We start from the raw sequence: 230,686 nt of genomic DNA on the forward strand, positions 1-230,686 counted from the left end.
CCAGGTGGTCGGGCTGAATGTTGAGCACCGCGCCCACGTCTACGTGACGCATGGCCATGCCGGCACGCAGCAGACCGCCGCGCGCCGTTTCGAGCACCGCGACTTCCACCGCCGGGTCACGCAACACAATGCGCGCACTGGTGGGGCCGGTCATGTCCCCTTCCACCGTGCGCTGGCCGTCGATGTAGACGCCGTCGGTGGTGGTGAGCCCAACGCGCTTGCCGGCCAGCTTGTGAATGTGCGCCAGCAGGCGCGACGTGGTGGTTTTACCGTTGGTGCCCGTAATGGCCGCAATGGGAATGGTGGTGGCCACCCCCGGCGGGAAAAGCATATCAAGCACGCGCCCCGCCACATCGCGTGGCCGCCCTTCACTGGGGGCCATGTGCATGCGGAAGCCGGGCGCCGCGTTCACTTCGCAAATGGCGCCACCAATATCCTTGTACGACTGCGTGATGTCGGGGGTGAGAAAGTCCACGCCACCCACATCAAGCCCGATGGCCTTGATCGCGCGCACGGCCATTTCGGCGTTGTCGGGGTGCACCACGTCTGTCATGTCGGCGGCCGTACCGCCGGTGGACAGATTGGCGGTGAGACGCAGATACACATCTTCACCCGCTGGCGGCACCGTATCCGGCGTGTATCCCAACTTCTCGAGCAGACCGAGGGCCTGCTCATCGAGCGCCAGCATGGTGAGCACCTTCTCGTGCCCAATGCCACGCCGCGGATCACTGTTCACGATCTCCACCAGCTGCGCAATGGTGTGCACGCCATCGCCCACTACCTTGCCGGGTTCGCGCTTGCTGACCGCGACGAGCTCACCATCCACCACCACCATGCGATGGTCATGGCCGGTGATGAAGCTCTCCACGATTACGCTGCGCGAATGCTCCTGCGCGCGCGCAAAGCCGGCCCGCACATCATCGGCGGTGGCCAGTCCAATGCTCACGCCGCGACCGTGGTTGCCGTTGTACGGCTTGGTCACCACCGGATACCCAATGCGTTCGGCGGCGGCCACCGCACGCTCAGCCGTTTGCACCAATCGCTGACGTGGTACCGGTAACCCCAAGTGCGACAGAATGCGGTTGGTCTCTTCTTTGTCCGACGCCAGCTCCACCGCAATGTGCGACGTGCGCCCGGTAATGGTGGCCTGAATGCGCTGCTGACGCACTCCGTAGCCGAGCTGAATGAGGCTCTGCTCGTTGAGACGCAGCCACGGGATGTCGCGGTCTTCGGCGGCCTTGACCAGGCTGGCCGTGCTGGGTCCCAGGGCCCGTCGCTGCGCGTAGCGAATGAAGCCATCGCGGCGTTCGGCCAGATCGAACGACGGATCAAACGACGCACTGCGCAGCTCTGCCGGGAGGAGCGACTGCAGCAGATCCAGCGCCACATCGGTGGCTTCCAGCCCCACGTCTTCCTGTTCGTATTCGAACACCACGTCGTACACGCCGGCCTGCGTGGTCTCGCGGGTCTTGCCGAACGTGACATGGGCGCCCGCCACATTCTGCAACTCGATGGCGACATGCTCCAGCACATGCCCCAGCCAGGTGCCGTCGTCTTCGGTCATGCGGCGCACGAAGCCCCCCGGCTCACCGTACGAGCAGCCGTGTTCGCGCAGGCCGGGCAGTGCGTCCAGCAGCGCCGACACGAAGTCGTCGCCAAGTTTGACCGTTGGCCACGCTTCCAGCACTCCGAGGTCAAGCACCAGCCGAATGACAGGAAAATGTGCGTAGTGGCTGGGCCCTACGTATACGGAGCGATCAAGAATGCGCATGGCCTAACGCGGCAAAAGGGAGCTACACAGCGCATGCCGCGGCGGGTACCGCGACATGCGTGTGCAGGTTGTACGTCGAGCCGGCGCTCAGCACCGTGATGCGCATACCTACCACTTCAATCGGTTCACCAGGTACCGCGTGCGCCACCGAGCAGTACTCCACATGCGTGGGGTCCACGATCGTCACGGCACCGGTGCCCATGATATCCACCGTATCGTCAGGACCAATGAACGCCGCGGTGTCTTCGTCTACCCCGAGGCCCAGGCAGAACGGATTGTAGGCAAGTGCCGTGAGCAATCGTCCCAGCCGATCACGCTGGCGGAAATGCTGATCGACAATGATGCGGTTGCTCAGCCCCAACCCGGCACACATGTGCACCATGCCCACGCGGGGCGTACTGCCTTCGTCGCCCCAGGCAATCATGTGCTCGCTCATGTACGCGGCACCGGCGCTGGTGCCGGCAATGGGAACGCCGTTGGCGTTCAGCTCACGCAGCAAACGCGCCACGGGAGTGCCCCCTAAAATGCTCGAGAGCTTGAGCTGACTACCGCCGGTGAGAAACACACCGGTCGCGTCGCCGAGCCACTGCAGCCAATCCTGGTCGTCGCAATCCGAGCGACGCTCGAAATTGAACGCCTTGGCAGCACGCACGCCCTGCCGCTGGAAGATGCGCTCGTAGTACGCCCCCATATCCGGCTCACTGGAGGCGGTGGGGATAATCGCAATGCGGGCCTGGTCGCCTCCCGCCAGAGCGATGAACCGCTCGATGATGGCGGGCGACATGAGCTTGCCGCCAATGGGGATGATCCAACCGCGCATGCGATGGGTCCGTGGAGATGGAAAAGGAGCGCTGCTGCTCAAAGCTAACGGCGGCGGGGGCCTCCGGGTAACGTTCAGCATGCTCGTTCTTCTCAAAAACTGCACCGTATTTGCCCCGCACCCCCTTGGCCAGCAGCATCTGCTGATTGCCGGCGAACGGGTGGTGTGGATGGGCCCTGATCTGGCAGCCCTCCCGCCCGCGCTGAACGCGGAGGTGGTGGACCTTGCCGGCACCGTCGTAGTCCCCGGGCTGGTGGATGGCCATGCCCACCTGAGTGGCGGCGGTGGCGAAGCGGGGCCCCAGAGCAAAGTGCCGGCGCCCTTCCTGAGTCGCTACACCAGCGCCGGTGTTACCACCGTGGTGGGGGTGCTGGGCACTGACGATACCACGCGCACCACCGGTGAGCTGGTGACGGCCGCCAACGGTCTGGTCGCCGAGGGGCTGTCAGCGTGGTGTCACACCGGCGGGTACCACGTGCCACCGGTGACACTCACCGGGAGCGTGCGCGGCGACATTGCGTTTGTGGACCGCATTATTGGCGTGGGTGAGGTGGCCATTGCCGATCATCGCAGCAGCCAGCCAACAGTGGCCGAGCTGCTGCGGCTGGCGAGTGAGGCGCATGTGGGAGGCCTCATGAGCGGCAAGGCCGGCGTGCTGCACCTGCATGTGGGCGATGGGCTGCGCGGGCTGGCGCAGATTCGCGAGATGCTCTCGGAGAGCGAGCTGCCGCCGCGGGTGTTCAACCCCACGCATGTGAACCGTCGCAAGGCGCTCTTTGACGAGGCCGTGGCGTTGGCGCGGGCGGGGTGCGTGGTGGACATCACCGCGTTTGACGTGGGCAAGGACGAAGATGCCTGGAGCGCCGCCGATGCGCTGGAGCGCTACTGGGCCGCGGGCGCGCCGTTAGCCAACGTGACCGTGAGCAGTGATGGCGGCGGGTGTCTGCCCACCTTCGACGCCAACGGTCGTGTGGTGGCCATGGATGTCGGCGATGCCGGCACGCTCTGGCGCACCGTGCAGACGCTGCGCGAACGCGGCCACGCATTGGAGCAAGTGCTGCCGCCGTTCACCAGCAACGTGGCGGATTTGCTACGGCTGCCACGCAAGGGGCGCCTTGCCGTGGGGCATGACGCGGACCTGCTGGTACTCGACAAGAGCGGAGCGATTTGCGATGTGATGTGCCGCGGCGCGTGGCATCAGCGCGACGGGAAGACCGTGAAGCGGGGGATGTTTGAGGGGGGTGCGGAGTAGTATCCGCGACACCGTCGTGAAAACCGAGCACTGAAAACTCCAACTGACAACTGAAAACTCGAACTGAGAACTGAGAACTCCCGCCCCTAACGAGTAGTCGGCAACGTGCACAGCCGACGGGATCGCGAAAGAGCCGAGAAGTCCTCAGTTGTCAGTTCGAGTTTTGAGTTGTCAGTCCAAGTTTTCAGTTGTCAGTCAACTACCTCAATGCTTCATCCCCGTATTGCACCCTTCCTCGAGCACCTCGAAGGCGTCGTGCAATCCCTTCATGGCGGCCTTGAGCGCGGCGTCATCGGCCTTGCTGTTCACCAAGGCCTGCACCTTGAGCGTCTCGCCAGTCAGTCCGGCCTGAGCCTTGGCGATCGCGGGCTTCTGGCAGGCTGCTGGCGCCTTGGAGGCGGCGACGGCCTTGGCCGAGGTCACCATGTCGCCAATCATGCCGCGCGTGGGGGCCAGATCGTTCTTGTCCTTGGCCGGGTGCCAGGTGGCCATCATGAGCATGTGATAGGCGTCGAGCTCCTTCCAGCCCTCCGCCTTGGCCTCCTTGCCCCCTTCCATCTGCTTCATGTGCTCGGCGTGCATGGCGGCATGATCCATCTGGCCGGCGGGCTTCTTGGCCGGGGGCTGCTTGTCCTGCGCCTGGGCCGAGGCGGCCAGGGACAGGCTCAGGGCGGTCGCCAGGGCGAGTGTGGTGCGAATTACCATAGGGAGATGAGTTCCAGGTGGTGAGGTTTCCGGGCTCAGCCGGGGAATGCATAGCTGCATCTTACCCAACGTCGGCCGAGGGCGCATCGTAGTCCTTCTGGTACCCCCGCGTCCCCTCCAGTTCCGGGGCGTCCGGCGGCCGGTTCCGGCTGCCCCTGCACACTCTCCACCCGTCCCCCGCATGCCTCTTCTGCCAACGCTGCCGCGCCTGGCGCGCGCGAGCCGATGGTCCGCCGCCCTGCTCGTGGCGGCCACCCTCCCGCTCTCGCTGCAGGCCCAGTCGCGCACCACGCCCAAACAGTTCTTCGGGCACGACATTGGCGCCGACTACGAGCTTCCCAATTACTCGAAGCTCCATCAGTGGTTCATCACGGTCGCCAAGGAAAGCGACCGCGTGTCGCTGGATACCATTGGCCTCACGGAAGAAGGCCGGCCGCAGGTCATGGCTATCGTGACGAGCCCGGAAAACCACAAGAAGCTCGCCCGCTACAAGGAAATCGCCTCCAAGCTGGCCAAGGCCGACGGCATCGACTCGGCCGCCGCGGCCGCGATGGCCAAGGAAGGCAAGGTCATTTTCTGGATTGACGGCGGCCTGCACGCCACCGAGGTACTGGGCGCGCAGCAGCTCATGGAAACACTGTGGCAGCTCTCCAGCCGCACGGACGACGAAACGCTGCGCATTCTGAACGACGTGGTCATTCTCATGGCCCACGCCAATCCGGACGGCATGGAGCTCGTCACCAACTGGTACATGAAGGAAGGCGACAAGCTCAAGCGCACCACGGCCACCATTCCGCGGCTGTACGAGAAGTACGCGGGGCACGACAACAACCGTGACTCGTACATGAACGCGCTGGCCGAAACGCGCAACATGTCGCAGCAGCTGTTCGTGGAGTGGCACCCGCAGATCATGTACAACCACCACCAGACGGGTCCTACGGGCACCGTGATGGCGGCGCCGCCGTACCGGGATCCGGCCAACTTCTGGTTCCACCCGGCCATGATCACGGGGCTCGACCTCGTGGGTGCGGCGCTCAATCACCGCTTTGTGCTGGAGCACAAGCCGGGACTCACCTTCCGCGCCGGCTCCAACTACAGCACGTGGTGGAACGGCGGCCTGCGCACCACCGGCTACTATCACAACCAGATCGGTATCCTCACGGAGACCATTGGTAACCCCACGCCCATGCGCGTGGCGCTGGTCCCCGATCGCCAGGTGCGGTCGGCCGGATTGCCCATGCCCATCGAACCGCAGGTGTGGCACTTCCGGCAGTCCATCGACTACTCGGTGAGCGCCAACTACGCCTTCCTCGACCTCGCGTCACGCTATCGCGAAACGTTCCTGTTCAACCGCTGGGTCATGGGTCAGGATCAGATCAAGGCCGGTGGCAAGGACAACTGGACCATCTCGCCCAAGCGTGTCGCCTCCATGGTGGAAAAGATCACCAAGGACCGTGGCACCGTCGCCGCCGAAGTGCGTGCCGGTGGGCCGCGCGGTGGTGGGCAGGCGCCCAGTGTTGGCAGCTCGGTGGCCAACGATCGCTACATGGCCGAACTCAAGAAGCCGGAGAATCGTGACCCGCGCGCCTATATATTGAGTGCGTCGCAGAACGACTTCCCCACGGCCACCAAGTTTGTGCGCGCGCTGCAGTACTCGGGCATTGATGTGCACAAGGCGTCGGCGGCGTTCAGCGCCAACGGCAAGCAGTTCCCCGCCGGTTCGTGGGTTATCAAGACCGACCAAGCGTTCCGTTCGCACGTGCTCGACATGTTCGAGCCGCAGGATCACCCGAATGACTTCCGCTATCCGGGTGGCCCGCCAATTCCGCCGTACGACAATGCCGGCTGGACGCTCGCCTTCCAGATGGGCATTCAGTTTGAGCGTGTGCTCGATGCCGTCAGTGGTCCGTTCGAGAAGGTCAACGGCATCACCGCCATGCCGGCCGGTACGGTGGCCAAGGGCAAGGCGGGCTACTTCATTCACGCCAGCGTGAACGACGGCGCCACGGTGGCCAACCGCCTGGCCAAGGCCAAGGTGAAGGCCTCGCGCATTCCCACCGAGTTCAAGGACGGCAGCACCACGTGGCCCGCGGGCTCGTGGTTCGTTCCCGCTGGTGGCGCAGCCGACAAGGTGGTGGCGCAGGCTGCGACCGACCTTGGGGTGAACTTCGCCGCCGCCAACGGCAAGCCATCGGGGCTGCAGCCGGTACAGCCTCTGCGTATTGGTCTCATTGACCGCTACGGCGGCAACATGCCCACCGGCTGGACGCGCCTCATTCTCGAGAAGTTCGAGTTTGGCTACACCACGGTGTATCCGCAGGAAATCGACGCCGGCAACCTGAAGGCCAAGTATGACGTGCTCGTCTTCACCGACGGCATGTTCAGCGAAGCGGGCGCCGGTCGTGGCTTTGGCGGCTCCCCCGACACGACGCTCATTCCCGCCGAGTACCGCAAGGAGCTGGGTCGGGTGTCAGCGGAGAAGTCGGTGCCGGCGCTCAAGGCGTTCGTGGAAGCCGGTGGCCGGGTGCTCGCCATCGGGTCCTCCATTGGACTCGGCAAGGCGATGGGGCTCCCCATCGAGAACTACCTGGCCGATGCCAATGGCCGCGCTTATCCGGGCGAGAAGTACTACATCCCCGGCTCGGTGCTGGAAGTGAAGCTCGATACGTCGGCCACCATTGCCGCAGGCATGGCGCCGCGTCCGGCCGTGATGTTCGACAACAGCCCGGTGATGAAGCTGGGTCCCGATGCAGCAGCAAAGGGCGTGAAGCCGCTGGCCACCTTCGATACGGCCACACCGCTGCTCTCGGGGTGGGCGTGGGGCCAGGAGCTGCTCAAGGACGGCGTGGCGATGGCCGAAGCGAACATGGGTAAGGGCACGATGTGGATGTTCGGCCCGGAAATTCTCTTCCGTTCGCAGGCGCACGGCACGTACAAGCTGTTCCTGAACGCGCTGGACGGCGGCTTCAAACGGCCGGTGAAGGCGATGCAGTAACCGCCGACGGGAGCCCCTGCTTCCGGGCGACTTAAAACCCAAGACCCGAGCCCAGAACCCGGAACTGATCAGTTCCGGGTTTTGTGTTTGGGTCATGGGTTGTGGGTTTATTTTTTGACGCATGGCTCTCACACTCCGTTCTGCCGCCTCCGGCGCCGCGAAGCTGGCGGGTATGCTCGTTCCGGTTGGCCTGGGCCTTGGCGCCAGCAAACTGGCCTCCCCCTACATGCCTGGCTTCACGGAGTGGGTGAATACACTGGGGCCCTGGGCCCCGGTCGCGTTCGTGGTGGGGTACATCGTGGCCACGGTGTGCATGATGCCGGCCTTTCTGCTCACCATTGCCGGTGGTGCGGTGTTCGGCATGCTGAAGGGGTCGGTACTGGTGCTCATTGGCTCCACCATTGGGGCGGCCATTGCGTTCACACTGGGGCGCACCGTGCTGCGCTCATGGGTCGCGGCCCAGATTGCCAAGAACCAGACGCTGCAGATCGTGGATCGAGTGGTGGGCCAGGAAGGGCTCAAGCTCATGTTCCTGCTGCGCCTCTCCGGCATCGCGCCGTTCGTGCTCACCAACTACGCCATGGGTGTCACGTCGGTCTCACTCACGCACTTTCTGCTGGCGCTGCTGGGAATGCTGCCCACCATTGCCACCTACACCGCGGTCGGGCAGTCGGGGGCGCAAACGCCCGGTGCCGGCGCCATTCCGTCGTGGATTCTGTGGATGGGCATCAGCGCGGCGGTCATTCTCGCGGTGACCATCACCCGCATTGTGCAGAAGGCATTGCGCGAAGCGCAGATGCGCCACGACATGGAGCGCCTGGCAGAGATGAGATGAACGGCACCACGGATAGGAACCGTTGCCGTTTTCCGGCAGCTTGCCCGATTCCTGTATTCACCGAAACGTCATCTTTTCAATTGGCTGACGTAATGCATTGCCCATGACCGGTTAACGGTCCGGTCCCATGCTATCTCCTCAACCTATTGCGGAGGTAGTTCATGTTCTCCACGTTGATCGAATCACGGGCGAAATCGCCTCGCCGCACCGCCGGCAGCATTGCCTCGGTTACCCTGCATGCCGCGGTCGTGGGCGCGCTGGTCGCCGCCACCGCCAACGCCACGGTGCGCACAGAGAATGACCCGGCCGAAACACGGGTGATCTTTCAGACCACCCCGCCGGCGCCACCACCACCGCCCGCCGCGCCAACGAACGTGCCGCGTGTGTACACCAACAGTGCCCCCGCCCTTGGTGCGCCGTCGCTCAACATTCCCATTGATATCCCCACCGGCATTCCCCCGGTGGATCTGTCGCGCGCGGTCACGAACGCCGACGATTTCTCCAAGGGCATTCGTGGGGTAGGCACCGGCATTCCAGGTGGGAATCAGTCGGCCACCAATGCCGACTACTACTTCGAAGGGCAGGTGGAGAAACCGGTCATGACACTCCCGGGCACGGCGGGCCCCCTCTTCCCGGAAATGCTGCGCTCCGCGGGGGTGATGGGGCAGGTGCTGGCCGAGTTTGTGGTGGATTCCACAGGCCGCGCCGAGATGGGCACGTTCAAGGTGCTCAAGAGTGATCACGAGCTGTTCACCAGTGCCGTGAAGCAGGCATTAATGCGGATGCGCTTTTTGCCGGCCGAGGTGGGCGATCGGAAGGTGGCACAGCTGGTGCAGCAGACGTTCCAGTTTACGCTCAATCGGTAGTAATCCTCCTGGTGCTCTGATAGGCTGGCACTTTTTAGAAGCTCTCACGGAGGGCACGGAGGGACGGAGGGCACTGAGCCGACCCCGCGAAAATCGTGGAGTAGGCTCCGTGCCCTCCGTTCCTCTGTGACCTCTGTGAGAGCTTTTGCTTTTTGCCCCCCGCACGAATCGATGCGCCGCGGCGTATGTTTTCGGCTGGCGATGCATTGGGCATCGCACATCCTTCCGGTGCTGGCCTATGCGTTCGACCACATCACTTTTCATTGGCGCACTTATGCTAAGTGCCTGCCGCAGCTCGTCTACTCCCGTATCCGCAGCGAGCCCCAGTGCCATTCGCGTGGGGCCCGAAAAGGGATCGGTGCTGGTGGTGGGTGGTGGTCAGCAGGGCCCCGAAATCTTCGCCAAGTTCATTGAATTGGCGGGCGGCCCCGACGCACTCATTGTTGAGGTGCCCACTGCCGGCGATGACTCGATTGACGTGAGCACCGTGGGGCGCGGGCTGCGCGCGGCGGGAGCCAAGAACCTGGTGGTGTATCACACCACCAGCAAAGCCGTGGCCGATGCCGACAGCTTCGTGGCCAAGATCGCCAATGCCCGCGGCGTGTGGTTTGGCGGCGGTCGGCATTACCGTCTGGTGAACTCGTACATGGGCACCAAGAGCCAGCGCGCTTTTGAAGCCGTATTGGCGCGTGGCGGCGTGGTGGGTGGCTCTTCGGCGGGTGCCAGCATACTGGCCAGTTATCTCGTGCGCGGGGCGCCGTCGAGCAACAACCGCATCATGAACCACCCGGACTATCTCACCGGCTTTGGCTATCTGCGTAACACGGCGGTGGATCAGCACGTGGTGGCGCGCGAGCGGCTCGCCGACCTGTACGACTCGCTCACCATTCGGCGTCGCGATCTGCTGGCCATTTCAGAAGATGAAGGCACGGCCTGGGTGGTGCGTGGAGATACCGCCGAACTCATTGGGCGCAGCAAGGGTTTCGTGTACAACAGCCGCGAGCTCACCGACCAGGGCAAGCCATTCATGACGCTGTTGCCGGGCGACAAGTTTGATCTGGGGGCACGTCGCGTGCTGTCGCGGGCCGCGTCGGCATCGCGTCTCGATGGCCCTTTTCTCGACGATGTCTTTGGCGTCTACAGCAACGGGGTGCGCGGTGGCGCCGCCGTGCTGGTCGCGCGAGAAGGCAAGGTGCTGCTCAATCGCGCGTATGGCATTCCCATCCAGCCGCGCTTCACGCCTGAAACCTCGGTGCCGCTCTTTGATCTCGGTCGCCTGAGTGGCGTGTTGAACGCCGCCTTTGTGCCCGATAGCACGGGCCGACTGTCGGCGGCATCCATTCGCCGCGTACAGGGCATTGGTGGCATGCAGCGCGCGCGCTACGATAGTGTGCAGCTCACGTGGCGGGCCAACGTGGATGACTTGTATCGCTTTGAGCTGGGGCGGTTTGTGGTGAGGCCCGGGGCGCGCGACACCAACACGCCCCCGGCGCCGTTCAACATTGAGACCGTGAACGGTCAGGTGCGTCACGCCGTGTACGGCACCGACGACGGCATGCGCAACGCGTGGGTGCGATACCCCGCCGAGCGGTTGGTGATCATGGTGCTGACCAACGACAGCACAGCGGATGCCCGGGCCATGGCGCAGCGGGTGGCGGAACGCGTGTTGACGCCGCGGTGAGCATACGTCGAATGCCACGCGTGATCATCGCCCGTTCCACCCTGTTGAGTGCATCGCTCGCGACGTCGCTGTGCTTCGTCAGTCATGCGCTCACCGCACAGTCATCGCCCAATGCGGCCCCCTTTGTGGTGCCGGCATGGGCTTTCCCCACTTCGCCGCCGCCACCGAAAGGCACGCCACCGGTGGTGTACGACAGTGTCACGCTTCATGGCGTACCCAACTCCACGCAGCGGTACACGAGGAAGCAGGTCGCCAACGCCTTCGACATTCCCGACTGGTTTCCGCGGCAGCACCCCGCCATGCCGTCATCGGTGCAGTATGGCGTACGCCCTGACGGACGCGCGTGCGGGTTTTGTCACCTGCCCGACGGACAGGGGCGCCCGGAAAACGGCACGCTGGCCGGGCTGCCGGTGGAGTACACCGTACGGCAGGTGCGGGCCATGCGGGACGGCACCCGTGGGCACGCCAATCCTTCTGGCACCGCCAATCCGATGATCTCGGTGGCCAAGGGTTTTGCCGACGACGAGGTGCGCACGGCGGCACGGTATTACGCGCGCCTGCGCCTCACGCGTCGCAACATCATTCGCGAGGTGGCCGACGTACCCACCACACGCATCGCCGGCCTGCTCTATGCCTTGGATGGCACCGGCACGGAGCCCATCGCCGGTCGACTCATTGAGGCGCCGGAGTCCATTGAACGGCACGAGCTGCGCGATCCATGGGTGCGCTACACCACCTACGTGCCGCTGGGGAGTCTGGCCCGCGGCCGGCGCCTGACGACGCCAGGTCCCGTTGGTGCCCCCACCAACTGTGCCACCTGTCACGGCCCACAGCTGCTCGGCGTTGGAGACGTGCCGCCCATTGCCGGTCGCGCGCCGTCCAACCTGCTGCGGCAGCTCATCAACTTCCGCACGCGCGCGCGCCGCGATTCCACGGCGACGCCCATGTATGCAGTCGTGGATTCGCTGACCATCGACGACATGGTCGCTCTTGCGGCCTATGTCGGTTCCCTGCCCCCTTCGCGCTCGCCGAGGAAGTAGCCATGCATCGTGTTGGTATGGTCCGTGTTGTGCCCGTATTGCTCGGGTGTGCGCTCGCGGTGAGCAGCAACACCCTCGGCGCACAGGCGAAGCCCACCGCGCAGTTTTCCGTCGTAGAAGCCAGCATTCCGCAAATGCAGGCGGCGCTCGCCGCCAAGCGCGTCACGTCGCGTCAGCTGGTGGAGCAGTATCTCGTGCGCATAGCCACCTATGACCAGCGGCTGCACGCAAGCATAACCGTGAACCCGCGCGCGCTGCAGGAAGCGGACGCCCTCGATCGGGAACGGGCGCAAGGCAAAGTGCGGGGGCCGCTGCACGGCATTCCGGTGGCACTCAAGGACAACATTCACACCGCCAACATTCGCACCACCGGCGGCGCGCTGGCCTTTGCCGACTTGCTGCCGCCGTACGACGCCACGCTCACCAAAAATCTGCGCGACGCCGGCGCAATCATCATCGCCAAGGCGCAACTGACTGAGCTGGCCAACTGGGTAGCCTCGGGGATGCCGGGCAACTACAACGCCGTCAATGGTCAGGGGCTCAACCCGTGGGATGCGCGCCCCGATCCGCGCGTAGGGCTCGACGACGGACGCGCCGTGATGGGCACCGGCGGTTCGTCGAGTGGTGCCGGCACCAACGTGTCGTTCTGGGCCGGGAATGTGGGCACCGAAACGTCGGGCTCCATTCTGTCGCCCTCGCACGCCAACATGCTGGTAGGCATCAAGCCCACCGTGGGGCGCATCAGCCGGTACGGCGTGATTCCCATTACCGCCGACCAGGACACCCCCGGCCCCATGACGCGCACGGTGGCCGATGCCGCGATCATGCTGGGCGCCATGGAAGGGGCCGCCCCCGATCCCAATGATGCCGCCACCAAGGTGTGTACGCCGCCGGCCAACCGTGACTACACCCCGTTCCTCAAGGCCGACGCGCTCAAGGGCGCGCGCATTGGCATTCCGCGCGCGTTCTTCTACGACACCATCACCTCGGGCGGCAGCAGCACGCCACGCGGTGGTCTCACCGCCGCGCAACGCACCGTGATGACCGAAGTGATTGCCGTGCTCACGGCGCAGGGCGCCACCATTGTGGATCCGGTGGTGATTCCCAGCATCAGCGCCAAGAACGCCGACGACAACTTGCTCGACTGGAACCCGTGCAGTGGGCTCGAACAGGCCCGCGGACGTGATGCGAATTGCTCGGTGGTGCTCAAGTACGGCATGAAGCGGGACTTCAACATCTGGGTGGCCTCACTTGGGAGCAAAGCGCCACTCACGTCGTTGACCGCGTTACGGCAGTGGAACATTGCCCATCAGCGCGCGGGCGCCATCAAGTATGGCCAGGCGCAGCTGGATATCTCCGACGAGATCGATGTGCGCCTCGATCGCGAGCGCTACGACGCCGACCGTCGCAAGGATCTGCGGCTCACTGCCGACCAGGGCATTGATGCCGTCATGAAGAACGCACAGCTCGATGCGCTGCTCTTTCCCGGCGTGAGCAGTGCAAACATTGCAGCGCGTCCCGGCTACCCGAGCATCACGGTGCCGTACGCGCTATTGCCCGTGACCGCGCCGGCGTCGCAGCCGTTCCCGGCGGGCTTTGATCCCAAGCCGGCGCCATTTGGTATTTCGTTCACGGCCGGGGCGTGCGCTGAGCCCAAGCTCATTGCCCTCGCTTACGCCTTTGAGCAGGCCACGAAGAAGCGGCAGGCTCCGGCCGGGTTCCCGTGAAAGGGTGACCATGAACGACCGCCAGCGACCAGCGGGCAATTAACGGCTGGCCGGCGTGCTCGTCCAACATGATGTCGGTGCTGGCCTCACAGGAGCGGCACCGGGTACCATTGAGAAGAACCTCTTTCAGGAGTACTCCATGCGACATCTCACACGGACGTCGGCCTTGGTTGCCGCCATGGTGTTGACCGCGGCCACGGCCCAGGCGCAGGGGGCTGCCGGAGCCGCCGGTCGAGCGGCCGGACAGGAGCGGCGCGCCGCCGCGCAGGAACGTCGCGCCGACGCGCGCGAAAACCTCGGGCAGAAGCTCAAGGACATGACCCCCGAGGAGCGCAAAGCAGCGCTCGCGCAGGCCAAGGAACGCCGTGAGGAACGGCGCGAAGAGCGCCTTGAAAACGCCACGCCGGAGCAGCGTGCGTGGGCCCAGGCAATGGCCGCCGAGGGCAAGCGCATTCAGGAAGGCGTCAAGGCCGGGACCCTCACACGGGAGACCGCCGCCGCGCAGCTCAAGGCGTGGCGTGAAGCGAATCCGCGTCCCAAGGGGAACGGCGGCTTCTGATCGCTCGGCTTGTAACCTTCTCGCTGGCGCTGCCGGCCTTGATGGCCTGCGCGTGGACCAAGGTTCACGCGCAGGCCGCCGGTGATTCCGTTCGCACCGCTCCACCACGCTCCGCACCAGGTGCGATAGACCGTGGATTGGCCACACGCACTCGGCAAACGCTTACCGTCTCCGGCACCGAACGCCGGTATCGCATAGGCGCGGTTGATGTGCAGGAACGCGCCGCGCCGATGACGTGGCGGCTGGTATCGCCGCGAGTCGCGGCCCGCGTGAGTGGCATACCCGTATCACTCGATGCGGCGGACGCACAGGTGCAAGGCGTAACGCCTATTCGCGCCCGCCTTGATTTCATACTCCGTGCCGGGGACACCCTTAGCGTGTACGGGCGCCGAGGCAGCACGCCGCGCACGCTCAACAGCGTCGAGGCCAGTGCACTGGGGGCTGCCGGCACGTCTGTGCTTGATCTCTCCAGCCTGTCGATGGGCCTTGCTTCGCAGGTCGGAGTGCGCGGCAAGTGGTCGTTGCCTGTTGGCAGCGTGGTACTCGGCGTGAGTGCGGCTGCTGAGCGTGACTTGCCGCCTCCCGCCACCGGTGTGGTGTTCTGGCAGGGAACCACAGTGCGTGGTGGTGCGAGCGTGACAGGGCTTGTGGGCGAGCAGACGCTCACCGTAAGCGCTGATATCAGCAGCAGCCAGGCCGACTCTTTAGGCGGCCGCAACCAGTTTCCGGGCGGCGGCGCATTCACACTGGGCGCGTCCAGCAGCGGTGCGGTCAACGAGGCGGGGACCGTCTGGTTTTCCGGTGACGTGTTTTACGTGCGCCCCTTTGGCAACGACCGCAACGATCAACCCACGCGTCTCATTCCGCAGGGAAGCTTTGGCGGCGTGAGCGGCCTGCTGTTGCTGGAGAGCGGCACGTTGACGTGGACGCCTACCGTGTCGCTGTTGCGCGAGTCGAGTGCGGCGTCGGTGACCACCGTGCAGCAGGGCACCCTGCCCTCGCGCACTTCGCTGCGGGGCAGCGCGTGGAGTGTGGCGGCCGGGCTGAGTGTGGATCTGCCGCTGGGGGCCTCAGTAACCGTCTCCCCCGAAGTGGGGGCGGTGAGCGGTACGGTGAGTTCATCGCTGGCGCAAACCAACGGCCGAATTGTTGGACGACGCGGACGCGTGGTGAACGTGACCAACACCAGTGCGTTTAATGACGCGGTGCGCGGCTGGTGGGGTGGGCTGTCGCTCAGCGTGCGCTACTGACCAGTATCGCTTCCGCGATTAGCGAGTAGGCTGCGGATTGGCTCGACCGGTGAGCAACGCGCCCACGCCACTGGAATAGGCGGGGGCCTTCTCCACCGGTACCCACGGCGTCGTGGGCCACCAGCGTACCGGCGCGCCGACTGTGGCCGGTTCTACCATCTCGCCCGGGCGGGGCGAGGCCACGCGTACCCCGGCGCGCTGCGCGGCCACGAGCACCCGCTCCATGGGTTCGGTCCAGCCGTGCAGCGCGAGGTCAAACATGCCCCAGTGCACCGGGAGCATGACCGCTCCCCGCACAAGTTGATGGGCCAGCACCGCCTGCTCGGGCCCCAGATGCACATCGGCCCAGAGCGCGTCGTAGGCGCCGGCCTCGATCATCGTGAGGTCGAACGGGCCGATTTTCTCGCCAATGGCGGTGAATTGGTCGTGTAGCGCCGTGTCGCCGCTGTAGAACACCCGGTGTGCGGGGCCGGAAATGGCCCATCCAGCCCACAACGTGCGTCCGGCATCCCCAAGGCCACGTCCGGAAAATGACGCGCTGGCGTGGCCGTGACGGTGAGCCCCTGCACCACCGTGTTGCCCCACCAGTCGAGTTCGGTAATCTGGCCCGCGGCGACGCCCCACGACTCCAGGTGCGCCCCAACCCCCAGCGGCACCACCCACCGCACGCCGCGGGCAGCGAGCGCTTTGACGGTGGACACATCGAGGTGGTCGTAGTGATCGTGCGAAATGATCACGGCGTCCACTGCGGGCAACTCGGCCAGCGGCAACAGCGGCGCGTAGAACCGCTGCGGGCCCATGAACGAAAACGGCGACGCCCGTTCACCCCACACCGGGTCGATGAGCACGCGGCGGCCATCGATCTCCAGCAGCAACGTGGAGTGACCCAGCCACGTGACGCGCAACCCTGACGCCGGGGCGGTGGTGTAGTCGGCGGCGCGGCGCACTTGCACCGGCACCGGCGTGGCAGGCGAGCGGTAGTCCGACCCGCCAAAGGCGAACGCCGAAATCGCGCGCAGCAGCGGCCCATCCTGCCGCGCCAGCACATTGCGAAACTGTCCGTCGCGCCATTGCGGGGACTGGGCAATGCGAGCCTGCCGTACTCCACTGGGCACCTCGCCCAGTGCCGGGCGTGCCAGCAGCCAGAGTGAGGTTGCAGCAGTGGCGAGCAGCGCCGCCAGGACGGCGACAGCGATGGCGATGCTCCGGATCAGACGGCGCGATCGTGGACGGTTTACGGCGGCGGCACGACGCATCAGAAGTGATGCGGTCAGTTACGGCGTCGCCACCGACATCGCAAAGGGCGCCGACAGTTTCGATTCACCCCACGACAGCTCAATGGCGCCGTGCGTTGCATCGATCGTGCGCACCGTAAAGGTGAGTTCCTCGGTGTGCCCCGCTGCCGCGGTGAATTGCACCGGCACGCGCCCCACGTCTTTCGCCGCCGAGTACTCCGTGCCCCATTGGCCGGTCTGCCTGTTCACAATGAGCACGGCGCCGGTGCGCGTGTGCTGCACGTATAGCGTGTAGCTGCCGGCAGGAAGCGTCAACGAACCGAGCGTGATCGTGCGCGACGTGAACAGGTGAGTGGCCTCGTTCGCGCCGGCGCGCCAGATGCTGTCGTACGGAACGAGCGACCCGCCCCACACCGTGCGGCCGCGCACTGAGGGACGGCCGTAGTCCACGAGCACCAGCCCGCCACGCGCGAATGCGCCGCGGGCGACATCGCGGCCGGAGAGCCCGCCCGTGGGCTTGAACGTGCGCGCAAGCGCATCAAGGTCCAGGGTCTTCGTCGAACGTTTGGCCACGACCTTGTTGGCCGCCAGTGAGCCGTCCACTACCTGCAGGCGGTCGTTGCTATCGAAACGCATCACCATGGCCGCCGCAGCACCGCGCAGACGGAGCGAGTCGCCGGCCATTGTCGAGAACCCGGTAAACCCGAGGTTTCCGTTGGGACCGAGCGCGGGCAGTGAGTCAGTGGACACACCGGCACGGCGCAATGCCGCGGTCACCTCGCTTGGCCCATGGACAAGCGGAAGGAAGGTGATCATTGCCTGACGCGCCGCATACGCACGACGCACGGTGCTGTCGGCAAAAACCAATTCCCGCACGACGGAGTCAGGGGTGACCGTGAAGCGCGTTTCACGCGCTATGCCGGGTATGGGCGAGCCGTTCGCATCGGTCACCTTAAGCGTGGCGTTTTCCGGTCGTCCGCTCTTGTTCACCGCGAGCGCGTATCGGAACCGCATGACCGAAGTCGGCATGCGGTACACCGTTTCTCCGGTGACCCCGGAAGCGGTCCGGGTGTACTGCTCGACAGCAAGGGTATCCGTGCCGAGCCGGTAGACGAACGACGCGGGCTGCGCAGTGAGCGTCGGCGCAGCGAACAGCGCGAACAACGTCAGCCGCGCCGCCCAGCTCATTTCTTCTCCATCGCATCCCGGACGTCGAGCAGGATCTCGAAGTACAGCTGCTCGCGGCGGTACGAAAAGTCGAGCGCGGCCATCTGCGCCGGATCGCCGGTTTCCTTGGCGCGATCGAACGCTTCGCGGTACATCTCTTCGAGGTTGGTCAGGATCCGTTCACGGCTACGCGACATACGAAGGGCCTCGAGGGCTTTGAAGGTCAGGCGGGGCACGACATCATCCCGGGTCTCGACACTTTCTTCCGTATCGAAGAACTTCGTCAGCCGCTCGAGTACAAGGCGGCGTCCGCGATCGGGAAGGTTCACAGGAGACAGGGAAGGACGACGGTGTGAAGCGCCAGGAGATTTTTGCCCGCGACGGGTACCGCTGTGCCTACTGCGGTCTCGTGCACGAACCCGATGCCCTGAGCGTAGACCACGTGCAACCCCGGATGCGGGGCGGCGATGGGTCTCCCGGCAACCTAGTAACGGCGTGCAGGGGCTGCAACACGATCAAGGGGGGTCGCCCGCTGGCCGCCTTCCTGGCCGAGGAGCCGGAGCGCCGCCGGAACTTCTTTGCCCTGGCGCGGTATGTATGGCCACGGCATTTGAAAGCGGTGGCGGAGGAGCTCGCGCGCCGGGGTGTGATAGACGCCCCAACGGAGCTCGTGGAGGGGATCCGGGGGCTGCGCAGCTCCGAGGCCATCGCTAAATTGCTGCAGCAGCAAGAAGGGCAACAAGACAACTCAGACTCCGAAGGGGAGTAGCCACGCGGGCGGTCCGGAAACGGCCACCGTTCGTGCGGCCGGATCGTCAAGACTGTCGCGGCAACGCGGCACGGTCCGGTCGGGTGATGTTCCATCAGGCGAGACCTTCACACGGTGACCCGCAGCCCGCTCAGCAGGCTGCGGCAAGCGCCGTGCGATGGCTCGTCTTTTTTGTGTCGTACCCCAGCACACTCAGCAGACTACGAGAGATAGAACGCGATGAACAACATCAAGGTGTTTGTGCTCATGGCCGGCCTCACGGGGCTGGTGATGGCCATTGGGCAGTGGCTTGGCGGCGGCACCGGCGCCATCATGGGGCTCCTCATGGCCGCCGGCATGAACCTGTTCATGTACTGGGGCTCTTCCAGCATGGTGCTGCGGTCGTACGGCGCCAAGGTGGTGTCCGCCCAGGACGCCCCCGACCTGTACGCCATGGTGGACCGTCTGCGTCAGCGGGCCGGGCTGCCCATGCCCGTGGTGGCCATTGCGCCGCACGATCAGCCCAACGCGTTTGCCACCGGCCGTAACCCGGAGAACTCGGTGGTGTGCGTGACCGAGGGGCTCATGCGCATGATGAACCGCGAGGAGTTGGAGGGGGTCATTGCCCACGAGCTCGCGCACATCAAGAACCGCGACATGCTGCTGCAAACCATCGCCGCCACGATGGCCGGCGCCATTGGCAACATCGCCCAGTTCGCGATGTTCTTTGGCGGCGGCGATGACGAGGACAGCGTGAACCCGGTGGCAGCCATTGCCATCATGATCATCGGCCCCATCATCGGCATGATGATTCAGTTCGCCATCAGCCGGCAGCGCGAGTTCAAGGCCGATGCGGTGGGCGCGGAAATCAGCGGCCGTCCGTTGGCGCTGGCCAGTGCGCTGGGGCGCCTGGAAATGAGTGCACGCCGCATTCCCATGCAGGTGTCACCCAGCTCAGCGTCGCTGGCCATTGTGAATCCGCTGGCCGCCTTCAGCATGCGGGGCGTGAGCAAGTGGTTCAGCACGCACCCGCCTACTGAAGAGCGTGTGGCCGCGCTGCAGCAGCTGGCGACACAAGGCTAATCGGTTGACGGAAAGTCAGTAGGCGCGGGAGCGCCGAGTCGGTGGAAGACATGTTCTTCCACCACTCGGCCTTCCTTGAGGTGTTCGACCACAATGCGCTCCATCAATTCGACCGTGACGCCGTGATACCACACCCCCTCCGGGTAGACGGCCACAATGGTGCCGCCCGAACAAACGCCGAGGCAGGGCGCTTCACTGCGCTTCACGCGGGTGGGGCCGAAGAGCAGGCCATGGCGCTGCAGCAACGAGGCCAGCTTGGCGTAGACGGCTCGTCCGCCTCGATTTTCCGTGCAAAAGCCCCCCGTGCACACGAGCACGTGTCGGGAGTACGGCTCCATCTCCGGCATACCAGCCACCCTGCAACTCCTTCGCTACTCGGACGTGGGCGGTTTTGGCGGCCGACCGGCCGCATTCTGCGCCGCCCGCTCGCGCATCAGGAGATAGATGCCGCGCATGGCGAACATCGTTCCCATGAGCGACACCGCGATGCCGCGATTCCCCATGTGCTGGAGCCAGCGAGCCGCCGCCGAGCTCATGAGGAACCCGCCCCCGGCGTACACCAGCCCCTTGAGCTGGGTGCTGTTCCATTTGCCTGAACGGGAGTGCAGCCATGCCGAACCCAGAAGCCAGGCCCCGCCCGTTCCTACCACGGCCGATGCAACGGTGTCGCGGTCCAAGTCCATTGTGCGCCCGGAGGAGGAGGCCTGCGAAGACGGGAAATATGGCGTGACCGGTCCCGGCGCGCCCGTCAGGCGGTGCGTTTGATCAGCGCCAGCACCAACTCCACGACAATGAGCCCCACAATCGCGATTTCCAGCGTTTCGCTACGCGCCGCCTGTGCCTCCCCGTTGAGCATGGCGTAGGTGTCGCGAAGGATGGCCAGCTTGCGATCAATACCGGCGCGCCACGCCTTGCCTCGAAAGAGCTCGAGCGCCGCCGAATACACGCGGGCCAAATACACGTCGTCCGTGACTTTGAGGGCGTTCTCCACCCGCTCCACCAGCTCGGTGGAATCGGCGACCTGTCCCTGCAACCGCTGCAGCAGGGCGGCAAACCGGCGACCGGGAAATACGGCGTGGCGGGCGCGCGCCACTTCGATGTCGTCGTACAACTTTGGCAGCTCGGCATCGAGCAGCGCGTCGTAGTAACGCAGTTCCAGCAGCTGCGCGTTGGCAAACTCCAGAATGTATTGCAGGTCGGTGTCGTGTTCCCCCGGCTCCACCACCAGAGCGTTTTCCCAGGTAAGCAACGCCAGGTCGTCGCCGTAGTAGCTGAAACGATGTGGCAGCAATTCCTTACGCGCTTCGGCGCTGAGCGGTCGCGTTTCGTTGAGCAGCAGGGGCACCACATCCAACTCGGCCAACTGCTCGGCATTCAAAGCGGTCCCGTCGTCCGACGTACAGCGCGACACGCGAAACACCGTGTAGTCTTCATGCACGGCGGCAATAGCCGGACGTTCCACCGCGGGGGCAATGCGCTCCGTGAGCAGCCGCAGGTGGTGGCTGGTAATGGCGGAAATGCCGGGGTGGTGTTCGAGACGCTGGCCGAACTCGGTAAAGGCCTCCCACGTGCACGGGCTGGGGGCGCGGATCTTTACGCGCAGCGAAATCACCCCAAAGTCGAAGATGCGGGCCGAGAGTTCGACTTCGTGGGGCTGCTCCTCGATCAGCAGCGATTCGGCGCCGAGCAGCACCGTGACCGGCGGATTGGAGATCTGCAGCGCCTGCCCTTCGCCGCGCACCGGGCGCACCCGTTCCGGACCGCTGGTGGAGAGCAGATCGAGGGCACGGTCGAGACTGATGGCGTAGCCGACGTCGAAAAGTCGATAGGCGATGGCGGAGCCGGTGTGGACCTGTGGCATACCTGAAACTACCGCCCAATTGCATTCGTGGCCGCACGCCTTAGCGTTGAGATATGACACCAGTTGCCATTCTGCCGGGACTCCCGGACCCGACCATCGTAGCCAAGGGCTACGCCCATCCCGAGCGCCTCGTTAGCACCGACTGGGTGGCGGCCAATCTGAACACCCCATCAGTTCGGTTACTTGAGTGCAACGAAGACGTGCTGCTGTACGACGTGGAGCACATTCCCGGCGCGCAGAAACTCGACTGGCACATTGACCTCAACGATCAGGTGGAGCGCGATTACCTCGACCGCGCCGGCTTTGAGGCATTGCTGCGCCGATTGGGCGTCGATGACACGACGACGGTGGTGTTCTACGGGGACAAGAACAACTGGTGGGCCACCTATGCGTTCTGGGTGTTTCAGCTGTTCGGGTTCGACAACGCCGTGGTGCTCGATGGCGGCCGGGCCAAGTGGCTGGCCGAAGCGCGAGTGACCACGGACGTTCGACCGTCGTATGCCCCCTCGGCGTATGTGGCGCGCGAGCGCGATGATTCGCTCATCCGGGCGTATCTGGCGGATACCCGGGCGCACATGGAGGCCGGGCTGCCCATGGTGGATGTGCGGTCGCCGCAGGAGTACACGGGTGAAAAGCTGCACATGCCCGATTATCCGCAGGAAGGCACGTTACGCGGCGGTCATATTCCCGGGGCGCGCAGCATGCCCTGGGCCAAGGCCGCCGAGGCCGACGGGTCGTTCAAGAGCGCCGAGGCGCTGCGAGGGTTATATCAGGGTGAGCTGGGGCTGTCCGCGTCGGATACCGTTGTGACGTACTGCCGGATTGGTGAGCGCTCAAGCCATACGTGGTTTGTCCTCACGTATCTGCTGGGATTCACCAACGTGCGCAACTACGACGGTTCGTGGACGGAGTGGGGGAACGCGGTGCGGGCGCCTATACGCAGGGGAGAGCAGCCATGAGGGCCTCAACATGAGCAACGAATCACTGAAGGACACGTCGTTCACCATGCCGGTGCAGGGCAAGCCCCCGGCCAAGGTGCAGGTGACATGGGACGGTGACCATCGCTTTGATGGTCGCCGCGCGAGCGGTGGGCCGAGTATTCGCATGGACGCGAGTGGCGTAACGGGCCCGTCACCGGTGGACACGTTGCTCAGCGCACTGGCCGGCTGCACCGGCGTCGATGTCGTCGACATCCTGGCCAAGCGTCGCACGCCGATCTCCGCGCTCAGCGTGGATGTCGAAGGCGAGCGCTTTGCCGGCGTGCCGGGGCGCCTGACCAAGGTGCATTTGGCGTATCGCATTGTCGGCGCCGACGTGGAGCGTGTGCACGCCGAGCGGGCGATTGAGCTGGCGGTGACGAAGTACTGCTCGGTGCGCGACAGTCTCGATCCGAACTTGCCGGTGACGTGGAGTTTGGAGTTGAATGGGGCTGCGGTTTAACCGCTACTTGATCAACCAAATCCGCTGATTCGTGGGGTAGAGCCACTCTACTCCACGGTCGGTCACGAGGGCGTCGTCTTCGAGGGGAATACGCACCTTGGCACCGCCCCAGTCGGGGTTGGGGGTCCACGCAAACAGTTCAATCGAAAACGGATTGAACGGCTTGATGTTGAAGGTCATCTGCCGCGGGTTGAACCAGGCGATACTGGGGCCGCTGCCGTGGCCACGATCGCCCACGCTGTGGCAGCCGATGTTCACCTCGACCTTGTCGTCGGTACCGACTTCGTTGAAGGTGCCCTGCATGCGGAATCCACCCTTGGTGATCTCCGCACGGAGCTGCTCCACCATGGCGCCCGCTGTTGGACCGGGCTTGATGGTGCGGTGAATGATCTCGCGTACCTTCAGCGCGTTATCAAACGCGGTCTGAATGCCCTTGGGCGCGGCGGTCTCACCGGGCTTGAGCACGTAGGCCATACGCTTCACATCGGTCCACGTGTTCAGATAGCCCACACCCCAGTCAATTATGAGCAGGTCGCCGCGCTGAATGATGCGGCCATTGCTGGTCGCCTCAATGCCCTTGGGGCCGGTGATATACACACTCGGCATATCGAAGCTCGAGCCCAGCCCGCGCTGCTGCAGCTGGTCCATCATCCACCACGCCACATCTTCCAGCGTGGTCACGCCTGGCGTGATGACTTCGTTGCTGAGCGCACGTTCGGCGATGCGCCGTGAGAGCTCACCGGCCTCGCCGAGTGCCACCACCTGCGAGATGGGGAACCCCGAGCGATAGTCGCTCACCACCTTTTCGCTGCTCACCAGACGTGACGCGAGATCGGGGCCAATCTCTTTCACGAGGCGATCGTATGATGTTTTGGACAACCCGTCGGCGGCGCCCACCTCTTCCGACATGTTGATGGCAATGCGCTTGGGATTGCGCTCGGTGATGAACGCCTTGAGGTTGGCCAGCGCCAACACCCGGTCGTACACCTTGCACCCTTCCAGCATGCCACCACTGGCACCAATCGCAATGCGCTCAATGCGGTCACCACCACGATCGGTGAAGATGTAGTAGCCCACACTCCCCACGTAGCCGCGCCCGAAGTCTTCGTACATCGGGTCGAACTGATTCTCCTTCTGCATCGTGATCCACATATCCACGCCGTTGTCGCGCAGGGCGCCAGGCAGGATCTTGTCGAACTTGTCACGACGAATCTGACAGAGCCGTTCCCACCGGACCTTGGCGGGCTCCGCGGCGGCCTGAGCGTGGACGAGCACTGGGGCGCAGAGCGCGGCAAAGACGAGGGCAAGTGAGGGTCGCATGCTCGGGAAGATGCCTGTGGACCCGCCCGGCGCAAGGACCCTCTAACTGCGGCGAGAGGGGCGGGACGGAGAGGTCTGAGGTCGGACTTTCGAGGTGCGATGGATATCGAGTGTGAGAGGCCAGATAAAAGCGAGCTGAGAAGTCCGAGTGCTGGCGTCTGCTCGTATGTGCCCCTCACGGGCCTTGGGTAACCACGGGGACGGCCGCTGTTCCAGCGGCGTCCGTGGGGGGCACATTCGTGCGGAGGCCACTACTCGCAGCTCTCACTGTCGTCGTTATCTCGACCCTCTCACATTCGATATCCATCGCACCTCGATAGTCCGACCTCGGACCTCCCCGTCCCATTTCTGAGAGCGGTCGTCTCACTTCTGGCGCGAGACTATGGCATCAGTTGGCGATGCTGCCCTGCGCCATGCGGTCGAGCACGGAGCTGACGAGTGCCCGCACTACTTCGGGGCGATTGGGTTGCACGTGTGGGCCCGCCATCCACACCATCGACTTGGGCTGTTCCGCCGCGGCGTACAGCGCGTCAACGGCCGTCCGCGGCAATCGCTCATCGTTGGCGGCATTGATCATCGCAAACGGGCGTGGGGCAATACGGGCCACCCACTTTTCCGGTGTGAGGTAATGCCCGCCCACAATAACGTCGGCGAGCGTACCAGCCAGCGGCGCGAAGACCGCCGGCATGGATTCGCGCGCATTGTGCGCGAGGAGCTCTCTCGTTCGACCGGCACCATGCACACTCCACACATGCGTGATGCGCCTATCCAGCGCCGCGGCGACCGTCATGAACGGAGTGCCCAGGCTTGCCCCAACGCCATGCACTTCGCGCGTATCTACCCACGGTTGCGTCAGCAGCCAATCCAGCGCCAGCTGAATGGCCGGGGGCGTGTCATGGATAGCCTGACGAATATCTGGCGCCCACTTGAAGATCTCGAGGCCCTTCATGCGATGCGGGCCGGTATAGGGGTACGACATGGCCACCACCACACGCCCGCGCGTATCGGGAATGAGCCGCGCTGCATCGCGCCCGGTGGCGTGCCCGCCGAGTATCAGCACCAACGGCGACGCCCCTTCGGCCAGAGGGCGCTTGATGAGCATAGGGACCGTGATGCCGCTGCTCGACGTGACGGTCACCGCCTCAATGAGGTGCCCCTCCTCCACCGACGCGCTGTCGCGCTCCACGCGAGCCACGGTGCCCCGTCGCTGCTGGAACGCACCGGTTGGATCATCAAAGCGCAGAGCCAATCCGAACCCGCCCATGCCAGCCGCGCAGACGAGGGCCAGCCCGGTCGCCCCACGCCCCCACGGTCCCAATTTCCCCGCCATTTGCTCTCCTTGGAACACAGACACCGGCAATACGCACGGACCGACAAGAAGTTCCTTGAAGGTAGATGGAAGAGGGCGTGACGGCGGGGTGCCGAAGTGAGACGAAGGTGTCTGAAGTCGGACTATCGAAATGTGATGGATATCGAGTGTGAGAGTGTCGAGATAACTACGACGATGAGAGGTGCGAGTGCTGGCCTCCGCACGAATGTGCCCCACACGGACGCCGCTGGAACAGCGGCCGTCCCCGTGGTTACCCAAGGCCCGTGGGGGGCACATACGAGCAGACGCCAGCACTCGGACTTCTCAATTCGCTTTAGTCGGGCCTCTCACACTCGATATCCATCGCACCTCGATAGTCCGACCTCGAACCTCGGCCTCTCACATCTGAGGGCGGCCGTCTCAGTCTCGCTGTCCGAGTCGCCGCTCAAGCCAGGCGATTGCGGCGGGCTCTCGAGTTTGCGCCAGCGCCGTTACGGCGGTCCGGCGCAGTTCCCGGTCGGGGAGTGTTTCGGCCAGCTTCTGCAGTGCCGGCACGGCTTCGTCTTTGGGCCGACGGGCAATGGCCATGATGGCAGCGCGCCGCACGTCGCGGTCGCCGGCCTCGTACGCAATGGAGTCGAGCGAGGCGGCAACCCGTTCGCCGACGAGTTCGCCCAGCCAGTGTACCGCGTTGCTGCGCACCTCCTGCGAGCGGGAGTCGTCGCGCGCGATTCTGAGTACCGCAGCGCCGGCATCGATGGAATCGCCCACCGTGGCAGCCTGCAGCGCACTCCGCGCCACCTTGTCCGATCCATGCTCGGCAACCGACAGCAGCCAGCCCCCGGCCTCACGGGCCGACAGGGCGCCAAGGTCGGTCACGCCGGTGTCGGCGCGCCACTTGCCGCCCACATACAACCGGATGGCTTTGGTGTCCCCCTCTTCGCGCTGTACCACTACCCGCACCGGACCGCGATCGCAGGTGGTTTCCACCTCACGGTTGGCCACGGCCCCGCTCCACATGCCGTTGAAGGTGCCGCTGCGCCCATCGCGACTGCGATACCAGTTGGCGCCGTTGCCGCACACGCCTTCACCCGCGGCGTACGTAAAGCGCACGGTGCCGGTGCGCACCGCATTCACGCGCGCCTCAATGCCTTGCGCTTCTAGCCCCTGGGCACCCCACAGGGTGGCGCTCACCACGAGGGTGAGCGCCGAGCGTTGGAGCGTGGGGATCATTTGTTGATGATGTCCTGGAGCAGCGCGATGGCGCGCGGATCCTTGGTGCGGGAGAGGTAGCTCACCGCGCTGCGACGCAGCTCCGCATTCTTCTCGTTCTTCGCGACATCGAGCAGCTTGTCGATGCCGGCGTTGTCGCGCAGGGAGACGAGGGATGAGAGGGCCTGACGGCGCAGCTCCCCTTCGTCCACCTTGTCATAGATCTGCGAGAGCGAGGCCGCGATGATGGCGCCATTGGGCCGACCCGCCGCATCGGCTGAGGCACTGCTGCCGGCCGCTGGTGCCATGACCGTAACGCCGGCACTATTCCGTGTTTGCGCCACGACCCGCGGGGCCCAGTTGCTGAAGCCTCCGCCGGACGCGATGTAGGAGATGGCCGTGCGCCGAATTTCCAGCGTTTCCCGTCCATCAAGTGCAATACTCTGCAGCATCGCGCGTGAGTCATCGGAACGGGTCGCCACCACCGCACGCAGTACCTGCTGCTTGAACGGCACGCTGTTGGCTTTGCCGTACAGATCCTTCAGGAACGGCAGGCGATCAGATCCTGAAGTCGAGCGACTGACATACCACATCAGCGCTTCGCCACGCAATTCGTCCGACGTGCGACTGTCCATCGTGATTTCACGCAGGGTCGCCACCGCCCGCTCCGACCTGGAGCGCGACAGCGCGTACACGGCGCGTTTGCGCAACTCGAGGTCACTCCCGTCCTTAGCCAGATCGATGAGCATATCCACCGCTTCATCGGTGGGCACGTTGGCCAACCAGAACACCGCCTGTTCGCGTACTTCCTTGTCAGGATCGTTCTTGGCCGCCTGCACCAGCAGCGAGGCCGCTTCCGGCTGCTTCTGGCGCGCCACCATCCACACCGCGGTGCGACGCAGCGCCTGGGTGCAGGGCTCGCGACGGGCCAGCACCTTTTTTAGGATGGGCATGGCCTGCTCAGGCGCCATCTGCGAGAGCGCGTTCAACGCTTCAATGCGTTCGTCCTCTTCGGCGCGGGGGCAGCCGTCGTCGGCCGCCCGCTGGGCCCGACCGGCAATGGTGGTGGCCATCTGTTCATCACCGCGACGGGCCAGCATGCCACTGATGCGCGCGCTGAGAGCGGCGGCATCACCACGCGTCGCGGCACGAGGATAATCGCGCTGCTGCAGGCCAAGCGCGTCCTGCGCTAAACGCAGGTTGGTCTCACCACCCTGTCGCTGCAGCGCGAACGCTTCCCAGTAGGGCGCGTCGGACGCGTAGCTGCTTTTCGGATACTTCTGCCGAATTTCCTTGAAGAGTTCAGCGGCTCGGCTGTAGCTGTTGCCGGAGAGCGCCTTGCGCGCATCGCGGTACAACGAGTCGGCGGGATCCTGTGCATCCCACGGCGCCGGGGCTTCCGTGCGATAGCCACTGCGCCATGACGCCGAGCGCCCGTCGCCCGCCAGACTGGCCAGCGCTTGTCCGCGCGCGGCCAGTTCGACCATGTCCGTGGTGTTGAGCGCCGCCAGCTCGCGGGCCAGTTCCGCCGACGCCGCCCTCATGACGTCTCCACTCATGGTCATCGCCACATCGGCCCGCGCCAACTCGCCCGCCTGCATGGCGGCCATGGGGGCCAGAGCGCGAGCCATCTCCACGCCTGCCCGGGCCATTTCGAGACTTGCCCGGGACATGTCGAGCTGGTCGAGCCCAAACGCCATTGGCGCGGTGGCGGGCGCGGGTGCCGCTGGCGCAGGCGGGGCCGCCGGTGCGGGCGCTGGGACAGGCACCGGGCGTGGCGCGCGTGGCGGCTGCGCCGACAACGCAGAGCCAACCAGCCAGGGCAGAACCAGTGCGAGGGTGCGATTCACCTGTTGCATGGACATCAGTCTCCTCCGTAAATGGCGCCGTCGGCAGCAGACGAAGCCGTGACCAACGCGTTCACGCGCGTCAGCAGATTGGTTTCGCGCAAGGTTTCGCGCGGGGCGTTTTGTGTTTCCGGTGCGGTGGAGCGCGCCTGGATGACCTGCAACAACACCAGCTCAAGGTCCTGCAACAGCCGACGCGTGCGTTCATCGCGCAGCTGCGGTTGATCGAGTAACAGGCGGGTCGTGGTAAGCAGCTCTTTGGCCAACGGGCCCAGTGCGGCTTCGCCCCGACCAGCGGGGGAATCGTCGCGCACCGACGTAAGCAGCGTCACGGTGCGTACGAGATGTTCCTGCATCGCGACGCGCGCCGGGTCGGTGTTGAACATCGCCAACGCTTCTCCTGCCCGCGCCGCGCTATCGGCCGCCGCAGTAGCAGAGGGCACCGCCGATGGCACGACATAGCGTCCGATACCAACACCCGCGACCAGCACAGCAGCCGCCGCAGCGATCTGTCGCGTATACCGCGAGAAACCCGGGCGACGCGATGCCGTAACCGCTGCCGGCACGACGATAGCGGTCTCGGCTTCTTCCCGACGCGCCCGTTGAATGCGTGCCCACATCATGTCGCGCGGCACCTCGACGGTCTCGTCAAGTTCGTCGGCGGCGTTGCGGACGAGCGCAAGCATCCACGGATCGAGCGGCGCATGGGGCACGCCGTCGTCCTCGTTGTGTGGGGGCTGATTGGTGGGGCTGGTCATGCGGACTCCTTGCCGAGGCACAACGCGTTGGTTGGCGCAAACGCCGCCAACGCATTGCGCAACTTCTCGCGGGCTCTGAAGAGTTGTGACTTGCTGGTGCCAATGGCGCACCCCAGGGCGTCGCTGATCTCTTCGTGGGTAAATCCTTCCACGTCGTGCATCACGAACACGCGGCGTGTGCCTTCGGGGAGCGCGGCTATCGCGGCCTTGAGACGAGTCTTGAGGTCGGGATCACTGTGCTCGGCACCGTTGGTGGCCACGGTGGTGGCCTCTTCGAGCGGCGCGGCAAACGCTTCACGGCGTTTGTGGGTGCGCAGTCCGTTGAGGGTGACCGACACGGCGATGGCGTGGAGCCAGCTCCCCAGCGCCGCGTCGCCGCGGAACTGGTCGAGCCGATTGAACGCCCGCAGAAAGGTGTCCTGCGTCCATTCCTGGGCGAGCTCCGGGCGTCCGCACATCCGGTGGATGAGGCGATAGATCCGGTCCACGTGACGCTCATAGAACTGCCGTTCCGCCGCAGGATCGCGGGCCCGGAGCCGGGCCAGCAGTTCTGCGTCAGTCGGCGGTGCCTCGAGGGTCACCGCGCCGTCGTCGTGTCGGTGCGCATGCATGTGCGGGCTAAAGACAGCGTGGACCCGCAAAAAGGTTGCATGGGGCCCTCCTCAGATCGCGGAGGGGAGAGGTGAGACGGGAGACCGGCGAGGCGGGACGCAGACGGTGAGAGCGTTGCGAGCCCCGAGGTGCGATGGATATCGAATGTGAGCGGCCAGACAACGACGACAATGAGAAGTGCGAGTGCTGGCGTCTGCTGGTAACTGCGGGGGGCACGGCCGCTTGTCAGCGGCGTGCGGCTCGTGGCTGGGGGCGGGCGGGGGCCCGGACGGGCGAGCATCTGGCAGGGGCGATGCCGGCGCCGTCAGGCGCGCGGCCGCCCCGAAGTGGCTCGACCGTCTGGGCCCCCGCCCGCCCACAACCCCGCTACGCAGCAAGCAACGGAGCGGGTCTACCGCACCGCGTCCGACACCTTTTGGCCTTGCGGGACCACGAGGGGCTGGGCCGGGCCGGCGCCGAGTGCCTTGCCGGGCTCGCTCATGACGCGCGTGAGGAATCGCTGCCCTTCGCCAATGCGCTCTACCTCAATGGCCATGCTTTCGATGGACTGTCCCATCTGCTCCAGTCGGTCGGTGACCTCGCGCGGAATGGGCGCGATGACCGTGGCGCCGCGCTTCCAGATGCGCCGGGCGTAGGCAATGGCGATGGGGGCTAGCACAAAAATTGTGAAGACGATCGGGACGGCAAAGATTTCGTCGGGTGGCCCGGACCGGGGCGGCGGCGGCGGCTCCTCCACGACAGCACCCGGCACCGAGGCCGCCTTCGATACCGCCAGATCAGCCTGATCGATCTGCTTTTCGAGCGACGAAATCCGGGCGTCCGTTTCCTTGAGGCGGGCGGCCAGACCGTCGCGGTCGGGAGCCGTGATGTCCTCCGCTTTCAGCCACCGGGCGATTTCGTTGCGCTGATCCTGCACCCGCTCCAACTGATCTCGCAGCACGTCACGCTGGGCTTCCATGCCCTTGAGGACCGCCGTGGGAGACGCGCCCTCGAGCGCCTTCAGCGCCTCGCCCGAGACGGGGAATTCACTGACCGTCGTGGGGGGAGAGGGCGGCGACGGGGGCGTGGGTTGCATGAGACGGACGGGGCTTTGGGAAAAACAGGCGAGTTACCGGATGGCCGACAGCCATCATTCCTGAACCCGTACGTTCAGCCGCAGCGTCGGTTTCGGCAACCGCCGCCCCACGCAGACTCAAGCCAGCAGCAACCGCGCGTTCTTCCAGTGAGCGCGGACCACACAAAACGCCCCGGCCACGACGGCGAGCACTTCGAGGGCCGGCGAGGGGGCGAGCGGACGGACAACGAGCAGCAGCACCATGCCGCCGGCGAACCAGGCCGCGGGCTGCCACGACCTATGGCGCCGTACGGCGTGCCCCAGACTGACCAGCCCCAGTACCAGTGCCACGGTGAGGAAAGCACCCTCCACCCACCCGGCGGCCAGTCCGGCGGCGCCCATGGCGCTAAGCGCCCCCATGAGCAGCGCCGTGGCCGCACAGTGGATGGCGCACAGCGTACTGGTGGCCATGCCGAGGCGATCGAGCCAGGGCATGGTGAGCGCGGAGCGTTCCGGGGCGACAGGGCTGCACATATCGATATGATAGTTGATTCTCATAAATTATCAAGCATCAGGCCGGCCAGGAACGTGGAAGCCCTTGAACCGTCCCTCTGATTTGACCAGATATAGAGGCTCTCGTTGAAGAGCAACGCCGAGTTCGGCGACTCCCCCCAAGGCTCCGGCCTGTGGGTGGGATCCCATTTATGAACGCGTTCACCGCCGGCAATGGTGGCGCAAGCTGCTGGAGTAACGATGGCTCAGGAAGGCATTCATCCGCCGTACCACCCCGTTGTCTTCAAGGACGCGTCCACTGGTGCCCTGGTGTTGACGCGCTCGACGATGACGAGCGAGCAGAAGATCACGCTCGACGACGGCAACACGTATCCGCTGGTCCTGCTCGAAATTACGAGCGACTCGCACCCGTTCTACACGGGCACGCAGCGCCTTATCGACACGCAGGGTCGCGTCGACAAGTTCAAGAAGCGCTACGGCCGCTAAGGCGGCACCGAAGGAGAGGCCGCCACGGCGGCTACTCATCACTCAAAACCCGAACTCACGACCCGGAACTGATCAGTTCTGGGTTCTGAGTTCGGGTTTTGAGTTTTTGGTATCTCGAGCTACCCCCCCAGCTACTCCCCGGGCGGCTCCGCTCCCGTGAGTACTGCCGTGATGGCCAGTACCGCCGCAGCTACGCACAACTCCACACCGATAATGCGATTGACGGGGACCGAGCCGCGCTGAATACGGCGACGCTGCGAGAACCCGATGGATAGCACCACGGTCACCAGGATTCCCTTCACCAGCAACAGCCTGCCGTAGTCGCTGGCGACAATGTCCGCTGGCGATACGCCCAGCAACAGGCGCGCCCCGCTGCCCATCCCCGTCAGCACACTCACTGGCGCCATGACTCCGGCGGTCCGGCTTACCGTGCGCCACGCCGCGTCGCGCAGCGCAAAACCGGGCACACGCGTGAGCAGCAACGTCCCCAGCAGCCCGCCAATCCAGGCCCCGGTGGCGGCAACATGCATGGCATCAAGCAGTCGCGCGCCAATGGGCCACTGTTCGTCGGCGGCCGCGTGCCCCAACCCACCCATGGCCACCGCCACGCCCAGGGACGCCATGAGCAAGAGCATCGACGACGACCGTCCGGTAGGCAGCACCAGCGCCACCGACGCCAACACGCTGGCCATCGTAAGCTGGGTCCACCCATGTCCCCAGGCGGTTTCGCGCAGCAACATGGGGAGATCGGCACGAGTCATTTCCAACGCGCCCATCTGCAACGTGAGCAACAGCAGCGGCGCACTCACCAGCAACAACGCGGCGAGGCGTGCCGCGAATCGCGGTGCGCCAACATCGTGTACGCTGCGCGCTCCCGCCTTCCACTCCGGGTCGAGGAAGGTGATGGTGCCACGGCCGACCGCGACCAGTGCGCCAACATAGAGCAGCACACGGGCAAGTGCGGGCCACGCCACCCACTCAGCCACTCAGGGCGCCGTCTTGACGGTGAATCCGAAGGTGCCACTCACCACGTGGCCATCCTTCGACATCGTCTTCCACGACACCGCATACCGCCCGGCCGGCAACGCCTGAGCAAACCGTGCCTCAATAGGCGCGTCGGCGGACGCCCCGCGTGTCGGCTTGGCCGTTGGTACGACGACCGCCGACGCGTTGGTCACCGTGACCTTGGTGGCGGGCAGGTCGGCCTTTTCCGTGAGCCACAACCGCACCGCGTCGGGCGACGAGGTGAGCACCGTATCCTTGGCGGGGAACGACTTCTTGAGCTTGAGGTGCGGCAACGACGTTGCCGACGATCCCGCCGACAACGCGACAACGGGAAGAGCAGCCGCCACGACGGCGACAAGGACTGAACGGAAGGGGGACATGTTCCGGGTCGTGTAGGAAACGCAGCGGCAACAGGGTACGTCAAGCGACGAGCAGCCTGTTCCCAATCTAATAGCCGGCGTTTCAGCGGGCCCGACTATCGCCGACTTCAGCTGGCCGATGCCAACCCCGTCACAAGCTCCTGCAACAGGTCTATCGGCATCCCTACGCCAATGAACAGCGCCGTCGGCTGGGCGTCGGCGTGGGGCCAGCTCTTGTCCAGCCGCACGCCGCGGCGCCCCGGCACACGATGCCACACGAACATGGGGCCTGGCTCGTTGGTGAAGCGCACCAGCCCTTTGGCTCGCACGACAGATTCCGGCAACCCGTCAACAAACCGTTCAAAGGCGGCGCGATCGACAAGCGCCGGCAGAGGAAGCGACGCACTCCCGAATGGATGTTCATGCTTCCGGCGAACTTCTCCCTCGCCCAGTGGCGCTGGAGCCGCAAAGCGCAATCCGTGCCGACCTCCGCGCGTGGCATCGTCCTGTGCCTCGTGGGCAAGGTCGCTGAGCAGCGTAGCATAGCCCGCGGCATCCACGCGCGCGGCGCGCGGGTTTGTCTCGCGCAACGACGCCTCCACCTCGGCGCGCCTGGCCTCGCTCAGCTTGTGGGTCCAGTTTAGGAACAGCTGGGTGGCCGTACTCACCTGTGCCCGCTCCAGCGCGTTGTGCCACCACCGCTTCTGCCAGCGGGCCGCATCAACGACGGTCAACTGCAGCGGGAGGGTAAAGTGGGCCAGCCTGCCGTCGGTGGTGAGATGCCCCAGCAACTCGTCGGTTTCGGTGGCGCCATTGGCCTCAATGAGCATCACGCTGCCGGGATCGGGCGGCACATCATACAGCGTTTGCAGGAGCTCGCGCAGTGAACCGCAGCAGATGCATTCGCCGTTGAGCGGCGTGACCAGCGCATCCAGTTCCCCAAGACGGGCGGCGTCAATGCGTGCGTTCTGAAAGTCATTCAGGATGATGCGCACCCGCGTGCCACGCGCAGCCAACTCCGGAATGATGTCCGTGAGGAAACGGGTCTTCCCGGCCCCCAAAAATCCGGCCATGAGCACGAGTGGCATCATGCGAAGGTCATCCTTCAGACAGCTTCAGCTCGGACAAAAATCCGCGGATGCCCAAGCGAATTACCGACGCGGCGTATAGCAGCGCCACCGTCAGCACCGCGACCAGCTGCCACGGTGTGCCGGTGGCATCGGTGGCCAGCGCCGGTTGCGACTGCGGCAACGTTGGGAGCAGCAGATTGACCAGCAGTCCAAGCGCCACTGCCGTGGCAATCATGACCGCACTGAACACCCACGCAAACCGCTTGCCGTGCATGCGCGTGAGAATGCCAATGGTTGCCACGTTGGTGGCCGGCCCCGTGAGCAGCAGCGCCAGCCCTGCGCCAGGGCTCACACCCGCAGCCACCAACACCGCCACCAATGGCGTGGATGCCGACGCGCAGATGTAGAGGGGGAGCCCAATCGCCGCAAACACCAGCACATCAAGTCCCGCCGGCAGGGTGGTAATCCACGAGCCCTCCAAGATCGGAGAGGCAATGGCCGCCACCAGCAGCCCCACGAGAATCCACGGTGCGGTGTGGTCAACCATATCGCCAAATCCCGAACGCAGCGCCTGCTGCCACTTGTCGCTCGCCGAAAGAGGCACCGGCGGCGCGTCGCCGAGCAACGGGAGGGCGCGACGTACCCGTTTGATCATCCCGCCCATGATTAGCGCCACCACCATGGCGGCCACGGCCGCCGCCACCACGCGTACAATGGCGAACTTCGTGCCGAGCAACGGCACCGAAAGCAGAATGGCATCTAGACCCAACTCCGGCGTGGCAATGAGAAACGCCACGGCCGCCGTGGTGGACGCGCCTTGCTGCACCAATTGCTGGTACAGCGGCACAACGCCACAGGAACAGATTGGCAGCGGTAATCCCACGGCCATGCCAGCCAATCCCTGCCGCAATCGCGAGCCACGGCTCATCCACGCCAACGATCCGGCCGGTAGCCATGCATGAACCACGCCCGCGGTGAGGTACGCCAGCAGCACGGCGGGAGCGCTATCCAGACACAGGGACCAGAACGTCTGCCAGGTATCGACCAACGAGATGCCGCCGTCAACGGGCGGGCGACTGAGGTGCAGCACCACCAGTAACGCCACACCGGCCAACGCTCCCACGCCGTTCATCCACCGGTACGTCGCGTCCGACTGGGCCGCACCGTGCGTGTGAGCGTGATGCGCTTCGTGCGCATGATCATGGGCATGATCATGAGCATGATCATGCGCACGCACATGCTCACCACCCTGCACATGCGGGTGTCCCGGTTCGTGCGGCTGCGCCGGATCGTGGTCGTGCGCCGGGTGCGCAATGACGTGCAGCAACGACCCACCCACCAGCGCTTCAAACAACACGGCCGCGCGTTCGGGGAGCAGGGCAAAAATGGCCGGCTCTGCCAGATACCCCACCACTGTCATGGCCGCCATCAAGGCCAACACCAGCCAGGGCACGGCGCGCGCGCGATCGCTCAACACCCACCACACCATGAGGCTCACGGGCAACTGATGCAGGACCACGCCGTACCCCAGCAGCCCTGCGCTCCCCGCCGCCGATTGCGCCAACGCGCTGCCGTCGAGCGCCGAATGAATGGCCACGCCCAACATGGCCAGGACCATCACCACGAAGTGTGTCTGACGTACGCCGTAGTGGAGCAACCGCTCCGCAATCGATGGCAAGGCAAATCCAGCAACCATGACCAGCAGCGCCACCACATCGGAGTGCGCGAGGGCGTGCGGAATAACCTCCAGCAGCACCAGCCCGCCGATGCTCACCAGCACGAAGCCGTCGATGAACGTGAGCAACGCCGGCCGCGCGCGTGACAACCGCGCGAACAATGGCCCCGAGCCAAGTAGGCCGAGGCTCGAGAACAGCAGCACATGGGTCATACGGCCGAACGCAGCAACATCAATGAAAATTGATTATCATTATGTGGAAATTCAAGGGCCCGCGGGCTCGGCGTCCGGACGCACCAGTCTGCTCCCGAGGGCGGCTACCACCGCCCACCCCACACACGCCGCCACGACGGTATCGCTCAGGTAGTGCGCCGAGGCCATAACCCGCGTGAGTCCGCACCCTGCTGCCAGGCCATAGAACACCCAGCGGGCCCGGGGGAACAGCCGCGCCAGGGCAAACGCCCCCGCCCACGCCACCAGCGCATGCGAACTCGGCAGCCCCATCCCGCGGTTGGACCAGGGAGCTTCGGCGAACGACCGGAACGCATACCCGAACGTCTCGGCGTCGGGGCGCAGTCGCCGGAACACCAGCTTCAGAATCTCCGCCGCCAGTCCCCCAAGGGCCGGCGACAGGACGAGGAAGGTCGTCCGGGCCCGTCGCGCCCCGTCATCCCGCTGGTGCAGCCAATACGCCAGTGCGAAGAGCAGCCACGTGGGGAGGAACCCCATGGAGCGCAGCAACCGCCCCCAATCCTTCTCGTACACCGTGGGGAGTCGCAACAGGCGCCAGGCCGTTTCGTCGAGCAGATGGGCAGCCACAATCGCCACCGTGCTGACCAGTAGCCAGCGGGCCCATGGCCGTGCGGTTGCCGGCGGCTCCGAAAAGGTCTCTGATGCCATGCCGGCAAATCAATCAGGAGAGGAAGGGGCACGCCACCCGCGCATCGACCCGCGCCCCCTCCCCAATGCCACCAGCCATGTCCCTATGCCATATTTGGTTCATGGAACGCAACACCCGTCAGCGCGACGCCATTCGTCAGGTTTTCGAAGAACAGCCCCGCCCCCTCGGCCCCACCGAGGTGCTTGAGTATGGGCGCGGACACGTGTCCAAGCTTGGCATCGCCACGGTGTACCGCACGATCAATTCGCTGGTAGACAGCGGCTGGCTGGTGCCGGTGGAATTGCCCGGTGAGCCACCGCGTTACGAGAAATCCGGTTCGGCGCACCACCACCACTTCCGGTGCCGGCAGTGCAGCCGGGTCTTCGAGATCCATGGCTGCCCGGGCGACCTGCGTGATCTTGCGCCCAAGGGCTTCATGCTGGAGTCGCACGAAGTGGTGCTGTACGGGCTGTGCAACACGTGCGCGGCGTAGCGGCTCGCGCCGCGCTCCTTTCCGGTCTCCTGTTCGCCGCCTGCGATTCGCGGCCAACGTTTGAGGGGATGGCAATGGATCCGCCGCGCGACATGCCGAGCGTGACATTCCGGTTGCCCGACAGCACCGCGCTGACGCTCGGACCGGAACCCGGGCGGCCGCTGGTACTCTTTTTTGGGTACACGCACTGTCCGGACGTCTGTCCCACCACGCTCGCCGACTGGAAGCGGGTCAAGGCGAAGCTTGGTGCGCGCGCGGCCGCCGTGCGGTTTGTCTTCGTGAGCGTAGACCCGGAGCGGGACACGCCGGCGGTCGCGCAGCGCTACGCCCGGCAATACGACACCAGCTTCATCGGGCTCTCGGGTGATGCGCCAACCACTGCGCGACTCATGGAAGCGTACGGTGTGGCGTCGGCGAAAGAAGAGGGGACTGCCGCCAGCGGGTATCTGGTCAGTCATTCGTCTCAAGTGTTTCTCGTGAACGACGCTGGACAGCTGGTGGCGTTGTATCCCTTTGGCACGCGGTGGGAGGCCCTCGCCGCAGATCTCTCGCACCTGCTCAAATGATGCCCTTCAAGCCGCGTCATCACTCGCGTCGTCTCGCACACGCCTGCTTCCTGGCGGCGCTGGTCGCTCCCGTCATGAGCGCCTGCGCCACCGCCGAGCCACCGCCGTCGGGGCGCATTGTCACGTCGGCGTGGGCACGTCCCGCCGATTCGGGTGCCACCGGTGGCGCCTATCTCACCATTCTGAACGCGGATTCGGTGGCCGTGGAACTGGTGTCGGCGTCCAGTCCTGTGGCCGTGGCCACCGAAGTGCACGAAACCATGGAGCATGACGGCATGTCGCACATGATGCCGCGCACCACGGTCCCCATTGCCCCGCGCGACTCCATGGTGATGAAGCCTGGTGGCCTGCACCTCATGCTGATGCAGCTCACGCGGGCGCTGGTCGTCAACGATACGATCCCGATGACGCTGCGGTTCTCCCGTGGGGATTCCGTCATGGTCCGGATTCCCGTGGTGTCGCCATAATGACGTTGAAACAGGTGGGCACGTTGTCCGGCCTTCTGCTCACGGTCGCGGCGGTGGTGTGGTACACGTGGCCACGTCCCGACACGCTTATTCGCGTCCAGCGGGGCGGAACCGCGGTAGTGACCAACATGTTTGGGCAGGACACGCCGTTGCCTGACACCATTTTTGTTGGCGGCCGTGGCCCCAAGCGCAAGATTCGCGTGGTCAACGAAGACACCATGCAGCATCGGCTCGCCATGTTCACCATTCCGGCCGGTGAACAGACGGAGTATACGGTGCCGCCAGGCACCTTTGGCGGCATGTGCTCGGCGCACCCCAACAATGGCCAGCTGACGTTCGTGATTCGATGACGTATCCACCGGGGTTGATCCCGCCTTCCACGATGAACGCCGCGCTCGACGAAGAGTTGCGCGGGCTGGAGGCGGCTGGACTGAAGCGATCGCTGCGGCAGGTACAGCAGCGACGCGCCGGCACGGTGTTGCTGAACGGGGAACGGGTCGCCGATTTTGCGTCGAACGACTACCTCGGTCTGGCCAGTGATCCGCGCGTGGCGCGCGCGGCGCATGCGGTCTTGCAGGCCGAAGGCACTGGAGCCGGGGCCGCCCGACTGATCTCGGGGAATCATCCGATTCACGAAGCGCTCGAGCACACGCTGGCCCGACTCAAGGGGTGTGACTACACCTTGCACTTCCCCTCGGGGTACATGGTGAACGTGGGAGCCATTCCCGCGCTCGCCGATCGTGGCGATGTGATCTATTCCGACGAACTCAATCACGCGTCGCTCATTGACGGCTGCCGGTTGTCACGTGCCACTGTGCGGGTGTTTCCGCACAATGATCTGGACGCGCTGGATCGCATGCTGACGGCGGAACGCAGCCAGTTTCGACGCGCCATGATCGTGGTGGAAGGGGTGTTCTCCATGGACGGCGACACCTGTCCTCTCGATCGGCTGGTACCGCTGGCGCGCCGGCATCAGGCGTGGAGCTACGTGGATGATGCCCACGGCACGGGCGTGATGGGCGCCACCGGGGCCGGCAGTCTCGAACACTTTGGTGTATCGGGACAGGTGGATATTGTGGTGGGAACGCTGGGCAAGGCGCTGGGCACCTCGGGCGCGTACGTGGGCGGTTCCAAGGAACTCGTGGAGTTTCTGGTGAGCCGTGCGCGGTCGTTCATTTTTACCACCGGATCACCGCCGGCCCTCGCGGCGGCGACGCTCGAAGCGTTGCGCATTGCGCAGGTGGAAGGGTGGCGGCGTGAGGCGGTACGCGAGCGATCGCGACGGGTGCGCAGCCGATTGATTGCGGGCGGCATCGACGTTACCGGCCCGGAAGATGGGCACATCATTCCGGTCATCATTGGCGATCCCTTGCGCACCATGGCGGTGGTGGCCGACCTGCGTCGTCGCGGGTTTCTGGTGGGAGGCGTTCGTCCCCCCACCGTGCCGGCCGGCACGTCACGCCTGCGCCTCTCCATGTCGGCCGTCCATCCCGTGGAACTGGTGGACGCCCTGGCCGCCACGCTCCTCGACGCGCTCAAACGGGTGTGAACATCCGACGTTGTGCATTTCCGTTCGCCCAATCGGCATGAGCGATTCCATTCTGCAGCACGATGTACGGCACGTGTGGCATCCGTACACGCAACATCATCAGGCGCCGTCGCCCATTCCCATTGCACGCGCCAATGGCAGCTGGCTGTTTGACACGACCGGCCGTCCCATTCTTGATGCGATCTCGTCGTGGTGGGTGACCACGCACGGGCACTGTCATCCCTCCATTGTATCGGCCATTGCGGCACAGGCGGCAACGCTCGATCAGGTGATTTTCGCAGGCTTTACGCACGAGCCGGCCGCCGCGCTCGCGGCCGCGCTGGTGGAGCGTCTGCCCGCCGGGTTGTCACGGATCTTCTACAGCGACGACGGTTCCACCGCCGTGGAAGTGGCGATCAAACTGTCGTTGCAGTCGTTTGCCAATGACGGGAGACCGCGGCGACTGATTGCCGCGCTCGAGAACGCGTATCACGGCGATACGTTTGGTGCGATGGCTGCGGGCGCGCGTGGCGTGTTCACGCATATGTACGAGCCGTTGTTGTTTGATGTGGCCCGCTTGCCCGACCCGTCGGAGGGGGACACGCTCACGGCGCTCGATGCCCTCATCGCCTCACGAGGTCATGAGCTGGCCGCCGTGATCGTGGAACCGCTGGTGCTCGGCGCCAGTGGCATGCGCGTGTGGGATGAAGCCGTGCTGCAAGGCATTCGCACGCGGACCGCGGCGGCTGGTGTGCATCTGATTGCGGACGAAGTCATGACGGGCTTCGGGCGGACCGGTCCAATGTTCGCCTGCGGGCGGGCCGGCGTATCACCGGACCTGCTGTGCATGTCCAAGGGGCTAACCGGTGGCGTGTTGCCGCTGGGCGCGACAGCGGCCACCGAAACGATCTTCGACGCGTTTCGCAGTGACGATCGTCGCAAGACGTTTTTTCACGGACATTCGTATACCGCCAATCCCATTGCCTGTGCGGCGGCGCTGGCGTCGCTGGCCCTGTTCACCGACGAGTGTGACCAGGCGCGGGCCCGCATCACCGAAACGCACCGGCAACAGCTGGCATCGTTGCAGGGCACGGCTGGCGTGCGTGCCGTACGACAGATTGGCACGGTGGCGGCAGTCGAGCTGGATGCACCGGCGGGGTACCTCAGCGACATTGGGCGCGAACTCGCGGCATTCTCGCTGCAGGAAGGTGTGCTGCTGCGTCCGTTGGGGAATGTGGCGTATTGCCTCCCGCCGTATTGCACCTCCAACGCCGAGCTGGATCGCGTGTATGACGTGATCGCGCGCTTTCTCGAGGGCGCCCGGGCCGCGCCCATTGGCAGCGGGGGACCCGTCGATGACTGATCGTCCGCGCACGCTGCGAAGACTGGGGGTCACGGGCACTGACACCGGCATTGGAAAGACGGTGGTAAGCTGCGCACTGGCAGCGCGGGCCCGTCAGATGGGGGTGTCGGTTGCAGCCATGAAACCGGTGGAAAGTGGCATAGAAGCGCGCCCTCTCCCTGGTACGGCCGTCATCTCCGACGCGGAGCGATTACAGGCCGCGTGTGGCGGCGGGGATGCCCTTTCGCTCATTCGTCCCTATGTGCTCGCCGAACCGTTGGCCCCGTGGGTGGCGGCGCAGCGGGCGGGGGTGCACTTCGACCTTGCGTTCCTCGACGCGGCGCGCGCCCAGTTGGAGCACGGGCGTGAGCGGTTGGTGGTGGAGGGGGCTGGCGGGCTGCTCGTCCCACTTACGCGGGACCTGTCGTTTGCCGGGCTGTTCGCACGGTGGCAGTGTGAGCTGGTTCTCGTGGCTGGAAACCGTCTGGGCGTGCTGAATCACGTCTTGCTCACCGTGCAGGCGGCCGAACGGGCCGGGCTGCCCATCGCGGCCATCGTACTCACGTCGCTCACCGAACAGAGCACCAGTGTGGCCGACGCAACCAATTTCGAGACGCTGCAGCAACTCCTGCCCACGCATGGTCTGCACCGGTTTCCGTGGGTCTCCCGGCTTGATGACTACGACGCCCTTGCCGCGGCGGCACAGACGGCGGGTCTCGATTCGCTGCTCACCACTTAACTTTCGGCGTGCTGTTTCTCTGCGATTGGTGCAGTGCTCTGCTGTACCGCACTTTCCTGCCCTTTGTCCCTGTCACTTCCGATGACCACCGTTAATTGGCAGTCCCTGGCCGACAAGTCACTGGCGGGGCTCGTGCTCTCCCGCGACGAAGCGCTGGCCGTGCTCACTGCGCCGGATGACCAGTTGCTCGATCAACTGGCGGCGGCGTATCGCGTGCGCCGTGCGACGTGGGGCAATCGGGTCCGTCTGCATTTTCTGCTGAATGCGCAAAGTGGACTCTGCCCCGAAGACTGCAACTATTGCTCGCAGTCCAAGATTTCGGCGGCAGAGATCGAAAAGTATCCCATGCTGGCACAGGAGAAGATCCTCGAAGCCGCTGACCGGGCGGCGGCGCTGAAGGCCGGCACGCTGTGCATGGTGATTTCGGGTCGCACACCTGGCGATACGGTGTTCGGAAAAGTGCTCGATGCGGTGAAAGCCGTCCGCGCCAAACATGATCTCAAGATCTGCGCCTGCCTGGGACTGCTGAACGAGGAGCAGGTGCTCCGCCTCAAAGAGGCAGGCGTGGAAACGGTGAACCACAATCTCAACACCTCGGCCAACTACACGCCGGAGATTGTCAGCACCCACACGTTTGAAGATCGGGTGAACACGGTGGAGGCGGTGAAGGCGGCCGGCATGAAGACGTGCAGCGGCGGCATTCTGGGGATGGGTGAAAGCGATGACGACGTCATCGATCTCGCGCTCTCGCTGCGTGACCTCGATGTGAAGAGTGTACCGGTGAACTTCCTCATCCCCGTGCCAGGCACCTCGTTCGAAGGGCGCAACGAGCTCGACCCGCGTCGCTGTCTGCGCATTCTGGTGTTGTATCGCCTGTTGCTACCCACGCAGGAGATCCGCATCAGCGGTGGCCGTGAAGTGCACCTGCGCAGTATGCAGGTCATGGGGTTGTATCCCGCCAATTCCATCTTTGTGGGTGACTACCTCACCACGCAGGGGCAAACGGCGCGTGACGATTTGCGCATGATCGAAGACGCCGGCTTCGTGCTGGAGACCCCGGATGGTGAACCGCTCGAGGGCGATCCGTTTGCCGGCGTCCCGGAGAGCTACCCGCGGGCGCCGCTCCCGCTGGTGGAGGTGTAAGCATCCCATGTCCATCGCCGATATCCGCAAGGAATACCAGCGCCACGCGCTCTCGGAGCACGACGTGGACGACGATCCCATTACGCAGTTCTCTGTCTGGTTTGACGAGGCCGTAAAGGCCGACGTGCTGGAGGTCAACGCCATGTGCCTGGCTACTGCCACGCCGGATGCGTATCCGTCGGCGCGTATGGTGCTGCTCAAGGGTGTGGATGCGCGCGGGTTTGTGTTTTACACCGACTATCGCAGCCGCAAAGGACAGGAGCTGGCCGACAATCCGTGCGCGTCGCTCTGTTTCTTCTGGCCGGAACTGGAGCGACAGGTACGCATCAACGGGGCCGTGCAGCGGGTGAGTCGCGCGGAGTCGGACGAGTATTTCCAGTCGCGTCCGCTCCCCAGCCGCATGGGGGCCTGGACATCGTCGCAAAGCAGCGTGCTGGCCTCGCGTGAGGTGCTCGAAGCGCAGCTCGCCGAGAACGAACAGCGCTTTGCAGGTGGCGTGGTGCCCCTGCCCGATCATTGGGGCGGATTCCGGGTGGTGCCGGAAGAGATCGAGTTCTGGCAGGGGCGTCCCAGCCGCCTGCACGATCGCATTCAGTTCCGGAAGGAAGCCGGGCGCTGGGCCAAACGTCGGCTGTCACCGTAAGACGACCGTGCGCGCGCTCGCGTGGAGACTGGCCGCCGGCGCCCTCTATTGCGGGCTGATCGGCGGCGTGCGCGCCGTCCACGCGCAGCCGCGCGTCGCTGGTGCATCGGTGCCGGTGCGCATCCTCGATGCTCGTTGTGCAGACACTGCCGCAGTGCAACGTACGGCTCGGCCGCGCGGCCCCGCGCTGCAGTGGCACCCCGGGATTGTGCCGTGGAGCGAATGGCGCGTGCAGCTTGGGGCGCGACGCCTGCCCATTACGGTGATTGTTGCCGACATCAACCCGCAGCGTGTTCAGCTGGCCCTTGAAATTTCCAGGGTGGGTGACGCGATGGGACCATGGCGTATTGATCAGGCCCCGTCTGATGCCGTGGTGGCGTTCAATGCCGGTCAATTCAATGATGTGGGACCGTGGGGCTGGGTGATGCATCGCGGCCGGGAGTGGCAGGCGCCCGGCGTCGGCACGTTGGCAGCCGGCATCGTTGTTGATAGCGGCAGGCTGGTACACATTGTCCCCCCCGACAGCCTCGCCAGTGTCCGCTTGCGTGGTGGCTGGGTGGAGGCACTGCAGTCGTATCCCCTGCTGCTAAGCGAAGGACGCCTCGCTCACGCCCTGTGTCGCGAAGGGGCCATTGATCGCGGCCACCGGGATATCCGTATGGCCCTGGGCGTGCGACGCGACGGGCACGTGCTGGTGGCACTCTCGCGCTACGCGCCGGCCGAAGCCGTGCGAGGCGTCACCGAGCGCCTCCCGATTGGCCCTACCACGCTCGAAATGGCCGCCATCATGCAACTGCTTGGTGCGCAGCACGCCGTCATGCTGGATGGTGGGATTTCAGCACAGCTGCGGGTGCGAAATGGACTAAGTGATCGCCACTGGCCCGGTCTGCGCGCGGTACCACTGGCGGTGGTCGGAAGAGTACGGCCGCCCTGACGAACTCAGCGTTGCTGCAGCGGCCGCTTGCCGTACTGCGCCGGGAGGGTTGATTGAATGGCAGTCCCCATTCGGTCGCCACTCCCGGAGCCATTATGCCACGTGCATTCATGATGTTACGCGCATTGTCCCTAGCGGGTACGATGGTGCTGTGCACCACGCCCGCGCAGGCGCAGTTTGGTAAGCTGAAAAAGATCGGCGCCGATGCCATTAAGGATGCTGCCAAAGACAAGTTAAGCACGGACAAAAAGCCAGCTTCCACGAGCACGGCAGGCACGGCAGCGCCCACGGCGCGTAAGGAAGCCGCTACGCCGGTTTTTACGGAAGACAAGGTGGCGCTGCTCGTCATCAGCCTGGCCCCGCAAATCAAGGATGCGCAGCTCCGTGATGATGCCGCGCGCGCCAATGCGGCGTGGGTGCCCAAGAAGAAAGCCTCTGACGCATGCATCGAGAACGCGTCAAAGACGATGAATCCCATGATGATCGCCACGAACGCGCAGAAGAATGAGGCGCGGATCAACGCCATCCAGAAACAGATTGAATCGATCAACAAGCGGATGAACGCGGCCACGCAGCTCAAGGATGTTCGTTCGCAGCTTTTTCTGCAGGACTCGTCCGTCACCCTCACCATGCGCATGGCCGTGCTGACGTATGGAATCAGCTGTCAGATGGACTTTACACCCGCGCCCATTCTGGAGTATCAGGCCGTTGAGCGCGAACGCATGATGCGTGAGGCGAGCGGCAACGAGTCCGCCGAGGGCTTCGACCCTGGCAGCGCCGTGACGGGCGTCATGAGCAACTACGAGTACGGGTTGCTGCGTGAACGCATGGCGCTCTGGGCGCTGATGCAGGACAATCCGGCACTCAAGGATGTTGGCAAGGCGGGCACGTTTACACCGGAGGAGACAGCGGCATTGACGGCGCATGCCGCTGACATCAAGAAGATGCTCCCCCTGTTCAAAAGTGACGCGTTGACGTGGAAGACGTGGAGTGACCTGAAGAGCTGGTAAATCACGTTCCCGGACATTGCCGGGAACCTCCGTCGCCGCTCACGAGTTCCGCGTGCATGTCCCAGACATCGCACGCGGTTCTCATTTTTGGCGCCTCCGGTGGTGTTGGCGCTGCCCTGGCCCGTAAGCTGGTGGCCGGCGGCACCCCGGTCTTTCTCACCGCCCGACGCGACGCGCCATTGGCGCAGCTCGGCGGCGAACTTGGCATGCCGTTTCTCACCGGTGATGCCACCGACTGGGCCGACATCGATCGCATCACCGATGCGGCCGTGGCGCACTACGGGGCGCTGGGCGGCATCGCCAATTGTGTGGGATCACTGCTGCTCAAGCCGGCCCACCTCACGAAATTCGAAGAGTTCCAGCACACCATCGCGCAGAATCTGACGAGTGCGTTCGGCGTGGTGCGGGCCGGTGCGCGTGTCATGCCGCAGGGCGGCAGCGTCGTGCTGTGCAGCACGGCGGCAGCGCGCATTGGGCTGGCCAATCACGAGGCCATTGCCGCGGCCAAGGGGGGCGTGCAGGGGTTGGTGTTATCCGCCGCCGCCACGTACGCCGCGCGTGGATTGCGCGTGAATGCCGTCGCGCCGGGTCTCGTGGATACGCCACTTACCGCGCGCATCACCGGCTCGGCGCCGGCGCTGCAGGCCTCGCAGGCCATGCACGCACTGGGTCGGGTTGGACAGCCGGACGATGTCGCGGCCTGTATGGCCTTCCTGCTCGGCCCCGACGCCTCGTGGGTCACCGGCCAGGTGTACGGCGTGGACGGCGGTCTGGGGACGGTGCGCAGCAAGTAACGCTGGTACTTCAACGCCCGAAACCAACAGCACCACGGATAAGAACCGATGGGTCGCGGAGTCAATACGGATCAAGCGCTTCCAATATCAGGGCTTGATCCGTACTCAATCTGTGACCCATCGGTTCTTATCCGTGGTGCTGTTGGTCTATCATCTGGCATCTCGCGGCAGGTACACCGTTGCTCCTCACCTCCACACCTGCTCCCGTCCGTCAATCAGGCATACTGCTACGGCGGTACGGACCTGAAGGATGGAGGTGACGAGGTACGGAGGAGGCACGAGATGAACAGCTCCACGGATAAAAGCTGATGGGTCGCGGATGGACCACAGATACCGCCGTTACTTCAATTCAAAAAAGTGATGAACATTGGAGTTCGACGCTCAAACGCTGGATCCGTGGTCCATCCGTGAACCATCTGTTCGTATCCGTGGAGCTGTTGGTCTTTCATCTGGCATCTCGCGGCAGGCTCACAGCCGCTCCTCACCTCCACACCTCCTCCCCTCCGTCAATCAGGCACGCTGGTTCGGCGGTACGGACCTGACAGATGGGGGTGCCGAGATGCCGTGGTGCAGTTCCCGCCGTTACTTGGTCGCCGCCGGTACGGTGCCCGCAATGAACGGCGTCATGCTAGGCGCCTCGGCACCCGCGGATGATTCTTCCGTGACCGTGAACAGCGTAATGCCAGTCATGCTTGTGGGTGCCTCGATATCGGCCACCATGGCCCGCCCGCTTTCGTCGGGGGTGAAAAGCTTGAGCGGTACCGGCGTGCCATCGCGAATCATCCACAGCATGTACGCGCGATTGCTGGCCACCTGAGCGAGGCCGTAGGCATTCACCACCGCCTTGCCGTCGCGCACGTTCCAGAACAGCTGCATGCCGGGACCCGTAGGGGCCGACGCCTCAAGATTCACCAGCACCACGTTGCCACGGCCCGCCAACAAGGTTGCCAGCAGTTTTTCCTTCTCACTGGTCTTGGCTTCCACCCGCGCCAGCAGCGACGATTTTTCCTTGTCCTGCCCTTCCAGGGTCGCCACCCTGGCGCGCAGGTCGAGGGCCACAAACAGCGTGGCGGCCAGCCCCGCCGTCATGACGGCGGCGGCATACCACCCTGCCCGCCCCGGAGATTTTCCGGCGCGACGTCGATCCATCGGCTCGACCACCGGCATGCTTGGGGGCGTAACGCGCACCGCACGGCTGTTGGGTGTAGCGCGCCGGACCTTGGAGTCGAGCGTGAGCGGCGGCGCCTCCCGGTTGATCCGCGCCCGGATCTCGTCGAGCGCATCGGGGACGTTGGGCAACGGCGCATCGGCGGCAGCCTGAAGCGCGGTGATCTCCTTCTGCAGTTCGGCCGCAAGCGCGGGCGTGCGCAACCCGACTTCGAACGCCGCGAGGTCATCGGCGTTCAACGTCCCGTACACAAACCCCGGGGCAAGGTCGCGCAGTTGCTCGAGAGTCCGTGGCGTTAGGCTCATGGGGCACGCTCCGGCGCGAAAGCGCGGATCAAATAGAACGCCCACGCGCCATGGCCGCCACGATCTCGTGGTCGGTTGACGGAAGCGCAGAAAGAGACGCGTTGGCGTGAGTCACGGACGACCGAAAGAGGCCATGACGGGAGGAATGCGGCTGAACGTATGCCAGGGCCCACCCTCGGGATAGTCCACCCATTTACCCGAACCGGGAACGGGCGGAGTGCCCGTCAGTTCTCCTGAAAGCCCGCCAGCTCCTCGCGCAATTTGACGTAGCTCTCGTAGCGACCGCGGGTGACGGTACCGGCCTCCAGTGCCTCACGGATTGCGCATCCGGGCTCCACCGTGTGAATGCAGTCCTGAAAGCGGCAATTTCCCAGCAGCGGGACGAACTCCGGGAAGCAGTGCGCGATGTCGCCGGGATCAATGCCCCACAGCCCCACTTCGCGCAGCCCCGGGGTATCCGCGAGATATCCTCCACCCGGCAACGGATGCAGCACGGCCCCCACCGTCGTGTGCCGCCCCTTGTTCACACTGTCGCTGATCGCGGCGGTGCGCAGGTTGAGCCCGGGGAAGAGATGATTCATGAGCGACGACTTGCCCACGCCCGATGGGCCGGACAACGCTGAGCAGCGGTCCTGCAGCTCCGCCCGCAATTCGTCCAGTCCTTCGCCGGTGATCACACTGGTGTAATGCACCGGATATCCCGCCGCGACATGCTCGGCAAACAACGCCCGTGCACTCGCGGGCGGCACGAGATCGCACTTGTTCACCACGATACGCGCGGCGAGTCCGTTGGCTTCGGCAATGACCAGAAAACGATCGAGCATGCGTGGATGCGGCTCCGGACGGGCAGCGGCAAAGACGACGAGCACCTGATCGAGATTGGCCACCACCACGCGCTCCCCCCGCGCGCCACTGGGGGCGCGGCGTGCGAGCTTGCTGCGACGCTCCTGAATGGCGGCAATGGTCCACGACCCGGGATCGCGATTATCCCAGGCACAGGTCACGCGATCGCCCACGGCGAGCTTGAGTCCGGCCAGTGCTTCGTGCTTGAGTCGCCCGCGCATGGAGGCGCTCAGGGTTGCCCCGCGATCGGTGCGAATATCCCAGATGCCACCGGTGCCCTGAATGACCACGCCGTCTACCGTGTGCGACTCGGGAGGTGTGGGCCCCAGCTGTACAAACGTGCTCGCGTCCCGCGTCATGTGGGTCGGCCGGCGCGTATGAGGCCGTCGAGGGTGGCCTTCACCGTGCCCAGTTGCATGGCGCCCAATTGATGGCGCACGACGGCCTCACTCGTGCCTTTCACGAGAAACTCCGTCTCGAGGTGTCCCTGCACTTCCGGCTCCCCGAGTCCCCAGCGCACGAAAAAGAGGTAGGCGCCCCATGGGGCAGCGACCACACCGGTCGTGTCGGTGAGAATGTCGGCCGAATAGGAGTGACCATCCACTCCTTCAAAGGCCGCCGGGCGCTTGTGCACGGCCATGTATCCGCCAAGCGTGCGTTCATCACCCGCCTCGTGGTCTGGCGGGTGATGATGCCCATGATGGACCTCGGGCGTGCCGTCAGGCTGCTCAGCCGCCAAGCGACTCCTTCACAATGTTGCCCGCCATGAACGCAATGTTGGCCGGACGTTCGGCGAGACGACGCATGAGATACGGATACCACTGGCTGCCGAACGGCACGTACACACGCATACGGTATCCTTCCTTTACAATCTGCTCCTGCAGATCGCGGCGGACACCGTAGAGCATCTGAAATTCGAAGCGGTCGGGAGCAATGCCCTTTTCCTTGGCGAACCGCTTGGCTTCCGCAATGATGGCTTCGTCGTGCGTGGCAATGCCCGGATAGCGCCCTTCCAGCATGAGCGTATGCATGGCCGCGACGTAGTTCTTGTCCACATCGGCCTTGTCGGGAAACGCCACGGCGGGCGGCTCGAGATACGCGCCTTTGCAGATGCGCACCCGCGCCGACAGCTTGTTGGCGCGTGCCACATCGGCCAGCGTGCGACGCAGCGAGCTTTGCAGCACCACGCCCACGTTGTTCTCGTGCCCCGGGAACAGCTTCTGTTCGAAGGTATCCAGCGTGCGATCGGTGTACGCACTCGATTCCATGTCGAGCCGCACGAAGCTGTCGTACTGCTTGGCCCGTGCAATGACGTCACGCACAATCTCGACGCCCAAATCATCGGAGATGTCCTGACCGAGCGCCGTCAGCTTGACCGACACGTTGGCATCGAGCGTCCGCGCATGGATGCGATCGAGAATCTCGAGATATTGACGCCCGGTTTCGCGGGCTTCCGCTTCGCTGTGCACGCTCTCACCAAGGAGATCGAGCGAGGCCGAAATGCCTTTGGCGTTCAGCTGAGCGACCGCATCAAGGGCGGTATTGACCGTCTCACCGGCCACGAAGCGAGACGCCATCTTCCGGGCAAAGCCGACGTTCTTGACGAAGTCGAAAATGCCCTGCTGGCGGGAGAGATAGAGGAGGGACGAACGAAGCATGGCAGGAAACTAACGGAGGGGAGCGGCCAAACGGACCACCGGTGCCACTTTCCCTTTCTCAAGGACCGAATCGAAGACGTTCCAGGTCAGGAGGCCGTCATCGCTCTCGGGCTCGAGCAGGAGCATGGCCAGCAGGTCTCGGCGGGTTCCGGACGGCACGACCAGACTGCCGGCGGGGAGCTCCCGGGTCGCTTCTCTCCAGCGACCGCCTACTGACACCTCCCGGTGCCCCTGAAAGGGGCGCCCCGAAAAGACGACGGTATCAATAACGAATTCCTGCAGGGCAACGGTCACGGCCGACGTGAGCACCCGAATGGGCACCCCATGCGCTTCGAGGAGTTGGCGGGCTTTGGGCCAGTCGCCGCTGATGGCATACCCGGCCGCCGAGGCGGGCCGATTCAGGCTGGCTTCAAACCGATCCACCACCGGCATGCGCTGGGCGGTAATCACACCGGATCGCTGAATACCCCGCGGGACGCCCGGCTGGGTGAGACGCGTGCTATCGGGAAGCCGGTCGAGGCGCTCCACCAGCACTTCCTGGGTCTCGGGGCGCGTCGTGAAGCGGGCGCGCACCGGAACGGATGTGCTCACCCCGGCGCCGAAGGTGGCGGCCGCCACGCCCGCGCGGACCCGGTCGGTGACGCGGCGGCGATCTTCCGCCACATACGACAGGATTTCCTGCACGAACGCGCGCGTGCTGGCCACACGGCGCTCAAAGGGGTCGTGTGAGTAGGCCTCGCTGAGAATGCTGATGCCACCCCGCAACCCCACGTAATTGGTGCCGTAGCGCTGCTTGTGCTCGTAGGTGGCCCATCCCGACTTGGTGTCGGCGGTAATGCTTTCCCGGCCGTTGCTCCCCGTGAAGTTGCCGTACGGGAAGACCTCGAAGTTGTGCTTCGCCTTCATGCGGCGGCGAATTTCCGGCAACAGCGTATCGGCCGTGAAGGGCGCCAGCGGCGCCGCCGGATGCAGCGACGGCGAGTAGGTGAGCGCATACCCGTGATAGCTGCCGTTCGTGGTGTGCAAATCCATGAACAGATCGGGCTCCCAGGCGTTCAAGGCCGCCAGCGCACCATTGGTCTCCGGCGCCTCGGCCTTCACATAATCGCGATTGAGATCGAGCCCGGCGCCGTTGGGACGCTCGCCGATCATCTCGGGCCCGTTCTGCGCGCCGCGATTGCGGGCCTGCGCCGCCAGCTTGTCGTTACCATCGGTGTTGTACATGGGCACCACCACCACCACGAGCGAATCGAGCACATTGGGGCGCGCCCCGAAGCTCCACTCCCGCAGCAGTGCCAGCACCGCTTCTTTGCCTTCCACTTCGCCGGCGTGAATGTTGGCCTGCAGATACACCACCGGCCGTCCAAGACGGCGCGCCTCGGCAGGCGTGCGCACGAGCGGGCGAGAGGCCACCACGAGGGGCACGGATTTGCCCATGGGCGACGTGGCGAGTTGGCTCACACTGATCGGTGCGCCCAGCACCCGCAACGAATCCACGAACGCCAGCATGTCAGCGTATGTCGTTGTTTCGAGGTAGGTGGTGCGTTCCGCGCGGGTGCGAGGCAGCGCCGCCGCCGTTGGTGCGGGTGTTGGCGTGGGAGCGCAGGCCGCCAGCAGGGCAAGAGCGGCCGTCGCGCGACGCCGTAACGTTTTCTGATGCATTACACCTCCAACGCGGCGAGCACCGCGCGCAACTGGACCAGATGGCGCCGCTGATGCTGCGCGATGAAGATGCCCCACTGATAGCCGTTGAGCGGACCAAGAATGGGGTGCGGAGCACTCACTTCCGCCAGCGCCCGGCCGGACGCCGCCGCATACGCCGCGATGACCCGTTCACGCGCCACCTGCTGTGTCTGCACCGCCGTGTCCAGCGAAAGACCGGCACGCGGCGCCACCATGTCGGGGGCCTCAATGCGTCGTACGCTGGAATCTTCCACGTGAAATCGCGCCAGTGTGGGCAGGATGGGGGCGCTCTCGGTTTCGGTGGTGCCCTCCGCCTGCTTGATCAGCTTGGAGACCAGACGGCCGGTACCATCTTCCACGATGGCCAGATGCTCGACGATGTGCGCCGCCGACCACGTTCCTTCGCGCACCACCGTCTGTGAATGGGTGGCCGGTACACGCGCCAGCAACGCCTGCATGTCCGACTGGGCGTCCCTCAGCTGCGTGAGGACTTCCTCAATGCGCGGGTGTGGCGTGGTGGTCATAAGGGAAAGAAAGAGTTGGAAGTGCTACGGATGAAACCGCCGCCCCGTTGCTGCCATCTCGCGCAACATCGCCGCTGGTTCAAAGCGGCCAGGGAAGCGGGTATTCAGGGCGTCGAGCTGCTGCACCACCGTTGAGGCGCCGAGTGTATCAAGGTGCCGGAAGGGTCCCCCGAGAAACGGAGGGAAGCCAATGCCGAACACCGCGCCGATGTCACCGTCACGCGCATTGCGAATGATGCCGTGCTGCAGGCACCGCACGGCTTCGTTGAGCATGGGGAGTACACACCGTTGCTGGATCTCATCGGCCAGCACCGTATGTCGCGTGCCGCCGGCCGGCGTGAGAGCATACACCGACTCGTCCACCCCCTCGCGCTTGCCCTGCTCGCTGTAGCGATAGAACCCCTTCCGCGCTTTTCGCCCCACCCGGCCACTCTCCACCACCCGCTGCAGTGTGGTGGACGGCAACATGCGATCGCCAAACGCAGCAGCCATGATGGGCCCCGATTTGCCGGCAATATCCAGCCCCACTTCGTCGAGCAGCGTGATGGGCCCCACCGGAAATCCGAACGCCGTCAGTGCGCTATCGACATCCTCAATCCGGGCCCCGTCGTCCAGCAACCGGCCGGCCTCGTTGAGATACGGCGCCAGAATGCGATTCACGTAAAAGCCCGCGCCATCCTGCACCACAATGACGGTCTTCCCCAGCTGCCGCCCATACTGCACCGCGGTGGCGGTGGACTCGGCGCTGGTGAATGGGGTCACGATAACCTCCAGCAGCGGCATCTTGTGCACCGGCGAGAAGAAGTGCATGCCGAGCACCTGCTCGGGGCGCGTCGCTGCCGCGGCAATCTCGCGAATGGGGATGGTGCTGGTGTTGGACGCAAAGATGGCTGTGGGCGCCGCGTCCTCCACTTCACGGAGCACCTGGTGCTTCACCGCCAGATCTTCAAACACCGCCTCGATCACGATGTCCGCGTTGGCGAACCCGCGATAGTCGGTCGTCCCACCAATCAGGGAGAGCGTGTCGTCCAGCTGCAAGCGCGAGATCTGCTTTTTCCGCAGCCGTTCGCGCAGCAGATCGCGCACCGAGCGCCATCCTGCGGCCAGCCGCTCCAGCGACGCGTCTTTGAGGCGCACCTGCGTGCCAGCCTGCACCGCCACACCGGCAATGCCCGCTCCCATGAAGCCTGCACCCAGTACGCCGATCTTCTTCACGGCGCGCGCCGTGGCCGTTACGCCATCGGGGAGCCCGCTATCCTTCTTGAGCGCCGTGGTCGCAAAGAACAGCGAAGCGAGCTGTCGGCACTCCGGTGAAACCGCGAGGGCACCAAAGCGACGTGCCTCTTCCGCCAGCCCTGCCTCCATCCCTTCGGCATAACCCAACTGTATGACGTCGATGGCGGCCAAGGGGGCCGGATAATGACCGCGCGTTTTGGCGAGCACACTTTCGCGCGCTTTTTTGAACACCACCTTGCGCCCGAGTGCGTTGTCTTCGAGCAGCATGGTGGTGGCGCTTTGCGCCCGCGCCTTGGACGGTGGCGTTCGACCGGCCGCCAGATCACGCACGCGACGAACCGCGATGTCGCGCAGGATGGAGGGGTGCACCAACTCATGCACCAGTCCCATCTGCCATGCCTTTCTCGCCCGGATGTTCTTGCCGGTCAGAATCATGTCGAGCGCCGCCTGCAGCCCCACGGTACGCGGCAACCGCTGCGTGCCCCCTGCTCCGGGAATGAGTCCCAGTTGCACTTCCGGCAACGCCAGCATGGTTTTGGCATGCTCAGTGGCCAGGCGATAGCGACAGGCCAGCGCCACTTCGAGTCCACCACCGAGGGCGGCACCATGGATGGCAGCCACCATCGGCTTTGACATGGTCGCCAAGCGGTTCAGCAGCGCATGTCCGCCGCGCGACAAGGCTTCTCCCTGACTGGCCTCGGTAATGCGCGTCAGCTCCTCGATATCGGCACCAGCAATCCAGCTGTCCGGCTTCCCGCTCACCAGCACCGCACCTACGATGGTGGGGTCACGCTCAATGCGGGCAAAGCACTGTTCGAACACCGGGCCAATGCGGGAGTTGAGCGTATTGACCGGCGACTGCGGCTGATCGTACGAAATCAGCGCCACGCCATCCTGCACGCTCAGTACCAGCCCCGTCTCGGCATCTTCGAACAACACGTGCATGGACGAACCGGTCACGGGCGCTCCACGATCATGGCGTGTCCCATGCCACCCGCCGCGCAGACGGTCAGCATACCAAACTGACCACCGCGCCGCTGCAGTTCGTTGCACAGCGTGGTGAGCACCCGTCCACCGGTGGCTCCAAACGGGTGCCCAATGGAAAGCGAACCGCCCATGACATTCAGCGTATCCTGATTGACCTCGCCCACAGGTGTGGAGCGTCCGGCCCGCGCCGCCCAGGTGGACGATGCCAGCCCCTGCACGTTGCTCAACACCTGCGCCGCAAACGCCTCGTGCATCTCCACGAGATCAATGTCTTTGAGCGACAGCCCGGCGCGTTCGAGCGCGATGGGAGCCGCCAGTACCGGCGCCTGCAACAGCTGCTCTCCCGGATCGACGGCAGCGTACGCGTAGGAGCGAATGAACGCCAGCGGTGTGTACCCTAACGCCTTGGCCCGCTCCTCACTCATAAGCAACACGGCACTCGCGCCATCGGTGAGCGGGCTGGCATTGCCGGCGGTGACGCTGCCGTATTGCCGGTCGAACACCGGCTTGAGTGCGGCCAGCTGCTCATACGTGGAGTCGCGGCGGACCCCGTTGTCGGTATCCAGCATGCGGTCGTACGCTGGTGGCATGGGCACCGGCACGATTTCCGCCGTGAGTCGGCCATCCTCGAGCCCGCGGGCCGCCTGCGTATGCGAGCGGACGGCAAAGCGATCCTGTGCCTCGCGCGAAATGCCGTTCAGCTTGGCCATCTTGTCCGCGCTCTGGCCCATGCTTTCACCCGTACTCGGTTCCGTAATGGCCGGCGTAATGGGCACGAAATCCCGGGGACGCACACGGGCCAATGTCGTCACGCGCTGCGACATGCTCTTTGCCTTTGATGCCGCGACGAGAATGTCACTCATGCCGCGCGAATGCAGAATGGGCACCTGCGTGAGACTCTCACTGCCCCCGGCAATGGCTACGTGCGCGTGCCCGAGCGCAATCTGATCGGCCGCGTCAGTAATGGCCTGATTGGCCGACGCACACGCCCGGCTCACCGTGTAGGCCTGCAGGGTTTTGGGGAAGTGCGGCAGGAGCGCGACCTCCCGTGCGAGATTGGGCGCGAGCACGGACTGCACCACGGTGCCGAACACCAGCAAGTCCACGGCACTGCCGTCGAGATTGCTGCGTTGTACCAGCTCGCCTACAGCGAAACGGCCAAGGTCGATGGCCGTGTAGTCCTTGAGCGCCGTACCGGAGCGCGCGAATGGCGTACGGACGCCCGCGACAATGGCGACACGACGCCCGTTACCAAAGGTGGGCATGCCGAAAGCTAGCGACAGACCGGTCCTCCGGCGATGATGCAGTCATGAGCATCAGCCCTGAGACTGCTGACCGCCGCGCGTCACTCACCCGGTTGGCAGACGACCTGTTTGATGTGCTGGTGATTGGGGGCGGCATCACCGGGGCCGGTGTTGCCCGTGAAGCGGCGCTTGCCGGCTATCGGACGGCACTCGTGGAACGTGACGATTTTGCGGCCGGCACCTCCAGCCGCTCCTCCCGCCTGGTGCATGGTGGCGTCCGGTACCTCGAGCATGGGCACCTGGGGCTGGTTTTCGAATCCAGCCATGAGCGCCGACTGCTCCTGCAGTTGGCACCGCACCTTGTGCGCCCGCTCGCGTTCACCTGGCCGGTGTACCGGGGCGCGCGCGTGCCGCGGTGGAAAGTACGCGCGGGGCTGCTGTTGTACGACGCGTTGGCGCTCTTCCGGAATGTGCAGGCGCATGAGGGACTGAACGCCGCCGAGGTGCTGGAGCGCGAACCGGCGCTGACGAGTGAGGGGCTCACCGGCGGGGCTCGCTACTGGGACGCGGCCACCAACGATACACGACTCACACTGGCCACCGCGCTCGGTGCCGCGGCCTCTGGCGCGGTGCTGGCGAATCACTGCGCCGTGGAAGGGGCGGTGCACTCGGCGAATGGCCGTTTGGCCGGCGTGACGGTGCGCGATGTGCTCACTGACACCACCTTTGCCGTGCGCGCCCGGGTGGTGGTGAACGCCACCGGACCGTGGAGCGAGGCCACTGCGGCCCTCACTGGCGAGAGCCAGGGAACGCAAGTTCTTGGCTCGGCCGGGACACACATTGCGGTCCCCCGCCAGCGGATCGGCAATCACGACGCGATCACCATGGTCTCGCCACTGGATGGGCGCGTGATGTTCGTCCTGCCCTCGGGGCCGCACGCCATTGTCGGCACCACGGAACAGCCGGCGCGCCGCGGGCCCGACGAAATCAGGGCTACCGAGACCGACGTCACCTACCTGCTTCAGTCGGTGAACCGGATGTTTCCCCATGCGGCTCTCACCCCCGATGACGTAATCAGTGCGTGGTGTGGCATCCGCCCGCTCGCGATGACTCGCGCGGGTGCGCACTCTGCCAACTCGGCCTCTCGTGAACACGCGGTCCTCCATCGCGCCGATGGCCTGGTGAGCGTCACGGGTGGCAAACTGACCACGTACCGGGCAATGGCCGCCGACGTGCTCGCGCAGGCCCGCCGTGAATTTGCGACCAGTGGCAGCGCCCCCGTTCCCATCCACGCGCCACTCCCCAGTGCGTCCACACCGCTACCCGGTGGCGCGTTTGCCTCGCGTGACGCGCTGATCGCCGAGGCACGGGCCGCCACGCAAGACCACGCGGTGGCTGAACATCTCGTGCATGCCCATGGCACCCAGTGGCAGAAGGTCTGGCGGTCCACGCACCACACCAGCACAGACGCCGGACGTCTCGTGGAGACGCTCCCCTACACGTGGGCCGAAGTGCGGTACACGGTGCAGCACGAACTGGCCTGCACGCTTTCGGATGTGCTGATCCGCCGGACCCACGTGGCGTTCGAAACACGCGACCACGGACGTGGCGCGGCGGAACGCATTGCGCCACTCATGGCGTCGCTACTGGGCTGGAGCGACGAAGAACGCGTCGCCGCGGTAGCGCGCTATCACGCCGACGTCACCCGACTGTTTGCGATTGACGCCTGAGCCGCCGCAACCTCAGCCAGGCGTGAGCAGGACCTTGCCCTGACGCCCACCGGCTGCGGCCAGCGCCACGGCTTCCTGCACGCGTGACAACGGGAAGGTGGCATGCACCCGCGTGGCCAGCTCGCCGCGCGCGATGCGCTGTGCCAGATCACCAAAGAGCGCCTGTTGCTGCGCAGGCGACGCCTCGCGGAACCAGAAGGCCAGCCAGAAGCCGCGCAGGGTGACGTTGCGAAAGACGAAGGACCCTGGTGCCACCTTGCACGCCTCGCCGCTCATGGCCCCGTAGTTCACCACGGTTCCCCCAATGGCGACGGTCTGGGCCAGCCGATCGGTGGCCGTTCCGCCAACCGCATCAAGGGCGAGGCGGATCTTTGCCTTGCCGGTGGCCTCGGCCACACGCGCGGCGAGATCCGGACCGTCCACGAGCACAACATCCCCACCCAAGGCTTCCAACGGCGCCACAGCATCGGCGCGGCGCACAACGCTCACGGTGTGCAGCCCACGGGCTTTGGCGAGCTGAATGACGTACTCACCCACGCCGCTGTTGGCCGCATTCTGCAGGACCCAGTCGCCGGCATTCAGCGCAACGAATTCAGACAGGAGCAGCGACGCCGTGGGCGGATTGACCGTGAGCATGGCCATTTGCAGCGGATCGCCGCCGGCCGGCACGCGCATCAGCGCCGCCGCCTTCACGACGATGTGCGAGGCCCACGTTCCTCCGCCAACCGGGAGGAGCGCCCAGTCACCAATCGCCACGCCGGTGACGCCCTCTCCCAAGGCCGCGACGCGTCCCACCCCTTCGTTTCCTCCCACGGCGGGGAGCGGCGGCAGGGCGCCGTACTGACCGGTGATCGTCAGGACATCGGACGGGTTGATTGGCGCCGCGAGGAGTTCCAGCAACACCTCGCCCGCTCCGGGAGCCGGCGTGGGACGGTCCACACAGGCAATGCGCGTGTGCGGTTCAGCACCACGGGTTTCGTAGAGGGCGAGTTGCATGGTCAGGCGAGATCGTCGGCGGCACGATCATGGATCGTGTGCAGTTCCACGATCGTCAGGCGACGAATGCGGTTGGGCAATTTGAGGATGGCCTGATCACCAACCGCCTTGCCTTGCAAGGCGCGGCCAATGGGAGAACCCATCGTCACATGACCGTCCTGCAATTCACCGGCGTCGCCGAAGACCAACTCGTACGTCTCGCGTTGCGTGGTGGCCTCATCTTCCACGATCACCTTGGAGCCAAGTCCGACATGGGTGGCGGGGATCTGTGTAATATCGATGTTGGCCAGCTTGGTCACGCGCTGCGTGAGCTGTCCGAGGCGTGCCTGCACAAACTGCTGACGCTCCAGCGCGGCTTTGTACTCGCTGTTCTCCTTGAGATCACCGAGTTCAACGGCTTTACGGATTTCCGCGGGCAGCGTGACGTTCAGCTCGAACTGGAGCTTCTCGACTTCGCGTGCCATCTGGGCGATGAGTTCCTGAAACATGCGCGTGCCAGCTGAGGCCGGATAAAAGGCGAGCGCCCGGCCGTTGGGGCCGGGCGCCTGATCCCTGAAATATGCCTGGATAGTCTACGGGTTCAACCCTTGCGGGCATCCCGCGGGGCAGGGGGCGGATTTACGGCGTGACGCCAAGCGTTACCCGGAATGTGCGCGGGGCGCCGGGCATGATGTTGTTGTTGCCGTGCGAGGTCGCATAAATCCGGGAATCCGCGAGGTTCTCCACGTTCAGCTGTGCGGTGAGCCCCCGCGGCAGCGACAGAAACATCGCCGCATCGAGCCGGGTGAAGGCGGGCAATACCACGCTGTTATCAATGGCGGCGTAGCGCTGGCCCTGATGCACAACGCCGAACCCGAGCGCGGTCTGCGGCAGCACACGCACCTTGTTCCAGAGCGATGCACTCGTATTCGGCACCAGTGGCGCCGTGGCGCCCACCCGCGCCGCGCTGGTACGACTCACAATGCGCGCCTGCTGTACCGCCAGTCCGCCCATTACGTCCCAGCGCGCGTGCGGCGTGCCCTGCACCCCGAATTCGGCACCGGTCGTGCGCTGCCGACCCGTCTGCAGCAGTAACGTCGGGTCCACCGGGTCGGGGGCCGTGGTGTTCGAGCGATCGAGGGTGAACCAGGCGGCCGTCACATCGAGACCGGGACGTGCTTCCCACTTCACGCCCACCTCCCGATTGCGGAACCGCTCCGGCTGCAGCGTCTGTGTGGTGGGCGTGAGCGACAGAAACTGGTCGCCACTGCTGGGCAGGTGAGACACACTGTAGCTGCCGTACACCGAGAGCGTACGCGACGGGGTGATCACCACGCCGCCGCGTGGCGACACCAGATTGTCGATGCGTGACAGGGTGCTGTTGGTGCGGCGGTTCCGGACACGCAGGTCGAACCGATCGTGGCGAATGCCGCCCACCAGTTGCACGTGGTCGCCGAGATGCAGCTGCTCCTGCAGGAAGAGCGCCGCCACGTTCGCCACGGCACGGTTGTCCGCGTCGGAGGCACTCGCCCGGAAGGTGACCGGCGTTGTCACCGTTGGCGCCCCGACCGGCACCGCGCGTGCCGTTGCCGTGTTGTCGAAATAGCCCGTGAGCCGCTGATTGTCGGAGCGCTGCTGACTCACTTCGGTGCCGACCAGCAAGGTCGAGCGAAGGGAGCCGCGGGCCGCGCGCCACACCGCATCTGTCTGGTTGAACAGACTGCGACGATCCACGGCGTCGCTGTACGCCCCGAGCGAGAACTGCGTCCCCGCGCTGTTGATGGCGCTGCTGGCAAACACGTTCTGATAGAACTTGTCGTAGGCAAAAGCGCGGGCATGCGAACGCAGTGTAAAGCCGTGTCCATTGTCGAACTCTGCCTGCAGATGCGCGCCATCCACCGTCATGCTGGCGCGGCTGAGCGAGGGATCGCCCACGAAGGTGCGGGTGTCGAGCGCGGACGGTCGCCCGTTGGCGGATGGGAGACCGCGGTCCACGGTGCGACGGTCCACGTAGCGCTCCACCCCCGCGCGCACCATGGTGCGTCCCAGCATTGCCGATGCGGTGGGATTCACCCCCCACTTTTCGAGTCCCATGTTCCGGCGAAACGAATCGCTCGCTTCGTACATGAGGTTCACGCGACCAGCCACTTTACCTACCGCATCGCCCATATCGAGCGAAACGCGACGCTGGTCCCACGACCCGGTTTCCACGCGTGCCATGCGTACCGGCGTCCATTCCGCACGCTTCATGACGCGGTTGATCACGCCGCCGCCGCCCCCGCGCCCGAACACAGTGGCATTGGCCCCCTTCACCGCGTCGATCTGCTGCACGTTGTACGTGTCGCGGTAATACTGCGCATCGTCGCGCACCCCGTCCACGAAGAAGTCGGCGGTACTGCTCTGTCCGCGAATCGTGGGAGCGTCGCGGTGCCCTTCCCCTTGCCCCATGCTGATCCCGGGCACGTACTCCACGGCCTTGGCCATCGACTGGATGTTGAGGTCCAGCAGCAGGGGCGCCGCCAGCACGCTGACCGATTGCGGCACGTCGCGCAGAGGGGTCAGGGTCCGCGTGGCGGAGCGGCTGGCCGGTGCGGTATAGCGCACGGCGCGCTGCGCATTGGCGCGCACCCGCACGACCTCGACGGCCTGCGCAGAATCCGGACGCGGGCGACCGGCACTGGCAGGCTGAGCAGCGGGGGAGCGCACCGTGTCTTGGGGGGCCCCGGCAAGCAGGACGGAAAAAATGAGCGAGGAAACCATGGCGAGATTAGTTGAGAACGACTATCATCTAATGCATATGCAGGGTAAACAATGAATCCCGACTTTGTCAATCGGGATTAGTTCGTATACAAAAAGGGACCGCCACCATGGCGGCCCCTGCGCGGGGCGGGCGAATTGGCCGCCGCCCCGATGCTTCGGCCGCCGTCTATGGCGAACCGCTGGCCGCTCGGCTGGCCTCTTGCGCCTCGTGCGCATCCATTACCGCCTGCGCCGCCTCCCGTGGGTCATCGGTCAGCAGCACCAGATCCAGATCGTTGGGGGAGATCTTCCCTTCGGCAACCATGCGCGACGTGATCCAGCGCACGAGGCCGGCCCAGTAGTGGGTCCCGAAGAGAATGACCGGGAACTGATAGATCTTGCCGGTCTGAATGAGCGTCAGCGCCTCGAACAGTTCATCCAGCGTGCCGAAGCCGCCGGGGAAAATGATGAACGCGTTCGAGTACTTGATGAACATCGTCTTGCGGACAAAGAAGTACCGGAAGTTCACCAGCGTATCGACGTACGGATTGGCGCCCTGCTCAAAGGGCAGCTCAATGTTGCATCCGACCGAATGGCCATTGACATCCTTGGCGCCACGATTGGCCGCCTCCATGATGCCGGGGCCGGCGCCGGTGAGGATCGAGAACCCCTGCTCCGCCAGCAGTCGTGCCGTTTCCCGCGCGGCGCCATACATGGGATCATCCGGCCCAGTGCGCGCGGAGCCGAAGATCGTCACCCCCTTCTGCACATCGGAGAGGGCGTCGAACCCTTCGACGAACTCCGAGGTAATGCGCATGACCCGCCACGGATCGGAGCGGGTAAAGGCCGTCGCCTCATCTTTCGGACTTTGCAGCAACTTTTCGTCTTCCGTGAGCATTGGACGGTCACGGAGTGACTGATCTACCAGACGAGGATCGGCCCGGCGCACGGCACGGGCCCCGCTGGACACCAGCGACTTGGTGTCGGCCGGCTCCCGGCCGGCCGCACGATGTCCGGCCTCGGTCCGCTCCCGATAGGCCTCCACGGATTGCTGTTCCGCCGTGGTACGTGTGACGGGCGAGGCCTTCTTGCCGGTTGCTGTTCGAGGGGCCGAGCGTCGTGATTTCGCCATGGAGAGTGTGGGAGTATGCCAGTCGGAGTGGTGAAGCCACGAGGAAGGCGCGTCTCAACGCGTTGGACACGCCGCACGCGGCGGGGTCTCCGTGAGGCATGATACCACTGGAACGGCCCGGTTGCTCCTGGTCGTAGCCGACGGGGTACGCGCGGATGTGCTGGAAGAGGAGATGGACGCCGGACGTGCGCCGGCCATGGCGGCGCTGCGGGCGAAAGGGAGCTCACAACCGATCTCCTCCTCGTTTCCGTCGGTGACGGGCCCGGCGTATGTCCCCTTTCTCATGGGGCATCATCCCGCGCGGGTGGGACTGCCGGGACTCCGCTGGTACGATCGCACCCGGTCACTGCGGTGGGCCCCGGCGCAGTCGCGCAGCTATGCAGGCTGGGACATCTGGCACGTGGACAGCGATGTCTCGCCGCACATGCCCACCATGCTCGAATATGCGCAACCCTCCATTGCCGCCATGAGCATGATTGGTCGGGGGGCCACGCACGGACGCATTGGTCGCGGGCTGGGGTGGATGGCCCGCGCCGCGCCCTCGCATTTCCGGGGGGATCTGCTGGGATGGCGCACCGTGGAACGGCAGGCCACCGCGGCATTCCTCAAGCAGTTCGGTAAAGTCCGCCCTCGGTTCTCCGTGCTGGCCATTACCAGCCCCGACAAGTTTGCCCACAAGTTCGGTGCGCGGTCAGACGCGGTGCGCACCGCCATTCGCGACGTCGATGACGCCATTGGGCGCGCGCAGGAACTGGCGCGGCGTGGCGGGTGGGGCGAGTCGTTGCACATCTGGGTCACCGGCGACCACGGGCACGCGCCGGTCGCGGACCACGATGATTTGCACGGCTGGCTGGAGAGCGAGGGGCACCGCGTGCTGGCGCACCCGCGGCTGAACGTCAAGAACCCGGACGTAGTGCTGATGGTTGGGGGAAACGCCATGGCGCATCTCTACATGGCGCCGGCGCACCGGAGCCGACAGTGGTGGGGCGAACATGCCGCGCGATGGGATCAGCTTTTGGACCGGCTGATCGAGCGCCCGTCCATCGATCTCATGGCGATCAGCACCTCCGATAGCGTGGTGCAGGTGCGTCATGCCGCGCGAGGCGTAGCCGAAGTACGGCGAACGGAGGGGGTGGCCGGCACCCGCTGGTCCTATGTCCCGCTCGATGGAGACCCGCTGCTGTTGGGCGGTGCCCATCAGCTGCTCGACAGCAACAGCGCCTGGGCGCTGTCGTCGGAGACGGCCTACCCGGATGCCCTGGTCCAGCTGTCCTGGCTGGGGGCCTCCAGCCGCGGCGGCGATGTGGTGTTGTCCGCCTCGGAAGGGTGGGATCTGCGGGCCCGTTTTGAGCCGGTGGCCCATATATCGACCCACGGCGCCCTGCTCAGAGATCAGATGCTGGTGCCGCTCATCGTGGACGTCGCCACCGCCCGTCGCCCGCAGCGCACCACCGATATCGTCCCCTCAGCGCTGCAGCTGCTCGGAGTGCATGCCGATACTCTCTTCGACGGACAGTCGTTTCTGCGGTAGGTGACCGCAGGAATCGCCACGCGCCAGCAGTCATCGCGTGTCGCGGTCCGTGCAGCCGGACCGATGATGGCCGGGATGTCGCCCCCCGCGATCGTGTTGTGGAACACCGCTCTGTCCATGTCCGTCCTCTCTCGCAATAACGTGCGCGTCTCCGGGCGCGGCGAACAATACATGATCTTCGCGCACGGGTTTGGCTGTGATCAGGCCATGTGGCGTTACGTGGCGCCGGCGTTTGAAGACAGTCATCGTGTGGTGCGCTTCGACTACGTGGGTGCCGGACAATCTGATGTCACGGCGTATGATGCCACGCGCTACGGTACCCTACAGGGCTACGCCAGCGACGTGCTCGAAGTCATCGAAGCGCTGGCGGCGCAGCAGGTGGTATTTGTGGGCCATTCCGTGAGCGCGACGGTGGGCATGCTAGCCGCCATCAGACGCCCGTCACGCTTCGACCGGCTGATCCATGTCGGGCCATCCCCCAGTTACCTCAACGATCCCCCACACTACCACGGTGGTTTTGCCAAAGAAGATCTGCTGGGACTCCTGGAGATGATGGAGAAGAACTATTCGGGATGGGCGGGTGCGCTGGCGCCTGTCGTGACGGGCAACCCCGACCATCCGGAGTTTGCGGCGGAACTGGAAGCCAGCTTCTGCGCCTACGATACCGCCATCGCGCGTGCCTTTGCCAAAGCCACGTTCCTTTCCGATCACCGTCGGGATGTCGTCGCCGTCCCGGTGCCATCGCTAATCATTCAGTGCGCACAGGACAACATTGCGCCGGAATCGGTGGGACGATGGCTTGCTGATCACTTGCCCCTGAGCACCTATCACGCGCTTGAGGCCACTGGACACTGCCCGCACCTCACGCATCCGGACGAGACCATTCGCGCCATCCGCAGCTATCTTGACGGGCCGACAGCCTCGCCGACGCCGGCGCCCCTGACATAGCGATGCACGACGAGTCGATGCACCATGACTTTGACGACGCCGCCTGCGGTTTGCTGACCTGCTCTTCCAGTGGCCAGATCCTTCGGATCAACGGCACACTGCGCCATTGGCTTGGCATCCCCGGCGAGTCAACCGTCTCCTCACTGTTCGATGTGCTGACGCCGGCCAGCCTCCTGTTCTTTGAAATGCAGTTGCGACCATTACTGGCGCTGGGACGTACGGTAGACGGTGCGTTCATCAATTTGCGACATCGTGACGGCAGCCAGTTGCCGGTTGTGCTCAATGCCAGCCAGCCTCAGGGCAGTCCGCGCATGGCGATGGCCATGATTGTGGTTCGTGAGCGTGAGCAATACGAGGCGTCGCTCCGTCAGTCGCGGGCCGACGCCGAGGCCGCTCTGGCCGCCATGGCAGCCAGCGCGCATGGTCAGAAAATGCAGGCGGTCGGTCAGATGGCGGCGGGAGTGGCCCATGAGTTCAACAATCTGTTGGCGGTGATCCGGGGGAATATTTCCTTTGCCCAGCAAGGCGTGACGGACGCGTTGTCGAGTGAGCAACGGATCCTTGAGGATCTGGAGAGTGCCATGACCGCGACGGACCGGGCCAGTGCCATAGTCCGTCAGCTTCTGGCCTTTACCGGACGGCAGGTTGTCCGGCGCTCAGTAGTGAATCTCAACAGCGTGGTGGATGATTCCAGACACCTGGTAGTCACGGCGCTTGGCCGAGATGTCACCTGGCAAACTCGGCTGGCACATGACCTTTGGCCGGTATTCGCCCCAAAGGATCAACTGCAGCACATACTCACGAACCTCGTCCTGAACGCCCGCGACGCAATTCGCGCGCGAGGTGAGCCTGGATTGATCACCGTCACCACGTCCAACGTGAACGGCACAAACGATCATGGTGACAGTGTCCGCCTGCTAGTGGAAGACACCGGCCTTGGTATGCCCGACGACGTAAGGGCGCGCGCCTTTGATCCTTTCTTCACAACTAAACCAGTTGGTCAGGGGATGGGGCTTGGTCTGTCGATGGTATACGGAACCATCGACGCCCTGGGCGGGCGTACCACTATTGACAGCTCCGCCGGACAGGGAACGCGCATCACCATCACTCTGCCCCGCGCGACGACCTAATTGCTACTCGCTGCGGTTGCGGCTCCGCTCCGGATCGAAGCCCTCGGGATAGCGCTTCCGCAACTTCTCAATGTTGCGCTGTGCAATGTCTTCGAGCGACAGATCGAGCACGGTGGCAAACGCCCCGATGTACCACAGACAATCGCCCAGCTCCTTCACTAGCGCGTCCTTATCCAGCGGCGTCGCGTGAAAGAGATGCTTCTTGATGACTTCGGCCGTTTCGCCGGCCTCTCCGGTGAGCCCCAGGGCCGCATTGGCCAACTGCTGCTCGTGCGTGCGGTCGCGCCCCAACGTGCGCGCCGCCAGTTCCTGATATTCGTCGAAGTTCATGCCGACGAATGTAACGCGCTACGCCGCCAGGAGAGAGACGGCCTGGGGAATGCCCTCCGCCACTTCCGCTTCCACGTCCTCGATGGCCAGTGGGGTGAGTTGAAGCACGTCCAGCGCCTCCGGCAGGGGGGTGATGACTTCCACAGTGGCGGTGTACCCCACCCCAATGCGCGCAGCCAGCACGTCGGCCACATGAATCAACGCCGGCAGCCGCTGCTCATGCCAGGCCAGCGTGCGGAAATCATGATGGTGCTGACAGGCGAGCACAAAGGGGGTGGGGAAATGCCAGGCATCGCAAAGCGCCCCCCCGAAATCTTCGTGGGTGGCGCCAATCTCGCTCCGCTCCAAGTCGCGGAACGTAGGGCCGTCCGGCTGCCCTGCCCGCTGCACCAAGACCGTGAACTCGGGGAGCCACGCCTGCATGGCCACAATCACCCCAACGTCATGCAGCAACCCGGCCAGCATGGCTTCCTCCGGCGACGCCGCGCCGGTACGGACAGCGAGGGTCCGTGCGGCCGTGCCTACCGCCACACAGTGGTTCCACACGTCGCCCGGATCGAAACCGGGAATGGACCGTCGGCCGCGAAAGAGTCGATGCAGGCTGGCCGCGAGAGCAATATTCCGAATGGAATCGACTCCCAGCAGGCGAATCGCGGCACGCGGGCTCCCGACCTCACGCTGACGGCGGTAGAACGCGGAGTTCACGACCTTCAGCACACGCGCCGCCAGCGCCGGGTCCGTGAGCAAAGCGTCGTGCAGGGTGTCTTCGTTAGCCGAAGGATCATCGGCAATTTGCATGATCCGCATGGCAACACTGGGCAGAGTGGCAATCGACGCCACCCGATCAATGGTGGCGCGCACCACACGATCCGTGGCGGACGTCATGCCGCCTCCATGGAGATGGCGGAGGGGCTGCCCATCCATTCCTCAAACACCCGAGCCTCAAGCGGACGGGCGAGCAGATACCCCTGTCCATACGGGCATCCCAGCGCCTGCAGGAGCACCAGCTGCTCCATATGTTCGATGCCTTCCGCCACGACCTCGAGCCCAAGGTTGTCGGCGAGGGTCATGACGGCATGCAGCAAGGCGGAATAGCCGCGACCGCGACTTACATTTTCCGTCAGTGCGCGATCCACTTTCAGCACATCAAAGGGATATTCCTGCAGACAGGACAGCGACGAGTAGCCGGTCCCGAAGTCGTCCATCGCCAATCGAATGCCTTCACGCTTGAAGGTGGTCAACAGATCCAGGGCCATGGCCCGATGCTGCATGAGTTGCGACTCGGTCACTTCGAGTTGCAGGCACTGCGGAGACATCCCCGTCTCTTCAAGGATGGCCATCGTGCGCGCGGCTACGGTGGGGTCGGCCAACTGGACACGCGAAAGGTTCACGCTGATGTAGTCGGGGGCCAGGGTCGGCATCTCCCGTTGCCACTGCACAAACTGCAGGCAGGCCTGCCGGAGCACTTGATCCGACAACGGGAGAATGAGCCGTGTCTCTTCGGCAATGGGGATGAACGCGCCGGGGGAGATCAGCCCCAAGTCGGGATGTCGCCACCGCACCAGGACTTCCACACTGTGCACCCGGCGATCGTCCAGGGAAATGATGGGCTGGTAGACGAGGAAGAACTGGTCTGTACCAATCCCATCGCGCAAGGCATTCTCCAGCCGCACGCGATTGTGAATCGCCTCGCGCATGAACGGCGTGAAGATCACGTAGCAATTCTTGCCACGCGCCTTGGCTTCGTACATGGCAATATCCGCGTCGCGCAGCATGTTGTCGGAGTCAACATACTCACTGCTGCTGTGGACGATTCCGACACTGGCACTGGTGCGCACCGTATGCGCCTGCAGCGCATACGGCTGTTCGAGCATCGGGAGCAGTCGTTCGGCAATGGCGGTCGCCATGTCCACGGTGGGCACATCGTCCAGGATCACGACAAACTCGTCCCCCCCCAAACGCGCCACGGTTGTCCCACCCGAATCGCGGGTTATGCAGTCCTGCGCGCGCAGGTTGTGACGCAACCGTCGGGCAATCTCGACGAGCAATTGATCGCCTACTTCGTGCCCAAGGCTGTCGTTGATGAGCTTGAAACGATCAAAATCGATGAACATCACGGCAAATCCGTACGCCGGATTTTCGCGCGCACGATCAATGCTGTGTTGCAGACGCAAATGCAGCAACGAGCGATTGGGGAGTCCGGTCAGTGAATCCACATGCGCCGCACGCCCAAGTTCCGCCAGCATCCGCTGACGATCGATGACCGACTGGACGCGCGCGCGCAGTTCGGCACCGAAGAATGGCTTCCGGATATAGTCGGAGGCACCGCCGGCAAAGCAGGCCGTCAGGACATCCCGCCGTTCCGTGCCCGTAACAATGATGACCGGCACATTGGCGAGCAACGGCTCACCTTGCAGGCGTTTGAGGAGCTCTACTCCGGTCGCATCGGGGAGCTCCTGATCCAGCAGGATCAGTTCCGGAGGATGATTCATGGCTTGCGTCACGCCACTTGTACCATCAAAGGCGCTCTCCAACTGCACCCCCAACGGCCGCAGCATGGCACTCACCAGATTGTGAATGTCCTGATCGTCATCAATCAACAAGACACGGGCCGGATTGCGTGTCTCGCCGTCCCAATCCGAGCGGCGGCGCTCCGTGCTGATCTCGGTGCTCATGGCTGTGCTCTTACACTGGACAGCACCGCCCGACGCGCCGCAGCAGCATACACGGAGAGGCGAGCCAGCAGCCGCGGGGTTTCATGCATCTGATTTGACAGGCTGGTCTCCAGCTGCCGCGCCAGCTCACTGATGATCGGATATCCGTAACCGCCGGCGGCCCCCTTGAGCTGATGCGTCAACCGCGCCGCGCCCTCGGCGTCTCCATGTTGCACCAGGGACGCGATCGACTGCACACGGTCGGGAAGCACTTCGGCAAAGCCGGTGGCCAGGGCGGCGAGATCCGGATCGTCTGCCAGTTCGCTGACCAGCAATTCCGGAATGTCTTCGACAAAGGATTCCGGCATGCTGACGGGCTCCGCGATCCCCATGGCCTGAAACAGATCCGGGGGAGTGACCCACCGGGCGCACGTGGCAATCAGCGCCTGACGATCGATCGGCTTGGTGGCGTAGTCATCACAACCCGCGTCCAAACATTTCTGGCGGTCCTCGGCCATTGCATGCGCCGTGAGTGCGATGATCGGGATGGGATTGTCGTTGGCGCGCAACACCGCCGCCAGCGTATACCCATCCACTTCCGGCATCTGCATATCGGAGAGCAGCAGGTCAAAGCGGGCCCCGGCGGCCTCGGCCCATTCAATGGCTTCGAGCGCCTGTCGACCGTTCGCCACCACCGTGACATCAGCCCCCGCCGCTTGCAGCAACACGGTAATCAGACGCTGGTTATCCTCACCATCTTCCGCCAGGAGGATGCGCCGACCGGAGAGCGCCCGAGGGGTGGGCGCCGCCGCCGGCGTGCTGGCAACCGCATACTCCAGATGACTGATCGACCGGGCATTCGCGGCGGTGGTGAGCGGCAGACGCAGTTCAAAACGTGATCCCCGCCCAGGCGCTGTTGTTACCAGCTCCACATTGCCGCCCATCAGCTCGGCGAGGCGGCGACAGATGGTGAGCCCAAGCCCAGTGCCACCATGCTTGCGCGTGACGGAGCTGTCTGCCTGCGTGAACGGCTGGAACAACTGTGACGCCTGCTCTTCGGTCATCCCTGGCCCGGTGTCGTCGACGGCAATGACCAGCATGTCGTTCGTGCGCTGCTGTTCAACGCTCGTTTCCACCAGAATGCGGCCACGTTCGGTGAACTTCGCGGCGTTGCCCACAAGGTTCATGAGGATCTGCCGCAAGCGGGTGGGATCGGTGACGATACGGTCGGGAATGGGCGTGGCAATCCGATTTTCAAGCGAGATCCCCTTGGCCTGCGCACGCGACCGCATGAGGCTCTCCACATCCAGCAGCACCGAGGGCAACGCGGTGTTGACCTGCTCAATCTCCATCTTGCCCGCCTCGATCTTGGAGATATCGAGAATGTCATTGATGACCGTGAGCAGATGTTCGCCGGCGCGGCGAATGGTATCCATGGCCTGCAATTGCTCCGGCGCCGCGCCGCCGACTGCGGCTTCATCACGCAGCAGGTCGGTATAGCCGAGGATGGCGGTGAGCGGCGTCCGGATCTCATGGCTCATGTTGGCAAGGAATTCGCTCTTGCTTCGGCTGGCCGCCTCGGCTTTGGCCTGGGCTTGTCGAAGAGCGTCCTCGCGCTCAATGGCTTCGGTGACGTCCATGACGGTGCCGAACAAGCCGAGGATGTTCTTGTCGGGACCGCGCCGGGCACGTCCTTCGCCGCGCACCCACCGAACCATCGGATTGCGCCCTGAAGTGCGCAGCACCAGTGAATACGCCTCCCCGGTGGTCGCCGCACGCTCCACCGCAGCGGTGAGGCGCGCCGCATCATCCGGGTGATAACCGTCGAGAACAGCGGCCATGTCGGGCTGGCCGCGATCCATATCCAGCCCAAAGAGGCTGTACGTTTCGGAGGACCAAGTCACTTGACCGTGCTGGAAGTCAAACTCCCAGTTGCCCACGCGGGCCACGGCTTGCGCTTCCTGAAGCTGGGCCATGGTTTTGGCCAACGCCTCGCGCTCGCGCTGCAGCGCTTCACTGGCTTGCACCTGCTCCGTGACATCCGACTCCACCGCCACGAATCCGGTGAGCTCGTCGCCAACGCGCAGCGGTTCGATACTGAGATCGAGCCAATAGGGTTTCCCCTGCTTCGTCCGGTTCAGCAAGGTGACGCGCACCGACTCACCGGCATCCATTGCGCGCCGCATGCGCGCAATGGCCTCCGGGTCGGTGTCGGGCGCTTGCAGCACGGAGCCCGGCGATTGCCCCACGACTTCCTGGAGCTCCCAGCCCGTGAGCCGCGTGAATCCTTCATTGGCCCAGGTGATGCGTCGCTTCGCATCGGTCAGCACCACCGCATTACTGGTGCGCTGAGCCACCATGGCCAGACGCTCGAACTCCAGACTCTTGCTGGTCACGGTGACATGCTGGCGGCGGAGGAGTCGGACCACCGGCTCGACGACGAGCAGCGCAATACCAATCAGAACGGCGAAGGCCAGGAACCCCCCGCTCCAGGCGGCGCGTTCCGCCTGTTGAATATCCGCATTCTGCATGCGTTGGGCGGCGCCAACGGCCATGCTCGCGAGGGACTGGAATTCGTCAGCCCGCTGAAAGATTTCGAGGGCGCGACGCGCTTTTTCCGTTTCGGAGTCGGTGTCGGTGTCGGACGCGTGAGCCGTCACCGTGGCCTGCAGTGACCGTTCGGCGACCATCATGCGGGTAATGGCCGAGTCCATCGCAGCAACCCGCGGCGACTTGGTATACGCTTCGCTCAAAACAATCTTTTCCAGCGACGCCACATCCACCGCGAGTCGCTGAATTTCATCGACCATCAGGGCGTCGTCGATGGCGTTGTTGCCTTGCGAGCCGGAAAATCGTCCAATGCGTTCGCCGTGTAGCCGCAGGCGAGACAGGACATCAATGATCTCACCCTGATGGGCGAGCGTCCGCGAGGCGGCCACGTTGCCCCACAAGGCAACGGCCACGATGATGGCGAAGACGCTCAGGGACCCGAGAACCGCGACCCGGACGCGATGGTGCGGACTGCCTGGTGCCTTCAGCTGTCGCGTGTGCACCCGGGCGTATTTGGCATCAACACTGCGCCGATAGAGCGTCCAGGCGAAAAGCGGACTGACAATGAAAACCAGCCCGACCGCATCGACCAGTCCCCGGATGTTGTCGGGGATGGGAGCTGGCGTAAGGACGACCGATTCGTGCAGGGCGAGTTCGGCCAGCAATGTCGCCACCCCCAGGAACAGGGCGTCCACCCACCACGCGCGTACGCGGCGGTGCACGGCTTGTTCGGCAGTGTGGCTGGGCGACATGGACGCTGGGCGGGTGATGGGCTCGATCCCCCCTTGAGGGGTACGGAGGCGCCAGCGTCGACGACCGGTATTCCAAGTGTCGGCCCCCGTCGCCCGGAGCTTTAGCAGGCGTCTGGACCCGGGTCCGGTCCGTTATATTCCGCCTATGGCCTGGCTGTCCCTTGCTCTCACCCTCGCGCTGCGCGCCCTGCTCAACCCTGCCCTGGCAGTGGATCTGCTGCGGGTGGCCTGGCGCTTCCGCCACCGGCATTGGTACCGGCGATTTCCCTTCCTCCCGTTACCGGCCCAGAGCTATGTGCGCTGGCGCATGTACACCGCCTACGGCGATGAAGGGGCCATTCCCCCGGCCGATGATGTAGTAGCGTTTGCCCGGTGGGTTGGGCGTCAGCCCTGACCTGTCCATGAGCGCCGGCACCGACCAGCCGTCGTTGTCGCGGCGGTTCCTGGCGCAGGCTTATGCCGCGGGCTTTGACGCCGCCGGGATTGCGGCTTTGGGGGAGCCGGCCACGTACGCGGCGTACGCCGACTGGCTGACCGAGGGGCGTCAGGCCGACATGGCCTATTTGACCGGCGACGGTGCCACCCTGCGGGCCGATACGCGCCTGCCGCATGCCGGGGCCACCCATGCCCTGGTGGTGGCCGCTTCGTACGGTGGCACCGCGCCCACCGGGCCGGTGGCTCGTTACGCCCGCGGTGACGACTACCACGAGCGGCTGCGGGAACGGCTGCGCGAGTTGCACCGCTGGCTGGAACGGGAGGTGGGGCATGCGGTGAACGCACGCCCCTACGTGGACAGTGGCCCGGTGCTGGAGCGCGACCTGGCGCAGCGCGCCGGACTTGGATGGATGGGGAAGAACACCATGCTCATCACGCCACGCGCCGGGTCATTTGTGTTTCTGGCTTCGCTCTTTGTGGAGCTCGACCTTGAGCCGTCGGTTCCGTTTGAGGCCGACCGCTGTGGTACCTGTACCCGCTGTCTTGATGCCTGCCCCACCGGCGCGTTGCCGGCCCCGCGGGTCCTCGATGCGAACCGGTGCGTCAGCTATCTCACCATTGAGCACCGTCAGAGCATACCCGGCGCGCTCCGCGAGTCGATGGGCGGGCTGCTGTACGGTTGCGACATCTGCAATGATGTGTGTCCGTGGAACCATAAGTTCGCGCGCGATGCGATGTTTTCCGAGTTCGCGCCACGCGACCTGTTTGCCGAGTCGTACGACCGCGAGGGCGCTCGCGCGCTGGCCCGCGAGCTCCTCATGATGTCGCCGGCCAATTACGCGGCGGCCTTCAGGGGCTCAGCGATCAAACGCGCCAAGCTGTGGATGCTGCAGCGCAACGCGTGCGTCGTGCTCGGCAACATTGGCACCGAAGAAGATCTCGCGGTATTGGAGGCGATGTGCCAGCACAAGCATGAACTCGTGCGCGAGCACTCACAGTGGGCGGTGGCGCACATCAGGCAAGGATCGGGAAACCATCCCTCGCGCTGATGGCCGGTCGTTGGGGTTCCACCAGGATTTCCCAGCCAGCGTTCGCAGGACCAAGAGCAATTCGCCTGTCTACTCGTGCCGAATCGCGTCGATAGGACTCAGGTGCGACGCCCGACGTGCTGGATACGTGCCGAATACGAGGCCGATGATCACCGCCAACGTGGCCGACATCACCAGCGTCCACGGCGAAATCACCACCTGCAATCCCTCCGCGTCCACCATCAGGTGCATCACGCCCACCGCCAAGGCGGCGATGGATAGTCCAAGCACAACGCCGAGCCCACTCCCCACGGCGGAGATGGCCACCGCCTCGGTGAGGAACTGGACGCGAATATCTCGCACATTGGCCCCAATCGCCTTCCGAATGCCGATCTCCCGGGTGCGCTCGGTCACACTCGCCAGCATGATATTCATGATGCCGATCCCCCCGACGAGCATCGAGATTCCCGCCAGCAATCCGAGAAACAGCTTCATGATGAGAAATGCCCGCGCAATCTCGGCGAGTTCGGCCTCAGCGACGATAATCTCGATGCGATCCTCCCACCGCTGAAATCGGAGTGCGAGCCAGTCTTCGATTTCACTCGTCAGCGTCGCCACGGCATCGACCGAACGGGCCTTGAGCGCAATTGACGGTGCCCCGGCGACCGCCGAATTACCCAGGGTCGCTGCCGCCCCCGCGTAGGGAATTCGTGCCGAGTAGCCGCGCTCGCCTTGGCGGGCGGCAAAAACGCCGATGACCACGCGGGGGAGGGGACCGACCCGTACCTCCTGGCCGATCAACGAAGTGGCGGGCCGGCCGTCAGCCAATTCTTCCGCGAGGCGCCACGAGAGGACCACCACCGGCGCGTTGGCGAGTGCCTCGCGTGGGGTGAATGATCGGCCGTCCGCCAGTGGACGTCGATCGGTAATGGCGATGTCTTCGGTGACGGCGGCGATGGTCGCTTTCCGTTGCTTGCCACTCCCCGGCCAGCTGACCCGTGCAGATCCACCTCGACTCATGACCGCGGCCTGCGCCGAGGGCGTCTCACGTTTCAGAGATGAAAGGTCGGCCAACGTCAACACAAGGGGATTGCGTACCGGCTCCCAACTTCCGTCAATGAGGCGAAACGTGCGCGGTTCGATCGTGACCGATTGCACATCGGTCACCCGGTCGATTTCGCTGCGGACGAAGGCTTGCATCGCATCGCCGAGCGAGAGGACGGCGACGAGAGCGGCGACCCCGATGATGACCCCCAACGTCGACAGGAGGGTGCGCAGCGGGTTCTCGCGAAGCGCACCTAGACCAACGGCGGCGGCAGATAGCGATGGGGGAAGCATTGACTACCCCGTACGGCGGCTGGACCCGGCGGGTTCCAGCGGTCTGCGAGCGCAATCGAGTGGGACCGATACCTCACGCAATGATATCGTGAATCACCTTGCCGGCCACGTCGGTGAGCCGGAAGTCGCGACCGCTGTAGTTGTACGTCAGCTTCTCGTGGTTGATGCCCAACAGGTGCAAAATGGTCGCGTGCAGATCGTGAATGTGCACGGGGTTCTCCGCGACCTTGAAGCCGAAGTCGTCGGTGCGGCCATAGGTCATACCTCCCTTCACACCGCCGCCCGCCAGCCAGATGCTGAACCCGTGCGGATTGTGATCGCGCCCGTTCGTGACGCGGCCACCCGCGCCGCCGCCGCCGGTCTCCAGCACCGGCGTGCGTCCGAACTCGGTGCCACACACCACCAGCGTGTCATCCAGCAGTCCGCGTGACTTGAGATCTTTCACCACGGCGGCGAAAGCCCGGTCGGAGTGCCTAGCGTTCACGCGGTGGCGGTTGATGTCGTCGTGGTGGTCCCACGGGTCACCCTTGGCGTAATAGACCTGCACCATGCGCACCCCTTTCTCCACGAGCCGCACCGCCATGAGACAGCCGCGCGCCGTGCTTCCCGGGCCATACAAACGCTGCGTCGCCTCGCTCTCCTTGCGAATGTCGAAGACGTCAGGCGCTTCCGTCTGCATGCGATAGGCGGTTTCCATGGCCTTGATCGCGCCCTCCAGCTCCTCGTCGTTCGGCCCCACGCGCTGCATGCGCAGGCGATTCAACTTTTCCACCAGATCCACTTCCTTGCGCTGGTCAGTAAGCGACGTGGAGTCGGAGTGGATGTTGGGAATGAGCTCGTAGGGGTCGAACTCTTCCTCGAGCCGTGGCGCCTTGTCGGCGATGAACGTGCCCTGGTGCATGGCGGGGAGAAAGCCGTTGCTCCACAGTGGCGGCCCCACCACGGTAGGCTGATCGGGACAGAGCACCACGAACCCGGGGAGGTTCTTGTTCTCGGTGCCCAGCCCGTAGGTAAGCCAGGCGCCCATGGATGGCCGCCCGGGCTGGATGTGCCCGGTGTTCATGATGAGCAGCGACGGCTCGTGGTTGGGGATCTCCGTGTGCATCGACCGGATGACGCAGATGTCGTCGGCGATCGACCCCACCTCCGGGAACAGCTCGCTGACTTCGAGACCGGACTTCCCGTAGCGCGAAAACTTGAACGGCGACTTCATGAGCGAGCCGGTCTTCCGCTCGGTCTTGATGGCGTTCGGAATGGGCTTCCCGTCGTACTTGTCCAGCTCAGGCTTGGGGTCGAAGGTGTCCACCTGCGACACGCCCCCATTCATGAACAGAAAGATCACGTGCTTGGCGCGCGGCTTGAAGTCGGGCTTGATCACCCGCTCGCCCATCGAGGAAAGCACGGAGCTCGACGCCTCCGCGATGGACGCGCCCACCATCTGCGCGAACGCCATCATGCCAAACCCGGCGCCCATCGTTCTGAGCGCCTCGCGTCGCGTGCGCGGCTGCGAGTTTACTCCGCAGCCATCGTCATGCCCGCCCGTCCCGTGCCCGTGTGCCATATGGTGCTCCTTGAAAGCGCGTGTCAGTCGATGAAGCGGAATTCCGCCGCGCTGAACAGCGCCCGTGCGTATTGCGTCCACGCCTTCATGGACACCCGGCGCGCGAGCAGGTCCTTCTTCGCCTGCTCGGCACCACCTCCAGCCCCCGCGACCTTGGCGGTAGCGGTCGTTGAACTCTGCACCTTCTTGGTCTCAGCCTCGGCCTTCGCTGTCTCGCTTGCCAGCAGCGACGCGCGCTGCTCGGCGAGAAATCCAAGCCCGAGCACGATCTCCTCTTCGACCGCGTCGCGACCGTAGAGCAAAGGATAGGCCGCACGGATCATGGCGCGATCGTCAAAATGCTTGGGCGGGGGAGGACCAGCCGCGTCGGCAGCCGTGTCCGCGGCGGTGGTTGCCGCTTTCTTCAGTGCCGTCCGGCGTGGGGGCGCGGCTCCGGCGGTGCCAGAGTCTTTTGCCACGACAGGCGCCGCCGCCGAGTCGGCCAAGCGCCGCACCAGGGCCTGTGCCTGTCGCAACACGAACGGCGAGTTCATGAAGTACAGGCTTTGCAGCGGCACGTTGGTGGCAAATCGCCGCTCGGCGCTCAGGCTCGGGCTCGGGAAGTCGAACGTCTGCAGGAAGATGTGCGGCTGGAAACGACTCACACTCGAGTACAGCGTACGGCGATTGTTTTTCTCGTCGTCGAGTTCGAGCGACGGCCCGCCAATGGAGTCGGCGAGTTCACCAGACACCGCCAACAGCGCGTCACGAATGCCCTCGGCGCTGAGGCGCTGTCGGTTGAATCGCCAAAAGTTCTGGTTCTCGGGATCAATGGTCGCCGCCTTGGCATCGTGGTCCGAGGCCATCTGGTAGACCGAGGAGAGCATGATGTCCTTGTGCAACCGCTTGATCGACCGCCCGTTCGCAACAAACTGTGTGGCCAGGTACTCCAGCAACTCGGGGTTGGTGGGGCGCGCCCCTGCAAAGCCGAAGTTGCTGGGCGTGCGCACGATGCCAGCGCCCATGTGCCAGCCCCACACGCGGTTCACGATCACGCGCGCGGCAAGCGGATGCTTGGCGATGTCCTGAGCCAGCTGCAGCCGACCACTGCCCTCTTTGTAGACCGTAGCCGTGCCGTTCTGCAACACGAGTGGGAAGCCGCGCGGCACGCGCTCACCTAGGTTGAGCGGGCTGCCGCGGATGTGCAGCGCGATGTCTTCGAGGGACTCCTTTGGCTTGTCCTTGACGCCCATGACAAACGGGATGTCCGGCAGTTCCTTCTCGAGGCGCTTTACCTCTTCGCGCATGGCGGCGAGGTGGTCGGCGGCAACGCGGCTCAATTGACGTTCCAGCCCCCAGCCGTTGAAGCGCAGCAGCGCCGGCTTGGGGAAGAACGTGTCGAGTTCGTTGTCGAGATCGAAGGCGTAGACGTCGAGGTACAGGTTGAACCGCGACCGATCCATCGTCGCGAGCTCAAGCTGGTGCTGGTCGAAGAAGCTTTCGAAGCCGTTGGGCATCGGAATGGACTTCACTTCCTCGAGCGGTGTGCCCTTGGCGATGATCTTCTTGTTCTTCTCCTCGAGCTTCTTCTGCTCCGCCGTCACGTCGAGGAGCAACCGTTGGAAGGCATCGGCCAGCTTCTGCGCCTTCTTCTTCGCCTCGGCCTTGGCTTCGTCAGTCGTACCCACCGGCTCGGCGATCATCGCCTGCCAGTCCGTCAGGAACGGGTAGTGCTTTGGCGGATCGTTCAAGAAGTCGATCCACCGTTCAAGTGTCTCCAGGTCGAGACGCGCCTCGAGGGCCGCGCGCTCCTTGGGAAGCTGCTCGCGGCCGGTCACCTGCCACGCCGCCATCATGTACTTGGAAACCTGCAGCGTGAGTACGCGCGCGAGCTGGTCAGACTCGGTGCGCATGTACTCACCCATGCCCTCGTTGAACTTCTTGATGAACTCTTTGTCTTTCTTGTATTTGTCGGCGCGAACCGAGTCGGCGATTGGATACTCGTGGTAATTGGCGTTGTTGAAGACGCCGGCCAACGCGTAGTAGTCGTGCGTTCCGATGGGGTCGTACTTGTGGTCGTGGCAGCGCGCACAGCCGACGGTAATCCCGAGGAAGCCGCGTGTGGTTACGTCCACGCGGTCGTGGCGTTCGTCCGCGCGCGCCACCGGGGGATCAGCAAGGTCGTAGTACCAGGGACCCTGACCGAGGAAGCCGAGGGCCGGGAGCAGATCTTTCCGGCGGTTCTCGGGCATCTGGTCGGCCGCCAGGTGCGCCATGACGAGGGTGTCGTACGCCATGTCCGCATTGAGGGCGTCAACCACCCAATCGCGGTAGACATGGGCCATGGGGTATCGCTCTCTACCCGAGCCGTCCATCGCCAAACCGCGGGTGTCATCCTCGGCGTAACGCGTGACATCGAGCCAGTGCCGCCCCCATTTCTCACCGTAGTGTTCGGAGGCGAGCAACCGGTCCACCACCTTTTCAAAGGCGGCGCGGGCCGTGTCGGCGAGGAAGGCTTCAACCTCTTTCTTCGTGGGCGGGAGCCCGATGAGGTCGTAGGTCGCCCTACGGATAAGCGTGCGCTTGTCGGCGGCACGGGCGGGGGTGAGCCCGCGCTGCTCGAGCTGCGCGAGCACAAAGCGATCGATGTCAGTCTTGACCCACTCGGTGTTTTTCGGCGTGGGGACCTTGATGACCGGGTGCGGGCTGAACGACCAGAATTCGCGCTCCGCCTTGGTGGCGGCGCGGCGCGGCACGGCAATGGGTGCTTCGGTCTTCGCCCATTCGGCGCCGGCCTGGATCCATTCGACGAACCCCTGGATTTCTGCGTCTGACAGCTTGGCGGCATTGCGGGGCATGCGCAGCTCTTCGCGCTCGTGCCGCAGCGCCGAAATGATGAGGCTCTGCTCAGGGTTTCCCGGAATGACCGCGGGTCCGCGGCCGCCCCCCTTGAGGATGCGCTCGCGCGAGTCGAGCCGCAGGCCACCGCGCTCCTCGTTGGTATGACACGCGAAGCACTTCTGTTCGAGCACCGGGCGGACCTTGTTAGCGAAGATCCGGGCGCCGGGTGTCATGCCGCCTTCGGCTTCTCCCGATACCGAGGCAGCAAGCACGATTTTGGGTGCGGCCTCTGGCCATGGCGCACCCATTTTTACCCACTCCACCAGCCCTTCGATTTCGCGAGGCGAGAGGGGGGGCGCGTCACGCGGCATCTCCATTTTCGCGATCTCGTGCCGGATCGCCTTAATGAGCAGGCTGGCGTTTGGGTCGCCGGGAACAATGGCCGGGCCCGACTTGCCGCCGGCGAGGAGCTCGGCCCGCGAGGTGACCCGCAAGCGGCCGCGCGTGCGCGCTTCCGAATGGCACTCGGCGCACTGCCTGGCCAGCACCGGTCGCACCCGGGTCTCGAAGAAGTCGTCGTTTGACTGCGCCGCGGCCGGAGTGGCAACCGCCGTACCGGCTGTGACGGCTGTGGCGAAGGACGCGACGAGCGTGACAAAGGACTTCATGGCTGGGCGCCGTCCAGAACGGGGGTAGGGCTCGGCCGGCAGCGGCTCGAGATAAGTCAGGAATACGCGCTTTAGCAGTCGGCTGTCAAATAATGAAAAGTTCACCGTGCCGAACTCAGCCGGTGGTTGGTACGGCTCGACAGGTCTCGTTCCCCGCTGCGTCCACCGCGCACACGGTGAGTCCGCCGGCATTCGCAGGGACCAGTGCACGCCAGAGATACTCCCCGTACCAAACAAGCGGCGTCACGCCCGCGCCGGCGGGGGTGCTCCAGCGCACTTCAACACGTTTCCACTCAGTGGGCAGCGTTGGGCCTTTGCGGTCGTGGACACGCGCGCGAACAAGGACACCGTTGGCCGACGGCGCCTGCGCGACCGGCCCCACGACCGGCGGGGCACCATCGGGCGAGAGCCCCCGGCCAAGAAAGATTCGCTCACGCTCGGCGCCCTTCACTTCGCCCTGCGCCTGCACAACATCTAACCTCCCGTCGCCGTCCAGGTCGCCCAATGCCAGCCCAAGCGTGCCCGGGGTGCTGTCGCCCACGAAGACCTGATTGGCGGTGCGAAGATGGCCTTTGCCGTCGTTCAGCAGGAGCCGGTCCGGTCCGCTCAGCGAGCCGATCACGAAATCCGCGTCGCCGTCTGAGTCGGCATCAAGGAACGCCACGACGTTGTCGTCCTCACCGATGTTCTCACTCGCAGGCCACCAGCTATCGGTCATGTCGAAGAAGCGGCCTTTCCCGTTGTTGCGGAGCACGTGCTCCCGACGGCTGGAGCCGTTGCCACCGACGATCTCACCGTCGTTCACGGTCACCAGATCGAGGAAGCCGTCGCCGTCGAGGTCCATTGCCTCGTACTCGTAGTTGTTGGTGTACTGCGGCAGCGCACGAGGATCGTTGGCGAACATTCCCGCCCCATCATTGCGATAGAGCGAGCCGCCGCCGCAGCGCTTGCAGGAGACCAGCACATCGAGGTCGAAGTCGTTGTCCACGTCAACGAATTCCAGGTCCCACGAAAAGCGAATCAGTTCGTCGGGAAGACGCGCGGCGGTGACGTCGGTGAAGCGCCCCGCGCCGTCATTGAGCCAGAGCTGTACCCGGCCGCCCGCATTGCTCATGTTGTTCCCCGCCCCCCAGTCGGCGAGCACTAGATCGAGGTCACCATCGCCGTCCACGTCACCGGGCTCGGCGTCGCCCACGCTGAGCAACACGGCGGGCAGGTGAGACGCGGTGCGTTCAACGAATCCTCCGGAAGCGGTTGCCAGGTACAGCCGGCTCTGCGTCTGATACGTTGTCCCGACAAAGACATCAACCCGACCGTCGCCGTTGAAATCGCGCGCCTTCACGACGCGGGCAATGTCCGGCGTGGTCCCGAACACCTCCGTGGTCCGTTCGACGAACGGCTTCCCCGGACCCATGTTGTAAAAAGCCCGGTTGAGCTCCGGCGTGCCGGGCGTCGAGTAATCGCCGCCATTCGCAAAAAGGAGATCAAGCCGTCCATCACCATTGAGATCCGCCAGCTCAACTTTGTTGGTCCACTCGGCGGTGGGAGCGAGCAGCGCGTCCGTCGCTTCGACCCAGAGCGCCCGGGGGACGGAGGGCTGGATCGCCGAGGCGTCCGACCGGCCAGTCACGGTGCGCGGTGCACAGGCCGCCGCGAAGGCTAAGGCCGCCGCCGCGAGAGCGAGACGACGGGGCACAGTGGGCAGGTAGTGGATTGGCATTCTTGGCAACTCGATGGGGGGTCGGTTGACAATACGGCCCGCGTATCGACCGCGCGACGTTGGTGTGCGTTGCGAGAAGTTCATCTCCGGGTTTTGCGTGGCCACTTTACAATCAAGATTTCTTGATATATTTATCCCTTGTGACTGCTACCCCTTCTTTGGATCACGGCCGCGCTGCCGAGCTCTTTCACGCATTGTCCGACGAAACCCGCCTGGGGATCCTCGCATTGCTGCGTGACGGCGAGCAATGCGTGTGTGATTTGCAGTCGGCGCTGCAGGCTGCGCAATCGCGGTTGTCGTTTCACTTGCGAGTGCTCAAGGACGCCGGCCTGGTGTCCGACCGCAAAGAGGGACGCTGGTCGTATTACACGCTGGAAGCCGAGGCGCTGGGTGAAGCCCACGATCTGGTGCGGGTGCTTGCCAGCGTGAAGCCAGCGACCGAGACAGCCCCGGTGGCGGGCAAGCGACGCCTGGCGGTCCTGGGGAGCTGCTGCGGGTAGTTCGAAACACGACGTTGAGTCAGAACCCGGGCGCACTTCGGCGCCTGTTTTTGGCCTAAACGCATCAACATTTTTTGCTGGGAGAGAATATGTCCAATATTCAGGAAGTTGTTCAGGCGCGGTACGGGGAAGCGGCGCGGCGTGTGCTGGCTGTTGCCGACAACGATCTCTCCGCCGACGGTGCGGCCAGTTGCTGCGCGCCGTCCTGTTGCGGCGGGAGTGCTTTCAACGGGACCGTCGATCCGATCACCAGCAATCTGTACGTGAGCGGCGAGACGGATGAGCTTCCGTCAAATGCCGTGCTGGCCTCGCTGGGATGCGGCAATCCCACGGCACTGGCCGAACTGCGCGCCGGCGAGACGGTGCTCGATTTGGGGTCCGGTGGTGGCATTGATGTGCTCCTGTCAGCCCGGCGCGTTGGCCCCACCGGAAAAGCCATCGGCCTCGACATGACCGATGATATGCTGGAACTCGCGCGGCGAAATGCAGCCGAAGCGGGGGTGAACAACGTGCAGTTTCTGCGCGGACGGATTGAAGAGATCCCCCTGCCCAGCAACTCAGTCGATGTCATCATCTCGAACTGCGTGATCAATCTCAGCGGCGACAAACGCACGGTGCTTGCCGAGGCGTATCGTGTGCTCAAGCCTGGCGGTCGTTTCGCGGTCAGCGATGTGGTGGTGCGCGGTGCGGTGCCCGCCGACATGCGGAAGTCCATGGAGCTGTGGGTCGGGTGCGTGGCCGGTGCGCTGGAGGAGCAGGAGTTTCTGGGGTTGCTGCGCGAGGTGGGGTTTGATGCGCCCAGCATTGAACCCACCCGGGTATATCGCAGCGAAGACGCCCGCGTATTTCTCGAGGGAGCAGGCATTCCGGTAAACGAGGCCCTCGAACATCTTGATGGGAAGTTCATGGCGGCCTTCGTACGCGCCACCAAACCTCTCACGTGAGCCGTTCGATGAGTGAGACGCTCTCCCTGTCGGTGCGCACGGCGCGTGAGGAGGATCTGCCCTCCATTGAGGCGCTGCTCCGCGACTGTGCACTGCCTACCGACGGGGTGGCACCACTCCTCATCGCCAGCCCGGATCAGTTTGTGGTGGCGACGGACCAGCGGAATACGCTGGTCGCGGTAGCCGGTGTGGAGGGCACGGGCGCGCACGGCCTGCTCCGATCGGTCGCGGTGCATCCCCAATGGCGAGCCCATGGTGTGGGCAACCGGCTCGTACAAAGGCTCGTTGAGCGAGCCGATGCTGACGGTCGGCGCGCGCTCTATCTGCTCACGACAACCGCCGAGCACTACTTTCCCCGCTTCGGCTTTGTACCGATTGGCCGGGATGAGGTACCACCCGATATCGCCGCCACCGTTGAATTCACGAGTGCCTGTCCGGGGTCAGCCATTTGCATGGTGCGGTACCACGGCGGGGCGCGCGGATGATTCGCGTCGCCACGTCTGCTGATGTCTGCATTCGCGCCTCCACCTACCGGCCGCGCGAGCGTCTCACGGCGTAGATTCTTCGCATGAGACACCATGCTCGAATTCGCGTTGCGCTGGGGGCGCTCCTGCTGACGACCGCCACAGTCACCGGTTGCACTCCGTTCGTACGGCGTGGGTCGCCGGCAGACGCCAAGGACTCCGCGCCGCTGCGGGTCATGACCTTCAACATCCGCTACGACAATCCCGGCGATGGTGTGAATGCCTGGCCCAACCGCAAGGATTGGGTGGCGTCGCTCATTCGGTATCACGGCGCCGATGTGATTGGTGTGCAGGAAGCGCTGTTGCACCAACTCACCGATCTGGACGCGCGCCTGCCGGGTTTTGCGCGCGTTGGCGTGGGGCGTACGGATGGGAAAACGAAAGGAGAATTCAGTGCCATTCTGTACCGCGCTGATCGCCTGACGCTCAAGGACAGCGGCACCTTCTGGTTATCGCCCACGCCGGACGTTGCCGGCAGCAAGGGATGGGACACCGCTATAGAGCGCGTGGCCACCTGGGCGCATTTTGCCGATCGCCGCACCGGGTGCGAATGGCTCCAGCTCAACACCCACTACGATCACATTGGTGAGGCGGCACGCCAGGAAAGTTCACGGCTCATTCGCCGTCGACTGCTGACGCTGGCCAAGGGGAAACCAGTGATCATGACGGGCGACCTCAATACGGAGCCCACGCACGCGCCCTATCGTATTCTCACGACGGAATCGCTCCAGGACGCCGTGGCTCCACTGGCCGACGCGTTCGTCACCAGCCGCACCGGCAGCTACGGCCCCACGGCCACGTGGAACGCCTTCAAGGCCATCGAAGCGAATCGGCGCATCGATTACATCCTGGTCTCGCCCTCCGTTGCGGTAGAACAGCACGCCATTCTCCCCGACATGTGGGATGGCCGATTCCCGTCGGACCATTTACCGGTGATCGCGGCGATCACCGGCATCTGCCGCTGACTTCGGCAACGCTCACGCCACTCGACGTCGGGTGGCGGGCTATCGGGTGAGCAGTTGCTGTTCGATGGCGCTAACCGCCGCTGGTGCGCCGCCGGCCTCACGAAACGCCGTCGCCACGCGCATGGCACCGGCCTTCCGTGCCATGGCCTCACGAACCGCCGCCCGCAACCGATCCGGTCGCAGTGCGGACGCGGGAAGTCGTGTACCAGCGCCGCAGATCTCCACGCGCCGGGCGACTTCCAACTGATCGCGCCCAAACGGGACCGCGCACACCGGCACGCCGTGGGCGAGCGCCTTTTGTGTGGCGCCCATCCCCCCGTGCGTAATGGCGCACACGGCTCGTGGCAGCAGTTGCGAGTGCGGTACGAAAGGCACCACCGTCGCGTTGGCTGGTACGGTGAACTGTATGGGATCGCCCGCCGGCACCGTGGCCACGACATGGACCGGTTCGTCACGCAGTGCTTCAAGGGCCACCGCCACCAATCGTCCGTCGTCCTGGTATTCGGAACTGGTGGTCACGAGCACGATAGGCCGTGAGATCTGCGCCAACCAGTCCGGCGTCGCCGATGGGGGTTCCCAGGCGCAGGGGCCAATCATGACGACATTGCCGGGCCAGTCGTGGCGCGGATACTCGAACGGTTCGGCCGTCATGTACAGCAACAGCGGGGGGCGCAGAAAGAGGTCGTCGGGGCTGCTGAACGGTGCCAAGCCAACTGACGCGCGTACGGTGTTACACGCCGGCACGATGATGCGCGACACCGCGCCAACCACCACTGGCCGCAACAGGGCATCACGCACACGTCCCAACGGACCGCGGGCGGGTGGCAACCCAGGCCCGAAGGGCGGTACATCCCGGGAGCGCAGCGCCAGCGGATACGGACTGAAGGTGGCCCATGGACCGCCCCAGGCTTCTGCGGCCGCCATCGCGCCCCAGCAATTGATATCCACCACCACCATATCCGGACGCACGTCGGCAATGGCCCGCTGCAGATCGGCGGCATCATGAGGCGCCCGGTCACAGAAGGTGCGCACGGCCAACGAGAGCGCCTGCTGTGGAGAGCGGGCCCGCCAGTCGCCCATGACGCAGGCCTCAATGCGCGCATCGATTGCCGCCGTCTGCACACCGCGCGTATTCATGCGTGGCACTTCACTCGCCAACGTGCGCAGGTGTACCTCATGGCCGCGCTCCACCAACGCGTCCAGAATGGGCGTGAGTGGAAACAGATGCCCTTTGGCGGGCGATGTGTAGGCGAGTATGCGGGGCATGACGCGACCGATCTTCGGCGCCGCTACTTCCGCCGAGGCGTCACGCGCGTGACCGGTAACAGCTCCGACACTGCCGCGCCGTCCTTGCGGGGGTCGCTCGCGCCGGCGTTGAGACCGGTGGTGAAGTTGCGATACACCGCCTGCCCCGAGCCCATGCGCGTGCTGGAATAGTCGCCCCGCATGACAATCTCGTGCCCCATGGCGGCCAGTGAATCGCGGGTGCTCTTCGCAATGCGCGACTCGAAGTTCACATCGCACCCCGGAAAGGTTTCCTTGGAGAACCGCGGCGCATCAATGGCGCCCTGAATGTTCAACCCGAAATCCACGATGTTCGACACGAACTGCGCATGGGCCTGCGACTGATTCCAACCGCCCATGATGCCAAAGGCAATTTTCTCGTCCCCCTTTTCCATGAAGCCGGGAATGATGGTGTGCAACGGGCGCTTGCGACCGGCCACCACATTGGGGCTCTGGTCGTCGAGCGTGAAACCACCGCCGCGGTTGTGCCAGACAAACCCGGTGCCGGCGGCAACGAGGCCGGCACCAAAGCCCACCGTGGAGTAATTGCTCTGAATGAAGGAGACCATGTTTCCCTCCTTGTCCACTGCGCTCAGATACGTGGTGCCATTGTCCGTCCCCTCGGGCGTGCCATACGACAAATCACAGGTCGCCCGCGTGGCCTTGATGAGCTGGGCCCGCTGAGTGGCATACGCCTTGGAGAGAAGAGCGGTCACCGGCACCTTGGCAAAGCGCGGGTCGCCGTTGTACCGCTGCATGTCGAGGTACGCCAGCTTCTTCGCCTCGATCATGTAGTGCAAGGCCGGCACCGTGTTGTGCCCCATACTGGCCAGCGGGAACTGCTCCATGATGTTGAGCATCTCCAGCGCCGCAATGCCCTGCCCGTTGGGCGGCAGTTCGTACACGGTCCACCCACGATACGTGGTGGAAATTGGCGTCACCCACTCGGCCTCGAATTCCGCCAAGTCGGCGGCGGTCATCACGCCACCGTGTTGGCGCTGGCTGGCCAACAGCTTCTGCGCAATGGCGCCCTGATAAAACGCCTTTGCACCGGCGGTGGAAATCTGCTTGTAGCTCCACGCGAGATCCGGGTTGCGAAACACATCACCAATGGCCGGCAACTTGCCGTTGATCAGATACGTGCGCGCCGTGGCGCTATCGGCCCGCAACGCCTTTTCACTGTCCGACCAGTATACACTGACCACTTCGCCCACCGGAAAGCCCTGCTCGGCGTACTGAATTGCCGGCTGCAGAATATCCGCCATGGAGAGGCGCCCAAACCGGTTGCGCAATACTTCCCAGCCCTTCACGGCCCCCGGTACGGTCGCCGCATCAATACCGCGCGAAGGCATGCGCGTATGTCCCTTGCCACGCAGGTAGGCCGGCGTCATGGCCTTGGGTGCCCACCCCGACGCATTCACTCCGTACAGCTGTTTGCTTTTGGCATCGTACACGATGGCGAACATGTCGCCACCAATGCCGTCGTTCATGGGCGCCACCAGCCCCATCATGGCGTTCATGGCAATGGCGGCGTCAATGGCATTGCCACCACGCTCGAGCACCTGAGCGCCCACCTGCGACGCCAGCACGCTTTCGCTGGCCACCACGCCCTGAGTGGATTGCACCATGGACCGTGATTGCGATCGGTCCTGGGCGCCGGCGGTTACCGCTGGGAGCACCAGCAGAGCAAGGACAGAAGCGACTGACGATCGCATGATTGGACGGAAAGAAGTGAAGACACGCATCAGACGAGGAACTCGTGCAGGAGCGAGTGAAAGTGATGCACCCCGTTTTCATGGGCCGCCGAGTAGCGCCCCCGATCGTAAATGCGGGATCGGAGATTACGCTGTACCACTTCACAGATCTCAATGTCTTCGTCCTGCACCTCGGCACTGAACGCCATCAGCTTCACCCACTCCGGATCGATGGCCGCGTTGGCCGGCGGGTTGATGGCATACCAATCGAACACCACGCGGCAGCGATCGTGTCCCAGCGGGATGACCACGTTGGTCTGCATCTGCCCGAGGTACACGTTCAGCATGGTGTTGGGAAACATCCAGACGTACACCGCCTCTGGCGTGGCGGTCTTGGACGGGTCATAGAGCCGGTTGCTGTTGCCGCCGTGCACCGGACGTAGCGGTGCGTGCTGCACCGAGAAGTACCGGTGCGGCTCCACGCGATAGGCGTCCATGTCGAGCTCCTTGTGCAATCCCGGATGCACGACGGGGACATGGTACCCTTCGAGGTAGTTGTCCACGTACACCTTCCAGTTGCACGCAATATCCCAGGAGCGTGTCGTGACATACTGCATCTGCTCACACTGGAACGGGGCCACCCTGGTGGGAATGTCTTCCATCACGTCGGTGAGCGGTGGGGCCTTGCCGTCGAGATTCACGAAGACAAGTGGCCCCCACGTAGTCACGGCTACAGGCACCAGTCGCATATCCTCAGGACGGAACCGCTCCACCCCCTGCATTCCGGGTGTGGTACGCAGCGACCCGTCCAGGGAATACGTCCAGCCATGGTACCGGCACTGCAGCGTGTTCCGCTTGCCGCATCCGGTTGCGACCGGCCCGGCGCGATGCAGGCAGACGTTGTAGTAGCCACGCAACTGCTCGCCATCGCGCAGAATGACCACACTGTTCGGCCCAACGTTGGCCGTAAAATACTGACCGTGCTCGGCTACCTGATCTACGCGCCCAACCAATTGCCACGTGCGAGCGAAGACCCGTTCCATCTCCAGTTCGAGATAGACGGGATCGTTGTACAGGCGCGCGGGGACCGTCTCGGCGCGAGCGATATTCGGGTCAAATGGGAAGACGAGTGACATGCCCCAACCTTGTGCCCCCCTGCCGGAAGAGCAAGCGTGACGTGATCTTTAATGGTGGTGTTGCAGACGTCATTTTCCCTGCACCGTGTGCGCCATGCGTGTTGTTCTGCGGAGGACCGCCCTGCTGCTGGCCACGTCCCTGTGGACGATCTGGTCTCCGTCGCCGTTGCCTGCCCAGGAGCGTCCGGCAGTTCAGCTGTTTCTGGACTCGCTGGTACGATACGGGGCGACTGCCAACCGGCCGCTGTTTCGGGCACTGCGGCGCGTGTACGCCGATCAGGCGTTCGCCCCCCTCTGGCTGGATCGGGGTGCGTGGTCCCCTCGTGGGCGTGAGGTGCAGGACCGCCTGTCACGGGCCGCCGACGATGGGCTGGAAGCGCCGCACTATCCCGTGCCTTCGCTCGACGATGCCACTCCCGCAGCCCGCGCCCGCGCCGATGTGCGCCTGTCGCTCAGCATCATCCGCTATGCCCAGGACGTTGGCTGGGGGCTGACCGTCCCGGGGGCCGTGCACCGCAGCGCGCACTTCGTGCCCCGGCCGTTTCACGGCGACAGTGTGCTGGCGCGTGTGGTTGCAGCGCCGTCTCCCGGCAGCGTCCTCGACAGTTTGGCCCCTCAAACGATTGGCTATCGCAGCCTGCGCCGCGCTCTGGCTTCGCTGACCCGCGCCCAAGCCAGCGGTGGGTGGTCGGCACCTGCGACCGGGGGAACCCTGCGGCTTGGAGACCGCGGCGTCCGCGTGCAGGAACTCCGGACCCTCCTCCGGGAACGTGGAGATCTGCCCATCCCCTCTTCGAGCGACACGCCGGACGCTCGTGACTTGTTTGATCTCCACCTCGCCGCAGCGGTGGCGCGCTTTCAGTCCCGTCACGGGCTGGCACCCGACTCCGTGTTCGGCCCGGCGACCAGACGCGAACTGGCCGTTCCGTTGCAGAGGCGGCGTGAACAGGTGGCCCTGGGAATGGAGCGCATACGCTGGCTCCCTCCCACGCCCCCCGGCCGTTGGATTGCGGTGAATCTGGCCGACTATCAGGCCTTTCTGTTCGAAGATTCCACGCCGGTCTTCACCTCCCGGGTGGTGGTGGGGGCGACCAATCACCAGACGCCGATGTTCATCGACACGATGACCAACGTGGTGTTGAATCCGTGGTGGAACGTGCCACCCAGCATTGAGCGGGCGGAGATTCGACCCGCCATTCGGCGCACGCCTGACTACCTGGTGCGCAATCACATGATTCGCGTTGACGGCGGCATCCGGCAGCTCCCAGGCCCGTGGAATGCGCTCGGCCAGGTTGCCTTCATGTTCCCGAATGCCCACAACGTGTACATGCACGACACACCGGCCAAAGCGCTCTTTGCGCTGCCCGATCGTGCGCATTCTCATGGCTGCATTCGTGTCGCACGCCCGCGTGAACTGGCCGAAATACTGCTTGCTCCTGAAGGATGGTCCGCGGCACGCATCGATTCAGTGATCGCCAGCGGGACACGGACCGTGGTACCTCTGCGTCAGGGAATTCCGGTGCGCATCTCGTATGCCACCGCCTTTCCGGGGGCGGACGGCGCGGTGCACTTCCGACGTGATGTCTATGGCCGAGATGCGGCGTTGCGTCGAGCGATCGCGCAATACCATGCGCACGATGGAGATCCGCGCGAGGAGTTCTGAAGGACGGAGGCGGGTGAGGGCACCGTGAGCCAACGCCCCTCGAATTCCCGCCTTTCAGGGGAGAGCCTCGTTCCGTCTCCCTCCATCCTCCCCGCCTGATGATCGCCTCGTCTTCCTCAATGCAGACCTCGGTGTTGTCTGATGAGCTGCTGATCCGGTGCCATGAGCGCGTCCCGCTCTTTGACCGGGAGAACCGCTTTGGCATGGAGGACTTCGAGGAGTTGCAGCAGGCGGGATACCTGCGTCTTCCCATTCCCACGGCGTTTGGCGGTCTGGGGCTGAGCCTGAGCGATCTGGTACGGGAGCAACGACGCCTGGCCTATTTCGCCGCCCCGACAGCCGAAGCCGTTACCATGCATTTTGCATGGGTTGGCGTGGCGGCCAGTCTTTGGCAGAAGGGCGATCGGTCACTGCAATGGGTCCTGGAAGAGGCCGCGCGTGGGCGCATCTTTTCGGCGGGACACGCCGAAAGTGGCCACGATGTACCGCTCACCAGTTCCACCACGCGTGCCGAGCGGGTGCAGGGTGGCTATCGGATTACCGGGCACAAGTCATTTGGCGCGCTGGGACCCGTGTGGGATTACATGGGACTGCACGCGCTTGACGATTCCGACCCGATGGCCCCCGTCATCGTGCATGTCTTCATGCCCCGCAACACGGAGGGGTATGCGCGTCGTGACGGCGCGGAATCGTTGGGAATGCGGGCCACGCGTCGGGATGAGACTCTGCTCGACGGGGCATTCATTCCCGATCGTTATATCGCGCGGATGGTGCCGGCCGGCTCACGAGGGCTCGAGGCCTTTGTCGTAACGCTGATGGCGTGGCAATTGCTTGGTGCCGCGGCGGTATCGGCGGGCATGGCGCGGCGCGCCCTGGATCTCACCATGGAAACACTCCGTACGTCCAGCCATGCGGCGTCCGGACTGGCCATGGCGCAGCACGCCGGCGTGCAGCAGCGGGTGGCCGATATGGGGCTGGAACTGGAGGCCATCGAGCCCCACCTCCAACACACGGCCGCCGAGTGGTCGAACGGTGTGTTGCACGGTGCGCGCTGGCCCATGAAACTGTTGGCCGCCAAACATCACGCGGCAGAAGGCGCGTTCCGGGTAATTGATACGGCCTTGGATCTGGCCGGCGGGATGGGGATCTCGCGGCGGGCCGGTCTTGAGCAGCTGTTTCGCGATGCGCGACTGAGCCGGGTGCATCCGGGCAACGCCCTCTACGTACACGACGTGGTAGGCAGGACGCTGCTCGGGCTCAACTGAACGGTAGTGATGTAACGCAACAGGGCCCGTGCGTCAGCACGGGCCCTGACTGCCTGGCGTCCTGCCAGTCCTACACGAACATCGCCGGGTTGATTTCGAGCGACACCTCGGAGATGCGATGGGCGGGGATGCCGCTCCGCCGGGCGTGCTCAAGTACCGCCTCGGGATTAGGCGCGATGTACTCGCAATAAATTTTCCCTTCGGCGTCCGACACATAGCTCTTGACCCACACCACCTCCGGCATGTCGCTCAGCACCTGATTGGAGGTGCGTCCGGCAGCCTGCAACTGTTCGGGGGTCAGCTGTCCAACGTTACGCTCAATGATGTAGTGCGGCATGTGAAGGAATCCGTGATGAAGTGTGAACTACGCGACCGGCGTTGCGGCCGCTGACGATTGACTGACAAGGTCGTGCTGGAGCCGCTCCACTGCCGCCGCTATGGTATCGTCGTGCAGGGTGCCAACGAGATTGCGCGCCTGGGCAAGCACGGACAGCGCCGATTCGCGCGCGGCCGTCGCCATGAACGCCCGCGTGAGGGTGAGCAAGGCGTGCACCTGCAACGTGTGTTCACCGCACTCCATGGTGACTTCGATGCTCCGTTGCAGAATGGGGATGGCCCGCGCGGGCTGCTGCAGGCGCAGCAGGGTCGCTGCGACACTGTTGCGCATCAGCCCCTCGTGTACACGGTCCGATGTCTCCTCACAGAGGCGGAGTCCGGCCTCAAAATGGCTCAACGCCTCGTCAAAGGCCCCTCGCTGCCAGCATTGGATGCCCGCCGCATTGTGCGTCCCCAGCTGCGCGCGCGACAAACCATCCGTGGCCTCCGCCTCGTTGAGCGGGGCCCCTGCCCGTACGTACACGAGCACCTGATTCCACGCCGCCGTGGCGTCGTCAAACTGCCGCAGGGTCTCGTGCGCCATCGCCAGACGACGCCACATCAACGCTTCGTTTTCGTGGTCCTCAAGCTGACGGAACAGGGCGGCCGCATCGCGCAGATATGGGACCGCCTCGGCATCGCGTTTCAGCCCGACCAGGACTTCCCCCAACGAACGACAGGCATGAGCGGATCCATCAGCGTATCGGATCTTCTTGTTGAGGGCTACCGCTTCGCGATACGTGGAAAGTGCGTCCTCGACATGCCCCTGCTGTAACTGCACGAAGGCAATGCCGGGCAGCGAGAAGGACGCGTATACGGAATTGCTCAGCAGACCTGCCGTTTGCCGATAATAGTCCAACGCCTGATCGTATAGACCGAGATCACGATATACGGTGGCCATGACGTTGAGCAGCGCGCCGTAGCGAAGCGAGTGCACATCGACGTGTCCGCTGGCGATAGCCCCCGTAATCGTATCAAGGGCTCGCTGATGCTGACCAAGGGCGCGCAGAATATTGGCCATGGTCGCGAGGTCACCGGCCTCAGCCCGCGGGTCGCCCAGTGCGTGCCCCATGGCGATCACCTGCTGAATGGTTTCCAGCGCTTCCTCGTGGCGCGCTTCATGTGAACGCAGCAGCGCGAGGCTGCGCAGCGCATTCCGTCGGCTCGCGGTATTCCCGAGGGCGTCGGCCACGCTGAGGGAGTTGCGGAGCGCCTCTTCAGCTTCGCTGTACCGTCGTAGCAGGGTGTAGGCATCACCCTGTCGCAGATACGCTTGTGCCAGCCGTTCAGAGGGCCCACCGGGCACCAACCGCGAAACCAGTGTTGCGACAATGCCCATTTGGCGCATCCGCAAGCCAAGCGCCTCGCAGATGCGTTCCTGGCGCAGCAGAAGATCCGTCTCGAGATCCTCCTTCTCCCCACCGTCCGCGAGGAATGTCAACCACTCCTGCACCTTCTCCAGCGTGGCCATCGCATCGGCATACTGGTTCAGCACCGCCGCACGGTCGGCCGATTGCATGCCATAACGCACGGCTTTCACCCACGATTCTGCGCGGCTGAAGTGATGGACCAGACGCTCCACCTGCTCTTCCAACTGTCCGGTATACCGCGCTTCAATCGCGGCACCTACGCGGTCATGCAGTGCATGGCGCTGGTGCTCCAACAGACTGTCGTAGGCGACTTCCTCGGTGAGGGCATGCTTGAAGCGATACACGGCCTCCGGCACCACGCGCATTTGCTGGACCAGGCCAGACTGCTTGAGTCGGTCCAAGGCACGCGTGAGCGACACGTTGCTTTCCACGACGTCTTCCAACACCCCACGGGAAAACTCCCGACCAACAACAGACGCCACGCGCAACACGTCGCGTGCCTCCGCATCGAGGCGATCCATGCGGGTACGCAGAACCCCCTGAATGGTTTCCGGAACGTGTAGTGCGCCCGTGTCGTCGGGGAGCACGGCAAGACCATCGCGCAACAGCACCGCGCCTTCCTCGCGCAGGGCTTCGCACACCTCCTCGAGGAAAAACGGGTTTCCGCCAGTGCGCTCGTGAAGTCGGGCGACGAGTTCCGTGGATACCCTGTCTGCGCCCAATACCGCGCACGCAATGGCTTCCGAGGCGCTGGTATCCAGGGGGGGCAGATGCAGCACCGTGTGATGCTCACTGCTTCCCCAGTCGAGCGACATATCGGGACGGGAGGTCACCACGATGCACAAGGGAACGGCCGATACGACTTCGACCATCTGGCGCAGCGCTGCCCGCGATCCTTCGTCGGCCCAATGCCAATCTTCCAGCAACAGCACCGCGGGCGCCGATTGTGCCCCTGTGGTGAACAAGGCAGCGACGGCCGAGAGCATGGCCACCTGAAACAACTCGCCCTTGAGATGATCCGGGACCGGATGTGCGTCACTGGGAATGGAGAGCAGCGCCAGATAGAGCGGAAGGAACTCGTCAAGTGACCGATCGAGTGCGCGCACCGCCAGCACGACCGTGTCATGCCGTTCGGCGCTGTTGGTGCGACGGTCCAGCTGCAACAGCTCCTGGGCCGCCTCAACAAAGGGGAGGAATGGCGTGCCACTCCCATAGGCATCACAGCGGCCGGCGAGCATGCGGGCGCCGTCAGCCGTGGCCGACTCCCGAAGCTCGTGCAGCAGCCGGCTCTTCCCCGCACCGGCCTCGCCCACCAGCACCACCATGCGTCCCGCCCCGTCACGTGCATGCTGCCATTGCTGTGCCAGCAATGCCCGTTCCTGTTCGCGGCCGACAAACGGCGTGAGCGCGGTGGTAATGCCTTCAAAGCGCGAGCGTACATCCGACGAGCCGAGTACCCGGTGCGGCATGACCGTACCGGTTTGTCCACCCAGATGCAGCGCGGGAGCTTCCCCGGTAAAGATGAACGGGGCGACGAGACGTCGCGTCTCCGGGCTCATCAGAATCGCGTCGTCTTGAGCATGCGCCGACAGTCGCGACGCAAGCTCTGACGGGGGGCCGCTAATGCGATAGCGGCGATCGCCCTGTCGCAAGCGCTGCGCGACGACCAGTCCGGTGTGGATGCCGGAGCGCAGGCGCAATTGGGAGGACCATCTGGCCTCCAGCTCCGCGGCAATCTCCGTCATCCGCGTATGCATGGCGAGCGCGGCGCGCACGCCGCGTACCGCGTCGTCTTCATGGGCGGTTGGGACACCAAAGAGCACCACGAACTGATCGGCGCCGAAATGATTCACAATACCGCCAAACTGCGTGGCAACTTCGTGGGCCGCGTCGCGGATACGCGCCATTACCGCGTCTGCCCGTTCAGGGGACAATCGTTCCACCAGCAGGTCGTGTCCGGCCACCGTACTCGCCACCAGCGTGACCTGCCGACGTTCCCCTGCATGCGCCAGGGTGCTATCGCCAGGGTCGTTTTCACGGACTGGACCGGTGCCCCCTTTCGAATCGACCAGGGCGTGCCCCCCCACCAATGCCGCCGGCGTTATGGTGGTGGGGCACGCGAGTACTGCTTGCATCATGGCGATGGCGTTCTCGAAGCGCTCCGACGGCTGCTTGGCCAGCGCCCGGCGAATGAGCACGTCCATCTCCGGTGGCAGTTCCGGACGGTGGACGCGCACACTTTCCGGATCGGAGGTAAGTGCAGCCACCAGCAGGGACTGTTCCCCCGGGCCACGGAATGGCCGGAGCCCTGTGAGCATTTCGTACAACACCACCCCGAGTGACCACACGTCGGTCCGGTGGTCCACCTGCTCGCCGAACGCCTGCTCGGGGCTCATGTAGGCCAGTGTCCCGATGGCGCCTACCGTGTGGGTCACATTCACCCCCGACAGCTTGGCAATGCCGAAGTCGAGGATCTTTACCAGGCCATCGTGCGTGACCATCACATTGGCGGGCTTGATATCGCGGTGCACAATGCCGCGCTCATGCGCCTTCGCCAATCCGCGTGCCACTTCGGCGGTGACCCGCATGGCCTCGGCCACGTCGAGTGGCGCCCGGGCAATGCGACGGTCCAGCGTCTCCCCATCGTAGCAGGCCATCACGATGTACAACTGTCCATCAGCCGTATCACCGATTTCGTGCACCGTGCAGATATTGGGGTGCTCCAACGCGGCGGCGGCGCGGGCCTCCACCAGAAAGCGCGTCTTGGCGCCATGATCAGCGCTGAGATGCGGCGGCAGAAATTTCATCGCCACGTCACGCTCAAGGCGCGTATCTCTGGCGCGGTACACCACGCCCATGCCGCCCCCGCCCAGCCGCTCAATGATGCGATACCGATCGTGCCCGCTCAGCGCCTCTTCGGGAGCCGACGGCAGTGCCTTGGGCGTCAGGAGCGGCTGCATGACGCTATCCGCCAACTGGTCAATCGGGCCGCGGGTATCGTGCGCGGCGAGCAAGGCCTCCACTTCACGGCGAAGTGCCACGTCGGGACACGCTCCCCGGAGAAAGGCCGCCCGCTCTTCCGGTGGCTGCTCCAATGCCCGATGGAGCAGCGCCTCCAGCGCCACCCAATGGGCCTCGTTCGCCGCCGGCGTTTCGCTCACGACGACAGTTCCCGGTTCAGCCACGCTCTGGCCGTCGTCCAGTCGCGCTTCACCGTGGCCGGTGAGAGATCGAGCGCTTCGGCCGTCTCTTCAATGCTGAGTCCCACGAAGAATCGACACTCTACGACCTGCCCGAGCCGCGGATTGAACTGGGCGAGTCGTTCCAGTGCCTCGTCCAGCGCGTGCAGTTCGTCCGCGTGACGATCAATAACGGCACCGGCGGCATCGGCCTCTTCCAGGGGGAGCGGCAGATCGCCACTGCCCCGCTTATGGGCCCGACGCTGCTCGGCGTAGTCGATGAGCACCCGACGCATGGTCTTGGCGGCCATGGCCAACACATGTTGCCGGTCACGCCAATGCATGCGATCGATCCCCGCCAGCCGCAGGTAGGCCTCGTGCACGAGCCCGTCCGTTTCGAGGGTGTGTCCCTCTCCTTCGTTGGCCAGCTGGCGGTGCGCAATGCCGCGCAGTCTGTCGTGCAGCATGCCCAGCACCTGCTGCAAGGCCCCGGCCTCCCCCTCGCTGGCGCGCTGGAGCAGGCGGGTCACCTCTCCCTGGGTATTGGTGGCGGACTCAGACATGCGCGGGATTACCGGTAACGTTCAAGGGTGCGGACTCTGCCCAACCTGCCGTGTGATCAACCAGATAGCCAGCACACAGTGGGCCCCCACATGAAGGCCGGAAATTCAGGGCAAACGGCTCACCATCAGCCGATCCAGCCCGTGAAAGTGCCACGAGTCCAGCACCGACGGCTCTTCGGCGAGCGCCAGCTGCGGGCATCTGGTAAAGAGCACCCGCAGGGCGCACTGCAACTCGAGACGGGCGAGTGGCGCCCCCACGCAAAAGTGAATCCCGGCCCCGAAACTGGTGTGGGCACATGCAGAGCGGGCAGGGTCAAAGTGCTCGGGGTGGGCATTCACCCGCGGGTCCCGGCCGGTGGCCCCCAGCACCAGAGCGATTTGCCCCCCTTGCTTGAGCCGAATGCCCTGTACCTCGAGATCCTGCAAGGCGTACCGCTTGAACAGGTGCAGCGGGGGCGTGAAACGCAGCGCCTCCTCCACCAGCTGAGCCATTGCCTCGTCGCCTGCGAGCGCCTCGCGAAGGTCCACCTGGTGACGCAGCACGACATGGACCGCATTGCCCAGCGCGTGCACTGTCGCCTCGTGTCCGGCGTTGAGCAGGAGAATGGCGGTACTCACCAATTCCGCTTCGGATAGTCGGTCCCCTTGCTCTTCCGCCTCAATGAGCGCTGAGAGCAGGTCGTTTCCGGGCGCCAGTCGTCGCGCCGCCACCGTGGCGCGAATGAAATCGCCAAACTCGGCCGCGGCTTCATTCGCCTGAACTTCCACTGCGAATGTCCGGCCCACGCCGTACATGGCCACCATGGCGTGGGACCACTGCAGTAGCTGTGGGGCCATGGATTCGGGGACCCCCAGCATCTGGGCAATCAGACGGACGGGGATGGGTGTGGCGTAGTGGGCAATGAGATCAAAGGGCTCGTCAGGAAATGTGTCAATAAGAGTATGTGCCATGCGCTCAATGGCCGGGCGCAGCGCCTCCACACGTCGCGAAACAAAGGCCCGACTCACCAGCCCCCGCAGTCGCGTGTGCACCGGCGGCTCACGCTCAAGCATGGAGTGTGCGTCAATGGCGTCGAAGTCCCGTGTGTGTGGTGCAGGGGATGGCCACCCCAACTGCTCGCGTGACGCAACGTGCAGAATTTCACGACCAAACCGCCGGTCGCGCAGCAGCTGATTCACCTCATCGTGTGCAAAGAAACACCAGAGGCCGAGTTCTTCCCAGAACACGACCGGACACTCCGCCAGAATTCGGGCATACGCGCCGTAGGGATCCTGATAGAACTGCGGATCCCGCGGGTTTAGCGACAGCCGGCGGGTTACCGGGTCAAGGCGCAGCATGAGTCAGACGCCACCGAAACACAGGTACTTCGTTTCGAGATACGCGTCGAGTCCCTGTCGCGATCCCTCACGCCCCATGCCCGATTCCTTGACGCCACCAAACGGCGCGAGCTCCGTGGAGATCAGCCCCTCATTGATGCCGACCATGCCGAATTCCAGCGCCTCTGCCACACGCCAACAGCGACCCACATCGCGACTGTAGAAATACGCCGCCAACCCGTACACCGTGTTGTTGGCCAGCGCGATGGCCTCCGCTTCCGTTTCGAAGCGAAACACGGGCGCCACCGGTCCAAATACTTCTTCGCCGGCCACACGCATATCGGAGGTCACATTTCCAAGTACGGTGGGCTCGAAGAACAAGCCATCGCGCACGCGGCCCCCGTGCAAGACCGCGGCCCCGTGCTGCACGGCGTCCTCCACCAGCCCCTGCACTTTCCCCAGCGCCTTGAGACTGATGAGCGGACCAACCTGCACCGACGGGTCCAGAACATCGCCGCTGCGCAGCGACGCCACGGCGTCCGTGAATCGCGCCACAAAGGCGTCGTACACTCCGCGCTGTACGAGCAGCCGGTTCGCACACACACACGTCTGTCCGTTATGCCGGAACTTGGACTGAATAGCCCCCTGAACAGCGGCGTCGAGATCCGCATCGTCGAAGACAATGAACGGAGCGTTCCCTCCGAGCTCGAGCGAAAGCTTCGTGAGTGTTGGCGCACACTGCGCCATGAGTTGCTTACCAACCGCTGTGGATCCGGTAAACGATAGCTTCCTCACGGTCGGATTCTCACACAATTCACGTCCCACCTCGTCACTACGCGTCGAGGTGACCGTGTTGTAGACCCCTGCGGGCACACCGGCTGCTTCGGCCAGCACCGCAAGCGCCAACGCGGTGCACGGCGTTTCGGCCGGCGGCTTGATGACCACCGGACATCCCGCGGCCAGCGCGGGCGCCACCTTTCGCGTGATCATGGCCAACGGGAAGTTCCATGGCGAGATGGCCGCAACCACGCCAATGCCCTGCCTGATCACCACCAGACGGCGGTCCCGCGTGTGCGGCGGAATAACGTCACCGTAGGCACGCTTGCCCTCTTCGGCAAACCACTCCACAAAGGCCGCGCCGTAGGTCACTTCACCAAGGCTTTCGCTGATGACCTTGCCGCTCTCACATGACATGAGATGCGCCAGCGCATCACGATGCTCCATGATGAGCGAGAACCACCGACGCAGCACCACCGCACGTTCTTTCGCGGTCAGGGCGCGCCAGGCCGGCCAGGCCTGCTGCGCGGCGGCGATGGCGTCGCGCGTATCGTTGCGCCCCATATCCGGAACCGTGCCAACCAACGCGCCGGTAGACGGATTGTGTACATCGAACGTGCGCCGGTCCTTCGCCTGCACCCAGGCACCGTTCACATAGGCATCGTGCCGCAACAGATGGAGTGACATGGAGGCCTTAGAAGCGGATGATCTGTCGGATGGCGTTGCCCTGCGCCATGCGCTCGAATCCATGATTGATGTCGTCGAGCGTCATGACATGCGTGAGCAGACGATCCACAGGTAAGCGCCCGGTTTGATACAGGGCGAGATACGCCGGAATGTCGCGTGCCGGTACGCTGCTCCCCAGATAGCTGCCGAGCAGCGCACGTTCTTCGGCCACCAGCTGCACCGGCGCCAGCGCGAGTCGCTGATCAGGATGGGGCAGCCCCACCGTGACAGTGCGCCCGCCACGTTTGGTGGCGCGATAGGTGAAGTCCAGGGCGGACACCACGCCCGCACACTCAAGGCCAATGTCGGCGCCGCCGTGCGTCGCGTCCTGCACCATCTCGAGGGCCGTAGGGGCGTTCACCTGGACGGTCAGGTGCGCACCAAGCGCGCTGGCCTGGGCCAGCTTCTGTTCGTTGATATCAGCGACCACCACCGTACTGGCTCCGGCCGCCAGCGCACCGAGCAGCGCCGCGAAGCCGATCCCCCCTAGGCCGGTAATCAGCACCGTCTCCCCGAGTCGGACGCGGGCGGTATTGGCAATGGCCCCAACACCCGTCATCACCGCACAGCCGAACAGCGCCGCCACTTCGGGCGCGACGGTCCGATCAATACGCACCAGAGAGCGACGCGAGACCACCGCGTACTCTGCGAATGCGGAAACGCCAAGGTGATGATAGACCGGCGTGCCGTGCGCATCCCGCAGGCGGATCCCGCCGCCAAGCAGTGTTCCCGTGCTGTTGGCGTGCGCCCCCGCCTCACAGAGTGGCGGCCGACCGGTCATGCACGGCAGGCAGTGTCCACACGACGGCACGAAGGCGAACACGACGTGATCGCCGAGGGCGAGATCGTGCACACCGGCACCGAGTTCCACGACTTCGCCCGTGGCCTCATGCCCCAACAGCATGGGTAGCGGACGGGGGCGACTCCCCTCAATGACCGAGAGATCGGAGTGACAGAGCCCGGCCGCCGTGATTCGCACAGCAACTTCCATGGAGCCCGGTGGAGCCAATGACACCGTCTCGATCGCCAGCGGCGCCGACACCGGATATGGTCGTGCCGCGCCAGTGTGGCGCAGCACGGCGGCGCGTACGGCCTGTGAACTCATGGTGCGGGACGGGAGGAGGAGGAGGATCGGGAGGTGCAGTCCGGCGGGTGGATCGATTAGCATGAACTTATGTCTGCGTCGTCCGTGTTGCTTCCCCTTGATGGTCTGGGGCGCCACCGCCTCAAGGTGGCCTTTGTTGGCACCCACGGCGTGGGTAAGACGACCCTTTGCTTTGATCTGGCAGCACAGCTCAAGCGACTGGATCTTGGCGTGGACCTCGTGAAGGAAGTCGCGCGCCGTTGCCCGCTGCCGATCAACGAAGACACGACGCTCGACGCGCAGGCGTGGATTCTGCACACGCAGATCGCCGAGGAGATTGCGGCGGCGTCGCAGAACGAGGTGGTGGTATGCGACCGCTCGGTGCTGGACAACTACGCGTATCTGGTGGCAAGCGCGGGACGCCAGAGCTCACTGGAGCCGCTCGTGCTGCAATGGGTACGCAGCTACCACGCGCTCTTCAAAGTGCCCGTAACCGGCGCCCCCACCTTCGACGGCAAACGGGCCGTCAGCCCCACCTTTCAGCAGCAGATTGATCACCTGATCGACGATCTGGTGGAGGAGCTGGGAGTGCCCGTCCATCATCTCGATCCCGGCGATCGTGCTGGCTGGACCGCAGCGGCCCTGGAGCATCTGGGGTTAGCCACCACACCGCCACAGATCGACCTCTTTGCCGCGCGGGAGTAGGCGCGTCGCGAGGCCGGTCTGCGTGAGAGCTGTCAGCGCGAGTGACGGTACATCATCTCCACGAGTTCGTCGTACATGGCCTCGGCTTCCACCGGGCCCTGTTGAATGGCGGCGGCGGCACAGTGCTTGAGATGGTTGCGCATGAGTTCCCGCCCAACGGCGCGCAGCGCTTCGTGCACGCTGGCAATCTGGGTGAGAATGTCGGCGCAATAGCGATCATCGTCCACCATTTTCTGCAGACCGCGCACTTGCCCCTCAATGCGACGCAGGCGTTTCTGATTGCGCTCCTTGGCATCGCGGTCCACCGCGACGGCCTTGCGTCCATCAGCGGGAGTCTCGCCGTCTGCGGGCTGCGCGCCGCAGCCGCACCCCACCGTCCGGACGTCGAGTACAGAGGGAGCTTTGGCAATCTTGGGAGTGACGACTCGTGTGGGCATGGCGCGCGAAGGAAACCTCAGTCGAAGGTGGCGCGACGGAGTCGCAGGGAATTGGTCACGACACTCACCGAGCTGAACGCCATCGCGGCGCTGGCCAGAATGGGACTGAGTTGCAGACCGAACGCCGGATACAGCGCGCCCGCCGCAACGGGGATGCCGATCACGTTGTAGACAAAGGCCCAGAAGAGATTCTGCCGCATCGTGCGCATGGTACGACGCGACAAGGCTATGGCACGGACCACGCCCTGCAGGTCGCCGCGCATCAGGACAATGTCTCCCGCTTCAACCGCGACATCCGTCCCGCTGCCAATCGCCATCCCGACGTCCGCCTGCGCCAGCGCGGGGGCATCGTTGATGCCGTCACCCACCATGGCCACCACGGTCCCCTGCGCCTGAATTCGCTTGACCTCGGCCACCTTGCCGTCGGGGAGCACGCCCGCGACGACCCGGTCCACCCTTGCCGCTCGTCCAATGGCTTGTGCGGTGCGTTCATTGTCCCCCGTGAGCATGACCACCTGCAGCCCCATGGCATGCAAACGGGCAATAGCGGCGGTGGATGAGGCGCGGATCGGATCGGCCACGGCGATGAGGCCGACCAGCTGACCGTCCATGGCCACGAACATGGGTGTCTTTCCATCATCGCTCAGACGCAACGCCTGATCCGCAAGTGGCGAAGTGCTCACACCCCAATCGGCCAAAAAGGCCGCGTTGCCCACGACCAGCGCGGCGTCACGGACGACGCCCTGTGCGCCACGTCCGGTTACCGAGGTGAACGACTCCGGTTCGTCCAGCACCAGCGCACGAGTGGCCGCTTCACGCACAATGGCATCCGCCAGCGGATGCTCACTGGACCGCTCAAGACTCGCCACACGTTGCAGCAGCACATCCGCAGTGACCTCAACGCCGGGCGCCAGGAGCACATCGGTCACGACGGGCTTGCCTTCGGTAATGGTGCCAGTCTTGTCGAGCACCACCGTGCCGATGTCGCCGGCTCGCTGCAGCGCTTCGCCGCCCTTGATGAGCACCCCCATTTCGGCGCCCTTACCACTGGCCACCATTACCGCGGTTGGCACCGCCAGTCCCATGGCACACGGGCAGGCGATGATCAACACGGCCACCGCCGCCGCAAACGCCCGCACCAGGGGTGCCGTATCGGCGGCCACGTACCAGACGCCAAAGGTGAGGACGGCCAGCAGCAGCACCACCGGCACAAACACGGCACTGATGCGATCGGCCAGATGCTGGATGGGCGCGCGGGTCCCCTGCGCATCGCGCATGAGCTTCACGATCTGCGCCAGCACGCTGCTGGCCCCGAGTGTGGTGGCGCGGTAGCGGAACGCGCCGGTGCGATTGATGGTCCCGCCAATCACCCGGTCGCCCGGATGCTTGCTCACGGGCATGGATTCCCCGGTGAGCATGCTTTCGTCCACGGCGCTGTCTCCCTGCACCACTTCACCGTCCGTGGGGATGCGTTCACCGGGGCGCACGATGATGACTTCATCAGGCTCCACGGTATCCACAGGCGCATCCACCTCCTCACCAAAGCGCGCCACGCGTGCCGTCTTCGGTTGGAGCGCCACCAAGGAGCGCAGGGCCGCCGAGGTACGCATTTTGGCGCGGGCCTCGAACATGTTGCCGGTGAGAATCAAGGCGATGATGATGATCACCGCCTCGTAGTACACATCGGGCATCACGCCACGCGAAGTGAAGAAGACGGGCGACACCGTGGCCATGAGCGAATAGACAAACGCCGCGAGGGTGCCCACGCTGACCAGCGTATTCATGTCGGCCGCCCCATGACGCAGTGCCGCCCAGGCGCGCGTGTAGAAGTGCCGACCAGCCCACAGCATGACCAGCAACGTGGCGGCCAGCAACGCCAGCGTGAGCGCGCGCGCGGGGATGGCATACAGCCACGGCAGGACGGCCCGCAGGGTTGGATCGAGTGCGCTCATGCTCCAGCGCATGAACGGATCGGCCACGACCGCGTGCTGGTGTTCGCCGGCGAGGCTGCCCATGAGCGGCATGCTCACCAGCATCGCCAGGACACCAATCCCGCCGCTTACGAGCGCCTTTCGGCGCAGCGACTCATACTCGGCGGCCTGCGCGCGCTCGCGCGCTTCCTGTTCCTCGAACGCGGTTTGATCGGCGTCGGCCAGTGCCGCGCCATAGCCCGCGTCGCGAATGACATCGAGTAACGCATCCGGCGTGATCGCGCCCGGATCGAAGGTGACCGTGGCGCTCTTCATCATGAGATTCACGGCGGCGTCGCTCACGCCGGGCGACTTCTGCAACGAGCGTTGCACGCGCGATGAACAAGCGGCGCACGTCATCCCGGTGACCGGGATGCGGAGTGTGGCTGTCGCTGATGTCATGGAACCACCTCGTGGTCCTGTACGCGAGGATGCGCTGGCGGGAGCGTCAGCGCGTCGCGACCACGGCGTAGCCCGCGTCGTCGATGGCCTGTGCGATCTGCGCGGGGGTGGTCTGCGCCGGATCGAATGCCACGGTGGCGGTTCCGATGGCGACGGCTTCTACGGTGACGCCCGAGGTCTGCTGCAGGGCCTTGTCCACCGCCTTGACGCAGTGACCGCAGGACATCCCGGTGATTTCAAAAGTGGCGTGCTGCATGACATGCTCCTGATAGGGTGTGGGGGTATATTACCAATACCCCTCCCGGGTATCAAGGAGTTGCCTCCAGCCGGTTGGGTCAGCCCACGCCGCCGCGAATGCGGAGCGGCGTCCCCCAGGGATCGCGGACCAGCTCTTCCTGCACTGCGAATCCTGCGCCACCGAGTGCAGCCAGCACATCGCCGGGCGATGGGACCACGATACTCCACTCGAGCAGTTGGGCATCGTGGGCGCCAGAGGCCGGGGCCGCTTCGGCCCAGGTATTGGTGCCCAGATGATGGTGGTATCCGCCGGCGCCAAGGAAGAGTGCCCCCGGATACCGCCAGACCATGCGATCGAACCCGAGCGCGTGGTGGTAGAAGGTGGCCGCGTGTGGGAGATCGCCGACGTGGAGATGGAGGTGCCCCATGACCGTGCCAGGTGGCATCCCTGTCCACGGATCACCCGCGGCGGATGCCACGACAGCCGGGAAATCCAACGGATCGGTGGCCATCATGAGCTCCTGACCGATACGCTGCCATGCCGCCCGCGGACGGTCGCGGTAGACCTCGATCCCCAACCCATCGGGGTCCTGGAGATAGACCGCCTCACTGACCAGATGGTCGCTGGCCCCCGCCCGCACACCCAGCCTGGCCAGATGCTGCACGAAGCGCCCCAGCGATGGCCGGTCGGGGAGCAGGATGGCAAAGTGATACAGCCCGAGCCGCGATCCCGGACGGACTGGCGTCGTGCCCGGTCGCCACTCCAGAACGACCAGCGGTTCGGAGGCACCGTTGACGCCGAGCTGCACCACATCGGCGGTGCGCGAGAGCTCCGTGAGCCCGAGCACCTGCTGGTACCACTGCTGCGAGCGCTCCAGGTGACTGACCTGGAGACGAACCGGCCCCAGCCGCAGCTGCTGGGGCAACCGATACCCACGTGGCGCATCGCCGTAGCTGCCGGGGTGCGCGGGCTGCGCCACGGGCGCGCCGCCGAACATGTCGTGACTGGAAACTCCCATACATCGAATTATTTCCGTTTACACAATCATTGTCAAGCTAATCATGTTCGTTTCGTCCATAAGGTGTTGATGAATGCTGGGGTGAGTCGGCACCCCGGCGTCACAGGACGCATTGAGCGAGGGTAGAATGAATTTGAGGTCCATATCGAACCCCCGGAGGGCGCATGCGTTCTGTACGCTGGTTCAGCCGCCGTAGCCGCACCACCGTGATTGGTGCGGCACTCGTAATGCCGTTCGTCGCGGGCGCGTGTGCGCGACAGTCGAAACCCACCGCTGCCCCGACACCGGAGAGCAGTGGCTCCGGCCGGACCGCTCCTACCATGGAGTCAATCAATTCCGTGGAGGAGGGGGCGTTTGGCCAACAGCCGGTTTCCCGGGTGGAAGAGTTGTTCGTTGGCCGGTTTCCAGGTGTTCAGGTGCTGAACGTCAACGGTCAGGTGCAAGTCCGCATCCGCGGGGCCTCCTCGTTCAACGCCAATACCGAACCACTCATTCTGGTCGATGGGCAGCAGATGACGCAGGGATCGGGCGGCCTGATCGGCCTCAACCCTCGCGACATCCATAAGATCGAGGTGCTCAAGGATGCCGTCTCGATGGCGGAGTTCGGAGTTCGGGGCAGCAATGGCGTCATCCGCATCACGACGAAACGTCAGTAAGCGTCATCACCAAGCCCGCCGTTTCCCGTATCTTTCGGGATATGGAGACCCTATGAGAACGTTTATCCGTGCTTTCCATTTGGTCGTGGTGTTGGCGTGCAGCGCGGCGGCAGCCCACGCCCAGCACCCGGCCGATGTGTCGTTCATGCAGGGGATGATTGGCCATCACGCGCAGGCGGTGCAGATGACCGCGCTCGTCGAAGTGCGCACGCGCACTCCGGAGCTGCGCCTGCTCGCCGAGCGCATCACGGTGTCGCAGCGCGACGAAATTGACATCATGTCGCGCTGGCTCAACGAACAGAAACAGCCGATCCCACCATCGGATCCGCATGCCATGCACCCCATGGCTCCAGGCCACGGGGCGCACGCCATGCCCGGCATGTTGTCGTCCGCCCAGATGGACAGCCTGACCGCGGCCCGTGGTGTCTCGTTTGACACCCTCTTCCTGCAGTACATGATTCAGCATCACGAAGGAGCGCTGGTCATGGTCGCCGACCTGCTGCAGGTGAATGGCGCCGCGCGCGACCCGCAGATCTTTCAGTTTGCGTCTGATGTGGATACCGATCAGCGCGCCGAAATTCGCCGCATGCGCACCCTGCTGAACACCTTGAAGCGGTAGTAGCGCGTCCGTGTTGTTTCGCAGCATGTTGTCCCCTTCCCTTTCTCCTGCCCAGATGTCTCCTCTCGTCTTTTCTTCGCCGCGGCGCCGTCTGGCCGGGGCGGCGTTTTCGCTCGCCGTACTGGCCGGAACGGCCGGTGCCCAGGACCCTCGTGTTGGCCTCAAAGCGGGTCTCAACGACGCCGGCCAAGCCATCAAGAACGTGGAGTTGGTGTCGCACACTCCCAAGCGCGATGGGTGGTTCAATCCCAAGGCGCTGGGTGATTTCGGCTTTGCCAACTCCGACCTCGCCTTCCAGAAAAACCTCGTCTTCCAGGGCGGGTGGCATGGCTGGCAAGCGTGGGATATCAGCAACCCCAAGGCGCCGGTGCTCCGAAAGTCGTTTGTCTGCCAGGGTGGACAAGGGGATCTCTCCGTACACGGCACGCTGCTGTTCATGTCGGTGGAGGATCTGGTGGGACGCGTGGATTGCGGCACACAGGGCGTGACGGACACCGTCAGCACCGACCGCTTTCGCGGCGTGCGCATCTTCGACATCAGCGATATCGACAACCCGAAGCAGGTCGCAGCCGTGCAGACGTGCCGAGGGTCGCACACGCACACGCTGGTCACCGACAAGAACGACAAGGCCAACGTCTACGTGTATGTGCAGGGCACCGGCCCGGTGCGGTCGCCCAACGAATTGGCCGGGTGCAACGCTTCACCCAATGACTCCACCACGTCGTACTTCCGCATCGAAGTGATCAAGGTGCCGTTGGCCGCGCCGCAGTCGGCCCAGATCGTGAACATGCCCCGCATTTTTGCCGATGCGCAGGGGAACGTGGCCGGCCTGTGGAAGGGTGGCAGCCATGGCACTGGGACGCAAAACACCGGCACCACCGACCAATGCCACGACATCACCGCGTATCCAGAGATTGGCCTCGCCGCGGGCGCCTGCTCGGGGAACGGCATCCTGCTGGACATCAGCAATCCGGCCAATCCACGCCGCATTGACGAGGTCATCGACCCGAACTTTGCGTACTGGCACTCGGCCACCTTCAACAACGCCGGGTCCACGGTGCTGTTCACCGATGAATGGGGCGGCGGCACCTCACCGCGCTGCCGGGACACGGACAAGCCCACCTGGGGAGCCGACGCACTGTTTTCGCTGGGCGCTGACCGCAAACTGAAAGCCGCCGGGTACTTCAAGATTCCCGCTGCGCAGGGTGCCAACGAAAACTGCGTCGCGCACAACGGCTCGCTCATTCCCGTACCGGGACGCGACATCATGGTGCAGGCGTGGTATCAGGGTGGCATGTCCATCTTCGATTTCACCAACGCCGCCAAGGTGCAGGAAATTGCGTACTTCGATCGTGGCCCCATTGCCGAGCAGCTTACGTTGGCCGGCTACTGGAGCACGTACTGGTACAACGGACACATTGTCGGCTCGGAGATTGGCCGCGGGCTGGACATTTTCTCACTCACCCCGAGCGAGTTTCTGTCGCAGAACGAAATTGACGCGGCCAAGCTGGTCCAGTACGACGAAGTCAATCCGCAGCTCCAGACGCGCATCACGTGGCCGGCGGCATTCCCGGTGGCGCGCGCGTACGTCGATCAGCTGGCACGCAGCAACGGCCTGCCCGCCGCTCGCCTTGCGGCGGTGGACAAGACCCTCGATGCAGCACAGAAGGCCGCTCCCGCCGCACGCAAGCAGGCGCTGGGATTGCTCGCGTCTCAACTGGCGGGAGATGCGGCCAAGTCCAGCGACGCCGCCAAGGTTCGCCTGCTGCAGGATGTGGTGAAACAGCTGGCGAAGTAGGCACACCACTCCCAGCGCCACTCCCCGCGCGGGATCCATGCGGGTTGAATGCGGGGCACCAGCACAGCTGGTGCCCCGTTGCCGTTACCCCAACGCCTTGCGTACCGCCGGCGCGACCACCGTGCCGTACAGTTCAATACAGCGCAGCACATCCGCGTGCGGCATGGGGCCCACGGTGAACTGGATCATCATGCGGTTGTGATGAAACAGTTCGTGCTCGAAGAGAATCTTGTCGATCACTTCCTGTGGGCTCCCCAGCAGCATGGCGCCACGTGGTGACCGTTCAAAATCAAACTGCTGTCGCGTTGGCATGGGCCAGCCACGCTCACGCCCAATGCGCCCCATGGTATCGATATACGGCGGGAATACCAACTCGGCCGCGCGGTCCACGCTATCGGCAATGAATCCGTGGGAATTGATGCTCACCGGCAACGTATCGGGATGGTGACCGGCCTCGGCGGCAGCACTGCGATACAGGTCCACCAGCGGCACAAAACGCTCCGGCATGCCGCCAATAATGGCCACGGCCAACGGCAGGCCGAGTGTGGCGGCACGCACCACGGACTGCGGTGTTCCGCCCACGGCAATCCACACGGGCAAAGGCTGTTGCACGGGGCGCGGATACACACCGCGATCGTGAATCGGCGCCCGATGTGTACCCTGCCAGGTCACCCGTTCGCTGTCGCGGAGCGCGAGGAGCAGCTCGAGCTTCTCCGAGAACAGCTCGTTGTAGTCGTCCAGACTCTGCCCGAACAACGGATACGACTCAATGAAGCTGCCGCGACCGGCGGTGATCTCCGCCCGGCCATTGGACAATTGATCCAGCGTGGCAAACTGCTGAAAGACGCGCACAGGGTCGTCCGAGCTGAGCACCGTAACCGCGCTGGTCAGCTTGAGACGTGACGTGCGAGCCGCCGCGGCGGCCAGAATCATGGCTGGGGCCGACACGGCATAGTCGGGGCGATGATGCTCCCCCACCCCGAAGACATCGAGCCCCACCTGATCGGCGAGCACAATCTCTTCCAGGAGCTGGCGGGTACGCAGCGCAGCGGCGGTAGGGTCGCCTACACGGCGAGGATCGGTCTCGCCGAACGAATATATGCCGAGTTCCATGGGAGGAAACTTGCGATTGGCGCAAGAAAAGGGCACCAGCCGCGACTTGAGCGGGCCCAATCGGACGTCTTGGTGATGTACATCACGGTTGCACGGTCTCAATCCAACGGCCTACAGCAGAGCTGCGTGGCTCAGCGTACAATTATGGTTGTGAGCCACTCTTCATCCGCCACCGATGCGGCCTTGCGCGAGCGCCTTCAGCGGCAGCTGGGAGACGCGTACGTGATTAGCCGTGAACTTGGCGGTGGGGGCTCCTCGCGGGTTTTTCTTGCGACTGAGACCGCTCTGGACCGCCCGGTGGTGCTCAAGGTACTGCCTCCCGAGCTCACCGACGGTGTGGACAGCGCCCGCTTTCGTCGGGAGGTGCTCATTGCGGCCCGTCTGCAGCATCCCCATCTGGTGCCGCTACTCACGGCGGACGAAGGGGTAGCGTCCAACGAGGACAACGCGCTACGCTGGTTCACCATGCCCTATGTGGAGGGGCAGTCACTCCGGGAATGGCTGAACAAGCGTGGGGCTTTCCCCATTCCCGATGCCTCCCGCTTGCTCCGGGAGCTGGCCACCGCACTCGCCTACGCCCACGCCAAGGGAGTGATTCACCGGGATATCAAGCCGGAGAACATCCTGATGTGTGAAGGGGTGTCGATGATCTCCGATTTTGGCGTCGCCAAGGCCCTCGACGATGCCAGTGCCGATGCGGTGAGCACGGGTCGTCGCGTTACAACGGTGAGTATGACACTTGGCACGCCTGCCTACATGGCACCGGAGCAGGTGAACAATGCCAAGGTCGTGGATCACAAGGCCGATCTGTACGCCTTTGCCTGCGTGGCCTACGAGGTGCTCACCGGCGCGCCCCCATTCGTGCGCCCGTCGTTGCGCGCAACGCTGGCGGCACAGCTTCGCGACCTGCCGGTTCCGCTCGCTGAACGTCGCCCCGAGATCCCCGCGCCACTGGCCGATATCCTGATGCGCTGCCTGGCCAAGGATCCGCTGCAACGACCACACTCCGCCACCGCCATCATCAAGGTGCTGGACACGTTGTCCGCATCACCTGCAGTTCCTGCCCCCGCACCGGCGCCGCCACCCACCAGGGCGCGGTCGACCGCGCCCGGATTGACCAAGACCATGATCGTGGTGGCGGTACTGCTGGTTGCCGTGGTGGCGTGGTGGGTGTTTGGCCTGTAGGCCGACCCTGCGTCAGCCCACCACCGGTTTGATGCGCAGCACACGTCCATTGCTGCTGTCGGTCACGATGTACACAAACCCATCAGGGCCCACGGCCACATCGCGAATTCGCTCGCCCAGTTCACCGAGGTAGCGCACTTCGCGCGTCACGCGACCGTTGGTGAGCTCAAGGCGCACCAGCGCCCCCGGGCTGAGTGAGCCGATCAAGATGCTGCCCTGCCATCCTGGAATGGCGCTCGCGGTGTAGAACGCCATACCGGATGGCGCGATGACGGGATCCCAGTAGTACACCGGCTGTTCCAGTCCGGCCTTGGCGCTGCCTTCTCCGATTCGCGCGCCGGAGTAATCCACGCCGTAGGTAATGACCGGCCACCCATAGTTCCTGGCGCGTTCCGGATGGTTGAGTTCATCTCCCCCTCGCGCGCCGTGCTCCACGGTCCAGAGTTGCCCCGTGGTCGGGTGCAGCGCGGCCGCCTGCACGTTGCGATGTCCGTACGACCAGATCTCCGCACGAGCATCGGTGCGATTCACAAACGGGTTGTCGGCGGGCACCGTCCCGTTGGTGGCGATACGCATGATCTTGCCCTGTCCCATGGAAAGATCCTGCGCCCGCTCCTTCCAGTTCATGCGATCACCCTGCGTGATGAACAGCTGACCATCACGGGCGAAGACGAGACGTGAACCATAGTGGCCGCCGCCGTTGAGCTTGGGCTCCTGCCGGTAGATCACCTGCACGTTCACCAGCGCGGCGCCGCTGAGTTGGGCGCGGGCGACTGCCGTGCCGGAGCCACCAGCGCCGGCTTCGGCGTAGGACAGATAGATCATCTGGTTTTGCGCGAACTGCGGGTCGATGGCCACATCGAGCAATCCCCCTTGCCCTTGTGCGAAAACCGACGGGACCCCCGTCAGTGGCGCCGACAGCTGGCCGCTGGTCGAGAGCATACGCAGTCGCCCCGGTCGCTCGGTGACCAGCGCCCGACCATCGGGGAGAAACTCAATGGCCCACGGGTTCACGAGTCCGGTGGCTACGACCTCCGAAGTCACCACGCCCCTGGTACTGGACGGCGTGGGCGATCGGTCGGCCAGTTGCTGCGATGCCGGAACCTCAGTGGATGGCTCGTCCGCCGGTGACGACGCCGACGGCGAGGAGCAGCCGGCCAGCACGAGAAACGTGAGGAATGCACGCATTGGCGTTACCGTGAAGCGTGGAACAAACGCGGTACCGTGAAGCGGTACGGGAAGACCCCTGTCATCCAAACCCCCGCCCTCCCATGTCGTTCCCTTCATTTCGCTCGCTGCTGGCCAGCCTGGTCACCGCCTCGGCCCTCGTTGCCCCCGGGTTGCTGGCCCAACGCGCCGCCACGGGACAGCCGGTTGGGCCGGTAGATCCCCGTCGGGCCACGACGCAAAAGCCGCCGCTGCACGGCAAGCATTGGATGGCCATCACGGGAAAGCCGTTGGGGGCGACCGCGGGAGCCATGATGTTCCAGAAGGGGGGGAACGCGGTGGATGCGGCCGCCGCCATGCTGGCCGCGACCTGTACCATGTGGGACACGCTGCACTGCGGCGGGGAAACCCAGGCGCTCATTTACCACCCCCAGCTCAAGAAGGTCATTGGCATCAATGCCCTCGGAGTGGCGCCCACCGGCGCCACGGCGGAGTTCTACCGCAGCAAGGGCTACGATCATCCTCCCGAGTTTGGGCCGCTGGCAGCCATTACGCCGGGTACACCGGGCGGCCTCATGGTAATGCTCGCCGAGTACGGTACGCTGTCGCTCAAGGACGTGCTGGGCCCCGCCATTCAGATGGCTGACGGCTATCCGGTGGAAGCGCAGCTGGCCAACAACATTGAACGGCAGAAAGACTGGATCAAGAAGTGGAAGTATGCGCCGGCCGTCATGCTGCCGCACGCGGGCAGCGGCGGGCGTGAAGCCCCCGAGGCGGGCGAACTGTTTGTGCAGAAGGATCTCGCCGCCACCTTCCGCAAACTGGTGGCGACGGAACAAGCGGCACGAAAGGCCGGCAAAACGCGCAAGCAGGCCATCATGGCGGCGTATGACCGCTTTTACAAAGGCGACATTGCGCAGGAACTCGTGCGTGGCATGCGTGAAGACGGCGGGCTCTTCACCATGGCAGACCTGGCCAACTGGCGCGTGAAGATTGAAGAGCCGCTGTGCACCAACTACAAGGGCATTGACGTGTGCAAGCTGCAGCAATGGCAGCAGGGCCCGGCCATGCTGCAGGCGCTCAACATTCTGGAGAACGCCGATCTCAAGGCGATGGAGTACAACTCGCCGCAGTACGTACACACGGTATATCAGTCCATAAGCATGGCGTTTGCCGATCGCGATTTTTACTACGGCGATCCGGCCTTCGCGCCGGAAGAGCCCATGAAGGGGTTGCTGTCGAAGGAATATGCGAAAGCACGCTGGAACAGCATGAACCGCAGTCGGAACGACGCGGGAATCAAGCCGGGCGATCCGTACCCGTTTCAGCAGGGGGTGAACCCGTTCACGGGGCTGTTGGCGCAGTGGGACAACGCAAAGTTTCTGCCACGTGACACCACGAAGCAGAGTGGCCAGCAGGATCGGCCCGTGCGTCCCGATACCATGTTCGACGCGCAGCTGCGTGAAGCCTTCCACGGCGGCACGACCAGCATTGAAGCCGCCGACAGCGCGGGGTGGGTAGTGAGCATCACCCCCAGCGGCGGCTGGGTACCGGCGGTGATTGCCGGGCGCACCGGTATCGGACTCAGTCAGCGTGGGCAGAGCTTCGTGACGCGCCCCCAGGATGGTCCCTTCAACGTGATTGAACCCGGGAAGCGGCCGCGGGTGACCCTCACCCCCACGATGGCGCTGAAAGACGGGGCGCCGTTCCTTGCCTTTGCCGTGCAGGGCGGCGACACGCAGGACCAGAATCTGCTGCAGTTCTTTTTGAACATGGTGGAGTTTGGCATGACCGTGCAGCAGGCCGTGGAGGCACCGAACATCAACTCGTACCAGATGCGCAATTCGTTCGGCTTCCACGAAACGCAGCCGGGGCTCATGGAAATTGCCACGAGCATGCCGGAAGCCAACCGCTCGGCGCTCACGGCCATGGGCTATCGGCTTCGCCCCCTTGAGCGCACGTCTGGCCCCATCACGGCCATCTGGTTCGACCGCAAGCACCGCACCATGTGGGGCGGGGTGTCAAACCACGGGGAAGACCACGGGATTGCGTGGTAGGTCGCGACTGACAACTCAGGACCCGAACCCCCGACCCGGAACTGATCAGTTCCGGGTTGGGGGGTTGAGTTTGGGGTCATGGGTTGACCGTAACTGGACTCACAGCCCCCACAGAGCGAAATTCAAGGGGGTGTTCCTTCCTTTCCCCCGACGCTACGGGTCCCATGCCGATCACGCTCAAGGTCAACGGCAAAACGCGCACAGTTGACGTGCCCGCAGATATGCCCCTGTTGTGGGTGCTGCGCGATGAACTCGATCTGAAAGGCACCAAGTTTGGTTGCGGCGCCAACCGGTGCGGCGCCTGCACGGTGCACGTGAACGGCGTGGCCCAGCGCACCTGCACGATGCCCGTGTCGCGGGCGGCCGGCGCTGACATCACCACCATCGAGGGGCTCTCGCCCGATGGGACGCACGCGGTGCAGCAGGCATGGGAAGAGCTGGACGTGCCGCAATGCGGCTACTGCCAGGCCGGCCAGATGATGGCCACCGCCTCGCTGCTGGCCAAGACGCCCAAGCCTACTGACGCGGACATCGATGCGGCGCTCAACACCAATCTGTGCCGCTGTGCTACCTACCTGCGCATTCGCGCGGCGGTGCACCGCGCCGCCGAGATCAAGGCCGGCGGCGCCGCCGTCGGTTCCAGTGGCGCATCCAAGAATACCAAGGAGGACTGACCCGTGACGTCTTCCCTGACCCCCGACAACAACACCGTGTCCACGCCGGTGAACCGCCGCGACTTTTTGCGCGTCAGTGCGCTCGCCGGCGGCGGCATTCTGCTGGCCAGCTACGCTGAACCGCTGGGCGCCATTGAACGCCTCGGCATGAGCACGCCGGCCGCCGAGCCCATGCTCAGCGCGTTCATCCGCATTACCGCCGATAACATCGTCACCATTACCGCCAAGAATCCCGAGATTGGCCAGGGCATCAAGACCATGTTGCCCATGCTCATCGCCGAGGAGCTCGATGTGGATTGGGCGAATGTGCGCATCGAGCAGGCGGACTTCGATCCCACGAAGTATCCCGCGCAGGTGGCTGGCGGCAGCACCGCTACCCCCACCAACTGGATTCCGCAGCGCCGCGTTGGCGCCGCCGGACGCGCCATGATTCTGGCCGCGGCCGCGAAGGAGTGGAATGTGCCGGCGGGCGAGCTTACCACCGCCAAGGGCGTGGTGACGCACAAGAGCTCCGGCAAGACGGCGACGTACGGTGCGCTGGCCACTGCGGCGGCGAGCATCACGCCGCCGGATCTGGCCACGGTGCCGCTCAAGGACCCGAAGCAGTTCACGATCATCGGCACGCGCAAAAAGACGGTTGGCATCAAGGACATTCTCACGGGCAAGCCGCTCTTCGGCCTTGATGTGACCGTGCCCAACATGCACTACGCCACGTTTGTCAAAGCGCCGGTGTATGCCGCCAAGGTGAAGAGCGCCAACCTCGACCTCATCAAGCAGCAAGCCGGTGTCACCCACGCGTTCGTGGTAGACGGCACCGACAACCTGGCTGGTCTCAAGGCCGGTGTCGCCATCGTGGGCAAGAACTGGTGGCTGGTGCAGGAAGCCCGCAAAAAGCTGGTGGTGGAGTGGGCGGAACATCCCACGTCGCAGCAGTCGAGTGCCGCGTTCGCCGCCAAGGCCAAGGAGTTCTTTGCCGCGGCCCCGCATCGCAATATTCGCAACGACGGGGATTTTGACACGGCCATCAAGTCAGCCGCCAAGGTGGTGGAAGCCGAGTACAGCTATCCGTTCATCAATCACGCCACGCTGGAGCCGCAGAACTGCACGGCGCGCATGAATGCCGACGGGACGTGCGAAATGTGGACCACGTCGCAGACGCCGCAGGGTGGGCGGGCGCTTGTGGCCACCACGCTTGGCCTCAAGGAAGACCAGGTGGTGATGCACATGATGCGCGCCGGCGGTGGATTCGGGCGTCGCCTGTACAACGAACCACTGGCCGAAGTGGCGTTCATTGCCCGCGAAGCCAAGGTGCCGGTGAAGCTGATCTGGACCCGCGAAGACGATATGCGGCACGATCAGTTCCGTCCGGGTGGCTTCCACAAGTTCACCGGTGGTATCGACGCCAACGGCAAGCTGGTGGCGTTCCGCAACCACTTCGCCACGTTCGGGCAGGGGGAGCGGTTTGCCTCAAGCGCCGACATTGGTCCGGGTGAGTACCCCGCGCGTTTCGTGCCCAATCTCAAGATGGACGTGTCGGTCATGCCGCTGGGTGTGCCGACCGGCGCGTTGCGTGCTCCGCGCTCCAACGCACTGTCGTTCGCCTTCCAGGGCTTCATCGACGAGTGTGCAGTAGCCGCCGGCAAGGATCCGCTGCAGTTCCGCATTGATATGCTCAAGGCGGAAATTGCACCGGCGCAGCCCCTCACGCCGCAGCAGCAGGCGGGGCAGATGGATGCGCAGCGCGTGATCGGGATTCTCGAAATGGTGCGCGACGTATCCGGGTGGGGCAAAACCAAACTGCCCAAGGGCACCGGGATGGGCGTGGCGTTCTACTTCAGCCACCGTGGCTACTTCGCCGAAGTGGTACAGGCCACCGTGAGCAAGGCCGGTGAAGTGAAGGTGGACAAGGTGTGGGCGGTGGGTGATGTGGGCAGCGAAATCATCAACCCCAACCACGCCGAACAGCAGGTGCAGGGTGCGGTGCTCGATGGCCTCGGCCAGGCGTATGGGCAGGAGATCACCTTTACGGCCGGCAAGGCCGATCAAGGCAACTTCGCCCCGGCCACCACAGCCAGTGGGTCGGCCGCCAACTTCCCGTTGCTCCGCATCAAGCAGGCCCCACCCGTCGTGGAAGTGCATTGGAAGAAGACCACGTTTTCTCCCACCGGCATTGGTGAACCCGCCATGCCTCCGCTCATTCCGGCGCTCATGGGCGCCATCTATCAGGCTACGGGCAAACGCGTGCGGCAGTTGCCGTTGTCCAAGGCCGATCTCAAATGGACCTGATGGCGTGACCAGCATGCAGATCGTCTCCACGTCCCCGTTCGCTGACCAGCGGCCGGGGACGTCGGGTTTGCGCAAGCGCACTCCCGTGTTTCAGCAGCCGCACTATCTCGAGAACTTCGTACAGGCGCTGCTCGAAGAAGCCGCCCTGCCCGCCGACGCCACGCTCGTAGTCGGCGGCGATGGCCGCTTTCTCAACCGCGAAGCGATCGTGACCATCATTCGCATGGCGGCCGGGAACGGCATTGGTCATGTCGTGGTGGGACGCGGCGGCCTGCTCTCCACACCGGCGGCGTCGCATCTCATTCGACAGGGCGCCGCAGGCGGCATCATTCTTTCGGCCAGCCACAACCCCGGCGGGCCAGACGGCGACTTCGGGATCAAGTACAACACCGCAAACGGTGGCCCGGCGCCCGAGTCGTACACCAATGCGGTGGCCGCGCGTGCAGCAGCGCTCACGTCGTATCGCATTGCCGAACTGCCGGCGTTTGATCTGGATGTGCAGGGGACGGTAGAGTTGCCGGGCATCACCATTGACGTGGTGGACCCGGTTGAGGCCTATGCGAGCCTGATGGAGTCGCTGTTTGACTTCGACGCCATCCGGAAGCTGTTTGCGAGTGGATTCCGCATGCGGATGGACAGCATGCACGCCATTACCGGCCCCTATGCCGTGGAGATCCTCGAGCGCCGATTGGGAGCGGCAGCCGGCACGGTAATCAACGCCGTGCCACTCCCGGATTTTGGTGGTGGGCACCCCGATCCCAACCTTACGTACGCGCATGAGTTGGTGGAAGAAATGTTCGGTGCCCAGGCACTGGACTTTGGTGCGGCCAGCGATGGCGACGGCGATCGCAACATGATTCTCGGGCAGCGGTTCTTCGTCACGCCCAGCGACAGCCTGGCCGTTATGGCGGCCAACGCCACACTGGTCCCAGGCTATCGGGCCGGATTGGCTGGCGTGGCGCGCAGCATGCCCACCAGTGCCGCCGTCGATACCGTGGCGACGGCGCTGGGCATTCCCTGCTTCGAAACGCCCACGGGGTGGAAGTTCTTTGGCAACCTGTTGGACGCCGGGCGCATTACCCTCTGCGGCGAAGAAAGCTTTGGCACCGGCAGCAATCACGTTCGCGAGAAAGACGGCCTGTGGGCGGTACTCTTCTGGCTCAACATCGTGGCCGCGCGCGGGGAGAGTGTGGAGCAGATCGTGCGCGCGCACTGGGCCACGTACGGGCGCAATTACTACACGCGCTACGACTACGAAGCGGTGCCAAGCGACGCCGCCAACGGGGTGATGGCGTTGCTCCGTGACCGACTGTCGTCGTTGCCCGGCAGCGTGCTTACGGGTCGCACCGTGCAGGCCGCCGACGATTTTTCGTACACCGACCCCATCGACGGCAGCGTGAGCGCCAAGCAGGGCATTCGGGTGCTCTTCACCGATGGCGCCCGCATTGTGTACCGGTTGTCCGGCACGGGCACCGAGGGCGCGACGATTCGCGTGTATATAGAGTCGAAGGAAACGGCCAGCGACCGACTGGGTATGGAGACGGCGGAGGCGCTTCGGGATTTGGTGGCCGCCGCGCTCGAGCTCGCAGAGATTGTCGAGCGGACCGGGCGTGAGGCGCCAACGGTGATTACGTGACGACTCACGACTCAGTACTCAAACGCACCACCCGAAACTGATCAGTTCCGGGTGGTGCGTTTGAGTAAAGAGTTGTGGGTTTCTGCGTTTCGCCCTACCCCTGCGGCAACGCCCGCCCGACCACCACCGTGACGTTGTCGCTGCCGCCGCGCTCGAGGGCGAGATCCACCAGTTCGCGACAGAGTTGCTCGGATGACATGAGCCGCCCGCACGCATCGGCGATTTCGGCATCAGTGACATGCTTCGTGAGTCCGTCGCTGCACACCAGCGTGATGCTGCCACGCTTGCTCACGTCAATGCGTGAGATTTCCGGGACAGCATCGTCAGCGCCAATGGCGCTCGATAGCACGTGATTGAGCGGCGAGTTGTGCGCGCGCTCCGGGGTGAGCGCACCGCGATCAATCATCTCCTGGGCCAGCGTCTGATCGCGGGTGAGCTGACGGAGTTCGCCGTCCTGAAAGTGATAGCAGCGGCTGTCGCCCACCTGCACCACATAGAGCCACGGCCACACCACGATGCCGATTGACAACGTGGTGGCCATCTTGCGCCCTTCCATCTGCACCGCCGCCTGCTCCTTGACGCGACGATGCGCTTCAATGGCCGACTCACGCAGCGCGGCCGTGAACTCGTTTTCGCTGGCTGAACCCGCCGCATGCCAACACTTCATGGCCGAGGCGAAGTACTCCGTTACCGCGATCGTGGCCAGTCGACTGGCTTCGCTGCCATCGGCGCTACCGCCAACACCATCAGCGACCAGCATGATGGTGGCGACCCGCTCTCCACGCAGCGTGATGGCCGAGGTGTCGGCGAGACTGGTGCCATGCACCACAACCTGCGGGTGCACGGTGCACAGCAGAAACTGATCCTGATTTGACGTCCGCACACGACCAGTGTGCGTGAGCCCGAAGAGATCGAGCTCGTCGTCGCGAGGGCGAACCACGGGGGGGCTTACATCTTGAACAGACACCATACCCCCACAATGATGCCGCGGGGTGACGGCGGCAAGCGCCGACCCCAACCGTGTGCCGAATTGGGGACCGAAGGCCGGTCTGGCGTGCCCGGCCGGAACATCAGATATTCCGCCGGGAATAGTCGAGCAGATCTCTCCCGTATCCTGCCGGCCTGGTTTTCCACCGACCTTCCTGTCGAGCCCCATGTCGACTGCTCCTACCTGTATCATCACCGGCGCCTCGTCTGGCGTCGGGTTGTACGGCGCCAAATCACTGGCCGCTCGTGGTTGGCATGTGGTGATGGCCTGCCGCGATCTCGCCAAGGCTACGGCGGCCGCAGACGCCCTGGGGATCCCCAAGGCGAGCCGTACCCTGATGCCCATCGATCTGGGCTCCCAGGCCAGCGTGCGCGCCTTTGTCGAGGCCTTTCGCGCCACCGGCCGGGCGCTCGACGCGCTGGTGTGCAACGCAGCCGTGTACCTGCCACGCCTCACGGAGCCCATGCGATCGCCGGAGGGCTACGAAATCAGTGTGGCCACCAACCACTTCGGCCACTTTCTGCTCGCCAATCTCCTCCTCCCCGATTTGCAGCGCAGCACGCACGCGTCGCGCCGCCTCATCATTCTGGGCACGGTAACCGCCAACTACGAAGAGTTCGGCGGCAAGATCCCCATTCCGGCACCGGCAGACCTCGGCAACCTCGAGGGGCTGGAAGCCGGGTTTCTGGCGCCCATCGCCATGCTCAACGGCAAGGCGTTCAAGCCGGGGAAAGCGTATAAGGACAGCAAGCTGTGCAATATGATCACCGGGCGTGAACTGCATCGCCGGTATCACGGACAGACGGGGATCGTCTTCAACACGCTCTATCCCGGATGTGTGGCTGACACGCCGCTGTTCCGGCACACACCGCCGGCATTCCAGCGCATCTTCCCGTGGTTTCAAAAGAACATCACCAAGGGGTACGTGACGCAGGAGCTGGCGGGTGACCGCCTGGCGCAGGTGGTTGCTGATCCGGCCTTTGGGAGCCGCAGCGGAGTGCACTGGAGCTGGGGCAACCGCCAGAAGGAGGGGCGCGAAGCATTTGCGCAGCAACTCACCGCGCGCGCGCAGGACCAGGCATTGGGCGAACGCCTGTGGACGCTGACGGCGGGGTGCGTGGGGATGGGGAGTTGAACGGATGGCTGACAACTCGGACTGAGAACTCCGCGCGGTTGGCGGGGGAGTTCTCAGTTTCAGTTGAAGTCGTCAGTCATCAGTTGGAGTTTTCAGTTGTGAGTCATAGCCCCTGCTACCCCTCGGCGCCTCATGCGCCTGCAGCCACGTCCACTCGGCGTCTGTGTAGAGCCGCGACAGCACGAACGAACTCAAACCAAAAACGCGAACCCACATCCCGGAACTGATCAGTTGTGGGTGGTGGGTCGGGATTTTGCGTTCCGGTTGGACTACGCCGTGGTCGCGGCAGGCACCGTGTTCGCCCGCCGCCGCCAGGCCAAGAACCGGCGCAGCGAGAGGTAGAGACCTGTGTAGACCAAAACGGCGGCGCCCAGCGACACGAGCCCCGCCAAGGTCTGCCCCCAAAAGCCAAGCACTTCACCGGTGTGCGCAAATCGCATGATGGAGCGAGCACGCCGCCCTTCACTTTGCGACGAAAACGGCTGCCACTTGGCAGGCTCGCCGGTGCGCGAGACGGTGAGTGTCGCACGCTTGTGGGGTTCCCCGCCCATTCCACGGTCGAGCGTGTAGACCAACGGAGCCTCGGCGTTCTTGGGCCATGCCAGCGACACCGTGCGCCAGTCGGGCATGCGCTCCGTTGCGAGGGCGGCGACATCACCGACAAGGGGTACGACGGCCCCTCCCTCCGTGCCCAAGGCTGGCCGACCCGCCGCCGCCCCTCCGACCGGCGCCCCTTCGGGCGCCCGCGCTGGCGGCGTGTCCCCCACCGCGCGATACACCAGATCACTCGCCCACGGGAAGGAGATCACCGCCGCACTGGCAACGATGATGGCCAGCGGAATGGCGCTCCAAATGCCAATCACATTGTGCCAGTTGAAGTCGCGCGCTTTGGGAGACAGTCCGCGGCGGAACCACAGTACCTGGCGCAGCGCGCTCCACTTCACCACACGGGGCCACCACAGCACGATGCCGGTGAGCACCAACACAAGAAACGCGAGGTTCGACCAGCCGGTGACCAAACGCCCCGTTTTGCGGGACTCATCGCTCGTGGCCAGCCAGCGGTGCCAGTCGGTCGCCACGCTGAACAGCTTGCGCATGGAGGCGCTACCCGTGCCCACGACGGTGCCGGTGTAGGCATTGAGATATTGGCGCCCGGCCCGGCCGAACTGCACTTCCACGGGCATAGCGGCACCCTGACGCCATACCACGGTGGTGGGTGTCTTGCTCTCGCGGGAAGCGACCAGCCGCAACAGCGAATCGGCGCTGAGCCTGGTAGCTCCGGGCGTCGGCGGCCCGGCCTGCACCCCCCGGAGGTCGGCCCACAGTGTCATCTGCTTTTGGTAGGTGAGCAGCACGCCCGTGACCGACATGATGAGCACCACCACGCCGGAGAGGAGACCGGCCATGAGATGGGTCCAGAAGAGCAACGGGCGGAGACGGCGCATAGCGGGCGGAGTGAACGGGTGACTCTTAGTTGAGAACGACTATCAAATACCGTGCACGCATCCTAACCCTGCATACCCGAATCAGTCAATCGGGATTGGTTCGCAACTACGGGCCACCGCTGCCCTTGATCCGCTGGTGACATTGCGAGCATGTCGCGATCTGTCCTGACACTGCGCGCCGGCCCGACGGCGCTCGCCCTGCTGCGCGAACGCGGGCTGCGCCCCGACGATGTGGATGTGGTGCCCGGCGCCTCCGGCGGCGCCAAATGGCTGGGGATTGCCGGTCTGGATCGCTACCTCTTTGGCACATTTCTCCAGGCGCCACGCACCCGCCCCTTGCATGGCATTGGCAGTTCCATTGGCAGCTGGCGCATGGCCTGCCTGGCCCAACGGGACCCCCTGGCGGCGCTCGCCCGTGGACATGAGGCGTACACCCACCATCAGGTGTACAGCAAAAATCCGAGCCCGCGCGAAGTCACTGAGGTGCTCACCCGGTGCCTCGATCATCTGCTGGGGCCTACCGGCGTGGAGGAGATGGTTCATCACCCCACCGTGCGCGTGCACATCATTACCGCTGAGGCCCGCGGCGCCGCTGCCAGCGAGAAACGACTGGTTCTGGCCACGGCCATGGCCTTTGCCGCTGCGGCCAATCTGATTTCGCGGCGCACCCTCGCGTTGCAGGTCCGTCGTACAATCTTTCACGCCGCCGCCGACGAGTCGCCGTTCCTGCACCTGCGGGATCTGCCCACGGTGCACCGCACCCTCACCGAGCAGAATGCGCGAGCTGCGCTGCTTGCCTCAGGCTCCATTCCCCTCCTGCTGGACGGCGTGCGTATCCCGGACACCCCCGGTGTCCACTGGGATGGCGGGGTCACCGACTACCATCTCGACCTCGACTTCGGCGACGGCGACGGGCTGGTGCTCTTCCCGCACTTCTTCGAACACGTGGTGCCGGGGTGGTTCGACAAGTCCCTCCCGTGGCGACGGGCCGGTGCCCGCAACTTTTCCCGCACGCTGCTCATAGCACCCAGCCCGGCGTTCATTGCGCAGCTGCCGGGTGGCAAGATTCCCGATCGCCGCGATTTCTATGCGCTTACCGACCGAGAGCGGTTTGCCCGCTGGGACCGCGTGAACGCCATGACCAGTGTGCTTGGCGAAGCGCTGCACGAACTGATTGCCACGGGGCGACTCATCGATCAGGTACGGCCGTGGTAAAGGGGTGACTCGGCGGCGGTGCGGTATGCATCTTTGGCCCATGCGTACCCCACACCTTTCCGTTGCAGCGTATGCCGTGCTGCTGTCGCTCGGCGCGCCGGTGGCCGCCGCCCAACCGCTCACGCTCGACCAGGTCGTCCAGTCGGGGGCCATTACCGGCTCCACGCCCGGCGCGGTGACATGGTCGCCCGACAGCCGCACACTGGCCTTCACCTGGGACAGCACCGGCGCCGGGAATCGTGCGCTGTGGCTGGTGCAACACGATGGCACGCGCCGCCGAGTGATTGCGAACCTTGGAGGTGCCGCCATTCGCGAAGTGTCGTGGCGACCGGATGCCCGTGCATTGTACGCGCTACAGGGCGACGCGCTGGTGCAACTGACGCTGGCGACCAACGCGCTGGACACGCTCGCCATGGTTGGACGCGAGGCCCACGATTTCACGCTGTCGCCAGTGGGTGGGCAAGCAGCGTATCTGCGCGATGGTGACGTCTGGATGGTACGTCTTGACGCCCCCGGCACGGCGCCGCGCCGTCTCACGACCGTATCCGTCCCCTCTATTGCGACGGTTCCACTGGGCACCTACGCGCGACTCGACCGGGAGATTGGCCCTGGCACCTGGAGCAGTGCCGCGCCCTCGTTTGCCTTTGCGCCAGACGGGCGAACGCTGGCGGTGCACGTGGTGGATCGGCGCGCGGTGCGGACGGTCCCGTTCCCGTACTACCTCGGCGCCGAAACACAGGTGAATTTGCTGCGCCGTTCTTACCCCGGGGATGCCAACGAATCGCGGCAGATGGCGCTAGTGGATGTGGCGTCGGGCACCATGACGGTCCTGCCCTTTGAACAACCCACCGCCGTGCAGGTGCTCAACTTCGCGTGGTCACCGCAGGGCGTGCTGATGGTGGATCGTGAAGCCGACGACGCCACCGAGCGATGGGTGCACGTGATGCAACCGGGCGCGGCGCCGCGTGTGGTGTATCACGACCAACGCGCCTCGCGCATTTACACCGAGCACGCATCGGCGTGGTCGCACAACGGCACCTCGCTGTTGCTCACCACCGATCGTGACGATCGCTATCGCGTGTACTCCGTGTCGTTGACCGACAGCACACCGGTGCCGCTCACGCCGGCTACCAGTGATGTCCAGGGGGAGGCGATGGCGCTGCCCGATGGCAATGTGGCCTGGCTTTCCGCTGCACCTTCTGTGTCGCAGCGTCAGTTGTGGCGCGCGGCGCGTGGCCAGTCGCCGGTACAGGTTACGCGCCGGGCAGGGACGCACCGCGTGATGATCTCGCCGGATGGGCGCACCGTGGCCAGTCTGGTGAGTGACGACATCACGCCACCGCATCTGGTTCTGGTACCGATGCGCGGTGGCGTCGAGCAGGTGGTCACGGCACCGGGCGGACCCGGACTTGGCAGTGCCCAACTCGTGGCGCCGCGTTACGTGACGATGGCTGGTCCCGGTGATGTGGCAGGGGCCGACAGCTTGCGGGCCAAGGTGTGGCTTCCCGCCGCCGCGCAGCGTGGTGAGCGGGTGCCGGTGGTCTTTGGCCCCATCTATTCCAACACGGTGCGCAATCGCTGGGGCGGCACCTACGGCCTGTTGCAGCAGTTGCTGGTACAGCGTGGCTATGCGGTCATTCAAGTGGACGTGCGTGGCTCCACGGGATACGGGCGGGCATTTCGGGAAGCCTTCCTCGCCGAATGGGGCGGACGGGATCTCGACGACCTCGCCGCCGCCAAGCAGTGGCTGGGCGCACAGTCGTGGGCCGACACCTCGCGTACGGGGATCTTTGGTTCGTCGTACGGCGGACTCATTACCGTGTATTCGCTGTTCAAGCGCCCGGGGCTCTTCAAAGCCGGTGTGGCCGGCGCGTCGGCCACCGATCCGCGTTTCTTTGGCAGTGACGACGTCGCCATTGCGCGCCGCCCCCTCACCCATCCCGACATCTTCAAGCGCGGCGCCCTCCAGTACGCCGGTGGATTGCGTGATCATCTCATGCTCATTCACGGTCTGATGGACGACGTTGTCCCCTTCAAGACCACCGCCGATCTGGCCGAAGAGCTGATGCGGCAGGGAAAGGATTTTGATCTGGTCATTGCGCCGTCCGCCACGCACGGCTGGACTGCGCGACCGCAACATGCCCGATATCTGCTGGGGAAGTTGGTGCAGCATTTTGACAGATACATTCTCCCGAAAGGGCGTTGAACGGCCACTGCGGTTCGGGTGTGGACCTGCCACTGCGGAATTGGAAGACCGCTGCGGTTCTGGACTGCCACTGCAGTTGAGGAACACGGCGGTTTGGGTGGACATGGAAGCGCCCGCCGGCTTCGCCGGGCGGGCGCATTCCTTGGTGGTTGTCTCACCGAAACTGCGGTGGCGGTTGCATTCACCACCAAAAACGTGCCGCCACGGCGAAGCCGGGCGGCACTTTCCGCAGCGACCCAAACGGCACGGTTCCTCAACCGCAGTGGTGGTCCTGAACTGCAGTGGTAGTCCAGAACCGCGGTAGCAGGTCCAAGCCTGAACCGCAGTTGCAGGTCACCCCACCTGCACCAAAAGTGACCGCCCCGCCATCCGCTCGTCGTCAATGGACCGTCCGCCCTTGGGCGGCCTCCCGCTTCCTGACGTCGCGCCTTCATGAAGACCGCCGAAACTCTGTTGGCCTGTTGCGTGGTGGGCCTGGCCTGTTTCATTGGCGGCCAGACCGTTGGTGCGCGGGGGTCCTCGGTACTGATCGAATCGAGTGGCACGATTGCCACGCGCCCGGCGCGTGTCGGCCCGCTGGACTCAACGGCCGCCCCGACGGCCAAACGCCTGTCCACGGCCCATGGGGAAGAACGGCTGGTGACCAGCAATGCGCCCGCCGAACGGCCGCGTCGCGATGTGGACGACGCGCGGCGCCGCATTGCCATGGGCATGGACGGCACCTACATCCACGAGCTGCTGACAGCCCGCGATTCGGCAATCGCCCGCTGGCCCGACCGCCTGTCCCGGCCATTGCGCGTGCATGTGCGGGAGAGCGAAGAGCTGGAGTCCTGGAACCCCGATTTCACGCCCGCTGTGCGTGATGCCTTTGACACTTGGGTGCAGTCGGGCATTCCGGTGCGTTTCACCTTCGTGCGTGACTCGGCCACAGCCGACATTCACGTCCGCTTCGTGAGCAGCTTCGCCAACGGCATCAGCGGCAAAACGGTGTGGAGCCGCGATGGACTACACTGGCTGCTCTCGAGTGACATTCAGCTCGCGGTGACCCATCCCAATGGCGGATCCATCACGCCGCCACAGATGCGGGCCATTGCGCTGCACGAAGTGGGGCACCTGCTCGGACTTGATCACACCAGCGATCCCGACAACATCATGTCGGCGCGGATTCGCGTGCGAGAATTGAGTGAGGCGGATCGTGCTACCGTACGCCTCGTGTATTCTGTGCCGGCGGGGTCGCTGAAGTAGAGCGCGTGGTTCTACCGCAGCTCCAGCACCACGGTGCGCGACGCGCCACTCTTGTTCTGCACCAGCAGCCGTGCCTCGCGCGCGGAGTAAAACGTCCGCCGCAGTGACGTGACGTCACGCACCGGCGTCCCGTTCACCGACCGCACCACTTCACCCGAGCGCAGCCCCGCATCAGCCGCGGGCGTACCCGCCGGCACACGCAACACCAGCACCCCGGGCTCCAGGCCAAGGCTCTCGGCGAATTCGTCGTCGATGGTCGCAAACTGTGCCCCCGCAATCACCACCACCCCGCTGCCGCTGAACATGTTCATGGGTGGGGGCGTGGGCGACGACGGCGGCAGGGGGGCCTGCGGAGCGCGTACAAAGACCATGGCGCGTTCCTCCTTGCGCGCCCCCACCGTCACGGGCACCTCGCGTGGCTTGCCCGCGCGCCGTACCCGGATACGAACCGTATTGCCGGCCGTGATGAGCTCCGCATAGTTCACGGCGCTCTGCATGACATCGCGCCCGTTGTACGCCACCAGCGTATCGCCCGCCGTGAGACCGGCACGGGCCGCCGGCGAACCGAGATCAACCGTTTCCACCAGCGGATACTCGCAGTGGCTCGTCATGACACCGTCCGGCGTGACAATGCGGATCTGTGCCCCCGACAACGACAGCCCCATGTACCCCGACGGTGCCGTCACCCCGTTGGGCAGCGCCGACTCGGCTTCGAACGCGAACGCGGCCACCTGGGGTTGCAGCGAGCGAATGAACCGGCTGATGCTCGGTGCTCCCGTACGCATGGTGCTATCGATGGCGATGAACAGACCACGCGAATCATCAAGCGGCCTCATGGTGACGCGCACACTGTCAAAAGGCCGCGCGCCACCACGGCCGTCGCTGCGGCGCACGAAGACATTCCCGCCCTGCTCATCCTGCGTGAAACGCACGACGATCTGCATGAGCGAATCCATGCCGCGCTGCACCTGCGAGATGCGCTGCACCTGCGCCCCTTCCAGCTGACGCTGCTGCTCAAGCGTGAGCGCTGCGCTTTCGAGCTCCCGCTTGAGACGCAAGAGCGCGAGCCCCTCCGGCGCATTCACCAGCGCCGACGGCGACGACTCCAACTCCATGCAGACGTTGTTGCTGGTAGGCAGTCGTTTGACCGACGCGCGTTGGCGTGTCGTGGAGACCGGTGTTTGCGCCTCAACCGCCGAGGCCAGCACTCCGGCGGCCAGCACACCCACTGCGGAATACCGCCAGTGTGCCCCTGTCATGATCCGTGCCTGCATCGTTCAGTACCGTTCAATGATCTTGTCCACCGGCAGCGCGCCACCGAGCGCCTGCAACGTGGCCTCACGCGCCGTGTAGGCCGCAAGGTAGTAGTGATTCAGCACCGGATCCTGCGGAGCATCACGCAGCGCGGCACGCGACGCTTCCATCATCTGATCCAGCGCGGCCAGCCGTGTGCGATACACTTCCGAATCGCGCAGCGTGGTATCGTTGGACGCCAGCCACAGTGATGCCCGTTCGTAGTCGCGCTGCGCACGGAACAACACACCCGTGGCTTCGTCCACACTGCCGAAGTCCTTCTCGTTGCCAAACGCGACCGGGCGCACCGCAACACCCGCCGCATCCAGCGACTCGGCCACCGCGCCAAGCGAGGCATCGGCCAGCGAGGCACCGGACGCGCGCGCAGCGGACATCGTTCCAGTCAGGCGACCCACTACAGCGCCGCCAGCGACGAGCAGGAGCGCTGCAGCCGCCTGTCGGAACAGCGGCGCCCAATGGCGACGCGCCGGGGCCGCTGCGCGTACGGGCGCGGACACCACCGGCGTATCGCCACGCAGGCCGGCCGCAATCTGCTCCCACTCCACCAACCGCGGCGCCTGCGCATCACTCTCGCGCTGCCCGAGTGCACCAGCCAACCCGACCAATGCGGCGACGGCATCCCGTTCAGCACGGCACGCCTCACAGCCGGCAAGGTGCGCCAGCTCCTCGGCGGTGAACGGCTCGTGGTCGAACGCCGCCACGCGTTCGGTGGTGAGGTGCGGATTACTGGGCTGCATATCCACCTGCGTATCCACCTGCATAGCTCCGATCCTGACCGGTTTGGAACGACATCGATTCCACCAGCGGGGCAAGCAACCGGCGCAGCTTTGCCCTGGCCTTGAACAGCTGTGATTTGGAGCCGCCGGGGGTGATCCCCAGCTCCACCGCGATTTCTTCGTGGGTATAGCCTTCCACGTCGTGCAGCAGAAATACCGTGCGCGCCCCCGGAGAGAGCTGGCGCGCGGCGTCCTCGATGGACTGCGCGAGCATGCTGCGCTCGGCGTCCTGCTCCACCACGGCGGAATCCTCTTCAATTGCCGTTTCGGCCGCAGCAACCCGCTTCACGCTGCGGAGGGCGTTGAGCGTGCGATTGATGGCCACCCGATGAATCCAGGTGCTGAACTTCGCGTCCCCCCGCCATGACGGGAGGGCACGAAAAATCTGGATCCAGACCTCCTGCGCGATATCCTCGGCAAGGTCGGGATCTCCGGCGAGTCGGCGGACCACCGCGTCCACGTGCGGGGCATGCTGATTCCACAGCAGCCGCATGGCGCGCTCGTCCCCGTCGATCGCCCGTCTCACAATGGCGGCGTCAGTCTCCATGGGGTTCGAATAATCTGTCACCGGGGCAACCCGAAGGGTTGCCTACGGCGGACAACTGCGTAAAAGCGTTATGGGTCATGGGTTACCGGGTAACGGCGGAACAGCGTAACGGCGTTATGGGTCATGGGTTACCAGGTGACCGAGTAACAGCGGGAAAAGCGACGGAGTGGTCTCATCCCGCTATTACGCGGTGACCCGATAACCCATAACCCATGACGCCGTTACATGGTTTTCCCGTTGCCTTGCTCTCATTGAGGGCGTCCGGGGTATTGACGGGCATGATTGGTCGCCTTAGATGACTTAAGGACAGTTACACCGTCGGCACGGATTGCTGACGGGGTCTGCACTCGCGCGATACCCTACGGCCGGTTTCTCTGGTGTTCCTACTCACTGCGCTTGTCATTGCCGCTGCTGATGTCACGCGCGTGGCGATGCCCATGTCGGCCGGACTCCCCGAGCGGGAGCCCGCGGCCGTAGGCATGTCGGCGGAGCGACTGGGGACTATTGATCGGGTGGTGCAGCGCGGTGTTGAGGCCGGGGGCTACCCTGGGGCGTCTGTCGTGGTTGGACGCAAAGGGTACTCCGTGTTCTCCCGGGGCATTGGAACGCTCGACTGGACGCGGAAGATGCGCGTCTCGGCGCAGGAGAGCATTTACGATCTCGCGTCGCTTACCAAAGTGGTGGCCACCACGACCGCCCTTATGGTGCTCTACGACCGCGGGCAGGTGGATCTCGACGCCAAGGTCTCAACGTACCTGCCGACGTTCAGCGGTGGCCTCAAGGATCAGGTGACGGTACGCCACCTCCTCACTCATCGTGCCGGCCTGTCGGCAGGACGGGAGCTATGGCGCATTGCGGATTCTCCGGCTGAAGCCCGGGCTGCGGTGCTGTCATCACCGGTCAACTGCACGCCGGGCGCCTGCTACGAGTACTCCGATCTGGGCGCCGACCTGCTGGGGTTCATTGCCGAAGTCGTCAGTGGCCAGTCGCTAGATGTCTTTTTGCAGCAGGCCGTCTTTCAGAAGTTGGGGATGAATGACACCCAGTTCCGGGTGTCAGAGCTGGACATGCTGCGTACCGCCCCCACCGAAATTGCCCCGCCCCGTGGCTACCCGCTGCGTGGCGAAGTGCACGATGAAAACGCCTTTGCGTTGGGAGGCATTGCCGGTCACGCCGGTCTGTTCAGCACCGCGTCCGATTTGTCGGTGTTTGCCCAGATGCTGCTGGACGGCGGCCAGTACAATGGCGTGCGGGTCATCGCCGACAGTACGGTGCAGCTGTTCACGAAGCGGGCGGCCGGCCACCGTGCTCTGGGTTGGGATACCTGCGACGGCGGGGCTGGCTGTGGGCAGTTCATGTCGGAGCGGGCCTTTGGCCACACCGGCTTCACGGGAACGTCGCTCTGGATTGACCCCGACCGGCAGATGTTCGTGGTGCTGCTCACCAATCGGGTGCACGCCGCCCGTGCCCGCCGTCCCAGCAAGGTCATAGCAGACGTGCGGAACGACCTGGCAGACGCCGCCGTGCTGGCCGTCATGGATGATCCCGAAGGGGTCCGGGCCATGCCCGCCAGCTTCCGGGCCGATCTGGCCCAGGACTGGAACCGCCCGCTCCGCTCGCGGCGTGCCAGCAGTGCGGCCGCCCGTCGCCGAGCCGCCGCAGCCAAGCGCGCCGCCACCCGTAAAGCGGTCGTCAAGAAGAAAAGTTCTGGCTCGGTCAAGACATCGCCGACGAGGAAAGCCAGCGCCACCAAAGCCACCGCCAAGAAAGCCACGGTGAAGAAAGCCACGGTGAAGAAGGCCACGGTGAAGAAGGCCACGGCCAAGAAGGCGACCGTCAAGAAATCGCCCCCCAAGAAGTCGGGGACCAGCAAGACGACCAAAACAAAGGCCCGGAGCTGATCCGGGCCTTTGTTTTGGCTGGGAATAATCCCGAGTAGGGAACTACCCATTGCCCCCATCGCTATAGTTCTGCATGGACTCCGCCACGGACTACGTCATGGACGAACAGACTGAAGCGACGCCGAGCGATGTGGACGCCAGCACCATCCAAAGTGGTGGGGTGGTGTCAGCCGATCAGGCGCGGTTGGTGTTACGTCGGGTCAAAGACCCCGAACTCAACCTCAACATCGTGGATCTCGGGCTCGTGTACGACATCACGGTCGAAGACTCCGTGGTGCGCGTGGACATGAGCCTGACCTCTCCCGGCTGTCCCTCCGGCCCCGAAATCATGGGCGAGGCGGAGCAGCAGCTGCGCACGCTGCCCGGCGTAACCGATGTGCAGATGAATCTCATCTGGTCGCCGCCCTGGACGCCCGAGCGCATCGAACCGCGCGTTCGTGCCTACATGGGTTTCTAGCACCCGGAACGACATCAGGAAAGACAAAAACGGGGACCGTGCCTGAGCGCGGTCCCCGTTTTGTTTTCGTTCGCCGGCGCTCAAGCCAATTCGATATCCACCGGCATCGCACGGGGGGCCATGCGCTGGGCCCGCTCCGCGCGGGCCAAGCGCACCAGCTTCGCCCCAACGGGGGCGAGCATCAGCGATCCAGCCCACAGAAAGAAGTCGGCGACATTGGCCACCATGGTGGTATCGGCGGTAAGGCGAATTCCAATGAAATCCGCGACGCCGAAAGGCCCCGCCATAATGCTGAGCAGGTTGCCCACCGCACCACCGCTCACCAGCCCGAGCGCCATCGTGGCCCGCGGGTCGACAGCAGCCATCTGGCGCACGACCGAAAGCACCAGTCCGAGCGCCAGCACCGTGACCACAACGTTGATGAGCCAGGTGTAGGGGCCCATGGAGACGCCGCCCGCCGCGCCGGTATTCCAGACAAGCGTGAGCGACAGCCGCTCCGTCAGCGAGACGACCCCGTGGTCGCCCAACACGCGGACCGCCACTTCCTTGGTGAGCAGGTCAACCATACAGGCGGCGCCCGCGATGCCGAGATAGCGGCGGGTCACGGGATCCCGAAGGAACTTCGCACTGGGTACGGATGGGCGGGAAAGTCGCATGCGTCAGGCAACCGGAAGGGGACAACTGCGCTTTGCCTTCCCTCACGCACCTAACATGCCGCTCCATACCCCTCGCATGGCTCAGCTCGCCAAGCCATCGGGAAACTCCTAAGCAACTGCAATACAATAACTTACGAGACAATCGCCAGATGAATCATCATTCACCTGAAATACAGCCGTGGGATTGCTGCCACATGATCGGCAAATCCCGGGCGACACGGCGTGGCGCGTACGCCACAGCCGATATCACCGTGGAGGAAGGTCAGCCCGGCTTGTAGGGCGAATCGTCGGCCGGGAAGCTGGCCAGTGCTTTGACGAACTCCTCACCCAGCACTTCGATTTGCCATTTGCGGAGTTCCGGGATGCTTTCCAGGTCATCCACATGGCGGGGCTTGCGGCGCGCCACCGCTTCCATGCGATCACGGGAGCAGAGCACTCCGGGGTCGAGATCAAGCCGAGCGGCGGCCACGTCGCGCACGTTTTTGAGGCGCCCCACGCGATCATCGAAATCGGGTTCCTTATCCCAGCGAGCGCTTTTGGGAAAGCGGGGCAACTCGGAATCGGGCACGGCGTTGCCACGAACGACCGCCTGCAGCGCGTCAGTGGCGCGCGCGTCGTTCATGCCGCGCGGGAATCCCTTGACGTTGAAAAGAGCATCGCGCGTGGTGGGCGCCAGACGTGCAAGATCGAGCAGGACTTCATTGCCGGCGACGCGGAAGGTGGCGCGATCGAGTTCAGCGGCAATGGTATCACGCCACTTCACCAGTTCACGCAAGCGCGCGAGTTCACGTCGCGTGAGATCGCGCGCGCCTTTGAGTCGAAGGAAGGCCTGGTCGGCACCATCGGTGTCCCACTTCGTGCCTTCGGCGCGAGTGAACTCTTCCTTTGCCCAGTGCCAACGCCCTTTCTTTTCGAGCTCGCGGTGCAAACGATCACGCAGCCCCAACAAGTGGCGTGTGTCTTGCGCGGCATAGTCCAGCATGTCGGCCGTGAGCGGTCGCATGCTCCAGTCGGCGCGCTGGTGTTTCTTGTCGAGCTTGAGTCCGAAGAACTGTTCCAGAAGTGCGGCCAACCCAAACGCCTTGATCCCCAGCAACTGCGCCGCCACACGCGTGTCGAACAGATGCGTGACCCGCCATCCGTAATCCTGATGCAACAACCGCAGATCGTAATCCGCGTCATGCAGCACCACTTCCACGTTGCGATCTTCCAGCAGGGCGCCGAGCTGCAGTGGCGTGCCAATGGGCAACGGATCGATCACCGCTTCGTGATGTTCCGTGGAAAGTTGCAGCAGATAAATCCGATCGACAAAGCGATGGAAGCTCGCGCCTTCCGTATCGAGCGCGAGCGTGCGCACGCCGGTGAGACCGGAGAGAAAGCGATCAACGGCGTCGGCCGTGTCGAGATAGAGTGGTGCGGGAGGCAAAGACATGTCTCCCTGTAAGCTACAACGGCGGGTAGTTTCGGGACCATGACCAGTATTGACGAGACCTTACTTCCCGAGCCCCTCGCGCCGGAGCGCCGGGGCTGGCGTACCGCCGACCTGACCCGGGCGGCCTTCACGATCCTGGCGGTCTGGTTCGGCCTGCAGCTGCTCTGGTCGGTCCGGTCGCTGGCCATCCTGGTGTTCCTGGCCGCCCTCTTCGGGATTTCGGTAGCCCGGGGGGTGGACATCCTGGAGCGCTACCGCATTCGCCGAGGGATTGCGTCGGCGCTGTTGGTCCTGGGGACGCTGGGGGCGATTGGCGGCGTCCTGGCGCTCACTGCCCCGACGCTCATTGAGCAGGGGCAGGAGCTGCGCCGGGAGTTTCCGGCTGCCGTGACCAAGGTCCAGACTTGGATCGACAGCCGGAAAGGGGGGCTGCTGGGTTCCCTGATTTCGTCGGCGGCCGGTACTGCGCAGACGCTGGATTCCGCCACCTCGGCGGCGTTGGCGCCTACCGAGCCGGCAGGTGGCGCGGGGACGGCAGGGACGGCGATCGGGCGGGCGGGGGCGCAAACGGCCCCGCCAGTGGCGACGGCGCCGGAATCGGCCACCGAGGCCATCAAGCGTCGGCTCACCGATGGCATCGGGAGCGCCACCAAGTACCTCTTTTCCTTCGTCTCCAACACGTTGGCCGCGTTTGCCGCCTTCGTGCTGCTGATCTTCCTAGCCATGTATATCGGGGCCGAACCGGAGGTCTATCGCGGCTGGATGCTGGCGATGGTGCCGGCCACGTCGCGGGCGCAAGTGCGCATTGTCCTGGACGAGATTTCCACGGTGCTCCGTAAGTGGCTGGTGACACAGCTCATTGCCATGGTGGTCATTGGGACGGTGTCATTCACGGTGCTGATGCTGCTGGGGGTGAAGGCGGCCTTTGCGCTGGGGTTCATTGCGGGGTTGATGGAGTTCATTCCCACGGTGGGTCCCATCCTGAGCGCGGTACCGGCCATCCTGATGGGCTTCGTGGATTCCCCGGAGAAGGCGCTGGCGGTGGGGCTGGCGTACTGGGGCATCCAGTTTGTGGAGAACAACCTGCTCATCCCGTATCTGATGCGGGGCGAAATGGACCTGCCGCCGGCCATTACGATTGTCGCGCAGACGCTCATGACGCTGGTTTTCGGCTTTTTGGGGCTGATGGTGGCCGTGCCGTTGACGGCGGCGGTGCTGGTCCCGCTGCGCATGATGGCCGAGCGGGAGAACGCGCGGGAAAAGGCGCTGGTCAAGCAGCACAAAAGCCAACGGGATCTGATGCACGCCGATGTAAAGCCTGACGAGGTCATGGAAGTCGCCAACAGTGGGCCCGACGAGCCGTCGCGGCCGGAGGGGGGGGGGCACCCATGATTGCGCAGCTGCCCGGCTTTCAGATTGGCTACGACGATCAGGGGGATGGCCTGCCGGTGGTGTTTCTCCATGGCTTCCCCCACGACCGCACGCTTTGGGCGGCGCAGCGGCTGGCGCTGGCGCCCCAGGCGCGGTGCATTGTGCCGGATGTGCGTGGCTTTGGGGATTCGTCCACCCACGGGCCCTATTCCATGGACCAATACGCGGACGATCTCGCGGCACTGCTGGACTGGCTGCAGATCGAGCGGGCGGTGGTGTGCGGACTCTCCATGGGGGGGTACATCGCCATGGCCATGTGGCGTCGTCATCCGGACCGGGTGCGGGCCTTTGTCTTCTGCGACACGAAGGCAGCGGCGGATACCGACGACGGGAAGGCCAAGCGTGAGGCGCTGATGGCGCTGGTGAAGCGCGACGGGACGCGGGTGATTGCCGACGCGCAGATCGGCGGCATGGTTGGACCGGCGACCCGGGAGAAGCGCCCCGAAGTAGTAGCGACGCTGCGGGCGATGATGGGGCGGCAGTCGGCCGCGGGAGTGGCAGGGGCGCTGCAGGCGTTGCGGGACCGCCCTGACTCACGCGCCACACTGCAATCGATTAGCGTTCCGTCCCTGGTGATCGTGGGGGAAGACGATGTGTTGACCCCTATCAAAGAGGCGCGGGCGATCGCGGAGGCATTACCTTCCGCAGCGCGCGTGCGACTTGAGATTATCGCCGGCGCCGGTCATGTGCCCTGCCTCGAACGGCCTGCCGCCACCACGCACGCCCTCTCTGACTTCTTCGCCACGCTGGCATGACCCAGAACGCTGCAGCACCCACCATTTCCGAAGCCGAACGCTCCAGCGCCGCCCGTATCGGGCAGGTGCTCTTCAAGAATCGCGGCTGGCTGCCGGTCCCTTTTCTGGCGGTGCCGCTCCTGCTGCCGGGGGTGCAGACGGCCACCACGTGGATCGTGGGGCTCGTGATCGTGGCCATTGGCGAAATGATCCGCACCGCGGGCGTGGCCGCCGCCGGCACGGTGACGCGCCGTCGCTCGCGTGACGTACAGCGACTGGTGACGTACGGCGCCTTTGCCTGGTGCCGCAACCCACTCTACGTGGGGAATTTTCTCGCCTGGATCGGCTTTACGGTGGTGAGCGGCGTGTTCTGGTTCATTCCGGTGGCGATCGTGATTTTCGCCATCGAGTACACGCTCATCGTGCGCTACGAAGAAGGGGTGCTGGAATCGATCTTCGGGCAGGAATACCTGGACTACAAGGCCCGCACCCCACGCTGGTTTGGCCGCCCGCCCGCCGGTGCGACGCAGGGGCAGCACGACTGGAAGGAAGCGATCTGGAGCGAGCGGTCCACGATCCTGCAGTATGTCGTCTTGATTGGGGCGTTCTGGTACAAGGGAACGCTCTAACTGCAACTGCGGTTTTGGACCGCGACTGCGGTTCGGGTTTGGAACCGCTGCGGCAGTTCTGGACTGCTACTGCGGTTCTGGACTGCCACGGCGGTTGAGGTGCACGGCAGTTGGGGTGGAAGTGGGAGAGCCGCCACGGCTGCGCCGTGGCGGCTCTTTCTTGGTGGTTGATGAAACTGCGAACTGCAGTTGAGGTGGGACGACCACCAAAAGAATGCGCCCGCCGGCTAAGCCGGCGGGCGCTTCCATTTCCACCCGAACTGCGGTGCACCTCAACCGCAGTAGTGGTCCAGAACCGCAGTGGCAGTCCAGAACTGCAGTAGTGGTTCTAAACCCGAACCGCAGTTGCAGTCCCTGCCCTTAGCGGGTCGGCCGCCCCGGCGGATTCTCGCCGTTGAAGACGTCCTTGTTCTTGCCAATGAAGCTCTTGAGCTGCACGGGCACATCTTCCTCGGGGAAGATGGCGGTGACGGGGCACTCGGGCTCGCAGGCGCCGCAGTCGATGCACTCGTCGGGGTGGATATAGAGCTGGTCCGCTCCCTCGTAGATGCAATCCACGGGGCAGACGTCCACGCACGACTTGTCCTTGACGGAGATACAGGCTTCAGTGATGACGTAGGGCATGTGGCGAAGCTCGGGTCAGACCGACCGAAATGGATGTGACTGTCGAAGTCGGGAAGATACTACGGGGGGAACGTGCGACAAGCGGGAAAGGTGCCGAACTACTCAGCGGCGCCACGGGGGTAGGTCGCCTTTCTTCTTGAGCTCCGGGTTTTCCCGGTACAGGGTGAAGGTTCGGCCAATGACCTGCACCACTTCAGCGCCCATCTGCTCGGCGGCTTCGTTGGCGGCCTCCTTGGCCGTGAGCTCCCCGGCCTTGGCCACCTGCACCTTGACCAGCTCCTTGGTGCGCAGCACGTCGTCGAGGCTCGTCAGGAGCGTCGGCGTGAGCCCCGCGTGGCCAATGTGCACGAGCACATCAAGATGATGTGCCTCGGAGCGCAGTTCCGCGCGCTCCTTGCCGGTCATACTCATGGACGAACCCCGTCGAGTGCGAAAAACGAATACGGATTGATCGGGGGCCCGTCCCACCAGGCGCGCCCGCGCCCCCGTTTCATCACCTGAAAATGCAGATGCGGGGCGTTCGGTGGTGCGTTCCCCGTGGTTCCAACGTAGCCAATCACCGATCCCTTGGCGACTCGGTCCCCGATGGCCAACCCTCGGCGGTACCGTTCCAGGTGGGCATAGTAATACACGAACTGCCCGTCCTCGTCATAGGCGTAAATGACAATCCCGCCCACCGGGCCCTCGAACAGCCGCCCAATGACGTGGTCCGCCGCCGCCAGCACCGGCGTGGAGCGGGGGGCCAGGATGTCGAGCGCCCCGTGAATCTTCCCCGCCCCGCGGCCGGCCGTGTAGTTGTCGCGCAGCATGCGGGGGGTGAACCCCTCCACCGGCACCATCAGCTGGCGCTCCCACAGCCGCGCCAGATCCTCATCGGTTACGGCCGCACCACGCGGTCCGGCGTGGGTGGGTACCGGGCCAAGCGGCGCCCGAACCGCTGGTGCCGTTGGTTCGGCAACGGGTGCCGGTTGAACTTCTGGCCTGTTTCTCGAACACGCAGAAGACAGTAATAAAACACCAAAGAGCCATACTGGTAAAAAACGACGAAACAGCACCACGGATAAAAACTGATGGGTCACGGAGTGCACACGGATACACCCTGCTTGATCCGCGTTCAATCCGTGACCCATCTCTTCCTATCCGTGGTGCTGTTCACGCCGTTCAAGCGGTTCAGGCTGATCAAGCGGTTCGCGCCGACCGTCACCCCTTAACCACTTCCGGGCGGAAATACGGCTCCAGGAAGTGGAGCAGATCCTCGACGCTGCGGACGGCGGTCTTGAGGCCGTCGAGTTCGTGGGCCCGCGGCAGGCGGGCGCCGGCGCGGTCGGCAATCACCAGCACGGCGTCTTCGAGGTCGAGATCCACCAGACCGTACTCGCGCTGGAGATCGTCCTGCGGATTCACGATGTAGTGCGGCTCCTGCGCCCCATGCCGTTCGGCGAGGTACCCGTAAACCTGCGCCAACAGGATCTCCGGGAATCGCCCCCGGAACGCATCGCGGAAACGCGACAGGCCGTCGCGCTCGATGGACGCACGATTCAACCGGCTTGCACGCGCCAGGGCGAACAATCCAAGCAGCAATACGACGATGGCTACTGAAACGGACAGACGCACTACCGCAGCACCCTCGGGAAATGGGGAGACGTGTGTCGCGGCCACCATTGGCAGGCACACGTCCTGTCACACGAATGAACACCGCGGGGGACCGGACGTGACGGACTGCCGACGCACTCGGCATACAGTACACCGGGACCGCGATACGCGAAACAGTCGGATCGCATGATTCGGGTACGAGTGGCGAAGGAATTCCGCTGAACCGCTGATCCTTTCGCCCCTTACCACCACAAAGCTGCCACTGTTTGGTTGAGTCGACCACATGAAGTCTTGATCACCAACACCACCATCTCCGATTAGTGAACAGTTTCGTTGACGAACACCATAAAGCCGAGTTATACTGTCGGCATGGAGGACGTCGTCGGGGCACTGGGTGGGTTTCGGGGGGTTCGAGCCGAGTTGCTGGTGGCGCTCAAAAAAGCGCAACCACTGACGGCTCAGGAGCTTGGCGAGCAGTTCGGCCTCACGGCCAACGCCCTCCGCCGCCACTTGAAGGCCCTCGAGGAGGATGGTCTGGTACGCTACCAGCGCGATGTGCGCGGGGTGGGGGCACCGGTCTACGCCTTTTCGTTGACGCCGGCAGGTGAGGCACTCTTCCCCCGCTCGTACGTCCAGGTGCTTGCCAATGCCCTCGACGCCCTGCGGTCCCAGACCGGCGATCAGGCAGTGGAAGCCGTGCTGGAGGCCGAATGGCGCCGCCTGGCCGATGAGGCCGGACCGGTGCTCGAGGCGCTGCCGTTGGATGAGCGGGTGCCGCTGGTCGCGGAGCTGTTGACCGCCAAGGGTTATATGGCCGAAGCCGTGCGTGTTGAGCGTGCGGTGGAGCAGGACGCGGGTGGTGTGGACATGCTCTCGGAAATTGAGGCAACTCCCACGCTCACTCTGCGCATTCATAACTGTGCAGTCCGGGAAATCGCCGAGCGCTTTCCCGAGGCCTGCGCAGTGGAAGCAAAGTTCGTTGAACGGCTGCTGGGTGTTCCGCTGGTGCGCAGTGCGCACCGGCTGGGCGGCTGCGGTCACTGTGAATACGGCGTGTCAGGTCACCTTTCGACGGTGAAACAGGAGCAGGCATGAGTTCGACCATCGAGCAACTGGTCAATCGCGAGTACCAGTACGGCTTCAGCACGGACATCGAGTCCGATACGCTGCCGCCCGGGCTGACCGAAGACACGGTCCGCTTCATTTCGGCCAAGAAGCAGGAGCCGGAATGGCTGCTCGACTGGCGCCTCAAGGCGTTCCGTCGCTGGCAGACCATGAAGGAGCCGCATTGGGCCAACGTCAATTATCCCCCCATCGACTATCAGGCCGCGTCGTACTATAGCGCGCCCAAGACGTCCAAGCCCCTCGGCTCCCTCGACGAGGTGGACCCCACGCTGCTCGAGACGTACAAGAAGCTCGGCATCTCCCTCACCGAGCAGAAGCGCCTCAACAACGTGGCCGTTGACGCGGTGTTCGATTCCGTGTCGGTGGGCACCACCTACAAGGAAGAGCTGGGCAAGCACGGCATCGTCTTCATGTCGTTCGGTGAAGCGGTGCGCGAGCATCCGGAACTCATCAAGAAGTACCTGGGCTCCGTGGTGCCGTACAGCGACAATTTCTTTGCGGCGCTCAACAGCGCGGTCTTTTCCGACGGCTCGTTCTGCTACATCCCCAAGGGGGTGAAGTGCCCCATGGAACTGTCCACCTATTTCCGCATCAATGCGGCGGAAACGGGACAGTTTGAGCGCACGCTCATTGTGGCGGACGAGGGCTCGCACGTGAGCTATCTCGAAGGGTGTACCGCGCCCAAGCGCGACACCAATCAGCTGCACGCCGCCGTCGTGGAAATCGTGGCCCTCGACAACGCCACCGTGAAGTACAGCACCGTGCAGAACTGGTACGCCGGCGACGAAAATGGTCTTGGTGGCATTTACAACTTCGTCACCAAGCGCGCCAAGGCGATGACCAACGCCAAGGTGTCGTGGACGCAGGTGGAAACCGGCTCCGCCATCACGTGGAAATATCCCAGCGTGATTCTGCAGGGCGACAACAGCGTCGGCGAGTTCTACTCGGTGGCCGTGGCCAGCAAGATGCAGCAGGCCGACACCGGCACGAAGATGATCCACATCGGGCGCAACACGAAGTCCACGATTGTCTCCAAGGGCATCAGTGCCATGAAGGGGCAGAACAGCTATCGCGGCAAGGTGCAGATCCTGCCCAAGGCGGAGGGCGCGCGCAACTACACGCAGTGCGACTCGATGCTGGTGGGGAACGCCTGCGGTGCGCACACCTTCCCGTACGTGGAGGTGGGGAACAACAGCGCCACGCTGGAGCACGAGGCGTCCACGTCGAAGATCGGTGAAGACCAGATCTTCTATCTCAAGGCGCGCGGTCTCGACGCCGAGCAGGCCGTGTCGATGATTGTGAGCGGCTTCTGCAAGGAAGTGTTCAAGGAGCTGCCCATGGAGTTCGCGCTCGAAGCGCAGCAGCTGCTGGGCATCACGCTTGAGGGGTCGGTGGGGTAAAGCCCGCCTGATCGTCGCAGAAGTTTTCAGTGTTCAGTTGGGGTTGTCAGTTATCAGTTCGAGTTACCAGTAATCAGTTGAACTGACAACTGAGAACTCGAACTGACAACTGAAAACTCAAACTGAAAACTCACCACTACTCCGCCTACACACTTCACTTTCCGTTCACGATATATGCTCCAGATCACCGACCTGCAGGCTTCCATCGACGGCAAGCCAATCCTCAAGGGTATTTCGCTCACCGTCAACGCCGGCGAAGTGCATGCGGTCATGGGCCCCAACGGCTCGGGCAAGAGCACGCTTGCGCAGGTGCTGGCCGGCCATCCGGCCTATGAGATCACCGGCGGCGAGGTGCTGTACAACGGCGAAAACCTCCTGGAGATGGATGCCGAAGTGCGCGCCCAGAACGGCGTGTTTCTGGCGTTCCAGTATCCCGTGGAAATCCCGGGCGTGACGAACGCGTACTTCCTGCGTGCCGCCTACAACGAGATCCGGAAGGCCAAGGGTCTGGAAGAAGTGGATCCCATGGAGTTCCTCGACCTCGTGGAAGAGAAGCTCAAGTTGGTGGATATGGATCCGGCCATGCTGAGCCGCTCGGTAAACGCGGGCTTCTCGGGTGGTGAAAAGAAGCGGAACGAAATTCTGCAGATGGCCGTGCTGCAGCCCATGCTGGCCATTCTTGACGAGACAGACTCCGGGCTCGACATCGACGCGCTGCGCATCGTGGCCGAGGGCGTCAATGCGCTCAAGCGCCCGGACAACGCCGCCATCGTGGTGACGCACTACCAGCGCCTGCTCAACTACATCGTGCCCGACTTCGTGCACGTGCTGGCCGGTGGCCGCATCATCAAGAGTGGTGACAAGTCGCTGGCGCTCGAGCTCGAAGCGCGTGGCTACGACTGGATTCTGGAGACGGTGGCGTGACCACGGGACTCCGTTTCGCTGAGCAGGCCGTCGAGGCGTCCGCCGCCAACGCGCCCGGCTCCATCAAGGCATTGCGTGCAGAAGGCAGCGCCGCGTTTCAGACGCTGGGCTTCCCCACCACGCGCAACGAAGACTGGCACTACACCAACGTGTCGGCCATTTCGTCGGGGCAGTATCTGCCGGCCATCGACAGCCCGGTGGGTGCCATCAGCGCCGACGCGCTGGCGCCTTTCACCTTTGGCGCCGACTGGCCGCTGGTCGTGTTTGTGAATGGCCGCTTCGCCCCGGACCTGTCCACGCTCAACACCCTGCCGGCCGGGATCCGGGTGCTGGACATGGCTACGGCCTCGGCGGAAGAGCCCGAGTTGCTGGGCAAGTACCTCGGGACGATTGCGCCCGCCACCCGCGACGGTTTCACGGCGCTGAATGCGGCGTTCGCCGGCGAAGGTACGTTCATTCACGTGGCCAAGGAGATGGTGATCGAGCATCCCATCCACCTCCTGCATGTCATGGACGAACAGGGGGCCAACATCATGAGCCACCCGCGCCACGTCATGGTGGTGGAGCGTCACGCCAAGGCGTCGGTGGTGGAGAGCTACGTGAGTGTGGCCGACGTCCCGTATTTCACCAACGCGGTAGTGGAAGCGTTCGTGGAAGACGGGGCCACGCTGCAGGTCATTCGCATTCAGCGCGAGTCACGCCAGGCCAACCATGTGGGCACGGTGGAAGCGCGCCAGGGTCGCGACAGCCATTTCCTCACGTTCACCTTTCAGACCGGCGCCAACCTGTCGCGCAGCAATGTGTACACGGTGCTGGACGGCGAGGGATGCGGCTGCACGATCAACGGCCTCTACATGCTGGACGGCGAGCAGCACGGCGATCACCAGACGCGCGTGGAGCATGTGAAGGAGAATTGCTTCAGCCGCGAAGCCTACAAGGGGTTGATCGACGACAGCGCGCACGGTGTCTTCAACGGCAAGGTGTATGTGCACCCCGAAGCCCAGAAGACCGACGGCAAGCAGACCAACCACACGCTGCTGCTGTCCGAAAAGGCGCAGATCGACACCAAACCGCAGCTCGAGATCTTTGCCGACGATGTGAAGTGCACGCACGGGGCGACCGTGGGGCGCATGGACGAAACGGCACTGTTCTATCTCAAGAGCCGCGGGGTGGGCAAGACGCTCGCCAAGCAGCTGCTCATGTATGCCTTTGCCGCCGACGTGCTGGAAACGATCGACAACCCGGTGATCGTTGAAGCGCTCGAGACGCTGACCGTGGAGCGGTTCACGGGCAGTGCGCATCACTGAGCAACTGACAACTGACAACTCCAACTGACGACTGAAATCTCTGACTGACCACTGAGAACTTTCAGGGCCGTCGAGCTTTCAGTTTTCAGTCGGAGTCATCAGCTCTCAGTCGAAGTTTTCAGTCTTCAGCTTGAAACGCCATGACCGACCTCCAGGAGCTCTACCAATCCGTCATCCTCGACCACAACCGCAAGCCGCGCAATTTCGGTGAGCTGGCGGGGGCCAATCGTCACGCCGACGGCAAGAATCCGTTGTGTGGAGACGAAGTGCATGTGGCGCTGGTGGTCGAGCAGGACGTCATCACCGACGTGAAGTTCACGGGCCACGGCTGCGCCATTTCCAAGGCGTCGGCGTCGCTCATGACGGCGGCGGTGAAGGGGAAGTCGCGGGCTGATGTCGAGGCGCTTTTTCTGCGCTTCCATGCGCTCGTGTTGGGCCAGGATCCGGAGGGCGGGAAGGACCTCGGCCAGCTGGTGGTCTTTAGCGGCGTGTCCCGGTTTCCGGTGCGCGTGAAGTGTGCCTCGCTATCGTGGCACACGCTCAAGGCCGCGCTGGAAAGCGAAGGCGTGCTGGCGCCCGTCAGTACGGAATGAGCCACGAGGGGAGTTCCACGTCGACGGGCACCTGGGAACAGGTCGCCCGCGCCGACGACGTACCCACCGATATTCCGCTGGCGGTCACGCTGGTCGATGGTCGACGGATCTGCCTCGTGCGACTCCATGGCGAGGTGTTCGCGGTCGAAGACCGCTGTCCGCACCGCGATTTTCCGCTGTCCGGTGGCGACGTGGTGGCAGGACATCTCGAGTGTCCGTGGCACGGTGCCCGTTTCGACCTGCGCACCGGGCAGTGCTCACAGGGCCCCGCCGAAGGCGATGCCATTGCGACGTATCCGGTCATGCAGGTCAATGGGATTGTGCTCGTGGGGCCGGCAGCGGCCACGGGTATCGACAGCAGCAACAGTAACTGATCAGTCGTGGGTTGTGTGTTTGAGATGTGCGTTCAAGGGATGCACCCAGAACTCGTAACCCGAACTCAGAACCCGGAACTGATCAGTTCAACTCAGGTACACGAACCAATGCGCCACAGCCTCGCCCCCCGCTCCGACTTTCCGCTCCTGGCGGCCACCCCCGGGTTGCACTACCTCGACTCCGCGGCCACGTCGCAGAAGCCGGCGGCCGTGCTGAACGCCATTCGGGATTTCTACGAAACGGCCAATGCCAATCCGCATCGGGGCGCCTACGCCCTGAGCGCGAAGGCCACCGATCTCTACCACGACGCGCGCGCCACGATTGCCCGCTTTGTTGGGGTGGCCGATAGCGACTGCGTGGTGTTTACCCGCGGCACGACCGAGGCCATGAATCTGGTGGCCTCCAGCTGGGGGCGCACCAACGTGCAGGCGGGCGATGAGATTGTGGTCACCGCGCTTGAACACCACGCCAACTTTGTGCCGTGGCAGCAACTGGCGCTGCAGACTGGTGCCACGTTGCGCATTGTGGAGCTCACGGCGCACCAGAGCATCGACCTCGATCAGTTGCGCGACGTGGTGAGCACCCGCACCAAACTGGTCGCCATCACGCACGTCTCCAATGCCGTGGGGGCCATTACGCCCCTGGCCGAGGCGGTGCACATCATTCGCGCGCGTTCGGCGGCGGTGATTGTGGTGGATGGCGCGCAGGCAGTGCCGCATCTGCCCGTTGCCTTTGATACGCTCGATATCGATTTCTACGCGTTCAGCGGCCACAAGCTGCTGGGCCCCATGGGGATCGGATGTCTGGTCGGTCGCCGCGCCATTCTCGAAAAGATGCCGCCGTACCAGTTTGGTGGCGACATGATTGAATGGGTGCATGACTTCGACTGCACCTGGAACGTGCTGCCGCACAAGTTCGAGGCAGGCACCCCCAACGCGGCGGATGCCGTGGGTCTGGCGGCCGCGGTACGGTATCTGGAAGCGCTGGGCATGGATCAGGTACGCGCCCATGAGCTGTCGTTGCTGGAGAAGGCCGAGGCCGCCGTGCGGGCGTTGCCCGGTCTCACCGTGTACGGGCCGGCCGTGGCCCAGCGCAGCGGTGTGCTGAGCTTCTCGGTAGCGGATGTGCATCCACACGATCTGGCCACCATTCTTGACCAGCACGGCGTGTGCATTCGCGCCGGACACCACTGCGCGCAGCCGCTCATGCGTCGACTCGGGGTGAGCGCCACCGCGCGCGCGAGCTTCTACGTGTACAGTGACGAGAGCGATGTCGAGGCCTTGGTCACGGCCCTCGTTGCGGCACAGCAGATTTTTGCCGCCGTTGACTGAGTCGCTGGCCATGAGCGGGAAAGCCAGTGCCGCCTCAATGGCGGCCATGTACCAGGACGCTCTGCTCGCCCATCATCGGGCGCCGCACAACCGGCGCGAGATGGGCGACGCGACGGCGAGCGCAGTGCACAAGAACCCCGTGTGTGGTGACGAAATTCGCGTGATGGTACGCGTGGACGGCGACGAACTGGTGGATGTGTCCTTTACGGGCCGTGGCTGCTCCATTGCCACGGCGTCCGCCAGCATGATGACCGATGCCACGGTGGGGCAGTCCGTTGGTGATGCCGTAGCCTTGGCCGAGCAGGTGGAGCGGATGCTGACCGGCGCCGACGGTGCACTACCTGATGGGTTGGCACCATTGCGTGGCGTGGCGCCATTTGCCGGGCGTCACGGCTGCGCGCGCATGCCGTGGCAGGCGCTGCGGGAAGCCCTCAGCACGTAGGCGTTTACGAACACCGTTGTTGCCGGCCGGCTTGGGTTGGAACTGTATTGCGAGGACTGCGCGGCTTGGGCGGACAGGACGTCCAAACGAGGACTGGCTCCGGCATGGGTAAGCGGCGTACTGCGGCGGCGAGCCCGATCACTTTTGATTTTCGGATCGAGAGGCGGTGGAGAGTGTCTGTAGCCCCAGCACTATTGCCAGCGACCGGCCATGCAGCGGCGGCGTTAACGAATCCGCACACTCGCCTGCCGCTCGGTATTGACGTGCAACTGCAGCACGTCGGGGCGGCCATAGTGGCCCGCCACATCAAAGTTCTGTCGCTCCTCGCGCACGCGGGTGTGGGCAATATCCACCACGAATAACCGTTCCTCGTGCGGCGTGGGCTCCACCAGCCAGGAAGCGTCGGGAGCCGCAATGGCGGTGCCCCCCTCGCTGATGATCTCGGGGAGCCGTTCGCGGAGCAGCTCGGCATGCGGCACGTGATCGCCAATATGTTCGCGGCGTAGCACGCCGCACACCGACATCACATACGAGCGCCCTTCGCGCGCCAGGAAGCGCGTAATGGCTTCGGTGTTGCGCACACTCCCGGGCCAGATGGCCACGTGCAGATCCTCGCCCTGCCCGTAGAGCGCCGCACGGGCCAGCGGCAGCCAGTTTTCCCAGCAATTCAAAGCGCCCAGTGTGAACGGTCCCACGGGGAAGGTGCGCAAACCGTGCCCATCACCCGGCGCCCAGCTGAGGCGTTCTTCGTAGGTGGGCATGAGCTTGCGGTGCACATTCACGATACCCTGCGAAGGCGTGATGGTCACACAGCTGGCGAATACGCTGTGCCCGCCACGATCGGCGGGGCGCTCGATAATGCCCAGCACCACGGTGATGCCGTGCGCGGCGACCGCCTGCACCACCGGCTCAAGATGCCCGGCCTCGATCTGAACGGCCTGATCGAGATAATGCGCGTGCATGGTTTTCTGCATCACGCTGTCGAAACGCGCCCCATCCGTATGCTCAATCCAGAACGGATAGCCGGGCACGAACGCCTCGGGAAAGGCGAGCAATTGCACCTGCTGCTTGGCCGCATCGGCAATTGCCTGCACGACTTTGGCAATCGTGCCGTCGCGGTGCAGCCACACCGGCGCCAGCTGGGCACCGGCAATACGGAGCGTGTCAGCGATGTGGTCTGTCATGCGGCACGAAGTGGAAAGGGGTGATGGCCGTACTACAGGCGGCTGCAGGACGCCTGCACCGCCAACGCGTTGCCTACGGCCCGTTCGGTGGGATCAGAGGGCGTATTCACCACGCGCACCGTCCCGGTGGTCAAATCGCGCAGCACCAGCGCACTCGAACCGCCGCCGTCGAGATTCAGCGCCTGTGTGGCCCCGAGGGCGCGCAGCAGGTCGGCGGTCTGTCGCAAGGTGGTCCCCATCGTTACCCCAGGCTTGCGTCCGTCAATGACGGCCAGCCACAAACGCTTCGTCCCCGGGTGCAGCCCCAGCGCCGATCGCGGATTGAGGCCACGAAAACCGGCGTTTCCTTCCGTCTCCACATCGTTCACCACCACGCTGTCCACGATCAGCATGGGCCGCCCCCCGACGGCGTCACGGGGGACCATTTTGTTACGACTGCTGATGATGCGTACGCGGAGAGTGACCGTGTCTCCCACCGTGACCGCAGCCTCACGAGGTGTCAGGTGCAGCAGCACGGTATCACCGCGCACCAGCGTATCGGCGGCACCGGCCGGACGCACCACGTAACGCCCATCAATGGTGCGCGCGGCGCCCGCGCGGTTGGCCACCGGCTCCAGGCGCCACGTGCGGCGACGTACCAGCGTATCGATCGGTACACCCCAGCGGGCATCCACCACGCCATTGCTGCGGCGTACGGGCCGGTTCCAGGCCCCCAGCGAAATGCTGCGTGTGCCCTGCACCAGCGTGCCTTCGGCGTGCACGGAATCAAAAACCAGCTGCTGCAATCCATCAAACGCCACGACAGGGCGCGTCCCCGGGCCAGCCAGAAGTAGCCCGTCTTCGATATGCAGGTTGGTGGGCACGCCCGGCGGCGCAAACTCGAAGAAATCGGCGTTGATGGCGGCAAAGGCGCGCGACGACAGGGGCAGCCCGGCCAGCAGGGCACTGGTTCTGGTGCGCCCCACCGCGGTGCTGCTTCCCTTGAGTGCCCGCACACTGCCGCAGGTCATATCCACCTCCAGGACATACGCGCGCCACGGCGCGGCGGTATTGACCAAGGTGATGAGCCGAGCCGACGGCGCGATCATTTCCGTGCGCACGCTGTCGGCCACCCCGGGCGGCAGCTGTAGCGGGGCAAAGCGCAGCGGGCCCTGTTTGGGTGTGGTGGCGCAGGCGGCCAGCGCGATGGACGTCGCGAGTACGCGGCACACGGCGGTAGAGAGACGGTTCATTCCCTAAAATAACGCCCAAAGACGGCTGGCTCCGCTGGAACTGCATGACGAGGACTGCTCCGAGTGGGCGGACGGGGCGTCCAGACGAGGACTGGCTCCGGTATGAGTCGGGCGGCGTACTGAAGCCGAGAGGTTGTCCATTTTTTGATTTTGGATTTCGCGGAGGTGGAGAGTGCTCGTCGCCCTCGCCGTCGCAGTCCTCGGTCAGACGCCCTGTCCGCTGCCACGGGCCAGTCCTCGTAATGCAGTTCAAAGGTGCCAGCCATCAACACCTGAGCCGGTGGCCACTAGTTTTGTCCCATGCATTCCCCGGGCCCGCTCAGCCGCCTCCATGACCGCCTGCAACAGTGGGCCGACGCCGGCTGGTCCAACGGCGTGGTTTTTGGATGGGGGTTGCTGCAGGGGGTGATTTTCCCCGGGGTCGCCGACCTCTTTTTCCTGCCGCTCTCCCTCGCTCGCCCCGAGAGGGCCTACCGGCTGGCGCTGGTGGCCACGGCGGGTACGCTCATTGGCAGCGTGGTGCTGTATTGGGTGGGCGCCGAAGCACTAGTGTGGCTGGAAGGGCCACTATCGCGCTTTGTGGGCCTGTCACCGAGTGACCTGCACGCCTACCGCGAGCGGCTCGCCGAGTGGGGAGGGCTGGCCATTTTTGCCAGCACCATGAGCCCGTTGTCCACGAAACTCACGAGTATCGCGTCGGGCGCCGCAGGTGTGCCCTTCGTGGTCTTCACGCTGGCGCTGCTGGCCGGTCGGCTCACCCGCACCATGGCGCTGGCCTGGCTGGTGCGCCACGGCGGGGCGGCGGCGGTGCAGCGGTGGCTTCAGCCGGTACGACACGAGTAATCTTCGGGATGAGCATCCCATCAGCCGACCTGCTCGGCATTCTGGATTTTTTGCGGGCCGCCGAGGCGTTGAAGCACACGACGCGGGTGGCGTGGACTTCCACCGGCAAACAGGAGACGGTGGCCGAGCATACGTGGCGGCTTTGTCTCATGGCCATGGTGTTTGCGCCGCGCTTTCCCGGTGTGGACGTGGGCAAGCTGCTGCGCATCTGCATCGTGCACGACCTGGGCGAAGCCATTGGCGGGGATATCTCTGCCAAGCTGCAGGTGGATATGCCCAACAAGGCCGAGCAGGAGCGCCGCGACCTGTTGCAGCTGACCGAACCGCTGCCGCCCCACACGCGCGAGGAGATCGTGGCGTTGTGGGATGAATACGAGCAGGCGGCGTCGTTGGAGGCGCGCATTGCCAAGGGGCTCGACAAGCTCGAGACCATTTTGCAGCACAATCAGGGGGCGATGCCGGCGGATTTCGATTTCCGGTTCAACCTCGAGTACGGCGCGAAGTACACGACGGACGATCCCATTTTGCGGACCATCCGGGCGGTGCTGGATGAGGAGACTGAACGTCGGGCGCAGGAGCAGGACCGCATCACTCGTCACCCGTCGTTGTGACGGCGTTCGGGTTTCGCACCAGTCACGCCAACGGTCACGCCCGGCTGGGGTGGTTCACCACGCCACATGGTGTGGTGGAGACGCCGGCGTTCATGCCGGTGGGCACGCATGCATCGGTGCGTGGGTTGGCGATGCAGGAAATTCGCGACGCGGGGGCGCAGATGATTCTGGCCAACGCGTACCACCTGTATTTGCGTCCCGGCGATCAGATGGTGCGGGCCCTTGGGGGCTTGCACGCATTTTCGCGCTGGGAAGGCCCCATGCTTACCGACAGCGGCGGCTACCAGGTGTTTTCGCTGGCGCGCTACCGCAAGGTGAGTGAAGAGGGAGTGGAGTTCCGCAACAAGATCGACGGGTCGCTGCACCAGTACACCCCCGAGAAGGTGATGCAGATTGAGCGCAACATTGGCGCCGATGTCATCATGCAGCTGGACGAGCTCATTGAAGGGGGCTCGGAGCATCGGGCATCGTATCGCGCGATGGAGCGCAGCCTGCGTTGGCTGGAGCGGTGTCGGGTGGAGTTTGAACGACTGGATCGCGACGGGCGGGCGCCAGTGAGGGGATTGACGGTGCCGGATGGCGCGCCCGCCTTGTCCACGCAGGATATGACGCGTGATGTGGTGGCCCCGCCGCAAGCGCTGTTTCCCATTGTGCAGGGAGGCACCTACGCCGACCTGCGCACGGCGTCCATCAACGGTATTCTGCAGAGCGGTGACTGGGCCGGCATTGCGGTGGGCGGCTTATCGGTAGGTGAAGCGAAGAGTGCGATGTACGACACCTTCGACACCTGCGCGCCACTGCTCCCGCTCGACAAACCCCGCTATCTCATGGGCGTGGGCTTTCCGGACGATCTGCTCGAAGCCGTCTCGCGTGGCATGGACCTGTTCGATTGCGTGGCGCCCACGCGCATGGGGCGGCACGGCACCGTGTTCACCTCCGACGGCAAAGTACAGATTCAAAAGAGCAGCAACCGCACCGACCGGCGCCCGCTCACCGACGACTGCGCCTGTCCGGCGTGCATGCAATACGATCGCGCCTATCTGCGGCATCTCATGGTGACCGAAGAGCCTTTGGGACCACGCCTGCTGGCGTTGCACAACCTGACGTTCCTCATGGCGCTGATGGCGAAGGCGCGGGAGCAGCTCGCGGCCGGGGAGTTTGGGGCGTGGAGTAGCGGGTGGCTTTCGCGTTATCGCTCGAAGGGAATGGGTTGACGGCGGTTCGGGCTAACTGCGACTGCGGTTCGGGTTTACGGCAACTGCGGTTCGGGTTTGGACCTGCCACTGCGGTTCTGGACTGCCACTGCAGTTTTGGACCACCACTGCAGTTGAGGAGCACCGCAGTTGGGGTCTGTGTGGAAGCGCCCGTCGGCTTTGCCGAACGGGCGCATTCCTTTGGTGGTTGTCTCACTGCAACGGCAGTGGCGGTTACATCAACCACCAGAAGCGTGCCGCCACGGCGAAGCCGGGCGGCACTTCCGCATACACCCAAACTGCCGTGTTCCTCAACTGCAGCAGCAGTCCAGAACCGCAGTGGCTGTCCAAAGACTGCTGTGGCAGGTCCAAACCTGAACCGCAGTGGCAGTTCGCGGCCTTAAAGGAGTGTCTTCTGAAGCGCGATGATCATTCGCTTGAGAGTCGCCAGATCGTCGCGAACCTGCAGGGCAATGCGCAAGTCGATGAGCCCGCGATTCATGAGCGTCACCAAATGGCTGTCTGTTTCGTTCGCGCTCCCCAACGCGATATTGAGATAGCGTCGGAACTCCTTGGGCGTACGACGGTTCCCTTCGGCAATGTTGGCCCCAACAGATTCGGACGAAGTGCGAATTTGTCTCACGGTGTGCATCGAGAGCCCCGGGGCACAAGACATGGTTTCGCGCCACACGATTTCCGCCACCTGTTGTGCCAATTGCCAGACTTTCAGTTTGCGGTGGTCTGTCATGGTACGAGCATACAACGGCTCGGCCTTTCCACAGTCATCGAATGTGCGGAGGTTGGGTCAGTTCAACGCGTTCTTGAACTGCCACCGCGGTTCGGGTATGGACCTGCCACTGCGGTTTTGGAAGACACCAGCAGTTCTGGACAGCCACTGCGGTTGAGGAGCACGGCAGTTTGGGTGGAAATGGAAGCGCCCGCCGGCTATGCCGGGCGGGCGCGTTCCCTTGGTGGTTGTCTCACTGCAACGGCAGTGGTGGTTACATCAACCACCAGAAGCGTGCCGCCACGGCGAAGCCGGGCGGCACTTTCCTAGACACCCAAACTGCCGTGTTCCTCAACTGCAGTAGCAGTCCACAACCGCAGTGGCTGTCCAAAGTCTGCAGTGGCAGGTCCAAACCCGAACCGCAGTTGCAGGCAACCCTAACCGAAGTTCAAGTGAGCCGCGCCCATGCCAGCGCTGCCACACTAGCCCCCACCACCGGCCCCACCACCGGAATCCACGCATAGCCCCAGTCGCTCCCGCCCTTCCCGGCAATCGGGAGTAGCGCGTGCATAATGCGCGGCCCCAGATCGCGTGCGGGATTGATGGCATAGCCCGTCGGGCCGCCCAACGACAGACCAATGCCCCACACCAGACAGCCCACCAGGAACGACCCTATGTTCGTGGCCGGCGTGGCGCCCAATACGCCGCGCGCGCCAATGGCGCCGGCCACGAGTACCAGCACCGCGGTGCCAATGATTTCCGCGAACAGATTGGGGCCCGTGGTGCGCACCGCCGGCGCGTTGCAGAAGCTGGCGAGGATGAGCCCCTGATCCTTGGTGCGGGCCCAGTGCGGCAGATAGTGCAACCAGACCAGGGTGGCCCCGCACATGGCGCCCAGCATCTGCGCCGCGACATGCGCCAGCCCCGTCGCCAGCGGATAGACGCCGGTCACCACGTTGGCAATCGACACCGCTGGATTGAGTTCGCCGGGCGCGCCGAGTGCCACGGCCACCATGCCGCCGGACATCACGGCAAAGGCCCAGCCGGCGGTGATCACAATCAAGCCCCCACTGTGCCCCTTGGTATCGGTAAGGAGCACGTTGGCTACGACGCCGTTGCCAAGCAGCAGCAGAATCAACGTGCCGAGAAATTCACCGGTGACGGTGGAGGGCATGAGCGGGGGAGTGAGGGCGGGAAGAAGGCGGCGGGCGTGGCACAAGGATTGTAGGGGCCGGTGCGGTCCGGCGCGAGACAGCCTGTGTCACAAGTGCGACTGAAGAGTTGAGGGAGCGCGAGCCACCGTGGTGTTTGCCGAGGAGCGCATTGGCCCCCATAATCGGGCATGGTCAATTCCCTGCCCCGCCGGCTGGTCTCCATGCTGTTCCTGGCCGCCACCGCCGTCTCCGTGTTTGCCCCCTGGACCGCCTCTGCGCAGGTCCGCACCGCCGACCCCGCGTTGCGCGGCGTACCGCTTACAGACTTCCCACGCTTCGTCAAGCTGTCCAAGCACGTCTACGGCTACGAGGAAATCCGACAGCCGGGCTTCACGACCGTGAGTCTGATCGTACTCGGCAAGGACGGCGTGCTCATCGCCGACGCGCAGGGGTCTGCGGCGGCGACGCAAACCATGCTCGACCGCATTCGCACCATCACGCCGCTCCCCATCAAGTGGTACGTGGTAGGGAGCGATCATGGCGATCATACCGCGGGCAACCACGTGCTCCCCGGTGGGCTCACGTGGGTGGTACACCCCACGTCGCTCGCCCAGCTCAAGCGCGACTCGGCGGCGGCCACCGCCGGACGCACCGTTGTCGTGCCGCCCACAGCCATGACCGGATCAGAGCAGACCATCGACCTCGGTACCACACAGGTGGTGGTACGGTTTCTGGGTCGCGCGCACACCGGCGGTGACCTCATGGTGCATCTGCCCAAGGAGCAGATTCTTTTCATGAGCGAGGCCTTCCTCAATCGTGTCTTCCCGGCCATGCGTTCCGCCTACCCCACCGAGTGGGCCCGCACAGTGGACGCGGCGCTCGCCCTGCCGCGCGTGAAGCGCTTCGTGCCCGGCCACGGGTTCATCGAAAAGGACAAACGCTCGCGCGAAGAACTGATCACCTTCCGCGACGCCATCACCAGCGTCATTGCGGAAAGCAAGCGACTCAAGACGCTCGGCCTCACGCTCGAGGAAGCCACCAAGCGCGCCAACTGGGGCGACGTGGGCACGTGGTTCCTGGCGGACCAACAAGCGCCCATAGCCATACGGCGAGTGTGGGCAGAGATGGACGCAGGCAACCGCTAACTGCAGTAACTGCTGTAAATGCGTTATGGGTCATGGGTTACCGGGGTACCGAGTAACTGCGGGCACTGCGGTGTCTCGCTTCTATTCCGCAGTTACTCGGTGACCTGCTGACCCATGACCCCTAACGCTCCTACGCGCTTCTACATGTCGCAGTTACGCGTCACTCCGCAGTAACCGCGCGACTCCTCCTGCTATTCCGCCTGACTGCAAGGCGGGCAGCAACAGCGTCATCAGCACGATGACCGTTGCTGGCACTTTGAAGTTCGCGCCGAGCATGCCGGCAAAACCGAGCACATTGCCGCCACGAATGGCCACCATGCCCAGCAGCAGTGCCGCCGCGACAGCAGCGGCACCAAAGCCAATGCGGAAGGCGCCTTTCTGACGGAGGGCGAGCCCGATGAGCAGCCCGCCTACCGCCGCACCCCACACCCCACCCAGCGCCTGCGCGGCGACTTGCAACACCAGCGCGGTCATGAACAACGGAGTCTTGGACATGATGCGGAGCCTCAGCGCGTCAGAGTGAGTGTCGCGCGAAGATCGCGCGCCGACAGGTCGGCAGGCGTGCGCGGTGTGCGCACGCTGTCCAGCTGTCCGTTCCCCCACATGGCGAGGCGATCGAGATACCGTGGGCTCGCCGGATTGCCACTCTGCCCGCCGGGGTACACGCCCATGATGCGTGGCTGCGCGTCCATCTCGGCCACCATACGCCAACTGGCGCCGAAATTCGCGAAGCGCGAACCCACCGAGGGGTTGAGCGTGCCGCGTCCGCCATCAATGGGCATGTTGGGTGCCGAGAAGCCGTCGAGCCGCAACAGATGTCGTGGCTTGGCGGGCGACACCGTGCCCCACGTCCATGGTGTCTTGGCCGGATCGCCAAAGTCCACCACCAGCGTGTCGTACGCGGCTACCAACGCGCGCGCGAGCAACATGTCGCGATCTTCTCGCACGCCGGTCGTGCGACGATCATCCCACCACGCACTGCCGGAGTCTGCCACCAGCTGCAGCAACCGCGACTCGGAGGGACGCACCAGGGCCGCATCCTTGCCGGTCGGAATGAACTCATCCCACAACAGCATTACTACACGACCAAGCGCCGTTTCAAACAGCCGCGCGCCCGTATTGTCGCGCGTGTAGCGACGATCCCACGCCGACAACATCGCTTCCGCCGCAGCCAGCGACTTCGACGTATCTCCCTGCGCGATGCGCGCCTTGGCTGCCGCGACCAGCGCCGGTGCCAGACGGTCGGCCCGTACACTGCCGGGGTTGGTGTGAAACTGCCGCATCTTGTCGGGCGTCATGCTGCTGTCAGCCCGCAGCAAGCGATTGATCTGCAGGGCACGCCAGATTTCGTAGTGCGGATCGGTGCCCAGATACAGCGAATCGTACTGCGGATCGATGGGCTCCTGGTTGGCGGAGGCGAGATAGCCCTGCGCCGGCCGAACACTTTGCGGATATTGTGCGATAGTGCGGAAGCCCATCCAGTCGTTGGCGCGAGTGCGCCCATCAAGGATCTCCGTACCACGCCCGCGGTTGGCGCGAATGGGGTGCCGCCCCGTGCTGCGAATCGCAATCGTGCCCGCCGTATCGGCCACGATCATGTTCTGTGCGGGCGCCTGGTAATACGTTGCCAGGGAATCGAGGAACCCTTCGGCCGTGGCTGAGCGCATCCCCTGATAGAAGCCCAGCAGTTCACTGCCTGCCTCCAGCACCGTCCAGCGCATGGAGAGCCATTCGCTTCCCTGCTTCCGCATGGGACCACGATGGGTGAAGTACACCGTGTCGGTGGCAATCACGCGCCCGGACTTGTCGCGGTACTGCTCCACGCGCGTCTCGAGCGGTTGCTGCGCACCATCCAGTTCATACGTGGTGGGGCGCGCCGCATCGTTCACCGTTTCGCGCCAGAAGTCCATGACATCGGCGCCGGTATTCGTAAAGCTCCAGGCAAAGCTGCGCGTGTAGCCAATGGTCACGCCGGGCAAACCCGGAATGGTCACCCCGCCCACGTCCATGACGCCGGGGACCACCAGGTGGACTTCGTACCAGATGCTGGGGAGCGTGAGCTCCAGGTGCGGATCACCCGCCAGCAGCGCCAACCCATTGGCACTGCGCGAGGGTGACACGGCCCAATTGTTGGAGGCAAAGGCCCGCTCTTGCTGTACATCGGCGCGCTGATTGACCGGGAGCGTGGCATCGCGGGTCCAGAGCAGCGGTCCGCTCTGTGCCCCAAGGGCCGCCACCATGCGCGCGGCGGCACTGTCCGGTGTACCGGGTGCCGGCAGCGATGCCAGTGCCTCACGTGACGCACTGCGCGGCGCCGGTTGAATGGGCTCCTGCACCGGCGACGAGCTATCCCAGAACGCCCGGGCCGCACTGTCGCCCACCAGGGCGCGTGCCTGCAGCAGATCGAGCTCCAGCGGGGAATGGGCCAGCGTGTACCCCATGCGGTTCAGCAGATGCATGGAGTGCACCGGCAACCACTCGCGTGGTGTCTTCTGCAGCAGCTTGTACTCCACAGGCAGCTGCGCCGTGGAGAGCGACGTCCGATACGCGTTGATCCCATCGGCGTAGGCCCGCAGAATGCCGTACAGCATCCCGGTGGTATCCATGGCCGTCATGCGCGCTTCCGCCGATCGCGGCATCCCCAGGTGTCGCGTTTCCTGGTCGGCGGGCAACGCCACATCACCGACGAGTTCCGTGAGAGTCCCCTCGCCGGCCCGTGCTTGCAGTTCCAGCTGGAAGAGCCGGTCGCGTGCCACCACGTAGCCGAGCGCCCGCACCGCATCCAGATCCGTTTTGGCGAAGATGTGCGGCACGCTGCGCGTGTCGTAGCGAATGTCCACCGCGTCAGTGAGACCGGGGATGTTCGCCGAGGCCTGTGCCGGCAGGTCACCGGTGGTGTTGATCCAGAGCCCCACCGCCGGCGAGAGCAGGGCGCCCAGCGGTGGTACCTCGCCCACGCCGCGCACACCGAGCCAGGTGGCGCCTAGACCGGCAGCGAGAGACAGGACGGCGACAGGAGTAAAGCGGGCCATAGGGGCGTTGGGAGGGAAAAGGGAAGCCGAAGGATCCCCTGTTGGCGGCCGGTGTGCAAGTTCCGGAGGCGGTGGCGTCCTACAGGGTGACTGAGTCGTGGCACCCGGGTCGTGAGCACGTCACCACCATTTCCCAACCATGGACTATCTCGAACGATTATTCCGGGAGTATCACGGGCCCGTCGTGCGGTACCTCACGCGACGATTGGGCGACCGTGATCTCGCCGAGGAGCTGGCGCAGGAGACCTTCCTGCGGGCCATGCGGCACGGGCCGGTGGCGCGGGAGCGTGCCTGGCTCTTTGCGGTGGCCACCAACCTGGTACGCGACGAAGCCCGCCGGGACGCCCGGGAACGGAAACGGCTTTCGTTGATCAAGGCCCAGGTGGATGCCGAGGGGCCGGCGGAGCCGGAGACCGTGACCGCAGAACGGCTGGCTGATGAACTGCGCGAACAGGCGCTGGCCCGCGAGGCCGTGGATGCGCTGGCCGAACGCGATCGCATGGCGCTGCTGCTGCGCGAAGAAGGGTTGGACTATCACGAAATCGCTGCGGCCCTCGGGCTGAGCGTGGGGAGCGTTGGCACAACGCTCTCGCGCGCCCGTCGCCGCCTGGTTGAGGTCTACGAAGCGCTGCAGCGGTCCCGTACGGGCGACCGCGCCGCCAAGGAGGGGTCAGGTGTTGCCTAATCAATTTGAAGTCTCCAGCGAGCGTTTGGAGCCGGTATTCGACGCGGCCGGCCATGTGGATGAAGGCACGGTGCACACGTGGCTGGACGGGGCGTTTGACACCGCGTCGGCCACCCGGGTGGAAGAGCATGTGGCGACGTGCGCATCGTGTGGGGCCATGGTGGCCGAAGCGCGTGGCCTGATGGCGGCCAGCAGCCGCATTCTGGGTGGGCTGGATACGGTGCCGGGAGGCGTGGTGCCAATGGCCGATGCGGCCCGCACCGCCATGCGCGTGGCGGCAGGATCAGCGCCCCGGTCGCGCTGGACTCAGGGGTGGACGGTTCGCGCCGCGGCCGCGCTGTTCCTCGTGGTGGGGGGCACTGTGGTGCTGCGCGATCGTGGTACGGCCCCACGACCCGCCTCGCCGCAACCCGTCGCCGCGGAGCCCATGCCCGTCGCTGCCGATACCGCGGTAGTGGCGGCGGCGCCACCGCGTGCCGATACCCCGTCTGTGGCCGCACCCGCCACGGCTCCTAAAGCCATGGCGCGCACGGCGGAAGCCGCAGCCAATCGCGTGGCCGCAAAGGCAGCACGCCCACAAGTAGTGGCGGAAGCGGCCGATCTCGCGGCCGGAGCGGCGCCTCGGCCAACGGCGCCATCGTTGGTGGCGCAGGCAGCGCCCGCTCCAGCGCCGCCAGCGGTGGCGTCAACCGCGCCCGTCGCCGCTTTGCGTGTAGCGGCGGCGAGCGAAATGACGGCGCCGGTCGAAGCACGGCCGTTGGTTATCACCGGCTTCGTACGTGACGCCGCAACACAGCTGCCATTGGCCAACGTGGGAGTCGCGGTGATGGCCGACGCCAGCACAAACGCAAGACAAGCAGGAGCCATCACGGATGTTGGCGGAAGGTATACAATCACGCTCGCGACACGGCCAGCCGGCGGCACGGTATATCTCACCGCGCGACTCATTGGCTATGCCATGTCGAGAGTGCAGCGGCTGGCGCCGGGCGATACGGTCAACGTGTCGTTCACAATGGCGCGTACAACCATGTCACTCAGTCAGACGGTGGTAACGGCGGAACGATCCCGCCCCGAGCGTGCCTCCAACGCGCCGGCCTCCATTGCCACCGTAGCCGGTGCACCGCCAGCACCCATGGGACGCATCGTGGCCGTGCGTCCGATCAATAGCGGTGAAAGGGTGGCCGCCGACAACGGAAAGGCGGGCACCATTCGCCGCATGAACCGCGAGCAATACGACCGCATCGAGGACAACCCGTTCCTCGGCGTCAAGAACAACCCGCTCAGCACCTTCTCCATCGATGTGGACCGCGCTTCGTACACCAACGTGCGGCGGTTCCTCCAGGGCAGCACGCGTCCGCCCAAGGATGCCGTGCGCATTGAGGAGTTCATCAACTACTTCCCGTATCAGTTGCCCGAGCCACGCGGCAACGATCCGGTGTCCATCAGCAGTGAAGTGATTGCCGCGCCGTGGCAGCCGCAGCACAAGCTGGTGCGCGTGGCGCTGCAGGCCAAGCGTATCGAGACCGCGAACCTGCCGCCCAACAATCTTGTGTTCCTGCTCGATGTGTCGGGCTCGATGAACGAGTGGAACAAGCTGCCACTGGTGAAGCAGGCGCTGCGCCTGCTGGTGGATCAGCTGCGGCCGCAGGATCGCGTCGCCATCGTGACCTACGCCGGTGCCGCAGGGCTCGTGCTCCCCAGCACCAGTGGCGACGAAAAGGTGCGCATACTGAGCGCGCTCGATCGGCTGGAGGCGGGTGGCTCCACGGCCGGTGGCGCGGGCATTGACCTGGCCTATCGCACCGCCCGCGAACACTTCCTCCCCAACGGCAACAACCGCGTCATTCTCGCCACCGACGGCGACTTCAACGTGGGGCCCAGCAGTGATTCCGAACTCGAACGCATGGTGGAGCAGCGCCGACGCGAGGGCACCTATCTCACGGTGCTCGGCTTTGGCACCGGCAACTACCAGGCGTCGAAGATGGAAAAGCTCGCCAAGGTGGGGAACGGCAACGCGGCCTACGTGGACAACATTTCGGAAGCACGAAAGGTGCTCGTGGAAGAGATGGGCGCCACGCTGCTCACAGTGGCCAACGACGTGAAGCTGCAGGTGGAGTTCAACCCGGCCGCGGTGCAGGCGTACCGCCTTATTGGCTACGAGAACCGGTTGCTCGCCACCGAAGACTTCAACGACGACACCAAGGATGCCGGCGACATTGGCGCAGGGCATCAGGTCACCGCACTCTACGAGGTGGTGCCGGTGGGCGTGCGTGGCACGGTGAACATTCGTGGCATCGACTCGCTGCGCTATGTCACCCCCGATCGCAGCATGGGGGCACCGGCATCAGGAGGCGCCGACGAACTGCTCTTCGTGAAACTGCGCTACAAGCGTCCGGGGCAGTCCACCAGTCAGCTCATGTCCCATGCGGTGCCGTCGCGCACGGTGCGGGCCAGTCAGGACATGCGCTTCGTGTCGGCCGTGGCGAGCTTCGGCATGCTGCTGCGCGACAGCGAGTACAAGGGAAACAGCAGCGCCGCGCAGGTCCTGGAGCAGGCCCGCGCGGCGCTGGGGGAAGACATTGGAGGCTATCGCGCCGAGTTCGTACAGCTGGTGGAACGGTGGCGCGCGCTCGGGGTTACGGCTGGCGAACGGCGGTAAAGGGCAACGCGCCCATGCCGCTCACGTCGAGCACACCACTCATGTTGTCCTTGTCCTTCAGCACGCCCGCGCCGTTGATCACCAAGGCCTGTCCGCCCATGTCCAGCTGGAAGGCGAACATCACGGAGTCACCCTTCACCACGCCAGTCATGGGCGCCGTGCCGAGCTGCGATTCAATGGAGCCGGACAACGAGTCCGCCTTCTGGGTGACGGTCATGGTGGAGGGCTGCGTACCACCATCGGGGGTAGCCACCGTCACGGCCCACTTGCCGGAGACATCGGCCAGGATACGCGGAGCGGCAACGGCGATGCTGGCGGACGCGGCGATCATGGAAAGAGCCGCAACAACGCGACGACGAATGTTCATGGGGCGCTCGAAAAGGAAAGATGTGACCAGCGGCACGCGCTGGGGTGGAACGGCCTGAGCCAACAGACACTGCTACACGGCTGACCAGCCAAAAGATACCAGACCTGCCATGGTACGGGGCAGTCGGGGCCCGGGTTTCCGGTGCCCCGCCGCCTTCCGGATACCGATAACCGGATGTGAGGGGGTGGGTTAGCGGGTGCGGAGCGCCAGCTGGCGTTTGACCACCGCCAGGATCTGCTCCGTACTGGCCGGCTTGGGAATGAAGTTCTCCCCTGGCAGCATGGTCACGTCGGACGGGTCGTATTCGGGATCGTACCCGCTGGTGTACACCACGGGGAGTTCGGGGAACAATTGTCGCAGCTCGCGCCCCAGCGCCGTGCCGCTCATGCCGCCCGGCATGACCAGATCCGTAATGACCAGATCGAGGGTCGTCCCCTTTCGCGCACACCATTCCAGCGCCTCGGCGCCCGTGGACGCCGAATACACGACATACCCCTCACGTTCGAGCACCCGTTCCATGAGCCGACGCACCGTAGGCTCATCTTCCACCACCAGCACCGAGGCCCGGAGCTGGTGCTCCCCCGAATCGTGACTGAGCGCCTCGCCGCCGGCGACGAGATCCGCTGGCAGTGGTTCGTTGGAGAGCGGGATCCAGACGTCCATGGTGGTCCCGCGGCCCAAGATGGATGTGGCACGCAGCGTCCCTTTATGCTGCTGCACAATGCCGTACGCGGTCGCGAGACCGAGCCCCGTTCCCTGTCCCGGCGGCTTGGTGGTAAAGAATGGCTCGAACAACCGTGGCATGTGCTCGTCGGCAATGCCGGTGCCGTTGTCTCGCACACTGAGCACCGCGTAACGACCGGCGGGCAAGTCAGGCGCCGTACTGGTCTGTTCACGCAGGGCGGTGGCTATCACAATGCTGCCCCCCTGGGGCAGTGCATCGCGCGCGTTGAGCACCAGATTCAGCAGCACCTGCTCCACCATGCCGCTGTCGGCCGAGACCACCAGCGGGCCCGGGTGACACGACACGGAAAGCGTGTGCGATGTGGGAACCACACGCTTGAGCAGTTTGGCGTGCGTGCGCACCAGCGTATTGAGGTCGAGCACCTGCGATTGCATGGCCTGCTGACGGCTGAAGACCAGCAGCTGTCGGGTGAGTCGCGCGGCGCGCTGTACCGATGTTTCCACATCGGTGATGAGTTCGCGGGCAACGCGGGGCATCTCGCGCACCAATCGCAACTCCTCCAGTTGCATCATGACGGCGGCGAGCACGTTGTTGAAGTCGTGCGCCACGCCGCCGGCCAGCTGGCCAATGGCTTCCATTTTCTGGCTTTGGCGGAGCCGTTGCTCGCTGGTCTTTAGCGCCTCCACCACGCGGGCATTCTCAAGGGCTGTTTCCTGCTGCTCACGCAGCGCGGTGGCCAGCACGAGCGACGTAATGGCGAGCACGCCCAAAAACACCTGGAGCACAATGAGGGAGCCGGCCGGGGTATTACCCCCAAACGCCAACGGGTGATCGGCCATGAGCATTGTCATGCCCACTGCGGCGATCTCCAGTACCGACAGCATGGCGCCAATCTGCCCGAACCGCAGCGTGGCCCAGAGCACCGGGACCACCATCATGTAGGGGCCCATATTCACTTCACCAACCAGCCCTCGCTCCAGGTACGACCCAACCGATGCCGCGAGAATCACCACCAGCATGAGGAGCGTTTCCAGCGCCCACCCCACCGGGGTCCGCCCCGGCGCACGCGAGGGCGGCCGGTCGAGCACGAGGACCGTAAGCGGGGTGATGACGACAAAGGCAATCACGTCGCCAACCCACCACACGGCCGCTGATTCGAGGAACGGCGCGCCACTGAAAGAGCGGGCGATGAATGCAGACGGAATGCTGGCGAGTGCGGTGGCACCACCGGTTGCGGCGAGGAGCACAAAAACATCGCGCAGGCGGGCGAAGCGAAGCGGCAAGGAGGCAAAGCGTCGCAGCAGCGCCTCGGCAAGCAGCATTTCGCCCAGACTCACCCCGAGGTAGGCAATGGCCGGAGGGGTCGCGAAGCCCTGCAACAGATTGGAGACCGTATCGATGGCGATGTAGCCACCAATGATCAGTGGCCGGTGGCTGCGCGGGAGCGAAATGAGCGCGGCGAGGGCGAGACCAACGGGCGGCCAAGCGGGGGCGAGCGGACCGCCAAAGCGGATGAAGGAGAGGGAGAGCGCGTGCGCCAGAAACGTCGCGAGGGCAAAGCCCAGCAGGCGACGAGTGTGGAGCGGCGACGGCAGTACCCAACCTGCTGGCATAAACTCCGATTTACAATTCAGGCAGGGACATGGGGCTCCGGACGACGTCGCATGACGCGTCCCACGAATGTACCGCCCAACAGCGCGACCGCATACCCGTAGGGGGCGAAGGCGGCGGTGACCCCGCAGGCTATCGCGAGGGCAAACGCGGTCGGGGTGTGCCATTGATCCCGGACCAGGAGCAGCACCGTGATGGCTTCGACGAGGAGCAGCGCGCCGAGGATGGGGCCGGGCACCAGTCGTTGGAACGCGGCGGGGTCTCCCACGAGGAAGAATCCGGCCGCGACCAATGCCATTCCGTAGATCACGGCACTGCCGCCGGTGCGGGCGCCAAAGAAGTGATGGCCCACCACGCCACCGGAGCCGTGGCAGACTGGCAGCCCGCCCAGAGGGGCTGCGATCAGATTCATGAGGCCGTAGGTATTGCCGATCCGGCGGACCGTGAGTGGTTCCACTTTTTGGTAATCACGCCCACAACCCACTCTCGCAACGAACTTTTGAGGGGTGGCAGTGTAGATCAGCTTCCTCAAACCCAAAGCCTGAAGACAAGTGGAGATTTGACGTGACCCCCGAATCCTGATCCAGACTGCATGTTAGTCCCAGCCCAAGGGGGACGCATGAAGAAGAGTCGGTTTACGGAGGCCCAGATCGTGGCGGTGCTGCACGAGTGGGACGCGGGGGCGAAGACGGCGGACTTGGTACGGCGCCACGGGGTCACTGAGCAAACGCTGTATCGCTGGAAGAAGAAGTACGGTGGCCTGCAGGTTTCGGAAGCGAAACGGCTGAAAGCGCTCGAGGAAGAGAATCGGCAGCTCAAGCGGCTCGTGGCGGACCAAGCGCTGAATCTCCAGGTGGTGAAAGACCTGCTGGGAAAAAAGTGGTGACGCCCGAGCAGCGGCGGACGGTCGTCGAGCACGCGATGGAATCCGCCGGCCTCTCGGAGCGCCAAGCGTGCCGCTACACGGGCTTCGCGCGCTCGTCGCAGCGCTACCAGTCGACCAAGGATGATGCGGCGCTGGGCGAGCGCCTGCGGACGCTGGCAATCCTGCGCCCGCGGTGGGGCTATCGCCGGCTGTATCGGTTGCTGCGCCGCGAAGGGCTGCGGGTCAATCGCAAGCGCGTGCAGCGCGTCTACCGCGAGGCCGGGCTGCACGTGCGCCAGCGACCACGGAAGCGTGTGGCACTCGAGCGCGTCCCCAAGCTGGCCATCAGCGGGGCCAACCAGCGATGGAGCATGGATTTCGTCAGCGATGCGTTGGCCGATGGGCGCCGGTTTCGGAATCTGACCGTGGTGGAGGACGCGACGCGGGAGTGCCTCGTCATCGAGGTGGAGCGCTCGCTGCCGGCCGAGCGCGTCATCGCGGCGCTGGATCGCGTGGCGCGGTCGCGCGGCTACGCGCCCAGCATCGTGTGCGACAACGGGCCCGAGTTCCACAGTGAAGCGCTGGATCAGTGGGCCGATCACCACGGTATCACACTGGCGTTCATCGAACCAGGACGTCCCGTGCAGAATGCCTTCATCGAGAGCTTCAATGGACGCTTCCGGGACGAGTGCCTGAACGAGCATTGGTTCCTCGACCTGGCCGATGCCAAGGCCACCATTGAAGCATGGCGACTGGACTACAACACGGTCCGTCCGCATGGACAACTGGGAGGAAGAACACCAGACGAATACGTCGCGTACCTGCAGGATCAGCTACACGCTGTACATTCTTGATCAACCATCGGCTAACAGCAGGGGTGGATCAGCAACTGGGGTCACGTCAGATTGATTGGTTTCATGAGCATATTCTTCATTTATCACACAAGTTATCATGGCGAAATACATCAATACTCAGTTTTGAATGGCAATGTTTTTTCGACGCCACTGGAGTCTTATACTAGCCCTGTGCCTGCTAACGGCAGGACAGTTCCTCTTGTTGGAAAGAATTGGCGCCGGCCTCTCCCCGAGTCACATTGGCGACCCGTATAGCGAGGCCGACGCGTTCCGAGCAAGTGGCTTTTACGCCGAACACGGGCTGTGGTCCAATGTGGGGCTCCCTGACATACTATCAGTACCTCGCTTTTTAGACGATGGGTGGGTCGCCGACCTTCGCTACAAGGTTGAGACTGGAGATTCGAATTCTGATGCCACGGACCTTCCGCACGGTGTGTATACCCGCTATCCGCCGCTTCCGATGTTAATGCTAGGGGCAATGGAGCAGCGCTTTGGGTTTCATCCACAGTTGTTCCGACTTTTGCCTGTCCTTATTGGACTGCTCTCACTTTCACTCTGGTGCACACGGCTTCGTGATTCTGTGGGAGGCCCAGCGGGCCATCTAGGGGTGCTGCTCACTGGCGCGCTTCCCATGACATTTCAATACATGTCGGGCACTCACTATCAAGGTTATGCGCTGTCGCTATACCTAATTGAATGTTGGCTAATAGTCGGAGCAATCAGCAGTAACGCTTATACTCGTTGGAAGTTATCAGGAATGGCAGTGATATGCTTCCTTCAAGGATGCCTATCATTCGACTATCTCTTTATTGTTACGGCGACCCCGGTTCTTTTGCCGATGATCATGGGCAACGTAACGGACCAGAGAACACTTCCCCGTTTGTCACTAGAAGCGGCCTTGATTGCGGGGGGATGCTTCGTGTTGGCACTTTCGCTGCATTTTCTTCAGGTAGTATCATTTTATGGCAACTTCGATTCTGCGTTCGCCGATTGGTTCGGACGAGCTACTCACAGAGTACATGACAATGGTGGACTCGCATCGAGAGTTATTGTGGCGCAAGCCATTCAAGGATACTTGAGAGAGTTTTTCATTCCAAATTCACGACACTTTGGCTGGCAACCATTGTTTCTCTGGCTGTCATTAGTTGCGCTCCGCGGTCCGAGATGGATTGTAAGTCGCCGAGACGCTCTTCGTCCATTCAGTACATTTGCGTTATGTATGGTTTGCTCCCTTTGCTGGGTTGCTACCATGCCTGCCATGTCATTAAAGCATATGCATTTCATCCCTAGACTTTTTTTCTTGCCTTACCTCGCCTTGCTGATCCCCACCTTAAGCCATCTGAACGCATTGGTTGGGCAATCGCGTGACAGACGTGTCGTGCCTAATTGAATACATATTTAAGTTGGCGCCGCTCCAATTTTGGATTTCATCACGCTTTTTTGTGGTGGCCATGCTCTTGTGTATCGAAAGCGGCCTGTTAAGACGACCCGTTTTCTTTTCGATCGCCACGAATAACGCTATGATGAGGCCCATCAGCCTACGAGTGCGGAGCGTCGATGGTAATTGCGAGACTGCGTCCATGAAACACATATAAACGTTCAACTGGGGACAGATGACTCCATCTGACGTCGCATGACACGGCCTACGAACGCACCTCCCAATAAGGCGACGGCATACCCGTAAGGAGCGAAGGCGGCAGTCAGGCCGCAGGCGATCGAGAGAGCAAACGCCGCCGGGGTGCGCCATTGATCCCGGACCAAAAGGAGCACGGTGAGGGCCTCCACGATTAGGAGCGCCCCAAGGATAGGGCCGGGCACCAGGCGCTGGAAGGCGCTGGGCGCTCCCACGAGAAAGAGCCCCGCCAACACCAGCGCCCCTCCGTAAATCACGGCGCTGCCGCCGGTGCGGGCGCCAAAGAAGTAGTGAGCAGCAATACCGCCCGACCCGTGACAGACCGGTAGCCCACCCAACGGGGCGGCGAGGAGATTCATGAGGCCGTAGGTGTTTCCAATGCGGCTTACCGTGAGGGGGGCTCGATCAGGAAACAAGTCAGCCACTACCTGTTTGGTGGCGAGCACAGAATTGCCTAGGGAGAGCGCAATTTGTGGGAGCGCGAGCAGCAGGGCGGCGCGTCCAAATTCATTGGGGGTTGGCCAGCGGGTAGGCAGCGAAGGGAGCTGGAAGCCCCAAAGTTCGGGGAAGTCTTGGGGCCAGTTGAAGGCGGCCCAAGTGAGCCCGAGTGCCAGAACGGCAATGCCCGCAGGTAGGCGTCGGTTTCCGCGCAAAGCGACAATAAGGCCAATGGCGGCGGCGGCGAGCAGCCATCCGCTGGTGCCTCCTCCCGGAATGAAGCGAGTGAGGGCTAGGTTGAGCAGCTGAAGCCCCAGTCCCACCTGAATACCGCGCACCACCGCTTTGGGAACGGTGCGGGCAATCCATTCTAGGGCGCCGGAATTGGCCAGCGCGAGCATGGTGAAGCCGACGATGAGCCCCCCCGCCGCGAGGAGCGCGGGCGCAATTTTCCCGGCAATGGCAATCGCAGCCATGGCCTTGAGCGGCTGCACCGGCATAGGGAGCCGGTAAATGAGCCCCGAACCGATCTGAAGTAACCCGAAGGCCACAAACGCGGCGGGGGCGTCCATGCCTGTGGCCATCACCACCCCGACCAAAAGGGGGAGATCGGTGCCGAGGTCACCGAACGCACCGGCGAGTTCGTTACGGGAGAAGGAGAGGGGTGTGGGCATACCAAACCGTAAGCTACTTGATTGCCTCCAAGCCGAGCGATCTAAGCTCTTCGACCGAAACGCGCATTACCTTAGCCTTTGAGTCGACTGGCAAGTGCTGTATCCCAATCTCGGCGGCAACGGCCCCATCCACCAGAATGGGCCTGTTTGACAAACCAGGTGAGTTTCGAATTAGATCACGCCCGTACCATACTGAGTCGGAGGGGACTATTACCACATCAGCATCGACGCGACTAAGCCAATTATGAGCGAGAGTAAACGGTCGCGTGAAGTGCTGTACTTCCCACGCTCGGTAGGGAACTTGCACTAGTACGGTAAACAATAAGGAAGACTTCAATGCCCTTCGTGCCGCTATAGAACCGACTTGAGCGGTAAAGCATGGCCAAAGAGCAGCCGAGATCAGGGCGAGATTGCCCAATACCTGATGGCCATAGCGCCACCCCCAACCGTGGCCTTGATTCACCATGCTAAAGAACAGATAGAAACCAAGACTCAAAAGAATCCCTGCAAACAGGTCGCCCTCAAAAGATTCCAGTCTTCGTCGGCCCTTTATGGCCATGCTTAAGAGAACTGCCGCGATCGGCGTATTCCATGCGGCAAGGAGAACAACGTTCGCCACAAGGACGAAAAGGTGCCCGAGTGTTGGTAATGAGAGTGCTCCTCTTACCACTCCCCCAAGATGAGACCAGTAGAGCAACGAGGTAAAAGCGCAAGCGTATGCTGTGGCGCAAGCCATCAACAATCGCCAGTCCTGCTCGCGCAACTTGCGAGTCAGGAATGGTAGCGCAAACAGCGGATGCGGCACTGGCTGATGCAGAACGCACGCAAAAAAGCCAAGTGGGGCAGTGAGGTATCTAACTCGGGATTTTGACCGGAGAGCCCATAACCAGAAAAGATTCATGGTCAAATGCGCAGGCATCACATACCCCGTCAAACTAGTAGCAAGCACCTGAGTACTCCCAGAGTAAACCAGGATAGCTACCCACTGTCGCTCCGCTTGGCCGCGCCATTCCTGCCGGGACAGCCCTGCAATTGCCACCATTCCAAGACCGGTAAGGGATGGGTTTAGCCATCCGTCTGCACCGAAGCGATTAAACAGTACGCTAAGGAACGAATAGCCTGGAAGATACATCAACACCCATGAACTACCGTCATTTCCCCGTTGAACGAACACAGGTGTAACGGCATTTCGCCATTGTTTCCACTGAGCAGGGAATGTCGAAGTCAGCTCGCGCTTTGCCAGCATTTCTGATTGTAATGCAGCACCGTATTCATCCATCGAGAAAAGTGTGCCTTCGGTAATTAAGCCACGCGCAAACCATGTGGCCAAAGCGATGCCTAACGCGGCCATCCCAACTGAAAACCAGCTAACGTTCCTCTCGATGTGCTGCTCGGATCCAATAGTGTTAGCTACATTCCTCGTTTCTCGACGAAAGCTCCACCAAAAAAAGGCGAAGAAAAAAAACATTAAAGTAACAATCCACGGCTCTGCGATTGCAATTACCCGATAATAGATGTGCAAAGAATTCTTGTCAGGTTCGATAAAGCCGCTCGTTCTCAGGACAACTATGTACCCTAGGCCAATTGCGAAGAAGACGAGCAGCCTTTTCAACTCCCACTCAAGACGAGATGCGGTATCTGTACTATGCTCCATCTATATCCGCCTTAAAGGGCAATATGTTTATCAGAAGCGAATGGCTTGGTGATCCAAAAGTCCGTTTCGTGCTGACTCGGCGCACAGTGCAACTCGACCACAAGGATTACTCAGCAAAGTATGCTCTACGAGTCTTGACTTGAACCTATCAGACCGTCGTTTGAAGTCTGGATAAACGTTTGACGTGACCCCAGTTACTGATCCCCCCCCTGCTGTTGGCCGATGGTTAGTTTGTTCTAGCCCCCAAACCTGGTCCAGCCAGACTCACTTTATGCGGAGCTGGAGACGCTGGCGGTGATCGCCATGGCGGCCCAGAAGTGGGCCGGTGGCACGTTACCTAAGCTGCTGTGGGGCCGGTCGTTATTGTACTCGGACCGGTACTGCTCGATCTGCTGTTGGGCGTCGATGATATCGATAAGGTAATGCTGCGTGAGGCACTCACGTCGGAAGCTGTTGTGGAAGCTTTCGAAGGCCGCGTTGTCGGTCGGTTTGCCAGGCCGACTGAAGTCAACGCGCACCTGATTCCAGCAGCACCAGTGGTCGAGCGCGACCGACGTGAACTCGGCACCATTGTCGCACTGAGTGATCGTGGGGATGCCACGCTCGTCGCGCAGTCGGCTCAGCATGGCCACCACATCGTCCGCGCGAAGCCGGATGGCCGGCACGAGCCCGACGCATTCGCGCGTGTAGAGATCGACGATGCTCAGCACGCGGAACGCGGTGCCATCGGCGAGTTGATCGTGGATGAAGTCCATAGCCCAGCGTTCGTTGGCGGCGCCCGGCAGCAAGCGCGCAGCGCGAGGTACGGCGCTGCGGCGTCGCTTCGGTCGTTTGCGGTGCTGCGTGAGCCCTTCGTCCTGATACAGCCGCTGCACGCGCTTGTGATTGACGGGCCAGCCCTCGCGACACAGGAGCACATGCAAACGCCGATACCCGTAGGCCACCCGCGTCTGTGCTAACTCGCGCAGGCGCTGCCGCAGCGGCTCCTGCGGGGCCGCACTACTCGCGTAGCGGACGCTCGAGCGCGCGACGCCGCCGGCATCACAGGCCAGGCGCTCCGAGACCGCATACGCCTCCTGCACCCAGCGCACCCACGTCCGCCGCTGCGCTGGGCTCAGCATTCTTTTCGCAGGGAGTCCTGCAAAATCGTCTTGTCGAGGCTGAGATCGGCGACCAGCCGTTTCAGCTTCCGGTTTTCTTCCCCGAGCTGCCGCAGCTCGCGCACCTCAGGGGTGCCGAGCTCGCCGAACTTCTTTTTCCACCGGTAGAACGTCTGCGCCGTGACCTGGAGCTTGCGGCAGATTTCCGCGATGGGCGTGCCACTCTCGGCCTGCCGCAGGGCCTGCGCGATCTGCTCCGGGCTGTACTTGCTGGTCCGCATCTGCTGTCCTCCTCCGCCCGCTCTCGGGGCTTGAGCCAGCCTCTACACTACCGCCAAAATGTGAGTCGCGCTGGGTCAGGCTATTGGTTGCAGACCACAGATCACTTTGCCCATTCAATTTCGAGACTTGGTATCTGATCGGCCACGGATTACACGATGCGTAGTCCACCAACCGAAAGACGCCATAGCGATTCCCATCAGGGCATCGACTAGGTAATGCTCACCACCGTAAACGATACCCCAGAGCATGAGCAGCGCATATATGCCCGCAAGTATCGAGACTACTAGGTGGATTCTAGCTGCGGATAGAAAGACGAGCCAAGTCACCATCATATGTACCGACGGCATCGCTGCTACATCATTCCCTGAAATATCTATTCCTTTCTTGACGGCTTCGGGAGAAAGCTCGCTACCAACTTTCAGGAAAATTCGCGAAACGTTTTCTATGACTTCGTTCTGGGATGCAAGCCACGGTGGCGCCGTCGGGTAGGCGAAGTGAACAGCTAATGAAATGAAGTAGCAAAGTACATTTGACAGCATAAATGCAGAAAATCTCACTTCATCTTTAGCCCACAGGAACAACGCAGCAAGCCAGATAACAAAAAAATGGCCGGCATACAGAACGGCCATGAGCTGATCATACCATGCTACATCGCCTTCGCTATACAGCCACTGCTGTAGCATGTGCGTTGGAAGTTGACCATTGCCCAACCAGAGATCAAAAGTGATAGGTGCCTCAACAATCACTGGGCGTGCCGTCTCGTCCGCGTAACTTCGGAGGCCGACAAATATCGCCAGAGCGCCAATGTGGATAAAATATAACAACCCAACTCTTATGAACTGCTTATTCTCCCTTGAATACCAAAAGGGTAATCCAATGGCGAGAAGCGTCGCAAACTGAGCCAACGGAATGAATCCCAAACTAATTGCACCAAGCCCTAACGCACCGAGGAATACTATGCTCGGTTGAGAAACCCTGCTCGAATGGTTAGTTGTAACTATCGGTCGGCTACTTGTATTGATTTCTTCGTCTGAATAAGACATTACTGACTTTCTCCCCATAAGTTGGCTCTTTGTCCCAAACCATTACTTGTCGATGGGCGTTCATTCTGAATCCAGATCCAAACTCAGAACCCGAGGACTTTTTGGCGGGTAGGCAACAGCATCACTTATGTTAGGTGAATGCCGTGCTCACACCCCGCGCGTACAGAGTTTCTACGTACTTGGTATTACCTGTTCCCTCCTCGCCGCCTTTATTGCTCGCACTATGTTCTTCGAAAGACCAAGATATTGTTTAGTCCTAGTTGAAAATTTGAGTGAACCTTTAGTTCAAGCGTGCTTTTCGTGCAGTTGCTTTTTAGTTCAAGAACTACCATTCCATAGTGTTGCTCAAGCTTCTGCCCATCAATCAATCCCAGGAACTTGAGCACCGGCAGAATCCAGTCGACCAGCGGCGACGGCACCGTCATGATGAGAAGCCCGCCCGGGCGGAGCCGGTCCCGTATGGCAGACAACAGTGCGAGTTGCGCGTCCGGCGGAATGTGCTCCATGACCGCCAGGGCGACGATCGCGTCGAATCGACGGTCAGGATCCACAGCATCGGGGAAGTACCCCTCCACCAAGGTGACTCGCGGCGGGAGCTCCAGCGTTCGGTGAATTTCCGGGTCCACGCCAACGCCCCAGATCCCTTTGTTCGCACCCTCTACAAACAGCGCCCCGTCGAACGTGCCAAGGTCGCACACCTCGGCACCATGCGGCACGTGTGCCAGGGCCACACGAATGCGCCAACGCTGAAGGACCCGATCCAGATACTTCATGCGCCGCGCCGTTGATCAGAGGGCAGCCCGAGTAGACTGAGGATGAAACTGGCAAAGCACCCCTGGACCCCTATCACCAGCAGCAGCATGGATGGGATCACCAGTCGCATGGTGTCCACCGGATCGATTGACCCGAAGGCGCGATCACGCCACCCGACCACCGCCAGGCCGCCGATCGCCACTCCCAGCGCAATGAAGACCGCACTGAGCACCAAACCTGTCTCCAGAGTAATGCGCTGCCACAGGGACTTGAGCAGTGGATCCGCCGGCAACAGCCCCGCAGTAATGGCGTACGTGCGGGCCATGATGGCGAATAGCGTCACCTGCACGCCGACCAATACCAGCGCGGCCGCATACAGCATGGTGTGAACATCCAATGTCACCCCCGCCACTGGGAGCGGGCCATACATGAGCCGCAGCATCAGCGCGCCCCCGCCAAGAATCATGGCAAGGCCCGGATACAAAAACAGCCAGCGCGGACTGAACGACAGCAGGAACCGAAGGTGCCGCCATCCATCCCGCCATGTGCGAAGATGCGGCGGGCGGTCGCGCCCGTCCTTCTGAAGCGTGGTGGGAACCTCGCGGATCCTGAGACCGTGCAGACTGGAACGCACGATCATTTCCGAAGCGAACTCCATGCCCGTGGTCTGCAATGGCACCGCCGCGAATGCCTGCCGATTCAGCCCGCGTAGGCCGCAGTGAAAGTCCCCCAGCGGCACCTTGAAAAACAAACGACCGAGCCAGGAGAGGACCGGATTGCCAAGGTATCGATGCAAGAATGGCATGGCACCCGGGCCAATGCCGCCCCGAAACCGGTTGCCGACAACCACCTCGGCTCCTGCACGGAGCGCTTCAACAAACGGAAGCAGCGCCGAAAAGTCATAGCTGTCGTCGGCGTCCCCAAAAATCACGAAACGGCCGTGCGCGGCCTGGATCCCCCCTCGCAATGCGGCGCCATATCCACGGTCGGCGATGGGGACCACGCGCGCACCGGCATTGACCGCGAGTGTCTGCGAGCCGTCGGTGCTTCCGTTATCGGCAATAAGCACTTCACCCGTAATCGCATGCGTCGCCAGAAAGGCGCGAGCCTTGGCAATACAAACGCCAAGTGTCCGCGCCTCGTTCAGGCAGGGCATGAGAATGGTCAGTTCCATAAGATCAGCGTGCGGAGGGATCTAGATAGCTCCACTGACGACGAGCGCAGGGACAGGTGGTCACCGGCGCGAAGCCCCCTGCCATTCGCTGCAGGCCACCAGGTACACCACCGATCGAACCTCCCAGGGTTGCCCAGGGTCCTGAGGCGGCAACAACTGTGGAGCCGGAAGCTCAAACCGCGTGGACGTCTGCGACCAACCGGGCGCCTCCAACAATGCCACGGCCGTCGGTGGATCGCCGGCCGAACAGAGCTCCTGCATAGCCTCAGGCGAGTGGTACAATCGCTCCATACCAAGACGATAGCGGGGATCCTTCACGCTGGCTTCCAGCGACAGCAGCTGGCGCCTTCTCGCCCCCCATTGCATCGCCAGGTCCCGACTGAACACCCGGGGGGTTCCCTGGATGATTGAGCCGTAGCCGGCACTTCCCAGGAAAGCCCATGGTTCAAGCTCACCGTCGGGCCAGAGCACGGGGCCCGAGATGACAGTTCGGGCCGTGGCCATCTGTTGCACCAACCCCTGCTCAACCGAACGCTGATAACGGGACCGGGAGTCGAAGGTGAAGAACAATGCCAATGTCAGTACCGCCGCCGTTACCGGCTGCCACGACCGGGCGGCCTTGGCCGGCCACAGTCCAGCCAGCGCCGGAACCACAGCACACGCCACTGCAAAGCGTGGCACCCCAGCCAGGACCCAGGTTGGCCACAACCACAGCATTTCCCGCGCTGGTGACGCCGCATAGAGGGGCAGTACGACGCTGGCTTCAGCCGCAGCAATCACCGCGAGCAGCATCAAGGCCACGACCGGTGCGACACGGACTAAGCTGCCCGGGACGGTCAAGCCCGGGCGGAATGCGGGTAGCCACCACAGGAAGGCGGCCAACATCGACAGCGTTGCCGCCGCTGTGCTGGTGCCCACCATACACCATGCCAAGACCAGCGTATACGCGCCAGCAGTTCGGAAGGCCGCTTCGTTGGCATTGCGTGCTGATGAACGCAGCGAGAGGAGAATAACTCCTAACAGCACCGCGCTGACGAAGGCCAGTAACCACAGGACGCGCCACGGCTGCGCCTGGGCAATCAGCACCATTTGCAGGTGATCCGCCCCAACGAAGGTGAGCGCCAGCGAGGAGCAGGCCATGACCACCACGGCCACAAGCAGGCGCTGGCCCTTTGCGGTCAACAGCCGGTACGCGATGGCCACCGTACTCAGATGCACAAGCAACCGAGCGAAGTCGAGCGGCTCCCATCCACTCAGAAAAACCAGAGACCCGTAATCCTGCAGGACGCGTTTCCACTCCCCATCAAATCGAGCGGTTAGCCCGCCCAGTGGTACGCCGAACCAAGCGCCCAACAGCAGTGCGCATACAGCAAGCCCGCCCATCGCCGCCGCATACCAGCGCATGCGGTTCGACGGGAGAAGGACAAAAACGGCAGCCGCCGCCCCGCCAATGGCCATCAAGGGGTGGATGGCCATGGCCGTGAGCAGCCATAACGCACTGGGGATAGCCGCCCCTCCGAGCGCGAAACTCAGTCCCAGGAGGACACACGCCTCGGCCAGTGTCCTGGGCGAGGCAAACGGTTCGGCGAAATGGAAGGTGGTGGACCCACCGTAGTAGGTATGCAGACTGGTTGCCAGAACCAGAACGAGTGCCAGTGCGCCAGCACCCATTACACGTGGAGCGAACCGCCCTGCGAAGCGCCAGGCTCCGAGGAACCACAATGCGAGTGCCAGATATGAAGTGACCATGGCAGCCGCCGCCGGACCGATCAGGCGCACCATCTCCCGCAAGAAGACTGGATAGATGGAGTATCCGGATTGTCCGTCCTGCTGGAAAAGAATGTCCAGACCGATTCCGTCCGGATCCAATGGTGCCAAGGCATACCCCACATACAGCCGCGCGTCATGCACGATCCCCTCATAGGGACGCATGACCAGGAAGACCGCGAACGACAGCCACATCACCAACCAGGTGACCCGTGGGCCACTGGCCGTGTCACCACCGACTGACGTGGGCGTCCTATGGGAAAGGCGGTACATTGTTCCTAGAATAGCTGCCGAGACGGTACCGCGCAGCACGTGTTTGTCCTGTCCTCAAAGATGCCACCCACCACTCTGGTAATTGGAGCTGGTCCTGCCGGCCTCACGGCCGCATACCACCTCAGTCAATGCGGGTTTCCCGTGCTCGTTCTGGAAAGCGACCCCACGTACGTTGGGGGCATTTCCCGTACGGTAGAATTCAAGGGATTCCACTTCGATATTGGTGGCCATCGATTCTTCTCCAAGTCGGAGCGGATTGAGGCGCTCTGGAGGGAAATCCTCCCCAATGACTTTCTCGAGCGCCCTCGTTCGAGCCGCATTTACTACAACGGTCGATTCTTCGCGTATCCGCTCAAGCCCCTGCAGGCGCTTTGGGATCTCGGAATACTGGAGTCGCTACGGTGCGTCGCGTCGTACATCCAGATTCGACTGAATCCGATCAAAAACCCGCGAAACTTTGAAGAGTGGGTAACCAATCAGTTTGGGGCTCGGCTGTACAACATTTTCTTCAAGACCTATACCGAAAAGGTATGGGGTATGAAGTGCACCGACATCTCTGCCGATTGGGCAGCGCAACGCATCAAGGGCGTCTCGCTGGTTTCGGCCGTGCTCAGCGCCCTGCTCCCGGCAAAGAAAACAGGTGGCGATACCATCAAGAGTTTGATCAGCACATTTCGCTACCCGCGATTGGGTCCGGGCATGCTGTGGGATGCGTGTGCCGAAGCCATTCGGACAAAGGGTGGGGTCATACGGATGGGGCGCACCGCGACGGGGTTGTCGTTCGATAAAACGACTAGCCAATGGTTGGTCACTCATAGCGGCCCCGACGGATCTCGGGAGGTTTCGACAGCCGATCACGTGATCTGCTCAGCCCCGCTTCGTGAAATCGTCAATGCACTGACCCCGCCGGTTTCTGAAGGCGTGAATCACGCCGCAAACAGCCTTGGCTATCGGGACTTCATCACGGTGGCCGTGGTGCTCAAGGATCGTCAGCGCTTTTCAGACAACTGGATCTACGTGCACGAACCCAGCGTGAAGGTGGGGCGCATTCAGAATTTCAAGTCGTGGTCACCGGAAATGATTCCTGATCCGGCACTGACCTGCTACGGACTGGAATATTTCTGTTTCGAAGGAGACGGCCTTTGGACGAGCGATGACACCACATTGGTGGAGCGCGCCATTGCCGAACTGGAACAGCTGGGACTGGCGCAACGAGTCGACGTCATTGAAGGTGTTGTTGTACGGCAGAAGAAGGCATACCCGGTGTACGATGACGCGTATGCACAGCATGTAGAGGTAATTCGCGATGCGTTGCAGACCGAATACCCGAACCTGCATTTGGTCGGGCGCAATGGGATGCACAAATACAACAATCAGGACCACGCCATGATGACGGCACTGCTGACGGCAGAGAACATTGTGGCAGGCATGTCCCTACACGACCCGTGGCGCGTCAACGAAGATGCCGAGTATCACGAAGAAACATCCGGCAACGTGGGCGCATCAGGGCTTCGAAGCGTCCCCTCCAGAATTACCGACTAACAGGCACTCGTTGTGTTTGCGAGCGAGTGATCTCCGGATCCACAGCTCCGCGCCCGACGCCGCGGTATCGGGCGAGAACGCCACCCTCTCCCAACCGCTATCAGCAGCAATGTGGCCGATGGTGGCGTGACCAGGCGGGAGAAGGGCCAATTCACTTGAACGCCATGGTGGCTCCACCAATGATCCATGCCGAAGCTCCTGCCGCACTTCGGCCATGGCAACGGAGTCAGGAAAGATGGAGCGACCGTCTACCGACCACGATACGGTCGGCACTCGCCACGTAAGGTAGCTCCCGTAGTTGAACACCGTGGTTCCACGCACGGGCTGCGAGTTCGCGTCTTTTTGAAAAAGGCACGACAGCACCCCGACCGCCTTGGCGAGTGCCGGCGATTCGGAGTGCGGAAGGATGTCCACCCTTGGCATTTTTTGTCGCATGGTAAGGCCCTGTCCAACGAGGCCCACGATTGAGACCATCCACCCCACCACCACCAGCCGCTTGGTGAGCGTCAGGCTCGGTAGCGGAATGGAGGCAAAGGCCATGGCCACCAACGGCAGTGCAAGTAGCCACCAAATCAAGAGTCCCCGTAAGGCGAGACCATAGAGTCCCAGGCCGGCCATCCACGCCATGCCATACCACCATCTCTCCCGTTGACGCAGGGAAGACATAAATGGCAGCAGGGGAAGCACGAGTAGAATCCCCACCAGAATGCGCGTACCAATTCCCGAGTGCATCAATACAGCAAAGCCGTTTTCAAGCTCGGTGATTGGCGAGGCAAGCCCAACCAGCGGGTTCGGGCTCAGGTACAGGCGAAGAATATCCAGCAGTTTCAGCGCATACGGCGTACAGAGCCAGCCCAAAACTGTTGCGCCCACGTACAGCAGCGCGTTCCTCCATGGCACAGGGTTGGCTGCAAGCAGCACGACACCCGGGACAATGGTCAACAGGAAGAACAGGTGAGCATTGACCGCAAGCAATGCCGCAAACCACACCCGAATCAATCCGCGCCACGGGTTGGAGACGCTGCTATGGTCCCGTAGCCGTATCGCACCGGCCCACGCGAGCGGCAAAGCAATAGCGAGCATGAGCTGTGGGCGGGTTGCCGGCTGAACCAGAAGCCACAGGATCAAATGAATAGACACGACGAGACGGGTGGCCCACAGCGACCAGCAAGCAGTGCGTGCCAAGTCCCACAGCGCCGCCACTGCCCCAGCGACGAACACCGCATGCAGAAGGGATAGGCCCCATGGGCCCCCCTTGGACCACGCCAGCTGATACAACACTTCCGGCAACCACGAATACGCGTAAAACGGCGCACCGTCGCGGGTCCACGCAAAGGGCTCCACGAACGGCACCGTGCCATGCTCCAGTATCCAGGCACCGGTCCGCAAATGCATGGGCAGGTCCGTGTCGTCCAGCGGGAGCAGCGCCGCGCTCACCATGGACACCACCAGGCACAACAACACGTCCCAGCGCCACCAGCCTCCGGGGAGGACGGTACCGCTGTTACCTTCCACCAGGGTGGCCGGTCCGTCGGTCACGGGTCGCTGCACTTCCATCTCTCCGGTTTGCCGTGGTGTCTCCATCATCCGTTGCCATTCGCGTGGAACATGTCCGCAAGGCCTACGCGAACCATATCGCGGTTAAAGACGTCTCGCTTACGGTCCCCGCTGGCACCGTATTCGGTTTGCTCGGCCCCAATGGCGCTGGTAAAACGACGACTATCCGCATGATGCTTAACCTCATGGTGCCCGACCAAGGCACCATTGAGGTGCTTGGGCGCCCCGCCGGGGACCCGCAGGTCAGCGACCGGCTGGGGTATCTCCCCGAAGAGCGTGGACTATATCGCAAGATGCAGGTCCGGCGTGTGTTGCGCTTTCTCGGGCGCCTGAAGGGATTGGACACCAAAGACGCCGATCGCCGCATTGACCACTGGCTGGAGCGTCTGGGGCTGCGGACCGCCCAACAGGACTGGAGTACGGCCAAGGTTGAGGATCTTTCCCGCGGCATGCAGCAGAAGGTGCAGTTCGCCGGCACCATGCTGCACGACCCCGATCTGGTGTTTCTCGACGAGCCGTTCAGCGGGCTGGACCCGGTGAACGCGCAGGTGCTCAAGGACACCGTCCTGGATCTGCGCCGGGAAGGGCGCACGGTCGTGTTCAGCACCCACGTCATGGACGCCGCCGAGCGCATGTGCGACGCCGTGGCCATCATTGCGCGCGGCGAAGTGGTGGCGAACGGTTCCCTCAAGGCGCTCAAGGAAGACTTTGGCGGACATGGGCGGGTCTCCATCACCTTCAGTGGCGACGGACGTGACCGTGCACGGGAAGTGCTGCTCGATCCCTCGCTGGTGGCATCCATTGACGACCATGGGCAGCAAGTCGAACTGGATCTCGCCGCAGGCGCCACATCACAGCAGCTGCTCAAGGCGCTGGTGGCTCACGACGTGGAAATGAAGAAATTCGATCGTACAGAGGCCTCCCTGCATCGCATTTTCCTGGAGCGGGTGGGCGCGACCGGCGTAGAAACGGGGCTCAGTGGCCATGGGTAAGTTGATGGCGGTCATTGGCCGCGAATTCGGGGAACGGGTACGGTCCAAGTGGTTTCTCATCTCCACACTCTTTGGCCCGCTGCTCTTTGCCGCACTGTTCATTGGCCCGCCGTATCTGGCGTTCAAGTCTTCGCGCTCGGTAGATCTGTCGGCACTGGTTATCGTTGACGGGACGGCCCAGCGCATTGGCGATGGCATTGCCACCGAATTGGCGGGTGGTCTCATGGCCACCGACACCCGGCGCGCCAAAGTCGTTCACGTGCTTGGGCCGGAAGCCGGGCGGGTGATTGACTCGTTGCGCCAGGCACTCAGCAGCAACACACTCCCCGCCGTGGCCCTTGTTGATGATCGGACCGTGGCCAACGGGGATGTGCGGCTGTTGTTGGGTGGCAGCGCGCCGCTGGCGACATCGGAGCGCTTTCAGCGCGCTCTGGAGCGCGAACTGCTGCGGCTACGGGTTACCGAGGCGGGACTCGATATTGAGCAAGCCGAGCGCATTGCCAAGGTAAAGGTGTCGGCCACGGTTGAGCGTGTCATGCGCGATGGCCGATCAGGCTCAGCACAGGTCAATCTGATTTTCGGTGCGGGCGTGGCCATTCTGCTGTACGTGGTCATTGTGCTGTACGGCCAGATCGTGTTGCGCTCCGTGACCGAAGAGAAACAGTCGCGTGTTTCGGAACTGGTGCTGGCAAGTGTGTCGCCGCGCATTCTGCTCTCAGGCAAAGTGCTGGGCATAGGTGGCGTCGCGTTGCTGCAACTGGGATTCTGGACAGTGTCGGCCGTAACACTGCTCACCAATCGTGGGCGGGTGTTGGCGGCGCTGGGTGTGGCATCCACCAACATGACCATTCCCGCCGTCTCCTTCACCGACCTCATTCCGCTGTTTGCCTTCTTCCTGCTGGGCTACGTGCTATATGCCGCGCTGTTCGCGGCGGTGGGGAGCATTGTGAGCTCGGAGCAGGAAGCGCAGCAGGCACAGACGCCCGTCATCATGCTGCTCGTAGGCAGTGTGGCGCTGCTGCAGCCGGCGTTGGCCGACCCTGACGGGCCCATTGCCCGCACCATGAGCATGGTGCCGTTTTCGTCACCCATTCTCATGCCGCTGCGACTGGGCATGGCGAGCGTGCCGGTGGAAGAGCTCTCGGTCTCCATCTGCGTGCTGGCGCTCACCGCTATCGCGGCCATGGTGGCGGCTGGACGTCTCTATCGCACGGCTCTGCTGATGTACGGCAAGCGCCCGTCCATCCGCGAAATCATTCGCTGGATCCGACTGGACGCCTGATCCGCGTTCCCGCGCGGCGCTATGCCTTGGGCTGAGGCTTGGCGCCGCTGCACTCCGCCGGCAGCTTGAGATAGCGCAGCAGCGGTTCGCGGGCCAATTGTGGCCGACGCGGGTCGGTACATGGAATCTGACGAACGACCAGCATGGCCTGCTGCGGAGTATTCAAGCCGTACGACACCGCGGCTCTGAGCAGCAGATCCATCCAGCCGGCTTCTTCCAACGCCGCCCGGGTCATGAGGGGCTTGATGCGCTGTTTGGTGCGGAGCGTATCGCGCACCGACAGGTCAATGAAGGCACCCGCCAATTCCCCCCAATCTTCGCGCCCCAGCCGTGTGGCCACCTCTGCGTCCGACCACCCTTCACGACGCTCCCCCAACGTGCTGCGCACCACCGCGCGCCACACGTAGGCGGGGGCGAAGAGCGGGTCGAGCGCAACGGCCCGGTTCAGCACCCGACAGGCCGCGATCGGATCGCCCACCCGACGTTCCAGGTCGGCGCGTACCATGAGCGCGTTCACGCTGCGCTCAGTCACCGGCGAGGAGGCCCGCAGTCCGCGCAGCGCTTCCTCATCGCGTCCCACCGCGCGCAGTGCCTGCGCTCGCAGGGTAATGGCTTCAGATGACGATGGGGCCACCCGCTCGAGTGCGGCAGCGACCGGCAGTGCCAACTGTGGCTTTCCACTGTGCAAATAGAGACGCCCCATCAACGCCAGCGCACGTGGATTGAGCGGGTCGCGCATGAGCACACTGCCAATGGACCACAGCCCCTTTCGAACGAGGGTGCTGCGCTCGGCATCGCGCTGTTCCACCCAGTCCAACTGTCGCACACTCAATTCGGCCATGCGGAAACGCGCGGCCACATACTTGGGGTCGGCCGTGATGGCGGCCTGCAAACTGCTGTCGGCCTGCAACAGGTGCGCGCGGTCAAACGCATGCACCTCCGACAGAGCCCGCATGTACGACAGTAACGCCGTGCGCGACGGCGTGGAGACACGATCCTGCGGCGGGGGCACGTAGGTGGGCTTCCCAAACGCCCGGGTGAGCGTGGCCGTCATGGCCCCTACCAGACTGTCTGTCGCGCTCACCGGCTGGCTGAGCGTGCCGTTGCTCATCTCCTTGCCAGAGCGGGCATCGACGAGGCGCCAGGACACGATGGACCGATCATCCTGGCTGCGCACCGTACCTACCAGAACAAAGCGGACCCCAAGCACTCGCCCCTCGGCAACAGCCGAGGAGGCATCGGTCTGTTCCGGTCCGGCGGCAATCCCGCGCGACCGGACATCCACGTTGAGCGCTTGCTGAATGCGGTCGGCGGTGAGCGTACCCAGAGCGCGAGCGAGGAATGCGTCCTCGGCGTTGGTAGCAAGCCCCGGCGAAAAGCGGATCAGGACCCGTGAGTCGCTACTCGTCGTGTCTGGCTTGAGAGGCGCCGCCGATCGCACGCCGCAAGACGAGGCTGGAGAAGGGTCGAGTCCCTGCGCTCCAGCACTCAAGAAGGGCGTCAGGCCGATAAGGCATGCAAGACGTCGCGCCGGCACCGGTGCCTTCACCGAACGAGGATTAAGCGCTGGCCAAGCGATGGTGCATTTCCAAGAGCCGTACCGGGGCCAAGTGTTTCGCCAAGTTCAACCGGATATCCAACGATTGTTCCGGCCGAGAACTGGTTCGGCATCGCGGGAGTGGCAGCGTATCCCGCATCGACCATGCTCGAATACCAAGCACACCGCTCGGCAGGATCAGCCTCGCCGCTGTTCTTCCCTTGAAACACACACATCACCCGGAACCCACTAAGTGTTTTCACCACCGCAGATCGACCACCGGGAGCTGGATCACGTATCCAGGAAACACTTACCGTCACACCAGGCGAACCAGAGAAATTCGAGCCGACCGGGTAACAATCTGCTCGTTTGGCTGGCCCCCCTCTTCCAGGTCCACCGCCAGGCGTAGCCTGCTCGCAAAGGCTTCTTCCACCGGTAGACCCTCCGGGTCCACCATGTGCGCCATCTGCAGTCTTCTTGGGTACCGCACCGCCGCCCTTACCTGGAAACGATTCCGCCGTATCAATGGCCGCCGATGACGCTGCCGCACATGTGGACCCGTCCGCGATCTGATCACGATAGGCGTTCATGTTGACGTTATCGTCATCGATTGCTTCAAAAGGCGCGGATGGATCGACATCCGTTGCATCTGAAGGACGAAAGACCATCGATATTGACAGCGCTCCGCCGTTTCGCAGGGTATCTAGCAACCTATCGTAAGAGTTTACCGAAACGTTCGTGCTGTCGATGGTCCCGAAAAGTTTGTAATTCAATTCACTAAGCGGAAAACCCCATGGCGCGGGGCACTCTACCCGCGTAATGTTGGCGATCCAGGCGATAGACCTACGGCCTACATTGGCGGTACCCGCCGAAAGCAGGCGCCCGAAGAGCAATCCTCCTGCGCGTGGCGCGGTAACCTGTACCGCGTTGGCGTCATCCCATGCGCCCAGCACTGAGGCATTTGGCGACACCTCTGGATCCCAGAAGATTGGCAGGATGCTGTCGCCCGGCACACGAATGGAATCGCTCAACGCCTGATTGAGCAGCGCGAAGCGTGTGACGCTGTCCGCGGGGCTTACGCCACGGTTTCGCTGCAGCTGCAGCGCTCCACGCAACGCAGCCGCGTCGGCACCGGTCTGCAGCTCATTGTATCCCGTATGCAACCGACTCATGTCGATTGCCACGGCGGCTACGCCAACCAAGACGACCGAGAGAAAAGCGACAAAAACGAGCGTGGCACCCCGACGAGCGCGGCGCCCCTTGGGATGGCGAGTGCGGTTGTTCGTCACTATTCCTCCTGCTAATTCGCGAGATTACCCAGCTCCCGAGCAACCGTAATGGCTGCGGGTCCAACGATCACGGCCAACAGCGCCGGCAACAGGAAAAGTGCCAGCGGAAAGATCATCTTCAAAGCGGCCTCAGCCGCGCGCTTTTCGGCTTTCTGTCGGCGGCGAAGACGCAATGACTCCGCGTTCACCCGCAGGACACGCGCAATCGACGTACCGAGGCGCTCCGTTTGAACCATGCTCGACACCAGCGTGCGCAACTCGTCCACGCCCGTGCGAGCGGCCAACCCCTGCAACGCACGTTCACGCGGCATACCGGCATTGACCCGGCGTACCACCTGGGCAAACTCCAAGGCCAACTCGGGGCGCACATTCGACAGATCGCGCGCCACCCGGATAATTGCGGCATCAAGCGACACACCAGCTTCGACACACACGACCAGCAGGTCGAGCGCATCGGGTACCGCCCGACGAATTCGATCCTGCCGGTTGGTAGCCAACCGATCGAGCACGGCCTGCGGGCCGGCAACACCGGCCACCAGCCCCATGACGACGGCAATGGCCAGCCACGTGGGGTTATCGCGCGGCGCGGCGACAAACGCGAGCACCGGGACCAGAAGGGCCGACACGATACGCAGCGCCGCAAAGATGACAGGCGCTGCACTCCCGTCGAATCCGGCGTGCACCAGCTTGCCGGCATAGGACGTGTCGGCCAGAAACCCTTCTGGCATCCGCTCCCGCAACCAGGCCGCCAAGCGGGAGGACGCGGTGGCGTCCTCATTGAGCAATAACCGCTCTGCCAGCCTTGACGCTTCCAGATCCGGCGAGACGCGCTGGAACGTTTCGCGCCGCTGCCGCTCGGCGATTGCCACGTACAACACCGTTACCACGGCGATGATCAGCGTGACAATCAGCAGAATAAGTGAAATGGGGAGTTCGCTGGTCATACGGCCTACATGTCCACGTCAGCAATACGGCTCATGATAAAATACCCGACAATGACGGAGATCAGGGCATAGAGCATGACCAACTTGCCGATCGGCTCATTGATGAGCGGTTGCATGTACTGCGGATTGATGCTGTATACGGCAAAGAACATGACAAATGGCATACCAGCCAGCACTCTGGCCGACATTTTGGGTTCTGCCGTGAGCGTTTCGAGGTTGGCCTGGAACTTGAGCCGTTCACGGATAAGGTTGCCGATGTTCGTCAACAATTCGACAAGATTACCGCCGGTTTCCCGTTGGATAACCAGCGATGTGACAAACAGGCGCGCCTCTTCGGTGCCGATGCGTTCCTGCATCGCCATGAGCGCGGTCCGTACATCTACGCCAAGGCGCTGTTCATCGTAGAAGCGCAGGAACTCCTGCCGAAGCGGTGCCGGCGATTCACGCCCCACAAACTCCATGGCCGCCTGCAACGAATAGCCCGCCCGCAGGGCGTTCGTCATGAGGTCCAGCGCATCGGGGAAACCCACCTCAAACTTCCGCCGGCGGATTCCCTGTTTCCGCTTGAGCAACAGCCAGGGAATGGATGCGGACACCAACGCGATGACCAGGCCAATGAGTGCTCCCAAAAAGAACTGCGCAATCGTCAGTCCCATCATCCCGGCCAACACCGTGAACAGAATGAACTCGCCCGGCTTTTGCCGGGACCCGGCATGCGTCAGCTCCTTCTCCAGCAGAATCGTAAAGCCGCGTCCCGAGAGGAGCTGATTCAGCGTCGCCAGATCAGAGACCCGCTCGTCCTTGAGAATGGACAGTGGGGTTTCACTGCGCAGGATACCGCCAGAATCGCCAACGCGAATACGCGCCGCGTCCGCGGCCGACAACCGCCGGCGATTGATGAAGACAAACGCCCCCACCACCAGCAGGAGGGCGCCAAGAAAAACGGAAACAAGAACCAGCGCCGTCATACGAGGAGTCCGCTGGCGACCGCCGCACCGGCTGCAGCAAGCCCACCTTCACTGGCTGACCCAAAGGCAAAGATTTCCGGCGGCAAGTGGATGCCACGCGCGATGATCTGTTCCATGAATAACGGCCGAACGCCGGTGGCCTCAAACTCGCCAAGCACGGTACCATCATCGGACACACCTCGACGCCGATACCGGAAAATCTCCTGGGTGGTGATGACCTCACTTTCCATCGTGGAGACTTCGGTAATGCTCGTAATGCGACGGGTGCCGTCCGACATGCGCGACACCTGCACAATGAGGTGCAGGGCGCTCGCCATCTGTTCGCGAATGGCGCGGGTGGGGAGCGCGGTCCCGGCAAAGAGCACCATGGTTTCGAGACGCGCCATGGCATCACGCGGCGAGTTGGCGTGAATCGTGGTGAGCGAACCTTCGTGGCCGGTGTTCATGGCCTGCAGCATGTCGAGGGCCTCACCGGAACGGACTTCACCCATGATGATGCGATCCGGACGCATTCGCAGCGCGTTCTTGACCAGATCACGCGCGCTCACCTCACCGCGTCCCTCGGTGTTTGGTGGGCGCGTTTCCAGACGCACCACGTGGTTCTGCTGTAAGCGCAGTTCCGCCGCGTCTTCGATCGTGACCAGACGTTCAGTTGCCGGAATGAAGCTGGAGAGTGCGTTCAGGACGGTGGTCTTGCCGGCACCTGTGCCGCCCGACACCACAATATTCAGCCGCGAATGTACACACGCAGCCAATAGGCGTAGCATGGGCACTGACAGCGCGCCAAACTCCACCAGCTTGCGTGGTCCAATGGACGCGCCGAAGCGGCGAATGGAGAGAACCGGCCCGTCGATGGCCAGCGGCGGAATAATGGCGTTGACGCGCGAACCGTCAGTAAGGCGTGCGTCCACCATGGGGGACGATTCGTCTACCCGGCGCCCCACCTTGCTGACAATACGATCAATGATCGTGAGCAGGTGCGCGTTGTCGCGGAAGGTAATATTGGTCTTTTCGAGACGTCCCTTCCGTTCGACATACACCGACTTGGGACCATTGACGAGAATGTCCGAGACGGAGCCATCCCGCGTGAGCGGCTCGATGGGTCCCAGTCCCGTGACTTCCCAGACAATCTGTTCAACGACCTCATCACGTTCAGCCGCCGAGAGCGGCGCCTGCTCGATACGCAGAAACTCCAGCACCGCCGTGCGGATCTGCTGCGTCAGTATGCTTTCGTCGCGGATCTTTTCCAGCGCAGCCAGGTCAAGGCGATCAACCAGCTTCTGGTGCAAGTCACGCTTGAGCAGATCGACCGGGGTGAGCTCGGTGCTCCCTGACTCCTTTTTGGGCGCGGCAGGATCGAGACCCTCCAGAGGATCGATCGACGCGGGCTCCGCCCCATCCGGCAGCGACGGAGCGTTGGCTCCATTCCCTGCGGCTTGCTCGGGCGATGCCGGGCGCTTCCCCAGCAAACGGTCACGTAAGGAACGTTCCATCGCTATTTCCTCAACTTGCCAAGCAGACGGCCAAATCCGGCCGTTGTACCGGTCCGCGAGGACTCTGGTTCTTCAATTGACGACGGCACCGTTCCTCGCTGCCCCATAATGCGAATAGCGAGCAGGTTATAGGCGTCGATCAGTGCCTTCATCCCTGGCGCGTTGTCGTTTGCCGCAATGGGAATTCCACGTGTCTGGGCATCGGCAACTCCCTGGAATGCGTTGGGGAGTCGGAAATCCACGCTCCGCCCAAGTGCCTTGGCGACATCAGGCCACGACATGACATCGCCGGCACCAACACGGTTTGCGACCAGCAGAACCTTCTCGGCGGGGAACTCCAGTTGTTCGAACAGGGTGAGCGCGCGCTTTACCTTACGCAGCCCGGCCACCGTGACTTGGAAGACCATAACAATACGGTCTGCGGCATCAAGGGCAGCGATGGTGCGAGGCGATACGGTATGCTCTACGTCCAGTACCGTATAGGAGTAGGAAGCACGCATCAGCGCCAGAATGCGTTGCACGGCCTCGGCCGTGACCTCTTCGCCCAGCTCGAGATCACTGGTGCCAGCCAGCGCGTCCATACCGTCGGCCACGCTCTCCGTAATGCTGTGCAGCGATTCACCGTCGGCGCGATCCAGCTTGCGCACCAGCTCACCGAGATCGTATGTGGGCGCCAGATTCAAATGGGTCGTCACATCGCCCAAGCCAACGACAAGATCAGCCACAGCCACCCGACCGGCTGGTTTTCTGCGGGCCAGTGCGTGCGCCATGTTCACCGCGACGGTGGTTACGCCCGCTCCGCCGGCCGGGCTGTATACCGCCGTGACATGTCCGCCCTTGGGCGCGCGCGCCCACTTGGATTCGAGCCGGGCCAGCGCACCGGCCAGCTCATTGGGGCCTGCGGGCACCACAAGAAATTCGGAGAGCCCACGACGAAATCCCGCGAGAATAAGCTCGCTGTCGGGTGTGGGCGCCGTACCAATGGCCGCGAGGTTGGCACGATCCCGCAACATGCCCTGCAGTTCGTCGAGCACATGATTGCTGGTGGTAGCCAACGACAGGACTACGAGATCGGCACCGACCTCGGAGACCAACGCCACCAATGCCTCAGGACTCTCCACTTCGACCGGCTTGTTGAAGCCGGCCCCGGTGAACACCGGGATGAGTGGATTGAGCGGACCTAGCGCATCACGAACGACGATTGCACGACGCATCAGCGGAACCGGAAAGACTGGAGAGACGACACTTACTCGGGGGGCAGGCGCTTCTTGATCGCATCCGCAGCAGGCATGGTGCTGTCGGGCTTGAAGCGCAGCGTACGGCCACTGCGGGCAACGTTGGGATCGAACAGTTCCGGCGACACCACGACGAGCAGCTCGGACTCGTTCTTCTGCCACCGGTTGCTGGAGAAGAGCGCTCCAATGATGGGAAGGCTCATGAGCCCTGGAACGCCAGTACGAATGGATTCCCGCTCTTCATTGAAGAGCCCCGAGATGACCAGGCTCTCGCCAGGCCGTACATCGAGCGTGGTTTCCACGCGCCGTGTGCGGATGGCGGGGATACGAAAGCCCGACAAGAGCACGGCATTGGTGAAGTCGAGCGTTGAGACTTCGGGGGTGACTTTCAGCTTGATGAGCGAATCGGACATGACTTCGCCGCGGAACTTGAGCTGTACGCCGTAGGGCCGATACTGAATGACCACAAAGATCTGCCCGCCCTGCCCCGGCTGCACTACGGGAATGGGAAGCTCACCACCAGCGAGGAAGGTCGCTTCCTCACGATTGCCGGCAATGAGCGTGGGTTCGGCGAGTGAGCGCGCCCTTCCGGCCTGCTGCTGGGCGTCGAGGAATGCCGTGATGTCTTGTGTGCCGAAGTTCAGCAAGGCGCCCAAGAAGCGATTCGCGCCGGTTGATGTACTCGCCCCCGGAGCAAGCACACCCGTACCAGCGTCGGTGCTTCCATTCACGGACTTGTAGCTGCCAGACACGCCGAGTTCTAATAGCGCATCTTTGCGCACTTCGGCGAACTTGACGCCAAGGGCAATCTGGCGCTGTTCGGTGGCCTGGTTCACCGATACGCGCAAATGGCGACGACCGAAGGCCGGGCCGGAGAGCAGTACGTCGGTCTCGCCGAGGGCCTTGGCGTTGAGGACCACGCTGCGCTCGTTGAGCACCACGACATCGGCCACACCCGGATTGGCCACCGTGACCTGTGTGACCGCCGAGGTAAAGTCGAGCGGCAACGCGCGACCAACCGATAATGCAATGAGCTCAATGGGCGTAGTTGACGCCGGAGCGCTGGGCGGGGTAGCCTGTGCGCCGACCGCGGCAACTGGAGACAGGGCCCCGAGGCCGGCCATTGCCAGCGCCACGAGTTTACCGCGAGCCGATACGTGAGACGGCGAGAACCACACCATATGCACTCCAGAAAATCGGGAAGGAATTGAGCAGCCGGGGGTCCGGCAGACGCGTTGGGTTACTGTTGCCGGAACAAGCTGGAGTCACGACGCAGTTGCGCCTTGCGCACCGAATCGCGACGAGCGCTGTCGCGAGCCTGTTCGAAGCGCAGCTGTTGCATATCCACGCCGCGATAGACGCGCACGACCACCGAGTCCGTCTTGTCCGGTACCGGCACGGTTACGGGTGCCGGTGCTGGCGCGACTGGCGCTGGCCGTGGTACCGAGGGACGGCGCACCACCGGGGCCGGAGCCGGCGCCGCCTGATAGGTCACGCCGTTGAGCAGATTCTCACGCTTGGCGCCACTGGTCTGCACGGAATCAGGATCGCCGTAGCCACGGAGCACCAACTGAATGCTGCCCTCACGCATGGCGAGAGCGAGCCGCTCCGCCTCTTCCGGAAAGACTTCAAGCGTAGCGGTGGGGGCATTGATGGGCCGGCCGTCTTCGCCACGCGTAACCTGGGCACCAATGGAGAGCACCCGCATATTGCTCATGAAGAGCTTGGAGATCTGCCCGCCACCACCACGCGAATCGCCGGTGGTGAGCATGACGTCCACGCGTGAATTGGGCTGCACCATGCCCGACAGTCCCGCAACGTCGTCAATGCGCAGCGACATGGCGCGCTTGCCGGGGGGAATCTTCACTTCGATGCCGCCGGCGGTCCCTTCCGGCGCCAGCCGACCCGGCACGATCGCCTCACCCTTGAAAATCGGGATGCGCGACACCCGCCCAACGATAGAGTCGGGGACCGTGAAAGATCCGGCGGGGACTGCCGCAATGGGCAGTTCCACCACGGCCAGTGTAGCTGCGGTTAACGCCTCACCTTCGGCGATATCGGCCGACGCAATCACCACACTTTGGGTAGCGATGCGGCTGCTGGCACGCATGCCATCAATCACGCGGTACACGCCAAACGTGGCGAGACCGGCAACCAATAAGGCAACGTACAGAACGAAACGATAGCGGCGATCACCGAACATGAGTGTCTACGTTTGCAAGAGTGTGATTTTCAGCGAATGCTTTAGCAGTGCTCACGGCGCACGCTCCCACCTGAATGTTGCCGACGCGTTCAGCGTAATGGCCCGCGTCAGGAATCTCGGAATGGAGACCCCTGAGCGGCTGACATAAGGCTGATTGACGATGCGGACGGTGATGTCCTGCCCACCCTGGAAGGCGCACGTGATACCTGCATCCGGCACAGAATCGACCCCGGCGGTGACGCGAGACTTAACCACCGCTTTGATAGCCGCGAGATATTCCGTACAGGGGTCGGCCGCTGCGGGTTGAACTGCGGCGAAACGTGCACCTTCCCGAACGGCGCCGACATAGCTGTTACGCGTATTGAAAGCCCAAGCGAGTTCGATGATCCCGATCAGAATGAGGACCAGCACGGGCACAATGATCGCAAACTCCACGATCGGACCGGCGTCGAGTTCCTGTACAAACCGGGATGTCTTGAATCGTCGAAGCATCATCGCCCCCCGAGCAGCTGCTGCCCATTCACGAACCACCATGCGGTGGCTACACCTGTTGCAATGGCCACCGCATATGGAATACGCTCACGGGGCTCGAAAGGTCTCATCTTCATCAGCCATGGAGAGCGTAGCGCCGTACCCACGGTGTGCAGGGCACTGAGCGCGCCATCGGATCGTACCAGCCAGAGCGCACCGAGCACGCCGCCGGCCACACCCGTTGCCAACGTGGCAACGATCGCCCCCTGCCACCCCAGCCACGTCGAGGCAGCCGCAATGAGTTTCACATCGCCGGCGCCCATGAGTCGCAGCGCAAACATGGGGAACCAGATCAGCAAAGCGACGCCAACCCCAGACAACGCGTGCCCCACGCCGGACCAGAGGCCAACCTGGAGTGTCGATACCACAAACCCGATGAGGAGGATGATCAGATTGAGGCCGTTCGTGACGCGACGTTCACGAACATCACTGATGGCCGCAGCACAGAGCAACGCACCCAACACCATGCCTTCTGCGGCGACGCGAACATCAGAGATCATCCGTACTTCCTGTGAGAAAGCCCGTACCGGTCACGCCCTGCGTCAGCGGCGTCAGTCCTTGCCCTTATCCTTGTCCTTATCCGGCTTCTTGTCGTTGCCGTTGTCCTTGCCGTCCTGATTGCCTTGCCCGTTCCCATTGCCTTGTCCACCACCATTGTTGCCGGTCGTGCTGCCTCCGGCGCCACCGCCGTCTGTTGGCGAATCGCCTTGGCCGCCCGCCGACGCATTAGCATTGGCCAACGAGTCAGTCGATCGTCCAAAGGCATTGCCGATGGCCCCACGGAACTGCGTGATGACCAGAACCAACGCCAAGGCGAGTACGCCGAGCAGAACGGCGTACTCAGACAACGACGCCCCTTCGTCGTGTGCGAAGCGGCGTCGAATGTCTGACCAGCGACGGAAACTTCCCGCGCGCGGCATTGGAACAACCAGGCCGACGCCTTAGCTCGCGGAGTTGAGCGTGTTGGTCGTGCGCTGGAAGATGTTCGAGATCGAATTGCGGAAGCCCTGAATGACGGCGATGAGCGCCACCGTGATCACGCCAAGGAGCAGCGCGTATTCGGCGAGCGAGGCGCCTTCTTCTTCGGCAACAAAACGACGGAGGGTCTGATTGAATGCGGACATGATGACTCCAGTGTGTGGTTAATGATGAGAGAGATAGCGCAGTGCTGCCGATTGCTGCGGGTGCTTACGACGCCGAGTTCAGCGTATTGGTGGTGCGCTCGAAAATATTCGAAATGGAGTTGCGGAACCCCTGGATAACGGCGATCAGCGCCACCGTGATCACGCCAAGCAACAGGGCGTATTCGGCGAGCGACGCACCTTCTTCTTCACGGACAAACCGGCGAAGCGTGTTCTTGAGGCTGGACATTGGTCAGGCTCCTGGTAGGGACGATAAGACCATCGGCGATCTCATCTGTTGATAACACAGCATGCGCTGCACGGAACGAGGACAGAGCAATCGTCGCGCCACCGATGATGCGCTGATCACAAAACGTCAAATCCACACAAGACGCGTAAAAACCCGAGGCAAACTCAACCGTAAAGGCGTTCTCCGCAGCACTAAGCTTATGAAAAACAGTGCTTTATGCGGTTAAGGCCGCTTCAGATATGAAGCATACTCCATATTCCACATTAGTTGAAGTCATGATGTACTTTTCATACTTTGCGTGCGATGCGAAGCGTTTGCGCAACAGTTCGGTGCAACCACGCAACGGTACAGTCTCACCACCGTCTCACTGATGGGCCCATGCTGCACGGGTATTCTCCATGCAACAGTTTCGTGTCACACCACGTGAATTCGCTATCAGATTCTTCGTGCTGCAGGAAAGACCCGCTGCCTTGCACTTCGCAACATTAGGAAAGCTTTAGTATCCATTCCAGAAAACAAAAAGAATCGACCGGCCGCTGTCAGCGACCGGTCGATACCTCTTCCATATTCACGACTGCCGGCGCCGGCCCGGGATTCGTCAGGACCACCATGGTCGCCAGCGCCAGCAGCTCGATCACCAGCATAGTGACGAGAAACTCAATGCGCAGGGCCCGTGGGGCATCCCGCCACATCCACCGTAGATAGTGCAGCATGAGCAGCTCCGGTCAAGCAGGACAACGCGGTGTGAAAATCAGGCGGGCTGACCAGACGTGCAGAACTGGTCGAACGCGCTGGTCAGGTCGGCCGCAATCTGCTGCGCGCTGCGCCCTTCGATCTGGTACCGCTCCAGCATGAACACCACATCCCCATCCTTCATAAGCGCAATGCTCGGCGACGACGGCGCGTAGCCCACGAAATAACCACGGGCCCGGTCGGTGGCCTCACGATCCTGACCGGCAAAGACGGTCGTGGACACGTCAGGCTTGGTGGCATGCTGCAGCGCCATGGCAATGGCCGGCCGCGCGTTCCGCGCCGCACAGCCACAAACAGAGTTCACCACCACCAGCGCGGTCCCCTTCTGATCGGCCAGCTTGGCGTCCACATCGGCCACGGTACGCAGCTCTTCCACGCCGAGGCGCGTGAGCTCCTGACGCATGGGGATGAGCAACTGTTCGGGATACATCATATGGAAGGCTCCGGTTAATAGTCGGGAATATCTTCGCGGGGCTCTCGCACCAGCGCCAGAATGGCGGCCTGCGGAACCACCAGGTACTGCTCGTTTTCGAACGTGATTTCCACGGCCGCCTTGCGGAAGAACAGCGCGTAGTCGCCCACCGAGGCCTGCATGGGCACGTACCGCGCCTCCCGCCCGGCCTGTCCGCCAATGCGCCAGGGCTCATCCCCCTGGTCGGCCAGATCCGGTAACGCCAGCCCGGGGCCGGTGGCGACAATCTCCCCCCCTGCACAGCCTGGTTGTCCACCGCGGTGGGCGGAAGATACAAGCCAACCTTGGACCGCTGCTCGCCATCCTCCAGTTTCACGAGCACCCGGTCACCGACAACAATGAGACGCTTCTTGGTCATGGTGGAAAGTTAGCGGCCGGCGGAAGGGCTACCAGTGGAGGTCACACGCCCGGGAGGACCTGCTGGCAGGACCCCCTGGGCACCACGAGCCGACGTGACATTTGCCTGGGCAAATCGCGCGAGCTCCTCCACCAGCTCGCGCAATTCCTGCCGCTTGGTGCCCACGTGCCGCACAAAGCCCCAGCGAACCAGGGCATACAGGGAAGAAGCCATGGACGCCCAGACAAGTGCGCCCAGCGCCGGTGACCCGCTTTTGGCGATCAACCCCATGGCAATGCCTCCCAAGGCCATACCAACGCCGCCCACGAGCCCCCCGAACATCCCCCCGGCGACTCCCCCGAATTCCTCCAGCACCCGCACTGTGGTGCGTCCATTGCGCACCGACACCGTCAATTGCAGCTGCCGCCCCTGCCCGTTCTGCCCACCGCGCATGACGTTGGTATTCATGGTCAGCGTCCGTCCCACAGCACTCACACTCAGAATGTCGCCAAGCGACCGTCGGGCCATGTCGGCCAGATCCTCGAACGCGTCCAGGGTGAGCTCGCCTTCCACGACCCCTTCAAATTCCAGCTTGGTGGGCGCCCCCAAAAACGCGTTCACTTTCTTCCTGAGGAATGGCCCCTCCTCCACGCGCACGGTCGCCACGGGGGCGACCGCCGCATCGCGCTCGGCCAGCGCCCGCTCCACATACTTGGAGCTAATGCCCGCTTCGGCGGCAGCATCTTTCACCAGCCCCACGTTGTAGCCGCGCGTGAGCGGCTCCCCCTCCACCGGCGCGGGAAAGCTGGCGGGCGGCACCATCATCCCCGTATTCGCCTGCAACTCGGCCGCCCGGGCCCACACCGCCTGCGCATCGGCCGACGACAACGACTGCGCCGACGGCGTGCGGGCGGGCGGCACGACCGCAGGAATCCCCTCCCGCGTGGTTGCTTCCTGGCCAAGCGCATCGAGTTGTCCCAACAGCGCCCGCGCCGACGCCACCCGTTGATCGGGACGCTTGGCCAGCAACTGCATGACCAGCGCGTCCACCGCCGGCGGAATGTCGGGGCGTAAGGTGGACATGGGGGTGGGCGCACTGTTCACATGCGCCACCAGCACCGCCGACGGCATGGAACGTTCTAAAGGAAAGCGGTGCGTGAGCAGGTGATACAGCAGCACGCCCAGCGCGTACAGATCACTGCGCCCGTCGAGCGTATCGCCAGTGACCTGTTCGGGGCTCATGTACTGCACGGTACCCAGCACGGTGCCGGTGGCGGTGAGCGGTTGCGCCTCACTGAGCCGGGCAATCCCGAAATCGGTCACCAACACGCGACCGGTTTCGTCGAGCAGCACGTTCTCCGCCTTGATGTCGCGGTGCACCACCCCTGCCGCATGCGCCGCCTCAAGCGCGAGGGCCAGCTGACGCGACACCGCCAGCGCAGTGTTCACCTCCATGGCTCCCTCACGCTGCAGCCGTTCGGCCAGTGATTCGCCATGCACATACCCCATCGTGAAATACACCACGCGCTCGCGCTCGGCCGCGGAATAGATGGGGACGATGTTGGGGTGTGACAGACCGGCGGCCGTACGCGCTTCACGCAGGAAGCGTTCACGCACCGCGGCATCGGCGGCGAGATGCGGCGGTAGTGTTTTGATGGCGACACGACGTTGCAACTGTGTGTCTTCGGCGAGAAACACGACACCCATGCCGCCGCGGCCAATCTCGCGCAGCAGCCGGAACTCGCCGGCCACGGCACGGGCCAGCGAAGGGGCTGGTTCAGGCCAGGTGAGGGCGTCGGTGTTCATGGCGTAATGGGACTGTTGCGGTGTGGGCGACTTTTAAACTGCATTCCGAGGACTGCTCCAAACATACGGACAGGGCGTCTGAACGAGGACTGCGACGGTGTAGGCGAAACGCACTCTCCACCTCCTCAAGATCTCAAACAAATAAAAAAGAACTGCCCCGCCGTAGCAGTGCGCCGCCTGCCCATACCGGAGCCAGTCCTCGTTTGGACGCCCCGTCAGACTACACGGAGCAGTCCTCGTCATGCAGTTCTACCCAACTATTTGTACCACCCGATCGGCCGCCTGCCCCCCGTGCCACTGCGCTTCCTCAAAAAGACTCAAGTTGCTGAGATCGGCGTGGGCGACGAACAGCCGCTCAGCTGGAGCCCACTGCTGGAGACGGGCCACACGATCCAGTGTGCCCGGGACGGGACGCGCCATGGCGTGCCCCCAGCGCATCACGTCGACGCGAAGCAGTCGTTGCGCGATGTCGGGGTGCGCGCGCTGCAGGTCGGCAACAATGGTGTCGCGCCAATGGGTCCAAGGTTGCGCCTGCAGCCAGCGGCGTGCCTCCACCGCAGGTCGATCGACCACGGCATAATACCAGGTCCAAATGTGCTCGCGCGACGACGTGCCCAACTGCTGATGCTGGGCGTTCACATACCCCAGCGACGGGCTGCCATAAATGACATTGTCCCACGCGAGCGGTGCACCACGCTCCTGGGGTAACCCATCCAATACCAGATTGGCTACCACCCACGGGGCGTACTCGAGCGTGATCGGCAGCGTGACGCCGGGACAGACCCGCGGCAACAAAAACAGCGGCGCGCTCCAGATCACGGCGTCAGCAATCACCCGCTCGCGCGGTGTATCCACCACCCACTGTGTGCCGCGCCGCGCAATGTGCACGACCGGAGCATCAGTCCGCAGTCGTTCCTGTCCACGGGCATCACGAGTACGCGACAGCCGCCGCGTGAGCTCGCGGGCAATGAAGTCGTTCCCTTCGGGCCACGTGAGCGGCCCCTCGTCTTCACTTTCGCGACCGGCAAAATAGTGCACCGCCGCCCACGCGCTGGCTTGCGACAGTGAGGCGCCGTAGTCGTCGCGGGTGCCGTACTCCACCCACCAGCGGAGCGCCGGTGCGGTAAACCGCTGCGAGATCATCCACTCGCGCGCGGTCATGGTATCAAGCGCCAACACGTCACGCGCCCGCGCAGCCGGCGACCCACCACCACGTAGCGCGCTACGTCGCGCGTCATGCCCCATGAACGACGGCACCTGGAACATGCCCGTCTCGCGCCACCCGCTTATGACATCATGAAAGCGGGCAAACTGCTCGCGCTCCTGCACTGTGGCGGCGTCAAGCGGATCGAGCCCCTCATGCCAACGCCCGTGCTGCCAAATGCGCTCCTGCGGCGAGTGACAGAGCACCCGCTCGTCCCACTCGCCATTGGCATGCAACACTCCCAACTCACGAAAGAGCTGCCGCACATGCACCGCGTTGTGCGACGGCACCGGTACGTAGTGCGCACCCCACGGCGCCCGTTGCCCCTGCAACCCGGGATATGATGCTGAGCGGGCGTTGCCTCCGGTGCGCGACGACAGCTCGAGCAGTGTCCAGTCGGTATGTCCCAAGGCGTCGAGGCGCCAGCCTGCACTCAACCCGCCCATGCCGCCGCCGGCAATGACCACACTGACCCGACGCTCGGGACGATTGGATGCCAACGCCAATGCCCCGTCGCGCAACGCGTGCCCGGCGCGACTGTCGTCGTCGGCAAAGCCGCCGCCAATCACCCGCCCCTTCTGCGCCAATCCCAACAGCGCGGGCGCTGCAACAAGTCCGCTCAGGGTGCGCAGCGCCTCACGCCGACTCGTCATGACCTGGTGTCAGCGATTGATGGCATCAAACTCGTGCTCGTAATAGCGCACGAGCACCTGGTCGTTGAGACGGTTGGGTTCGGCCGGTACTCTTTGCATGTCGGCGGGAAAGTCGAACAATCCCGGCACCGACGCCGCGGTGAGATAGCGCAGTCCACCGGGTAGCGAGGACGGCGGCGCGTAGCTGTCCAGCCCCGCAATGACAAACCCCCACTCCCCGAAGCTTGGCACGTACACGTGATACGGCCATGTACGCAGTCCGGCCCCTTCCAGCGTGGTCACAATGCTCCAATACGACTGGCGGGCGAACATGGGCGAGGTGCTCTGCACCGCGATGAACGCCCCCGGTGCCAGATGCTGCTTGACGAGGCGATAGAACGCGCTCGTATACAGCTTGCCCACGTGATAGTTGGAGGGATCGGGGAAATCGATCACCACAAAATCAAACTGCGCCGGATGGGCGTCGAGCCAGGTGAAGGCGTCGTCGTTGACAACCTCGACCCGCGGGTCCAGCAGCGACTTGGCATTCAACGCGGTGAGCCGCGGATGCGTCTTGAACAAGGCGGTCATGCCTTCATCTAGATCAACCAACGTGACGCGCTGCACGTCGGGATACTTGAGAATTTCCCGCACTGCCAGTCCGTCACCACCACCCAGCACCAGCACGCGCCCACGCGCCCGCCCGGCGCTCAGTCCGGGGTGTACCAACGCTTCGTGATAGCGGTATTCATCGCGGGCGGCAAACTGCAGATGCCCGTTGAGGTACAGGCGCAGATCATCCTTCCAGCTGGTGAGCACGATGCGCTGGTAGCGCGTGTCCTTGGCCAGAATGATGGGATCGGCGTACATGCCTTCTTCGGCCAGCGTGGTAATGGCCTGCCCCTTCCACAGGCCGGCACCCAGCAGCAGCAACGCCGCGATACCGGCGCCCTGCAACCAGCGACGGCGTGGCAGCACATCGCGAAACAGCCACGTGCTCCAGAGCCCCACCAGCACATTGATCACACCAAAGAGCAGCGCCGAGCGTACCAGGCCAAGGCGTGGCACCAACAAGAGCGGAAAGAGCAACGAGGCAAAGAGCGCCCCGATGTAGTCGAAGGTGAGCACATTGGCCACCACGTCCTTGAAGGAGAATCGGTCCTTCAGAATGCGCATGAGCAGCGGGATTTCGAGCCCCACCAGCGTGCCAATGAGCATGACCAGACTGTACAGCGTGAAGCGGAACGCTTCGGTGTAGGCGAACGCCAGAAAGAGCAGCAGCGACGAGACGCCCCCGACCACCCCCACCAGCAATTCGATCACCACAAACTGCGTGACCACCCCTCGCACCACGAACCGGGAGAGCCAGCTGCCAATGCCCATGGCAAACAGATACGTCCCGATGATCGTGGAGAACTGCGTGACACTGTCCCCCAACAGGTACGACGCCAACGCGCCGGCGACGAGCTCATAAATGAGCCCGCAGGCGGCAATCAGACAGACCGAGAGGAACAGCGCGAGTTGCACGCCCTAATGAATCGCGGCGGCGACGATGATACCGAGCGCGATCGCCACCGAGCCCATGAGAATGGCCGCGGCCGTGTTCTTCTTCTCGGCAATCTCATCCCACAACTTGCCTGGGGTGAGCATATCGATAATGAAGAACGCCGCCACGAACATCACGATGCCGATACCGGCAAACGCAGCGGAATTGAAGACGTTCGCCATGAACTGTTCCGTCATGCGGGATTCCTCATTTGCCGCGGAGCGTACGCCCCGGGATGTAGTACGACGAACGATACGCGCCGGGATTGTCGCGTACCGAGCGAGGGTTGTTGCGGGTTTCGTTGCTGCGGGTGAACGTCCATCCGCGGTACTGGGCCATGCCCAGTACGCCCACCACGGCGAGGACCCACACGGTATACACTCTGGCGGCCATCATGCGTGTGTCTACTCCTCGTCGTCGCTGCTGGTGGTGCCACCAATGGGGTGGTCGCTTTCGGCCCAGCGCCGGTTTTCAAACGCAGCCGCGGGGAAGAGCGCAAACACCATAGGCGTCACCAAGGCCAGAAAAGCCAGTCCGTAGAATCCGTAATGCGGCGGATCCCGCCGCACACTGAGCGTATAGTTCACCGACTGACGGCCCACTTCGCCGCCCTCCGGTTGCACGCGCAAGAAGTACCGGCCCGCCGGCACCGACGACAAGCGAACCGTTTCCGAGCGATCGCCCTCGCTCCACGACCCGTCACTGTCGCTGCCGGAATAGTACTCCAGCTGTCGCGTGACTTCGCGCGTTTCGCCGGTCTGCTCGTTAATGAGCGAGAGGGTGAAGAACACCCAGTCGTTGACCAAATCGGCCACGAGATCGATGGCCACACCGGACGGGCGGCCGCCCAACTCAAACGCCGGCGTAACGTACGCGCCGTTGTCCCCCACACTGCGATCGTAGTGGTAGGACTGCCGGAATACTTCGGTGTTGCTGGCCATCATGACGTTCAGCACCAGCATGGCCACCAGCGCGAGCAGGCCGAGCATGAACCGCTCGCCGAGTCGCTTGGGAAGATCGCTGTACGGATTGGGCTGGTTGGCAAAAACGCCAATGGGCGCCATGAACTCGCGCTTGAGCCCAAAGGCCTTCTGAATGGCATCGCCACGGGTGTACGTGCCCTGCGACCAGGTGACCTCACCTTCGGACGCTTCGGCGCTGAGCAGGTACGGCGCGGCCACGTAATCCTGGCTCACCACACTGTCGCCTACCCGCAGCTCCCAGGGAAACTCGCCCAGCGCCGCCGTGGTACGCGCCACCGCCGTCTGGAAGTGTTTGTAGGTGCGCCCGTCAAGCGTGTACGTAGGCTGATCGCCGCCACTGCTTTGCATGGGGCGCCGACGCAGCTTTTCAATGACGTTCCAGTGCCCCTGGTACTCCGAGAGATACAGAAACCCGCGGAACGGATTGAAGCAGACGTATTCGGTCCACGAATAGTCCACCCCTTCTACCGTGACCGTGACCTCCTGACAGCCAATGGCTTCCCATGGCACACCCTTCCACGTGCCTCGGGTGCCTAACGGAATGCGCGGCTGCAAGGTGACCTTTTCGCCGTACTGCAGGACGCGCAGGTTGGCGTCGGTGGCATCCAGCTGTGCACCACACGCCGCACACACCACGCTCACCGCCCACCCCTGGGCGTGCAGTTCGATACCTGCACCGCACGACGTGCAGTTCAGGGCCGACGTACGCGGAATGACCTGACCGGCCACCGGGTTCACCACCGGGTCACCACCCCTCAAACTCGCGCAGATTCTTCAGCGCGAGATCATCAAAGGTGACGTACTCTCCGAGGTACAAGAGCGGCGGTGTTTCAGTCCCGTCCACCGTGGCAAAGGCCCCCTGATCGTTCTGCAGGTCGATAAAGGTGCTGGCGTCCTTGCGGTACGTGTAAAACGGGAGATCTCCCTCGGTGCCGATGTAAGTGGCCTCCAGAATATTGGCCACCTCATAGCGCACATCGTACCACACGTAGCTGTCACCCACGTAGGTACTGCGCAGCTCTGGCATCTTGCCGCGCGGTTCGGACACCATGGTCATGGCGTATTCGAGCTGCGCGTCGGAGAGCCAGGCGCTCAATCCATCGTTCAGCACGCAGTGCCATTCGTTCCAGCGGCCGCGCGCCCACGCGTAGGTAATGCGCCCCACCACCACGAAGCTTTTGCCGCGCCACTTTCCTTCCGTACCTATCTGAATGGGCGAGCCGGTGACGGGAAAGTCGGCCTGCACTCCAACGCGCTCGAGATCGAGGTCGCGTCGGACGAGCACGGAGCGGCAGTAGGCGCAGGTGGTTTGCACCGCTTGCGCCCAGAGGAAGCGTACCGGCGCGCCGCAATTGGGACAGGTCGCCCCGTGTGGCTGGGGAACGATCACGAGGCGGGCACTGGCTGCGGGGCGTATTCTCGGGCCACGTGACGCACGCGCACGTCGGTGGCGCCCAGCAACGCCGAGAGCCGCTCCACCCACGCCCATTCGGCGCGCGGGGTGCAGCAGAACAGGTTGAGGCACGCCGAGCCGTGCTCGGGAAACGTGTGGATGGTGAGATGTGATTCCGACAGCATCACCATGCCGGTGATTCCACCCGCGACGCTTCCCGCCGGCGCGGGAAACTGATGCCACTGCGGCGCCCCTACGGGGTGCAGCGCGAGCTCGCGTATGATGGTTTCAAACAGATCGTGCAGCACGGCAGGGCTGGCGAGGCGTTCGGAGTGACATCCGTACGCCTCGACAATCCATTCATGGCCGGAGGAGGAAGTCGTCATGGAGGGTGACGACGGGCGGCGCGTACTTACGCCTGCGGCGTGCCGCAGGCGGAGCAGAATTTTGCGATCGCCGGCAGCTTCACACCGCAGTTGATGCAGAACTTGCTCTCCCCACTCGGCTCTGCCGGCGTGGCCATACGCGTAGGCGGCACCGCCCCCCCTGGGGCAGACGGAGCGCTCATGCCGCCCGTAATGGCGTTGGCAATAGCCCCACCCAGCCCGACGCCAGCGCCGAGTCCAGCACCCAGTCCGGCCAGCCCCCCTTCATTGGCGGCAGCAATGGGGATGGACTGCGCGGCCTGATACGCCGCGTAGGTGCGCATGTCGCCAATCATGTTCATGGAGATGCGCTCGTCGAGGCGCTTCTGCAGCTCGTCGGGGAGCGACAGGTTCTCCACGGTGAACGAATCGAGCTTGAGCCCGAGCTGTTCAAACGCCGGCGCGACCGCCGCACCAATCTGGGTGGCGAGTTGCGCCTGATTGGCCGCCATATCGAGGAACGGCACATTGGCGTTGGCAAAGGCACCCGTGAAGCCGCTGATGATGGCGTTGCGCAGCTGTGGTTCAATTTGCGCAACGGTGTACTCGGCGTCGGTGCCACCCACATTGGCCTGGAAGACCGTGGGGTTGGCTACGCGGAACGCGTACATGCCGAACGCACGCAGCCGCACCGCGCCAAACTCACGGTCGCGAATGGTGATAGGCTGCTGCGTGCCCCACCGCTGACCGGTCTGCAGGCGCGTGGAGAAGAAATAGACATCACTCTTGAACGGCGACTGGAACATCTTGTCCCAGTTCATGAGGTTCGTGAGCAACGGCAGATTCTGCGTGATGAGCGTGTGCAGGCCAGGCGCAAAGGCGTCGGCCGCCCGCCCTTCGTTGACGAACAGCGCCAATTGGGATTCACGCACGGTGAGCTGTGCGCCGCTCTGGATTTCCATGTCCTGCATGGGGAAGCGGTGCATGAGCACACCCGGGCCCGATTCGGTCCACTGGATGACGTCGATGAACTGCTTGCGGAGGAAATCGCCTAATGCCATGGAGCCGCTCCGATACCGAACAACGGGGAATGGAACAGAACATCGCGAAGCCCGCACGCGAACGCGTCCCGGTTATTCGAACCGGAACGCGTAGATGAAGTCCACGTTAGGGGCTGGAGCGCACTACGGCAACCACCCGATTCACGTTTCAGTGACCGACGGGGCGCGCCGGAGTTCAGACGGGGTGGTGCACGGCGACAATGTCGTGGTGGCATGGCGCCGAGCAAACGCGGCAATGGTGGCATCGCTGCCAATGGTCACAAATGTGCTGTCGGCATGCAGTTCGGCAATGAGCTCCGGATGCATGCGCGCATCCATCACGATGACGTGGAATTCGCGAAACCATTGGTCGCTCGCCGCGAGGGTGGCGTTGGCGTACGCACGACCGAGTGCCCTCAGGTACTCGGCCGGCAGCGTTTCCACCCGGACATCGTGGGCCACAATGCCCTTGAGGCGCGGGAAGTACCACAGGAATCGATCGGCCTGTTGCTCGTCGACCAGAATGCACTGGCCGGGGACGGCGGCGGCGGCAACCCGGGCCACCAACGCGGTAGGCTGAGCAAGGCGCTGTTTATCTAATGCGAGCAAGGGTAGGCCAACAAGAAACAGGGCGCTCGCGATGGCCAACACGACGCGCGCGGCAGCGCTGCGAATTTGCGAAAACTCCAGCGGAAAGTTTTGCCCCAACGCTTCGTCCAGCACCCTCGGCAAAAGAACCAACGAGGCCAGCGCCAGCGGCGTAGCGTGGCGAATGGACGTGGCGAACATGACGCCAAGCCCGGCCAACATCAGCATGGTGTAGGCGTCAGTTTTGGCACGAGCGTGCCATAGGGCAGTCACTACCATGGCGAGGAAGGCGATCCCCCCGACGTCTCCGTTGGACCAGAGCGGATACCACTCGGTGATGAAATCGCGGAATACCGGATTGCCGGCGGTGTTGCGATAGTACTGCAGTACATCGGCGCCATAAGGCGTAGCAAATACCGCCGCCGCCAGTGTAACTGCGAGTACCGCATCTCTGGCGGCCGCGCGTCCGTCAATGCCCTGCCCTGCGCGCAGTCGATCCAGCTGCCTCCCCACGAGCAAGGCGCCCGCAAATATGGGTGCAAGGAGGACCGAGCCATGTAGGTTGGCCCAAAGAGCGGCGGCGGGCACCAGCCACCAGGTTCGCTTGGACGCGTGCCGACTGTCGAGCCAGAGCATGGCCGGAAACAGGAGCAGGAACGGATAGGCCAAGGTTTGCGCGCGCAGCACAACTTGGGCCCCCATGGCGGCAAACGCCGTCAACGTCACCAGCAGTGTGCGACCGGCGGTGGCCCTGTGGCGTACACTGAAGTGCGCCCCCCACATGAAGCTTGCCGCAACCAGCGCGGCGCCAGCGACAATCACCCCGGCAATACCCACCACTCCCTCGACGACAAAAAAGAGGTAGTGCGCAAACCATTGGACGTCAACGACGGGCATACCCCAGCCAACGGCAGTCGTGCGATTGCTGGTAATCATTCCCGACTCTGCCACCTCGCGGCCAAGCACGAGATTGAACCAGGTATCACCCCAGACAAACAGGGGAATGCGCAACAACACAAACAGCAGCACGCACGCCATCGTGATGTACAGGAGGGCGCGGTGCTGCTGCATGTGTGACTGACCGCTCTGGACGCCGTGCGGCATGTCCGGAGAGCGTACTGGTGGCGACGTGTCTGCTTACTTCACCAGATGGAATTTGGACTGGCGCCCAAACGCCCAGCGCACTTTGCCGGACGCGTCGATGATCACGTCTTCTTCCTGCGCCGACCGCACCTGCTGGTTGTTCCACTCCGGCACGGGCGTGGTGGCCTGCAGTTCGATGGAGTACCACATGCCGGGAATGATCGTGTGGTCGCCGCGCCCTGGCACGCCATCCTGATAATCCCACAGCCCGATCAACGCACCGGCGCCGTGGCCGTGCAGGCCGATGGGGTGTGAATACTCGGTGCCGTCGATCTTCTCGCTGCGCATACGCGTGAGGACGGCCTTGAGGACGTCGTTGCCGGTGCGGCCGGGCTTGAGCTCCTCTACCGTGAGATCCTGCAGGCGGTTGGAGTTGGCGAGCGCCTTCTTGAGCCCCGCCGGTACATCCGTTTCGCCGTCTTTCAGCACGTAGCCCATGTGCTGGGTGTCGGTGTTCAGTCCAAGCGCGGTCACGCCGAAGTCGCAATGGAGCACGTCGCCCTTGAGAATCGTGGGGTTCACCCCCACCAGTTCAGGGCTGCCAAAGGCGCGCTGAATCTCGACACTCGGCTGGAACCAGGTGGACAGTCCGAGGTCGGCGAGCCGCTGGCGCATCCACCACACGACATCGTCTGTCTTGGTGACTCCCGGCGTGATCACCCTGTTGGAGAACGCTTCGGTGATGATCTCCCACGCCACGCGGTTGAGTTCGCGGAACGCCGCTTCTTCTTCGGGTTGACGCGCCGCAATGAGATCGACGGCCAGCGCCTCGGCGTTCACGATCTTGGACGTCCACGGGGCGCCCAGCGCCTGCAGCATGCCTTCCTTTTCGCCGCTGGAGAGGCCGTCGGCAAAGGCGAAGTTGCGCGACGTATTGATGGCGATCTTGTTGGGCTTCCGCTCCTCGATGACCTGCTTGAGGATGTTCCATTGCTCGTCGCCCCACAGTTCAGCCTGTCGGTCATTGCCGCGGCTGCCGGCCGCGGGCTGCGGGACGGCCTTCATGCTGCGCACGGCCTTGAACACGTTCCCCTGTGACGTACCCCCCAGGGCAATACGCTCCACGCCCTGCGCGCCACGATCAAAGAAGACGTAGATGGTGCGACGGCGCGCGGCAAACGTGGTGGGCGAAGTGATGGCCTTGAACAGCGGGTCTTCGTTGTACTCGCGCATGGGCACGACCCACATATCCACACCTTCGCGGCGCATGAGCATGGGCAACGTGCGTTCCATGCGCAGCTCGAACCATTTCTGCTGCTGAAACGCCTGATCGCGCAGCAGTCCGAAGGGGCGAAGCGTGTCGGCGGCCGGCGACCCGGACGTGCGGCTCCCCGGTGAGACGGGGAAGGCAATGGGTTGCGCGGCAGCGGTGGCCAGCGGGGCAACCGCGAGCAACAGAACGGAGAGCGTACGCATGGGGCGGGACGCGGTGAAAAGTGGAAGAGACATCAACACCCGGTCAGTTGGGCGTAGCGTGTACAGGGCGGCGCTGATCGACGGCGCGGCGCACCAGTTGCACCACGACCGCCAGAATGAGGGTGAAGAGCACGATGGTGAGTCCGCGTTGCCACAGCGCCTGTCCGGCCATGGGCCACCAATCCCCCCAGGTGGCCAACTGCGACCCGTAGCGTTCGCGGCCAAAAACAATGAGCACGGAGCTCATCCCCATCTCCACGGCGCACTCAATGACAAAGAAGGCAAACGCGCGCAGCGGCCAGCGCTTGACGGGATAGTTGCCGAGGTGCCAGGTGAGCATACCGCACAGAAAAAGCACGCCTACCGTGAGGCCGCTCACAAAAAAGATCCAGCTCCCGCTCCCCAGAACGATGGTCCGCCAAACACGAAGCACGAGCCCGGTGATGCCGGCAGGCTCAATGGTTCGTATGGCAAAGGCGCGCAGGGGATGGAGCTTCTCCTCACCCCAATGCACGACATCACGCGGGAAGAATCGGGACATGCAGCCAAGCTAAGCCGCCCGAAGGCAGCCGCTAGGGTCAGAGGTCGGGGAACTGCGTAAAGGCGTTATGGGTCATGGGTTAGCGGTAACGGCGCAACTACGTAAAGCGTCATGGGTTATGGGTTAGCGGGTTACCGAGTTACCGCGGAACTGCAGTGGCAGTGCCCGCAGTTACCCGGTGACCTGATAACCCATAACCCATAACGCCGTTACTCTTTTCCGCCTGTCCGTGTGAGCAGAAACACCAGGCTCTCCGCCGCGTGCGCTTTCCAGTATGTCCACGTATGGGCGCCGGGGTATTCCGTGTACTCATGGGCCACGCCAAGGGCTCGCAGCGAGGCGGCGAGGTCGCGGTTCTGCGGCGTCCACGTGTCGTCTACACCAATATCAAAACGCAACGCCGGCCACTGGGCCTCGCCGCGGGCCACGCGGGCTTTCAGCCGTTCCGCCAGCAGCGCCGGGTCGCGCCCCCGCCAGGCGAGCGTGTCGCTGCCAAAGACGGCGCGCAACGAGGGCCACAGGTGCCGTACGCCGGCGGCCAGTTCGTTCATCTCGCGGCCGTACCGCAGCGAGTCCGTGACGGCCGCGCCGATACGCAGCCGAGGCGACAACACGCCGGAATGGCTGACGGCGGCCGCAAAGACATCGGGATAGGCCAAGGCCAGTGTGAGGGCGCCGTACCCCCCCATGCTCAGCCCCGCGATGCCGCGGCTCTCACGGGTGCCAACGGTCCGGTAGTGGCCATCGAGATGGGCAACGATGTCGCGCGCGATGTAGTCATCGTAGTGTGGCCACGGCACACAATACGTGGCGGCCGGCTCGCGGCGCACGGTATCGGTGGCGCACCCGGCGTCGGGGAGCGACGCCCAGGTGGTGTACCAGCCATCGTCGCCGTCGGGCATGGCAATGATGGCCTCCGGCTGGCCAGCGGATACGAGCGAGTCCATGGTGCGATGCAGCAACCCGGCATTGGTCCAGTCGCGTTCGTTGCCGCCACGACCATGCAGATACACCAGCAGCGGATAACGCCGGGTGCTGGTGCCGTACGACGGCGGCAGGTACACGGTGAGCGCCTTGCGAACGCCAAGGGACTGCGCCCAGAGCGTGTCGGTGCGCACGGTACCTTGCCGTGCCGCTGTCTGCTGTGCGGCGGCGGCCGACGGCGCCATCAGCGCGGCTACGAGCGCCACGACCGTCACCGCGGCGTGCGCGCGCATCAGCGGATGATTGTCCCGATGCGGCCCCACCGGATGTCCGTGAGGAAAGGCAGCGGTCGGTCGCTTTCGTCGGCGCGGTAGGAGTAGTACACGAAGACGGGCCGCCCACGGACGTTCTCCCGCGGCACGAAGCCCCAGTAGCGTCCGTCCTTGGAGTCGTAGCGGTTGTCCCCCAGCATGAAGAGCATGTTGGCCGGCACGACCAGCGGGCCCCAGTCGTCGAGCGTTGGCTGCGCCGGCGGATCGCCGGCCACCGTGCCACGCACTTCGAACGGCTTCTGCCACTGGAAGAGCGGATGCGAAAACCCGCCGTCTCCCTTGGGGTTCTGATCGGCGCCAAAGCCTTGACGCTGCGGCATGCCATTCACATAGAACAGACCGCCGCGCATCCAGACCGTGTCCCCGGCCGTGGCCACGAGCCGCTTGACGAGCGTTGGGTTGGGATCGTCGGGCTGGTCTACCTGATTGGGTGACACAAAGACCACCACATCGCCACGCTCTGGTTCGTCGTACCCCGGGAGATTGATCTCCGTAAACGGCACATGCGGCCCGTAGGCCAGCTTGTTCACGAAGAGCCAGTCGCCCACGAGCAACGTGGGAATCATGGAGCCCGACGGAATGCGGTAGGCCTCAATGAGGAACGTGCGAATGACGAGGAAGAACGCCACCGTCACGAGGACCGCTTTGATGTTCTCCCAGGCGGAGGCGCCCCCACTGGGGGTGGCGGACTTCCCACTGCGGAGTGCGGAAACCGTGTTACCGCTACTGGTGCGATCGGAGGCAGGCTTCTTCGAGGCCACGGGCGGTGCGGGTAGATGAATCGGACATGTCCGGCGGCCCGGACAGGCGAACCCGGAGAAATCTAAAGGGGCGCGTCCCGTGAGACGCGCCCCTTCAAACTACGCAGCAACCGGTCGTTGGTTACGACAGGTGCTTGGACACGAGCTTCGTCATGTCGAACATGCTGACCGACGTCTTGCCGCCGAACACCTTCTTGAGCTTGTCGTCGGCGTTGATCTGGCGCTTGTTCTTCTGGTCCTGCAGGCCGTTCTTCTTGATGTAGGCCCAGAGCTTCTTCACGACTTCCGTGCGCGGGAGACCCTTTTCGCCAACGATGGCGGCCAGGTCGGCGCTCGGGGTGAGGGGCTTCATGAACGCGGCGTTCGGCGCGCGCTTGGCGGCCTTCTTGGCCGGCGCCTTCTTGGCCGGAGCGGCCTTCTTGGCCGGAGCCGCCTTCTTGGCGGGGGCCTTCTTTGCAGCCGCCTTCTTGGCCGGAGCCGCCTTCTTGGCGGGAGCCTTCTTCGCAGCCTTCTTGGGTGCAGCCTTCTTTGCGGACTTCTTCGCAGCGGCCATGTCGTCTCCTGAGAGTGGTGACCGTGAGGGTCGCGTCGAGCAACCGATATGATCTCGACAGATCGCGCGAAGACGTGACAGGCTTCGCGGACGGGCACAAACTACAATCGCACCTATGCTGCGCAATAGTGGATTTTGCGTTTTCCCTCTGAAAAATGCGTTTTTTTTCGAACTTTTTTCATTTTTCCCCTCTGGCGCACCGTTTTTTCGCTCGAAACACGGCGCCGACACACCCATTCTCCCCTCTGTCGCGCGTCACGACAGGGATGCACACCATCACCGCGACGCCGTGTGGATAGAGAGAAAATGTGTTGTGGCCTCCAGCACGGTGGTACGCAGTCGCCGTTCGGCGAGACGCACATAGCCTTGCGGATCACCGTCATGATCAGCCAGCAGCAGATGATCGGTGTCGCGGAAATGCCGCACGTCCACCGGTGCCGCGCCGGCGCCACGGAGCACCTGCGCCAGTTCGTCGGCTTGGAACGGCGGCACCTGCTGGTCCGTCTCGCCGTGCAGTAGCAACACCGGCACGCGGACGTCGCGCGCCACCGCACGGGGGTCGAGCACAAACCACGTCCGTAACCATGGATCATCACGTGCCATGGCCTCCGCCTGCGCGTCGGCCGTGGCCAGTACGGTTGCCTGCTCCTCCGCCGGCCAGCGGGCGCGATTGCCCGTCACCAACTGCTCACGTTGCCACCGGGCAATCTCCCGACCGGGGCGCGACGGCGCCCCCCACAAGACCAGCGCCGTCAGCGTTGGATCGCCCCGCGCCACCAGCAACGCCACCACCGCTCCCTCACTGTGACCCACCACTGCCACGCGCGCCGCGTCCACCGTGGGGTGCCGGCGCAACCATGTCAGCGCGGCCTGTGCATCACGGGCGAAGTCCTCCGTGGTGGCGCCGGCAAACTGTCCTGTGGACTGGGCCGTCCCCCGATCATCCAGACGCAGAACCGCCAGCCCCGACGCAACCAGTACGTCGCTGAGCTCGCGCCACGGCGCGTACCCCGGCAGTTCCAATCGCGTACCATCACGGTCCTGTGCACCGGAACCACCGAGCAGCAGGACCGCGCCTACCGGCGCCTCATGCGCGTGCGCCGGATATGCCAGTGTCCCGGCCAACGTGGTGCCGGGATCGACCACCACGCGCACCGCCTCCTCCTGCCATGCCGGGCGCGGGCCCGGACGTCGGTCGCACCCGCTGACCATCAGCGTGAGCCCCGCCAACAGCAGCGCCCACGGCAATCGTCTGCGCATGTCTCAGGGCGTGTCCTGCGCCAGCTGACGCAACAGGGCCACGTCTTCCACCTCCCAGGGATCAGGGGTGGCGTCATCCTCGGCCACCTCCGACACCGCCTGCGGAGTTTCCAGAATGAGTGGAATGCCGGCCGCACGACGATCCTGCAGCAACCACCCAAATGGCGTCGCCCCGATGAGCCCCTGCCCGATGCGCGCGTGCCGATCCTTGTTCGACCCCATCGCGCCTTCGCTGTCATTCAGGTGCAGAAACGCCGGCGGCTCCCCGGTGGCCGCTTCGAAGGCATCCAGCACGCCGGTGAGTGCCTCGCGCGACTCCGCGATGGGAAAGCCCGACGCAAACAGGTGACAGGTATCCAGCCCGTACCCCGTGCGATGCCGCTGATCGGCCGGAATGCCACTCAGCATCAGGGCCACTTCATCGGGGGTGCGCCCCACGGTCGTCCCGGCTCCCGCCGTGTTTTCAATGAGCAACCGGGTGCCACTCTCCGGCACCGTGGCCAGCGCTCTGCGCATCGCCTCACTCACCCGTTCACACGCCTCAGTACGGTCGCCAGTGGTGGCCGCACCCGGATGAAAACACACGCCACGGACGCCCAGCGCACTCGATCGTTCAAACTCCTTGGCCAGTCCGGCGGCAGCGCGCGACCACTTTTCGTCGTCGGGGGTGGCGCAGTTGAGGACGTAGGCCGCGTGCACGATGACCTGGTCCGGCGAAATACCCGCCGCCTCCAGTGCCTCTACAAAACGCGCCACCCGATCGGGTTTTACCCCGACTTTGTCGTTGTAGTACTTGGGGATGGCACTGAAGATCTGCAGCGCCTGCATTCCACCGTTCCCGGCCCGACGCGCGGCCATGGGAATACCGCCGGCGTCGATACAGTGGGCACCAATGTGAAGCATGGGGAGATCAGGAAGGTGGAAGAATCAGCGCGCACCCGACGAACCGGGAACGGCTACCGCACGACCGCTCGTCGCAACGTGAACACCGGTGCGGTGTTGGGCGAGGGCTGATCGCTCCAGCCCACCACCACGGCTTTCCCGCGTACCACGACATAGGGGTCGGACGCCGAGGTCCCGCCACTGGCCGTGAGCCGGTCCTCAAAGAGATGGCCCGCCGTTCGCGAAATGGCCACGCTGGTAATGACCCGGCTGCGTCCATTGGGATCTTCGTAGGCCACGGCCACCAGTTCGCCGTGCGAGGCCACCCGGGCGTGCCCCAGTCGCTCTCCATAGAGGATGGCCACCGGCGGCTCAAACGCGGCACGGGGGTCCATTTGGTGCGCGTAGAACACGCCAGGGCCTTCGGGGCCGGTGAGGGCATACGCGACATGGACGTACCCGTTCAGGCTGTCCACGGCCACGCTGGGGGCCGGACGGGCGCATCCATATGCCCCACGGTCCGACGCCTGCGCATCGCGGGGCCCCTGATCGAGGGTGTCCACCATAATCGGGCCTCGCCAGGCCCCCAATCGCCCTTCGGCCGCAATGCTGTCGCGCCACGCGGCCGCCAGATGCACACGCCCGCCGGAGGCCCGCTGCCACCACACCGCCACCCGCCCGCGCCCGGGCGCTACGGCCAATCGCAACGACCGCGCACACCGAAGCGAATCGAGGGGCGCCTCGGCGTCGCCCAGCGAGGTGGTGGGCGCCGGTGCCATTTGCATGGGCGGCAAGCTCGCCGTCGTACCAAGGGTCACCCTCGACTCCGCCAGGCTGTCGAGTGGGCTGGCCAGAAGGGTCACCGCCCCCAGTTCGCGCAGCTGGTCCTGCGTGAGCAGGAACGCCGCTTCCGGCGTCCCTTCACGCAGCGTGCTGTCGTACGGCGTGAACTGCGGGTACGCCAGCGGTGACGGCATGATGGTGGCCACCGGCTCGGCGTCGAGCCAGGTGGCGGCCGGCTGCTCACAGGCTGCCAGGGCGGCGGTCGCCAGCGCCACAAAGGCGAACGGGCGCGGGCGTCGGGAAAAACGTGCCGTCAGATGCATGCGCGAAGGGTACTGCAAGAACCGCACGACGCTAGCTTTCAGCTTCCCTTCCCCGTCCTTCGGAGACTCACGATGTCCTTTGCTGCCTTCGACGGTACGCGCCGCGTGCCGCCCGCCGTCAACGAACCGGTCCGCAGCTACGCGCCCGGCTCCCCCGAGCGTCTGTCGCTGCAGACGCGCCTCGAACAGATGGCGGCCGAGGAGGTGGAGATCCCGATCGTCATTGGCGGTCGGCGCATTCATACCGGCAATACCGGTACGGTCCGCATGCCCTGCGACCATCAGCATGTGCTCGCCACGTACCATAAGGCCACGCCGGAGCTGGTGCACGAGGCCATCGCAGCCGCCGTCGCGGCGCGCGCCGAGTGGGCGAGCTGGCGCTGGGAAGAGCGGGCCGCCGTGTTTCTCCGTGCTGCCGAGCTGCTCACCACCACGTGGCGCAACACCCTGCTCGCGTCAACAATGCTTGGCCAGGCCAAGACGGTCCACCAGGCCGAAATCGACGCGACCTGTGAGCTGATCGACTTCTGGCGTTTCAACGTGCAGTTCGCGCAGGAGCTGTACGCCGAGCAGCCGATCTCCGACCACACGATGTGGAACCAGCTGGACTACCGGCCGCTGGAAGGGTTCGTGTACGCCGTGACGCCGTTCAACTTCACGGCCATTGGCGGCAATCTGCCGGGCGCCCCCGCGCTCATGGGCAACGCCGTGCTCTGGAAGCCGTCGGCCACCGCGCTGCTCTCCAGCTGGTACACGTATCTGCTGCTCGAAGAAGCCGGCCTGCCGGCGGGCGTGATCAATTTCATTCCCGGCGACGCGTCCATGATTTCCGATATCGCGCTCACGCACCGCGATCTGGCGGGGGTGCACTTCACCGGCTCCACCGGCGTGTTCAACAGCATGTGGGAGACGGTCGGCAAAAACATGGGCAAGTACCGTTCGTATCCCCGCATTGTGGGCGAGACGGGGGGCAAGGACTTCATTGTGGCACATCCGAGCGCCGATCCGCAGGCGCTGGCCGTGGGCATGGTGCGTGGCGCCTTCGAATACCAGGGACAGAAGTGCTCGGCGGCCAGCCGCGCCTACATCCCGGCGTCGCTCTGGCCCACGGTGAAGGAACGGTGCATCGCCATGATGGGCGAGATGAAGCAGGGCGATACGCGCGACTTCTCGAACTTCGTGGCGGCCGTGATTGACGAGCGCGCCTTCAATCGCCTCAAGGTCGCGATTGACGAGGCGAAGGGTAACGCGACCATCGTGGCGGGCGGCTACTACGACAATTCGAAGGGCTGGTTCATTCAGCCCACGATCGTCGAAACGAAGGACCCGAACTATCGCACGCTGTGCGAAGAGCTCTTTGGTCCGCTGCTCACCGTGTACGTGTACGAGGACGCACAGTGGCTGGACACGCTGAAGATCGTAGACGGTACGTCGCCGTACGCGCTCACCGGCGCGGTGTTCTCGCGTGACCGTCAGGGCGTGCGGGAAGCCATGACGCACCTGCGCAACGCCGCCGGCAACTTCTATGTGAACGACAAGCCCACCGGCGCCGTGGTTGGTCAGCAGCCGTTTGGTGGCGCCCGCGGGTCAGGCACCAACGACAAGGCCGGCTCCAAGTCGAATCTCATGCGCTGGGTGAGCACGCGCACGGTGAAGGAAACGTTCTCGAGCCCGCTGGATTGGAAGTACCCGTTCCTGGGATGACCATGCGCACCCTCCGTTACGTCACCGCCGACGTGTTTACGCCGGAACCGTTTACCGGGAATCAACTGGCCGTGGTGTTCGGAGCGGAGGGGCTTTCCACCGACACGCTGCAGGCCATCACCCGCGAATTCAATTACGCGGAGAGCACCTTCGTGTTCGCCCCCGACACACCGGGCACGACACGACGCGTGCGAATTTTCACTCCCGAGCTCGAGGTGCCCTTTGCCGGGCACCCGACGCTTGGCACCGCGCATGTCCTGGTGGCCACCGGCGAAGTGAAGCCGACCGCCAGCGAGGTGGCCGCCGGCGAAATGACCGTCGTGCTCGGAGAAAATGTGGGACCCGTCCCTGTGCGCATCCGCCTTGCGCAGGGCGTGCCCGTGCACGGCCAGTTCACGACGGCGCAGTTGCCGGAGGAACGGGTGGAGGTCAGCGATCTCGACGCGCTGGCCAGTACCCTGTCATTGTCAGCAAGCGATTTCGTTGGGGGCGCACATACCCCGACGGCGGTGAGCTGTGGACTGCCGTTCCTCATCATGCCGCTCACCAGCGTGGACGCGGTCCGTCGGGCCCGCCTCAACATGGACGCCTGGCAGCGCGTCCTGCAGGGCACATGGGCGGCGTGGCCGATGGTCTTTGCCATGGAGTCACGCGATTCAACGGAGGCGCTGGCAGCTCATGTGCGCGGCTGTGACATTCGCGCGCGCGTGTTTGTACCTGGCAGCACGGTTCCCGAAGATCCTGCCACGGGGTCCGCCAACGCGGCGCTGGCCGGCTACCTGGCCGCGCGCACGCCGCGCGATGGCGTGTTGCGGTGGGACGTGGCGCAAGGGGTGGAGATGGGTCGCCCCAGCCGGTTGTCCATTGAGGCGCACAAGTCGCACGGCGTGATCAGCACCATCAAGGTGGGTGGTGCCACCGTGATCATGGCCGAGGGGACACTCGTCGTTCCGGCGCACTGAGCCGCGGTGGTGCCGCGACCGTCAGTGCCCGGCGATCGTGGTTTCTCCCGTGTGCCGGAGCTTGAGGGCATCCAGGCCGCTGGACCAGAGGACGACGCGATTGCGCCCACTGCGTTTGGCCGCGTACAAGGCTTCGTCGGCTCGCGCCCGCAGGTCTTCCGCGATGCTTTCGTTGGGGACGCTATCGGCTACCACGCCAACGCTGGCCGTGAGGGTCACGCGCGGCGTCGGCTCCACAAAGACCCGGCGTCGAAAAGCGTCCACAATGCGCAGCGCCAGGTGTTGCGCGCCGTCCAGCGACGTATTGGGCGCCAGAATCATGAACTCCTCGCCGCCGGTGCGCGCCACCACATCATCGGTGCGGGCACTGGCCCGCAGCAGTTCCCCGACTTCGGCAATCACCCGATCGCCCACCAGATGCCCGTGCGTGTCGTTGACCTGCTTGAACAGGTCGAGATCGATGGCAAGCAACGCCACATCGGTGTGCGCGCGGGCGGCGCGGGCTAGTTCGCGCCGGAACTGCTGCTCAAACCCACGACGGTTGAAACAACCACTGAGCGGGTCGGTCAGCACAATGCTGGCCAGCTGGGTACGCATCCGATTGTAGGCACGTCCCACCGACGTAATGGCGTCCGGACGCTGGTCGGCCGCGACGTCGTAGCTGTTGGTGAAGTCCCCCTCCTCCGCCCGCTCGAAGATGGTCACGAGCGCATCGAGTCGTTCGTGCAGATTGCTCTGCACGCGGGTGACGAGCAACGAGCCGATCCCGAACACCGTGAGCGTGGTGAGCACGCTGGGCCATGACACCTCGGCGCCGTTCCGCTGCGCGAGATCATTGAGCAGCAGGTAGGCCGCCGCAGTGGCCGCCAGCATGAGCAAGGCGGGGAAGCGCCCGAAGTACACGTATGTGAGCTGCAGCGAGAACAGCGCCAACAATAGGCCGAGATGATAGTTCTCCGGACCAGCCAGGAGAAACACCAGCCAGAAGACCACCAGCAAATCTGCGAGCACCGTCAGCGTCGACAACGTGCGCCCCGCCCTTCTGATCTTCTTGACCCAGGCACGGAGCGCGAGGGCCAACAAGGCATACACGGCCGTGACGGCCCCAAGCAGCCACTCCGCCTGGCTCCCCACGATCGCGTCCGCCACGGGGGACAACCGCACCCATCCCACCGTTCGCAGGCCAATGGCCGCAATGCCGGCAATGACGGCGAGGGCCAGCCGATAGCCGGTCTGCCACAGCAACACGTCTGCGGATGAGCCATCAGCCCGGGACCGTTCGGAAATCATGCTCAATCCTACGACATCGCTCAACGAAAAGGCACCAATCGGCGGCCCGATTTGTCACCAATCCGTTACGTAACGGACGGCCGGCACCCATTCCGGCGGTCGCCGAGGGCGCCGATACAACAGGAAGCAACGTCACAGTTCGCCACGCCGAAGCCGGCGGGGGCTGGGGGCGGAACACTACCGTGGCCGTATGCGCACCATTTCGTCCCAATTCAAGGTCTTCGTCGTTCCTGCGCACTCGCAATGGCGGGCCACCGTGCTCGCCACCGTGGTGGGCGCGCTCATTTTTTTCGTGTACGAGGCCAGCAAGTCCGCGATCTTTCCGGGGCTGACCATCTGGGAATCGCATTCCATCACGATTGGCTTTGGCTCTGCCATTGCCGGTGGGGCGGCCTGGTTTGCCATGCGGCGACAAGCACGTCTGCTGCAGGCCATCGCGTCGGAGGAAGCGCTCCGTGAACGGCTGGAGATGCGCCAGCGAGCGCTGACGGAAAGCGAATCCCGCTTTCGGCAATTAGTCGAGCAGTCTCCCGAAGCCATTGCCGTGCATCGGCGTGGATATCTGATCTATGTGAATGGCGCGGGTGCCGCACTCATCGGCGCGGCCTCCAGCAACGCGCTGGTGGGACGGCGAGCCGCGGACTTTCTGCATCCGGATGATACCGTCCTCGCCCAGCAACGTCGGGCGGGCACGGCTCGGCTCCAGTATCGGCTGGTCCGCACGGACGGAGAACTGCGTGAAGTCGAGGCGGTATCCGTGGCCATTGAGTACGAGGGGGCCGACGCGGTGCAGACGGTGTTCCGCGACATTACGGAGCGCAAAGCGCTTGAGGCCCGTCTGCGCCATGAGGCGTTCCATGATGGCCTGACCGGATTGGCCAACCGCGCCCTCTTTCGGGATCGATTGGAGCATGCGCTGATGCTCAGCCGCCGACAGGCCGGGGTGGAGTTAGCTGTCCTCTTCCTCGACCTCGATGATTTCAAGGGCATCAATGACAGTCTTGGTCACGAGGCGGGTGATCGCGTGTTGCAGGCCGTCGCTCTCCGCATCCGCGAAGAAACCCGTGGTGCGGATACCGTCGCCCGCTTTGGCGGTGACGAGTTTGCCATCCTGCTGGAAGGGGTCCCCAGTGAAACGGAAGCCCTGGCCATCGTGACGCGCATCAAGGCCGCACTCCGCAAGCCCCTGATGATTGACGGTCGTCTGATGACCATCGCCGCGTCGATTGGCATTGCGTTCGGACGCAGCGGCAACGACGTGGAAAGTCTGCTGCGCAATGCTGACGTGGCCATGTACGAGGCCAAGGAAGCCGGCAAGGCCAGACACGCCGTGTTCGAGCCCGCCATGTACGAAGCCATCGTGCAGCGGCTGCAACTCGAAGCGGATTTGCGCACCGCCGTGGTCTCCCCGACGGACGCCGGCATGTTCCTCGTGTATCAGCCCATCGTGGATCTTGTTACGGGAGAAACTCGCAGCCTCGAAGTCCTCCTGCGTTGGCACCACCCCGAACAGGGCGCACTCCCCCCGTCTCTCTTCGTGCCGATTGCCGAACATACGGGCGCCATTGTGCCGTTGGGCCGCTGGATTCTGGAAACAGTCTGCTCCCAGATCATGGAGTGGCGTACCATGTGGTGGCGTGAGCGCCTCGACCCCACCGCCTTTCCGTCCGTGTCGGTCAATATCTCCGGCCGTCAGTTGCGCGAAGAGCACTTTGTCGAGGAAGTCGAGGAGATCCTGCGCCGGACCGGTGTGCCTGCGTCAGCGGTGACGCTGGAAATCACCGAGAGTGTCATCATGCACGATACCGAGCAATCACTGCGCACGCTGTCGGCGCTGAAAGCACTCGGCCTGCGGTTGGCCATTGACGATTTTGGCACCGGCTACTCCAGTCTGAGTTACCTCCAGCGGTTCCCTGTTGACATTCTCAAGATTGATCGGGCGTTTGTGGAAGGGGTGGCCACCGAAGGCTCCGACGCCGCCCTTGCCCGGACGATCGTGTCGCTCGGCACCACACTCACGCTGCACACGGTCGCCGAAGGGGTGGAACTGGAGTCGCAGCGTGTTGCCTTGCAGCAGATGGGATGTCAGCTCGGGCAGGGCTATCTCTTTTCACCACCCATGCCGGCGTCACAGGTGTTGCCGTGGCTGGCTCCTGACCTGAACGCGACATCGCGAGTCGCCACCTCCATGTGATGCGAAGTACCGTCCGGTGCTGTAGCTTGGCCGAGAGTCGTTTCAGAAACACACGACACTCACCTCTTTCTGCCAGGCTGCCTTATGCGGGTGCACGACGCCTCCGGTTCGCTGTTTGACGACCATGTAGGGTCTCCCTACGCGCCACGTGACGCGTGCGGCGTGGGGTTCATTGCCCGTCAGAGTGGCGAACGGACCCATGAGGTTGTCAGTCTGGCGCTGGAAGCGGCCGCACGGCTGGCGCACCGGGGCGCCTCGTCCACCGACAACTCGGCCGACGGCGCTGGCTTGCTCGCCCAGATCCCGCGACGCCTGTTCATTCTGGCCGCCTCCCGGTTGGGCATTCACCTGCCAGCGGATACCTCCATTGGGGTGGGCATGTGCTTCCTGCCCACCGAGCCGCAGGCGTGCGAGGAGGCCATGTCGCTGGTGAAGGATGTGCTGCTGGGCGACGGCATTCCTGTGCTGGGCTGGCGTGAGGTCCCGGTGCGTCCCGAGGTTCTGGGGGCGACCGCGCGGGCCGCCATGCCCACCATTCGGCAAGTCCTGGTGGGACGACCGGCCGGTAGCGACGACGACACGTGGGAGCGCCAGCTGTATCTGGCGCGTCGGGAAATGGAACATCGGGCGCTCGCGCGCGGATTGGAGCCGTTCTACATCTGCTCCCTTTCCTGCCGCACCGTAGTGTACAAGGGGCTGCTCACCGGCGGGCAGCTGGGGGATTTCTTCCCCGACTTGCGTGACCCGGCATTTGAAACGGCCATCGCTGTTTTCCACGAGCGATACGCCACCAACACCATGCCGCGCTGGGAGCTCGCGCAGCCGTTCCGCATGCTGGCTCACAACGGCGAAATCAACACGCTCTGGGGGAACCGCAACGGGATGGCGATGCGCGGGACCCTGCTGGTGGCCCCGTCGTTTGGCGACAAGGCGGAACGCGTGCGGGAACCCATTCGCCCGCGCGGCAGCGACTCGGCCAGCCTCGACAACGCGCTCGAGTTGTTCGCCCGGGCTGGGCGCTCACCAGTGCACGCCGCGATGATGCTGGTCCCGCAGGCGTGGGAAAAATTCCCGGACGTTGAGCCGGCGGTGAAGGCGTTCTACGAATACCACCAGTGCGTGATTGAGCCGTGGGACGGACCCGCCGCGCTCGCATTCAGCGACGGCGTCACGGTGGCCGTGTCGCTCGACCGGAACGGCCTGCGCCCGTGCCGCTACAAGATTCGCGCCGATGGCATGGTGGTGGCTGGCTCCGAAGTGGGGATCGTGGATTTTGATCCACGCGATGTCGTGGAAACCGGTAAGCTGGGCCCCGGCGGCGTTTTTCTCGTGGACACCGACGGCAAACGCATCGTGCGCAATATGGCCGCCAAGCGGGAAGTGGCCACACGACGCCCGTATGCAAAGTGGATTGCGCAACACATGTCCACGCTGCCCACCAGCGATGGCGCGGAACCGCTCGTGCGATCGAGCGATCAGCTGCGGGCCACGCAAATGGCGTTCGGCTACGGGCACGAAGATCTGCGGGTCGTGCTGGAGCCGATGGCCAGCACCGCGGCGGAAGTGGTGTGGAGCATGGGGGACGACGCGCCGCTGGCGGTGTTGTCGCCCAGCACGCCGCCGCTCTATGCGTTCTTCCGGCAGCGCTTCGCGCAGGTCACCAATCCGCCCATGGATTCGTTGCGTGAAAGCATGGTGATGTCGCTGCGCATGCACCTTGGCCGGCGCGGTTCTCCACTGGTGGAGAAGTCGTCGTACGCCCGCATGCTGCGCATTGAACATCCAGTGCTGTTGCCCGACGAAATGGCGGCACTGCGCGCGTTCCCGCAGTTCCCGAGCGCAACGCTCGACGCAACCTACAACGCGCGGTCGCGTTCCGAAGCGCTGGAAGCGGCGCTCGATTCGCTCTGTCGGCGGGCGGAAATGGCGACACGGAAAGGGGCGCGCCTGCTGATCATCAGCGACCGCAAGGTGAGCGCGGATCGCGCCCCCATTCCGGCCTTGCTGGCGCTGGGCGCCGTGCGCCAACACCTCGTGCGTACCGGATTGCGCGCCCGGGTGGGATTGGTGGTGGAAGTTGGTGATGCCATTGAGCAGCACCACATGGCGGCGTTGTTTGGGTATGGTGCGGAGGCCGTGCACCCGTGGCTTGCCATGGAAACGGTGGCGACGGTGTTTGCCGAAGCACATGGCAAGGCCGACGCCGACCCGGAACGCCCGGGGCCGGCGCTGGCCCAGTCGCGCTATCGCGCGGCCGTCGAAAAGGGATTGCTCAAGGTACTCGCCAAGATGGGTATCTCCACCTTGTCGAGTTACTGCGGTGCGCAGACCTTCGATGCCCTTGGCCTTGGCGCCGATGTCATTGACCGGTGCTTCGCCGGCACGTCGTCACCGATCGGCGGCCTGTCGTTGCGTGAGCTCAGCGAGGACGTGCTGCAGCGCCACCGCCGGGCCTTCACCTCCGATGGCGCCCCGCACGCCACGCTCCCTGATCACGGGCGCGTGCGCTTCAGGAAAGACGGCGAAGTTCACGCGTGGGCACCACAAACGGTCCTGGCGTTACAGCAATCGGTGGGCAGTGCGCGCGCCACCCGCGCCGGCACCAGCCCCGACGACGCTTGGCGCACGTTTGCGCAGCGGGTAGACGGTGGGGCCCCCGCCAGTATCCGCGACCTGCTGGCCATCCGCCCCGGACAGTCCATCCCACTGGACGACGTGGAACCGATGGAAGCCATTCGCGCGCGCTTCATCTCCAGTGCGATGTCGCTGGGGGCGTTGTCGCCGGAGGCCCACGAAACGCTCACCATTGCCATGAACCGCATGCAGGCGCGTTCAAACAGTGGAGAAGGCGGCGAGGATCCGGCGTTCTATCGCGACACCGGCAGTGATCGACGCGACAGCCGCATCAAGCAGGTGGCCTCGGCGCGCTTCGGCGTGACCACCGAGTACCTCGTGCGCGCGGAAGAAATTGAAATCAAGATCGTGCAGGGCGCGAAGCCCGGAGAAGGCGGCCAACTGCCGGGCCATAAAGTGACGGAGCTGATTGCCCGGTTGCGGCATAGTACTCCCGGTGTCGGACTCATTTCGCCGCCGCCGCATCACGATATTTACAGCATCGAAGATCTGGCGCAGCTGGTACACGACCTCAAGACGGTGAACCCGCGCGCGCGCATTGGGGTGAAGCTGGTGGCGGAAAGTGGCGTGGGGACGGTGGCTGCCGGCGTTGCGAAAGCCTTTGCCGACTATGTGCTCATTGCCGGTCACAACGGCGGCACCGGTGCCTCCCCACTGTCGAGCATCAAGCACGCCGGCTCGCCGTGGGAGTTGGGATTGGCGGAGGCGCAGCAGGTGCTAGTGGCGAACGGATTGCGTCACCGCGTGGAAGTACGCGTGGATGGTGGCCTGAAGACGGCGCGCGATGTGATCATCGCGGCGTTGCTGGGGGCCGAGTCGTTCGGGTTTGGTACGGCGCCACTGGTCGCCATGGGCTGTGACATGGCCCGCCAGTGTCACCTCAATACCTGCCCGACCGGCATTGCCACACAGCGTGAAGATCTGCGGGCGAAGTTTCGTGGTACGCCGGAGCAGGTCATCGCGTACTTCTCACGCATGGCCGAGGATGTGCGGACGGAACTGGCGCTGCTGGGTGCGCGCTCTCTGGCCCAGATCATCGGGCAGGTGGAGCGACTGCAGCGCGCCGAGCGGCCGGAACTTCCGCGTTCCACGATGCTCGACTTGTCGCAGGTCCTTGGTGTGCCACGGCGCAGTGATGAGTCACGCACCCGCACGGTGGTGCGGAACGAGCGCCTGGGAGTGACGGCGGTTGACGAGCGAATTCTGCAGGATGCCGCCGACACGGTGCAGCACGGAACGGTATTCCGCGGGACATACGCCATTCGGAATCACCATCTCACGGTGGGGGCACGCGTGGCTGGCGCGCTGGCGGAACGCTTTGGCGACGCCGGGTTGCCGCCGGGTACGATGCAGTTGGACTTTGCGGGGAGTGCGGGACAGAGCTTCGGCGCGTTTGGCGTGCGCGGCATGCGCTTTTCGCTGGAAGGCGAAGCCAACGACTACGTGGGGAAAGGGCTGAACGGTGCCGAGATTACCGTGCGGCCATTCCGCAACGCACGGTATCGGGGGGCCAGCCATCTCAACATGATTCTTGGCAACACGGTGCTGTACGGAGCGACCGATGGCCTGCTGTGCGCCGCAGGGCAAGCCGGTGATCGATTTGCCGTCCGGAACTCCGGCGCCTGTGCCGTGGTGGAGGGGGTGGGCAATCATGCCTGCGAGTACATGACCGGGGGGATCGTCGCCGTGCTGGGGCGGGCCGGGCGCAACTTTGGTGCGGGCATGTCCAACGGCGTGGCTTACGTCTTTGACGAATCGGAGACGTTTGCCGGTCGCCTCAACCATGAGATGGTGCTGCTGGCCGATCTGGATGCCGAGGATACCGCGTTACTGAAGGTGCTGTTGCGACTGCACGTCACACGGACAGGGAGTGCCCGGGCGCGCTGGCTGCTCGATGACTGGGAGCACCAGCATGTCCGGTGGCGGAAAGTCAAACCGCGTGGCGCCGGCGAGCATGTGACCCGTATCCGGGAAGAGTGGATGGCGCGACTGTCGGCGTTGAACAGTGAAGCGGTGACGGCGGGCTGAGCGCCGGCACCGTGCGCGTCAGCGGGTGGAGAGGCCCAATGCTGCCGACGCGCGTTCACGAATGAGGCTGTGCGCGTCGTTGGTGAGGGCGCGCAGGGCGTCATCGGCAGCGGGACGGTGTCCCGCTGCCAGCGCCGTCATGGCGGCGAGCCGGATCTGCAAGTCATCGAGGGAGCGGGTTCGTTCCGCCGTCAGTTCAATGAGCTTCTGGCGGGCTCGTGGCGTGTGCACATGGGCGAGCGCCGCAATGATCTCGAGCTGATACTCCAGGGTGCTTTCTTCCTGCACAGCGAGCATCATGCGATCGGCCAGCGGGTCGGCATCAGGGGCGGCGAAGACGAGGGAGAGTGCACGGTTGCGCACCTCCGGCGTACTGTCGAACATGACCGACTCGAGGCGACTCGTGGCGGCTGGGCCGCCAATCTGCCCCAGGGCCGCAACGGCCGCCACCCGCACGCGGGTATCGGCGTGCTTGAGCAGCCGGGCCAGGTCCGGGATGGCCGCCTGATTCTTGCTCTCCCCCAGCAAGCCGGCCGCATTGCGAACCACAAACCAGGTAGCATCGCCGGCAAAGTGGCGCGCCACGACCAATGTGGCCGGCAGCGACGCCGCGAGGTCATAGAGGAATCGTCGATCCGCCAGTTCCGTGGCTGCGATCAGCTGCTCGAACACCGCGCGGGCCCCCGGCACTCCGGCGCGCAGGAGCAACGCCTGGACCCCTTCGTGCTCCTGCTGCTGATCGAGGAGCAGTTCCACGATGAGTTGCAGGGGCTGCGGCGTGGCCAGTGACTCGAAGAACGAGCTGTCGGTGATGCCCGACAGCAGCTTGAGGAGCGAGAGACCATCGCCGCGGAGCACTGCCGTGCGGAGGGCCTGTTCCACGACATCCCGTGCCGCGGGCTCGGTTGGCGCGATGGATGTGACGGACGGAGGCGTGGCGCTACGCGGCGTTTCCGATGGTCCATCGTCCGATGAGGGAATGGCCATCATGCCGGCGGGAGTGGGACGCAGGGGCATGCCGGCCGCGCGCAGGCGGACGTTCCAGATGGCCAACGCGTCCGCGCTTTCGAGGATGGCCCCCTGCACCGACGATGGCGGGGCGATGAGAATGCCGCCCAACTTGAGGAACTCGGCCTCAGTAACCGTCGAGGCGATATCGAGTGCCGTGACGCCGTGTGCACTCAGCATTCCGCGCAGAAACTCCGCGCTGTCGCGCACCGGCTCTACCGCGTGGGCGTCGTTGAGCACACGCTGGTCGATGGTGACGCTGCCAACGTGTGCCAGGGCGCACAGCCGTTGCACACTGGAGAGCACGTCCGTTGTGGGAGCGCGCTCACGCAATTGCCTGAACAACAATGCCAATGCGGCAACGTACACCATCTCGAGATGCAGATCCGGCTCCGGGAAATCAGTCTCTGTCTAAACTAGAGGACCGTCATGTATCCGCCAGAGCCGGGTGTGTGAACGCGGCCTCAGATGGGGGCGTCGAGATACAGATCGAGACGCCAGCCTTTGGCGGGGTACAGTCCGCGGGCGACGTCGAAGCGGAAGAGGCCATCGAGCGCCCCAAATCCGAAGCCCGCCCCACGCTGCGGCTGAATCTGCCCGAAGGTTTTTCGGCTACCGGCCCATCCGACATCGAAGAAGGCCACGGGCCGAAACGCGCCGCTGCGCGTACCCACTTCGGCGCGGGAAAACCAGAAGGCATTACCCATTTGCGTCCCCGGGAGTTGGCCGCGCACGGTGCGCAGACCGCCCACGGCAAAGCCGCGCTGAAAGGGGACACGGCCCGCCGAGCTACCAATTGATCCAGTCAGCGAGGTCGCCAAACGCCCCAGCGGCCGAGCGAGGGTGGCCTCGAGAGAGCCACGCGCGAACTCAAAGGTGCCGGTAACCGCTTCCAGGCGGGTGATGCTGGTCAGGCGTGTGCCGCGTGGACGGTCGATGAGCAAGCGGGACCACGAGGCGTTGACCCCGGTAAACGATCCCGGCTCCGACAGGAGGTTTTCGCGGAAACGGTTGCCCCCAAACGCGCGACCGAGAGAAAACGTGTTGACCACATCGCTGTCGCCAGCCGTCCATTGCCGCTCGACGAAGAGGCGATACTCCAGGGCGCCGCGTCGCTGTTCGCGGCGCTCCCCCAGTTCGAACCCGTATGTCCGATAGTAGAAACCTTCATCGCGGCCGTAGAGGAAGGCAGGGAGCGAAGGACCGAATGAGAGGGCCCCGGCCCACTCGGGGTTCATAGCGGCCAGCCGGTGATACACACTGGCCGTCACGGTACGTGCGCCATTGCTGCGAATGAGGGCCAGTTCGCCGTTGGCATGCAGATCGGCATGACCGATACGCCCAACGCCACGCAGGGTATATCCCGCCCCCAGCACCTGTTTCACCTCCACGCCGGCGGATAGCCCTTCCACCCGGTTATAGCGGAACAGATCGGAACCAGTGCGAATGGTGGGAAGCTGCGGGGCGAAAGGCACCTGCAGTGACATCCCCAGCGCACTTGCCAGTTGCTCAGCACTTCGCAAATCGAACAGCTCTTCGTCATCCGTACCGAGTGCCGGCAGGGCGGGAGAGGTGGCCAGCCGATCCATGTTGCAGGGCAGATCGTAGGCAATGCGGAGCGACCGTTCGTAGCGCTCCTCCACACGCGTCCACGTGCTGTCGGTCCGGCACTGCGTAACCTTGCCACGACCATAGCGTCGCTGCTGTGTGGAATCACGCCGGGCCACGTCCTTGTCCGACATCGGGCCCATGGCCATCGACACCTGCACCTCACCAGATCGGCTTTCCACCACGATGGAGTCGGACGCGGAGGAGTCACGCGTCGCGGTGCGGCTCCGGCTGGGCGGCAGTGCCGCCAGTGTGAAGTCGCCGTCCACATCTTCGTAGGTGAACTTCTCGTCCATGCGGAAGGGGATCCGCATGAACATGATGTCGGCGCTGGCCGTGGCACTGTGTGCGCGCGGCAGCCAGAACTTGCCCTTGTAGAGTGCGTACTCCACCGTGATGGCATCCAGCTTGGCGCGCATCGGGCGCATGGTGGCGCTCACCCAGGCGGGCACGTCGTCATCGGAGGATTGCCCCTGCGGCCGGCGTACGCGTGCGCGCTGAATGCTGTCCTTGACGTAGGCCTCGCGCGGGAGTCTGGCGCGCAAGACAGAGTCGCGCACCGGATCCAACGCGAGGTTTTCTACGATATCCTTCTTGGTTTCCTCGCTCGCGACGCCCCAGATATCGATGTCCGTGGCGAGGCGATAGGCGGCGCGAACCAGTTGCCCGCCCTCACGGTCAAACCAGAACGACCCCACAAAAGTGCGCCAATCCGCCTTGCGCGCGGTGATGCGCAATTCCTGCAAGCGAATGACCCGTCCCTCCGGGAGCGTGATGCTGGCCGAATCGCCGGTTTCGTAGCGATAGAACCGTTCCGCACCGCGCGCCAACGGATGGATGATGTCGCGCTCGTCGACTTCGGTTTTTACCATGCCGAAGTCGGATGACGGAAACCAGAGCTGCTCACGCCCGGGAAAGTAGGGGATGCTGACCGCCGACACGAAGTCGCCGGTCACATCGCTCGCCATGGGGACGGTCATGCGTGAGCCGACGGGGCGCACCCGCACGCCGACATCGCGACGCCACGAGATATCGGCCACGTTCTCGCCGCGGAACAGCAGCTTTTCCAATCCCAGCTTGCGGGCCCCCATGTGTACGGACATGCGCTGCGTAGTGGTGGCGCGGTAGCTGCGCAGTGCGCTGTCCTGAGTTTCCCGGGCCAGACGGGCGCGCTGGAGCACGGTCCGGGCATCTGGGCTGCCAAAGGCAGACGACGCAGCCTCCTCGGTGAGACGGGCACGGGTGGCACTGTCGCCGGCGAGGCGACGCCGATTGATGGACCGGGCGTCGCGCACCGCCTCGCGGACGGCTCGCCGGTCTTCCGTGGACAGCGTGTCGGCCTTGCGGGCGGAATCCCGCGAAGCGGCAGGCTTTTGCCCACCCTGGGCCTTTGCCGCGAGGGGCGCCAGCCCGACGGTAACCAGGGCACGGAGAATGAGCGAACGGCGCAGGATGACGCGCATACGGACCATGGCAGGGGAGAACGGGAGCGACTGGGGCAATACCGCCCTGAGATTCAGGATTCGTTCATGCCGTACGGCCCACCACGGCGAGCGGTTTCCGGGGGCGAAACGTAACTTCTCCAGTTGGACCCCGGCCCTCTGCCTTTCGTTTCAGGAGATCTGACGTGCGCTTCCCCCCTCGCATGACCCGTTCGACCCGCTGCGGCCTTGCCGCCGCCCTGCTGCTCGGCGCGCCGCTGGCCGCCGAGGCGGGCGCCCAGACGGCGGGCGCCGCGGCCCCAGCCGCACCGGCACCCGCAGCAAATGATCCCCGTCTTGCCAAACTCAAGGACGAAGCGCTGCAAATGGTCCAGGCGCGCTCCAAGCAGGTCCAGGAAATCGTGGACATGCTCTTCTCGTTTCAGGAGCTGGGCTTTCAGGAGTGGGAATCGCAGAAGTACCTGACCGGCATTCTTGAAAAAGAAGGCTTCAAGGTGGAGCGTGGTGTCGCTGGCATTCCTACCGCCTGGACGGCCAAGTGGAGCTATGGCACTGGAAAGCCGGAGATCTCGCTCGGGTCCGATGTGGACGGCATTCCCCAGGCCAGCAACAAGCCGGGCGTGGGCTACAAGGATGCCATGGTGAGCGGTGGCCCCGGGCACGGCGAAGGGCACAATGCCGGTCAGGCGCTCAACATCGTGGCGTCCATCGTGGTGAAGCAGCTCATGCAGCGCGACAAGATCAACGGGACGCTGCTGCTCTGGCCCGGCATTGCGGAAGAACAGATGGCGGGCAAGGCGTTTCTGGTGCGCTCGGGGGTGTTCAAGAACACCGACGTCACACTCTTCACGCACGTCGGCAACGACCTTGGCGTTTCGTGGGGGGCCAGTGGGTCCAGTGCCCTCATCTCGGCCGAGTTCCGCTTCAAGGGCTCGAGCGCGCATGCCGCAGGTGCGCCATGGCGCGGCCAGTCGGCGCTCGACGCCGTGATGCTGATGGCACAGGGATGGGAGTACCGGCGTGAGCATCTGCGGCTGCAGCAGCGCTCGCACTACGTGATCAAGGACGGCGGTGACCAGCCCAATGTCGTGCCCAGCACGGCGAGCATCTGGTTCTACTTCCGTGAGCAGGACTATCCTCGCACGATGGAGCTGTTCGAAACCGGCCAGAAGGTGGCGCAGGGCGCGGCCATGATGACGGACACCAAGCTCGATACCGTCATGATTCTCGGTTCTGGCTGGTCGGCACACTTCAGCAAGCCGATTGCCGAAGCGATGCACCAGAACATCCAGACCGTCGGCATGCCCGCGTGGGATGACAAGGATCAGACGCTGGCGAAGGGCATTCAGCGCGAACTTGGCCAGCCGGACTTCGGGCTGTCGTCCGAGGTGAACAAGCAGCTTCGTGGGGCGGAAACCCCGCAGAACTGGATGGGGGGTGGCTCCGATGACATTGGCGACATCGCGTGGAACGTACCCACCGTGACGCTGCGCTTCCCGTCCAACATTCCGTCGTTGCCCGGACACAACTGGGCCAACGCGATTTCGATGGCCACGCCCATC

At 64.0% G+C, this 230,686-nt stretch carries 200 protein-coding genes and 1 pseudogene (2 of these 201 only partly in view); 79 read left to right on the plus strand and 122 right to left on the minus strand.

Translation table 11 applies throughout. The annotated features are described in order from the left end of the window. Window positions 1-1,771: the 5' portion of a cyanophycin synthetase gene (gene cphA / locus GEMMAAP_RS14820; protein ID WP_026848571.1), read on the minus strand. 1,076 nt of this gene lie to the left of the window's left edge; 1,771 of the gene's 2,847 nt are visible here — the first part of the coding sequence; its start codon is at window positions 1,769-1,771; the stop codon falls past the left edge of the window. 22 nt (window positions 1,772-1,793) lie between these two features. Next, window positions 1,794-2,591: a cyanophycinase gene (locus GEMMAAP_RS14825; protein ID WP_026848570.1), complete on the minus strand. Its 798-nt coding sequence runs from the start codon at window positions 2,589-2,591 to the stop codon at window positions 1,794-1,796. A 79-nt stretch (window positions 2,592-2,670) separates the two neighbouring features. Between GEMMAAP_RS14825 and iadA the strand changes: the two genes are divergently transcribed. After that, window positions 2,671-3,843 (plus strand): beta-aspartyl-peptidase, encoded by a 1,173-nt coding sequence (gene iadA / locus GEMMAAP_RS14830; protein WP_026848569.1) that lies wholly within the window; start codon window positions 2,671-2,673, stop codon window positions 3,841-3,843. Window positions 3,844-4,047: 204 nt separating this feature from the next. On the opposite strand, the gene GEMMAAP_RS14835 is transcribed toward iadA, so the two are convergent. After that, window positions 4,048-4,548, minus strand: a complete 501-nt coding sequence (locus GEMMAAP_RS14835) for a hypothetical protein (protein WP_026848568.1) — start codon at window positions 4,546-4,548, stop codon at window positions 4,048-4,050. 181 nt (window positions 4,549-4,729) lie between these two features. On the opposite strand from GEMMAAP_RS14835, the gene GEMMAAP_RS14840 reads away from it, so the two are divergent. From GEMMAAP_RS14840 to GEMMAAP_RS14875, 8 genes are all read left to right on the plus strand, one after another. Beyond that, on the plus strand, window positions 4,730-7,543 hold the full coding sequence (locus tag GEMMAAP_RS14840; protein WP_053333692.1) for a M14 family metallopeptidase: 2,814 nt from the start codon (window positions 4,730-4,732) through the stop codon (window positions 7,541-7,543). A 121-nt stretch (window positions 7,544-7,664) separates the two neighbouring features. Beyond that, complete coding sequence (locus tag GEMMAAP_RS14845) at window positions 7,665-8,378, plus strand: TVP38/TMEM64 family protein (RefSeq protein ID WP_053333691.1); 714 nt, start codon at window positions 7,665-7,667, stop codon at window positions 8,376-8,378. A 161-nt stretch (window positions 8,379-8,539) separates the two neighbouring features. After that, complete coding sequence (locus GEMMAAP_RS14850; protein ID WP_026848566.1) at window positions 8,540-9,244, plus strand: energy transducer TonB; 705 nt, start codon at window positions 8,540-8,542, stop codon at window positions 9,242-9,244. 337 nt (window positions 9,245-9,581) lie between these two features. After that, a complete protein-coding gene (locus GEMMAAP_RS14855) occupies window positions 9,582-10,925 on the plus strand; it encodes a cyanophycinase (RefSeq protein ID WP_053333690.1) in 1,344 nt (447 codons plus the stop codon). 11 nt (window positions 10,926-10,936) lie between these two features. After that, window positions 10,937-11,965, plus strand: a complete 1,029-nt coding sequence (locus GEMMAAP_RS20635; RefSeq protein ID WP_053333689.1) for a c-type cytochrome — start codon at window positions 10,937-10,939, stop codon at window positions 11,963-11,965. Window positions 11,966-11,967: 2 nt separating this feature from the next. After that, on the plus strand, window positions 11,968-13,692 hold the full coding sequence (locus GEMMAAP_RS14865) for an amidase family protein (RefSeq protein ID WP_053333688.1): 1,725 nt from the start codon (window positions 11,968-11,970) through the stop codon (window positions 13,690-13,692). 55 nt (window positions 13,693-13,747) lie between these two features. Continuing rightward, a complete protein-coding gene (locus GEMMAAP_RS14870; RefSeq protein ID WP_026848565.1) occupies window positions 13,748-14,251 on the plus strand; it encodes a hypothetical protein in 504 nt (167 codons plus the stop codon). Between the two features lie 137 nt (window positions 14,252-14,388). After that, entirely contained in the window at window positions 14,389-15,501 is a 1,113-nt protein-coding gene (locus GEMMAAP_RS14875) for a hypothetical protein (protein ID WP_158514880.1), read from the plus strand. Window positions 15,502-15,519: 18 nt separating this feature from the next. Here the strand turns inward: GEMMAAP_RS14875 and GEMMAAP_RS21260 are convergent. From GEMMAAP_RS21260 to GEMMAAP_RS14890, 3 genes and pseudogenes are all read right to left on the minus strand, one after another. Then, window positions 15,520-16,757 (minus strand): annotated as a pseudogene (locus tag GEMMAAP_RS21260) (MBL fold metallo-hydrolase). 18 nt (window positions 16,758-16,775) lie between these two features. Next, window positions 16,776-17,924 (minus strand): DUF2911 domain-containing protein, encoded by a 1,149-nt coding sequence (locus tag GEMMAAP_RS14885; protein WP_053333687.1) that lies wholly within the window; start codon window positions 17,922-17,924, stop codon window positions 16,776-16,778. Continuing rightward, a complete protein-coding gene (locus GEMMAAP_RS14890) occupies window positions 17,921-18,232 on the minus strand; it encodes a hypothetical protein (protein WP_026848563.1) in 312 nt (103 codons plus the stop codon). The genes GEMMAAP_RS14885 and GEMMAAP_RS14890 overlap by 4 nt, the downstream gene beginning before the upstream one ends. Window positions 18,233-18,255: 23 nt before the next feature. Here GEMMAAP_RS14890 and GEMMAAP_RS21175 point away from each other — a divergent pair, with 23 nt between their 5' ends. Continuing rightward, on the plus strand, window positions 18,256-18,672 hold the full coding sequence (locus GEMMAAP_RS21175) for an HNH endonuclease (protein ID WP_043579436.1): 417 nt from the start codon (window positions 18,256-18,258) through the stop codon (window positions 18,670-18,672). Window positions 18,673-18,891: 219 nt separating this feature from the next. Then, window positions 18,892-19,734 (plus strand): zinc metalloprotease HtpX, encoded by an 843-nt coding sequence (locus tag GEMMAAP_RS14900; RefSeq protein WP_026848562.1) that lies wholly within the window; start codon window positions 18,892-18,894, stop codon window positions 19,732-19,734. On the opposite strand, the gene GEMMAAP_RS14905 is transcribed toward GEMMAAP_RS14900, so the two are convergent. From GEMMAAP_RS14905 to GEMMAAP_RS14915, 3 genes are all read right to left on the minus strand, one after another. Beyond that, the gene (locus tag GEMMAAP_RS14905) at window positions 19,731-20,081 is read right to left on the minus strand and encodes a (2Fe-2S) ferredoxin domain-containing protein (protein ID WP_043579434.1); all 351 of its coding nucleotides are present in this window, start codon (window positions 20,079-20,081) and stop codon (window positions 19,731-19,733) included. The two genes, GEMMAAP_RS14900 and GEMMAAP_RS14905, sit on opposite strands and share 4 nt — an antisense overlap. Before the next feature lie 24 nt (window positions 20,082-20,105). Further along, window positions 20,106-20,411 carry a hypothetical protein gene (locus GEMMAAP_RS14910; protein ID WP_158514881.1) on the minus strand — a complete coding sequence of 102 codons (306 nt, stop codon included), beginning with the start codon at window positions 20,409-20,411 and terminating at the stop codon, window positions 20,106-20,108. A gap of 71 nt (window positions 20,412-20,482) precedes the next feature. After that, on the minus strand, window positions 20,483-21,595 hold the full coding sequence (locus GEMMAAP_RS14915; protein ID WP_043579432.1) for a hypothetical protein: 1,113 nt from the start codon (window positions 21,593-21,595) through the stop codon (window positions 20,483-20,485). Window positions 21,596-21,648: 53 nt separating this feature from the next. Here GEMMAAP_RS14915 and GEMMAAP_RS14920 point away from each other — a divergent pair, with 53 nt between their 5' ends. Then, window positions 21,649-22,554, plus strand: a complete 906-nt coding sequence (locus tag GEMMAAP_RS14920) for a sulfurtransferase (RefSeq protein WP_053333686.1) — start codon at window positions 21,649-21,651, stop codon at window positions 22,552-22,554. A 10-nt stretch (window positions 22,555-22,564) separates the two neighbouring features. Further along, window positions 22,565-23,035: an OsmC family protein gene (locus tag GEMMAAP_RS14925; RefSeq protein WP_053333685.1), complete on the plus strand. Its 471-nt coding sequence runs from the start codon at window positions 22,565-22,567 to the stop codon at window positions 23,033-23,035. A gap of 3 nt (window positions 23,036-23,038) precedes the next feature. Here GEMMAAP_RS14925 and GEMMAAP_RS14930 read toward each other — a convergent pair whose 3' ends face one another. The 8 genes from GEMMAAP_RS14930 to GEMMAAP_RS14965 form a co-directional block, all read right to left on the minus strand. After that, window positions 23,039-24,355 (minus strand): M24 family metallopeptidase, encoded by a 1,317-nt coding sequence (locus tag GEMMAAP_RS14930; RefSeq protein WP_026848558.1) that lies wholly within the window; start codon window positions 24,353-24,355, stop codon window positions 23,039-23,041. A 388-nt stretch (window positions 24,356-24,743) separates the two neighbouring features. After that, entirely contained in the window at window positions 24,744-25,709 is a 966-nt protein-coding gene (locus tag GEMMAAP_RS14935) for an alpha/beta hydrolase family protein (RefSeq protein ID WP_145979165.1), read from the minus strand. A 375-nt stretch (window positions 25,710-26,084) separates the two neighbouring features. Next, a complete protein-coding gene (locus tag GEMMAAP_RS14940) occupies window positions 26,085-26,897 on the minus strand; it encodes a HEAT repeat domain-containing protein (RefSeq protein ID WP_026848556.1) in 813 nt (270 codons plus the stop codon). Continuing rightward, entirely contained in the window at window positions 26,894-28,741 is a 1,848-nt protein-coding gene (locus GEMMAAP_RS14945; protein WP_026848555.1) for a HEAT repeat domain-containing protein, read from the minus strand. Before GEMMAAP_RS14945 ends, GEMMAAP_RS14940 begins: the two co-directional genes overlap by 4 nt. Further along, window positions 28,741-29,481: a hypothetical protein gene (locus GEMMAAP_RS14950; protein WP_026848554.1), complete on the minus strand. Its 741-nt coding sequence runs from the start codon at window positions 29,479-29,481 to the stop codon at window positions 28,741-28,743. The genes GEMMAAP_RS14945 and GEMMAAP_RS14950 overlap by 1 nt, the downstream gene beginning before the upstream one ends. After that, the gene (locus GEMMAAP_RS14955; RefSeq protein WP_053333684.1) at window positions 29,478-30,092 is read right to left on the minus strand and encodes an RNA polymerase sigma factor; all 615 of its coding nucleotides are present in this window, start codon (window positions 30,090-30,092) and stop codon (window positions 29,478-29,480) included. The genes GEMMAAP_RS14950 and GEMMAAP_RS14955 overlap by 4 nt, the downstream gene beginning before the upstream one ends. Window positions 30,093-30,484: 392 nt before the next feature. After that, window positions 30,485-31,168, minus strand: coding sequence for a hypothetical protein (locus GEMMAAP_RS14960; RefSeq protein ID WP_026848553.1), 684 nt, complete (start codon window positions 31,166-31,168; stop codon window positions 30,485-30,487). A 117-nt stretch (window positions 31,169-31,285) separates the two neighbouring features. Beyond that, on the minus strand, window positions 31,286-31,681 hold the full coding sequence (locus tag GEMMAAP_RS14965) for a MerC domain-containing protein (RefSeq protein WP_053333683.1): 396 nt from the start codon (window positions 31,679-31,681) through the stop codon (window positions 31,286-31,288). A gap of 219 nt (window positions 31,682-31,900) precedes the next feature. On the opposite strand from GEMMAAP_RS14965, the gene GEMMAAP_RS14970 reads away from it, so the two are divergent. Beyond that, window positions 31,901-32,146, plus strand: coding sequence for a type B 50S ribosomal protein L31 (locus GEMMAAP_RS14970; RefSeq protein WP_043579833.1), 246 nt, complete (start codon window positions 31,901-31,903; stop codon window positions 32,144-32,146). A 131-nt stretch (window positions 32,147-32,277) separates the two neighbouring features. Here the strand turns inward: GEMMAAP_RS14970 and GEMMAAP_RS14975 are convergent, their stop codons facing one another. From GEMMAAP_RS14975 to GEMMAAP_RS14995, 5 genes are all read right to left on the minus strand, one after another. Next, the gene (locus GEMMAAP_RS14975; RefSeq protein ID WP_026848551.1) at window positions 32,278-33,132 is read right to left on the minus strand and encodes a CopD family protein; all 855 of its coding nucleotides are present in this window, start codon (window positions 33,130-33,132) and stop codon (window positions 32,278-32,280) included. Next, complete coding sequence (locus tag GEMMAAP_RS14980) at window positions 33,133-33,531, minus strand: copper resistance CopC family protein (RefSeq protein WP_026848550.1); 399 nt, start codon at window positions 33,529-33,531, stop codon at window positions 33,133-33,135. Between the two features lie 107 nt (window positions 33,532-33,638). Then, window positions 33,639-34,601, minus strand: coding sequence for a CobW family GTP-binding protein (locus GEMMAAP_RS14985; protein ID WP_026848549.1), 963 nt, complete (start codon window positions 34,599-34,601; stop codon window positions 33,639-33,641). Between the two features lie 7 nt (window positions 34,602-34,608). Next, window positions 34,609-36,468 carry a permease gene (locus GEMMAAP_RS14990; protein WP_026848548.1) on the minus strand — a complete coding sequence of 620 codons (1,860 nt, stop codon included), beginning with the start codon at window positions 36,466-36,468 and terminating at the stop codon, window positions 34,609-34,611. 51 nt (window positions 36,469-36,519) lie between these two features. Then, on the minus strand, window positions 36,520-37,155 hold the full coding sequence (locus GEMMAAP_RS14995; RefSeq protein WP_043579430.1) for a phosphatase PAP2 family protein: 636 nt from the start codon (window positions 37,153-37,155) through the stop codon (window positions 36,520-36,522). A gap of 101 nt (window positions 37,156-37,256) precedes the next feature. Here GEMMAAP_RS14995 and GEMMAAP_RS15000 point away from each other — a divergent pair, with 101 nt between their 5' ends. The 12 genes from GEMMAAP_RS15000 (at window position 37,257) to GEMMAAP_RS15055 (ending at window position 46,794) form a co-directional block, all read left to right on the plus strand. Next, window positions 37,257-37,628, plus strand: coding sequence for a Fur family transcriptional regulator (locus tag GEMMAAP_RS15000; RefSeq protein ID WP_026848547.1), 372 nt, complete (start codon window positions 37,257-37,259; stop codon window positions 37,626-37,628). Between the two features lie 68 nt (window positions 37,629-37,696). Beyond that, the gene (locus GEMMAAP_RS15005; RefSeq protein ID WP_158514882.1) at window positions 37,697-38,194 is read left to right on the plus strand and encodes an SCO family protein; all 498 of its coding nucleotides are present in this window, start codon (window positions 37,697-37,699) and stop codon (window positions 38,192-38,194) included. Continuing rightward, window positions 38,191-38,661, plus strand: coding sequence for a copper chaperone PCu(A)C (locus GEMMAAP_RS15010; RefSeq protein WP_053333681.1), 471 nt, complete (start codon window positions 38,191-38,193; stop codon window positions 38,659-38,661). The genes GEMMAAP_RS15005 and GEMMAAP_RS15010 overlap by 4 nt, the downstream gene beginning before the upstream one ends. Continuing rightward, window positions 38,661-39,011, plus strand: coding sequence for a hypothetical protein (locus GEMMAAP_RS15015; RefSeq protein WP_026848545.1), 351 nt, complete (start codon window positions 38,661-38,663; stop codon window positions 39,009-39,011). Before GEMMAAP_RS15010 ends, GEMMAAP_RS15015 begins: the two co-directional genes overlap by 1 nt. Continuing rightward, the gene (gene bioF / locus GEMMAAP_RS15020) at window positions 39,008-40,210 is read left to right on the plus strand and encodes an 8-amino-7-oxononanoate synthase (RefSeq protein WP_082821372.1); all 1,203 of its coding nucleotides are present in this window, start codon (window positions 39,008-39,010) and stop codon (window positions 40,208-40,210) included. Before GEMMAAP_RS15015 ends, bioF begins: the two co-directional genes overlap by 4 nt. Window positions 40,211-40,262: 52 nt before the next feature. Continuing rightward, entirely contained in the window at window positions 40,263-41,552 is a 1,290-nt protein-coding gene (locus GEMMAAP_RS15025) for an adenosylmethionine--8-amino-7-oxononanoate transaminase (protein WP_425482935.1), read from the plus strand. Beyond that, complete coding sequence (gene bioD, locus GEMMAAP_RS15030; protein WP_053333679.1) at window positions 41,545-42,270, plus strand: dethiobiotin synthase; 726 nt, start codon at window positions 41,545-41,547, stop codon at window positions 42,268-42,270. Before GEMMAAP_RS15025 ends, bioD begins: the two co-directional genes overlap by 8 nt. 81 nt (window positions 42,271-42,351) lie before the next feature. After that, the gene (gene bioB / locus GEMMAAP_RS15035; protein WP_026848543.1) at window positions 42,352-43,413 is read left to right on the plus strand and encodes a biotin synthase BioB; all 1,062 of its coding nucleotides are present in this window, start codon (window positions 42,352-42,354) and stop codon (window positions 43,411-43,413) included. Window positions 43,414-43,420: 7 nt separating this feature from the next. Further along, window positions 43,421-44,056, plus strand: coding sequence for a pyridoxamine 5'-phosphate oxidase (gene pdxH, locus GEMMAAP_RS15040; protein WP_026848542.1), 636 nt, complete (start codon window positions 43,421-43,423; stop codon window positions 44,054-44,056). 7 nt (window positions 44,057-44,063) lie between these two features. Next, window positions 44,064-44,990 carry a phosphodiester glycosidase family protein gene (locus tag GEMMAAP_RS15045; protein ID WP_026848541.1) on the plus strand — a complete coding sequence of 309 codons (927 nt, stop codon included), beginning with the start codon at window positions 44,064-44,066 and terminating at the stop codon, window positions 44,988-44,990. A gap of 110 nt (window positions 44,991-45,100) precedes the next feature. After that, window positions 45,101-46,000: a hypothetical protein gene (locus GEMMAAP_RS15050; RefSeq protein ID WP_158514883.1), complete on the plus strand. Its 900-nt coding sequence runs from the start codon at window positions 45,101-45,103 to the stop codon at window positions 45,998-46,000. A gap of 56 nt (window positions 46,001-46,056) precedes the next feature. After that, entirely contained in the window at window positions 46,057-46,794 is a 738-nt protein-coding gene (locus tag GEMMAAP_RS15055; protein ID WP_026848539.1) for an SDR family NAD(P)-dependent oxidoreductase, read from the plus strand. 582 nt (window positions 46,795-47,376) lie between these two features. On the opposite strand, the gene GEMMAAP_RS15060 is transcribed toward GEMMAAP_RS15055, so the two are convergent. The 8 genes from GEMMAAP_RS15060 to fadI form a co-directional block, all read right to left on the minus strand. Continuing rightward, window positions 47,377-48,267: an anti-sigma factor gene (locus tag GEMMAAP_RS15060; protein ID WP_026848538.1), complete on the minus strand. Its 891-nt coding sequence runs from the start codon at window positions 48,265-48,267 to the stop codon at window positions 47,377-47,379. Window positions 48,268-48,491: 224 nt separating this feature from the next. Next, complete coding sequence (gene rsgA, locus GEMMAAP_RS15065) at window positions 48,492-49,469, minus strand: ribosome small subunit-dependent GTPase A (protein ID WP_026848537.1); 978 nt, start codon at window positions 49,467-49,469, stop codon at window positions 48,492-48,494. After that, on the minus strand, window positions 49,466-49,849 hold the full coding sequence (locus GEMMAAP_RS15070; protein ID WP_026848536.1) for a hypothetical protein: 384 nt from the start codon (window positions 49,847-49,849) through the stop codon (window positions 49,466-49,468). The genes rsgA and GEMMAAP_RS15070 overlap by 4 nt, the downstream gene beginning before the upstream one ends. Further along, entirely contained in the window at window positions 49,839-50,768 is a 930-nt protein-coding gene (locus GEMMAAP_RS15075) for a proline dehydrogenase family protein (protein ID WP_026848535.1), read from the minus strand. Before GEMMAAP_RS15075 ends, GEMMAAP_RS15070 begins: the two co-directional genes overlap by 11 nt. A gap of 9 nt (window positions 50,769-50,777) precedes the next feature. Further along, a complete protein-coding gene (locus GEMMAAP_RS15080) occupies window positions 50,778-52,430 on the minus strand; it encodes a M14 family metallopeptidase (protein WP_053333678.1) in 1,653 nt (550 codons plus the stop codon). Continuing rightward, window positions 52,430-52,975, minus strand: a complete 546-nt coding sequence (locus tag GEMMAAP_RS15085; protein ID WP_026848534.1) for a DinB family protein — start codon at window positions 52,973-52,975, stop codon at window positions 52,430-52,432. The genes GEMMAAP_RS15080 and GEMMAAP_RS15085 overlap by 1 nt, the downstream gene beginning before the upstream one ends. A gap of 24 nt (window positions 52,976-52,999) precedes the next feature. After that, complete coding sequence (fadJ, locus tag GEMMAAP_RS15090; protein ID WP_043579821.1) at window positions 53,000-55,156, minus strand: fatty acid oxidation complex subunit alpha FadJ; 2,157 nt, start codon at window positions 55,154-55,156, stop codon at window positions 53,000-53,002. A gap of 11 nt (window positions 55,157-55,167) precedes the next feature. Further along, window positions 55,168-56,463: an acetyl-CoA C-acyltransferase FadI gene (gene fadI, locus GEMMAAP_RS15095; RefSeq protein WP_026848532.1), complete on the minus strand. Its 1,296-nt coding sequence runs from the start codon at window positions 56,461-56,463 to the stop codon at window positions 55,168-55,170. Window positions 56,464-56,507: 44 nt separating this feature from the next. Between fadI and GEMMAAP_RS15100 the strand changes: the two genes are divergently transcribed. Then, the gene (locus GEMMAAP_RS15100; protein ID WP_043579429.1) at window positions 56,508-58,172 is read left to right on the plus strand and encodes a glycerol-3-phosphate dehydrogenase/oxidase; all 1,665 of its coding nucleotides are present in this window, start codon (window positions 56,508-56,510) and stop codon (window positions 58,170-58,172) included. 12 nt (window positions 58,173-58,184) lie between these two features. On the opposite strand, the gene GEMMAAP_RS15105 is transcribed toward GEMMAAP_RS15100, so the two are convergent. From GEMMAAP_RS15105 to GEMMAAP_RS15120, 4 genes are all read right to left on the minus strand, one after another. Further along, complete coding sequence (locus GEMMAAP_RS15105; protein WP_026848531.1) at window positions 58,185-59,168, minus strand: zinc-dependent alcohol dehydrogenase family protein; 984 nt, start codon at window positions 59,166-59,168, stop codon at window positions 58,185-58,187. 2 nt (window positions 59,169-59,170) lie between these two features. Then, window positions 59,171-59,656, minus strand: coding sequence for a GreA/GreB family elongation factor (locus tag GEMMAAP_RS15110; protein WP_026848530.1), 486 nt, complete (start codon window positions 59,654-59,656; stop codon window positions 59,171-59,173). Window positions 59,657-59,786: 130 nt separating this feature from the next. Continuing rightward, entirely contained in the window at window positions 59,787-61,907 is a 2,121-nt protein-coding gene (locus tag GEMMAAP_RS15115) for a TonB-dependent receptor (protein WP_026848529.1), read from the minus strand. A gap of 166 nt (window positions 61,908-62,073) precedes the next feature. Beyond that, window positions 62,074-63,018 (minus strand): LOG family protein, encoded by a 945-nt coding sequence (locus GEMMAAP_RS15120; protein WP_238588144.1) that lies wholly within the window; start codon window positions 63,016-63,018, stop codon window positions 62,074-62,076. A 91-nt stretch (window positions 63,019-63,109) separates the two neighbouring features. Here GEMMAAP_RS15120 and GEMMAAP_RS15125 point away from each other — a divergent pair, with 91 nt between their 5' ends. The 3 genes from GEMMAAP_RS15125 (at window position 63,110) to GEMMAAP_RS15135 (ending at window position 66,627) form a co-directional block, all read left to right on the plus strand. After that, window positions 63,110-64,549, plus strand: coding sequence for an alkaline phosphatase family protein (locus tag GEMMAAP_RS15125; RefSeq protein ID WP_082821373.1), 1,440 nt, complete (start codon window positions 63,110-63,112; stop codon window positions 64,547-64,549). A gap of 111 nt (window positions 64,550-64,660) precedes the next feature. Further along, the gene (locus GEMMAAP_RS15130; RefSeq protein WP_026848526.1) at window positions 64,661-65,497 is read left to right on the plus strand and encodes an alpha/beta fold hydrolase; all 837 of its coding nucleotides are present in this window, start codon (window positions 64,661-64,663) and stop codon (window positions 65,495-65,497) included. 2 nt (window positions 65,498-65,499) lie between these two features. Further along, a complete protein-coding gene (locus GEMMAAP_RS15135) occupies window positions 65,500-66,627 on the plus strand; it encodes a sensor histidine kinase (protein WP_026848525.1) in 1,128 nt (375 codons plus the stop codon). 3 nt (window positions 66,628-66,630) lie between these two features. Here the strand turns inward: GEMMAAP_RS15135 and GEMMAAP_RS15140 are convergent, their stop codons facing one another. Genes GEMMAAP_RS15140 through GEMMAAP_RS15155 form a run of 4 tightly spaced genes read right to left on the minus strand, consistent with a single transcriptional unit; the run spans window position 66,631 to window position 72,913 of the window. Further along, complete coding sequence (locus tag GEMMAAP_RS15140) at window positions 66,631-66,957, minus strand: nucleoside triphosphate pyrophosphohydrolase family protein (RefSeq protein ID WP_026848524.1); 327 nt, start codon at window positions 66,955-66,957, stop codon at window positions 66,631-66,633. 18 nt (window positions 66,958-66,975) lie between these two features. Then, window positions 66,976-67,842, minus strand: a complete 867-nt coding sequence (locus tag GEMMAAP_RS15145; protein WP_026848523.1) for an HDOD domain-containing protein — start codon at window positions 67,840-67,842, stop codon at window positions 66,976-66,978. Then, window positions 67,839-69,632, minus strand: a complete 1,794-nt coding sequence (locus GEMMAAP_RS15150) for a putative bifunctional diguanylate cyclase/phosphodiesterase (RefSeq protein ID WP_053333677.1) — start codon at window positions 69,630-69,632, stop codon at window positions 67,839-67,841. The genes GEMMAAP_RS15145 and GEMMAAP_RS15150 overlap by 4 nt, the downstream gene beginning before the upstream one ends. After that, window positions 69,629-72,913 (minus strand): ATP-binding protein, encoded by a 3,285-nt coding sequence (locus GEMMAAP_RS15155; protein WP_053333676.1) that lies wholly within the window; start codon window positions 72,911-72,913, stop codon window positions 69,629-69,631. The genes GEMMAAP_RS15150 and GEMMAAP_RS15155 overlap by 4 nt, the downstream gene beginning before the upstream one ends. Before the next feature lie 145 nt (window positions 72,914-73,058). Here GEMMAAP_RS15155 and GEMMAAP_RS15160 point away from each other — a divergent pair, with 145 nt between their 5' ends. Then, complete coding sequence (locus GEMMAAP_RS15160) at window positions 73,059-73,307, plus strand: hypothetical protein (protein WP_026848522.1); 249 nt, start codon at window positions 73,059-73,061, stop codon at window positions 73,305-73,307. 7 nt (window positions 73,308-73,314) lie between these two features. After that, window positions 73,315-74,397, plus strand: coding sequence for a tRNA epoxyqueuosine(34) reductase QueG (gene queG, locus GEMMAAP_RS15165; protein WP_043579427.1), 1,083 nt, complete (start codon window positions 73,315-73,317; stop codon window positions 74,395-74,397). Window positions 74,398-74,466: 69 nt separating this feature from the next. On the opposite strand, the gene GEMMAAP_RS15170 is transcribed toward queG, so the two are convergent. The 4 genes from GEMMAAP_RS15170 to GEMMAAP_RS15185 all read right to left on the minus strand — a co-directional run bounded on the left by GEMMAAP_RS15170 (window position 74,467) and on the right by GEMMAAP_RS15185 (window position 82,459). Then, complete coding sequence (locus GEMMAAP_RS15170; RefSeq protein ID WP_075071542.1) at window positions 74,467-75,714, minus strand: ABC transporter permease; 1,248 nt, start codon at window positions 75,712-75,714, stop codon at window positions 74,467-74,469. Between the two features lie 73 nt (window positions 75,715-75,787). Beyond that, the gene (locus GEMMAAP_RS15175) at window positions 75,788-77,275 is read right to left on the minus strand and encodes a DUF1501 domain-containing protein (RefSeq protein WP_082821375.1); all 1,488 of its coding nucleotides are present in this window, start codon (window positions 77,273-77,275) and stop codon (window positions 75,788-75,790) included. A 23-nt stretch (window positions 77,276-77,298) separates the two neighbouring features. Further along, window positions 77,299-80,763 (minus strand): PSD1 and planctomycete cytochrome C domain-containing protein, encoded by a 3,465-nt coding sequence (locus GEMMAAP_RS15180; RefSeq protein WP_053333675.1) that lies wholly within the window; start codon window positions 80,761-80,763, stop codon window positions 77,299-77,301. A gap of 115 nt (window positions 80,764-80,878) precedes the next feature. Further along, window positions 80,879-82,459 (minus strand): FG-GAP repeat domain-containing protein, encoded by a 1,581-nt coding sequence (locus GEMMAAP_RS15185; RefSeq protein WP_158514884.1) that lies wholly within the window; start codon window positions 82,457-82,459, stop codon window positions 80,879-80,881. A 164-nt stretch (window positions 82,460-82,623) separates the two neighbouring features. Between GEMMAAP_RS15185 and GEMMAAP_RS15190 the strand changes: the two genes are divergently transcribed. From GEMMAAP_RS15190 to GEMMAAP_RS15205, 4 genes are all read left to right on the plus strand, one after another. Continuing rightward, entirely contained in the window at window positions 82,624-82,983 is a 360-nt protein-coding gene (locus GEMMAAP_RS15190; protein ID WP_026848517.1) for an ArsR/SmtB family transcription factor, read from the plus strand. Between the two features lie 89 nt (window positions 82,984-83,072). Beyond that, on the plus strand, window positions 83,073-83,927 hold the full coding sequence (locus tag GEMMAAP_RS15195; protein ID WP_026848516.1) for an arsenite methyltransferase: 855 nt from the start codon (window positions 83,073-83,075) through the stop codon (window positions 83,925-83,927). Then, the gene (gene arsN2 / locus GEMMAAP_RS15200) at window positions 83,924-84,412 is read left to right on the plus strand and encodes an arsenic resistance N-acetyltransferase ArsN2 (RefSeq protein ID WP_202969146.1); all 489 of its coding nucleotides are present in this window, start codon (window positions 83,924-83,926) and stop codon (window positions 84,410-84,412) included. The genes GEMMAAP_RS15195 and arsN2 overlap by 4 nt, the downstream gene beginning before the upstream one ends. A gap of 83 nt (window positions 84,413-84,495) precedes the next feature. Then, window positions 84,496-85,416: an endonuclease/exonuclease/phosphatase family protein gene (locus GEMMAAP_RS15205; RefSeq protein ID WP_053333673.1), complete on the plus strand. Its 921-nt coding sequence runs from the start codon at window positions 84,496-84,498 to the stop codon at window positions 85,414-85,416. 39 nt (window positions 85,417-85,455) lie between these two features. Here GEMMAAP_RS15205 and GEMMAAP_RS15210 read toward each other — a convergent pair whose 3' ends face one another. The 3 genes from GEMMAAP_RS15210 to GEMMAAP_RS15220 form a co-directional block, all read right to left on the minus strand. Further along, complete coding sequence (locus GEMMAAP_RS15210; protein WP_026848514.1) at window positions 85,456-86,682, minus strand: glycosyltransferase; 1,227 nt, start codon at window positions 86,680-86,682, stop codon at window positions 85,456-85,458. A 23-nt stretch (window positions 86,683-86,705) separates the two neighbouring features. Then, complete coding sequence (gene ggt / locus GEMMAAP_RS15215) at window positions 86,706-88,328, minus strand: gamma-glutamyltransferase (protein WP_202969147.1); 1,623 nt, start codon at window positions 88,326-88,328, stop codon at window positions 86,706-86,708. A gap of 116 nt (window positions 88,329-88,444) precedes the next feature. After that, entirely contained in the window at window positions 88,445-89,530 is a 1,086-nt protein-coding gene (locus GEMMAAP_RS15220) for an aromatic ring-hydroxylating oxygenase subunit alpha (protein WP_026848513.1), read from the minus strand. Window positions 89,531-89,624: 94 nt separating this feature from the next. On the opposite strand from GEMMAAP_RS15220, the gene GEMMAAP_RS15225 reads away from it, so the two are divergent. Then, a complete protein-coding gene (locus GEMMAAP_RS15225; RefSeq protein WP_053333672.1) occupies window positions 89,625-91,193 on the plus strand; it encodes a L,D-transpeptidase family protein in 1,569 nt (522 codons plus the stop codon). A gap of 98 nt (window positions 91,194-91,291) precedes the next feature. Beyond that, window positions 91,292-92,458 carry an acyl-CoA dehydrogenase family protein gene (locus GEMMAAP_RS15230; RefSeq protein WP_053333671.1) on the plus strand — a complete coding sequence of 389 codons (1,167 nt, stop codon included), beginning with the start codon at window positions 91,292-91,294 and terminating at the stop codon, window positions 92,456-92,458. 70 nt (window positions 92,459-92,528) lie between these two features. Here GEMMAAP_RS15230 and GEMMAAP_RS15235 read toward each other — a convergent pair whose 3' ends face one another. The 6 genes from GEMMAAP_RS15235 to GEMMAAP_RS15260 all read right to left on the minus strand — a co-directional run bounded on the left by GEMMAAP_RS15235 (window position 92,529) and on the right by GEMMAAP_RS15260 (window position 101,870). After that, window positions 92,529-92,795 (minus strand): DUF4242 domain-containing protein, encoded by a 267-nt coding sequence (locus tag GEMMAAP_RS15235; protein WP_026848511.1) that lies wholly within the window; start codon window positions 92,793-92,795, stop codon window positions 92,529-92,531. Window positions 92,796-92,822: 27 nt separating this feature from the next. Then, window positions 92,823-97,388 (minus strand): serine/threonine-protein kinase, encoded by a 4,566-nt coding sequence (locus GEMMAAP_RS15240; protein ID WP_158514885.1) that lies wholly within the window; start codon window positions 97,386-97,388, stop codon window positions 92,823-92,825. Continuing rightward, entirely contained in the window at window positions 97,361-97,945 is a 585-nt protein-coding gene (locus GEMMAAP_RS15245; RefSeq protein WP_026848509.1) for an ECF-type sigma factor, read from the minus strand. The genes GEMMAAP_RS15240 and GEMMAAP_RS15245 overlap by 28 nt, the downstream gene beginning before the upstream one ends. 105 nt (window positions 97,946-98,050) lie before the next feature. Continuing rightward, window positions 98,051-99,283 carry a cytochrome P450 gene (locus tag GEMMAAP_RS15250; protein ID WP_026848508.1) on the minus strand — a complete coding sequence of 411 codons (1,233 nt, stop codon included), beginning with the start codon at window positions 99,281-99,283 and terminating at the stop codon, window positions 98,051-98,053. Window positions 99,284-99,286: 3 nt separating this feature from the next. Further along, window positions 99,287-100,726 carry an NAD-dependent succinate-semialdehyde dehydrogenase gene (locus tag GEMMAAP_RS15255; RefSeq protein WP_026848507.1) on the minus strand — a complete coding sequence of 480 codons (1,440 nt, stop codon included), beginning with the start codon at window positions 100,724-100,726 and terminating at the stop codon, window positions 99,287-99,289. Between the two features lie 7 nt (window positions 100,727-100,733). Next, window positions 100,734-101,870, minus strand: a complete 1,137-nt coding sequence (locus GEMMAAP_RS15260; protein ID WP_043579425.1) for a zinc-dependent alcohol dehydrogenase family protein — start codon at window positions 101,868-101,870, stop codon at window positions 100,734-100,736. A gap of 69 nt (window positions 101,871-101,939) precedes the next feature. Between GEMMAAP_RS15260 and GEMMAAP_RS15265 the strand changes: the two genes are divergently transcribed. Continuing rightward, window positions 101,940-102,554 (plus strand): ATP/GTP-binding protein, encoded by a 615-nt coding sequence (locus tag GEMMAAP_RS15265; protein ID WP_026848505.1) that lies wholly within the window; start codon window positions 101,940-101,942, stop codon window positions 102,552-102,554. A gap of 32 nt (window positions 102,555-102,586) precedes the next feature. On the opposite strand, the gene GEMMAAP_RS15270 is transcribed toward GEMMAAP_RS15265, so the two are convergent. From GEMMAAP_RS15270 to GEMMAAP_RS15285, 4 genes are all read right to left on the minus strand, one after another. Then, window positions 102,587-102,991, minus strand: coding sequence for a metal-sensitive transcriptional regulator (locus tag GEMMAAP_RS15270; protein WP_082821378.1), 405 nt, complete (start codon window positions 102,989-102,991; stop codon window positions 102,587-102,589). Between the two features lie 17 nt (window positions 102,992-103,008). After that, window positions 103,009-105,363, minus strand: coding sequence for a heavy metal translocating P-type ATPase (locus GEMMAAP_RS15275; RefSeq protein WP_043579423.1), 2,355 nt, complete (start codon window positions 105,361-105,363; stop codon window positions 103,009-103,011). A gap of 46 nt (window positions 105,364-105,409) precedes the next feature. After that, complete coding sequence (locus tag GEMMAAP_RS15280; RefSeq protein WP_026848504.1) at window positions 105,410-105,619, minus strand: heavy-metal-associated domain-containing protein; 210 nt, start codon at window positions 105,617-105,619, stop codon at window positions 105,410-105,412. A gap of 79 nt (window positions 105,620-105,698) precedes the next feature. Beyond that, a complete protein-coding gene (locus tag GEMMAAP_RS15285; RefSeq protein WP_202969148.1) occupies window positions 105,699-106,619 on the minus strand; it encodes a VOC family protein in 921 nt (306 codons plus the stop codon). A 320-nt stretch (window positions 106,620-106,939) separates the two neighbouring features. Here GEMMAAP_RS15285 and GEMMAAP_RS20640 point away from each other — a divergent pair, with 320 nt between their 5' ends. From GEMMAAP_RS20640 to GEMMAAP_RS15300, 3 genes are read left to right on the plus strand one after another with little or no spacing between them, the layout of a single operon-like run. After that, window positions 106,940-107,275: a TonB-dependent receptor plug domain-containing protein gene (locus GEMMAAP_RS20640; protein ID WP_274519061.1), complete on the plus strand. Its 336-nt coding sequence runs from the start codon at window positions 106,940-106,942 to the stop codon at window positions 107,273-107,275. 52 nt (window positions 107,276-107,327) lie between these two features. Continuing rightward, window positions 107,328-107,894 (plus strand): DUF305 domain-containing protein, encoded by a 567-nt coding sequence (locus GEMMAAP_RS15295; RefSeq protein ID WP_075071544.1) that lies wholly within the window; start codon window positions 107,328-107,330, stop codon window positions 107,892-107,894. Window positions 107,895-107,949: 55 nt separating this feature from the next. Next, window positions 107,950-109,692 carry an LVIVD repeat-containing protein gene (locus tag GEMMAAP_RS15300; protein WP_238588146.1) on the plus strand — a complete coding sequence of 581 codons (1,743 nt, stop codon included), beginning with the start codon at window positions 107,950-107,952 and terminating at the stop codon, window positions 109,690-109,692. Window positions 109,693-109,776: 84 nt separating this feature from the next. On the opposite strand, the gene GEMMAAP_RS15305 is transcribed toward GEMMAAP_RS15300, so the two are convergent. Then, a complete protein-coding gene (locus GEMMAAP_RS15305) occupies window positions 109,777-110,805 on the minus strand; it encodes an LLM class flavin-dependent oxidoreductase (protein WP_026848501.1) in 1,029 nt (342 codons plus the stop codon). Window positions 110,806-110,955: 150 nt separating this feature from the next. On the opposite strand from GEMMAAP_RS15305, the gene GEMMAAP_RS15310 reads away from it, so the two are divergent. Then, window positions 110,956-111,990, plus strand: a complete 1,035-nt coding sequence (locus GEMMAAP_RS15310; protein WP_158514887.1) for a serine/threonine-protein kinase — start codon at window positions 110,956-110,958, stop codon at window positions 111,988-111,990. A 12-nt stretch (window positions 111,991-112,002) separates the two neighbouring features. Here the strand turns inward: GEMMAAP_RS15310 and GEMMAAP_RS15315 are convergent, their stop codons facing one another. After that, window positions 112,003-113,178 carry a PQQ-dependent sugar dehydrogenase gene (locus GEMMAAP_RS15315; RefSeq protein ID WP_082821381.1) on the minus strand — a complete coding sequence of 392 codons (1,176 nt, stop codon included), beginning with the start codon at window positions 113,176-113,178 and terminating at the stop codon, window positions 112,003-112,005. 248 nt (window positions 113,179-113,426) lie between these two features. Here GEMMAAP_RS15315 and GEMMAAP_RS15320 point away from each other — a divergent pair, with 248 nt between their 5' ends. The 4 genes from GEMMAAP_RS15320 to GEMMAAP_RS15335 all read left to right on the plus strand — a co-directional run bounded on the left by GEMMAAP_RS15320 (window position 113,427) and on the right by GEMMAAP_RS15335 (window position 119,810). Continuing rightward, window positions 113,427-115,214, plus strand: coding sequence for a gamma-glutamyltransferase family protein (locus tag GEMMAAP_RS15320; RefSeq protein WP_425482936.1), 1,788 nt, complete (start codon window positions 113,427-113,429; stop codon window positions 115,212-115,214). Between the two features lie 164 nt (window positions 115,215-115,378). Continuing rightward, a complete protein-coding gene (locus GEMMAAP_RS15325; RefSeq protein ID WP_026848500.1) occupies window positions 115,379-115,888 on the plus strand; it encodes a (2Fe-2S)-binding protein in 510 nt (169 codons plus the stop codon). Window positions 115,889-115,891: 3 nt separating this feature from the next. Further along, window positions 115,892-118,174: a xanthine dehydrogenase family protein molybdopterin-binding subunit gene (locus tag GEMMAAP_RS15330; protein ID WP_238588147.1), complete on the plus strand. Its 2,283-nt coding sequence runs from the start codon at window positions 115,892-115,894 to the stop codon at window positions 118,172-118,174. Window positions 118,175-118,187: 13 nt separating this feature from the next. Then, window positions 118,188-119,810, plus strand: a complete 1,623-nt coding sequence (locus GEMMAAP_RS15335; RefSeq protein ID WP_026848498.1) for an alpha-D-glucose phosphate-specific phosphoglucomutase — start codon at window positions 118,188-118,190, stop codon at window positions 119,808-119,810. A 94-nt stretch (window positions 119,811-119,904) separates the two neighbouring features. Here the strand turns inward: GEMMAAP_RS15335 and GEMMAAP_RS15340 are convergent, their stop codons facing one another. Beyond that, a complete protein-coding gene (locus GEMMAAP_RS15340; RefSeq protein WP_026848497.1) occupies window positions 119,905-120,780 on the minus strand; it encodes a PP2C family protein-serine/threonine phosphatase in 876 nt (291 codons plus the stop codon). 184 nt (window positions 120,781-120,964) lie between these two features. Here GEMMAAP_RS15340 and GEMMAAP_RS15345 point away from each other — a divergent pair, with 184 nt between their 5' ends. Further along, window positions 120,965-121,933, plus strand: a complete 969-nt coding sequence (locus tag GEMMAAP_RS15345; protein ID WP_026848496.1) for a protochlorophyllide reductase — start codon at window positions 120,965-120,967, stop codon at window positions 121,931-121,933. Between the two features lie 269 nt (window positions 121,934-122,202). Here GEMMAAP_RS15345 and GEMMAAP_RS15350 read toward each other — a convergent pair whose 3' ends face one another. Then, window positions 122,203-123,378: a PepSY-associated TM helix domain-containing protein gene (locus GEMMAAP_RS15350; RefSeq protein WP_026848495.1), complete on the minus strand. Its 1,176-nt coding sequence runs from the start codon at window positions 123,376-123,378 to the stop codon at window positions 122,203-122,205. A gap of 150 nt (window positions 123,379-123,528) precedes the next feature. Here GEMMAAP_RS15350 and GEMMAAP_RS15355 point away from each other — a divergent pair, with 150 nt between their 5' ends. From GEMMAAP_RS15355 to GEMMAAP_RS15365, 3 genes are all read left to right on the plus strand, one after another. After that, a complete protein-coding gene (locus GEMMAAP_RS15355; protein WP_026848494.1) occupies window positions 123,529-124,593 on the plus strand; it encodes a patatin-like phospholipase domain-containing protein in 1,065 nt (354 codons plus the stop codon). A gap of 40 nt (window positions 124,594-124,633) precedes the next feature. After that, on the plus strand, window positions 124,634-126,799 hold the full coding sequence (locus tag GEMMAAP_RS15360) for a prolyl oligopeptidase family serine peptidase (protein ID WP_053333667.1): 2,166 nt from the start codon (window positions 124,634-124,636) through the stop codon (window positions 126,797-126,799). Between the two features lie 432 nt (window positions 126,800-127,231). Beyond that, a complete protein-coding gene (locus GEMMAAP_RS15365) occupies window positions 127,232-128,044 on the plus strand; it encodes a matrixin family metalloprotease (protein WP_026848493.1) in 813 nt (270 codons plus the stop codon). 11 nt (window positions 128,045-128,055) lie between these two features. On the opposite strand, the gene GEMMAAP_RS15370 is transcribed toward GEMMAAP_RS15365, so the two are convergent. Genes GEMMAAP_RS15370 through GEMMAAP_RS15380 form a run of 3 tightly spaced genes read right to left on the minus strand, consistent with a single transcriptional unit; the run spans window position 128,056 to window position 130,681 of the window. Further along, complete coding sequence (locus GEMMAAP_RS15370) at window positions 128,056-129,303, minus strand: PDZ domain-containing protein (RefSeq protein WP_158514888.1); 1,248 nt, start codon at window positions 129,301-129,303, stop codon at window positions 128,056-128,058. Window positions 129,304-129,321: 18 nt separating this feature from the next. After that, window positions 129,322-130,119: a hypothetical protein gene (locus GEMMAAP_RS15375; protein WP_026848491.1), complete on the minus strand. Its 798-nt coding sequence runs from the start codon at window positions 130,117-130,119 to the stop codon at window positions 129,322-129,324. Next, the gene (locus GEMMAAP_RS15380; protein ID WP_053333666.1) at window positions 130,082-130,681 is read right to left on the minus strand and encodes an RNA polymerase sigma factor; all 600 of its coding nucleotides are present in this window, start codon (window positions 130,679-130,681) and stop codon (window positions 130,082-130,084) included. Before GEMMAAP_RS15380 ends, GEMMAAP_RS15375 begins: the two co-directional genes overlap by 38 nt. Before the next feature lie 377 nt (window positions 130,682-131,058). Between GEMMAAP_RS15380 and GEMMAAP_RS15385 the strand changes: the two genes are divergently transcribed. Together GEMMAAP_RS15385 and GEMMAAP_RS15390 are read left to right on the plus strand one after the other, a co-directional pair. Then, window positions 131,059-132,582 (plus strand): serine hydrolase domain-containing protein, encoded by a 1,524-nt coding sequence (locus tag GEMMAAP_RS15385; protein ID WP_053333665.1) that lies wholly within the window; start codon window positions 131,059-131,061, stop codon window positions 132,580-132,582. Between the two features lie 73 nt (window positions 132,583-132,655). Continuing rightward, the gene (locus GEMMAAP_RS15390; RefSeq protein ID WP_238588148.1) at window positions 132,656-133,039 is read left to right on the plus strand and encodes a metal-sulfur cluster assembly factor; all 384 of its coding nucleotides are present in this window, start codon (window positions 132,656-132,658) and stop codon (window positions 133,037-133,039) included. Between the two features lie 80 nt (window positions 133,040-133,119). On the opposite strand, the gene GEMMAAP_RS15395 is transcribed toward GEMMAAP_RS15390, so the two are convergent. Further along, window positions 133,120-133,695, minus strand: a complete 576-nt coding sequence (locus tag GEMMAAP_RS15395; RefSeq protein WP_082821386.1) for a signal peptidase II — start codon at window positions 133,693-133,695, stop codon at window positions 133,120-133,122. Between the two features lie 262 nt (window positions 133,696-133,957). Then, a complete protein-coding gene (locus GEMMAAP_RS15400; RefSeq protein WP_053333663.1) occupies window positions 133,958-135,127 on the minus strand; it encodes a ribonuclease D in 1,170 nt (389 codons plus the stop codon). Window positions 135,128-135,166: 39 nt separating this feature from the next. Between GEMMAAP_RS15400 and GEMMAAP_RS15405 the strand changes: the two genes are divergently transcribed. From GEMMAAP_RS15405 to GEMMAAP_RS15415, 3 genes are read left to right on the plus strand one after another with little or no spacing between them, the layout of a single operon-like run. Continuing rightward, on the plus strand, window positions 135,167-136,519 hold the full coding sequence (locus GEMMAAP_RS15405; protein WP_053333662.1) for an AI-2E family transporter: 1,353 nt from the start codon (window positions 135,167-135,169) through the stop codon (window positions 136,517-136,519). Then, the gene (locus GEMMAAP_RS15410; protein WP_026848489.1) at window positions 136,516-137,313 is read left to right on the plus strand and encodes an alpha/beta fold hydrolase; all 798 of its coding nucleotides are present in this window, start codon (window positions 136,516-136,518) and stop codon (window positions 137,311-137,313) included. Before GEMMAAP_RS15405 ends, GEMMAAP_RS15410 begins: the two co-directional genes overlap by 4 nt. Then, complete coding sequence (locus tag GEMMAAP_RS15415) at window positions 137,310-137,921, plus strand: methyltransferase family protein (protein ID WP_053333661.1); 612 nt, start codon at window positions 137,310-137,312, stop codon at window positions 137,919-137,921. The genes GEMMAAP_RS15410 and GEMMAAP_RS15415 overlap by 4 nt, the downstream gene beginning before the upstream one ends. A 360-nt stretch (window positions 137,922-138,281) precedes the next feature. Here GEMMAAP_RS15415 and GEMMAAP_RS15420 read toward each other — a convergent pair whose 3' ends face one another. The 4 genes from GEMMAAP_RS15420 to GEMMAAP_RS15435 all read right to left on the minus strand — a co-directional run bounded on the left by GEMMAAP_RS15420 (window position 138,282) and on the right by GEMMAAP_RS15435 (window position 140,159). Further along, window positions 138,282-138,545: a ferredoxin family protein gene (locus GEMMAAP_RS15420; protein WP_026848488.1), complete on the minus strand. Its 264-nt coding sequence runs from the start codon at window positions 138,543-138,545 to the stop codon at window positions 138,282-138,284. 102 nt (window positions 138,546-138,647) lie between these two features. Continuing rightward, window positions 138,648-138,956 carry a YhbY family RNA-binding protein gene (locus GEMMAAP_RS15425; RefSeq protein WP_026848487.1) on the minus strand — a complete coding sequence of 103 codons (309 nt, stop codon included), beginning with the start codon at window positions 138,954-138,956 and terminating at the stop codon, window positions 138,648-138,650. Further along, a complete protein-coding gene (locus GEMMAAP_RS20645) occupies window positions 138,953-139,384 on the minus strand; it encodes a M23 family metallopeptidase (RefSeq protein WP_053333659.1) in 432 nt (143 codons plus the stop codon). Before GEMMAAP_RS20645 ends, GEMMAAP_RS15425 begins: the two co-directional genes overlap by 4 nt. A 361-nt stretch (window positions 139,385-139,745) precedes the next feature. Continuing rightward, window positions 139,746-140,159, minus strand: coding sequence for a hypothetical protein (locus tag GEMMAAP_RS15435; protein WP_026848486.1), 414 nt, complete (start codon window positions 140,157-140,159; stop codon window positions 139,746-139,748). A 348-nt stretch (window positions 140,160-140,507) separates the two neighbouring features. On the opposite strand from GEMMAAP_RS15435, the gene GEMMAAP_RS15440 reads away from it, so the two are divergent. The 8 genes from GEMMAAP_RS15440 to sufU (GEMMAAP_RS15475) all read left to right on the plus strand — a co-directional run bounded on the left by GEMMAAP_RS15440 (window position 140,508) and on the right by sufU (GEMMAAP_RS15475) (window position 147,635). Then, window positions 140,508-141,233: a helix-turn-helix transcriptional regulator gene (locus GEMMAAP_RS15440; RefSeq protein ID WP_053333658.1), complete on the plus strand. Its 726-nt coding sequence runs from the start codon at window positions 140,508-140,510 to the stop codon at window positions 141,231-141,233. Beyond that, window positions 141,230-142,663 carry a Fe-S cluster assembly protein SufB gene (sufB, locus tag GEMMAAP_RS15445; protein ID WP_026848485.1) on the plus strand — a complete coding sequence of 478 codons (1,434 nt, stop codon included), beginning with the start codon at window positions 141,230-141,232 and terminating at the stop codon, window positions 142,661-142,663. The genes GEMMAAP_RS15440 and sufB overlap by 4 nt, the downstream gene beginning before the upstream one ends. 174 nt (window positions 142,664-142,837) lie before the next feature. Then, window positions 142,838-143,587 carry a Fe-S cluster assembly ATPase SufC gene (gene sufC, locus GEMMAAP_RS15450; RefSeq protein ID WP_026848484.1) on the plus strand — a complete coding sequence of 250 codons (750 nt, stop codon included), beginning with the start codon at window positions 142,838-142,840 and terminating at the stop codon, window positions 143,585-143,587. Further along, on the plus strand, window positions 143,584-144,894 hold the full coding sequence (gene sufD, locus GEMMAAP_RS15455; RefSeq protein ID WP_026848483.1) for a Fe-S cluster assembly protein SufD: 1,311 nt from the start codon (window positions 143,584-143,586) through the stop codon (window positions 144,892-144,894). The genes sufC and sufD overlap by 4 nt, the downstream gene beginning before the upstream one ends. A gap of 140 nt (window positions 144,895-145,034) precedes the next feature. Beyond that, on the plus strand, window positions 145,035-145,487 hold the full coding sequence (sufU, locus tag GEMMAAP_RS15460) for a Fe-S cluster assembly sulfur transfer protein SufU (protein WP_026848482.1): 453 nt from the start codon (window positions 145,035-145,037) through the stop codon (window positions 145,485-145,487). Next, window positions 145,484-145,861: a Rieske (2Fe-2S) protein gene (locus tag GEMMAAP_RS15465; protein ID WP_053333657.1), complete on the plus strand. Its 378-nt coding sequence runs from the start codon at window positions 145,484-145,486 to the stop codon at window positions 145,859-145,861. The genes sufU (GEMMAAP_RS15460) and GEMMAAP_RS15465 overlap by 4 nt, the downstream gene beginning before the upstream one ends. A gap of 108 nt (window positions 145,862-145,969) precedes the next feature. Next, the gene (locus GEMMAAP_RS15470; RefSeq protein WP_026848481.1) at window positions 145,970-147,193 is read left to right on the plus strand and encodes an aminotransferase class V-fold PLP-dependent enzyme; all 1,224 of its coding nucleotides are present in this window, start codon (window positions 145,970-145,972) and stop codon (window positions 147,191-147,193) included. Then, complete coding sequence (gene sufU / locus GEMMAAP_RS15475) at window positions 147,186-147,635, plus strand: Fe-S cluster assembly sulfur transfer protein SufU (protein ID WP_158514889.1); 450 nt, start codon at window positions 147,186-147,188, stop codon at window positions 147,633-147,635. The genes GEMMAAP_RS15470 and sufU (GEMMAAP_RS15475) overlap by 8 nt, the downstream gene beginning before the upstream one ends. Window positions 147,636-147,859: 224 nt before the next feature. Here the strand turns inward: sufU (GEMMAAP_RS15475) and GEMMAAP_RS15480 are convergent, their stop codons facing one another. Further along, window positions 147,860-148,819 (minus strand): carbon-nitrogen hydrolase family protein, encoded by a 960-nt coding sequence (locus tag GEMMAAP_RS15480; RefSeq protein ID WP_043579418.1) that lies wholly within the window; start codon window positions 148,817-148,819, stop codon window positions 147,860-147,862. A gap of 32 nt (window positions 148,820-148,851) precedes the next feature. Beyond that, window positions 148,852-150,051: a phosphodiester glycosidase family protein gene (locus GEMMAAP_RS15485; protein WP_026848478.1), complete on the minus strand. Its 1,200-nt coding sequence runs from the start codon at window positions 150,049-150,051 to the stop codon at window positions 148,852-148,854. Between the two features lie 300 nt (window positions 150,052-150,351). On the opposite strand from GEMMAAP_RS15485, the gene GEMMAAP_RS15490 reads away from it, so the two are divergent. From GEMMAAP_RS15490 to GEMMAAP_RS15500, 3 genes are read left to right on the plus strand one after another with little or no spacing between them, the layout of a single operon-like run. Then, on the plus strand, window positions 150,352-150,894 hold the full coding sequence (locus GEMMAAP_RS15490) for a YqaA family protein (protein WP_043579416.1): 543 nt from the start codon (window positions 150,352-150,354) through the stop codon (window positions 150,892-150,894). 8 nt (window positions 150,895-150,902) lie between these two features. Then, a complete protein-coding gene (locus GEMMAAP_RS15495) occupies window positions 150,903-151,505 on the plus strand; it encodes an HD domain-containing protein (RefSeq protein WP_043579414.1) in 603 nt (200 codons plus the stop codon). After that, window positions 151,502-152,719 (plus strand): tRNA guanosine(34) transglycosylase Tgt, encoded by a 1,218-nt coding sequence (locus GEMMAAP_RS15500; RefSeq protein ID WP_043579412.1) that lies wholly within the window; start codon window positions 151,502-151,504, stop codon window positions 152,717-152,719. The genes GEMMAAP_RS15495 and GEMMAAP_RS15500 overlap by 4 nt, the downstream gene beginning before the upstream one ends. A 379-nt stretch (window positions 152,720-153,098) precedes the next feature. Here the strand turns inward: GEMMAAP_RS15500 and GEMMAAP_RS15505 are convergent, their stop codons facing one another. Together GEMMAAP_RS15505 and GEMMAAP_RS15510 are read right to left on the minus strand one after the other, a co-directional pair. Next, window positions 153,099-153,446, minus strand: coding sequence for a four helix bundle protein (locus tag GEMMAAP_RS15505; protein ID WP_053333656.1), 348 nt, complete (start codon window positions 153,444-153,446; stop codon window positions 153,099-153,101). Between the two features lie 427 nt (window positions 153,447-153,873). Then, entirely contained in the window at window positions 153,874-154,599 is a 726-nt protein-coding gene (locus GEMMAAP_RS15510) for an MIP/aquaporin family protein (RefSeq protein WP_026848476.1), read from the minus strand. Between the two features lie 168 nt (window positions 154,600-154,767). Between GEMMAAP_RS15510 and GEMMAAP_RS15515 the strand changes: the two genes are divergently transcribed. Then, window positions 154,768-155,724 carry an MBL fold metallo-hydrolase gene (locus tag GEMMAAP_RS15515; protein ID WP_026848475.1) on the plus strand — a complete coding sequence of 319 codons (957 nt, stop codon included), beginning with the start codon at window positions 154,768-154,770 and terminating at the stop codon, window positions 155,722-155,724. 153 nt (window positions 155,725-155,877) lie between these two features. Here GEMMAAP_RS15515 and GEMMAAP_RS15520 read toward each other — a convergent pair whose 3' ends face one another. Beyond that, complete coding sequence (locus GEMMAAP_RS15520) at window positions 155,878-156,219, minus strand: hypothetical protein (RefSeq protein ID WP_043579410.1); 342 nt, start codon at window positions 156,217-156,219, stop codon at window positions 155,878-155,880. 11 nt (window positions 156,220-156,230) lie between these two features. Beyond that, entirely contained in the window at window positions 156,231-158,756 is a 2,526-nt protein-coding gene (locus GEMMAAP_RS15525) for a penicillin acylase family protein (RefSeq protein ID WP_026848473.1), read from the minus strand. A 139-nt stretch (window positions 158,757-158,895) separates the two neighbouring features. Here GEMMAAP_RS15525 and GEMMAAP_RS15530 point away from each other — a divergent pair, with 139 nt between their 5' ends. Together GEMMAAP_RS15530 and GEMMAAP_RS15535 are read left to right on the plus strand one after the other, a co-directional pair. Beyond that, window positions 158,896-159,441, plus strand: coding sequence for a sigma-70 family RNA polymerase sigma factor (locus tag GEMMAAP_RS15530; protein WP_053333655.1), 546 nt, complete (start codon window positions 158,896-158,898; stop codon window positions 159,439-159,441). After that, the gene (locus tag GEMMAAP_RS15535) at window positions 159,431-162,100 is read left to right on the plus strand and encodes a YfbK domain-containing protein (RefSeq protein ID WP_202969151.1); all 2,670 of its coding nucleotides are present in this window, start codon (window positions 159,431-159,433) and stop codon (window positions 162,098-162,100) included. Before GEMMAAP_RS15530 ends, GEMMAAP_RS15535 begins: the two co-directional genes overlap by 11 nt. On the opposite strand, the gene GEMMAAP_RS15540 is transcribed toward GEMMAAP_RS15535, so the two are convergent. From GEMMAAP_RS15540 to GEMMAAP_RS15550, 3 genes are all read right to left on the minus strand, one after another. After that, window positions 162,078-162,467 (minus strand): hypothetical protein, encoded by a 390-nt coding sequence (locus tag GEMMAAP_RS15540; RefSeq protein WP_026848472.1) that lies wholly within the window; start codon window positions 162,465-162,467, stop codon window positions 162,078-162,080. The genes GEMMAAP_RS15535 and GEMMAAP_RS15540 overlap by 23 nt on opposite strands. Window positions 162,468-162,656: 189 nt before the next feature. Further along, entirely contained in the window at window positions 162,657-164,765 is a 2,109-nt protein-coding gene (locus GEMMAAP_RS15545; protein WP_053333654.1) for a hybrid sensor histidine kinase/response regulator, read from the minus strand. Between the two features lie 17 nt (window positions 164,766-164,782). Then, on the minus strand, window positions 164,783-165,247 hold the full coding sequence (locus GEMMAAP_RS15550) for a putative sulfate/molybdate transporter (protein WP_338011317.1): 465 nt from the start codon (window positions 165,245-165,247) through the stop codon (window positions 164,783-164,785). A gap of 135 nt (window positions 165,248-165,382) precedes the next feature. Between GEMMAAP_RS15550 and GEMMAAP_RS15560 the strand changes: the two genes are divergently transcribed. Next, window positions 165,383-166,482, plus strand: a protein-coding gene (locus GEMMAAP_RS15560) for an IS3 family transposase (RefSeq protein WP_425482937.1) whose coding sequence is annotated in 2 segments (ribosomal slippage) — window positions 165,383-165,644 and window positions 165,644-166,482 — 1,101 coding nt in all. Because the reading frame shifts where the segments join, the coding sequence is not laid out codon by codon here. Window positions 166,483-168,081: 1,599 nt separating this feature from the next. Here the strand turns inward: GEMMAAP_RS15560 and GEMMAAP_RS15570 are convergent. From GEMMAAP_RS15570 to GEMMAAP_RS15600, 7 genes are all read right to left on the minus strand, one after another. Further along, window positions 168,082-169,227, minus strand: coding sequence for a putative sulfate/molybdate transporter (locus tag GEMMAAP_RS15570; protein WP_043579406.1), 1,146 nt, complete (start codon window positions 169,225-169,227; stop codon window positions 168,082-168,084). A gap of 13 nt (window positions 169,228-169,240) precedes the next feature. Continuing rightward, complete coding sequence (locus GEMMAAP_RS20360; protein ID WP_145979170.1) at window positions 169,241-170,881, minus strand: hypothetical protein; 1,641 nt, start codon at window positions 170,879-170,881, stop codon at window positions 169,241-169,243. A gap of 269 nt (window positions 170,882-171,150) precedes the next feature. Further along, window positions 171,151-172,262 (minus strand): IS3 family transposase gene (locus GEMMAAP_RS15575; protein ID WP_425482917.1). Its coding sequence is split into 2 segments (ribosomal slippage): window positions 171,151-172,013 and window positions 172,013-172,262, totalling 1,113 coding nucleotides; the frame shifts between segments, so codons are not numbered across the junction. Between the two features lie 114 nt (window positions 172,263-172,376). After that, on the minus strand, window positions 172,377-173,306 hold the full coding sequence (locus GEMMAAP_RS15585) for a phosphatase PAP2 family protein (protein WP_158514890.1): 930 nt from the start codon (window positions 173,304-173,306) through the stop codon (window positions 172,377-172,379). Window positions 173,307-173,527: 221 nt separating this feature from the next. Then, window positions 173,528-174,079 carry a class I SAM-dependent methyltransferase gene (locus tag GEMMAAP_RS15590; protein WP_026848464.1) on the minus strand — a complete coding sequence of 184 codons (552 nt, stop codon included), beginning with the start codon at window positions 174,077-174,079 and terminating at the stop codon, window positions 173,528-173,530. Next, entirely contained in the window at window positions 174,076-175,233 is a 1,158-nt protein-coding gene (locus tag GEMMAAP_RS15595; RefSeq protein WP_053333653.1) for a glycosyltransferase family 2 protein, read from the minus strand. Before GEMMAAP_RS15595 ends, GEMMAAP_RS15590 begins: the two co-directional genes overlap by 4 nt. A 60-nt stretch (window positions 175,234-175,293) precedes the next feature. After that, entirely contained in the window at window positions 175,294-177,195 is a 1,902-nt protein-coding gene (locus GEMMAAP_RS15600; RefSeq protein ID WP_026848462.1) for a hypothetical protein, read from the minus strand. A 138-nt stretch (window positions 177,196-177,333) separates the two neighbouring features. On the opposite strand from GEMMAAP_RS15600, the gene GEMMAAP_RS15605 reads away from it, so the two are divergent. After that, on the plus strand, window positions 177,334-178,815 hold the full coding sequence (locus GEMMAAP_RS15605; protein WP_043579404.1) for an NAD(P)/FAD-dependent oxidoreductase: 1,482 nt from the start codon (window positions 177,334-177,336) through the stop codon (window positions 178,813-178,815). Here GEMMAAP_RS15605 and GEMMAAP_RS15610 read toward each other — a convergent pair. Further along, entirely contained in the window at window positions 178,777-180,402 is a 1,626-nt protein-coding gene (locus GEMMAAP_RS15610; protein WP_238588150.1) for a hypothetical protein, read from the minus strand. The genes GEMMAAP_RS15605 and GEMMAAP_RS15610 overlap by 39 nt on opposite strands. Between GEMMAAP_RS15610 and GEMMAAP_RS15615 the strand changes: the two genes are divergently transcribed. Beyond that, the gene (locus GEMMAAP_RS15615; RefSeq protein ID WP_053333800.1) at window positions 180,390-181,364 is read left to right on the plus strand and encodes an ABC transporter ATP-binding protein; all 975 of its coding nucleotides are present in this window, start codon (window positions 180,390-180,392) and stop codon (window positions 181,362-181,364) included. The two genes, GEMMAAP_RS15610 and GEMMAAP_RS15615, sit on opposite strands and share 13 nt — an antisense overlap. Continuing rightward, window positions 181,357-182,646, plus strand: a complete 1,290-nt coding sequence (locus GEMMAAP_RS15620) for an ABC transporter permease (protein ID WP_082821393.1) — start codon at window positions 181,357-181,359, stop codon at window positions 182,644-182,646. Before GEMMAAP_RS15615 ends, GEMMAAP_RS15620 begins: the two co-directional genes overlap by 8 nt. 19 nt (window positions 182,647-182,665) lie before the next feature. Here the strand turns inward: GEMMAAP_RS15620 and GEMMAAP_RS15625 are convergent, their stop codons facing one another. From GEMMAAP_RS15625 to GEMMAAP_RS15780, 34 genes are all read right to left on the minus strand, one after another. After that, window positions 182,666-184,087: a hypothetical protein gene (locus tag GEMMAAP_RS15625; protein WP_026848457.1), complete on the minus strand. Its 1,422-nt coding sequence runs from the start codon at window positions 184,085-184,087 to the stop codon at window positions 182,666-182,668. 104 nt (window positions 184,088-184,191) lie between these two features. Next, entirely contained in the window at window positions 184,192-185,472 is a 1,281-nt protein-coding gene (locus GEMMAAP_RS15630; protein WP_075071546.1) for a pilus assembly protein TadG-related protein, read from the minus strand. An 11-nt stretch (window positions 185,473-185,483) separates the two neighbouring features. Further along, a complete protein-coding gene (locus GEMMAAP_RS15635) occupies window positions 185,484-186,416 on the minus strand; it encodes a type II secretion system F family protein (protein ID WP_053333652.1) in 933 nt (310 codons plus the stop codon). 5 nt (window positions 186,417-186,421) lie between these two features. Further along, a complete protein-coding gene (locus GEMMAAP_RS15640; protein ID WP_026848456.1) occupies window positions 186,422-187,384 on the minus strand; it encodes a type II secretion system F family protein in 963 nt (320 codons plus the stop codon). Continuing rightward, window positions 187,381-188,877 (minus strand): TadA family conjugal transfer-associated ATPase, encoded by a 1,497-nt coding sequence (locus GEMMAAP_RS15645; protein WP_075071547.1) that lies wholly within the window; start codon window positions 188,875-188,877, stop codon window positions 187,381-187,383. Before GEMMAAP_RS15645 ends, GEMMAAP_RS15640 begins: the two co-directional genes overlap by 4 nt. 2 nt (window positions 188,878-188,879) lie before the next feature. Continuing rightward, window positions 188,880-190,091, minus strand: a complete 1,212-nt coding sequence (locus GEMMAAP_RS15650; protein WP_026848455.1) for a CpaE/TadZ family protein — start codon at window positions 190,089-190,091, stop codon at window positions 188,880-188,882. A gap of 32 nt (window positions 190,092-190,123) precedes the next feature. After that, window positions 190,124-191,293, minus strand: a complete 1,170-nt coding sequence (locus GEMMAAP_RS15655) for a type II and III secretion system protein family protein (RefSeq protein ID WP_053333651.1) — start codon at window positions 191,291-191,293, stop codon at window positions 190,124-190,126. Window positions 191,294-191,352: 59 nt separating this feature from the next. Then, entirely contained in the window at window positions 191,353-192,315 is a 963-nt protein-coding gene (gene cpaB / locus GEMMAAP_RS15660) for a Flp pilus assembly protein CpaB (protein WP_053333650.1), read from the minus strand. Between the two features lie 51 nt (window positions 192,316-192,366). Then, window positions 192,367-192,810 (minus strand): TadE family protein, encoded by a 444-nt coding sequence (locus GEMMAAP_RS15665; protein WP_053333649.1) that lies wholly within the window; start codon window positions 192,808-192,810, stop codon window positions 192,367-192,369. Next, window positions 192,807-193,346: an A24 family peptidase gene (locus GEMMAAP_RS15670; protein WP_053333648.1), complete on the minus strand. Its 540-nt coding sequence runs from the start codon at window positions 193,344-193,346 to the stop codon at window positions 192,807-192,809. Before GEMMAAP_RS15670 ends, GEMMAAP_RS15665 begins: the two co-directional genes overlap by 4 nt. Before the next feature lie 51 nt (window positions 193,347-193,397). Then, entirely contained in the window at window positions 193,398-193,766 is a 369-nt protein-coding gene (locus GEMMAAP_RS15675) for a hypothetical protein (protein WP_026848454.1), read from the minus strand. A gap of 21 nt (window positions 193,767-193,787) precedes the next feature. Then, on the minus strand, window positions 193,788-193,970 hold the full coding sequence (locus GEMMAAP_RS15680; protein WP_043579402.1) for a Flp family type IVb pilin: 183 nt from the start codon (window positions 193,968-193,970) through the stop codon (window positions 193,788-193,790). A gap of 64 nt (window positions 193,971-194,034) precedes the next feature. Next, window positions 194,035-194,217, minus strand: coding sequence for a Flp family type IVb pilin (locus GEMMAAP_RS15685; RefSeq protein WP_026848453.1), 183 nt, complete (start codon window positions 194,215-194,217; stop codon window positions 194,035-194,037). A 539-nt stretch (window positions 194,218-194,756) separates the two neighbouring features. Further along, a complete protein-coding gene (locus GEMMAAP_RS20650; protein ID WP_158514891.1) occupies window positions 194,757-194,930 on the minus strand; it encodes a hypothetical protein in 174 nt (57 codons plus the stop codon). Window positions 194,931-194,968: 38 nt separating this feature from the next. After that, window positions 194,969-195,400, minus strand: a complete 432-nt coding sequence (locus tag GEMMAAP_RS15690; protein WP_026848452.1) for a BrxA/BrxB family bacilliredoxin — start codon at window positions 195,398-195,400, stop codon at window positions 194,969-194,971. A gap of 17 nt (window positions 195,401-195,417) precedes the next feature. After that, entirely contained in the window at window positions 195,418-195,564 is a 147-nt protein-coding gene (locus GEMMAAP_RS20365; RefSeq protein WP_338011333.1) for a co-chaperone GroES family protein, read from the minus strand. A 245-nt stretch (window positions 195,565-195,809) separates the two neighbouring features. Beyond that, window positions 195,810-197,585, minus strand: coding sequence for a serine/threonine-protein kinase (locus tag GEMMAAP_RS15700; RefSeq protein ID WP_053333647.1), 1,776 nt, complete (start codon window positions 197,583-197,585; stop codon window positions 195,810-195,812). A 249-nt stretch (window positions 197,586-197,834) separates the two neighbouring features. After that, on the minus strand, window positions 197,835-199,442 hold the full coding sequence (locus tag GEMMAAP_RS15705; RefSeq protein ID WP_053333646.1) for an NAD(P)-binding protein: 1,608 nt from the start codon (window positions 199,440-199,442) through the stop codon (window positions 197,835-197,837). 9 nt (window positions 199,443-199,451) lie between these two features. Further along, window positions 199,452-200,948 carry a polyamine aminopropyltransferase gene (locus tag GEMMAAP_RS15710; protein WP_026848451.1) on the minus strand — a complete coding sequence of 499 codons (1,497 nt, stop codon included), beginning with the start codon at window positions 200,946-200,948 and terminating at the stop codon, window positions 199,452-199,454. Window positions 200,949-200,951: 3 nt separating this feature from the next. Then, window positions 200,952-201,164, minus strand: a complete 213-nt coding sequence (locus GEMMAAP_RS15715) for a DUF350 domain-containing protein (protein WP_026848450.1) — start codon at window positions 201,162-201,164, stop codon at window positions 200,952-200,954. 10 nt (window positions 201,165-201,174) lie between these two features. Continuing rightward, the gene (locus GEMMAAP_RS20370) at window positions 201,175-201,363 is read right to left on the minus strand and encodes a hypothetical protein (protein ID WP_026848449.1); all 189 of its coding nucleotides are present in this window, start codon (window positions 201,361-201,363) and stop codon (window positions 201,175-201,177) included. An 8-nt stretch (window positions 201,364-201,371) separates the two neighbouring features. Further along, window positions 201,372-202,691 (minus strand): DUF4178 domain-containing protein, encoded by a 1,320-nt coding sequence (locus tag GEMMAAP_RS15720; RefSeq protein WP_026848448.1) that lies wholly within the window; start codon window positions 202,689-202,691, stop codon window positions 201,372-201,374. Between the two features lie 4 nt (window positions 202,692-202,695). After that, on the minus strand, window positions 202,696-203,340 hold the full coding sequence (locus tag GEMMAAP_RS15725; RefSeq protein WP_026848447.1) for a DUF4178 domain-containing protein: 645 nt from the start codon (window positions 203,338-203,340) through the stop codon (window positions 202,696-202,698). Then, a complete protein-coding gene (locus GEMMAAP_RS15730; RefSeq protein WP_043579399.1) occupies window positions 203,337-203,729 on the minus strand; it encodes an S-adenosylmethionine decarboxylase family protein in 393 nt (130 codons plus the stop codon). Before GEMMAAP_RS15730 ends, GEMMAAP_RS15725 begins: the two co-directional genes overlap by 4 nt. Before the next feature lie 26 nt (window positions 203,730-203,755). After that, on the minus strand, window positions 203,756-204,769 hold the full coding sequence (locus GEMMAAP_RS15735) for an SPFH domain-containing protein (RefSeq protein WP_026848446.1): 1,014 nt from the start codon (window positions 204,767-204,769) through the stop codon (window positions 203,756-203,758). A 141-nt stretch (window positions 204,770-204,910) separates the two neighbouring features. Further along, window positions 204,911-206,440 (minus strand): hypothetical protein, encoded by a 1,530-nt coding sequence (locus GEMMAAP_RS15740; RefSeq protein ID WP_043579397.1) that lies wholly within the window; start codon window positions 206,438-206,440, stop codon window positions 204,911-204,913. A gap of 33 nt (window positions 206,441-206,473) precedes the next feature. Beyond that, window positions 206,474-207,895: a M24 family metallopeptidase gene (locus tag GEMMAAP_RS15745; RefSeq protein ID WP_026848444.1), complete on the minus strand. Its 1,422-nt coding sequence runs from the start codon at window positions 207,893-207,895 to the stop codon at window positions 206,474-206,476. A 43-nt stretch (window positions 207,896-207,938) separates the two neighbouring features. Next, window positions 207,939-208,436, minus strand: coding sequence for a hypothetical protein (locus GEMMAAP_RS15750; protein ID WP_026848443.1), 498 nt, complete (start codon window positions 208,434-208,436; stop codon window positions 207,939-207,941). A gap of 209 nt (window positions 208,437-208,645) precedes the next feature. Continuing rightward, on the minus strand, window positions 208,646-209,653 hold the full coding sequence (locus tag GEMMAAP_RS15755; RefSeq protein ID WP_145979174.1) for an alpha/beta hydrolase: 1,008 nt from the start codon (window positions 209,651-209,653) through the stop codon (window positions 208,646-208,648). Continuing rightward, the gene (lepB, locus tag GEMMAAP_RS15760; protein WP_026848441.1) at window positions 209,653-210,453 is read right to left on the minus strand and encodes a signal peptidase I; all 801 of its coding nucleotides are present in this window, start codon (window positions 210,451-210,453) and stop codon (window positions 209,653-209,655) included. Before lepB ends, GEMMAAP_RS15755 begins: the two co-directional genes overlap by 1 nt. Window positions 210,454-210,574: 121 nt before the next feature. Continuing rightward, window positions 210,575-211,006, minus strand: a complete 432-nt coding sequence (locus GEMMAAP_RS15765; RefSeq protein ID WP_026848440.1) for an SWIB/MDM2 domain-containing protein — start codon at window positions 211,004-211,006, stop codon at window positions 210,575-210,577. 276 nt (window positions 211,007-211,282) lie between these two features. Beyond that, window positions 211,283-212,266 carry an alpha/beta hydrolase family protein gene (locus GEMMAAP_RS15770; protein ID WP_026848439.1) on the minus strand — a complete coding sequence of 328 codons (984 nt, stop codon included), beginning with the start codon at window positions 212,264-212,266 and terminating at the stop codon, window positions 211,283-211,285. Between the two features lie 3 nt (window positions 212,267-212,269). Next, window positions 212,270-213,169, minus strand: coding sequence for a deoxyribonuclease IV (locus tag GEMMAAP_RS15775; RefSeq protein ID WP_026848438.1), 900 nt, complete (start codon window positions 213,167-213,169; stop codon window positions 212,270-212,272). Window positions 213,170-213,222: 53 nt separating this feature from the next. Next, entirely contained in the window at window positions 213,223-214,254 is a 1,032-nt protein-coding gene (locus GEMMAAP_RS15780) for a hypothetical protein (RefSeq protein WP_026848437.1), read from the minus strand. Between the two features lie 72 nt (window positions 214,255-214,326). Here GEMMAAP_RS15780 and pruA point away from each other — a divergent pair, with 72 nt between their 5' ends. Next, entirely contained in the window at window positions 214,327-215,958 is a 1,632-nt protein-coding gene (gene pruA, locus GEMMAAP_RS15785) for an L-glutamate gamma-semialdehyde dehydrogenase (protein ID WP_026848436.1), read from the plus strand. A gap of 2 nt (window positions 215,959-215,960) precedes the next feature. Then, window positions 215,961-216,920, plus strand: coding sequence for a PhzF family phenazine biosynthesis protein (locus GEMMAAP_RS15790; RefSeq protein ID WP_026848435.1), 960 nt, complete (start codon window positions 215,961-215,963; stop codon window positions 216,918-216,920). 21 nt (window positions 216,921-216,941) lie between these two features. On the opposite strand, the gene GEMMAAP_RS15795 is transcribed toward GEMMAAP_RS15790, so the two are convergent. Continuing rightward, window positions 216,942-218,210: a GGDEF domain-containing protein gene (locus tag GEMMAAP_RS15795; protein ID WP_053333645.1), complete on the minus strand. Its 1,269-nt coding sequence runs from the start codon at window positions 218,208-218,210 to the stop codon at window positions 216,942-216,944. A 190-nt stretch (window positions 218,211-218,400) separates the two neighbouring features. Between GEMMAAP_RS15795 and GEMMAAP_RS15800 the strand changes: the two genes are divergently transcribed. Continuing rightward, window positions 218,401-220,404, plus strand: a complete 2,004-nt coding sequence (locus tag GEMMAAP_RS15800) for a putative bifunctional diguanylate cyclase/phosphodiesterase (protein ID WP_053333644.1) — start codon at window positions 218,401-218,403, stop codon at window positions 220,402-220,404. 90 nt (window positions 220,405-220,494) lie between these two features. Continuing rightward, window positions 220,495-225,066 carry a glutamate synthase large subunit gene (gene gltB, locus GEMMAAP_RS15805; protein ID WP_158514892.1) on the plus strand — a complete coding sequence of 1,524 codons (4,572 nt, stop codon included), beginning with the start codon at window positions 220,495-220,497 and terminating at the stop codon, window positions 225,064-225,066. Between the two features lie 18 nt (window positions 225,067-225,084). On the opposite strand, the gene GEMMAAP_RS15810 is transcribed toward gltB, so the two are convergent. Both GEMMAAP_RS15810 and GEMMAAP_RS15815 read right to left on the minus strand, forming a co-directional pair. Continuing rightward, window positions 225,085-226,446, minus strand: a complete 1,362-nt coding sequence (locus tag GEMMAAP_RS15810; protein WP_026848434.1) for a HEAT repeat domain-containing protein — start codon at window positions 226,444-226,446, stop codon at window positions 225,085-225,087. Between the two features lie 92 nt (window positions 226,447-226,538). After that, window positions 226,539-229,145, minus strand: coding sequence for a BamA/TamA family outer membrane protein (locus GEMMAAP_RS15815; RefSeq protein WP_043579393.1), 2,607 nt, complete (start codon window positions 229,143-229,145; stop codon window positions 226,539-226,541). 182 nt (window positions 229,146-229,327) lie between these two features. Between GEMMAAP_RS15815 and GEMMAAP_RS15820 the strand changes: the two genes are divergently transcribed. After that, on the plus strand, window positions 229,328-230,686 hold the 5' portion of the coding sequence (locus GEMMAAP_RS15820) for a peptidase dimerization domain-containing protein (RefSeq protein WP_075071548.1). 315 nt of this gene lie beyond the right edge of the window; only the first 1,359 of its 1,674 coding nucleotides appear in the window; the start codon lies at window positions 229,328-229,330; the stop codon falls past the right edge of the window.

Origin of the sequence: Gemmatimonas phototrophica (assembly GCF_000695095.2) — a bacterium.
Lineage (GTDB): Bacteria > Gemmatimonadota > Gemmatimonadetes > Gemmatimonadales > Gemmatimonadaceae > Gemmatimonas > Gemmatimonas phototrophica.

Bases quoted from the DNA above. Each gene is read 5' to 3' on its own strand.
- GEMMAAP_RS14825 (WP_026848570.1), bottom strand. From the start codon at position 2,591: ATGCGCGGTTGGATCATCCCCATTGGCGGCAAGCTCATGTCGCCCGCC.
- iadA (WP_026848569.1), top strand. From the start codon at position 2,671: ATGCTCGTTCTTCTCAAAAACTGCACCGTATTTGCCCCGCACCCCCTT.
- GEMMAAP_RS14835 (WP_026848568.1), bottom strand. From the start codon at position 4,548: ATGGTAATTCGCACCACACTCGCCCTGGCGACCGCCCTGAGCCTGTCC.
- GEMMAAP_RS14840 (WP_053333692.1), top strand. From the start codon at position 4,730: ATGCCTCTTCTGCCAACGCTGCCGCGCCTGGCGCGCGCGAGCCGATGG.
- GEMMAAP_RS14845 (WP_053333691.1), top strand. From the start codon at position 7,665: ATGGCTCTCACACTCCGTTCTGCCGCCTCCGGCGCCGCGAAGCTGGCG.
- GEMMAAP_RS14850 (WP_026848566.1), top strand. From the start codon at position 8,540: ATGTTCTCCACGTTGATCGAATCACGGGCGAAATCGCCTCGCCGCACC.
- GEMMAAP_RS20635 (WP_053333689.1), top strand. From the start codon at position 10,937: ATGCCACGCGTGATCATCGCCCGTTCCACCCTGTTGAGTGCATCGCTC.
- GEMMAAP_RS14865 (WP_053333688.1), top strand. From the start codon at position 11,968: ATGCATCGTGTTGGTATGGTCCGTGTTGTGCCCGTATTGCTCGGGTGT.
- GEMMAAP_RS14885 (WP_053333687.1), bottom strand. From the start codon at position 17,924: ATGAGCTGGGCGGCGCGGCTGACGTTGTTCGCGCTGTTCGCTGCGCCG.
- GEMMAAP_RS14900 (WP_026848562.1), top strand. From the start codon at position 18,892: ATGAACAACATCAAGGTGTTTGTGCTCATGGCCGGCCTCACGGGGCTG.
- GEMMAAP_RS14905 (WP_043579434.1), bottom strand. From the start codon at position 20,081: ATGCCGGAGATGGAGCCGTACTCCCGACACGTGCTCGTGTGCACGGGG.
- GEMMAAP_RS14915 (WP_043579432.1), bottom strand. From the start codon at position 21,595: ATGCCACAGGTCCACACCGGCTCCGCCATCGCCTATCGACTTTTCGAC.
- GEMMAAP_RS14920 (WP_053333686.1), top strand. From the start codon at position 21,649: ATGACACCAGTTGCCATTCTGCCGGGACTCCCGGACCCGACCATCGTA.
- GEMMAAP_RS14925 (WP_053333685.1), top strand. From the start codon at position 22,565: ATGAGCAACGAATCACTGAAGGACACGTCGTTCACCATGCCGGTGCAG.
- GEMMAAP_RS14930 (WP_026848558.1), bottom strand. From the start codon at position 24,355: ATGCGACCCTCACTTGCCCTCGTCTTTGCCGCGCTCTGCGCCCCAGTG.
- GEMMAAP_RS14940 (WP_026848556.1), bottom strand. From the start codon at position 26,897: ATGATCCCCACGCTCCAACGCTCGGCGCTCACCCTCGTGGTGAGCGCC.
- GEMMAAP_RS14945 (WP_026848555.1), bottom strand. From the start codon at position 28,741: ATGTCCATGCAACAGGTGAATCGCACCCTCGCACTGGTTCTGCCCTGG.
- GEMMAAP_RS14950 (WP_026848554.1), bottom strand. From the start codon at position 29,481: ATGACCAGCCCCACCAATCAGCCCCCACACAACGAGGACGACGGCGTG.
- GEMMAAP_RS14955 (WP_053333684.1), bottom strand. From the start codon at position 30,092: ATGCATGCGCACCGACACGACGACGGCGCGGTGACCCTCGAGGCACCG.
- GEMMAAP_RS14960 (WP_026848553.1), bottom strand. From the start codon at position 31,168: ATGCAACCCACGCCCCCGTCGCCGCCCTCTCCCCCCACGACGGTCAGT.
- GEMMAAP_RS14965 (WP_053333683.1), bottom strand. From the start codon at position 31,681: ATGTGCAGCCCTGTCGCCCCGGAACGCTCCGCGCTCACCATGCCCTGG.
- GEMMAAP_RS14970 (WP_043579833.1), top strand. From the start codon at position 31,901: ATGGCTCAGGAAGGCATTCATCCGCCGTACCACCCCGTTGTCTTCAAG.
- GEMMAAP_RS14980 (WP_026848550.1), bottom strand. From the start codon at position 33,531: ATGTCCCCCTTCCGTTCAGTCCTTGTCGCCGTCGTGGCGGCTGCTCTT.
- GEMMAAP_RS14985 (WP_026848549.1), bottom strand. From the start codon at position 34,601: ATGATGCCACTCGTGCTCATGGCCGGATTTTTGGGGGCCGGGAAGACC.
- GEMMAAP_RS14990 (WP_026848548.1), bottom strand. From the start codon at position 36,468: ATGACCCATGTGCTGCTGTTCTCGAGCCTCGGCCTACTTGGCTCGGGG.
- GEMMAAP_RS14995 (WP_043579430.1), bottom strand. From the start codon at position 37,155: ATGGCATCAGAGACCTTTTCGGAGCCGCCGGCAACCGCACGGCCATGG.
- GEMMAAP_RS15000 (WP_026848547.1), top strand. From the start codon at position 37,257: ATGGAACGCAACACCCGTCAGCGCGACGCCATTCGTCAGGTTTTCGAA.
- GEMMAAP_RS15005 (WP_158514882.1), top strand. From the start codon at position 37,697: ATGGCAATGGATCCGCCGCGCGACATGCCGAGCGTGACATTCCGGTTG.
- GEMMAAP_RS15010 (WP_053333681.1), top strand. From the start codon at position 38,191: ATGATGCCCTTCAAGCCGCGTCATCACTCGCGTCGTCTCGCACACGCC.
- GEMMAAP_RS15015 (WP_026848545.1), top strand. From the start codon at position 38,661: ATGACGTTGAAACAGGTGGGCACGTTGTCCGGCCTTCTGCTCACGGTC.
- bioF (WP_082821372.1), top strand. From the start codon at position 39,008: ATGACGTATCCACCGGGGTTGATCCCGCCTTCCACGATGAACGCCGCG.
- bioD (WP_053333679.1), top strand. From the start codon at position 41,545: ATGACTGATCGTCCGCGCACGCTGCGAAGACTGGGGGTCACGGGCACT.
- bioB (WP_026848543.1), top strand. From the start codon at position 42,352: ATGACCACCGTTAATTGGCAGTCCCTGGCCGACAAGTCACTGGCGGGG.
- pdxH (WP_026848542.1), top strand. From the start codon at position 43,421: ATGTCCATCGCCGATATCCGCAAGGAATACCAGCGCCACGCGCTCTCG.
- GEMMAAP_RS15050 (WP_158514883.1), top strand. From the start codon at position 45,101: ATGATGTTACGCGCATTGTCCCTAGCGGGTACGATGGTGCTGTGCACC.
- GEMMAAP_RS15055 (WP_026848539.1), top strand. From the start codon at position 46,057: ATGTCCCAGACATCGCACGCGGTTCTCATTTTTGGCGCCTCCGGTGGT.
- GEMMAAP_RS15060 (WP_026848538.1), bottom strand. From the start codon at position 48,267: ATGAGCCTAACGCCACGGACTCTCGAGCAACTGCGCGACCTTGCCCCG.
- rsgA (WP_026848537.1), bottom strand. From the start codon at position 49,469: ATGACGCGGGACGCGAGCACGTTTGTACAGCTGGGGCCCACACCTCCC.
- GEMMAAP_RS15075 (WP_026848535.1), bottom strand. From the start codon at position 50,768: ATGCTTCGTTCGTCCCTCCTCTATCTCTCCCGCCAGCAGGGCATTTTC.
- GEMMAAP_RS15080 (WP_053333678.1), bottom strand. From the start codon at position 52,430: ATGCATCAGAAAACGTTACGGCGTCGCGCGACGGCCGCTCTTGCCCTG.
- GEMMAAP_RS15085 (WP_026848534.1), bottom strand. From the start codon at position 52,975: ATGACCACCACGCCACACCCGCGCATTGAGGAAGTCCTCACGCAGCTG.
- fadJ (WP_043579821.1), bottom strand. From the start codon at position 55,156: ATGCACGTGTTGTTCGAAGATGCCGAGACGGGGCTGGTACTGAGCGTG.
- fadI (WP_026848532.1), bottom strand. From the start codon at position 56,463: ATGCCCACCTTTGGTAACGGGCGTCGTGTCGCCATTGTCGCGGGCGTC.
- GEMMAAP_RS15100 (WP_043579429.1), top strand. From the start codon at position 56,508: ATGAGCATCAGCCCTGAGACTGCTGACCGCCGCGCGTCACTCACCCGG.
- GEMMAAP_RS15105 (WP_026848531.1), bottom strand. From the start codon at position 59,168: ATGCAACTCGCCCTCTACGAAACCCGTGGTGCTGAACCGCACACGCGC.
- GEMMAAP_RS15110 (WP_026848530.1), bottom strand. From the start codon at position 59,656: ATGTTTCAGGAACTCATCGCCCAGATGGCACGCGAAGTCGAGAAGCTC.
- GEMMAAP_RS15115 (WP_026848529.1), bottom strand. From the start codon at position 61,907: ATGGTTTCCTCGCTCATTTTTTCCGTCCTGCTTGCCGGGGCCCCCCAA.
- GEMMAAP_RS15120 (WP_238588144.1), bottom strand. From the start codon at position 63,018: ATGGCGAAATCACGACGCTCGGCCCCTCGAACAGCAACCGGCAAGAAG.
- GEMMAAP_RS15135 (WP_026848525.1), top strand. From the start codon at position 65,500: ATGCACGACGAGTCGATGCACCATGACTTTGACGACGCCGCCTGCGGT.
- GEMMAAP_RS15140 (WP_026848524.1), bottom strand. From the start codon at position 66,957: ATGAACTTCGACGAATATCAGGAACTGGCGGCGCGCACGTTGGGGCGC.
- GEMMAAP_RS15145 (WP_026848523.1), bottom strand. From the start codon at position 67,842: ATGACGTCCGCCACGGATCGTGTGGTGCGCGCCACCATTGATCGGGTG.
- GEMMAAP_RS15150 (WP_053333677.1), bottom strand. From the start codon at position 69,632: ATGAGCACCGAGATCAGCACGGAGCGCCGCCGCTCGGATTGGGACGGC.
- GEMMAAP_RS15155 (WP_053333676.1), bottom strand. From the start codon at position 72,913: ATGTCGCCCAGCCACACTGCCGAACAAGCCGTGCACCGCCGCGTACGC.
- GEMMAAP_RS15160 (WP_026848522.1), top strand. From the start codon at position 73,059: ATGGCCTGGCTGTCCCTTGCTCTCACCCTCGCGCTGCGCGCCCTGCTC.
- queG (WP_043579427.1), top strand. From the start codon at position 73,315: ATGAGCGCCGGCACCGACCAGCCGTCGTTGTCGCGGCGGTTCCTGGCG.
- GEMMAAP_RS15170 (WP_075071542.1), bottom strand. From the start codon at position 75,714: ATGCTTCCCCCATCGCTATCTGCCGCCGCCGTTGGTCTAGGTGCGCTT.
- GEMMAAP_RS15175 (WP_082821375.1), bottom strand. From the start codon at position 77,275: ATGGCACACGGGCACGGGACGGGCGGGCATGACGATGGCTGCGGAGTA.
- GEMMAAP_RS15180 (WP_053333675.1), bottom strand. From the start codon at position 80,763: ATGAAGTCCTTTGTCACGCTCGTCGCGTCCTTCGCCACAGCCGTCACA.
- GEMMAAP_RS15195 (WP_026848516.1), top strand. From the start codon at position 83,073: ATGTCCAATATTCAGGAAGTTGTTCAGGCGCGGTACGGGGAAGCGGCG.
- GEMMAAP_RS15205 (WP_053333673.1), top strand. From the start codon at position 84,496: ATGAGACACCATGCTCGAATTCGCGTTGCGCTGGGGGCGCTCCTGCTG.
- GEMMAAP_RS15210 (WP_026848514.1), bottom strand. From the start codon at position 86,682: ATGCCCCGCATACTCGCCTACACATCGCCCGCCAAAGGGCATCTGTTT.
- ggt (WP_202969147.1), bottom strand. From the start codon at position 88,328: ATGGTGCAATCCACTCAGGGCGTGGTGGCCAGCGAAAGCGTGCTGGCG.
- GEMMAAP_RS15220 (WP_026848513.1), bottom strand. From the start codon at position 89,530: ATGTCACTCGTCTTCCCATTTGACCCGAATATCGCTCGCGCCGAGACG.
- GEMMAAP_RS15225 (WP_053333672.1), top strand. From the start codon at position 89,625: ATGCGTGTTGTTCTGCGGAGGACCGCCCTGCTGCTGGCCACGTCCCTG.
- GEMMAAP_RS15230 (WP_053333671.1), top strand. From the start codon at position 91,292: ATGATCGCCTCGTCTTCCTCAATGCAGACCTCGGTGTTGTCTGATGAG.
- GEMMAAP_RS15235 (WP_026848511.1), bottom strand. From the start codon at position 92,795: ATGCCGCACTACATCATTGAGCGTAACGTTGGACAGCTGACCCCCGAA.
- GEMMAAP_RS15245 (WP_026848509.1), bottom strand. From the start codon at position 97,945: ATGTCTGAGTCCGCCACCAATACCCAGGGAGAGGTGACCCGCCTGCTC.
- GEMMAAP_RS15250 (WP_026848508.1), bottom strand. From the start codon at position 99,283: ATGCTGCGCCTTGACCCGGTAACCCGCCGGCTGTCGCTAAACCCGCGG.
- GEMMAAP_RS15255 (WP_026848507.1), bottom strand. From the start codon at position 100,726: ATGTCACTCCATCTGTTGCGGCACGATGCCTATGTGAACGGTGCCTGG.
- GEMMAAP_RS15260 (WP_043579425.1), bottom strand. From the start codon at position 101,870: ATGAGTTCACAGGCCGTACGCGCCGCCGTGCTGCGCCACACTGGCGCG.
- GEMMAAP_RS15265 (WP_026848505.1), top strand. From the start codon at position 101,940: ATGTCTGCGTCGTCCGTGTTGCTTCCCCTTGATGGTCTGGGGCGCCAC.
- GEMMAAP_RS15270 (WP_082821378.1), bottom strand. From the start codon at position 102,991: ATGCCCACACGAGTCGTCACTCCCAAGATTGCCAAAGCTCCCTCTGTA.
- GEMMAAP_RS15275 (WP_043579423.1), bottom strand. From the start codon at position 105,363: ATGACATCAGCGACAGCCACACTCCGCATCCCGGTCACCGGGATGACG.
- GEMMAAP_RS15280 (WP_026848504.1), bottom strand. From the start codon at position 105,619: ATGCAGCACGCCACTTTTGAAATCACCGGGATGTCCTGCGGTCACTGC.
- GEMMAAP_RS15285 (WP_202969148.1), bottom strand. From the start codon at position 106,619: ATGGGAGTTTCCAGTCACGACATGTTCGGCGGCGCGCCCGTGGCGCAG.
- GEMMAAP_RS20640 (WP_274519061.1), top strand. From the start codon at position 106,940: ATGGAGTCAATCAATTCCGTGGAGGAGGGGGCGTTTGGCCAACAGCCG.
- GEMMAAP_RS15295 (WP_075071544.1), top strand. From the start codon at position 107,328: ATGAGAACGTTTATCCGTGCTTTCCATTTGGTCGTGGTGTTGGCGTGC.
- GEMMAAP_RS15300 (WP_238588146.1), top strand. From the start codon at position 107,950: ATGTCTCCTCTCGTCTTTTCTTCGCCGCGGCGCCGTCTGGCCGGGGCG.
- GEMMAAP_RS15305 (WP_026848501.1), bottom strand. From the start codon at position 110,805: ATGGAACTCGGCATATATTCGTTCGGCGAGACCGATCCTCGCCGTGTA.
- GEMMAAP_RS15315 (WP_082821381.1), bottom strand. From the start codon at position 113,178: ATGCGTGCATTCCTCACGTTTCTCGTGCTGGCCGGCTGCTCCTCGCCG.
- GEMMAAP_RS15320 (WP_425482936.1), top strand. From the start codon at position 113,427: ATGGCCATCACGGGAAAGCCGTTGGGGGCGACCGCGGGAGCCATGATG.
- GEMMAAP_RS15325 (WP_026848500.1), top strand. From the start codon at position 115,379: ATGCCGATCACGCTCAAGGTCAACGGCAAAACGCGCACAGTTGACGTG.
- GEMMAAP_RS15335 (WP_026848498.1), top strand. From the start codon at position 118,188: ATGCAGATCGTCTCCACGTCCCCGTTCGCTGACCAGCGGCCGGGGACG.
- GEMMAAP_RS15340 (WP_026848497.1), bottom strand. From the start codon at position 120,780: ATGGTGTCTGTTCAAGATGTAAGCCCCCCCGTGGTTCGCCCTCGCGAC.
- GEMMAAP_RS15345 (WP_026848496.1), top strand. From the start codon at position 120,965: ATGTCGACTGCTCCTACCTGTATCATCACCGGCGCCTCGTCTGGCGTC.
- GEMMAAP_RS15350 (WP_026848495.1), bottom strand. From the start codon at position 123,378: ATGCGCCGTCTCCGCCCGTTGCTCTTCTGGACCCATCTCATGGCCGGT.
- GEMMAAP_RS15355 (WP_026848494.1), top strand. From the start codon at position 123,529: ATGTCGCGATCTGTCCTGACACTGCGCGCCGGCCCGACGGCGCTCGCC.
- GEMMAAP_RS15360 (WP_053333667.1), top strand. From the start codon at position 124,634: ATGCGTACCCCACACCTTTCCGTTGCAGCGTATGCCGTGCTGCTGTCG.
- GEMMAAP_RS15365 (WP_026848493.1), top strand. From the start codon at position 127,232: ATGAAGACCGCCGAAACTCTGTTGGCCTGTTGCGTGGTGGGCCTGGCC.
- GEMMAAP_RS15370 (WP_158514888.1), bottom strand. From the start codon at position 129,303: ATGACAGGGGCACACTGGCGGTATTCCGCAGTGGGTGTGCTGGCCGCC.
- GEMMAAP_RS15375 (WP_026848491.1), bottom strand. From the start codon at position 130,119: ATGCAGGTGGATACGCAGGTGGATATGCAGCCCAGTAATCCGCACCTC.
- GEMMAAP_RS15380 (WP_053333666.1), bottom strand. From the start codon at position 130,681: ATGGAGACTGACGCCGCCATTGTGAGACGGGCGATCGACGGGGACGAG.
- GEMMAAP_RS15390 (WP_238588148.1), top strand. From the start codon at position 132,656: ATGGACTCCGCCACGGACTACGTCATGGACGAACAGACTGAAGCGACG.
- GEMMAAP_RS15395 (WP_082821386.1), bottom strand. From the start codon at position 133,695: ATGCGACTTTCCCGCCCATCCGTACCCAGTGCGAAGTTCCTTCGGGAT.
- GEMMAAP_RS15400 (WP_053333663.1), bottom strand. From the start codon at position 135,127: ATGTCTTTGCCTCCCGCACCACTCTATCTCGACACGGCCGACGCCGTT.
- GEMMAAP_RS15405 (WP_053333662.1), top strand. From the start codon at position 135,167: ATGACCAGTATTGACGAGACCTTACTTCCCGAGCCCCTCGCGCCGGAG.
- GEMMAAP_RS15410 (WP_026848489.1), top strand. From the start codon at position 136,516: ATGATTGCGCAGCTGCCCGGCTTTCAGATTGGCTACGACGATCAGGGG.
- GEMMAAP_RS15415 (WP_053333661.1), top strand. From the start codon at position 137,310: ATGACCCAGAACGCTGCAGCACCCACCATTTCCGAAGCCGAACGCTCC.
- GEMMAAP_RS15420 (WP_026848488.1), bottom strand. From the start codon at position 138,545: ATGCCCTACGTCATCACTGAAGCCTGTATCTCCGTCAAGGACAAGTCG.
- GEMMAAP_RS15425 (WP_026848487.1), bottom strand. From the start codon at position 138,956: ATGAGTATGACCGGCAAGGAGCGCGCGGAACTGCGCTCCGAGGCACAT.
- GEMMAAP_RS20645 (WP_053333659.1), bottom strand. From the start codon at position 139,384: ATGGTGCCGGTGGAGGGGTTCACCCCCCGCATGCTGCGCGACAACTAC.
- GEMMAAP_RS15440 (WP_053333658.1), top strand. From the start codon at position 140,508: ATGGAGGACGTCGTCGGGGCACTGGGTGGGTTTCGGGGGGTTCGAGCC.
- sufB (WP_026848485.1), top strand. From the start codon at position 141,230: ATGAGTTCGACCATCGAGCAACTGGTCAATCGCGAGTACCAGTACGGC.
- sufC (WP_026848484.1), top strand. From the start codon at position 142,838: ATGCTCCAGATCACCGACCTGCAGGCTTCCATCGACGGCAAGCCAATC.
- sufU (WP_026848482.1), top strand. From the start codon at position 145,035: ATGACCGACCTCCAGGAGCTCTACCAATCCGTCATCCTCGACCACAAC.
- GEMMAAP_RS15465 (WP_053333657.1), top strand. From the start codon at position 145,484: ATGAGCCACGAGGGGAGTTCCACGTCGACGGGCACCTGGGAACAGGTC.
- GEMMAAP_RS15470 (WP_026848481.1), top strand. From the start codon at position 145,970: ATGCGCCACAGCCTCGCCCCCCGCTCCGACTTTCCGCTCCTGGCGGCC.
- GEMMAAP_RS15480 (WP_043579418.1), bottom strand. From the start codon at position 148,819: ATGACAGACCACATCGCTGACACGCTCCGTATTGCCGGTGCCCAGCTG.
- GEMMAAP_RS15485 (WP_026848478.1), bottom strand. From the start codon at position 150,051: ATGAACCGTCTCTCTACCGCCGTGTGCCGCGTACTCGCGACGTCCATC.
- GEMMAAP_RS15490 (WP_043579416.1), top strand. From the start codon at position 150,352: ATGCATTCCCCGGGCCCGCTCAGCCGCCTCCATGACCGCCTGCAACAG.
- GEMMAAP_RS15495 (WP_043579414.1), top strand. From the start codon at position 150,903: ATGAGCATCCCATCAGCCGACCTGCTCGGCATTCTGGATTTTTTGCGG.
- GEMMAAP_RS15505 (WP_053333656.1), bottom strand. From the start codon at position 153,446: ATGACAGACCACCGCAAACTGAAAGTCTGGCAATTGGCACAACAGGTG.
- GEMMAAP_RS15510 (WP_026848476.1), bottom strand. From the start codon at position 154,599: ATGCCCTCCACCGTCACCGGTGAATTTCTCGGCACGTTGATTCTGCTG.
- GEMMAAP_RS15515 (WP_026848475.1), top strand. From the start codon at position 154,768: ATGGTCAATTCCCTGCCCCGCCGGCTGGTCTCCATGCTGTTCCTGGCC.
- GEMMAAP_RS15520 (WP_043579410.1), bottom strand. From the start codon at position 156,219: ATGTCCAAGACTCCGTTGTTCATGACCGCGCTGGTGTTGCAAGTCGCC.
- GEMMAAP_RS15525 (WP_026848473.1), bottom strand. From the start codon at position 158,756: ATGGCCCGCTTTACTCCTGTCGCCGTCCTGTCTCTCGCTGCCGGTCTA.
- GEMMAAP_RS15530 (WP_053333655.1), top strand. From the start codon at position 158,896: ATGGACTATCTCGAACGATTATTCCGGGAGTATCACGGGCCCGTCGTG.
- GEMMAAP_RS15540 (WP_026848472.1), bottom strand. From the start codon at position 162,467: ATGAACATTCGTCGTCGCGTTGTTGCGGCTCTTTCCATGATCGCCGCG.
- GEMMAAP_RS15545 (WP_053333654.1), bottom strand. From the start codon at position 164,765: ATGCCAGCAGGTTGGGTACTGCCGTCGCCGCTCCACACTCGTCGCCTG.
- GEMMAAP_RS15570 (WP_043579406.1), bottom strand. From the start codon at position 169,227: ATGCCCACACCCCTCTCCTTCTCCCGTAACGAACTCGCCGGTGCGTTC.
- GEMMAAP_RS20360 (WP_145979170.1), bottom strand. From the start codon at position 170,881: ATGGAGCATAGTACAGATACCGCATCTCGTCTTGAGTGGGAGTTGAAA.
- GEMMAAP_RS15585 (WP_158514890.1), bottom strand. From the start codon at position 173,306: ATGTCTTATTCAGACGAAGAAATCAATACAAGTAGCCGACCGATAGTT.
- GEMMAAP_RS15590 (WP_026848464.1), bottom strand. From the start codon at position 174,079: ATGAAGTATCTGGATCGGGTCCTTCAGCGTTGGCGCATTCGTGTGGCC.
- GEMMAAP_RS15595 (WP_053333653.1), bottom strand. From the start codon at position 175,233: ATGGAACTGACCATTCTCATGCCCTGCCTGAACGAGGCGCGGACACTT.
- GEMMAAP_RS15600 (WP_026848462.1), bottom strand. From the start codon at position 177,195: ATGTGGCTGTCGTTCGCGGTCTTCCTGGTCATGCGTCCCTATGAGGGG.
- GEMMAAP_RS15605 (WP_043579404.1), top strand. From the start codon at position 177,334: ATGCCACCCACCACTCTGGTAATTGGAGCTGGTCCTGCCGGCCTCACG.
- GEMMAAP_RS15610 (WP_238588150.1), bottom strand. From the start codon at position 180,402: ATGATGGAGACACCACGGCAAACCGGAGAGATGGAAGTGCAGCGACCC.
- GEMMAAP_RS15620 (WP_082821393.1), top strand. From the start codon at position 181,357: ATGGGTAAGTTGATGGCGGTCATTGGCCGCGAATTCGGGGAACGGGTA.
- GEMMAAP_RS15635 (WP_053333652.1), bottom strand. From the start codon at position 186,416: ATGACCAGCGAACTCCCCATTTCACTTATTCTGCTGATTGTCACGCTG.
- GEMMAAP_RS15640 (WP_026848456.1), bottom strand. From the start codon at position 187,384: ATGACGGCGCTGGTTCTTGTTTCCGTTTTTCTTGGCGCCCTCCTGCTG.
- GEMMAAP_RS15645 (WP_075071547.1), bottom strand. From the start codon at position 188,877: ATGGAACGTTCCTTACGTGACCGTTTGCTGGGGAAGCGCCCGGCATCG.
- GEMMAAP_RS15650 (WP_026848455.1), bottom strand. From the start codon at position 190,091: ATGCGTCGTGCAATCGTCGTTCGTGATGCGCTAGGTCCGCTCAATCCA.
- GEMMAAP_RS15655 (WP_053333651.1), bottom strand. From the start codon at position 191,293: ATGGTGTGGTTCTCGCCGTCTCACGTATCGGCTCGCGGTAAACTCGTG.
- cpaB (WP_053333650.1), bottom strand. From the start codon at position 192,315: ATGTTCGGTGATCGCCGCTATCGTTTCGTTCTGTACGTTGCCTTATTG.
- GEMMAAP_RS15665 (WP_053333649.1), bottom strand. From the start codon at position 192,810: ATGATGCTTCGACGATTCAAGACATCCCGGTTTGTACAGGAACTCGAC.
- GEMMAAP_RS15670 (WP_053333648.1), bottom strand. From the start codon at position 193,346: ATGATCTCTGATGTTCGCGTCGCCGCAGAAGGCATGGTGTTGGGTGCG.
- GEMMAAP_RS15675 (WP_026848454.1), bottom strand. From the start codon at position 193,766: ATGCCGCGCGCGGGAAGTTTCCGTCGCTGGTCAGACATTCGACGCCGC.
- GEMMAAP_RS15680 (WP_043579402.1), bottom strand. From the start codon at position 193,970: ATGTCCGCATTCAATCAGACCCTCCGTCGTTTTGTTGCCGAAGAAGAA.
- GEMMAAP_RS15685 (WP_026848453.1), bottom strand. From the start codon at position 194,217: ATGTCCAGCCTCAAGAACACGCTTCGCCGGTTTGTCCGTGAAGAAGAA.
- GEMMAAP_RS20650 (WP_158514891.1), bottom strand. From the start codon at position 194,930: ATGCTGCACTATCTACGGTGGATGTGGCGGGATGCCCCACGGGCCCTG.
- GEMMAAP_RS15690 (WP_026848452.1), bottom strand. From the start codon at position 195,400: ATGTATCCCGAACAGTTGCTCATCCCCATGCGTCAGGAGCTCACGCGC.
- GEMMAAP_RS20365 (WP_338011333.1), bottom strand. From the start codon at position 195,564: ATGCAGGCCTCGGTGGGCGACTACGCGCTGTTCTTCCGCAAGGCGGCC.
- GEMMAAP_RS15700 (WP_053333647.1), bottom strand. From the start codon at position 197,585: ATGAACACCGACGCCCTCACCTGGCCTGAACCAGCCCCTTCGCTGGCC.
- GEMMAAP_RS15705 (WP_053333646.1), bottom strand. From the start codon at position 199,442: ATGACGAGTCGGCGTGAGGCGCTGCGCACCCTGAGCGGACTTGTTGCA.
- GEMMAAP_RS15715 (WP_026848450.1), bottom strand. From the start codon at position 201,164: ATGACGGAACAGTTCATGGCGAACGTCTTCAATTCCGCTGCGTTTGCC.
- GEMMAAP_RS20370 (WP_026848449.1), bottom strand. From the start codon at position 201,363: ATGATGGCCGCCAGAGTGTATACCGTGTGGGTCCTCGCCGTGGTGGGC.
- GEMMAAP_RS15730 (WP_043579399.1), bottom strand. From the start codon at position 203,729: ATGACGACTTCCTCCTCCGGCCATGAATGGATTGTCGAGGCGTACGGA.
- GEMMAAP_RS15735 (WP_026848446.1), bottom strand. From the start codon at position 204,769: ATGGCATTAGGCGATTTCCTCCGCAAGCAGTTCATCGACGTCATCCAG.
- GEMMAAP_RS15740 (WP_043579397.1), bottom strand. From the start codon at position 206,440: ATGCCGCACGGCGTCCAGAGCGGTCAGTCACACATGCAGCAGCACCGC.
- GEMMAAP_RS15745 (WP_026848444.1), bottom strand. From the start codon at position 207,895: ATGCGTACGCTCTCCGTTCTGTTGCTCGCGGTTGCCCCGCTGGCCACC.
- GEMMAAP_RS15750 (WP_026848443.1), bottom strand. From the start codon at position 208,436: ATGTCCCGATTCTTCCCGCGTGATGTCGTGCATTGGGGTGAGGAGAAG.
- GEMMAAP_RS15755 (WP_145979174.1), bottom strand. From the start codon at position 209,653: ATGCGCGCGCACGCCGCGGTGACGGTCGTGGCGCTCGTAGCCGCGCTG.
- GEMMAAP_RS15765 (WP_026848440.1), bottom strand. From the start codon at position 211,006: ATGGCCGCTGCGAAGAAGTCCGCAAAGAAGGCTGCACCCAAGAAGGCT.
- GEMMAAP_RS15770 (WP_026848439.1), bottom strand. From the start codon at position 212,266: ATGCGCAGACGATTGCCGTGGGCGCTGCTGTTGGCGGGGCTCACGCTG.
- GEMMAAP_RS15775 (WP_026848438.1), bottom strand. From the start codon at position 213,169: ATGCTTCACATTGGTGCCCACTGTATCGACGCCGGCGGTATTCCCATG.
- GEMMAAP_RS15780 (WP_026848437.1), bottom strand. From the start codon at position 214,254: ATGCATCTGACGGCACGTTTTTCCCGACGCCCGCGCCCGTTCGCCTTT.
- pruA (WP_026848436.1), top strand. From the start codon at position 214,327: ATGTCCTTTGCTGCCTTCGACGGTACGCGCCGCGTGCCGCCCGCCGTC.
- GEMMAAP_RS15790 (WP_026848435.1), top strand. From the start codon at position 215,961: ATGCGCACCCTCCGTTACGTCACCGCCGACGTGTTTACGCCGGAACCG.
- GEMMAAP_RS15795 (WP_053333645.1), bottom strand. From the start codon at position 218,210: ATGATTTCCGAACGGTCCCGGGCTGATGGCTCATCCGCAGACGTGTTG.
- GEMMAAP_RS15800 (WP_053333644.1), top strand. From the start codon at position 218,401: ATGCGCACCATTTCGTCCCAATTCAAGGTCTTCGTCGTTCCTGCGCAC.
- GEMMAAP_RS15810 (WP_026848434.1), bottom strand. From the start codon at position 226,446: ATGGTGTACGTTGCCGCATTGGCATTGTTGTTCAGGCAATTGCGTGAG.
- GEMMAAP_RS15815 (WP_043579393.1), bottom strand. From the start codon at position 229,145: ATGCGCGTCATCCTGCGCCGTTCGCTCATTCTCCGTGCCCTGGTTACC.